The following is a 230,686-nucleotide window of genomic DNA, read 5'->3' on the forward strand; positions in this document are numbered from 1 at the left end:
ATGCTGGACGAGCTGATGGCCGCCGGGGAAGTCCTCTGGTCCGGCGCGGGGGCGCTGCCGGGGAACGACGGCTGGCTCAGCCTGCACCTGGCAGATTCTGCCGACCTGACGCTGAACCCTGTGATCGGCTACGAGCCAGGGGACGCTCAGCAACGGCTGCTGGAGCACCTGAAGACCAACGGCGGCGGCTACTTCTACCGGCAGTTGAAAGAGATCGCCGGGGGCATGGATGCCGTGCTCGGCGATCAGGACGTCGTGTCCGCGCTGTGGGACCTGGTATGGGCCGGCCGGATCACCGGCGACACGTTCGCCCCCGTCCGGGCATTGATCGCGGGCGGTCACACCGCGCACCGGCAGGCCGCGCGGGCACCGCGGGCCAGGGCGCCCCGGCTGAGCCGCCTGGGCCGGGCGCACGGCACCGGGCTGCTCGGCTCGCCCGGACTCGACGGTGGACGCCACGGCTCCGCCGGGGGAGGTTTGCCTACTCCCCCGCTGGCCGCCGGACGCTGGTCCGCGTTACCCGCCCCCGAACTTGATCCCACCATCCATGCCCGGGCCACGGCGGAATTGCTGCTGGACCGCTACGGTGTGCTGACCCGCGGATCGGTCATGGCGGAGAACATCCTGGGCGGCTTCGGCCTGATGTACAAAGTCCTGGCCCGGTTGGAGGAAGCGGGCCGCTGCCGCCGGGGCTACTTCATCGAACATCTTGGCGCGGCCCAGTTCGCGGTGCCCGCCACCGTCGACCGGCTGCGTTCCTACGCCGAGGACAGCCAACTGGCCAAGCCCGATCCCATGGCGCTGGCCCTCGCCGCGACCGACCCCGCCAACCCTTACGGCGCTGCCCTGCCGTGGCCGGGCCTCGACGTCGAGGCCGGCACCGGCCACCGGCCCGGCCGGAAAGCCGGGGCCCTTGTGGTGCTGGTCGACGGCGCTCTGGTCCTTTACGTCGAACGAGGCGGCAAGACGCTGCTGGCATTCACGGACGACGCCAACATCCTGGCTGCCGCCGGAGTTGCCCTCGTAGGAGTGGTGACGCGCCGGGCAGTAGATAAGTTGATCATGGAGAAAGTCAATGGACACGGCATCCTGGACACCCCGGTCGCCGCCGCCCTGGCCCATGCGGGCGCCTACTCCACACCGAAGGGGTTGAGGATCCGTGCCTGAGGGCGATTCCGTCTGGCGGGCGACCGCCCAGCTGCATGCCGCCCTTGCGGGACAGGAGCTCATCTCCTCGGACTTCCGGGTGCCGCGCTTCGCGACGCTCAACCTGGCCGGCTGGACCGTGACCGAAGTCGTGCCGCGCGGCAAGCACCTGCTTATGCGGCTCCGGCGCCCGGCCGGCGCCGCGGACGGCGGGGCCGGAGGCGGGAGCCTGGCCGCTGGAGGCCCGGCCCGGCCGGGCGACCCGGCCCGGCCGGCCCGGCCGGGCGACCCGGCCCGGCCGGCCCGGCCGGGCGCGGCAGACGAGGGGCTGACCATCCACTCACATTTGAAGATGGAGGGCACCTGGCAGGTCTATCCGCCGGGAGGCCGGTGGCGGAAACCGGGGTTCACGGCCCGGTGCGTGTTGCGGACGGCCACGGCTGACGCCGTCGGTTTTTCGCTGGGAGTCGTTGAAGTGGTCCGCACCTCGGAAGAGGACTCTGTGGTGGGACATCTCGGGCCAGACCTATTGGGTCCCGACTGGGACATCGCCGCGGCCGAGGCCCGGCTCCGCGCCAACCCGGAGGTTCCAATCGGAGTCGCGCTGCTGGACCAGCGGAACCTCGCTGGCATCGGCAACATTTACCGCTGCGAGGCGTGCTTCCTCTCCGGAGTTCACCCCGCGGTGCCGGTAGCGGAGGTGCCGGACCTCACTGCCATGATCACCCACGCCAAGGTTCTGCTGGAAGCCAATCTGGGGCCAGGGCGCCGGGTGACCGTGCTCAACCCGCGCGGGACGCCTGTGGGCCGGACCTCCGGATTGCCCGGCTACTGGGTCTACCGGCGCGAACACCAGGCCTGCCTTAAATGCCGGACCCCGGTGCGCCACGGGGTCCTCGCCAAAGGAACGGGCACCGAGGAACGGGACATCTACTTCTGCCCCAAATGCCAGCCGCTGCCGGGTGCCGCGGGCTGACGCCCGGCAGGATCCACCGTTGCCGGCTCGGCGCTGGACAACTCCGGGGCTGGCTGCCCGGGGCCGGCAGGTCCGGACCGCGCCTGCGCAGGCATGACCCGCACCGGCACCGTGAACCACGGCAGCAGCAGTTGTACCAGCGGGCCGATGGCCAGCGCGTAAACCACGGTCCCGACACCGACTGAGCCGCCCAGCAGCCAGCCGGTGGCCAGAACCACGGCTTCGATGCCTGTCCGGGAGTTCCGGACCGACCAGCCGGTGCGCCGGGCCAGGCCGGTCATCAGGCCGTCCCGGGCGCCCGGGCCAAAGCGGGCGCCGATGTAGCAGGCGGACGCGATGCCGTTGAGCAGCACGGCACCGGCGAGCATCCCGATCTGCCCGCCAAGGTGCGAGAACTCCGGAATCAGTGCGAGACCCACGTCGGCGAACACCCCGACAAGCACGGCGTTGGCCAGCGTCCCGAACCCGGGCCGCTGCCGCAGTGGGATCCAAAGCAGCAGAACCAGGAAACTGACGATCACCACGACGGTGCCGATACTCAGGCCCACCCTCCCGGCCAGGCCCTGATGGAACACATCCCAGGGGTCCAGCCCGAGCCCGGCCCGGATGAACATCGCCAGGGATACGCCGTACATGGCGAGGCCGATCAGGAGCTGGAGGATTCTGCGGGTCATCATGTTCTCCATCCTGACGATAACTGGCCTTGTAATCCATAGCCAGTTTGAGATACTGGCCTTATGTCCGGCTCCCTGGCTCCCAGTTCCCTCGCACGGCTGCTCGGCCGGTGGAATCCCGGCGCCGCCCCGGCGTACCGTGAGCTGTCCGACGTCGTCCGTCTCCTGGTCCTGGACGGCCGGGTCCCGCTCGACGTCGCACTGCCGAGCGAACGTTCCCTGTCAGCCACGCTCGGCATCAGCCGCACCACCGTTACGGCCGCCTATACCGCGCTGCGGGAGCAGGGGTTTTTGAGCAGCGGCCAAGGCAGCCGCGGCAGAACGTGCATCCCACAGCCAGGACCGCGCGGCCCGGGCTTGACCGGCGCTGCGGGCCGGGCTGGCAGCACCGGCAGCGGGCGGTCCGGCCTGGCCGGCGGGTCAAACCTCAGCGGGCCTCCGGGTCTCCCCGTTCCGGACGGGCTCCTCGACCTTGCCTACGCGTCGCTGCCTGCCAGCGGCGAAGTGGTGCACCGGGCGTTCGCTGCCGCACTGACCGAATTGCCGGCCCTGCTGCCCGGCTTCGGCTACGACGCGCTTGGCGTCCGGCCCCTGCGGGAGGCAATCGCCGCCCGGTACACGGACAACGGCGTGCCAACCTCGCCCGCCCAGATTCTGGTGACGTCCGGCGCGCAACATGCCCTGAACATCGTTTTGCGTGCTCTGGCCAGCCGGGCCGACAAGGTGCTCGTCGAACATCCGAGCTACCCGAACGCCCTTGACGCCATCCGGTCCGCCGGCTGCCGCCCGATCCCCGTGTCCATGCCCCCGGCCGGCCGGCACCCCGCGGAAAGCTGGGATCTTGATGCGATGGAGGCCACGCTTCGGCAGCAGCGGCCAGCCCTGGCCTATGTGGTCCCGGACTTCCACAACCCCACGGGCCGGCTGATGCCGGATCCGCAGCGGCGCCGGCTCGTCCGCGCCGCCGCCGCGTCCGGCACTGTGCTGGTGGTGGACGAGACGCTGCGGGAACTGAACCTTGACGCCGTGGCCTCCACGCCGCTGGCCGCCTTCAGCCCGGCTGTGGTCTCGATCGGTTCGCTCAGCAAATCGCACTGGGCGGGCCTGCGGACAGGCTGGATCCGCGCCGAGGAGTCCCTCATCACGCGCTTCGCGGCCGCCCGCACCATCATGGACCTCGGCGGTCCCGTCGTCGAGCAGCTTGCCGCCGCACATCTTGTCGGCGCTCTCACCGAACCGCTCCCGGCACGACTGGGCATGCTCCGTGAAAACCGTGAGGTCCTTATGGCGCTGCTCGCCGATCATCTGCCCTCCTGGGAGGCGGAACGGCCCGACGGCGGACTGTCCGTCTGGTGCCGCTTGCCATCGCCGGCCAGCACGGCGATGGCGGTGATCGCACCGGACTTCGGCCTGAGGCTCGCAGCCGGTCCCCGGTTCGGCGTTGGCGGCGCGTTTGAGTACTATCTGCGCGTGCCGTTCACGTTGCCGCCGGAGGAGCTGGAAACCGCCGTGCTGGCGTTGCGGGCTGCCCAGGACCGGCTGGCGGCAGCCCCGCAGCTCCGGCGCCGGCCCCAGGCTCTGCCCGTCGTCGCGATCGCCTGAATTCCCGCCGTCGTAATCGGCGTGCTCCCGTCCGTTTCGACGTTCCCGTGCAATTTCGCTGCGCCGCGGCGTCGTATCTGCAGGGCACCGTCTAAATGGCGGCAGGGGAAAGGCTGCAGGGGTAAGGGAGCGCGGGCGGGGGCGCCAGCGGGTGCGGCGGGGAGTCCGTTCTGGGCCGCACCGTAGAATGGACCGGTGATGCAATCCCCCCTCCCCGTGCGCGACGGCGTCAACGCGACCCGCCTCCGGCTCCCGGACGAGGGTCCCTGGGGCACTGCGATGGACTACATGATGCACCGGTGGGGACACATCGACCCGCAGGGCATCGAGGACCGGTTCGACGCCGGTGAGATCGTGGGCGAGACAGGCATCGCCCTGGATCGGACCACACCGCTGCGGGACCACACCTTTATCTGGTACTACCGGACTCTGCCGCCCGAGACCCGGATTCCGGTGGAGTTGAGCATCCTCCACCAGGACGAGCATCTGCTTGTCGTGGATAAGCCGCACTTCCTGCCGACGACGCCCGGCGGCACATACATTCAGGAATCGGCGCTGGTCCGGCTGCGGAACCAGCTCGAGCTGCCGGACCTCATCCCGATGCACCGCCTGGACCGCATGACGGCCGGCATCCTGCTGCTCTCAACCAATCCCGAGACCCGCGGCAAGTACCAGGTGCTCTTCGAGAAACGCCAGGTCCGGAAGGAATACGAGTGTGTGTCCGCGGCCCTGCCGGCGCCCGGCCATCCGGCCGTGGGCTTGCCCATCGTGGTGCGGAACCGGATGACCAAGTCACGCAGCTACCTGCTGGCCGAAGTCATCGACGGTGAGCCCAACGCGGAAACCCGGATCGAACTGCTGAGGACGCTCGACGGAGGGGCCTCCACGGGCGGTAGGCGCCGCGCCCTCTACCGCTTGGAGCCGCATTCGGGCAAAACCCATCAGCTCCGCGTGCACATGGCCTCGCTCGGCCTGGGAATCGTCAACGACGCGTTCTACCCCGACCTGCTGGACAAAGCCCCGGACGACTACACCAAACCGCTCCAGCTTCTGGCCCGCGGCATCCGCTTCGTGGACCCCATCAGCCGGCAGCCGGTGGAGTACCGCAGCCGCCTCCGGCTCAGCGAAGCCCACTAGCCCGGCCGCCGCTGACACTGGCCCGTCCGCCGGCGCACCGGCCCGCCGAATGTGCGGTACGTTGTGGCCATGGACTTGGGCAATGCCGACACGTGGGGTGCCGCGATCTATTTCTGGATAGTCCCCACGGTTTTCGGCGATGCCATTTTCCCTCCCATTCCTTCCGAGATGCTGGTCATCACCGGGGGTGTCCTGTCCGCGGAGGGGCGGGCCAACCTCTTCCTGGTGGGACTCGTGGCCGCTGTGGCTTCGTGGCTGGGCGATCTTGTGGTGTTCCAACTCTTCAAGCGGCGCCTGAGCCACGTTCTGGACCGCTGGAAATGGGGCCGGGCGTTCCATGCGGGCGTGCATTCGGCGATCGCGCATGCCGGCCGGTCGTCCACCTACGGGGCAATCATCGGGGTCCGGTTTATCCCGGGCGGACGGCTCGCGACATCGGCCGCGGCGGGGATCGCCGACGTCTCGACACGCGCCTTCAGCCTCTGCGCGGCTCTGGGCGGTTTCCTCTGGGCGTTTTGGTCCGCCGCTCTGGGCTATTTCACCGGTTCCGCGACACAGCTGCCCTTCTGGGCCAGCTCCCTGATCGGCGTCGGCGTCGGGCTGCTCATCGGGGCGGTCATCGGAGTGATCGTCACGCGCCGACGCGGCAACCGTTCCGCCATCGATGACCCCGCCGAGGAACTGGATATCTGAGCCTAGACGGGGGCCCAGCGGCCGCGGCTGCGGCGCAGCACTGTCAGGGATCCGGTCAGGGCCACGCGTTCCACGGCGTCGCGCATCATCGCCGCCGACTCCCGCGCCTGGTGGTTCTCCGCCGGGTAGGACGTCGCATCGACCAGGAACCGCAGATTCAGCTGCGGCACGCCGCCCGCCAGATCAAGCTGGTTCGATTCCACGTGATGTCGTGTCCCGAGCGCCTCGACGGCGGCCTCCATCACAGCTTCAGGAGGGCTGCCGGGTTTAAGCCCGGTGATCTTGAGTCTTGTCTGGAACGAGGGCATGCTTCCACCCTAGTCGTCGGCCGGCGGGGGCAGTCCGCCCGGCCCCGCCGGGGTGCTATCCGGTGTTGCGCAGGCCGGCAGCGACGCCGTTGACCGTAATCAGCATGGCGCGCTGGAGGCGTTCGTCGATTTCAGCGCCGGAGATACTCGCCCCTGGCGGGGCATCGGCGCGGATCCGGCGCAGCAGTTCGACCTGCAGGTAGCTGATCGGGTCCAGGTACTGGTCGCGGATTTCCAGCGACCGCTTGAGCGTGGGCTGGGCATCGAGGAGCACATCCTCGCCCGTGAGGCTCTGGATTTCTGCGACGGTGAGCTCGTATTCGGCACGGATGGCGCGGAACAGGTGGTGCAGTTCCTCGGGAACCAGGGTGGAGACGTAGTACCCGGCGATGTCCATGTCCGTCTTCGCCAGCGTCATCTCGACGTTGGACAGGACCGACCGGAAGAATGGCCAGTCCGCCGCCATCCAGACAAGCTGCGCGGTGTGGCCGGCGTCGCGGGCCGCCTTGAGCCCGGACCCGACGCCGAACCAGCCCGGCACGATCTGCCGGGATTGGGTCCAGCCGAACACCCAGGGAATGGCGCGCAGGCCTTCGAGTCCGGCGCCCGAGTCGGGCCTTTTGGAGGGCCGGGAGCCAATATTCAGCGATCCCAACTGCTCCACCGGGGTCGAGGCCATGAAGTAGGCGGGCAGGTCCGGGTCGTCGATCAGTGTCCGGTACCGGGCGAACGCCGCGTCGGAGATGGTTTCCATGACCTGCCCGTAGCCCTCGCGCTGGTCCTCCGAGGTGCGTGGGTCGCGGTGCAGCGCCGAACCCTGCAGAACCGCCGCTAGCGAGAGTTCCAGGTTCTCCCGGGCCAGCTCGGGCAGCGAATACTTGTCCGAGATGACTTCGCCCTGCTCGGTGAACTTGATCTCACCTTCCAGCACGCCGTTGGGCTGGGCCATGATCGCGTCGTAAGTCGGTCCGCCGCCGCGGCCCACGGACCCGCCACGGCCGTGGAAGAGGCGCACCCGGACGCCGTGCTTTGCGGCGACGTCGCGGAGCTTGCGCTGGGTTTTGTGGATCTCCCACTGGCTCGTCATCACGCCGGATTCCTTGTTGGAATCCGAATAGCCCAGCATGATTTCCTGCAGATCGCCGCGGAGCCGGACGAGCTCGCGGTAGGACGGGTCCGAGAGCAGCCGGTCCACGATCTCGGCCGAGGCGCGCAGTTCCTCCACGGTCTCCAGCAGGGGCGCAAACCCGATTTTGGCGTACGGCGCCTCACCGAAGAGGCTCACCAGCCCGGCCTCGCGGGCCAGTACGGCTGCGGCCAGGACATCGTCCGCGCCGCGGGTCATGGAGATGATGTAGGTTTCGATCACGTCGGGGCCCGTAGGTGCGCAGGGAGCGCCGGATCTCACGGAAGACGTCGTACGTGGCGTCCGCGACGCCGTCGAGCTTAATTGGGTGGCCGGAGAGCGGCCGGCGGGAGGCGAGTTCCGATCCCAGGACTTCGAGCCGCTCGGCCCGGCTGAGTTCGGCGTAGCGGACGCCCGGCCCACCGAGCCGGTCCATCAACTGACCGACCGCGTCGTGGTGGTGGTCGGCGTGTTCCCGGATGTCCAGGGTGGCCAGGTGCAGGCCGAAGGAGGCGATGGCCCGGCGGACCCGGGCCAGGGCACCGTCCGCGGCAAGTGCCGCCTGGTGGTGCCGGAGCGAGCGTTCCAGCAGCCCGAGTTCAGCGAGGAGTTCGGCCGTGGCCGAATAGTCGCGGCCGGGCTCGTGCGGGGCTCCGGCACCTACCCGCCGGGCGGTGTTCATCAGTTTGGCTTTAATGCAGGTGAGCTTGAGCCGGTAGGGCTCCTGGGCGTTGAGCTCCAGCACCCGGCGGTCCAGCCCGGGAAGGTGTTTGAGATCGACGGCGATCGAGTCCAGCAGTTCCTGGTCCGCCCCGGCCAGGGCTGTCGAATTCGACAGGACGGAGATCAGTCCATCGACCAGGCCGATGCCGATCCGCACGGCATGCTGGTTCTGGATCTGCAGGATCTCCCGCGTGACGGCGGCCGTCACGTTCGGGTTGCCGTCCCGGTCGCCGCCGATCCACGAGCCGAACCGGATCGGGGCCTTGTCCTCGGGCAGCGTGACGCCGTGTTCGCCGAGCAGCCCGGAAAAATCAGCCAGCATCTCCGGCATTGCGTCGCTGAGGATGCCGGTGAGGTAGTAGATGGCATTCCGGGCCTCATCGACGGGGGTCGGCCGGACCTGGCGGAGTTCGTCGGTCTGCCACATCTGGTCGATCACTTCGGCCAGCTGCCGGTCCTGCCGGCGGCGTGCGGATGTGCCTTCGTTCGTGGCCACGGCGAGGACGTCCGAGAGCTTCCGGATCTTGTCCAGCACGGAGCGGCGCGAGGCCTCCGTGGGGTGCGCGGTGAAGATCGGGCGGACGTCGAGTGCGTTGACCACGCCCTGCAGCGTGGCCGCGCCCGCTTGTTCGACGATGTCCGCGACGGCTTTCGCGAGCCAGCCGTCTTTTTCCTGCCGGGTTCGCAACCCGCGGACCCGGTGCACCTGCTCGGCGGCGTTGGCCAGGTGGAAATAGAACGCAAATGCGCGGACCAGATCAGTGGCCTGTTCCAGCGGCAGGGAACCGAGCAGTTCGCGGACCTGGGCGACGACGTCCTGCGAACTCCACGGCCCGGTAGCGTCGGCTCCGCCCCGGGCTGCTTCCTTCGACTCCTTGGTCAGCAGGCGCACCTGCTCGACAAGTTCCAGGAGTTCGGGTCCGTGCTGGCGGACCAGGGATTCGCCCAGAAGCGTGGAAACCCGGCGGACGTCAGCCCGCAGCTCAGCGGCCAGGTCGGTGTCGGAGCGCATTGCAGTGTCAGCCATGGAAACGATCTTTCGACGGTTGGGCGTGGCTCGTACACTGCGCTGGATACTGTGAGCCCGGTTACTTACCTAAGGGATGTTACCGTGCCGCCTCCGGCCCGGGAACCCGTCCCGGATGGTGGCACACGTCAGCGCGCGATCTTGAAGTTAAAGGCCATAGTGCCGAGGGAACCCCAGAGCTGGAGCCAGACGGGCAGGAGCATTTCGGTTCCGCGCGCGGTCGTAATGTCGCCGAGGTCGATCACGTCGCGGTGTCCCAGGACCTCGAGCAGGGCCGCAACGGTGGCTTTGGCCCTGGCATCGTTGCCTGAGACAAACACCGAATGCTCGCCGCCGGCGACGCTGCGGGGATTCACCATCACGGCCGCACTCATGGTGTTCAGGGTCTTGACTACTTTGGCCTCCGGGAACGTGCGTTGGATTTGCTCGGCCAGGCTGTCGGTGTTCACCGGGTCCAGCGACGGCGGCATACCGTGGGAGAAGTCCAGCGGGTTGGCGATGTCGATCAGGATTTTGCCGGCCAGGTTCCCGGCCCCGGCCGCCGTGAGCGCGGCTACCGAGTGCAGTCCGTTGGTCGCGTTGACAATGATTTCGCCGTCGGCGGCGGCGTCGGCATAGCCCGTCAGCCTGATGGTTTTGTGATCGGTTTGCCACCCGGCGAAGGTTGCGTGCTGGTCCGGCGCGGTGCGGGCCAGCGTCCCTTCCGGATCGCGCGTCCCCATGACGAGGTGGTGGCCGTGGCCGGCGAGCGCGGCAGCCAGCGTCCGGCCGGCAGTTCCGGTACCCAGTACAGAGATGTTCATGGCGTCCTCACTGCGGTGCGGGATGGACAACAGTGTCCGGTGCTGGACCCGACGCTACCGGGCGGCCCGACGCGGGACAAGCACCGGCCCGGACATGCCGGCGGGCACCGCCGGGCCCGCGACACCGGCGGCTCAGCGGCGTATCGTCGTGCCATGACACCCCTGCCACTGACGCAGACCCGTGCCCTGGGCACCACCGGACCCGTCGCCGCCGCCATCGGGATTGGCCTGATGGGCATGTCCGACCACTACGGAGCGGCGGACGACACAGAAAGCGCGGCGACCCTCCAGGCCGCGCTCGACGCGGGCGTTACCCTGCTGGATACCGCCGACTTCTACGGTTCGGGGCACAACGAACTGCTGCTGGGCGAGGCACTGCGCGGGCGCCGCCGCGAGGACATCATCATCAGCGATAAGTTCGGCCTGCTCCGGGACCCGGCAGGCGGCTGGGCGGGCATCGATCACCGTCCCGGCTCGATCAAAAACTTTCTGGCCTCTTCACTGCGCCGGCTGGGCACGGAATATATCGACATCTACCGCCCTGCACGCCTGGATCCGGCCGTGCCGATCGAAGAGACCATCCAGGTCCTCGCGCAGCTCGTCCGGAAAGGGCACATCCGCCATATCGGGCTGTCGGAAGTCGGCGCGGACACGCTGCGCCGCGCTCATGCGGTGCACCCCATCAGCGATTTGCAGATTGAGTATTCGCTGTTCTCCCGCCGGATCGAAAAGGACATCCTGCCTACCGCCCGCGAACTGGGCATCGGCATAACGGCCTACGGCGCGCTGTCCCGCGGCCTGCTGTCCGGCCATTGGACTCCGGGCCCGGCCCCGGAACGGGACCCTCTCCGGGGCCGGGACGTCCGGTTCCGGCTCCCGCGGTTTACCGGCGAGAACCTGGACCGAAATCTGGGCCTTGTCGAGGAGTTGCGGGTCGTCGCCGAGGCCAAGGGTGTGACGGTGGCCCAACTGGCGATCGCCTGGGTGCTTTCGCGCGGGGCGGACATCGTTCCCATCGTCGGCGCCCGGACCCGGGAACGGCTGGCCGAGGCGCTCGCCGCCGGTGATGTTGAGCTGAGCCCGGACGACCTGGCCGACCTGGAGGACGCGGTGCCACCCGGCGCCGCGGCCGGAACCCGTTATGAGGTCTCCCAGATGAAGGTGCTGGACAGCGAAAGCTGACCCTGCAGCGGCGCCGGACCGCGACGCTCCCGGTACAGTGTGCAGCACCGGAATGTCCCGGGCCGGCAGGGCCTCGTTGGACTTAGTACCCCGACACCGCCATGGAGGAACCCCGTGAACCCCGTGAAACCCGGCCACACCGAAGACCGTCCCGGAGCCGATGCCCAACTGGCCCGCTGGCAGCGTTTCCGGAAGAGCCGCAACGCGGCCCTCGCAGCCGAGCACGGCTGGCTGACCCTGACGTCGTTCCAGTGGCTGGAGGGCCAGCCCGCCGCCGTCGACCTCGTCCCCGGGCGGTGGTCCACGGACGGTACCACGGCTTTCCTCACCGCGGCCGCCTCGGACGGGCTGACCATGGTGGAGGGCGGCGATCCTGTGGACGGCACGATCAGCGCCGTGCTGGGCGACGAGGAGTCTCTGCTGTGGATCCAGTTCGGCGGTGACGACGGCCGGCAGGTGGTGGTCGAACTCGCGATGCGGGCCGACAGGTACGCTCTCCGCACCCGGGATGCTGCCTCGCCGGTGTTCACGGAGTTCGACGGCGTGCCCGTCTTCGATTACCGGCCCGACCTGGTGGTCGAGGCGAGGTTCGTGCGGTACCCGGAGCCCGTCGACGTTCCGATCAGCACCGCCAACCCGCTGGTGGACGGGGTTCACCGGTCCGTGGGTGACCTCGTATTCCGACTGCCCGGCATCCCCCATGAGCTTCACCTGCAGGCTGAAGAAGAGGGCCTCGGGGCGCTCGCGGTCACGTTCCATGACGAGACCAACGGTGCGGCGGCCCCGGACCAGGCCAGCGCCGAATGGAGGAAGGTCTCCACACCCCGTCCCCGCCCCGACGGCACGGTGATCCTGGACTTCAACCGCGCCGTCAACTACCCCAGCGCGTTCACTCCCTTCGGAACCTGCCCCATGCCGGTGAAGAACAACAGCCTGGACGCCCGGATCGAAGCCGGCGAAAAAGACCCCTGCAGCGCCGTGTAGGTCTGCGCTACACGATCGCGGACACCCCCGTCACGGCACGCCCCACGATCAGCGTGTTGATCTCGTAGGACCCCTCGTAGGTGTAGATCGCCTCCGCATCGGCGAAGATCTTGGCCATCCGGTAGTCCGTGACGATCCCGTTGCCGCCCAAAAGCGACCGGCCCATCGCCACGGTCTCGCGCATCCGGGCGCTGACGTAGGACTTCGCGAGCGCCACTTGCGGCATGTCCGCCGCGCCCTGGTCCTGCAGCTGCGCGATCCGGACCATCATGCCCATGCTCGCGACGGCGTTGCCCAGCATCGTCACGAGCTGCTGCTGGATGAGCTGGAACTTCGCCAGCGGACGGCCGAACTGCTGGCGTTCGACGGCGTACTGCCGGGCGACGTCGAACGCGGCCAACTGCTGCCCCACACCCTGCCAGGCGACCATGATCCGGGAGCCGCGCAACAGCTCGTTGGTGTCTTCGAAACTGCTGATCCCGGCAAACCGGTCCGCCTCCCGCACCGCCACGTCCGTGAAGACGATGTCGGCGTTCTGAACTGTGCGCAGCGCGATTTTATTTTCGATCCGGCTCCGGCTGACCCCGGGCAGGGTGGCATCAACGATGAACCCACGGATGGCGCCGTCGGCCTCGTCCCGGGCCCAGACCAGCATGTAGTCGCAGAAAGTCCCGTTTCCGATCCAGCGTTTAGCCCCGTTGATCAGCCATACGTCGCCGCCGGGCGAACCGGCGTCGTCCGCCCCGTCCGGCACCCGCCGGGCACGGGTTTCCATGCCGCCGGCGACGTCGGAACCGTGTTCAGGTTCGGTGAGCGCGAAGGCGCCGGTGATCCGAAGGCCTGCCGCGTCCTCAAGCAACCGCGCTTTTTGTTCGTCGGAACCGAAGCCGTAGAGCGATTCCACAAAGAGGTCGTGGTGCACCAGGAAGAAGGTTGCGATGGACGTGTCCACGCGGGTCATCTCCGCGATCACGAGTCCGGCGAACAGGTTGCTATAGCCTCGCTGGGCCGGCGCGCTGAGTTCGAGGGCGGCCAGCTTGGGCAGGATGTGCGCCGGAAATTCGGCTTTGTTCCACCAGTCCCCGGCGTAGGGGGCTATCTCCCGGGCCAGGAAGTCCCGCAGCTCCGCCAGCTTGTTCCGTTCACGTGCGTTGAGCAGCGCTTCGAAGTCGAAGAAGTCGGCCGTCGGCAGCCCCGGGGTCGGGTCCTCCGCGGGGGTGTCCGTCCGGCGGCTCATTTGGGGCCCATCCGGATGGCGCCGTCAAGCCGGATAGTCTCACCGTTGAGCATGGCGTTGTCCACGATGTGCGCTGCAAGGTTGGCGTATTCCGCCGCCCGGCCCAGCCGCGACGGGTGCGGCACCTGGTGGCCGAGCGAGTCCTGCGCCTCCTGCGGCAGGCCTGCCATCATCGGGGTTTCGAAGATTCCCGGGGCGATGGTGACCACCCGGACCAGCGAGCGGGCCAGTTCGCGGGCCAGCGGCAGCGTCATCGCAGCCACGGCACCCTTGGACGCGGCATAGGCGGGCTGGCCGATCTGGCCGTCGAACGCGGCGACCGAGGCGGTATTGATGATGACGCCGCGCTCCGGGCCGCCCAGTTCCGTGGCGACCGGCTCGGTGGCTGCCATCGCCGCGGCGGCGAGCCGGACGACGTTGAAGGTGCCCACGAGATTGATCTGGATAACGCGGTTGAAGTTTTCCAGCGGGAGCACACCGTCGCGGCCCAGGACCTTGCCGGGGGTGCCGATGCCTGCGCAGTTCACCACAACACGCAGCGGCCCCAGGGCCACGGCGGCGTCGACGGCGGCCTGCACCTGAGCCTCATCGGTCACGTCCGCGGCGACGAAGACGGCCCGCTGGGCCGGGCCCACAGCCGCGGCGTTCAACTCCGAGGCGAACGCGTCCCCGTCGGATCCGGGAAGATCCAGCAGCACCACGGATGCGCCATCATCGAACAGCCGTCTCGCCGTCGCCGCCCCAAGCCCCGAAGCGCCGCCGGTAATCAGCGCGACAGTTTCTTTGATGTCCATGCATCCTCCTTGATGTGGAATCCGGCCCCGGCCCCCGGTCCTGCGCCGGGCCGGGGGCTGTGCCGTGAGCCGACCGAATGGAGTCGGCTGACAGCAAACCTTAGTTAGTGAATGTTAACTGAAATGGCGGCATTCCGCACGGGACCCCCAGAAGGCGGCGGCTAGGCTCGGGGAATGACCCGCACCGGCACGCCACAGCCTCCCGACTGGTCCGCCCGTGCCGACGAAGCGTCCCGGGCCGTGATCCGGCTTTTCGGCCGCCGGCTGTTTTTCCTGCCGGGTACGCACCTCGCCGCGACGGTCCGGCCCTCGGGCTGGCTGGCAGCCCCCGCCGCGCCGTGGCACTACTGGTGGCAGGCGCATTACCTGGACTGCCTTGTGGACACCGCCCGCCGGGAGCCGGGCAGCGGCGCGGGGCGGCTGGCGTCCCAACTGTTGTCCGGTATTCGCCTGAGAAACCTTCTGACAGTGGTCAACAACTACTACGACGACATGGCCTGGCTGGCGCTCGCCACCCTGCGTCTGGACCGGCTCCCGGACGACGGCGGCACCGGCCACCCGGCTGGACACCGGCGCAATATCCGGATCCTGCGCACCCTCACCCGGCAACTCGATTCCGCTTGCACCGCCGACCTGGGCGGCGGGACCTTCTGGAATACCCGGCGCGATTTCAAAAACACCCCCGCCACGGCACCGGCCGCGCTTTACTACGCCCGGACGGGCCAGTCCAACAAGGCCCAGTCCCTGCTGGACTGGCTCGATGCCCGGCTCTACGATCCGGACCAGGGCCTGTACCGGGACGGATTACGGATCACCGGCACCGGGCAGCCGACGCTGGAGGCAGCTGTCTACAGCTACAACCAGGGCCCCATCCTTGGCGCCCTGCTGGAGCTTGGCGGTGCGGCGAACCTGGCCCGGGCCGCCGCGCTCGTTGACGCCACAGCACACCACCTCACCGCGCCGGCACCCGCCGCCGGACGACGCGACCGGGCAACAGGCCCCGGCACGGTGCTGCGCAGCGAGGGGACCGGCGACGGCGGCCTCTTCACCGGAATCCTGGTCCGCTACCTGGCGCTGGCGGCCACGGACGGCCGGCTGCCGGCCGCTACCCGGACGACGGCCGCGTCGCTAGTCCTGGAAACGGCCGGCGCTTTCTGGAACGGCAGGCGCCACATCGCCGGGGAGGAAGGTCTCGCGCGAGCCGGAGGTTCCCTGGTTTTCTCCGTCCGCCCCGAGCTCCCGGCAGCACTGACCTACCCGCGGGGATCCGCCGTCGAACTCTCCACGCAACTGCAGGCGTGGATGACACTCGAGGCGGCCGCCTCAGTCGCCGCCCCAACAACATCGCCCGCAGACAATTAGGTCATGCAATAGTTACGTAATTCATGTGATCCTGATCACTTAAGGGGCTTTCGGGTTGGTTGCTTAGGGTTGGCTAACCTACAGTTTTTCGTAGTGAGCATGCCCTAACTTCCCCGCTCACGGGGACTAGGGCTCCCGAGAACTTCTCCTTGCAGAAAGTAGCCCCATGAAGATCCGCAACACTGCGCTGGCCGGCATCGCCTTGGCCGCCACCGCCGCGCTCGGCCTGACCGCGTGCGGCTCAGGCACCACATCCCCCGGCAGCAGCAGCGCCGCCGCCGACGGAAAAGTGTCCGGTGAGATCACCGTCTACAACGCCCAGCACGAGTCCTTGACGCAGGAATGGGTGGACGCCTTCACTGCGGAAACCGGGGTGAAAGTTACGCTGCGGCAGGGCTCGGACACCGAGATGTCCAACCAGATCGTCCAGGAGGGCCAGGCATCCCCGGCCGACGTTTTCCTGACGGAAAACTCCCCGGCCATGGCCCAGGTGGAAAACGCCGGTCTCTTCGCGGACATCGACCAGGCGACCATCGACCAGGTCCCGGCTGGGTTCCGGCCCTCCACCGACAAATGGACCGGCATCGCGGCCCGGTCGACCGTCCTCGTCTATGACAAGACGAAGCTGACCGAAGACCAGCTGCCGAAGTCCATGCTGGATCTGGCGAATCCCGAGTGGAAGGGCAAGTGGGCGGCCTCGCCGTCCGGCGCCGATTTCCAGGCCATCGTCTCCGCCCTGCTGGAACTCAAGGGTGAGGAAGCCACCGCGGAATGGCTTAAGGGCATGAAGGAAAACTTCGCAGCCTACAAGGGCAACAGCACAGCCATGAAGGCCGTCAACGCCGGCGAGGTCGAGGCCGCGCTGATTTACCACTACTACTACTTCGGGGACCAGGCCAAGACCGGCGAGAATTCCAAGAACGTCTCCCAGCACTACTTCAAAAATCAGGATCCTGGCGCGTTTGTGTCGGTCTCCGGTGGCGGCGTGCTGAAGTCCTCGAAGAACGCGGCGGCCGCCCAGGCGTTCCTGACGTTCATCACCGGCAAGAAGGGCCAGGAAGTCCTCCAGCAGGGCACCTCCTTCGAATACGCCATCGCCTCCGATGTTCCGGCCAACGACAAGCTCGTTCCGCTGGCGGACCTGCAGGCTCCCACGGTGGACCCGGCCAAGCTCAACTCCGCTAAGGTGTCCGAGCTGATGACAGCGGCAGGGTTGCTCTAACCCGCGTGGCAACTAAGCTGACGGTTCCCAGAACATCCGGGGACACGACGACGGCGGGCCGGGGCAAACGTCCCCGCCCGCCTTTCGGCGTCTCCGTGATCGCACTCCTGGCGGTCCTGATCGCCTTGTTTGCGCTGGTTCCCCTCGGCTACGTCGCCGTGATGACAGTGACCACCGGCTGGGACACCGCCGTCTCGCTGATCTTCCGCGAGCGTGTCGGGGAACTGTTGTTGAACACGGTGCTGCTGATGGTGGTCACAGTGCCGCTGTGCCTCGTGCTCGGCGTTGGTGGCGCTTGGCTGGTGGAGCGTACCGGCTTGGGCGGGCACCGGGTCTGGGCGGTGTTGCTGGCGGCGCCGCTGGCCATTCCCGCTTTCGTCAACAGCTATGCCTGGGTCTCGGCGGTGCCGTCCCTTGGCGGGCTGTGGTCCGGTGTGCTGATCGCCACCCTGTCCTATTTTCCGCTCGTGTACATCCCGGCGGCCGCCACCCTCAGCCGGCTGGATCCGGCGATCGAGCAGTCCGCCGCATCGCTGGGCCTCGGCGCCTGGCGGGCGTTCTACCGGGTGGTGCTGCCGCAGCTGCGGATCGCGATGACCGGCGGCGCGCTGCTGGTGTCGCTGCATCTGTTGGCCGAGTACGGCGCCTTCGCGATGATCCGGTTTGACACCTTCACGACGGCCATCATGGTCCAGTACCAATCCACCTTCAACGGTACCGCCGGGAACATGCTGGCCAGCGTCCTGGTTTTCCTCTGCCTCATCCTGCTGCTCGGGGAGGTCCGCAGCCGCGGCAATGCCCGGTACGCCAGGGTCGGCTCCGGGGCCCAGGCCAGGGCCCTCCGGCTGTCGCTGCACCGCTACCAGCTGCCCGCCCAGCTGTCCCTGCTGGCACTCACGGCGCTGGCCTTCGGGCTTCCGCTCACCTTCGTGCTGCGCTGGATTGTTGCCGGCGGGCCCGCCATCTGGACCGCGGCGGAGTTTATGCCCGCCCTCCTGCAGACCCTGATGTACGGCCTCGCCGGCGCCTTGGCCACCACAGTGGTGGCGTTCCCTATGGCGTACCTGGCCGTGCGGCACCCGAGTCCGTTCAGCAAGGCCCTGGAACTGTCCAACTACATCACCAGCTCGATGCCCGGGATCGTCGTCGGCCTCGCCTTCGTGACGGTAAGCATCAGGGCCGTGCCCGGCTTGTACCAGACCTCAACGCTGCTGGTCGCGGCCTACGTCCTGCTCTTCCTGCCGCGGGCGCTGGTCAACATCCGCTCCGGCCTGGCCCAGGCCCCTAAAGAACTCGACGAGGCCGCGCAGGCGCTGGGCAAGCCGCCGCTGCTGGCCTTCCTCCGGGTGACGCTGCGCCTCACGGCCCCGGCGGCAGCGGGCGGAGCCGCGCTGGTCTTCCTCGCGATCGTCAACGAACTCACGGCGACCTTGCTGCTCTCCCCCAATGGCACCCGGACCCTGGCCACGGAGTTCTGGAGTAAGAGCAGCGAGATCGACTACGCCGGCGCCGCCCCCTATGCCCTGCTAATGATCGTGATCTCCGCCCCCATGACTTACCTCCTCTTCCAGCAGTCCAAGAAAGCAGCCGGCCAGTGACCAAAACCAGCTCCTCCCGGCTCCCGGAACCGCGCGTTGCGCCCTCGGTCGCCTCCACGACCAACAGCCACCTGGAAATTGACGCGGTCACCAAGAACTTCGGTTCCCAGTCCGTACTCAAAGGCGTCAACCTGTCCGTGGCCAAGGGCGGAACGACGGCGATCGTTGGTCCATCGGGTTCCGGTAAGACCACGCTGCTGCGGTTGATCGCCGGTTTCGAGAACCCGGCTACAGGGAGTATCTCCCTGGACGGAAGCAAAGTGGCCGGCGACGGCGTTTGGGTGCCGGCACACAAGCGCCACGTCGGCTACGTGGCACAGGACGGCGCGCTGTTCCCGCACTTGAGCGTCGGCAAGAACATCTCCTTCGGCCTCGATCCCGCCAGCCTGCCGGGCGGAAGCCGCGGCGTCAAGGACCGCGTCGCGGAGCTGCTGGATATGGTCTCGCTGGACCCGTCCATGGCCAAACGCAGGCCCCACCAGCTTTCCGGCGGTCAGCAACAGCGCGTGGCCCTCGCCCGGGCCCTCGCCCGCGAGCCGGAACTCATGCTGCTCGACGAGCCGTTTTCCGCCCTGGATGCCGGGCTCCGGGTCGCCACCCGCCGCGCCGTCGGCAAAGTGCTTCACGACGCCGGCGTGACCACCATCCTGGTGACCCATGACCAGGCCGAGGCCTTGTCCTTCGCCGATCAGGTGGCCGTCATGCGCAGTGGACGGCTGGCACAGATCGGCAACCCGTTCGTCGTCTACACCCGCCCCGCCGACCGCGCCACCGCCGAATTCCTGGGCGACGCTGTCATCCTCGAAGCCTGGATGGAAGGCTCGCTGGCCACGTGTTCCCTCGGCGGCATCCCGGTCCGCCGGCCCCCGGCCCAGGGCAGGGTCCAGCTGATGCTGCGCCCCGAGCAGATCCGCATCGCAGAGGACGGCCCCATCCGCGGGATCGTTGTGGACACCGACTACTTCGGCCCGGAGACTACGGTGCGGCTCAAGCTCGCGGTACCGCCGGTCCTCGCAGCCGGGGCAGTGGCCGACCACCGCTACCCCGGTGGCGGCGAAATCATCACGATCCGGCACTGGAACGCCTCGATTGCCCGCCCCGGATCCGAGCTGTTCCTGCGAGTTGTCGGCGAGGCCGTCGCCTTCCCGATCGAGGACGCGGCCGCCGAATAAACCCTGGCGGGCCGGAGCGCACGGCATAGGGTGGACGGATGACTGTACAGCCCGCGCTTCACCGTCAGCACTGCGCCGTCGCCGCTCCCACCCAGTTATGGCTCGACCCGGACGGGCGGCTGGCCGGCACCCCCGGCACTGACGCCCCTGTCACGCGCGCCCCAGGCTTGGGTGTTCGCAGCCCGGCGGGGCTTACCGGGCTGCTGCACGGCGATACCAGGATGCTCTGCCAGGCGCTGGTGCTGGTCAACGGCATGGAGCCCGAAGCCGCCACGGTGAAATCCGAACCCGGCGGTGTTCTGCGGGTCCGCGGACTGGTCCGCGGGATTGCGGGCCCCCGAGGATCCCGCCGTCGAACTTGTGCAGACCTGGACGGTCACGCCGGGCCTGGTGCGCCACAGCCTGCAGCTCAACACGTCACTGGCCGCCCTGGACGTGGAGATCGTGGTCCGCATTGCCGCCGACTTTACCGACATGGCCGCCATCCGTCTGAGCCGCTTCCGCGACCCCACCTCTCTTTTTGGCGCCGAGGATTCGACGTTGCGTTGGCGTGAGGGCGGCAAGACCGTCACTGCGGCAGCCACCGGCAGCAGCACCACGGAGGGCGGGTTTAGCTGGCGCGGAACGGCCCGCCGCGGCAGGGTCTTTGCGGCAGAATGGCAGGCCGAACTCGATGACGCCGACGCCGCGGTGATCGCGCCGCGGGCCCCGGCTGCGCGGTGGCCCAGCATGGGCCCGTCGGGGGCCCTGGGCACTTTGCTGGAGAATTCCCTCGATGACGTGGCCGGACTCCGGCTGGCAACCAGCGCGCTGCCGGACGCTCCGTTCCTTGCCGCGGGGGCGCCCTGGTATTTCACCCTGTTCGGTCGGGATTCGCTATGGGCCGCGCGGCTGCTGTTGCCGCTGGATGCCGGGCTCGCCGGCGGCACGCTGCGCACGCTGGCCGCCTTTCAGTGCACCCGATCAGATCCGGCCGCCGCCGAGGAACCCGGGAAGATACTCCATGAGCTGCGGTCCGGTGAGCTGGTTTTGGAGAGCCAGGGGCTGCGCCTTCCTCCGGTGTACTTTGGCGCGGTGGATTCCACTCCGCTCTGGCTGTGCCTGCTGGGCGAACTCCGGCGTACCGGCGAGGAAGCCGACGTCGTCCGGGCCCTGCTGCCGAACGCCGCTCGGGCGGCCAAATGGCTGCCGGGTGCGGGCGGGCGGGACGCCGGAGCGGTGCCGGGCAGCGGGGCCGAGGGGTTCCTTAGCTACCGGGACGCCACGGGTCACGGGTTAAGCAACCAGGGCTGGAAAGATTCCCGGGACGCCATGCAGTTCCGCGACGGGCGGCAGGCCGACGGCCCCATTGCGCTCTCCGAAGTCCAGGGCTACGCCTACCAGGCTGCCCTGGAAACCGCAGATCTTTTCGATGCGTACGGGGAACCCGGCGGAGCGGCCCTGCGGGACTTCGCTGCTGCCCTGCGGCAGCGCTTCCGCGAGAGTTTCTGGATTCAGAACGACGGCGGCCGGTTTCCGGCCATGGCCCTCGACGGCAACGGGGAACCCCTGGATGTTCCCGGCTCGAACATGGGCCATCTTCTGGGGACGGGCATCCTGGACGCGGACGAGGCCAGGCTCGTCGCGGACCGGCTGCTCAGCCCGGAACTGTTCTCCGGGTACGGACTCCACACCCTCTCCCGCGAGGCCGCCGGCTTCTGGCCCTTCAGTTATCACTGTGGTTCGGTCTGGAGCCACGACACGGCCATCGCGATCCGGGGACTTCTTGCGGAGGGCTTCGGCCCGGAAGCCAGAATCCTGGCGCAGGGCCTGTTGGCGGCCGCGGGCTCCTTCGGCCACCGGCTGCCCGAGCTCTTCGCCGGCGTGGGGTCGGCGGACTCCGGAGTTGCGGTGCCATACCCGGCCTCGTGCCATCCGCAGGCGTGGTCCTCAGCCGCTGCGGTCGTGATCGGCCAGACGCTGGGCGTCGGGCCGTAGGGGCGTCCGACGACGGTCGGCAGAGGGTGCGCCGGCAGTGGGCGCATCGGCAGAGGGTGCGCCGGAAGTGGGTGCATCGGCAGGGGGGCCGCCGGCCCGTTCGACCGGTACCGGGTCAGCCACGGTCCTGGCAGCCGGCGCAGGGCGCCTGGCCGCACGCAGCCCGTCGACCAGCATCACGAGCCCGGTCACGGCGATGGCCAATCCGATGGACGCCAGGACATCGGTCAGCCAGTGATAGCCCAGGTACAGCCGGCTCAGGGCGACCGCCCCGGTCCCAATGGCGGCAGCCGCATAGGCGAGGACTGCCGTCGTCCGCGTCGTCAGGCCCGACACCAAGAGGTAGGCCAGAACGAAAAGAAAGACGCCCGCACCGAAAGTATGTCCGGAGGGGAAGGACAAGGCATCGTCCGGGCCAAGGAGAAAATCCCTTGCGGGCGGGCGGGCGCGGCCCACCTGCTGTTTGATCAGGGTCGACAGGGCAAACGTCGCCATCATCGCGCCGATCAGCAGCGCGGGCCGCCAGATCTCCCGCTTCCACACGGCCCAGCCCACCGCAAGTGCGAGACCGCCAACCGTCATCGAAAGTGGCGACGTCACCGTTGTCACTGCGCCCAGCACGGCGGTGGCCCAGGGACTTCGCAATCCCACCAGTACATCGTGCACCTGCCCGTCGAGGACGGCGGGTCCGCTGCCCGTCTGGACGGCAGCAAGCATCGTCCAAAACATAGCTTCACCTATGACGAGCATGGCAGCAGCGGCGAAAAACGGCCTGCGGGACGGACCCGGCGTGCTGCGGGAGGCAGGCGTCAAGGGAGCCTGCTGGGAAGGGGGCATTTGCCCATTCTTCCGTCTTGAACTTCGGGTATCCAGAGTGATGGCTGGGAAATTGCTGGGATCAGGCCGCGAGGGGCCTTCTTGCCCGACGCCCACGTCACGGCCCCCCCGGGCCCTGGCGAAGCGCTTGGGTCAGGAGGCGCCGACCAACTGTCCAGGCAGGTCCACGCCGGTGTCCGGTCCGGCAGGAAACATCTTTGATCCGAGGGCACCGAGATGTTCCGCGAGAGCGAGCTCCGGGCGTCCCGGGTTGGCCTCGAGCCGGGCGCGCAAAAGGTCCCTGGCCGGGGCCTGCTCCGGATCGTCCCCCGCCAGGACAATGCCGATAATCATGAGGGTCTGCTGACGTATGCCGGGAGCGCCGCCCTCATCGGGCTCACCCGTCAGGGTGTCCAGGAGGCGATCTGTCTCGTTCTGTACCGGCAAAGAAGATGGCTGCAACGACATGGCTATTCCTTTGTTCCCGGGTCCGGCTGAGTCCGGACCGCCCACGTTCACCCGGATCCCTCCAGGCGGTTTGCCTGTGCCAGGGGCCCGAATGGCCGTACAAGAAACGTATCCCGGACCCGCGGAACGGACCCGAAGGGAAGGAGCAAGTTTTACCAAGGCTTTCCACACCGAGACGCAAGGGTCGCGGTTGGCATGGCGGGTACAGGCATGTGGATGGGAGGCGATTCGCCCGGCTGTGGGCCAGCGGCGGCGGCCACTACGGTTCTTTCGGCCGCCTGGTCTGCGGGTACGGCGTCTCGAGCCGCGACATTGCCCGTGATGCTGCTCGAGCCAGTGGCGGCACTCGGCGGCATCCCGCGCGGGCAATGCCTCAAGTTCAGCCGCCAAGGCGCCATGGTACCCCGCGGGGCTGACCGGATGCGTGCTTTGGTGGCACGATGGCTAGTGGAGCCAACCCCGTATTCCAGGAGGAGATCCCATGCTGCGCGTCCGCCCGATCCATTACACCTCCCGCATGGCTGAGTGGGGGCGTCTGCTGTCCGCCCTCGGCATGGTCCGGACGGTCGACGACGGCGGCTGGCAGGAGTTCGACGCCGGCTCGGGCCGCATCGCCCTGCACGGTGTAGCAGCCGGTGTGCCGGCCGGCGCAGGTACCGGCGCGGATGCCGGTGCCGCTGCCGGTTCCAACAAGAACGGCACTGCGCCGGACCGATATTTGCTGGACGGACGGACGGACTTCGGCGTCGAGGTCGGAGACCTTGCGGAATTTGCTCGCCGAACCAATGCCGCCGGCGTGGAGGACGGGACGTCCCCCGCGGAGCTGGTCACTGCCGGACACGGCGAGACCTGCCGGATCACGGGCGAGGACGGCTACGCTTTCTTTGCGGACAAAGCCGCCCACAGCGGGCAGTGCGACGCTGACCCGGCTCTCGCCGTCGTCGAAGTCTGGTTTACGCCGGACGCGGCCGCCGCAGCTCAAACGCTGCGGAATATGGGGGCCAGGTTGCGCCTGGCTCCGGACGACGACGAAACCGCGGACTTCACGGCGAAAAATGGGGGTGTGCTGATGGTGCGGCCCGCCGGCACCGCCCGGTCCGGTTTCGGCTTTGAGTACACCGGCGACCTCTCCACCCTGCGGGACCGCCTCACGGCAGCAGGCCACCGGGCCAGCATGACGGAAGAGGCCTACGGACGGACCCTGCACGTCGCCAACCCCGACGCGGCCGACCTCCCGGAAAACCCCAACGGGGCGACCCTGTGGATTTCGTCGCGGCCGGCAGGCGCGTGACCGGCCCCGCCCCTGCCCCTGGCACGGATCGCCGCGGGTGAGCCGCTGGAATCCATCCTGGCCTTGTGAAGCCACGGCGCGGGGTTCGGGACAGGGATGCGGTAGAACTTAACCATGAACGTTCGCACTCCTGACCCGAACCCCGGCTGGCTCTCCGAAGACGACCTCTTCGAAGCACGCGGACGGCTGCCCATGGTTTACGTCGAAGCGGTTCCGGTCCGGCTGGACCCCCTCGGATTCGTCAACGAGGTCGGCACCCTGCTGCAGGCCGACGAAGACGGCACTATGATCCGGTCCCTGGTCTCCGGCCGGGTGCTTTACCGCGAAACCATCCGGGCCGCCCTCCTGCGCCATATGGAAAAAGACCTCGGGCCGCTGGCGTTCCCGCAACTGCCCGTCAGCCCGGTGCCCTTCACCGTGGCCGAATACTTCCCGGCGCCGTCCCATACGGGCTTCACCGATGACCGCCAGCATGCCGTGGCGCTGGCCTACGTCATACCGGTCACCGGCGAATGCACCCCCCGCCAGGATGCCCTCGAACTGACCTGGATGACGCCGCAGGAAGTCATGAGCTCGGACGTACAGCTGGAGTTCAGCGGCGGCCGGGGCGCCCTCATCCGCCAGGCGCTGGCCTTCGCCGGCGTCGGGAACTAGACCTGGCCGGCGCGGCCGGCCAGGTCCTGGCCGTGGCCCGGCCGCACCCCGGGAGTCCTGAGCGCCCCGCTTCGACCGCGACTTCCTGCACCCACCTTTGTAGACTGGTCGCGGACAGCAAGAGAACGTAAGGACTCACGATGAACCAGCCGCCAGCCACACGGACCCACGACAAAAAGCAGGCCGGCTCGCTTCAGGCCGGTGACTGCCTGGTCCTGCCCGATGGAGAGCACTCCGCCGAAATCCAAAAGCTCGACGTGGAAACCGACGACTTCGGCGCCCCGGCCGTGGTCCTCGCTACGATCACCGGCGGCGGTGTCCTGAGGATCGCAGCCGGTTCCACGATGCGGCTCGCGGGAAACGGGCCGGAGACCACGCCGCTGGCCGTCGTCCCCGCCGCTGCTGCCGCCGTCGTACCTCCCCTGCCGGCGCCGCCGGCCGCCGCAATCATCCCGTCCGAAGAAGACCTTTCCCTGATCCCCACTCCGGACGGTTCGCCGGAATCCACGGTGGAGGCGGTCGCCGGGGCGCACCCGGGTGCGGCCGGAGTGCAGTTACTCGGCGAACGGCTCGCGAAGGGCATCAATACGAAGTCCGGCAGCTGCCTCAAAGACCTGAGCGATCTGGCACACGAACTGTTCGTCATCCGCCAAGACGCCGAGAACGCCCTCGCGGTCGCGGACCTGCTTAATGTCCTGCCCTTCGACGGCAATCCCGGACGCTGGACCTCGGTGGAAGCGTCCCTGTCTTTGTCCAGCTACATCTGCCGGTTGCGGGGGCTGACGGACCGGGCTGCACTGTACGAGAAGTTCCTTCGGGCGCCCGATGCCATGGAACCGGACCCGTTTAAGGCCAGGATCAATACCAAGGTACTCCAGCGTTCGCTCAACGAGCCGAACCTCTATGACAACGAGATTTTGCGGTCCGTCGACAACTCGGATCCGGATGCGGAACGTGAATGGCGGCTGCTGCGGCTTGAGTCCTTGATGTTCCTGAGGGCCCACGGCGGTTCCGAGACTTTTGGCGCGGAGGAGCTGGACCAAAGGATCGGCGAGGAACTCGAGGCAGTCCGCGCCTGACGCCGCGATTGGAGTCACCGCCCGGTCCCGCTTGGTCCCGCCGTCCGGTCCCGCCGTCTGGTCCCGCCTGGTCCCGCCGTCTGGTCCCGCCTGGTCCCGCCGTCTGGTCCCGCTGGGTCCCGCTTTCGGGGTGCTGCCCGGCATTTGATAGCCGGCGGACCCTACCCCGCGGCGGCCGGGCGTTGTAGATTCAGCCCATGACGAACAATCTGAGCGTTGTGATCAATTCCGACGCGCAGCAAGTCTGGACCATGCTGCGCGAACCCGCCCTGGTGGCCCAATGGCACGGCTGGACTGCCGATGACCAGGCTGCCGAGATCAACGAGATTTATTTCAGCCCGAACGTCGTCGAAGCCGCCGACCACACGTCCCTCAAGGTCGACGGCGGCGACATCTTCACCCTCCACCCGGTCCAGACCGGCACCGAGGTCAGCATTACCCGGTCTGCGGTTGACCACGACTCCGAGTGGGCCGCGTGGGACGAGGACATCACCCAGGGCTGGCTGACCTTCCTCCACCAGTTGCGCTTCGCGCTGGAGCGGCACCCGCACGGAAAACGGAAAACCCTGTTCTGCTCCGTGCCCGGCACCGGCGGGTCCGCGATTGAGAAGCTCGGACTCGACGGGTTGCCCGCCGCCGGGGAACCCTACTCGCTGACGCTGGCCACCGGCGAGAAAATCTCCGGCAAAGTCTGGTTCCGCAGCAACCATCAGGCCGGCCTGACCGTACACAGTTACGCCGAGCACGGGGAAGGCCTCGTGATCGTGGCGGACCAGCCCGCCATCCCGGAGCTCCGGCCCGACGGCGGATCCCTGATCATCGTCTCGACCTACGATCTGGGGGCCCACCAGCTGGAGTCCATCCGGACCCATTGGGACTCCTGGCGGGCTGAGAACTACCCCACATCGGAGCCGATGCGCTAAAGCCCGCGCGCTGTTAGCTGGCACACTGGTACCGTGCCAGCCAATAGTGAAACGCCCGCCCCTGCCCTCCAGCCTGCCCGGCAGTCCGAGTTCTCCTTCCGCGTCGGCAAGCGCCTGACTGAAACCTGCTCGCCGTCGGCCGGGCAAGTGGCTGAGAACGGCGGGGAGTTCCTGGGCCGCACCGGAACCATCGCCACGCCACATGGCGAGATCCAGACACCGGCCTTCATCGCAGTCGGCACCAAGGCCACCGTCAAGGCCGTGTTGCCTGAATCCGTCGCCGAACTGGGCGCCCAGGCCGTATTGGCGAACGCCTACCACCTCTACCTCCAGCCTGGCGCGGAGATCCTGGATGAAGCCGGCGGGCTCGGCTCGTTCATGAACTGGGCCGGCCCCACGTTCACGGACTCCGGCGGGTTCCAGGTCATGAGCCTGGGAGCCGGGTTCAAGAAGGTCATCGACATGAAATCCGTAGACCAATCCGGACCGGACGACGCCGTGGCTCCGGGCAAAGAACGCCTGGCCCACGTGGACGAGGAAGGCGTGTGGTTCAAGAGCCACCTCAATGGCGACCGGCACCGGTTCAGCCCCGAAATCTCCATGAATGTCCAGCACCAGATCGGCGCGGACATCATGTTCGCCTTCGACGAGCTGACCACGCTGCAAAACTCCCGCGGCTACCAGGAAGAATCCCTCGAACGCACCCGGCGCTGGGCCGAACGGTGCATTACGGAGCACTTCCGGCTCACGACCGAACGTGCCGGCAAGCCCTACCAGGCCCTCTTCGGAGTCATTCAGGGCGCGCAGTACGAGGACCTGCGCCGCAAAGCCTGCCGGGACCTCGGCGCGATGAACTTCGACGGCTTCGGCATCGGCGGTGCGCTCGAGAAGGAGAACCTCGGCACGATCGTGCGCTGGTGCACCGAGGAACTGCCGGAAAACAAACCCCGGCACCTGCTCGGCATCTCGGAGCCGGATGACATTTTCACCGCGATTGAGAACGGCGCGGACACGTTCGACTGTGTCTCCCCCACCCGGGTGGCCCGCAACTCCGCGTTCTACCACCCCACCGGCCGCTACAACCTCTCCGGCGCCAAGTACAAGCGCGACTTCGGCCCGCTCCAGGATGGCTGCGACTGCTACGCCTGCCTGCACTACTCCCGGGCCTACATCCACCACCTGTTCAAGGCCAAAGAGATGCTCTCGGCGACGCTCATCTCAATCCACAATGAGCGGTTCGTGGTGAAAATGGTGGACGATGCCCGGCTGGCGATCGAGGCCGGCAATTTCTTCGACTTCAAGGCAGAGACGCTGGGGCAGTACTACTCCTAGGCCCCATCGGCCCCCTCCCCGGCCGTTTCGACGGTTCCCTGCACACTCGACGATTCGCGGCGTCGTCTGGGCGCGGAACCGTCGAAACGGTGTCCACATGGGGTAAGCCACGGCTGTTGGCGGGCCCGCGGAGGGCGGAGTCTGGAGACATGAGCCAGAAACCCTTGCCGGAAATCCCAGGATCAGCGACGCTGTGGCGCACGGACCAGCTCAAGGAAGCCGGGCTGACCTCCCGGGCTATCGAGCATCAAATCCAGGCCGGCGAACTCATCCGCCTGCGCAGAGGCTGCTACGCCTGCGGAAGCTGGTGGATCGGGTTGGGGCACTCCGCACGCCGTCGTCAGCTGATCTTCGCGCACGCCCAGGGAACACTGACGACGTCGACCGGCGGCTCCGTCTACAGCCACGTCTCCGCCGCCCGCCTTCATGGCCTGCACCTGTGGGCCGTCGACGAGCGGATTCATCTGACGCAGGAAAGCTGCCCGTCCCGGATTTCCCACGGGCGCGACGTCGTGGCCCATACCCGGCCGCTGGCGCCCGGGGACGTGATGTCCAAGGCGGGGCTCCGATGCACCTCGCTGGAGCGCACGGTGCTGGATTGCTGCCTCATCTTCAACAACCGGCAGTCGTTGATCCTGATGGACCACGCCTGCCGCCTCGGCGTGGACATATCCATCCTTCGGGACCGGTGCAGCGCCCTGGCGGGCCGCAGCGGCGTCGTGTCTTTGCGCCGGGCGCTGGAGCTGGCGGATGCCCGTTCCGAGTCAGCCGGTGAAAGCCTGACCCGGGAGTTGCTTTTCCGGCTCAAGATCGAACCGCCGGTGTTGCAGCATGTGGTCCGCACACCGGTTGGGGAACATCGGCTGGATTTCGCCTGGCCGGCACGAAGGGTTGCCCTCGAGTTTGATGGCAAGACCAAGTACTTCGATTACAGCCCTACCGGTGAGGTCCTGTTTGCGGAACGCCGGCGCGAAAAAGCCCTCATGGAACAGGGCTGGACGTTCATCCGGACCGAATGGAAAGACCTGTTCAACGAGGCAGCCTTCAAGCGCCGCGTGCTCCGGGCCCTCGGCGGAGGCGCTCAAGTCGGGGCCAGGTGACAGCTGCCTTGGCGACGTTTCGATGCGTAGATCCCGGATCGACGCTCCGCCCCTGTGTGTCAGGCTGTTGTGTGACAGGTTCTCTGTCGGCTCGGCCTGATCACGGGGGCGGGGAAAGGTCCGTCATGGATTTTGTTGTCCCTGTCCGTCGCTCCGGGAGGAGCCACTTCACTCTCGAGCAAAAGCACGCGATTCTGGATGAGTACGAGAAGTGCCTGGAGCGTGGGTCCCGGATCGCGTTCTGCCGGGCTGTGGGTATCGGCGATAACACCGTCCGGCTCTGGGTCCAGCAACGCGAGGCCGGGGAGCTGAGGTCCAGCATCAAGCAAGGGAACGAGGACCAGCGGTTGAACGCAGGCGACAAACAGCAGCTTAAGCGGGTGTTGAAGGAGAACGAGATCCTCAAGGCCAAGCTGGCCCGGGCCGAGGCGGCGGTGGACATTCTGGGAAAAGCTTCCGCGCTCTTGGACGCCATGGCCAAGAGCGCGGCGGCGACCGATCCGGTGCTGGAAGAACCGGAGCCGGGCCGGCCGGAGTGGTTGGTGCCAAAGTCTGGAAAGACATCGCCCTGACCTTCGCCGGCAATCTGATCACGGCGGGCTGGTCAGCGGTGAAGACCTGCGCCCTGCTGGGCCTCCACCGCACCACCTGGTACCGGCATCTGAGTCCTCCTGTCCCGGCAGGGGTCACCGTGCCGCGCCGTGACCGGGCTTACCCGAACCGGATCACCACGGCCGAGGCTGAGGAGTTCATGGAGCTGCTCAACTCCGAGGACTACGGGAATCTCTCGGTCACCCAGGCCTATTATCGGATGCTCGACGCCGGGTACTGCTCCTTCTCGATTGCGGCAGCCCACCGGATCGTCGCCGCGCACGGGCAGAACGGGGACCGCCGCGCACTACGCGGCGGCACGGGCCCGGGACGGGTCAAGCCGGTCCTGGTCGCGACGGCCCCGAACCAGCTCTGGAGCTGGGACATCACCATGCTCCACGGCTCCGGCAAACACACGTACAAGCTCTACACAATCATCGACGTCTACTCCCGCAAGGTCGTTGGGCACCGGGTCGAACACGGAGAAACAGCGGCCCTGGCGGCCGCTCTCATCAGGGACGCGGTCGCGGGAAACCGGCAGCGCCCCGCGGTGCTGCATGCCGATAACGGGGGCCCGATGCGCGCCGGCACGACCTTGGACCTCGCCCGGTCTCTGGGCATCGAACTCTCCTACTCCCGCCCGCGGGTTTCCAACGACAACCCCTACTCGGAATCCCTGTTCAAGACGGTCAAATATGACCTCGACTTCCCCCCACGGTTCCAGGATCTCCAGCACGCCCGGGCCCACATGGCCGCGTTCCTGGCGGACTACAACGCCAACCACCGCCACAGCGGCCTGAACTACTACACGCCGGACACCGTCCACCACGGGCTCGTCGAACAGGCCCGCAGGCAACGGCAGGCAACACTGGACGCCTGCCACGCACGCAACCCCCACAGGTACCGCCGCAAACCGACAGCGCCCGGCGCCCCCGGCCACGCCGGCATCAACTACAAAGAAACCAACCAGCTGTCACAAACAGCTTGATAGATACCGCCGCCGCATCGAACCGGCAGGGAACCGTCGAAACGGGGGACTTTAGGCCCCGTAGCTCGGTTCGCGCCTTTTGACCCAGCCGATCGCGTGCGAGGTCACCGGCACAAAGGCGAACTCCACGAGGGTCTTGTAGACGAAACCTACCAGAACGTAGTTGACGAAGGACGCGGCGTCGTTGATCCCGATGACCGAGGCTGCGATGCTGCAGAAGATCAGGGTGTCCACGAACTCGCCCGCCCCGGACGATCCCATGAGCCTAGCCCACAGCGACTTTTCGCCGGTGCGCTCCTTCATCTTGACCAGGATCCACGAGTTGATCGTCTGGCCCGCGAAGAAGGCCAGCAGGGACGCCAGGACGATTTGCGGAACCGGACCCAGGGCGCCTTCGAGCGAGGCCTGCTTGGCGGTCCCAAAGTCATCGTCGAAGCCCGGCAGCGCAATGATGATCCAGTAACACAGCGAGGCGAAAACGGAGAGGGCAAAGGAGGTCACGATGGCCTTGCGGGCGACCTTGAATCCGTAGACCTCGCTGATGACGTCGCCGAGGATGTACGCGAGCGGGAAGAGGAAGAATCCGCCGTCGGTGATGATCGGACCAACCGCCACACCCTTGGACGCCCCAATGTTGGACAGGATCAGAACCACGGCCATAACGGCGAGCATGATGCCGAAATACGGCGACCCGATCGAGGCGAACTTGGCAGGCGTGGCGACCGGAAAGGTCTTGGCGGAGGACATGGCGGTTCCATTCATAGTGGTTCGCTCGGCCGCCCGGATCCTCGGGACCCGCGGCGGCCGGCTGTATTAGCACTGGATGGCCCCGGAGAATCGAAGTGCCGGAACCGCCTTCCATTCTCGCACCCCGTCCATGCAGACGGCACCAGCAAGCCCCGGCCGAGCCTTGGCCGCATGTCAGAAGCAGCGCCATCTCCACGGTCCGCCCCGCGCATCAAACTGTCACACGACAGCCTGATACAAAGAGCCTGCACGTCGAGCGCGCACGGAGCCGTCGAATCGGCTGCCCATTCTCCGAAGCACGCGGGATCCCTTTTTACTGTTCACACGCACCACGCGGACCGGTTGGCGCGGATGAAAGGATGGAACTATGACATCCACCGCTGACACCGCTGCCGCCCGCCCCGGGACCACACCCGCCGTCGCGCTGACCATCGCAGGTTCCGAAGCGACCGGCGGCGCCGGCGCGCAGGCCGACCTGAAGACCTTCCAGGAACTGGGCGTCTTTGGCATCGCGAACCTGACCTGCATCGTTTCCTTCGATCCCAAGAACAGCTGGAACCACCGCTTCGTCCCGATGGACCAACACGTCATCGCAGACCAGTTGGAGGCGACGACGGCGGCCTACGGTGCCGCGTCCGGCGCACCGGCGGTGCTGGACACCGTGAAGATCGGCATGCTGGGCAGCCCGGCCACGATTTCGACGGTGGCGGCGGCGCTGGAAGCCGGCAGTTACAGGAACGTGGTTCTGGACCCGGTGCTGATCTGCAAGGGCCAGGAGCCGGGCCATGCGCTGGACACGGACCAGGCGCTCAAGACCCGGATCCTGCCGCTGGCCACGTTCGTCACGCCGAACCACTTCGAGGCGGAGTCGCTCTCCGGCCTGGAGATCACCGACGTCGAGTCCCTCACGGCGGCCGCCGTCCGGATACACGAGCTCAGCGGCGCCGCGGTGCTCGCCAAGGGCGGCGTGCGCCTGGCCGGCCCGGACGCCGTCGACGTTTACTACGACGGCGAGACGATCGAGATCCTGTCCGCCCCTAAAGTCGGCGAAGTGGCAGTCTCCGGGGCTGGCTGCTCGCTGGCCGCCGCGGTGACGGCCGAGCTCGCCAAGGGGGCCACTCCGCTGGAGGCGGCCCGGACGGCCAAAGCATTTGTGACGGCCGGGATCCGTAACCGGGTGGCCTCGGGGGCGCCGTTCGACGCGCTCTGGCAGGGCGGCCCGCGCTAGCGCTACTCAGCTGGCAACGGGGTCAGTCGGACGCCGGACGGGGGTCCACCACGTTACCCATGAAGAGGGGTAATCCGGTTTCGATGTGGACGATTTCATAATGGAACGGCCGGTCGAAGCGGATCACCTGCAGCGTCCCGTCTCCGGCGCTTGTCTCCTTCGCGTTGATCTGGGTAACCGCCGCGGCAACCGTTCCTTTCTCCGCCACGGTGATGTTCGCTGCCTGCGCCGCCTGCGTGAGCTTCATGCCCCGTTGGATCGCGTTGAAGTCGGTTTCTGTGTCCAGCATCTGTGTCAGCCCCAGCCGGGCGAATACTTTCCGCAGATCGAAGCTGCTCTTGTGGTCCCACGCCGGCAGGTAGATCTGCACCGGCGACGGTGCCGCGGTTTCAAGGGCCCCTTCGGCCGCGGCGAAACCTCCGGGGTCCGCGACGGGAGCACCTTCATCCGGCAACACGAGCCGCATCATGAAGCCGTCCGCGTAGGGCAGCTCTACGGCCTGCCAGCCGGGGCCCTCGGCAAAGTCGACGTCCTGGATGGTCTGCATCGTGGGAACGGAGATCTGCTCACGGGACGCCGTCGTAAAGGGCAAGTCCGCGGTGTCCGAGGGGTCGAAGGGTACTTTCCAGGCCGCCGCGAAGTACACCGCGTTGAGCAGGCTGAAGGTGTTTCTTGGGTCGTACTGCGCCGGCGCTTCCTTGATCCGGCCACCGGTGTTCTTGTTCACCCAGGCGTCGATTGCCGGCTTCGTGGCAGCCTCATCCGAAAAGTCCACGGGGTAGACACCGGTACCGTACTGCCGGGCGAGGGTTTCCAGATAAACCTCACCCGTGCGCGCACCCTTGTCCACGAACAGTCCGTTCGCGGTGTGCAGGACCGGCTTCCGCGGCGGCTCCTTTTCGTCCACCGCGCCGGGGTCGCCGTCGAACTTTTCCAGCGATGCCAGCAGCGCGTTCATGGCTTCGTCCCGGTTGGTTGCCGGGAGTCCCAGCACGCGGTCCATTTCGGCCGCTGTCTCTCCGGCGGCACCCGCCCGCAGCATGGCCAGCGCAATCAGCAGGCTCACCGGCGACGAGACCACGTTGCCGTTGCCGGCTTCACCGCCGTCGGCCAGCAGGGCACCACCAAGAGTCCGTGCGGAGTCCCGGAACATTGCCAGCTCATCGGCATGAGAGGACAGGTCCGCGGAAACCCGTTGGACGCCGTCGGCCGTCAGCATCTCGGGAGCCGACGCGGCGCAGGCAGACAATGCCAAAGCCGCGGCGGCCGCGGCTGCCACAAGTTTTGCTTTCATTGCCGCCTCCTGGCCCGGTCTCCAGGCATGTTGGTCTGGCGGGACTCCGCCTGGGGCCAGTCAACCAGCAGGAGGCCGGAGGTGGCGATACCTGCAGGGTCACGGTTTGCCCTCGTTTTGGCCACGCGGCGATGAAGCCGGGGCCACGATGCAGGCTCAGCCCCGGGGGATGTTGCGCAGGTTGCTGCGCGCCATGCTGACGGCTTCGCCCGCTCCCCGGTTAAGCACGACCTTCGACATCGCCGTGGCGAAGCCCAGGATCTGGGCGCCCTTGATTTTTGGCGGGAGGGAGAGCGCCTGGGGATCCGTGATCAGTTCCACCAGGGCTGGTCCCGGGTGGGCAAAGGCCTCACGGTAAGCCTGCTCGATCCGGGACGGATCGGTGACCCGGACGGCGTGGAAGCCCAGGGCGCGGGCCACCGCGGCGTAGTTGGCGTCGGGCACGTCCACGCCGAAATCGGGAAGCCCGTCCACCAGCATTTCCAGCTTGACCATGCCCAGCGTGGCGTTGTTGAACACCACCACCTTGACCGGCAACCGGTGCGCGACCACAGTGATCAGCTCACCCAGCAGCATGGACAACCCACCGTCGCCCGAGACCGAGACCACCTGGCGGCCTGGATGGGACAGCTGCGCACCGATCGCGTGCGGCAGCGCGTTTGCCATGGAGCCGTGCAGGTACGACCCGATCAGCCGCCGGGTTCCGAGCGGGTTGATATACCTCGCCGTCCAGACGTTGCACATGCCGGTATCCGCCGTGAGGATCGCGTCCGTGGCAGCGACCTGGTCAAGCAGCGATGCGGCGTACTCCGGGTGGATCGGTGCAGTCTTTTCCACCTTCCGGGTGTAGGCGCCCACGGCCTTGTTCATTAGCCGGTCGTGCTTCTTGAGCATCTTGTCGAGGAAGCGGCGATTCCTCTTTGCCTCGAGCAGCGGCATCAGCGCCGCCAGGGTGGGCAGCACGTCACCGTGGACGGCGATGTCCACATCTGTCCGCCGGCCCAGATTTTGGGCGGCCCGGTCCACCTGGGCCGTCCGGGTGCCGGGCAGGAACTGGTCGTACGGGAAGTCGGTGCCCAGCAGGATCAGCAGGTCCGCATCCTCGATCCCCTCGGCCGCGGCGCCGTACCCCAACAGCCCGGTCATGCCGATGTCGTAGGGATTGTCGTACTGCATAAAGTCCTTGCCGCGAAGGCTGTGACCAATGGGCGCTTTAATGCGCTCGGCAAGCGCCAGGACCTCGTTATGGGCGCCCTGCACACCGATGCCGGCGAAGATCGCGACTTTGCCGGCCGCATTGATCGCCTCGGCCAATTGCCGGACGCTTTCGGGTGCAGGCGTCAGGGTCGCCGGGACGAACGCCGCTGGCAGCGGAGTGGCGGCGGTTGCCTCCAGTCCGGCAATGTCGCCGGGCAGGGTGACGACGGCGACTCCGCGGAACGCGACGGCGTGCTGGATGGCGGAGTGCATGACCCGCGGCGCCTGTTCGGCGGTGCTGATCAGCTCGGAGTAGACCGAGCACTCGTTAAAGAGCCGGTCCGGATGCGTTTCCTGAAAGAAGCTGCTGCCGATCTGCTTGCTGACGATGTGGGAAGCGATCGCCAGCACCGGCGCCCCGGACCGGTTGGCATCGTAGAGTCCGTTGATCAGATGCAGGTTGCCAGGTCCGCAGGAGCCGGCGCAGACCGCAAGACGCCCGGTCAGCTGCGCTTCTGCCGCTGCCGCGAAGGCTGCCGCCTCCTCATGCCGGACATGGATCCAGTCGATACCGCCTTTGCCTGTACCACCCGTCTTACGGACGGCGTCGACAATCGGGTTGAGACTGTCGCCGACGATGCCATAGATGCGCTGCACTCCGGCAGCCTGGAGTTGTTCGACGAGCTGGGTTGCAAGTTCCTTGGCCATAGTTGCGCACTCCCGCGATCGGATCGATGGGCTGACACCGCCAATATAGTCCGCCGTGCGTCCGCGCCGGGCCGGGCCGGCGAAAGTGCGGGAGCGTGCGGGGCGTGGTCAGCTCCCGGAGTGGGCCTGCAGGAATGAGTAGACCTCGGTCTCGTCCACGCCGGGGAAGGCGCCGGGCGGCATCGCGGCGAGCAGGTGCGAGTGGGCCCGGGCCGAGGGCCAGGCGTTCCCCGCCCACTCCGCGGTGAGCGACGCGGGCGGTCGTTTGCAGCAACTCTCATCCGGGCACGTGGATTTGGACCGTTCGGTGGTGTCCCGGCCCCGGAACCACTTCACTTGCGCGTAGGGCACGCCCACGGAGAGGGAAAACTCGCCGTTGGCGGAACCCTCGGTCCGGGCCGTGCACCAATACGTCCCGGCCGGAGTGTCCGTGTACTGGTTGTACGCGCTGAATTTGTCCGGTACGTCGAAGACCACCCGCGAGGTCCAGTTCTTGCAGGAGGGCTGGCCCTCGATGGCGCCGGTGTGATCCTGCGGAAACGTCACGCCGTCGTTCTCGTAGGCCTTGTAGATGATGCCGCTCTTGTGGGTTTTCTGGAAATGCGTCCGGATGTCCAGGTGTTGCGTGGCGAGGTTGGTGAAGCGGTGAGCGGCCGTCTCGTAGGAGACCGCGAAGGCGTCCCGGATGTCTTCGACGGCGATTTCCTTGGCCTCTTTGGCCCGCTGGAGGAATTCCACAGTGGCCTGTTCTGGCAGCAAAAGGGCCGCGGCGAAGTAGTTCGTGGCCACTCGCTGCATCAGGAAATCGCCATAGTTGGTGGGAGTCTGGTGGCCCAGGACGTAGTGGCCGAGTGCCTGCAGCAGCACCGACCGGGGGTCGTGATCGCTCCTGCCGCCCTGGGTGAGGTAAATTCGGCGGTTCTTTAGATCGGTCACCGAGCGGGTGGAATGTGGCAGGTCCCCCACGTGGTGGAGGCTGAAACCGAGGTGCCCGGCAATGTCCGCGATGATGTGGTGGGACAGCGGACCGCTCGTGTGGCCCACCGCGGCAAGGACCTTCAGCGCTTCCGCTTCGTACTCCGGAAAGTAGTTGTTCCGTTTCCGCATCATGGCCCGCAGCTCACCGTTGGCGCGGCGTGCCTCCTCCGGCGTCGCGACCTGCTCGTTGAGCCGGCGCTCAAGCTCATGTTGCAGGCCCACCATGGACTCCAGCACGTCCATCGGAAGCCGCGAGCTGATGCGGATTTTCGGCAGGTTCAGCGACTCGTAAATTGGGCTGCGCTGGTAGCGTTCGAGTTCAATCTCCAGGGCCGCGCGGCGGTTGGGCGGTTCGGCGCCGAGGAGTTCATCGATGCTCGTCCCGAGCGCTGCGGCGAGCTGCTGCAGGAGCCCGAGTTTGGGTTCCCGCTTGCCGTTTTCGATCAGGCTCAACTGGCTCGGGGCGGTCCCGACGGCGGCACTCAGGTCATCGAGCGTAAGTCCCGCCGCTTTCCGCAGGTGCCGGACGCGGCGGCCCATGCTGATGACGTCCACTTCCACCGCGGCGGCAGGGGCGGGCGGCGATGACGGGCTGTTCCAGCTGGCAGGGTGCATTTCTTGAGAATACGCGAAGAAGTGCATTTCTTTCCATCATTCTGCTCTGGCAAACCCCGTGAAAGTGCAGAAAAGTAGGTCTTACGAAAAGAAACGCCCTCCGGACCCGCCGTCACGAACTGCATGAAAGCAGCTCAGGCCGGGTCCGGGCCCTGCGGGCCGGACCCCAACAAGGAGACAACGATGACTTCAGCATTTGAGCCCACCCAGCAGACTCCCCAGCAGCAGGCAGCAGCACTGGAGCTCGAGTGGGCTGCCAACCCGCGCTGGGAAGGTATCACCCGCGACTACAAGGCGTCCGACGTCGTCCGCCTCCGCGGCCGGGTCTCCGAAGAACACACGCTGGCCCGCCGCGGCTCGGAAAAGCTGTGGAAGCAGCTCACCGAAGAGCACAGCACCGGCCAGTACACAAACGCCCTCGGCGCACTGACCGGTAACCAGGCCGTGCAGCAGGTCAAGGCCGGACTGCGCGCCATCTATCTCTCCGGCTGGCAGGTCGCCGCGGACGCCAACAACTCCGGCCACACCTACCCGGACCAGTCCCTCTACCCGGCCAACTCGGTCCCCACCGTGGTCCGCCGGATCAACAACGCGCTGCTCCGCGCCGACCAGATCGAATTCTCCGAGGGCATCCAGACGGTCGAGGACTGGATGGTGCCGATCGTCGCCGACGCCGAGGCCGGCTTCGGCGGCCCGCTGAATGCCTACGAGCTGATGAAGTCCATGATCCAGGCCGGCGCCGCGGGCGTTCACTGGGAAGACCAGCTCGCGTCGGAAAAGAAGTGCGGCCACCTCGGCGGCAAGGTCCTCATCCCGACCCAGCAGCACGTCCGGACCCTGAACGCTGCCCGGCTTGCCGCCGACGTCGCCGGCACCCCATCGGTCATCATCGCCCGCACCGATGCCGAGGCGGCCACCCTGATCACCTCCGACGTCGACGAGCGGGACCAGGAATTCATCCTCCGCGAAGGTGGGCAGCCGGTCCGCACCCCGGAGGGCTTCTACAAGGTCCGCAACGGAGTCGAGCCCTGCATCGCCCGCGCCAAGGCCTACGCCCCGTACGCGGACCTGATCTGGATGGAAACGGGCACCCCGGACCTGGAGCTGGCCCGCAAGTTCGCCGAGTCCGTCAAGGCCGACTTCCCCGACCAGATGCTCTCCTACAACTGCTCGCCGTCTTTCAACTGGCGCAAGCACCTCGACGACGCCACCATCGCTAAGTTCCAGCGCGAACTCGGCGCCATGGGCTTCACGTTCCAGTTCATCACTCTGGCCGGTTTCCACGCCCTGAACTACTCGATGTTCGATCTCGCCCACGGCTACGCCCGGGACGGCATGAGCGCCTACGTCGAACTGCAGGAAAAAGAATTCGCCTCCGAAGCACGCGGCTACACCGCAACCAAGCACCAGCGCGAAGTCGGCACCGGCTACTTCGACGATATTGCCACCGCGCTCAACCCGAACGCGTCCACGCTGGCCCTGGTGGGATCCACCGAAGAAGGCCAGTTCCACTAACGCTTACGACGGCGGCGCCTGGGTCCGGCCTTCGGTCCGGCATTGCTCTGCCTGCTATTCCCCATGTCCGGGTCTGACCTCGCTGAGCGAGGTCAGACCCGGACACAGGGCCCCTTTTACGCAGGCTGCCGCAACACCGGCACCTTCAGCCTCGCGCAGACGTCACCTGGCCACCCGCCGTCGAACTTCCTTCTTGCTTTTAGGAGTATTGAAATGAACAGCTTCACTGACAACTTCACCATCAACGGTGTGACCCTGACGGCCCAGCCCATTTGCCGCCAGAGCGAGGTCCTCACCCCGGACGCACTGGCCTTCGTTGCACAGCTGCACAAGGCCACCGCGGCACGGCGGCTGGAGCTGCTGCAGGCCCGCCGGGACCGCCGCGCGCAGATCACCAAGGGACAGGACCCCCGCTTCCTGCGCGAGACCGAATCGGTCCGCAATGATCCCAACTGGCGCGTCGCTCCCCCGGCCCCGGGACTTCAGGACCGTCGCGTCGAAATTACCGGCCCGGTGGACAAGAAGATGACAATTAACGCCCTCAACTCCGGTGCGAAGGTCTGGCTCGCGGACATGGAGGATTCTTCCACCCCGTCCTGGCGCAACGTGATCCAGGGCCAGTTGAACCTGACCGATGCCTTGGAGCGGCGGATCGACTTCACCTCGCCGGAGGGCAAGGAATACAAGCTCCGCGCCGCCGAAGACCTGCCCACCATTGTTGTCCGGCCCCGGGGCTGGCACTTGCCGGAGAAGCACATGCTCATTGGGGGCACGCCGATCGCCGGCGGGATTGTGGACTTCGGCTTGTACTTCTTCCACAACGCCCGGCGTCTCATAGCCCAGGGCAAGGGGCCGTACTTCTACCTGCCCAAGATTGAAAACCACCTCGAAGCCCGGCTGTGGAATGACATCTTCATCCTCGCCCAGGACCTTCTGGGCATCCCGCAGGGCACCATCCGCGCTACGGTGCTGATCGAGACCATCACGGCCTCGTTCGAAATGGAGGAAATCCTCTACGAGCTCCGCGACCACGCTGCGGGCTTGAACGCCGGCCGGTGGGACTACATCTTTTCCCTGATCAAGAACTTCCGCACCCGCGGCGCCCGCTTCGTGCTCCCGGACCGCGGCCAGGTCACCATGACCCAGCCGTTCATGCGCGCCTACACCGAGCAACTGGTCCGCGCCTGCCACAAGCGCGGTGCCATGGCGATCGGCGGAATGGCCGCGGCCGTGCCCAACCGCAAGGATCCGGAAGCGAACGCCATTGCGATCGGGAAGGTCCGTGCAGATAAGACCCGGGAGGCCGGCGACGGCTTCGACGGCTCGTGGGTGGCCCACCCGGACCTGGTTCCGGTCTGCCTCGAGGTGTTCGACGGCGTCCTCGGCGACCGTCCGCACCAGCTGGACCGGCTCCGCGAGGACGTCATCCCGGACGACCGTGCGCTGCTGGACATCGCCGCCTCCACCGGCACCATCACCGACCAGGGCATCCGGAACAACATCGAAGTCGGCATCCGCTACATCGAGTCCTGGCTCCGGGGCAACGGCGCTGTCGCCATCCACAACCTGATGGAGGACGCCGCGACCGCGGAGATCTCCCGGTCCCAGCTGTGGCAGTGGATTTTCTCCCGCGCCATCACGGACACGGGCGACGTCATAACCCGCGAAGGAGTGGAAGACATGCTGGACGAGGAGTTCGCCCGGTTGGAGCGCTTCGAAGGGGACAGGTTCGCCGATGCGCGGGACATCTTTGAGGAAGTCACGCTCGGCGCCGACTTCCCGGCCTTCCTGACCCTCCCCGCGTACGACCGGTTCCTGCACGAGGCCCGCGACGGCGTTGAGGTTCTCCGCGAGGACCCCTCGCTCGTGCCGGCGTAACCGCCGCCTTGGCTGGCGGGGCCGGCGCAGCCGGTCGCGTCAGCACCAGATTTCCGTCAGCTGGGCTGCCCGCCCTTCGCAACAGGCAGCCCGAAATCCGGGTGGCAGCCCAGCGACGGAACACCTCGTCTACGACACCGACAACGGCGTCGGGACCCCAGTTGAGGCCCATGTCCACGAAGGGCATGGGCCTCAACTGTGGTTCCAGCGCACCAGGGCGGCACACCTCAAGCGCGGGAATGCCTCATCAATTCGCTCGACGGCGAGGAGCTGGTCGGCGCGCGGGTGCGGGGGCCGGCGTCAGCGCGGCGACGGCACGTGCCGCAGGGACAGTGCGGTTCCCACAATGAAGGTTGTTACGGAGCCCAGGATCAGCAGCAAGGGAACAGTCCAGGTGCCGCTTGCCCCGTGCGCGGCACCCAGCAGGGTGGGGGCGAGCGCGCCGACGGAATACCCCGCGCCCTGGACGACGGCGGACATTCGGCCCGCCGAGGCCTGGTCCCGGGCCAGCCGGATGATCGCGATGAAGATCAGCGTGATGCCTCCGCCCTGGGCGATGCCGCCGAGCGAGGACCACAGCCACCACAATTGCGGCGCCAACATCAGGCCCAGCGGAACGGTCAGCCACAACAGCCCCAACCCGAGGCCGGCATTCCGCGGGCTGGCGTATCGGGCCGCGAACGGAATCCCCAGCGCGCCGGCGATGGCCAGGATCTGGAAGAGCGAAGATGCGGCGCCCGCCGCCGAGGGCGCCATCCCCAGTTCGTCCGCCAGCAGGCTGGGCAGCCACGCAGTAACCCCGTAATACGAGAACGCCTGCCCCGCGAACCCCGCTGTCAGGGCCACCGTGATCCAGCGCGACGCCGGCGGCAGGGCGGCCTGCGCCGGGTCCGGAAGCGCGATGGCCTCCGGGATGAAGGCCCGGCGGCCGACGGCCACCAGCCACGCCGCCCCGGCGGCGACGGCGAAGAGCCCACCGGCGGCCAGCGCCAGCCGCCACCCAAACAGTTCGGCCAGCGGCGCCGTCACCATGGAGGTCAGGAAGGATCCGATGTTCAGGGCCGCAGTGTAGATACCCATCGCAGTGCCCTGCCTCGCCGGAGCGAAATCACGCCGGATGATCAGCGGGACGACGATGTTGCCGATGGTGATGGCCAGGCCGATCATGACAGTGCCGATCATCACGAGAGCGCCGTCGCCCGAGGAACGCACCAGCACGCCGGCGAGCACCCCCAGCAGCGTCAGCGTGATCGCGGCCTCCGGGCCGAGCCTCCGCCCTGTCAGGGCCGCCAGCGGCGCGGCCAGGGCGAAGCACAGCACCGGGATCCCGGTCAGGAAACCCAGCTCCACCGCGGTGAAACCGAGATCGCTTTGGATCTCGCCGACGACCGGCGCCACGGCGATGAAAGGACCCCGCATATTCAGGGCAATGAGGCCGATTGCCGCCAACAGGATCCAGCTGCGCGGCAGCTTCGCCAGGACGTTGGCGCTCATGGGTGCCACGGCGTGGCCGGCACGCAAAAATATGTTTTCATCAGACCCATTGCTATCACGTGCCTGAACCGGCGCCGATTATGACGTCGCTTGGGGCCCGGTCCCGGCCCGCGTCAACCCGTCGCCTGCAGGGTCGCTTCGATGAGGTCAGGCGAGAGCACATGCTGGGTGACCATCTGGCTGGCGCCGAGGATCGCCGCCTGATCGCCTACCATCGACAGGCTGATCCGCAGATGGGTTCTGGCCAGCGGCAGCGAGCGCCGGTAGACCACTTCACGCACCCCGGCCATGAGGTGGTCGCCGGCCTGGCCGAGGCTGCCGCCAGGCACGATCACGGACGGGGTGAGGAAGTCCACCACCCCTATGTAGCGGCGTGGTCGCCGCAGGGGCACGTGATCGGCTGGGAACTCACCTTTGGTCGACCCCGACGCCGCATTTTTGGAGCTCCACGCCCAGCACGCCAGATTCCTCAGCCCGGAGCATGTGGCCGAACGGCTGGCCATCGCCGAGCGTGCCACCCAGCTTGGCCGGCTGACGGGCGAGGATGAGGTCCTGGCCTCGGCCTTGCTGTGGCGGATCGATGCCCTCTTTCAGCTGGGGCGCATCGTCGAACTTTCGGCCGAGCCCCCTGTCCTCGCCAGCATCGTCCAGCGGATGCGGGATGAATCGCGGCATGCCCGCTACGCCTTCATCCGGGCGACGCTGCTCCATCCGGAAGGGTCCTCCGACGCCACCCGGGAGCGAGCGGACCGGGCGCCCGAGATCGGGACCAGGGCCGGGGACTCCTGCAGCCTGACGCAATGGCGCTTAACGAAGCGAAGGCGGCGCCTTCCGGATTAGGGTTCTGACATGACGCACGTAATCCGAACGGCAACCGCGGACGACGCCGGCAGGCTTGCCGCGCTGGCAGCAGTGACCTTTCCGCTGGCCTGTCCGCCAGGCTCGTCCCCGGCGGACATCTCCGCACACCTCGCCAGCACTCTCAGCGAGGCCCGCTTCCGCAGCTACTTTGCCGACCCTGACACCACTGTCCTGGTGATCGATGCAGGCGGCGAGCTGCGGGGTTACAGCCTGCTGGTGGCCCAGGCCCCCCAGGACCAGGACGTGGCTGCGGTCCTGACGGAACTTCCGTGTCAGGAACTCAGCAAGTGCTACGTCCATCCCGACCACCACGGCCTGGGCGCTGCCACCGAACTCATGCACGCGAGCATCGACGCGGCCTCGGCGGCCGGGGCCCGCGGGCTCTGGCTGGGCGTGAACAACCAGAATGCCCGGGCCATCCGGTTCTACGAGAAGTCAGGCTTCCGCCAGGTCGGCACCAAGTCCTTCATTCTCGGGAATACGGTGGAGCACGACTTTGTCATGGAACGCCCGCTCGGACGGATCCCGTAACCAAGCCGACAGTCCGCCAGGGAATGGAGCCGGCCGCGTCGGGGTTGTGACGAGCATGAAGATTGAGATCTGGTCCGACGTCGCCTGCCCCTGGTGCTACATCGGCAAACGCCGCTTCGAGACCGCGCTGGCGGCCTTCCCGCACCGCGAGACTGTGGAGGTGCAGTGGCGCAGCTACCAGCTGGACCCGTCGCTGCCCGACCACTACGACGGCACCGAACTGGACTACCTGAGCACCCGCAAGGGCATGGCCCCGGCCCAGGTGACCGGAATGTTCGCGCACGTGGCGGATCAGGCCAGGGGCGAGGGCCTCAACTTCCGTTTCGACGACGTCGTGGTCGCCAACAGCTTCACCGCCCACCGGCTGATCCACCTCGCCGCCGCGCACGGGCAGCAGGACGCCGCAAAGGAACGCCTGCTCAGCGACCACTTCGAGCATGGCAAGGATATCGGGAGCCGGGACTACCTAACCTCGCTGGGGCTGGACCTCGGAATCGGCGCAACCGAGCTGGAGGATCTGTTCACCACCGACAGATACGCCGACGACGTCCGGCTGGACTTCGAGGAAGGCCGCGCGCTGGGCATCACCGGCGTCCCGTTCTTTGTGATCGACCGGAAATTCGGGCTCTCAGGCGCCCAGCCCGCCGAGACCTTCGCAACCGCCCTCGAGCAGGCGTGGCGGGACAGCCGCCCGCCGGAAATGGTCAGCCCCGTCGGTGGCGGGGACGCCTGCGGCCCGGAGGGCTGCGCCACATAGGACAGCAGTCCGGCGCCCTTCAGGCCGTGATAGCCAGTTTGCTGACAGATCACGGTAAAGTGTCTGCATGCCTAGGATTTCGGCCGAGAGTAACGCCGCGCAACGTGCCGAAACCCAGCGCCGTATCCTGACCGCTTTCGGGGAGCTGCTGTTCACGCACGGGCTCCCCGGCCTCACCATGACGGATGTGGCACGCCACGCCAGAATCGGGCGTACCGCCGTATACAACTACTATGCGGACATCGAAGAGCTGTTGATCGCCTACGCCCTGGATGAGACCGAGCGTTTCCTCGTGGACCTGCGCGAATCACTGGAGTCACTGGATAATCCGGTGGAACAGCTGGCGCTGTACGTCCGCACCCAAGTGGAGGACCTGAGCCGCCGGCATCTGCCGCCCGGGCCCGCCATGGGGTCGGTCCTCTCGCCGGCATCCTTCGCTAAGCTCGCCGACCACGTGGGCGAACTCAGCGCGCTCCTGCGGGGGATTCTCCGGGACGGCATGGCCCAGGGCTACCTGCCCGAGGCAGATATTGTCCAGCTGGCGCAGCTCATCCACGGCACACTGTCCTCCAGCGCAGCGCGCGGCGGCGGCGGCGAGGGCACGGAGTCCGACGCCGAAGCCCGTTTAGGGCGCACGGTGCGGTTCATCCAGTTGGGGGCGGGCGCCAGGTTCGATGCCGAGGGCAGGCCCGTCCGAGCCCATCCGGCGACCTGATGCGCAAGCCGCGTGATCACTTCGCCGGGGAAGCCGCAGCAGGAGTAACGGGCCAGCTGAATTCGTCCACGAGGCGCCGGTCCTCGCGCGGGCAGCTGAGCCGGCCGGGCGCCTGGTCCACCTGCTCCGGCTTCGCCAGCTCCTTGAAATCGTCGGTGAGGATGACGTCGACGGTGGCGTCCGCCCGGCCGTCCTGGAAGTAGTCGGAGCCCGGCACCTGGCGCTGGACGCTTAACGCCGCAGACTGGCCCGCGGCACCGGAGACGACCAGCGCTACGCCGCGGAAGCCGGTCGATTTGTTGGCGATGGCGCCGACCACAAACTTGCGGGCGGCAAATTCGTCGGCCACGCCCCGTGCCAGGCCCGGACGGCTCGTGGAATTGTAGACGTTGACGGTAACGCTTTCCGGCGGGAGGTACTCATGCGTTTCCGCCGGGCAGAGCGAGGACGCCTCTTTACTCCGCTCCGGCGTCGGGACCGTCAGCTGGCCGTTGATAATGGCCAAGGCCACGACGATCCCGGCAATAACCAAACCTGCGAGCGCCACAAGGACGGCTCCGTGCAGGATCCTGCGGCGAAACCGGACAGGGTTTTCCAGGGCGTCATCCTGCTCCACGAAGGTGGCCCGCAGGTCCGCGCCGGTCACGACGCGGTGCCCGTTCAATGCGGGAGGCTCGCCCGGGCCTCTAGCCATCAATCACCAGGACCCGCGCGTGAATGGCGGTGCGCTGATGCAGCGCAGAACGGACGGCACGGTGCAGGCCGTCCTCGAGGTACAGGACACCGCGGTACTCCACCACGTGCGGAAACAGGTCCCCGAAGAATGTTGAGTCCTCCGCCAGAAGGGCCTCAAGATCCAGGGTCCGCTTGGTGGTCACCAGTTCATCCAGTCGGACCGGGCGGGGCGGCAGGGCGGCCCATTCCCGGGGGGTACTGTAACCATGGTCGGGGTAGGGGCGTCCCTCGCCCACAGCTTTAAATATCACCCTGACAGCCTAGGGAACTTAGGCCGGCAAAGGAATCCATGCCCCCGCCCGGCGTGAGGTTGTGGCCAAACAGTAACCTCTTGTCAGACAGAAAATACGCACCTGTCACACTCACGGCGGGCCGCGGCTTTTGTCCGTCAAATACCGGCCCGGGAATCGGCGGGCTGACAGAATGGGGACATGACTTCACCTGAGACGTCCGCCGCCCGGCCGATGAAGACTCCCCCATTGGCCCTGTTGCTTGACGTCGACGGCCCGGTGGCAAGTCCGGTCACGCGCGATGTCCAGCCCGCCATCATCGCCGATCTGCTGGCCCTCGCCGTCGCGGGAATCCCGGTGATCTTCAACACCGGCCGTTCGGACACCTTCATCCGCGAGCAGGTCATGGAGCCCATGATTGCCGCCGGCATGCCGGCCGGAACGATCATCCACGCCATCTGCGAGAAAGGCGCCGTCTGGTTCAGCTACACCCCGGCCGGCCCCGGTCCGGTCCATGTCGACGAGGAGCTCGCCATCCCGGGCTCCTTCGGAGACGACGTCCGCCGCCTGGTGGCCGAGGACTATTCGGCCCACATGTTCTTCGACGAAACGAAACGGGCAATGGTCTCCGTGGAGCAGCACATCGCCATCGCCAGTTCCGATTACCTCGCCGAGCAGGAACTCTTTGATGCCGACGTCTTGGATCTAATGGCCCGCCACGGTCTGGGCGTCGTCCGCCTCGACCACCATGCCCCCGATTCTGACGCCCGGATCGACTACCGAGTGGATCCCACCATCATCTCCACAGACATCGAATCCGTCCGGCTCGGCAAGGATCTTGGCGCCAGCCGGGCCGTGGAACTGCTCGCGGCCCAGGGCATCACCCCGCAGGCCTGGCGCACGGTGGGCGACTCCCGCACGGACTACGCCATGGCCGACTGGCTGCACCACAACGACCACGCTGTTAAGCATGTTGATGTGCGGCCCGCCGATGGCATCCCCGTGAAACCGTATGAGGTGCTGACCGCCGCCGATCTCGGGTTGGACGGGGACACGATTCACGACGACGCCGGGGCCGCCTTCCTGCGCCACTGGCTGAAGGCCATTACCGGTTAAAAGGCGGATCCGCCGGAACCTGGCCGGCGGATTGTCGCCGTTGCTGCGGCTTAATGTGTCCCGGCAATTTTGAGGCGGGAGTTATCATGCAAGTAGGTAGCAAGAGCACTCAAAGAACGCCGGAGAACAGACATCACTGAAGCAATAATCCAGGACGAAATTTACTACGGCGGTCAGGCGTCAGAAGACGCCCATGACGAGGTCACGTCGGCGGCCGCCGTCGCGCGGTTCAAGACCCGGCCGGATGTGGTCCGTCGACGCGGCCGGTACGCCCTCATCAATGAGAACCGCACGCCGTATCAGGCCATGGTCGAAGACCTGATGTTCCTGCGTTCGGTGCTGGACGGCGCCGGCCTTGATTACCTCCTGGTGCGCGGCAACAATCACCGGCCCGTCATCGCGGTGGACTGGAAGCTCCGGAAGGAACTCCGCGACGCGCTCGTGGAGGCATGCCACGACGAGCCGTTCTACTCCATGACCGTCGACGCCAAGAAAAAGTCCTCCGTGCTGGTGTCCGACGGCGAGCTGTCACCCAACCGGCAGGCTCGGATCTTCCGGCTGTACCGTCCCCGGGTCGAACCGGAGGGCGGGTTCCAGTTCGGCGCCTCCGCCGGCGTTCAGCTGGAGCTGTGGAGCTTCGAAGGGGATCAGCTGATCCTGCCGATCGAGAACTCGCTGACCCGGCGCACCATGCTCGCCCAGGATGCCGTGCGCGGCACCGTGGAACGCTACGGCCACACGTGGCCCACCATTGAGAACATGTTCGCGGACCACGCCAGCGACATCAGCTTCGACGTCGACCTTGTGTTCTCCTGGGTGGACGGATCCTCCCCCGAATACATTGCCGCCCGCCGGGCCCGCATGGCTGGCGTCGTGGTCGGCGAAGGCGACGACCACGAGGCCAGGTTCCGCCAGATAGACGAACTCAAGTACGCGCTGCGCTCCGTATATATGTTTGCGCCGTGGATCCGGCGGATCTTCATCGCCACGGATTCGCCTGCTCCGTCCTGGCTTGCAGAGCACCCGAGCGTGACAATTGTCCGCAGCGAGGAATTCTTCGCTGACCCCTCGGTGCTGCCGACGCACAATTCGCAGGCGGTGGAGTGCCAGCTGCATCACATCGAGGGACTCTCCGAGCACTTCCTCTATTCCAATGACGACATGTTCTTCGGCCGGGCCGTCGGACCGGACATGTTCTTCACCCCGGGCGGCATCACCAAGTTCATCGAGGCGGAAACGCGGATCGGGCTGGGCGAGAACGACGCCGAGCGCAGTGGTTTTGAGAACGCGGCCCGCGTCAACCGCAAGTTGCTCTGGAACCGTTTCGGCCGGATCACCACCCGGCACCTCGAGCACACCGCGACGCCGCTTCGACGCAGCGTGGCGGCCACCATGGAACAGGAGTTCCCGGCTGAGTTCGCTAAGACCGCCGCGAGCACCTTCCGTGCGGCGGACAACATTTCAGTGACCAACTCGTTCTACCACTACTACGCGTTGCTCACCGGCCGTGCCGTCACCCAAACCGCCGCGAAAGTGAAGTACGTCGATACGACAGCCCGGGCCGGACTGAATTACTTGCCCAAGCTGCTCGCCAAGCGGAACATGGATTTCGTCTGCCTGAACGACGGCAGCTTCCCCGAGGTACCCGCCGAGGAGCGGGCCGAGTTGGTGGTGGACTTCCTGGAGAAGTATTACCCCATCAAGGCGCCCTGGGAAAAGTGATGCCGGAGCCGGGGCTGCCACCGCTGTCGGCGGTTTGCCCCGGCAGGGCTCCGGCTAGCTAAGGGCCGTGATCCGGCGCGCGCCTGGCGTCTTGGCCGGGTCCTCCAGCTTCGCCTTACGCGGAATCTTTACCCCTGCCTGAGCCAGCCGCCGCTGGACTTCCGCAGCCGCCACCGTCTCACCGACGTCCGGGGTATCCCCCAGGAGCACCACCGAGTGAACGATCGTGTGCTCGTATACATGTACCAGGTTGAACGCCTGACCACCGTCGCGTCCGCGTGTCCCCCCTACCGGAACATTCAAATCCTGGGTGTAGCAGGTGGCTGAAGCGACGGAGACCGGAATGCCGGCGAACGTGGCGGTCGTTGAGTAGTGCAGGTGGCCGCCCAAAATGGCCCGCACGTCGGAGTTCCGCAGCACCCCGGCGAGCGCCGACTGCCCGCGAAGCTCAACAAGCACTGCCAGGTCCAGCACGGAAGGTACCGGCGGATGGTGGAGGGCCAGAATCGTCCCGTCGGGGGCCGGTGTTGCCAGTTCGGCGGCTAGCCAGTCCAACTGGCCTTCGCTTAGCTCGCCGTGGTGAAAACCAGGCACCGACGTGTCCAGGGTGATGACGCGCAGTCCGTTGATGAAATAGCTACGGTCCACCGGCGCCGTGCCCGCGGGCTCGTCCAGCAGCCCGGCCCGAAAATTACCGCGGTCATCATGGTTCCCCATAGCCCAGATAACCTTGGCGCCCATGGCCTTGCACGCGGGCTCTACGATCGCGCGGAGCTTGACGTAGGCTTCGGCTTCACCCTGGTCGGCCAGGTCCCCGGTGAAGACCACGGCTTCGGGGCGCGCTCCGGAAGCCAGGACTTCGTCGAAGAGTTGCCTGAGCAGGGCATCGCTGTCCACCGCGCCGTGCAGAGGCTGCGGACCCCCCAGCAGATGGGGGTCGCTTAGATGAAGTAGAAAATGCCGTGGCCGGGGGTGTTCGGCCTCGATGAGCTCCATTGCTGCCTTCTTGGTTGGGTGGAGGCGGTGCCTCCAGTGTCCCTCTCAGTAACCACTATCCAACCAGACATTGGGTTAACAATGTGAAAACGGGGGTAGGAATTTTCGAAAAGTTGCATGGGTCAGCGACGCCGCCCGTTGCCGAGGTGTTGACCCGGCAGGGCAGCGCCGCTGGATTCCATGCCGTTTCTGCTAGCTCAGGTAGCCGTTCGGGTTCAGGACGTACTTCGTGGCTGCGCCGGCGTCGAATTCGGCGTAACCCTTCGGCGCATCTTCCAGACTGATCGCCTTGGCATTGACGTTCTTCGCGATGCTCACCCGGTCATGCAGGATGGCCATCATGAGCCCACGGTTGTACTTCATCACCGGGCACTGGCCGGTAGTGAAGCTCAACGACTTGGCCCAACCCGTGCCCAGGCTGAGCGACAGCGAGCCCTTCTGGGCGGCCGCGTCGATGCCGCCCGGGTCGCCTGTGACGTAGAGCCCGGGAATGCCCAACGCACCGCCGGCGGCAGTGATGTCCATCAGCGAGTTGAGAACAGTCGCGGGTGCTTCGGAGGCACCATGGCCGTGTCCCTTGGCTTCGAACCCGACGGCGTCCACACCGCAATCGACTTCGGGGATCCCGAGGAGCTGCTCGATCTGCTCCTGCGGGCCGCCCTCGTTCAGGTCCACCGTTTCGCAGCCGAAGCTGCGTGCCTGGGCCAGCCGGTCCGTGTTCATATCGCCGACGATGACGACGGCGGCGCCGAGCAGCTGTGCGCTCGTGGCGGCGGCAAGACCAACCGGCCCGGCGCCGGCGACATAGACCGTGGAGCCCACGCCTACGCCTGCGGTGACGGCGCCGTGGAATCCGGTGGGGAAGATGTCCGAGAGCATGGTCAGGTCCATCATTTTTTCCAGTGCCTGGTCCCGGTCCGGGAATTTCAGCAGGTTCCAGTCCGCGTAAGGCACGAGGACGTAGTTGGCTTGGCCACCGACCCAGCCGCCCATGTCCACATAGCCGTAGGCGCTTCCCGGCCGGTCCGGGTTGACGTTCAGGCAGATGCCGGTCTTGCGCTCCTTGCAGTTCCGGCAGCGTCCACAGGCGATATTGAAGGGGACGGAGCAGATATCACCTACCTTGATGAATTCAACATCCGGTCCCACTTCCACGACTTCGCCGGTGATTTCGTGGCCGAGAACGAGGTCCTTCGGGGCGGTGGTGCGCCCACGGACCATGTGCTGGTCGGAGCCGCAGATGTTCGTGGCGACGGTCTTCAGGATGACGCCATGGCGTACTTGGCGGCCCACATTCGCCGGGTTGACGCCCGGGCCGTCTTTGAGTTCGAAGCTTGGGTAGTCAATGTCGATAAGTTCAACCTTGCCGGGTGCTTTGTAGGCAACGGCTTTGTTCCCTGTCATCTTTCTCCTTCAGATTTCACGGGCCAGTTGGGCCCGGTTGTGATCCACGAAGTTCCCTGATCCACCCCCCGCAGGACAGCTCCGGAGGCAACCACGACAGCGAGTCCATACAGGGCCGTGAGTGCGTCCGGTGGGTAGGGGGTTCGGCCAGTCTAGGACCTCGTTCAGAGAAGGGCTAGGGTCCGATGTCCGCCGTGGGCGAACGCCCAGCCGGGAGCCGTCAGGCATCAATCCGGGTCTCCCGGCGGCGGCGTATGCGGGTCCGTGCAGGCGATTCCTCATCGGGCGGGACGAACGTCGGTGTCTACGGCCAGTCCAGCAGTGCCTGGATCGCGTCGATGACGGCCGCAGAGTCCGGCTCGACTGTCGGTGCGAAGCGGCCAACGACTTCGCCGTCGCGGTTCACGAGGAACTTTTCGAAATTCCACTTCACTAGGCCCGGCAACATGCCGGTCTTGAACTTGGTCAACTCGGCGTAGAGCGGATGGCGGTCCTTACCCCGGACTTTGGCTTTGGCCGTCAGCGGGAACGACACCCCAAAATTCCGGCTGCAGAACTCGACGATCTCGGAGCCTGCACCGGGTTCCTGTCCGCCGAACTGGTTGCACGGAACCCCGAGCACGTGAAAGCCCCGGTCGCGGAACTTGTTGTAAAGGGCCTCCAGTCCAGCGTATTGGGCCGTAAAGCCGCACTCGGAGGCGACGTTGACGACCAGCACCACGTCACCCTTGAAGCGGCCGAAATCCGTCGTTCTCCCGTCGATCAGGGTGAGCGGGATGGAGTGCAAAGAAGGCATACGGGAATTCCTCACGGAGGCTATGAGTCGAACGGCGACCCAAAACGGGTTACGCCTGCCATTCGATACCAATCCGTACCCGTATGGGTCGGTACCTTTATGGCGGCTCCGGCCGACGCTTCGCGGCCGTGTGGCCGGGCAGCGTCAACCGGTGGGTTTCGCGTTATGGACGCGGCGTGGCCGCGGCTTTCGACGGCTGAGGGGTCGCGGATTTCGTGCCTGGCGTCGCAGCGGTCTTCGTAACTGGCGCGGCCGGGGCCCCGGGAACCGTGGTCGCGGCCGAGGGCACGACACCGGGCGGAGCCGCCGGAGGCACAACGGCGGGCGGAGCCGCCGGAGGCTTGGTTGTGGCCGCCTTTGCACTGGCCGCCGTCGAACCGGCCGGGGCCGATGCTGGCGGCGGCGCCTGGCTTGGAGCGGCGGACTGAGTCGTGGCGACGGGCTTCGTTGCGGCAGGTGGTGCCGTGGTCGCGGACGGTGTGGCGGCTGCCGGCGGGGTTGCAGACGCACCGGGTGAAGTCGCTGCCCCGCTGGGGCCGGCCGTCAGCGGCGGCGTTGCCGTCCCCGTCGTCGTCGGTGACGTCGTCGGTGTGGCCGGCGTCGGCGTTGCCGTACCCGGCGTCGTTGTGGCCGTACCCGGCGTCGTTGTGGCCGTACCCGGCGTCGGTGTGGCCGGAGTCGGCGTTGCCGTACCCGGCGTCGGTGTGGCCGGAGTCGGCGTTGCCGGACCCGGCGTCGGCGTGGCCGGAGTCGGCGTTGCCGGACCCGGCGTCGGCGTGGCCGTAACCTTTGCCGGCGGCGTGGCCGTACCCGGCGCCGTCGGTGACGACGTGACCTGGCCCCCCTTCACCGGGACGGGCGGAGGCTGAGTGGCTGCCTCCACGACCACGGCGGCAGGACGTTCATTAAGTCCACCGGCCACAATATGGGTCAGCTTTTCGCTGACAGGGATAGCCCAGCCCGCCCGGTTGTTTGCAGGTAGGCCAGCGTCCGGTTCATAGCTGGTCATCGTCAGCGGACCGAGCGGGTCCACTTGCCGGGTAGGAAGTAACGACCAGTCCTGAGGATTCACGTGCTTTCCGTTGAGGATGGTCTCAAAATGCAAGTGGCACCCGGTGGAGGAGCCCGTTGTCCCCACCTTGGCAATGATTTCATCCACCCGGACCGAGTCGCCCTTCTTGACGGCGATCGCCTCGAGGTGGTTGTAAGTGGTGATCAGTCCGTTTCCGTGGTCGATTTCCACGCGGTTGCCGCCGCCCCACGGGTGCCAACCAACGGCGCGAACCACACCTGAATCGGCGGCATAGACCCGGGTGCCGCATGCTGCAGCGAAGTCCTGGCCCCAGTGAAATTCGCCGGCGGAGCCAGAGATCGGGCTGGTGCGCAGCCCGAACGGGGAGGATGCCAGAAGGCTTTCCAGCGGGGACATTAGAGTGCCCGCGCCCGGACGTTTCAGGCTGGCTGACGCGACATTGAACTCACCGCTGACTCCCTCTTTGGAGGCGGTTCCGACAGCAGACCGGCTGAACGCCACGAGCGCCCGCTCGTCAGCAGTAAAGGCTGCGCCTGCGACCGGCTGCGCCGTATCCATTAATGCCGAATCCATTAATGCAGTGAGATCCAGCGACTGCGGGCCCACTGCCCCGGAGGCGGTAAACGCTCCGCGCAGACTGGACGATGACGCGCTGCCGGCCAGTCCCTGCAATCCGAAGGTCAGAACCGCCAGGGAAAGGCAGACGCCGCCGGACAGCCAACGCACGGCAACCGTCCTGGCCATGACCCGCTGCTCACCTGATGAGTTTCCCCAATGTTTTCCCACGATGCGACCCCCGCGATATGGCCGCCAGACCCAATAAACTCGACGGACTCACCTTCCATGTGAACACAGCCAACAAGGCCTGGGAACAGCCAACGCCACCCGTTTGCCACCATTCCGTCATTCGAGTACTCCTGGCCCGTAGACCGAGTAGTCCCCAGCCGGAAGCGAGTACAGGCACCCCCGTGGCGGGCAATAATTGATCATGCACAACGTCCTCAGGGAATGGCAGACCGAGCTCAAACAGACATTTACCGGCACTCGCGATGCGGTGCCGGGTTGGGTGCCGCGCCTTGCGGAAGGCGACGACTTCGGATATCACCTGCCGGGCTCCGCGGTGTGGGCCGTACATGGAGACATGCCGACGATCGTTGCGGGCATCCGGGCTCTGCTGATGCAGGCGCTCCATCCCGGGGCACTGGCCGGGGTGCACGACCACTCCCGCTTCCGGGAAGATCCTCTGGGCCGGCTGGCCGGGACGATCCGGTGGATCTTCACGGTGTCCTACGGCTCGACCGAGGCGGCCCGCACGGCCTCCGACTGGGTTCTCCGCCTGCATAAAAGCGTCCGTGGCGGATTTGTGGACGGCCACGGAGTCGCCCGGAACTACGCGGCGAACGACCCTGAGCTGCTCCGCTGGGTCCACATTGCCTTCACCGACGCGTTTCTTTCCACCCATAAGATCTGGGGACGGCCCATTCCGGGCGGACCCGACGCGTATGTCCGCGAGTGGGCCCAGGCGGGCCGTCTCATGGGCGTCGTCGCCCCGCCCCTCAGCGAGTCGGAGATGCGTCAGCAGTTGGACCGCTGGTACGACGACGGCGAACTCCGCTGCGATTCCCGTGTCGCCGAGGTGGTGGAGCTCCTGCGTGCCCCTCCCCTGCACCCGTCCCTCAGGCCGGGCTACCAGGTTCTGTTCGCCGCCGCCGTGACGAGCCTCGAGCCCAAATACCGGGATCTGCTCGGCCTCCGGACCGCCCGGCTCGGCCCTATCCCGCTGCCGGTGACGCTGGCCACCCGGGGAACCCTCGCCGTCGTCCACCTTGCTCTGGGCCGGACGGGTCCCAGCGAACAGGCCGCCCGCGACCGCCTCCGGCGGCTGGGGTTTCAGGCCTGAACGTTGGGTGTGCGGGGCGTCGCGCCCCCAGACATCCGGACAGCAAAAAGGCCCCGGTCCAGTGGACCGGGGCCAAGCGCGGAGAATGGGGGATTTGAACCCCCGAGGGCGTTAACCCAACACGCGTTCCAGGCGTGCGCCATAGGCCGCTAGGCGAATTCTCCAGTAGCTTCTGAATCAAAAGCAGATACTAGAATACCTGAACTTTCCGGCATCGCCCAATTGAGCATTCCGGCCCACCCGGAGGGACATGCCCCGCTCCCGCAACAACGCATGGACATAGCCCCACTCTGCGCATCCCCTGCGCCGAGAAATGAGCATGCCCCCCGGCCCGCCACCGCGGACCCCACCGGCCGCCACCGGACATGCCCCGCCGGGCCTGCCTAGCCTGGACATAGCGCCATTCTGCGCATCCCCGGCCGCAAAAAATGAGCATGTCCCCCCGGAAATTTGAAGCCCGGACGGGCCGATTCGGGGCACACCCGATCGTCGGGTAAAGTTGCTGACGGCCCCTCATGTGGCGTCATCCTGTTGAACTCCCCCAGGACCGGAAGGTAGCAAGGGTAAATGGGCTCTGGCGGGTGCATGGGGGGTCTTTTATGTCTGTGCCGATTGGTAGGGTTTATCTGTGACTGTTACTACCGCGCTCTACCGTAGATACCGCCCGGATTCGTTCGCGGACGTTATCGGTCAGGAGCACGTCACCGAGCCGCTCATGATGGCTCTGCGCAAGAACCGCGTCAACCACGCCTACCTCTTCTCCGGCCCCCGCGGCTGCGGCAAGACCACCTCCGCCCGCATCCTGGCGCGCTGCCTGAACTGCGCCGAGGGCCCCACCGACACCCCTTGCGGCAAGTGCCCCAGCTGTGTCGGACTTGCCCGCGGCGGTTCGGGATCCCTCGATGTCATCGAGATCGACGCCGCCAGCCACGGCGGTGTGGACGACGCCCGCGACCTGCGCGAACGCGCCACCTACGCTCCGGTCCGGGACCGGTACAAGATTTTCATCATTGACGAAGCGCATATGGTGACGTCGGCAGGTTTCAACGCGCTGCTCAAAATCGTTGAAGAGCCACCGGAGCACATCAAGTTCATCTTCGCCACGACGGAGCCGGACAAAGTGATCGGCACCATCCGCTCCCGCACGCATCACTACCCGTTCCGGCTGGTCCCGCCGGCGCCGCTCATGGCCTACCTTGAGCTGCTCTGCACCCAGGAAAATGTTCCTGTCGCGCCCGGTGTGCTCTCCCTCGTGATTCGGGCCGGCGGCGGTTCCGTCCGTGATTCCCTGTCCGTCCTGGATCAGCTCATGGCAGGCGCCGGTCCGGAGGGCCTGGACTACGAACTCGCCGTCGCACTGCTCGGCTACACACATGCCTCCTTACTCGACGATGTGGTCGAGGCCGTCGCTGCCGCCGACGCCGCCACAGTCTTCCGCGCCGTGGACCGTGTAGTCCAGACCGGCCACGACCCGCGCCGCTTCGTCGAGGACCTTCTCGAGCGTTTCCGTGACCTCATCATCGTCCAGGCCATGCCCGAGAGCGCCCAGTCCATCCTCCGCGGCATGCCGGCGGACCAGATAGCGCGCCTGCAGAACCAGGCGCATAACCTGGGCGCCTCCGAGCTCTCCCGTGCCGCCGACGTCACCAACACCGCACTCACCGAAATGACCGGCGCCACGTCGCCCCGCCTGCACCTGGAACTGCTGTGCGCCCGTATCCTGCTGCCCAGCTCGGAACAGACCGAACGCGGCATCGCCGCCCGGATCGACCGGGTGGAACGCCGGCTGAATTACGCCGGGAACGACGTCGGGACCCCGGTTCGCGTTCCCGCGCCCGGCACGTCGAGCCCCACCGCTGCTCCCACTGCCGCTCCCGCCCCCCCTGCGGGCCCGGCCCAGGCCGACGTTTCGATCCCCGCCTCCGGTCAGGGCCCTGCACCCCAGGCTGCACCCTCCGCGGCACCCGTGGCCGCTTCCGCGCCGGCGCCTGAGGCTGCACCGGCACCCGCACCCGCGCCCGACGACGAGCGCACCCGCCAGCCATTGACCGCACCCCGGGTGAGCACGAGTGACTGGCCCGTTGACAAAGCCGCGACCGGCGGCGCCCACTCCGGCAACCCGGCCCCGGCCGGGCCCGTCCCTGCTGCCCCGGCGGCGCCCTCCCGCGTGCAACCTGAGCCCGTGCAACCTGCACCCGTACCCGCGCGGCCGGAACCTTCCTGGCCCACCTCGGCCCCCGAAGCTCCCGGCACTGCCGCCGTCGCCCCGGCCGTGGCCCCCGCTCCAGGCTCCGGCGCGGACGTCGAGGTCCTCCGCCGTGCCTGGCCGGATATTCTGCAGACGCTGACGAAAATCAAGCGCAGCACCTGGGCCCTCGTGGAACCCAATGCGCAGGTCGGCCACTTCGAAGATCACGTCCTGACCCTGGCCTTTACTACGTCGGGCCTCGCGGGGGCCTTCGGACGTGCCGATCATGCCGAGAACCTTCGACAGGCCATTCACAAGACCATCGGCATCGATTGCCAGGTCAAGGCCGTCGCAGCAGGCGCCCACGGTGCAGCGAGCTCTGAGCCAAACCCAAAAGCGCCCGCTAGCCGGGATATCCCGGCAGCGTCAGCCGATGTTGCCTGGGGGCTGGCGCCCGACAGCCGGCAAATCGATTCACCGGCCGTTCACGCGGCCGGCCCTGCGCCAGTCGAGTCGCCAGGCGCCGGGCAGGCCGCGACGGAGCAGCCCTCCCCGTCAAACGCCGCGGAGGTCCCCGCACCGGCCGCGGCATCCCCGGCGCCGGCCGAGCCCCCAGCAGTTGAGGCTCGGCCTGTAACGCAACCGTCCACGTCCGCCCCGGCCGTGGCTGCTGCCGCACCCGCCTCGCTGCCCGCGCAACCGTCGCCCGCGCCTGCCGATTCGTCGTCGACGATTCCCGCCACCGCACCGGCCACGCCCGCCGAAGCCGAGGGTTCCTACGCCTACCCGGATGACGATTGGGGTCCGCCCCGGGATGAGGACGCCCCGCCGCTGGACGAGGACCCCCCCATGGACTGGGATCCCCAAGCGTCCGCAGCGCGACTCCCGGCCGAGCCGGAAACCCCTGCCGCTCCCGCCCGTAAGAAGGCAACGGCTCCGAAGCCGGCGTCCGCCGCACCGTCCCGCAAAAGTGCAGCCCCGCAGGGGCCCGATACCGCGGAGGACCCTTGGACACGCGCCGTCGAGCAGTCTGCTGGCATCTGGACCGTGGGCTCCGAGACGAATGTCGGCCGCTCCCCCGCGGAGGCGGAGCCTGCGGCGATTCCTGAACACGCCGCCGAGCCGGACGCTCCGCACTACGAACCGGCTGCCGCCCAGATCCCGGCGAAAGCCGTCACCGCGTCCTGCGCGGCTGGTGTGCCGGAGGCGCCTGACGCATCTGGCGTGTCCGCGGACGGTTGGGGCGAACCGGAGCCTGCGCCGGCGGCCGTCACCGTTCCCGCTGCGGCGCCTGCCTCCGCGGCCACAGTTGCAGCCATCGCGGCACCGGTTGCAGCCACGGCGGTACCGGTTTCCCCGGGACGTCAAAGCCTGTACCAGCGACTTTCCAACAGCCCTGAGGCCGAGGCCGGCCGTGCCAAGGCACCCGCTCGGGCGTCGGCAACCGCCACCCTTTACGCCAATGACGTCCCCAGCGCGGATGACGAGACCATCGAGGAATCCGGCGTCTTCGGCCGGGCCGCCGTCGAACGCATTCTCGGCGGCAAACTGGTGGAAGAACGGTCTCTCGACGGCAGCCCTCTGCCGCCGCGTTTCTAGTCACCCTGCCGCCGGCGCCCGGCGCCACCAACCCCTACGAACGAGGACATTGTGTACGAAGGTGCAGTTCAAGAGCTGATCGACGAGCTCGGACGTCTCCCCGGCGTCGGACCAAAGTCTGCCCAGCGGCTGGCCTTCCACATCCTCGAAGCCGACCCGCAGGACATGAAACGGCTCGTCGAGGCCATCACCATGGTGAAGGAACGGGTCAAGTTCTGCACTGTCTGCGGCAATGTCACCGAGCAGGAACTGTGCAACATCTGCCGCGACCCGCGCCGGGACCCCTCGATCATCTGCGTTGTCGAGGAATCCAAGGACGTCCTGGCGGTGGAACGGACCCGCTCCTTCCGTGGCCGGTACCACGTGCTGGGCGGCGCGATTAATCCCATCGCCGGAATCGGTCCGGAGCAACTCCGGATCCGGGAGCTGCTCACCCGGCTTAATGACGGGGCGATCCAGGAAATTATCATCGCGACCGACCCGAACCTCGAAGGCGAGGCCACGGCCACCTACCTGGCGCGGATGCTCAAGTCGATCGGCATCGCCGTCACCCGATTGGCCTCCGGTCTGCCGGTCGGCGGCGACCTCGAATATGCAGACGAGGTCACCCTGGGCCGGGCCTTTGAGGGCCGCCGCAACGCGCTGAGCTGACCGGACTCCCCTGCCGGCCGCCGCTATGCTACGCCGCCCTCAGGACATGCCCGGCCCCCGGGCTGACGGATGGACATCACGGCATTATGCCCACTCCCCGGGGCGCAGGGAGGGCATGCCCAGCGGGGAACTGCCCGGCATACGGTCACAATTCCACCCCGCGCGGCCAGCGGCGATAAACTGCTCTGAGAAGTAGAGTGGTCGCGCCAATTGGCTGCCTGGCCCAGAACCCAGATGATCCAGTGAGGGTGCGCGCATGAGTTTGCCCACTACCGAAGTCCAGCCCGGCGCCCAGCCCCAGGTACTGCCCGTTGCGTCCGCCGCCACCAAGCACCTTGTGGTGAAGAAGTTCGGCGGCTCCTCCGTCTCGGACGCGGAAGGCATCAAACGCGTTGCCAGGCGGGTCGTGGACGCCCACAATGCCGGCGACGAAGTCGTGGTGGTGGTTTCCGCGATGGGCGACACCACCGACGAACTGCTTGACCTTGCGGCGCAGGTGACCGATTCGGCCCCCGCCCGGGAAATGGACATGCTCCTTTCCGCCGGCGAGCGTATCTCCATGGCGCTGCTGGCCATGGCCATCAACAAGTACGGCGCCTCTGCCCAGTCCTTCACCGGATCGCAGGCCGGGATGATCACCGACGGCATTCATGGCAAGGCCCGGATCATCGACGTCGACCCGCACCGGATCCGCACCGCCCTGGACAAGGGCAACATCGCGATCGTGGCCGGGTTCCAGGGCATGAGCCGCAGCACCAACGAAATCACCACGCTTGGCCGCGGCGGCTCGGACACCACGGCCGTGGCGCTGGCCGCAGCCCTCGATGCGGACGTCTGCGAGATCTTCACCGACGTCGACGGAATCTACACCGCCGACCCCCGCGTTGTTGCAACAGCGCGCAAAATCGACCGCATCTCAAGCGAGGAAATGCTGGAACTGGCAGCCTCCGGCGCCAAGATCCTGCACCTGCGCTGCGTGGAATACGCGCGCCGCTTCGGCGTGCCCCTGCATGTCCGTTCCTCATTCAGCCCGAACGAAGGCACGTGGGTCATGCCAGGCGCCGACGACAAGATCACTACCCAAGAGGGAGTTGCCTTGGAGCAGCCAATCATCTCCGGCGTTGCCCACGACCGTTCCGAAGCCAAGGTCACGGTTGTCGGCGTACCTGACATCCCCGGCAAGGCCGCGGCAATCTTCCAGGTCATCGCTGACGCTCATTCAAACATCGACATGATTGTGCAGAACGTCTCGACCCACGGCACCGGCCGGACGGATATCTCCTTCACACTGCCGATCGTCGAGGGCGCCGATGCGCTGGCCGCGCTCCGCGCCGCCGAGGATCAGATCGGCTTCGAAAGCATCGAGTACAACGAGCAGATCGGCAAGCTCTCCCTCATCGGTGCCGGCATGCGCTCCCACCCGGGTGTTTCGGCGCGGTTCTTCGCGGCGCTGTCCGCTGCGGGTATCAACATCAACATGATCTCGACGTCGGAGATCCGCATCTCGGTCGTCACCCACGCTGACCTGCTCGACGACGCCGTCCGCGCCATCCACAAAGCCTTCGACCTCGACAGCGAGGACGAGGCAACCGTCTACGGCGGCACCGGCCGGTAGTTACGCCGCCGCGACGCTGCCCCTGCGGCTGGCGGGCGCAACCGGCGAAAGCCACCACCTACGTGAAAGGAGAACGGCAGAAGCCGTTCTCCTTTCACGTATCCGGCCGGTGGGCGGTCAAACCTCTTCCTTCCAGAGCTCAGACTTACGCACCGCGTAGTGATGCCCGTGCGAATCCGTCTCGACTTCGAATGTCGAGAGGTTCTCTTCCGAGGCCCGCTCGAAGTCATCGTGCCGGTGCACCACTGGTCCGGCAGTGTTGCCGCGGCTGGCGTTGCCGAAGAGGTACCTGAACATGTAAGTCCGCCTCATAAAGCGCCTGACTGAACGTGTCACAGATCCCACCCCCTTCCGTCGTTGCGGATGGATTACGGATGCTGCCGTACTGTGCCTCCGTGCCCCCATTTTACGCCCGGCGGCGACAAAAGGACCGGGGCCCGGCCCACCGGTCGCCGACGTCCGCCGCCTACCGCAGGGACTTGTCCTCCGGGTTCCGCGGCACAACGTAGGTGGAACCGTCGGGCCGGCGCAGGGTCTCCCATTGCCGGGTTTCGGCCTGGCGTTGCTTCAGCAGGTGCTGGTTTTGCTCTGTCATCTCGTGACCGAGGGAGCTGCGGTTGGCCGGGCCGAAAATGGCGCGCAGCTTTCCAGTAGCCCGCATGAACCTCTGGGCGGCGTTTTCCTTGGCCATCGCTGTCCTCCCACTGTCAGCACATCAATTCCCTCAGTGTACGCTAATCATTAGTGTACTAATCGGCTCAAGGAGCGGGCATGACCGAAGGAACCGCGGAAGGGCAAACGGCGTCGGACGATCTCCTGCTTGAACAGCAGCTCTGCTTCGCTTTGACGGTGGCGTCGCGAAGCGTGGTGGGGGCGTACAAGCCCGTCCTGGACCGTCTCGGGCTGACCCACCCCCAATACCTCGTGATGCTGTGCCTCTGGGAATCCAGCCCGCGGTCCGTCCGCGAGATCAGCGACGCGCTGGCCCAGGAGCCGGCGACCATTTCTCCGCTGCTGCGCCGCCTGGAAACCGCCGGCCTCCTCAGCCGCCGCCGCGCCGCAGGCAACGAACGCGCCCTCGATGTGCGGCTGACCGCCGCGGGTACTGCACTCCGGCAGCAGGCGACGGCGGTTCCCGGCATCATGATGGACCGCCTGGGCCTGACCCGTGAGCAGGTCAGCCAATTGCACGCATCCATGATGGACCTGATTGCCGCAACGAAAAGCCCACCCGGGACCGCTGCGGAAGAGGCTCCCCAGCGGTAGACTGTGCTGGACTGAGGAGGACAGCTGATGCGCAAGCAACTGTGCCGTGCGGGGCTCGTTCTGCTGGCTTCGGCCGCGCTGGCCGCCTGTACCCCGGGGGGCGGCGGTGACGCGCCGTCGCCGACAGCCACGGCCCCTACGGGCACGTCGACCGCTTCACCGGACACGGAAACGACACAGCCTGCGCCCTCGCCGTCCGGAGTGCCGTTGCCGTCCGGATCCGGCCAGGGCCACGCCGAGCTGGCCATCATGATCAAGCCCTCCGCCACGGGGGCCCCGAGCAACTTCACCCTGGTCTGCCAGGACGGCGTTCCGGCAGCCGAAAGCAACCACCCGGACGCCGCCGTCGCGTGCGGGGCGCTGAAGGACAACCCGGCGATCCTTAGCCCGGCACCGCCGGCCAAGGACCAAATGTGCACCCAGCAGTACGGCGGTCCGCAGCAGGCCACCGTGACCGGAGTCGTGGACGGCTACTCCGTCAATGCGACTTTCAGCCTGAGCGACGGCTGCGAAATCGCCAACTGGAATGCTGCCAAGGCTATTCTCGGTTCCAGCGGCGGAGCTGGCTAGCCGGATGCACCTCCTGCAGGATGACTGGCTGCCACGCCAGGCCGCCCACGAACAACGTGTCCGGCGCTACGCGGACCCCTACCTTGCCCGCCGCTCCGGCGGCCGGAAGCACCCGGTGGAGGACTTCCTCTTCACCTACTACACGCAGAAGCCGGGCCAGCTGTTGCGCTGGCACCCGGGCGCCGGCGTTATGCTCTCCGGCCCCGCGGCGGCCGAACGCACCGGCTGGAAGCATTACCGCGCCGCCAACGACGGCGAACTCGCCGCCGCCGGGCTGCCGCCGGGCACCGCAGCGGTGACGGTCGACGTCGACGCGTTCCTGCTCGGTCGGGGCGAAGCGCTGAAGTTCGCCGGTATTATTCTGGCCGGGACCGCGGCAAGGCCCGCCCAGTTCGGCTGCTTTGGCCTGCACGAATGGGCGATGGTCTACCGGCAGGACAAGTTCGAGCTCCGGCATGAGTACCTCAGACTGCGGCTCGGCGCCGACCACACGGACCAGGTGGTGGAGGAGAACCGGATCCGGTGCTCGCACTTCGATGCCTTCCGGTTCTATACCCCTGATGCCGTACCCTTGAACAGCCTCGAGCCCAGCCGGGACAACCAGCGGACCATGGAGCAGCCCGGCTGCCTCCACGCCAACATGGATCTCTATAAGTGGGCCTACAAGCTGGCGCCGGTCCTGCCGAGCGAGCTGGTGATGGATTGTTTCGAGCTGTCCTGGCGGATCCGTGCCATGGACATGCGCGCCTCCCCCTATGACCTGGCGGAATGGGGCTATCCGGCCATCAGGATTGAAACTCCCGAGGGCAAGGCTGACTACGTGGACCGGCAGCGAGCCTTCGCCGCCGAGTCCCAGGAACTTCGGCACAGGATGCTCCGCGAGATTTCGCCCCTCCTGCGGGTCCTCGGCCCGGACACGGGCACAACAAACCCCCGGACAACCAGCCGTAGCGCAGGACAGCCGTGACGGCGCACCCCGGTCCGTACGACGTCGACCTCACCGTCCGTCTGACCGAGACCCCGGGCGCCCCGGAACGGACCTTCCGGCTCCAGGCCAGCGGCGGAAAACCCACGGGCGCCTCCAACCTGCCCGACGCCGCCGCGGCCCTCGCCGCTGTGGAGCGGCTGGGTCCAGACATCTTCTTCCCGCGGCCCGGCCCTCCGAAGATGTGCACCCAGCAGTACGGCGGCCCGCAAGTCGCTGTCGTCACCGGCTGGTTCCTGGGCCGGGCCGTCAGCAGTGCGTTCAGCCGCACCGACGGCTGCGAGATTGCCCGGTGGCGTTCCATGGCGGCGTTGCTTGGCGGGGTTGCCGGCGGGACGGGCGCCATCTAGACCCCGGTCGAAACGGAACGGCAACGGCCGGCAGTGGAAAACCGCCGGCCGTTGCCGTTGCTCAAAAGTGCCTGTCAGCTAGACAGCGTTGTTCGGGGCCGGGGCCTGATCCGCGTTCTGGATCTTACCCTTGTCCTTCTTCACCTTCTTACACTTGTCCTTCTTTTCCTTCTTTTCCGTATCCTGGTGGCCCGATACGGCCTCATCTCCGGGACCGTCGCTGCTGTCCTGGTCCTCGCAGACGGGCGGTACCACCACTGCGCCGGCCGAGGTGACGTGCACGCTGACGAAGGTCGGCGAGCTGGCCCCGGCAAAGGTCACCCGGCCGATGTACGAGCCCGGCTCCAAGCCCGTCCAGACCAGGCTGACCGTGCCGGACTTGCCGTTGGGCAGCGTGAGTGGATTCGGCGAGATGGCCGCATTGCCGGGGTTGGCGCCGAGCACCGCGGCGTCCACCGAGGCCTTCGTCGCCCGGTTACCCGTGCTGGCATAAAGATTGGCGTAGATCCTATACGTTCCGGCGGCCGGGTTCGGGATTGAAACAGACTCGCTTGCCGATGACGTTGCCACCGTGAGGGGACCGTTGGGAGTCATGACATACATGTCAAAGTCGGCGTTCGGATCGGCGGAGATAACGGAGAACTTGGCCAGCGGGCTGCCGGCCGGAACCTCCACGGTCTTGACGTGGTTGGAGGCATCCGTCACGCCCGAAAATTCACCCGGGACCAGTTCCACGGCGGTGGAGTCCGCCTTGGAAAGACCGTCGAGGGTCATCTTGACCGGCGCGTCCGTACCCGAAACAACCTTGATGTCACCGGACCCTGACGCACGGTCCGAGGTGAAGGCCACATCGCCCGCCGCCACGACGGACTGAGGCCGGACGGCGATGGGCGAAGTGACAGTCTGGTTGGCACCCTGCCAGGTCAGCGAGCCCTTGGCGAACTGACCGAGAGCCGCGCCCTCATTTTCGAAGGAAACCTTGAAGGTCCGTTTCTGGCCGGCGGCACCGAAGTTCAGCATCTCGGGGGTCACTTTGACCCTCACACCGGGCAGGTCCACTTTGACCCGGTAAACCCCCGGGGTCAGCGCTGTCACGGTGCGGGTAACCTCAATTTTGCCCGCGAGGTTACCCAGGGCGAAGGAGGCGACGTTCATGTCGCGCGGTTTAGTAGTGGGCCCCTTCTTGTCGGTGTCGAATCCGGTACCCCGAACAAACGCAGCGTAGTCATCCGTCGTGGCGTCGTAGATTAGTCCGGGTTCAAGCACCCGGGCCGGGTCCACCTGGCCTGCGCCGGTGGCGAAAACGTCCGTGTTCACGGAGCCGTCGGCGAGCTTGATAGCACCGGCGGTGGTCATCATGGCGGACTTCACCGCGGCCGGAGACCACAGCGGATTCCTGGACAGGATCAGCGCGCCGAAGCCGGCCACGTGCGGGGCCGCCATCGAGGTGCCGGAGAGGAAACCGAAGTTATCCCCGCCGGTGCCGATCGGCGAAACGCCGGCCAGGACGGCCACACCCGGAGCTGCGACGTCGGGCTTGAGCAGGTCCGAGCCATTGGCCAGGAGCGGCCCGCGGGAGGAGAAGCCGGCAATTTGCGGCTGCGCCTCGGGCGGCAGACCGGTCGTGTCCTTGTTGACCAGGGACACTGTGAGCGCCGGGTTGGCGGCGACCTTGGCCTTGATCGCCTCCGTGGCCGGCGGGTTCACGTGAACGGTCGGCACGGCGTGCTTGTCAGTGTCGAGGGAGGAGTTGCTCAAATTGACCAGAATCATGCCGACGCCGCCGCCCCGCAGGACCTCGGCGCTCTTTTCGACGCGGTCCACGACTCCGCGATCGCACACCACCACTCGCCCGGCAATCTTTGCCGGGTCCAGGGACCCGGCTACGCAGAGGTTTGCGTCGCCGGCACCGGAGCCGGCGTCGGCGGCGAGAACGACGCCCGCATTTGCTACCTGGCCGTTCATGATGGACGCGCCGCGGTACTTGATGCCGTCGGAGAACTCCACGGTGCCCTGCAGTTCTTGCGAGAAGCTGCTGGCTGCAACGGTGGTCAGCCACGGTGCACCGTGGTTGACGGTGCTGGCGGTCGGTCCGGAGTTGCCGGCCGAGGCCGCCACGAAGATGCCGGCCGAGGCCGCGGACAGGAACGCCATGGACACCGGGTCCGTGGTGGTGTCCGTGGCTCCGGAAATGGAGTAGTTCAGCACGTCCACGCCGTCAAGGACGGCCTGGTTGATGGCACCGATGGAGGCTGAGGAGTAGCAGCCGCCGCTGTTGGGGTTGGTGTCCTCCCAACAGACTTTGTAGATGGAGAGCTTCGCGGCGGGCGCGATCCCGCTGGTCTGGCCGAAACTGCGCCCGTCCACGAAGGCCTCGACGTTGGCGTTGCCGGCGGCGGTGCTGGCGGTGTGGGTGCCATGGCTCCCGGTGTCGACCGGGGAGATCAGTTCAGTCGGCGCCGGAGTGGCGGTGGCCTGGAAAGCGTCCGCGAAATAGTGGGCGCTCAGGACCTTGGAATTGCACGCGCTGCCGTCAAAGCCCTCGCCCGCCTGGCACTCACCGACAAAGGTGTCGCCGTCGGACTTGAGCATGGCGATTTTGCCGTCGCCTGTGCGATAGGGCACCCCGACGACGGGGTCCCCGCTGAGGGGCTTGACCGGCTCCCCGGCGAAGTACGGGCTTGACGGCGTGTACCCGGTGTCGATGACGCCGACGACGACGCCCTTACCGGCGCCCTCCGGTCCACCGAACTGGGTGTTCCAGGTGCCGTTGTCGCCGCTGAGCTTCAGGAAGTCAGTACTCGAGTAATCCGGGGCGTTCTCGGTGTCCGGGGCAACGAGGAGGACGCCCGGATCCTTGGCCAGTTTAATGGCCTGGTCCGCGGTCAGGGTGGCGCTGAAGCCGTTGAGCGCGGCGGTGAACTGACGCTGGATGGCGATGTTCTGTCCGCCGGCGACTTCTGCCTGCTTCTTCTCGAGGTGTGCCTTGTACTTCTTGACCTCGGCCTTGTTGGAGTCGAGTTTTCGGCCCTTTTCGGGCTTCGTTGCCGCCAGACCCGCGGTGCCGCCATCATATGTAACGGACGGTTTCTCAGTCAGGACCACCACGTAGCGGCCATCCTGATAGGTGTTCTGGTCACTGCTGTTTTGCGCCACTGCCGTGCCTGCCGGCCCGTGGGCCGGCGCCGCGTTGGCCGGGGCGATCGCGGCGGTCGACAGAAGCAGGGGCAGGCCCAGGGTCAGTGCCGCGGCCCTCCGGAGTCCCCCGCTTCGAAGGAAGCTCTTACCTGGTGATTTCACGAGTGATTGAGACCTTTCATAGGAAATGGCCCCGGCTGCAGCACCGGGCCAATTGGGCTGGGCGAACTGCCCCCCAGCAGCCCCGCGCGGACGCGAGGAACACCAGCCGATTCATACAGTACAGACTGTTGGCCAAATATGACACAGACCACAAAAGACTGTGAAAGTTTTGTCACACGCTTTTACGGCGCCACGAATCCGACGGACTCGAAGAACTCAGTTGAAGGGCGGCGGCAGCCGCCTTAAAGCGCCCGGCCGGCTGCTAGCTCGGCGTCCGGACCATTTCGCTGATCCGGGTGCGGGTCTGCTCATCCAGCGGTCCGGCGACGTTGCTTTCCCGCGCAGCCCGGTCTGCCTTAACTTTCTGGAGAACCATCCGGCCCAAACCCGCGAACACAGCGACGGCGACCACGGGCAACACCACGGATTTAGGATTCTCAGCCATAGCGACATCCTACTGATGACAGGGTTCCTGATCCATAGCTGCCGCCCCGGCCGCGGTGCACGTTCACACTTACAGCTCGAATGCACCGGGACCGTCCCGGGCCGGTAGAATGGGGATGCAAGCTCGCGGAGCGCCCGATCACACCTCTTTTAACGACACCGTTTCTTGACGTCACCGTTACTGGTGAGACCGGCGTGAGACGGCATCACTCCGCTGCGCCCTTACCCACCTGCTCACGCACAGGAGTTGCCGGATGCCCCGGATCATTGTCGACGTCATGCTCAAGCCCGAGATTCTGGACCCGCAGGGGAAGGCCATCGTCGGTGCACTGCCCCGGCTGGGCTTCACCGCTTTCAGCTCTGTCCGCCAGGGCAAGCGCTTTGAACTCACGGTAGACGGCGAGGTGACCGAGGAGATCCTGGCCCAGGCCAGGGACGCGGCCGAAACCCTGCTGTCCAACCCGGTCATCGAGGACGTCGTTAACGTCGAGGTCGTCGAGGCCTGAGATGACTGAAATCCCCTTGATCGGCGACGCCCTCGCCGCCACGATCGAGCCGACGCTCGCGGGCGCAAAAATCGGCGTCGTCACCTTCCCCGGCACCCTCGATGACCGCGATGCCGCCCGTGCGGTCCGGTTGGCCGGCGGCACGCCGGTAGCGCTCTGGCACGCCGACACCACCCTCGGTGACGTCGACGCCGTCGTGATTCCCGGTGGATTTTCCTACGGTGACTACCTCCGCGCAGGCGCCATCTCCCGTTTCGCGCCGCTCATGGCCAAGGTCATCGACGCCGCCAACTCGGACGCCTTGCTGCCGGTCCTCGGCATCTGCAACGGCTTCCAGATCCTCACCGAATCGCACCTGCTGCCCGGCTCCATGATCAAGAACGATCACTTGAAGTTCCGCTGCCGCGACCAGATTCTGCGCGTGGAAAACAACGCCACGGACTGGACCCGGGACTACGCCTCAGGCCAGGAAATCACCATTCCGCTGAAAAACCAGGACGGCCAGTACATCGCCGACGAAAAAACCCTGGATGCCCTCGAGGCAGAAGGCCGTGTGGTGTTCCGCTACGTCGGCTTCAACCCCAACGGCTCCCGCCGCGACATCGCCGGTATCTCCAACACCGCCGGCAACGTGGTGGGCCTTATGCCGCACCCCGAACATGCCGTCGAGGTCGGGTACGGCCCTGGATCACTGGACGGATTCGGCGTCACGGACACCGACGGCCTCGGCTTCTTCACGTCGGTGCTGAACAAGATTGTGGGAGTAACCAAATGACGGAAACCTCGACCGGTCCGCTCGCCGGCGCCAAAAAATTCAATATCGACACCGTCGAGAACGCCGCCGCAACCCCGACCGTGGAGTTGCCGTGGGCCGAGCTGGGTCTCAAGCAGAACGAGTTCGACGAGGTCGTCAAGGTCCTGGGCCGGCGCCCGACCGGCGCTGAACTCGCCATGTACTCGGTGATGTGGAGCGAGCACTGCTCCTACAAGTCCTCCAAGAACCACCTGCGCCAGTTCGGCGACAAGGTCACGGATGAAATGAAGAAGGACATGCTGGTGGGCATCGGCGAGAACGCCGGCGTCACCAACCTGGGCGACGGCTGGGCCGTGACGTTCAAGATCGAGTCCCACAATTCGCCGTCGTTCGTGGAGCCCTATCAGGGTGCCGCAACCGGCATCGGCGGGATTGTCCGCGACATTATCTCGATGGGTGCCCGCCCGGTGGCCGTGATGGATCCGCTGCGTTTCGGCGCGATTGACCACCCGGACACCGCCCGCGTGATGCACGGCGCCGTGGCCGGCATCGGCGGCTACGGCAACTCCCTGGGCCTGCCCAACATCGGCGGCGAAATGGTCTTCGACTCCGTCTACCAGGGCAACCCGCTGGTCAACGCCCTGGCCGTCGGCGTTATGCGCCACGAGGACATCCGGCTGGCCAACGCCTCCGGCAAGGGCAACAAGGTAGTGCTGTTCGGTGCCCGCACCGGCGGCGACGGCATTGGCGGCGCCTCGGTGCTGGCCTCGGAGTCCTTCGACGACACCAAGCCGTCCAAGCGCCCCGCCGTCCAGGTCGGCGATCCGTTCGCCGAGAAGGTACTCATCGAGTGCTGCCTGGAACTGTTCAAGGGCTCCCTGGTCGAGGGCATCCAGGACCTGGGCGCCGCAGGCATTTCCTGTGCCACGTCCGAGCTGGCCTCCAATGGCGACGGCGGCATGGAAGTCGAACTGACCTCGGTGCTGCTCCGCGACCCCACCCTGACCCCGGGCGAAATCCTGATGTCCGAGTCGCAGGAACGCATGATGGCCGTGGTCACCCCGGAAAACATCGCCGCTTTTGAAGCCGTGATGGACAAGTGGGCCGTGGAATACTCCTGGCTGGGCGAGGTCACCGACACCGGCCGCCTGATCATCACGTGGGAAGGCGAAGTCATCGTCGACGTCGACCCGCGCACAGTGGCGCACGACGGCCCGGTCTACGACCGCCCGTATGCCCGCCCCGAGTGGCAGGACGCCCTGCAGGCCGATACCTTCACCGGCTCGGTGCAGGACGCAGCCCGCCCGGCCGGCCCCACGGACCTTGCCGCAGCCGTCACCGAGCTGGTCGCCTCCCCGAACATGTGCAGCAAGTCCTGGATCACCGACCAGTACGACCGCTATGTCGGCGGCAACACCGCCATGGCATTCCCGGACGACGCCGGCGTGGTCCGGGTTGACGAGGAAACCGGGCTCGGCGTGGCCCTGGCCACCGACGCCAACGGCCGTTACACCTTCCTGGATCCGTACCACGGCGCGCAGTTGGCGCTGGCCGAGGCCTACCGCAACGTGGCCACCTCCGGCGCCGTTCCGATGGCCGTCAGCGACTGCCTGAACTTCGGTTCCCCCGAGGACCCGGACGTCATGTGGCAGCTGGCCGAGGCCATCCGTGGCCTGTCCGACGCCTGCATGGAGCTGGGTATCCCGGTCACCGGCGGCAACGTCTCGCTGTACAACCAGACCGGCACCACCCCGATCCACCCCTCCCCCGTGGTGGCTGTGCTGGGCAAGTTCGACGACGTCGCCCGACGCACACCGTCGGGCTGGCGCGAAGACGGCCAGGCCATCTACCTGCTCGGCACGACCGCTGCGGAGCTGGACGGTTCGGAATGGTCGAACATGCGCGGACACCTCGGCGGGCTGCCGCCCAAGGTTGACCTCGCCGCCGAACGCGCCCTGGGCGAAATCCTGATCAATGCCTCCCGCGACGGCATGGTCGACTCCGCCCATGACCTCTCCGAAGGCGGCCTCGCGGCGGCCCTCGTGGAGTCTTCGCTGCGCTTCGGCGTCGGCGCACGGATCGCCCTGCAGGACGTGCTGGACCGCGACGGGGTGGACTTGTTCACCGCGCTGTTCTCCGAAAGTCAGGGCCGCGCCGTCGTCGGCGTCCCCCGGTCCGAAGAGATCCGCTTCACGGACATGTGCACCGCGCGCGGCTTCGCGCACGCCCGGATCGGCGTCGTCGACGCAGCCGGCGGCATGCTGGAGATCAACGGCGTCGACGCCCTGTCCCTGGACGCGCTCCGCGAAGCCCACGAGGGGACCCTGCCGAAGTACTTCGGCTAGTCCCCCGCCGCTCGAAAGCAACGCGGGGTCCCTTCCCGCCCATAAATCCCGTCGGGATGGGCGTCAAGGGACCCCGCGTTGGTGGTGTTAAGGCTGCGGCTGCTTTTTGGCGGCGCTGGCGCTGGAGAGGATGGCGATCGCACCGATAAACGCCAGGACCTGCCCGGCGACGCAGAGGATCCGGACGGGGAAAACGTCGAAGAGATCATCCAGGAAGACCGCCAGTGTCAGCATCGGCACCACCATGAAAATCACGCTGCCCAAGCGGCGGGGATCGGCCATCGACCCGAGCAATCCCAGCAGCGGAACCATCACACCGCCCACGGCCAGCCCAACCGCCAGAACGGTTGAAAGCCCCCCAAGCTGATCCCGCACCAGCAAGGATTCATCCACGCTGAACGCGGCCAGCATGCCGGCCCCGCACAGGGCGATGACGGCCAAAAGAATTTTCACGTGCGTCGCGTTCAAGGTCATGCTGGGTACTTTATCCCGCACAGCCGACACTTGTGTGTTCGGACGGGCGGGTCAGGCGTCGTCACTGCGGAGTTCGCGCTGGCGGGCGCTGAGCAGCTCCATGTCGGGGCGGGCGGCCATAAAACGTTCGACGGCGTCGAGCACTTCGACGAGGTGGGCCCGGTCCGCCGTCACGAGGCCGACGCCGATGAGCGTGCGCCGGTGCTGGTCGTGCAGCCCGGACTCGGTCACCGAGACGTCGAAGCGGCGTTTGAGCTCGGCCAGGACAGGCCGCACCGCGGATCGTTTGTCCTTGAGGCTGCGCACGTCGCCGAGCAGGAGGTCAAATTCTATCCAGCCGATCCACATGCTCCCATTGTCGCCGACGCCGGGAGGCGGCTCACCGCTCACCCGGGACCGGCGGCCAGCTCCCGGGCACTGTCCACGTAACGGGCGGTGACATGCCGCCGGGCCCGCTGCGCCAGAACGTCGCCGGCCGCAAAGAACCAGTTGGACGGGACCCCGAAGGCCATGATCCGCAGCGTCACCTTGCCGGCCTCATCGATGGACACCTCAAAGGACTCCTCCCCTCGGACCGGATGCCCCGGCAGGGTCCCGTACCCGAACCCTGCCGATTGCGGGACGTCCTCGGCCAGCGGCTCCCGCACCCAGACCACCTCGCAAGGCGCGTTGACGCGGAACGGTCCGACGCCGAAACCGCTCACCACCCGCCCGCCGGGGTCCGCCACGCCTGACTCCGCCCGGACCCGGAGCCCCGCACCGCGCTGGAGTTGCCACGACAGCGTGCCCAACACGGCCCGCCGGTACGAGGGGAAACCATGGCCCAGGTAGGCTTCGGTGACACGGCAGTCAACGCCCGCCGGCGGGCCGTGTTCCGTGGAACCAATGCCGGGGTAGTTCAGCTCGCCGCCGGTGATGCGCCCGGTCACGGGGTGTCCACTCCGCGGCTTCCTCCGGCCAGCCGCGCCCAGCCGAGCTGCTCCTGCTGGGCCCGGCTCAGGCCGGCGACCACGAGGTCATAGGAGTCCTCGACCAGGTCCCGGATCATCGAATCAGGCAGCGCACCGTCCAGCCGTACGCCGTTCCAGTGCGTCTTGTTCAGATGCCAGGCACCGGTGATCTCCGGGTGGGCGGCGCGCAGTTGCTGCGCCAGCGTCGGCTCACATTTGAGGCTGACGGCCAGGCCGGCGTCATCCATGGCGGACAGGGCAAACATCTTCGCGTCGTTCCGGGCTCCGCCGGAAACCGCGGCCCGGACCTTGAACACGGAGGTCTCCGGACCAAAGGGAAAGTCCTCAAAAGCGCCGGGAAACCCGAGGCAGACTTTCCGGAGTCCGGCAGCATTCATCGTGCGCCTACAGGCCAAAACGCCGCGCGTATTGTGCCGGGCAGGCGTCCATGATGACGCTGAGCCCGGCAGCTTCAGCCCTGGCCGCCGCAGCCTCATCGACAACTCCCAGCTGCATCCAGACGGCCTTCGCACCGGTGGCAATCGCCTGGTCCACCACGGCGCCCACCCGGTGTGAATTGACGAAGCAGTCCACGACGTCGATGGGCTGCTTTTCTGCGGGGATATCGGCGAGCCGGGCGTACCCGGTTTCGCCGTGCACGCTTTCTGCCCGGAGGTTCACCGGAATGATCTCCATTCCCAGCCGGTCCCGGATCAGGAGGGAGGTGTCATAGGCGGCGCGCCACTGATTGGTGCTGAGGCCGACAACCGCCCACCGGCCCTTCGTGCACATGAGCCGTTCGAGGACGGCCGGATCGTTGACATGAGCCATGGGGACAGCCTACGCGCCGGAATCCGCCGCCGGGGGCCTCGGAACCAAGCCGTCCGAACAATCGACTGCCGCGTGGTCGCTCCGGACATAATGACCGAATATTACGCGCGCACGGGCGCCACTTTTGGCAAATGCCATCAGGTGGGATGTAGTTGTCTACGACCATCCCGAGCGGCCGAGAGACCTGGATCGATGAAGCCGCAGCAACCCTGGTCGCTGGTTGTCCGTCCCCGGACGTCAGCGATATCAAGGATTTGAGCCACGGGAACGACCGGACTGACCACCCGGGCGCGACGGCTCTTTCCGTAGGGTGCTACTGCCAGGACCGATGGAGTACCCCTATGACTGCTGTCCTGTCCCCCGTCACGCCACCTGCCCGCGCCGTCACCCAGGTCACCGCCGGACACGGTTTCAGCCCGGCCCTGCCGGTGTCTTTCCGCGGGCTGCGCCGCAGCTTCGGCTCCGGTTCCGACGCCCACACCGTCCTCCGGGACATCGATTTCGAGGTGCAAGCCGGCGAAGTCCTCGCCGTCCTGGGCACCTCCGGCTGCGGTAAATCCACGCTGCTGCGCGCCACCGCAGGACTCGACTCGCCCACCGCGGGCAGCGTGGACATAGACGGTTCCCCCGTCCAAGGCATCGACCCGCGCTGCGCCTTCGCCTTCCAGGAACCACGCCTCCTCCCCTGGCACACCGTGCAGGCCAATATCGCTATCGGCCTGCCCTCCGGCAGCAGCGCCAAAGCAGGCAAAGCGAAGGTGGCGCGGCTGCTCGATCTCGTCGGACTGGAAGATTTCGCCAAACACCGGCCTCGGGAAATTTCCGGCGGCATGGCCCAGCGCGCCTCGCTGGCACGGGCCCTGGCCCGCAACCCCGGCGTACTTCTGCTCGATGAGCCCTTCGGCGCCCTGGATGCCCTGACCCGGATCAAAATGCAGGACCTTCTGCTGGAGATCCACCAGGCCGAACCCACCACTGTCCTGCTCGTCACCCACGACGTTGACGAGGCCCTCCAACTGGCGGACCGCATCATTGTCCTCGGCAAGGACACCGCGGACGGAGCCGAAGCCGGCGCAACAATCATTCGCACCGTTGAAGTACCCGGCGCACGCCCCCGGGACCGGGCCTCCGCGGACCTGGCCCGAATGCGGGCCTCGCTCCTGGAAAGCCTCGGCGTCAGCGGCCACTAGCCGCCCCGACCGGTCCACCGTTCCAACCGGACACGCCAGGATCCTGCCGTGTCCGACCACCCATCGTTTTTGCCACCTCCGCACCGTTCCCAAAGGACCCCCATGCCCTTCGCACGCACCGCCACCCGCCGCTCCGTCCTCGCCGCTGCCGGCATTTCCGCTGCCCTCGTCCTGAGCGGCTGCGTCGCCGGGGAGGGCTCCGGCGGCGCACCGTCAGCGACCGCTGCCGCCGGGGGCGGCACCCTGAACATTGACTTCGCCACCTACAACCCGCTGAGCCTGATCATCAAGAACAAGGGCTGGCTGGAAGCCTCACTCAAGGACCAGGGCGTCACCGTCAACTGGATCCAGTCCGCCGGGTCCAACAAAGCCAACGAAGCCCTCCGCTCGGGCGCCGTCGACGTCGGGTCCACCGCCGGCTCGGCCGCCCTGCTGGCCCGGGCCAACGGTTCGCCGATCAAGACCATCGACATCTACTCGCAGCCGGAATGGTCGGCTCTCGTGGCCAAGCCATCCTCCGGGATCGCCACGGTCGCAGACCTCAAGGGCAGGTCAGTGGCCGCCACGAAGGGCACCGACCCGTACTTCTTCCTACTCCAGTCCCTGGCCGAGGCCGGAGTCTCCGTCAAGGACGTCACCGTACAGAACCTCCAGCACGCAGACGGTCGCACCGCGCTGGAAAACGGCGCCGTGGATGCCTGGGCCGGACTCGACCCGATTATGGCCAGCGCCGAGAAGAATGGCGCCACCTTGTTCTACCGCAACGTCTCCTTCAACAGTTACGGCTTCCTGAACGCCAACGAGTCGTTTCTGAAGGACAAGCCGCAGCTGGCGCAGGCCGTCGTCAACGCCTACGAGAAAGCCCGCGCCTGGGCCGCAGCGAACCCGGACGAAACCGCGCAGATCCTTGCCGACGTCGCCGGCCTGGACGTCGCCATCGCCAAGACCGTCATCCTGGAACGCAGCAACTTCGACGTCGACCCGGCGCCGGGCGAGGCCCAGCGCAAGGTCCTGGCGAAGATCGGCCCGACCTTCGTCGAGACCGGGGATGTGTCCAGCCAGGACAAGATTGATACCGCCCTTGAGACCCTTCTTGATGACTCGCTGGTGAAGAGGGCGGATGCGTCCGCCATCAAGGATTCCTGATGACTTACCCCGGGAATCCATCGCTCACCAGCGCCAATGTTGCGGACGGGCGCGCTGCAGCCGCCCCCGCAACTCCGGCAGACGCCGCCCGGCCGGGCCCGACCCTTACGGGTTCGGGCGGCTCCCCGGCGAACGGATGGTCCCCCGCCGGGATCCTGGCCAACGGCTGGGCGCGTCTGCTCCTCGGATTGATCATTCCGGCGGCGGTGCTGGCTGTCTGGCAGATCTCCACCGCGGCCGGGCTCTTCAGCGTCGTACAGCTCCCGCCTCCAGCCATGGTGGTGGAGGCCGGCCTTGACCTGATCCAGCGCGGGGAACTCGGCCAGCACATCGCGATCTCGACCCAGCGCGTGCTCATCGGTTTCGCCGCCGGCGCGGGCCTCGGCCTGCTGGCGGGCTCGCTCGTGGGTCTGTCAAAGTTCGCGGACCTCCTGCTGGCCCCGACCATCGGCGCCCTGCGCGCCGTGCCATCCCTCGCCTGGGTGCCGCTGCTGATCCTCTGGATGAAGATCGGCGAGGACTCCAAGGTCACGCTGATCCTGATCGGAGCGTTCTTCCCCGTATTCACCACCGTGTCCGTGGCCTTACGGCACGTGGACCGGAACCTCGTGGAAGCCGCACGGGCCTTCGGACTCAAGGGCGTGCGGCTCCTGACCACGGTTCAACTCCCGGCTGTGGTGCCCGCGGTCTTCTCCGGGCTCCGGCTCGCCCTGGCCCAGGCCTGGCTGTTCCTCGTGGCGGCCGAGCTCATTGCCTCCTCCATGGGGCTCGGCTTCCTGCTGACCGATTCGCAAAACAACGGCCGCACCGACCGGCTGCTGCTGGCAATCGTGCTGCTGGCCGTCATCGGCAAAATTACGGACGGACTGCTGGGCCTTGCCGAGAAATGGGCGGTAAAACGATGGGCCTGAACATCCCCGGAACCACCCTGACCGGGAGCGCCCTGGCCGAGTCCGGCGCCGTTCCCGGCACTCCTCGCGGAACCGAGGCGGACCGCATCGCGTTCTGGGAGGCTGCCGCGCTGCGACTCGACTGGGAGCCGGCGCCAGAACGCCAGTCCCCCGGGAAATGCCCCGGGAAGGACCCCGGCCAGGATGGCAAGCCGTGGCACACGGCGCACCGCCGGGTGCCGGCTGATATCGAGGCCGGCACCGGCCCGGCCATCACCTGGTTCGAGGGCGGGAAGCTCAACGTCGCCTACAACTGTGTCGACCGCCATGTTGCAGCGGGACGCGGTGACAAGGTGGCGCTGCACTTCGAGGGTGAACCGGGCGACCGCCGCTCCATCACCTATGCCGAACTCCAGCGCGAGGTCGCCAAGGCCACCAACGCCCTGCTGGACCTGGGCATCACCCGGGGCGACCGGGTGGTCATCTACCTCCCGGTCATCCCGGAGACGGTGATCATCACCCTGGCCGTAGCCCGGATCGGTGCCATTCATTCACTGGTCTTTGGCGGTTTTTCCGCCGAAGCGCTCAGGTTCCGGGTGGAGGACACCGGCGCGAAACTGCTGGTCACCACCGACGGCCAGTTCCGCCGCGGTGTCGCCGTCCCGGTCAAGGACAACGCCGATGCCGCCGTCGCCGGCAACAATGCGATCGAGCACGTGCTCGTCGTCAACCGCACCACCGCCCCCGGACAGCTGGACACCGTCCCGATGACCGCCGGCCGCGACGTGTGGTGGCATGACGCCGTCGGGCAGGGCCTCCGACATCCACAGCCCCGAGGCGTTCGACGCGGAGACGCCGCTGTTCATCATGTACACCTCAGGGACCACCGGGAAACCCAAGGGCCTGGTGCACACCTCCGGCGGCTACCTCACGCAGGCGTCCTGGAGCTACGAGCATCTCTTCAGCAACCCGGACCCGGCCCTCCGGGACCAGGACATCCACTGGTGCACGGCCGACCTCGCCTGGGTCACGGCCCACACGTACGAGCTCTACGGCCCGCTCTCCAACGGCGTCACCCAGGTAATCTTCGAGGGCACACCAAACACCCCGCACCCCGGCCGGCACCTCGAAATCATCGAACGTTACGGCGTCACGCAGTACTACACCGCGCCCACCCTGATCCGTTCACTCATGGGATGGTTTCCCGACGGTGTCCCTGCCGGCTACGACCTCTCGTCCATCCGGATGCTCGGTACCGTCGGCGAGGCGATCAACCCCGAGGCGTGGCGCTGGTTCCGGAAGAATATCGGTGCCGGGACAGCGCCGGTCGTGGACACCTGGTGGCAGTCCGAGACCGGCGCCACCATCCTGTCCCCCGCCCCCACCGACACGGACTTCAAGCCGGGCTGCGCTGCCCGGCCGCTGCCGGGCGTCGGCACCCGGATTGTGGACAAGGCCGGCCATCGGGTACCGCCGGGAGTCCAGGGCTTCATTGTGGTCGACGCCCCGGGACCCGCCATTGCCCGGACCGTGTGGGGCAACCCGCAGCGCTACTACGATTCCTACTGGCGCCAGTACGCCGAGCAGGGCTGGTTCCTCGCCGGCGACGGCGCAAAATACGACGCCGACGGCGACATCTGGATCCTTGGACGCGTGGATGACACCCTCAACGTCTCCGGGCACCTGCTCTCCACGATCGAGATCGAATCCGCCCTCGTTTCCCACCCGGACGTCGTAGAGGCCGGGGTGTGCCCGGTCCCGGACGCGAAGACCGGGCACGCAATCGTGGCGTTCGTCGTGCTGCGGGAATCTGCCGTAACCCCCGCGTACGAGCTCAAAGCCCACGTCGCGCAGCAGATCGGGCCAATCGCCAAGCCCCGCGACGTCGTCGTCGTTCCCGATGTGCCGAAAACCCGCAGCGGCAAGATCATGCGCCGGCTGCTCACCCAGTTGTTCGAAGGAACCACGCTCGGTGACACCACCTCGCTCCAGAACGAACCAGCCATCGCGGACATCCAGGATGTCCTGCGTACCCGTAAAACCCGGATGTAAAGGAACTCCCATGACCGAGATCAGCAATGTAGCCCGCCTGTCGGAGCCGCTCAAATTCGCCTATTGGGTCCCCAACGTCTCCGGCGGCCTGGTCGTATCCACGATCGAGCAGCGTACCGGCTGGGACTTCAACTACAACAAGAAGCTGGCCCGGATCGCTGAGGAGTCCGGCTTCGAATACGCCCTGACGCAGACCCGGTACGCCGCCTCGTACGGCGCCGACAAGCAGCACGAGGCCACGTCATTCAGCCTGGCACTGCTGGCCGCGACGGAGCGGCTCAAGGTCATCTCCGCCGTGCACCCCGGCATGTGGCATCCGGGGGTGCTCGCGAAATTCATTATTACCGCGGATCACATCTCCAACGGCCGCGCCGCCGTCAACATTGTCTCGGGCTGGCTGAAGAGCGAGTTCACCAACTTCGGCCTGGACTGGCTGGAGCACGACGAACGCTACGTCCGGACCGAGGAGTTCATCCGGGTCCTGCGCGGGCTCTGGACGGAGACGGAGTACAGCCAGGCCGGGAAGTACTACAACATCACCGACTTCACCCTCAACCCGGCTCCCGTTCAAGTTCCCGGCCGGGCGCACCCGGAAATCTTTTTCGGCGGCAATTCAACGGCCGCCCAGGCCACGGCCGGCCGCGTTGCCGACTGGTATTTCTCCAACGGCAAGGACCTTGAGGGCTTCAAGGACAACATTGCAGGGGTTGTGTCCTCCGCAGGAGAAAGCGGACGCGGGACCCGGCAAGGCGGCGGGGGCGCCCTTCCGGCCCCGCGATTCGGCCTCAATGGCTTCGTGATCTCCCGCGATTCGGAGAAGGAGGCGCGGGAGACGTTGCGTGAAATCGTTGAGAAGGCGCACAAACCAGCCGTGCAGGGCTTCCGCGACGCCGTGCAGGAAGCCGGCCCCGTCCACCAGGGACGGCAAGGGGATGTGGGCCGATTCAACGTTCGAGGACCTGGTCCAGTACAACGACGGTTTCAAGACCCAGCTGATCGGCACCCCGGAACAGATCGCCGAGCGGATCGTCGAATACAAGAAGATCGGAGTGAACTTATTCCTCACCGGCTACCTGCACTTCCAGGAGGAACTCGCGGCGTTCGGCCGGGACATCCTGCCGATCGTGCGGGAACTTGAGTCCGACCTTGCTCGTTCCCACGGGACGGAGCTGGACCTTTCCAGCACCCCCGAAGCCAAAACCCCAGCAAAGGAAGAGGTGGCCGTCTAATGGCTGACCGCACCTTCGGATTCCGCACGCGTGCCCTGCACGCCGGCGGCACCCCCGACGCCGAGCATGGAGCCCGTGCCGTGCCCATCTACCAGACCACCTCCTTCGTGTTCAAGGACACTCAGGACGCCGCCAACCTCTTCGCGCTGCAGAAGTACGGCAACATCTACTCCCGGATCGGCAACCCGACGGTCGCCGCGTTCGAGGAGCGCATTGCGTCCCTGGAAGGCGGGATTGGCGCCGTCGCGACATCCTCGGGCATGGCGGCCGAGTTCATCACGTTCGCCGCACTGACCCAGGCCGGCGACCACATTGTCGCCGCTTCCCAGCTCTATGGCGGCACCGTTACCCAACTGGATGTCACCCTGCGCCGCTTCGGGGTGGACACCACGTTCGTTCCAGGCACCGACCCGGCGGACTACGCCGCCGCGATCCGCGAGAACACCAAGGCGATCTTCGTCGAGGTAGTGGCCAATCCGTCGTCGGAGGTCCAGGACCTCGCCGGGTTGGCCAAGGTGGCGCACGACGCAGGAATACCGCTCGTGGTCGACGCCACCCTCAGCACGCCTTACCTCGTGCGGCCGATCGAGCACGGGGCGGATATCGTGATCCACTCCGCGACGAAGTTCCTCGGCGGGCACGGCACCACCCTGGGCGGTGTGATCGTGGAAAGCGGGCGCTTCGACTGGGGCAACGGCAAGTTCCCCATGATGACCGAACCCGTCGCCTCCTACGGCAACGTTTCCTGGTGGGGGAACTTCGGAGAGTACGGGTTCCTCACCAAGCTGCGCTGCGAGCACCTGCGGGACATCGGCCCGGCGCTGTCGCCGATGTCGGCATTCCAGCTGCTGCAGGGCGTGGAGACGCTCCCCCAGCGCCTGGACGAACACCTGAAGAACGCCCAGGGCCGTGGCCGAATGGCTCGAGGCTGATGACCGCGTGGCCTACGTGAATTTCTCCGGCCTGCCCTCGCACCCGCACTTCGAACGGGCACGGAAGTACCTGCCGCTGGGTCCCGGCTCGGTATTCTCCTTCGGCGTGAAAGGCGGCCGTGCCGCCGGCCAGACGTTCATTGAATCCCTGCAACTGGCCTCGCACCTGGCCAATGTAGGCGACTCCCGGACCCTGGTCATCCACCCCGGGTCCACGACCCACCAGCAGCTCAGCCCGGAACAGCTCGCAACGGCCGGGGTTCCCGAAGACCTGGTCCGGATCTCGGTGGGTCTGGAAGACCTCGAGGACATCCTGTGGGACCTCGACCAGGCCCTGACGGCGGCGTCCGCCGTGGACGCCGGTCTGGACACGCTTGAGGAACCGGCCGAAGCCTGCACGATCGGCGCCTCCGCATGAGCACCGCAGAACGCACCTGGGACGGCCCCTCCGCACCGGCCCGCCTGGACCTGCTGCGCCAGGCGAAGTCCATCGCCATCGTGGGCGCCTCGGACAAGCCCTCCCGGGCCAGCTACTTCGTGGCCACCTACCTGCAGTCCTCCACCCGGTACAAGGTGTACTTCGTGAACCCGGTGGTCAAGGAAATCCTCGGCCAGCCCACCTATGCGTCGCTCGCCGACCTGCCGGAGCGCCCGGACATCGTGGACGTGTTCCGCAAGCACGACGACCTTCCCGGCGTACTGGCGGAAGCCATTGCCGCCGGCGCCAAGACGCTTTGGCTGCAGCTGGGGTCCTGGCATGAGGACGTCGCCCGGGACGCCGAAGCCGCCGGACTCGACGTCGTGATGGACCGCTGCGTGAAGATTGAGCATGCACGGTTCCACGGCGGCCTGCACCTCGCCGGCTTCGACACCGGTGTTATTTCCTCCAAGCGGCAGGTTCTCGCCTAGCGGTCAACAAACGACGGCGGCGGGCCACCCGAATGGGTGACCCGCCGCCGTCGGGCGTTAAACGCTGGTGGCTAGTCGTTGATGAGGTCGTTGACCACGATCGTCTGGTCGCGGTCCGGGCCGACGCCGATTGCCGAGAAGCGGGTGCCGGAAAGCTTTTCCAGGGCCAGCACGTAGTTCCGGGCGTTCTCGGGGAGGTCATCCAGGGTGCGGGCGCCGGTGATATCCTCGGTCCAGCCTTCGAAGTACTCGAAGATCGGCTTGGCGTGGTGGAACTCGGTCTGGGTCATCGGCATTTCATCGTGCCGGACACCGTCGACGTCGTAGGCCACGCAGACCGGGATCTGCTCGATGCCCGTCAGCACGTCGAGCTTGGTGACGAAGTAGTCCGTAAAGCCGTTGACCCGGGACGCGTGGCGCGCCAGCACGGCGTCGTACCAGCCGCAGCGGCGCGGACGGCCGGTGTTGACGCCGAATTCACCGCCGGTCTTCTGAAGGTACATGCCCATCTCGTCGAACAGTTCCGTGGGGAACGGGCCGGCGCCGACGCGGGTGGTGTACGCCTTGATGATCCCGATGGAGCGGGAGATCCGGGTGGGGCCGATCCCGGAACCGACCGACGCGCCGCCGGCGGTCGGATTCGAGGAGGTCACGAACGGGTAGGTGCCGTGGTCGACGTCCAGGAACGTGGCCTGGCCGCCCTCCATGAGGACCACCTTGCCCTCGTCCAGGGCGGTGTTCAGCACAAAAGTGCTGTCGATGACGAGCGGGCGGAGGCGGTCGGCGAAGGACAGGAAGTACTCCACGATCTCCTCCACCTCGATGTCGCGGCGGTTGTAGAGCTTGACCAGGAGCTCGTTCTTCTGGCGCAGTGAACCCTCGACCTTCTGCCGGAGGATCGATTCGTCGAAGACGTCCTGGACCCGGATGCCCAGCCGGGCCACCTTGTCCATGTAGGCGGGGCCGATGCCGCGGCCGGTGGTGCCAATGGCCCGGCTGCCGAGGAAACGCTCGGTGACCTTGTCCAGGACCTGGTGGTACGGGGCCACGAGGTGGGCGTTCGCGGAGATGCGCAGCTTGGAGGTGTCGGCGCCGCGGGCTTCGAGGCCGTCGATTTCCTGGAACAGTGCCTCCAGGTTGACCACGCAGCCGTTGCCGATAATCGGGACCGCGTTGGGGCTCAGGATGCCGGCCGGAAGGAGCTTAAGCTCATACTTCTCACCGCCTACGACAACGGTGTGCCCGGCGTTGTTGCCGCCGTTGGGCTTGACGACGTAGTCGACGCGGCCCCCGAGCAGGTCGGTGGCTTTACCTTTGCCTTCGTCGCCCCACTGGGCTCCGACGATCACGATTGCTGGCATGGGATCCTCCCCCATTCGTTCGGGCCGAACTGTGTTTGATTGACCAGGAGGTCACCGCAGCTCAGCGCCGTTCATGAGAATGCCCCGACTCTACCGCTGCTCTTACCCAACGCCAGAACTCCGGGGCTCTTACCACGCAAGTTTAGCCGAAAACGGTGACCGGCACCGCCTTGCGTCGTCCGGCTGCACGCCAGCGGGCCACTGGCCCCCCGTGCGGCAAGTTTCACGCCTCTCCGCCAGTGAAGGCCAGCGCGGCGTCGGCAAGGGCCGGCCATTCAGCAGCTGATCCGGCCGGCACCCGGACCCAGTCCTTGAACGGCCTCCCCATCCCGGACGGATCGAAAAGCTCCGCGCCCGGGTAGCCGAGCGCGCGGGCGTGCACGGCCGAGTCCCTGCCGAGCCGGAAAACCATCGCATCACCGGTCAGGCAGGCTATGGCCTTCCGGTTGAGCTTCAATGACCGCGCGCCAAACATCATGCCGGGCGAAACGCCCGCTCCCGCGAGGTCGGCAACGACGCCTTCGAACGCCTCGACGGCGGCCGCCGACGGTCCAGTGTTGTTCATGGCTGCATCATCGCATTTTCGCCGGTTCGGTGGCCCCGGAGGCGCATTTCGCAGAGCTTGATAGACTGATAGAGATCGATCAGGAATCGGTCCACACCAAATTTTCACACCACACCGTCCCAGGTATGCCCGGTACTTGGCATGCCCGCGTACGGTTTGGCAGCTTGACCAATCCCGCAGGAGACACAACACTTTATGACAGCCTTGGCCACTGAAGATATCCGTGAACAGCTCCTGAGCCGCCGCTACGAACCCAGCGTCGCGGCCGTCAACGAGTTGTGCGACACCCTGCAGACAGCCAAGGCTGGCACTGGCGTCCCGTACGTGGATCCCATGCACGACGTCGATGAGTGCCGCATCATCAGCCTCTTCTCCAACATCGGCACCGCCGACCCGTCCGGTTTCATCACCGCGGGCGACGACGAAGCGGCCACCCGGATGCTGGGCATCCAGTGGAAGCTGGGCCTGCGCCCAGAATTCGTGATGCCGTGGAACGCCCACCCGTGGCACGTGCCCGGCGAGCCCAATGGCAAGCTCACTCCGGACCAGATCTCGGCCGGGCTCAAGCCGCTGCTGAAGTTCCTGGCCCTCGTGCCCCGCGCTTCGGTGATTGTCGCGCACGGCACCGAAGCCAACCGTCTCGCGAACCTGTTGCTCAAGACTGAGGTTCCCATGATCTGGCGCCGCGGCCTGAAGACGTACAAGGTGCGCTCCCTGAGCGGCCGCGCCTTCGCCGGCACCCCGGTCCGTCAGGAGCAGTACCTGGAGGACATGCGCACCGCCTACACCGACGCCATGGCACGCACGGGCCTCGCCAAGACCTCCTAGCTTTAAACCAACGCGGGGTCGCTTTTCGCCCATTCCACTCGGTGGGATGGACGAAAAGTGACCCCGCGTTGCTGTTTAAGGCAGTCAGCCGGCCTCGATGGCTGCCTTCGCGCTCGGATCGGAGTCGTTGAGGAACTTCTCAATCCGCTCCGGCTCTTCGGCCTCTGAAATCGCCGCCGACGCCCGGCCCAGCGAATACAGGGCCCGCAGGAAGCCCCGGTTCGGTTCGTGCTCCCACGGGATCGGCCCGACGCCGCGCCACCCGTTGCGGCGCAGCGAGTCCAGTCCGCGGTGGTACCCGACGCGGGAGTACGCGTAGGAATCGACGGTTCTGCCCTCGCTCCACGCCTCCTCGGCGAGAACGGCCCACAACAGCGACGAGGTGGGGTGCTTCTCCACCAGGTCCAGCGCCTCCTGGCCCGCTTCCAGCTGCGCGTAGACCTCGGTCTCTGCAGGCAGGAGCGTGGCGTCTGGGCCCAGCAGGTTCCTGCGGAACTCGTCGGACATTACTGGAACGTCTTGCCGTTGGAGCCGAGCTGCTGGGCTGCCTCGACGATGCGGGCCGCGAGGCCGGCTTCGGCGGAGGCGCCCCAGACGCGGGGGTCGTAGAGCTTTTTGTTGCCGACCTCGCCGTCGACCTTCAGGACGCCGGCGTAGTTGCGGAACATGTGGTCCACGACGGGGCGGGTGTAGGCGTACTGGGTATCGGTGTCGATGTTCATCTTGATAACACCGTAGGAGACCGCGTCGGCGATTTCCTGGTCGGAGGAGCCGGAACCGCCGTGGAAGACCAGGTCAAACGGGCTGGACTTGCCAATCTTCTCCCCGACCTGGGCCTGGATGTCCTTGAGGATCTCCGGACGCAGCTTCACGCCACCGGGCTTGTACACGCCGTGCACGTTTCCGAACGTCAGGGCGGTGATGTAGCGGCCGTGCTCGCCGGAGCCGAGGGCTTCGATCGTGGCCAGGGCGTCCTCGACGGTGGTATAGAGCTTGTCGTTGATGGCGTTCTCGACGCCGTCTTCCTCGCCGCCGACGATGCCGATCTCAACTTCGAGGATCATCTTCGCGGCTGCGGTGCGCTCGAGGAGTTCACGGCCGATGCGCAGGTTCTCGGACAGCGGCTCGTGCGAACCGTCCCACATGTGCGAGTTGAACAGCGGGTTGCGGCCGGCCTTGACTTCGGCCTCGGAGGCCGCCAGCAGCGGCAGGACGAAGCCCTCGAGCTTGTCCTTGGGGCAGTGGTCCGTGTGCAGGGCCACGTTAACGCCGTAGTTCTTCGCGACTTCACGGGCGAACGCGGCGAAGCCCAGCGAACCGGCGACCATGTCCTTCGTGGAAGCGCCGGACCAGTACGCGGCGCCTCCCGTGGAGACCTGAATGATGCCGTCGGACTCGGCCTCGGCGAAACCGCGCAGGGCAGCGTTCAGCGTCTGCGAGGACGTGACGTTCACCGCCGGGAACGCAAAGCCGCCGGCCTTTGCGCGGTCGATCATCTCGGAGTAGATCTCTGGGGTTGCAATGGGCATGCTGACTCCTTATGTGAATTTTCGTCTGCGGGTTCTGTGGATCCTGGAGTGAACCTCGTCTGCTAGGAACCATCCTAGCCACACGCACGCCCGGCCCGTGTCTTAGATCACGCAGCCCTGTAACACTCCCCGCAACATTCACCGCAACACTCCCCGCGCGGCTTAGGCCGGGAACTGGCCGAACACGTGCCGGCGGATCCACGCATGCATCGCTATCGCCGCGGCGGACCCGGCATTAATGGACCGGGTGGAGCCGAACTGCTCGATCGAGAGGGTCGCGACAGCGGCTTCGTGGACCTCCGGAGTCAGGCCCGGCCCCTCCTGCCCGAACACGAGGACGCAGTCCTTGGGCAGTTCATAGGTTTCCAGCGGGACGGAGTCCGGGAAAATGTCGATCCCGATGATCGCCAGGCCCTCCCCCTGCGCCCAGGCCACAAAGTCCTCCACCGTGGGGTGATGGCGGACGTGCTGGTAGCGGTCGGTGACCATGGCACCGCGGCGGTTCCACCGGCGTCGGCCGATGATGTGCACTTCCTTGGCCAGAAAAGCATTCGCGGTGCGGACGACGGTCCCGATGTTCAGGTCGTGCTGCCAGTTCTCAATGGCGATGTGGAAGTTGTGCCGCCGGGAATCCAGCTCGGCCACGATCGCGTCGTGCTTCCAGTAGCGGTACTTGTCCACCACGTTGCGGCGGTCCCCGTCAGCGAGCAGATCCGGGTCCCAATGGTCTCCCGCGGGCAGTTCACCCTCCCAGGGGCCGACGCCGACCTCGGGTTTGGATTCCGCCCCGACGTCCGGGCCGGGGGCGTCGAGCGGGGCCGCGGCGGCGCGGGGGCCGGGGGAAGTCTCTGCATCAGTCACTACTCAACATTAGACTGGGTCGGAGTAAGCGGCAGACTATCGGTGGAGGGCAACATGGCTGACCAGACGGCGGAACAAGCGGCAGATGCAGGTACGACCCGGGACACCACGCGCCCGAAAAACGCGGTGTACCGCAACGGCCAGGAAATCGAGTGCTGGCTGACGGACATGGACGGCGTCCTGGTCCACGAGAACCAGCCCATCCCCGGCGCCGCGGAACTGATCCAGCGCTGGGTGGACACATCCAGGCGGTTCCTCGTCCTGACCAACAACTCCATCTTCACCCCGCGCGACCTCGCGGCCCGGCTGCGCTCGTCCGGCCTGGAAATCCCGGAGGAGAACATTTGGACCTCGGCGCTTGCCACGGCCCAGTTCCTCAAGGACCAGGTCCAGGGTTCGGAGTCCGGCAACCGCGCCTACACGATCGGCGAGGCGGGACTAACGACCGCGCTGCACGAGGCCGGCTTTATCCTCACCGACCAGAACCCGGACTTTGTGGTGCTGGGCGAGACGCGCACGTACTCCTTTGAAGCCATCACCATGGCTATCCGGCTGATTCTCGCCGGCGCACGTTTCATCGCCACCAACCCGGACGCCACCGGCCCGTCCAAGGACGGCCCCATGCCAGCCACCGGAGCCATCGCGGCCCTCATCACGAAGGCCACCGGGCGCGAGCCCTACATTGTGGGAAAGCCAAACCCAATGATGTTCCGCTCGGCGATGAACCAGATCGACGCGCACTCGGAGACCACCGCCATGATCGGGGACCGCATGGACACCGACATCATCGCCGGCATGGAAGCGGGGCTGCACACCGTCCTGGTGCTCAGCGGCATCACACAAAAAGCGGACATCGCGGCGTACCCCTTCCGGCCCAACCAGATCCTGAACTCCGTGGCGGATTTGAAAAACCAGATCTGACCGGCAATCCGCGGGTCCGCAGGTGGCCCACAGCCCGCCATTCAGTGCCGGGCCGCGACTCGGAAAGAGCTAGAAGGCTGTCTTCTTCCCGCCCCGGGACGGCAACGGAACGAGCTCGTCCTGCAACTCCTCGATGATTGGCCGGTAGATGGACGGGTTCCAGCCGGGGCTGGCATGCGCCGGCCGGGGCCCCGTCCGTACGGAAGTCCGAGGACAACATATTGGCCTTAAAAATCAGCGACCAAGAGTCCCGTGCCGACTCGTAGTCCACTGTCCGGTCCCACGGATTGCCGATGAACGCCATCTTTGCCTCGCCGAGCTTTCCGACGAACCTGGTCGGGTCAAAGTGGTAAATATAAGCGGATTCGGACTGGATCAGCACACTCGAGGGGGCAATTGGCGAGAGCTGCTCCATCGTCTGGTCCAGGATCTTGCCCCAGCTCCGCTCGTCCTTATGCAGCACCCGTTCGCCGAGCTCATAGCCTCCCCGCAGCACGGTCGGAAAGCGGAATCCGCTCTCATACAGGAAAACCACCCCCTCGAACCAGCTCTGGTCCAGCACATCACGTCTGCTGGCAGGGCTTGAGTCGAGCAGGATGAACGCCACTTCCACGCCGTGGAGCTCCTTCAGCCGGGCCGCCACCTGGGTCGCCAGCATGCCGCCAAAGCTGTGGCCGTAGAAGTACAGGGTGGTTAGTTTGTGGGCGCGCACATGCTCGATCACGGCGATCACAATCTTGTCGACGTCCAGTCCCAGATTGGAGTATCCGACGGCGGCCAGTTGGCCGCGCTTGTTCAGCGCCCCGCGCAGGGAGCCCAGGATCCATTGTGATTCTTCCCAGCTCGTCTTGTACCCCGGGAAAAGGATCCAGCTGGCCCGGGGGAAGAAGCGTTCCGCGACGTCGTCCTGAACGGTCAGGATCTGGTTTACCCGGCGTTCGGTCTGCACTTTCCTCGTGAACAGCATGTCCGCCGCCAGAAGCGAAGCCGCGCCTGTGCCAACCAGCAGGCTTCGCCGGGAAAACCGCCGGAGCCCGCCGGCAAGATGAAGCATGCGGGCCTCAGATTCCCGGGGCCCGCGCTCATCGTCGGATTCAGTTTCTCGCGGCACAGCTATAACTTAACCACTGCCCGGGGGCGATCAGAAACCTGGGCATCCGCGGGCCTGGGGCGCGGCAGGAAAAACAGGCTCAGCCGGTCATCTCCCCCGGGTCGTCAAAGTGTGTCCGCGCGCTGCCGCCGCTGACTGACTGCACCAGGGACGCGGCGATATCCCGCAGCTTGACGTTGCCGTTGCTGGACGCGCTGGTGAGGATCCGGACGGCTTCCTCCTGGCTGCAGCGGTTTTGTGCCATCACTATCCCGACCGCCATATCAATGATGGTGCGCGACTTGAGCGTGGCCCGAAGGTTGATGGCACTGTCGGTATGCAGGGCGAACCGGACCGCGAGCCGCAGCGCCTGGGAGATCTCGCGGGTAAACCCGCGGGCTCGCGCGGCTACATCTCCGTCGAATTTGTGCGGCACATCGGAATAGAGGTTGAGGGCCGCCTGCGCCTCACCCTGCAGATGGAATGGCACGGACAAGACGGAGCGCAGCCCGTGCGCAGCCACTGCATTGGCGTAATCGGAACCCCAACGGTCTTCATCGAAGAGATCCGGGACGTAGATTTCCCGTTCTTCCTTGGCTGCACTGAGGCAGGGTCCTTGGGACAGGGAGTACTGAATCTCATCAACTTCCCGCGCTGAATCGCTGCTCCAACCGATCGTGGCGGCCTTGCGGTCCCTGAGCAGCGTGATCCCACACAGCGCATCCTCACCGGAGCCGGCCACCTGATGGGCGGAAAACCTCGCGAGCTCATTCAGGAACCCCTCAAAGTCAGCGCTTTCCAGAATGAGATTCTGGACCTGGTCGATGGCGCGCTGGGATCCGCCGGGGCTCAAGGTCCGCCCGGGATTGAAGGGCTGTTCGTGCTGGAGCATGGCGCGTGTCTCCGAGGTCAAATACTGGCGGGTATAGGCCAATAATAAGGCACCTTCCTACCCCCGTCCACACGCCGGAGCGGCTTAGCCGAGGCCGAGCTCGTCCCTGCCGAACGCAAAGAGGTAAGGGACCCCGGCTTCTGCTTCGATTTTTTCCTTGGCTCCGGTGGCCCGGTCCACGATTACGGCGACGGCGACCACATTGCCGCCGGCTTTGCGGACACCTTCCACGGCGGCCAGCGCGGAACCGCCGGTCGTGGAGGTATCTTCCAGCACCAGGACATTGCGGCCTTCGACCGAGGGGCCCTCCACTTGCCGTCCCATACCGTAGGACTTCTGGGCCTTGCGCACCACGAACGCGTCCACGGGGCGTCCCGCATCGACGGCGGCGTGCATCACCGCGGTACCGACGGGGTCTGCCCCCATCGTGAGGCCACCGGCGCACTCAAAGCTGATGCCGGCGTCGTCCATCAGGGCCAACATGACCTGACCGACCAGCTTGGATGCCTCGTGGTGCAGGGTGATCCGGCGCAGGTCAATGTAGTAGTCCGCCTCGGCGCCGCTGGAGAGGATGACCTTGCCGCGGACGACGGCCAGTTCCTTGATCAGGTCCAGCAGGCGGGCACGGGCAGCAGCAGCGTCAGCTGCGGGGATACTGGTGGCAGTCATGGAGCCCAGTTTAGTATCTGGTCTGCGGTTGTTCCGAAGATGTCCATCCGTGCCGGTCATGTGGTGTTCTGCAGGCCGAGAGTTGCCGCCCGGACCGCGTTCCCTGGGCTGGGCAACCGCGGTTTCCTGTTGGCCTACGGCTGCGGGGTGCGCCTGGCGAAACCGGGGGCGTGTTCCGGCCGCGGCCCGAATGCCAGGAACCGCGGACCGATCTGGCCAAAAGCCGGCAGCCTGCGGGCCACAAACAATAGGGGTGCCGGAGCACCGGAACGCGTCCCCGCCAGGATGGGACCGAACAGCACACGGTGCATAACCCGCTGGACGGTCTGCACCACGATGGTGGGCATGCGCCGCCGTCGTACGACTTTCGCCAGCTCGGCGGGGGGCACCTGGCCGCGCAGGAGCGCCGGAGCGAGGATGTTCGCGGCGGCCACCGCATCCTGGATCGCCAGGTTGATGCCCACCCCGCCCGCCGGTGACATGGCGTGCGCGGCATCGCCGATGCAGAGCAACCCGTCGATGTACCACTTCCGCAACCGGTCCAGGCGCACGTCAAGGAAGTGCAGGTCTTCCAAGGTCGCGATGGCCTCCACACGGTCGGCAAGGTCCGGACGGAGGGCCGCGATCCGCCGGCGGAACCCCTCGAGGCCCTCGGCCCGGATCCGGGCGTCCGTGCCTTTCGGCGCGAGGTAGGCCATCTGGAAATAGTCGTTCCGGAACAGGGCAAGCAGCGCCTCGCCTCGGCCGAACACCGGCATGATGCCCGCAACCTGGCCCTGCTCGGAAAGCAGGCGCGGCAGCCTGAACCACCAGGTGTCGAACGGGACGGGGAACTCCTTCGATGCCAGTCCCGCAGCGCTGCGCAAGACGGAGTGGCGCCCGTCAGTGGCCACCACGAGGTCGGCCCGGAGCTCGCTTTCCGTGCCGTCCGCAGCCCGGTAGCGGACACCGGCGACGCGGCCGCCGTCGCGCACCAGGGCAGTCGCAGTGTGGCTCATCAGCAGGCTGAAGCGCGGTTCCTGCCCGGCGGCATCGGCCAGGAAGTTCAGGAAGTCCCATTGCGGCATCATGGCGACGTAGTTATAGGGCGGCGGCAGCAAATCGAAGTTACCCATCGTCACCGGCGGGCCGCCGGGCACGGGGAAGGTGACATTGTTCAGGCGGCTCTGCGGAAGCCTGCGGAAGCCCTCGCCCAGTCCCAGCTCGTCGATCAGCCGGATCGTCGAAGCGTGGACGGTGTCGCCGCGGAAGTCCCGCAGGAAGTCTGCGTGCTTCTCCAGTACGGTGACGTCCACGCCGGCCCTCGCCAGCAGGAGGCCCAGCATCATTCCGGCGGGCCCACCGCCCACCACCACACATCCGGTCCGGTCCATGCCCTCACGCTACGCCTGAGCTGTTCAGGACGGCAGGGTCTTTCGCCGCGCAAACGGCCCGGCGATGCGCCCTCGTGTGGATGCGGCGCAAATTTCCCTGCGCGACGCGAATATCCGCAGCGCAGGGCGTTTCGCGCAGCGCCAGACAAATAATGCTGCGCAAAATAGTTGGGACCGGTTGACACCGCTGACTAGGCTTTGGAGCATGCGCGAACTCCAGGCGAAAATCATTGAAGAAATGGGCGTCCAGCCCCGGATCGACCCTGTCGGGGAGGTGCGCCGGCGCGTCACCTTCCTGAAGGAATACCTCAAGGCCACCCACACCAAGGGCTTCGTCCTGGGTATCTCCGGAGGCCTGGACTCCTCGCTCGCGGGCCGGCTGGCCCAGCTTGCCGTCGAGGAACTGGATGCTGAGGATGTGGAAGCGAACTTCGTGGCGGTCCGGCTTCCCTACGGCGTGCAGCACGACGAGGATGACGCCCAGGCTGCCCTGGAATTCATCCAGGCCAAGACCGAGTGGACGTTTAACATCTCGTCGGCAGTGGATGGTTTTGAAGACGAATTCGAGAAAACCGTCGGCAACGGAATCTCCGACTTCCATAAGGGCAACACCAAGGCCCGCACCAGAATGATCGCGCAGTATGCCCTCGCCGGCGAGCATAATTACCTCGTCATCGGAACCGACCACGGCGCGGAATCCGTCACCGGCTTCTTCACCAAGTTCGGCGACGGTGGTGCGGATATTCTGCCGCTCTTCGGGCTGAACAAACGCCAGAACAGGGAACTCCTCGCCGAGCTGGGCGCTCCGGCCCGGGTTTGGGAGAAGGTCCCGACCGCCGACCTGCTCGACGGCAAGCCGGGGCGCACCGACGAAGACGAACTCGGTATGAGCTACGACCAGATTGATGACTATCTCGAAGGCCGCGAGGTTCCAGACGCCGTGGCCGAATCGATCGAGCAGAAGTACCTCCGCACCCGCCACAAGCGCACGGTTCCGGTCACCATCTTCGATACGTGGTGGAAAGAATAGCGACCCCTCCGGGCTGTCCCGGCCGCCCAGCCGGCTTGCGCTGTGCCGGCATGGCTCCGGACACCAGGGCACCGAAAATCACCATCGGCAGCCGCCCATAGTTCATCCTCCAGGAATCAAAAAGGACTTGCGCGTTGCCGCTGGGTGCCGCCATTGGTCCATCCTGACATGGGAGCCGGGCCGGCGGGTCTCAGGCCTGCCGGCCGGACCCGGTGCTCTGCAGCAGTGTCGAGATCCGGTGCGCCTCGTCCATCAGCAGTTGCCCCAGCCGGCCCTGCCGGTCTGCCCGGAACCGGGTCTCAATTCCGGTCAGTGACAGTGCCCAGGCTGGCCGGCCGCGCTGGTCGAAAACCGCTGCGCCCATCCCCCAACTGCCCTCGAGAACCAGTCCCGGGTTGACCGAATAACCGGCCTGCCGGGTGGTTTCCAGGTTCTCCCGCACCCGGTATTCCGTGTGCGCGGCTGCGAAATTTCCGGCGTGGGCGGCCCAGCCGGCAAGCAACTCCGCCTGCTCTTCGGCCGGCAGAAATGCCATGATGGCCGTGCCCGCGGAGGCCACCCCGAGCGGGAAGCGCACTCCTTCGTGCAGCACAAACGACCGCACCGGGAAACTGCCTTCCTCCCGCAGCAGGCAGACCGTCTCGTCCCCGCGGCGGATGGAGAAGAAGGCGCTTTCACCGGTCTCCTCGGCGAGCCGGCGCAGGCTGGGCCGTGCGATGTCTTCCAGCGGAAACCGCGCCGAGGCCACAGACCCCATCAGCAGGATCTCCGGGCCCAGGACCCAATTCCCGCTGGCCGGGTCATGGTCCAGCAGTCCCTCGGCGGCCAGCGAGCTGAGCAGCCGGTGCACGGTAGGACGGGTCAGCCCGGAATCGCGGACCAGTTCGACGAGCGTGGACCCCTCCGGCTTTCGGCCAACGATCCGCAGCAGGGCGGCTACACGGCTGACCACCTGGGCGCCTTGAACGGGCAGAGAGTTCATATTTCCTCAATCGATCATCACAATTGTCCATATTATGGATACACCCAAGCCTAGCGTCCACACTGTAAAAATATTGAGTTTTTACAGAATTTCAGGCGTTGACAGCCCATCTCGAAGCACCCTAGGCTCAGTATTCAGACCCAACAATCCATAACGTGGATTATCCATGGCGCTGCGTGGCACGGCGTCGGCCAGTGAATGACGGCCAGTGACCAACGCTCAATGAGGAGATGCAATGTCAAAGCTGAAATCCGGGGCGGCCGCCGCCCTCCAGGACGTGTTGCGGGACGGAATGACGCTCGCCGTCGGCGGTTTCGGGCTCAGCGGAATCCCGGCCGAACTGATCGAGGCTGTCCGGGATTCGGGCGTCAGGAACCTGACCGTGGTCTCCAACAACATGGGTGTGGACGGCAAGGGCCTCGGCATCCTGATCGAAGCCGGTCAGGTCCGGAAGGTCATCGCCTCCTACGTGGGCGAAAATAAGCTCTTCGCCGAGCAGTACCTCGCCGGCGAACTGGAGGTGGAGTTCACTCCGCAGGGCACCCTGGCAGAGCGTCTGCGCGCCGGCGGAGCGGGCATCCCCGCGTTCTACACCAAGACCGGCGTCGGCACTCTCGTCGCCGAGGGCAAGCCGCTGGCGGAGTTCGACGGCGTGACTTATGTCCAGGAACGCGCCATTAAGGCCGACGTCGCGCTGGTCCACGCGCACACCGCCGACACTGACGGCAACCTGATTTACCGCTACACCGCCCAGAACTTCAATCCGGTCGTCGCCACAGCCGGGGCCGTGACCGTCGCGGAGGCCGAAGTGATCGTCGAACCCGGTCAACTGGACCCCAACCACATCGTCACCCCCGGCGTCTACGTCCAGCGTCTGATCCAGGCCGCCGCCCGGGTCAAAGACATTGAGCAGCGCACTGTCCGCTCCCGCCCGACGGGTGCCGATTCGGCCCCCGTCCCGGCCTGACCCGCCACCGCGAACCCCCAGGAGGAGAACCACCATGGCTTGGACACGGAACGAAATGGCTGCCATTGCGGCCGAAGAACTCAGCGACGGCGACTACGTCAACCTCGGTATCGGCATCCCGACGCTGGTCGCCAACAACCTGCCCGACGGCGTCCGCGTCGTCCTGCAGAGCGAGAACGGCCTGCTTGGCATGGGCCCCTTCCCCTTCGAGGGCGAGGAAGACGCTGACCTCATCAACGCCGGGAAGCAGACCGTCACGGTGCTGCCCGGAAGCAGCATTTTCGACTCGGCGACCTCGTTCGGCATGATCCGCGGAGGACACGTCAAGGTCGCCATTTTGGGTGCCATGCAGGTTTCCGGCGGCGGCGACCTCGCCAACTGGACCATCCCCGGCAAGATGGTCAAAGGCATGGGTGGCGCGATGGACCTGGTCGCCGGCACCCCGCGAGTCGTCGTCCTCACGGAGCACAACGCCAAGGACGGCACCGCCAAGATCGTCACCGAATGCACCCTCCCGCTGACCGGCCTGAGCTGTGTGGACCGCATCATCAGCGACCTAGCCGTCTTCGACCTTGTGAAGAATGAACTAGAAGCAGGCGGCGTCCGGCAGCTCACGCTGACCCGCCTCGCCCCAGGCATCACGGTCGAGGAGATCCGCGAAAAGACCGGGGCAGACTTCACGGTCGCCCTCGAGGCAACCCCTGAGCACGTATCCACCCCGGTACTGGAAGGAACCCCCGCATGAGCCTGAGAGAACAGTTCGGCAAAGACATCCTGCTCACCGGCTGGGGCCACAGCCGGTTCGGCAAACTCACCGACGACACCCTGGAGTCCCTGATCGTCCAGGTCGCCACCGAAGCGATCGGCAACGCCGGCATCGAACCCGGCCAGATCGACGAGGTCTACCTCGGCCAGTTCAACTCCGGCATGATGCCGCTGGCCTTCCCGTCGTCGCTGACACTGCAGGTCTCGGATCAACTCGCCAACGTGCCGGCGACGCGGGTCGAAAACGCCTGCGCGTCCGGTTCGGCAGCGTTCCAGCAGGGCACCAAGTCCCTGCTGGCCGGCACGGCGAAAACCGTCCTGGTGATCGGCGCGGAAAAGATGACCCAGGCCGGCGCCGACGTCGTTGGCGCTGCCCTGCTCGGCGCGGACTACGACATGGCAGGCAAGGCTTCGACCACCGGCTTCACGGGGCTTTTCGCCGATGTGGCCAAGCACTACGAGAAGCGCTACGGCGAAGCCATGGCGAAGTCCGGCCGGGGATCCCTGGGCGATGTCCTAGGCACCATCGCGGCGAAAAACCATCGCAACGGCGTCGACAACCCTTACGCCCAGCTCCGCAAGGACCTCGGCGAGGATTTCTGCCGCACCGTCTCGGACAAGAACCCGATGGTGGCCGATCCGCTGCGCCGCACTGACTGCTCCCCCGTGTCCGACGGCGCCGCCGCGGTCATCCTCAGCACCTCCCCCACGGGCGGAGCCACCGCCCCGGTCCGGCTCGCCGGTTTCGGGCAGGCGAACGACTTTTTCCCGGCCGAGCGCCGCGATCCCACCGCGTTCGCCGCCACGCGCATGTCCTGGCAGCGCGCGCTGGCGATGGCCGGCGTCGGGCTGGAGGATCTGGACTTCGCCGAAGTGCACGACTGCTTCACCATTGCCGAACTGCTGATGTACGAGGCCATGGGACTGACCGGGCCCGGCGAGGGCGCCCGCGCCATCGAGGAGGGCTGGGTCTTCAAGGACGGCAAGCTCCCCGTGAATGTTTCAGGCGGGCTCAAGGCCAAGGGCCACCCGGTCGGCGCCACCGGAGTCTCCCAGCACGTCATCGCCGCGATGCAGCTCACGGGTACCGCAGGCGGCATGCAGTTGGGCACCGCCCGCCGCGCCGCGGTGCAGAACATGGGCGGCGTGGGAATCGCCAACTACGTCAGCGTCCTCGAGTCCGTCTGACCGGATCGCGCTGAATTTCCGCACTGCTCGAACCTACGACGGCGCGCCGCACCAATGGTGCGGCGCGTCGTCGTGGTTTTGCGGGCAAAGGCGGGGAAATGCCGCACGTCGCCGGGAAAATCAACTGCGGTCACGGATCAGTGCCGCGATCCCGGCAAAACCCAGCCGCTCGGCGTTTGCCAGAGCTGTGCGGCCCTGGGGGTCCGGGATGGTGGGATCGGCGCCTGCGTCGAGGAGCTGACGGACTACCTCCTGCTGCTTCGGGCCGCCGTTGTTGAGCAGGATTGCTTCCTGCATGGCGGTCCAGCCCAGGTTGTTGACGTGGTTCACCGGCACGCCGGCAGCTATGAGGATCCGCACCGTCTCCACATGTCCGTGTTCGCTCGCGGGAATGAGCGCCGTGCCGCCGAAGCGGTTGGTGCTCCGCACGTCCGCGCCGGCAGCCAAGGTCAACTGGAGCACCTCGTTATATCCTTCAGCCCCGGCATAGAGGAACGCCGAGTCCTGAATGGTGTCTTTGGCATTGGGGTTGCCGCCGGCCCGAAGCAACTCGGCCACCAGGTTTGGATCGTTGGCTTTCGCGGCCCGGATCAGACGCTGGTCGAGCTCGGCCTGCGCTTCAGGGGCCAACGAAGGTCGGGCCCGCGCGGTCCCTGCCATTGGCGTTGGGACCGCTGTCGGGATCACCGGAACTTCAGGCGATGCCGGCACCGTTGCGGCGAAGGACGTCACTGTGGACGACGACGGTGTCCCCTGCCGGGCGGGTTCCCCTGTCCCTGACTGGCAGCCGGTCAGGAGGACCGACAGTACGCCGGCCAGCAGGGAGCACCGGCAGAAAGCCGCAATCATTTTTCGCCGCCACGGCCTGGACCGCCCCACGGGCCGGAGCCTACTTCGCGGTTCCGGCGGCCTTGGCGGCAATGGCTTCCGCTCCCGCAGTTGCGCAGGCTTCATCCAGTTTCCCGTCCGGGGCTCCGCCTACGCCGATCCCGGCAACGGAGACTCCGTTGACCTTAAGCGGGACGCCGCCGGCCAGAAATAGGGTGCCGGGGAGATCCGCGATGCTGGGTCCGTTGCCATTGATGCGCTTGGCAAGCTCGCTGGTGGGCGTGCCGAAAGCGGCAGCCGTGTAGGCCTTCTGCTGTGCAGCCTCAATGGTGTGCTCGGCGGCGTTGTCCCCGCGGAGCAGCGCCTGCACGGTCCCGAACCTGTCTACCAGGGCCACTGTGACGAACGGCAGCTGATCGGCCTGGCATTTGGCGAGGGCTGCTTTGACCGCGTCCGCGGAGGCACCCACGCTGATCCGGTTCTGGGCCACTACGGTTTCCGGGGCCGGCTGGACATCGACTGCGGGCACGGCGGCAGGAACAGCCGTGGTCCCGGCGTTCGCGGCAGCCGTGAGCCCGCCGGTCAGGAGCAGTGCTCCGGCGGAAGCGGCAGCGGCAGCGGCGATTTTCCTGGACATTTTCATGGGGTCTCCTGGGTCTGGGTGTACGGGTAAGGCAAGCTGCCCGGGTTTGCTGTCCGGGTCGTTGTAACCATCCTTCCCGCACAGGCCCGGCGGTGCATCGGTTCTTAGGATGCCGAGGTCTGCCCCATCCGGCTCGCCGTATCAGCCGAAAGGCTGAGAGACCAGCAACGGCGCGGGCCTTAGCATTGTTGGTAGCACTCCTCCACCGGAACCGGACCCATGCCCTCCTCATCACCAGCCGCTTCGGCAGCGACCGTCGCACCCCGCTCTGCTCCCGGCACCGGCCAGCTGGGCCGGATCGACGCCGTCGTCCATCTCGGTTTTGCCGTGCTCCTGGTCGCGTCGGTGGTCCGGTACGTCCTGCGGCACAGCGCAGCGGACAACCTGTGGGTGTTGGCACTCGCCGCGGCAGTCTGCTCCCTCTATGCCGTGACCGCCGTACTGTCCCAGCGCGGTAGACCGTCAGTTGTGCGGATGTCGGCCCTGGTGGCGTTGTGGGCTGTATTGGTGATCGCGGCACCCAGCTTTGCCTGGTGCTCGTTTGCAGTGTTCTTCCTGTGCCGGACGGCATTCAGTGGCCGGCAGGCGTATCTGGCAGCCGGCGCAGTGGCGGCTGCCACCGCGGTCGGGCTGTTCCGGCTCAGCGGCGGCAACGATATTGCCATGCTGCTGGGACCGTTGGCAGTGGGTGTCATACTGACGCTGATCTACGACCGCATTGAGGAGGACGCCGCGGAGCAACGGCGCCTCCACGAGGAGGTATCGCTGGCCCAGGGCCGTCTGGCAGACAGCGAGCGCCGCGCCGGCACCGTGGAGGAGCGCGAACGGGTGTCCCGGGAAATCCACGACACCGTGACGCAGGGCCTGGCCAGCAGCCTCCTCCTCCTGGAAGCTGCAAACAGGTCCTGGCCCAGCCCGTCCGCGCGCGAGGACGTTCTCAACGCCAGCGGAATGCTGCGCCGAAACCTGGCGGACACCCGGAGTCTGGTCCACGAACTCGCCTCGCCCGGGCTGGACACCGCTCCGCTGCCGGATGCCCTGCGCCTGGCGGCGGTCCAGTACGTCCCGGGCGTCCGTCTGTTGGTCACCGGCGGGCCGCGCCCTGTCCCTGCAGATATCCGGCACGCGCTTCTTCGCGTCGTTCAGAGCGCTGCGGCGAATATCAAGCTGCATGCAGCCGCGGCCAACGCGACGGTAACGCTGGGCTTCCTGCCGGACGCCGTCACCTTGGATGTTTTCGACGACGGTGCCGGCTTCAATCCGGAGTCGCTGGCGCCGCCGTCGGGCGCCGGAGGCTACGGCCTTCGGGCCATGCGCCAGCGGGTGGAACAGCTGGGCGGCGTATTCTCGGTGGAAAGCAGCCCCGGCGAAGGAACGATCGTGGCCGCGCAGCTACCCACCGCGGAGGCGCCGTGAATCCAATATCCGTGCTGCTGGTGGACGACCATCTGGTGGTCCGCAGCGGCCTCAAGGCATTACTGGGCACGCAGCCCGATATCCAGGTCGTGGCCGAGGCTGCCTCCGGGGAGGAAGCCCTCATTCAGGTGGAGTCGCTCAGCCCGGCCGTGGTGGTGATGGACCTCGCCATGGGCGCCGGGATGGATGGTATTGAAGCCATCAAGTTGCTGCACCGCCGTAACAGCCGGCAGGCCGTGCTGGTTTTCACCACCTACGACTCGGACGCGGACATCGTCCGCGCCGTCGACGCCGGTGCCATGGGATACCTGCTCAAGGATGCCGCGCCGGAGGAGATCTTCGCCGCGATCCGCGGCGCCGTCCAGGGCAAGAGCGTCATGAGCGCGCCGGTGGCATCGCGGCTCTTCCAGCAGTTACGGAACCCGGATGAGATCCTGACGCCGCGCGAGGCGGAGCTGCTGAGCCTGCTGATCGAAGGCCTGAGCAACCGGGAGCTCGGCCGGCGGCTGTTCATCTCCGAAGCCACAGTCAAAACACATCTGGCCCACATCTACGCCAAGCTCGGAGTGGAGACCCGCGCCGCTGCGATCGCGACCGCCATCCGCCGCGAGGGGATGCGGTAGGGGATGCGGCAGGGGATGCACGCTGCCTGAACGCAGGTCCGGACTCGAGCCTCCGGCCATGCCGGGGCGCCAAGGCCACCCGCCCTGACCGGGACTCGACGCCGGCACCGCTCACGCTCCCGGGCGGCCTCTTGCACTGCCAGTTGCGGGGGTCTAGCGTGAAACGCACATGCAACACCAGCGCGGCTGTCCCTGGTGAATCCTCCCGCAGACAGCGCAGCTGAGCAGGACATCTAGGAGCAGAAATGGATTCTGCAGGCCGCAGGGCACAGGAAAGCCTCGTTGTGGAACTTAGTGCGCTGGGTTCCGCGCAGGTGTCGCTGGTCGGCGGCAAAGCGCTGAACCTTGGAAAGCTCGCCGCAGCGGGGTTTCCGGTGCCGGACGGCTTCTGCCTGACCACGGTGGCCTACCGGATGGCTGCCCCGGCGGGGCTGGACGGGCTGGCTGCGCAACTGGACACCCTGGTCCCCGGCGGTTCGTCGGACGGCACCACTGCCACCGACCGGCCAACGCCGGGCGAACTGGCACGGCAAGCCCGTGAGCTGATCGTGAGCGCGCCGATACCGGCCGCCGTTGATGCAGCTCTTCGCGCCGCCTACGCCGCAATGGGCCCGTCGACCGTCGTGGCAGTCAGGTCATCGGCAACCGCGGAGGACCTGCCCTTCGCCAGTTTCGCGGGCCAGCAGGATTCCTTCCTCAACATTGCCGGAGGCGACGCGGTAGTCCAGTCCGTCCGACGCTGCTGGGCCTCGCTCTGGACGGAACGGGCGGTGATGTACCGTTTCGCGAACGGCATCAGCCAACGCACAGTCACCCTCGCCGTCGTCGTTCAGGAGTTCGTGGCTGCGGCTCAGGCGGGCGTGCTGTTCACCGCCAATCCGGTCACCGGAGTGCGGACCGAGACGGTGATCGACGCCAGCGCAGGGCCGGGTCGCGCGGTGGTGTCCGGCAGCGTGAACCCGGAGCACTTCCTCGTGGAGTCGGCATCGGGCCGGATCCTGCAGCACACAACACCACCCCCGAACGGGCGCGGACCCAGGCCCGGACTGGCCGATGCCCAGGCCATGGACCTCACCGCAACGGCCGGTAGCGTCCAGCGGCTGTTCGGCGCACCCCAGGACGTGGAATGGGTCATTGATGCCGGGGGCAAGGTTTGGCTGACGCAGTCCCGGCCGATCACGGCACTGTATCCGCTGCCGGTCACCGGAACAGACGGGGGAGACAGCCGCCCTCAGGACGGCTCGCGCGTTTACCTTTGCGGCACCCTGCTGCAGGGGCTCACCCGGCCGATCACCCCGCTGGGGATCGCGGTACTGAAGGCAATAACAGACCGCAAAGGAAAATGGGACTACGCCTACCCCGGGCTTCGCATGTACATAGACCTGGCACCGATCATCCGCAACAAGCGGGGCCGACGTTACCTGCTGCGCATCCTGCCGCTGGCCGACGGCAGAGCCGCGGCGGTCATTTCCGCGCTTCTGGCGGATCCGAGGTTCGCCGTCCGGAAGCACCAGCCGCGGAGAACGAGGCAAGGACGCACCGCACCGGAGACGTCCGGTGCCGGTACGGCGGCCAGCCTGGCTCTCCTGCCGGGGTTTCTTTGGGCCCTGATCGGCGCGGCCGTGCGACCTCGGGCGGAACTGGAACGGGCCCACGCGTACCAGGAACGACTTGAAGCGGAGCTGGTCCTGCCCGAACCCGCCACTGCGGTCCGGCGGCTGGAGCATGTCCGGGGCATCCTCGATCCGGCTTTCGACGGGGTGGTCCTGACCACTGTGCCCGGGCCGACCGCCGGCTACCTCATGCTGGCCTTGGCCCGCAGGCTCCTGCGTGGCATCGCCGATCCCCGGGAACTCGAGACGGTGCTGCGCGGGCTTCCGCACAATGTGACCACCGAGATGGACCTGGAACTGTGGAAACTGGCCGAAGCCATCGGAGCGGACTCCGCTGCCCGTGCCGTTTTCCTGGCCCAGAACCCCGGGACTCTGGCTGGCCGGTATCTCGATGGCCTTCTCCCCCAGGCGGCTCAGTCCGGCCTGCGGGAGTTCCTGGCCCGCTACGGCCACCGAGCTGTGGCGGAGATCGATCCCGGCATGCCCCGATGGTCGGAACAGCCGGACCATATCCTCGGCATGATCACCAATTACCTGCGCGTGCAGGACCCGGAACAGGCCCCGGACCGGCAGTTCGCGCGTGCGGCAGAGCACGCGGACGCCCGGGTCAGAAGCCTGGTTGAGCGCAGCCGCGGCAGAAGCAGGCTGCGCGCGCGCCTGGTTCAGTTGTGCCTTAGCCGCGCCCGCCAGTTGTCCGGCCTGCGGGAGCTGCCGAAGTTCTACTTTATCCTCGTCCTCGCCGAAATGCGCCGGCAGCTGCTCGCAGTCGGGGCGGATCTGGTCCGCGCCGGCCGCATCAACGACGCGGACGACATCTTCTTCGTCGATTTTGACGAGGCCCGCGTCGGCCTGCGGGGTGCCGATTTGCACGGCCTGGTCGCGGAGCGCCGCCAGGTTTACCGCAGGGAAATGCAACGACGGCGAATTCCGCGGATCCTGCTCTCGGACGGCACCGACGTCGAGGCCGTGTTGCTGGCGGCAGCCCCGCACGCCGACGGCGCCCTGGCCGGCACGCCGGCATCCGCGGGGACTGCGACGGGAAAAGTACGGGTCATCACGGACCCTGTCGGCGCACGCCTGGAACCGGGGGAAATCCTGGTAGTCCCTTCCACGGATCCAGGCTGGACTCCCCTGTTCCTGACGGCCGGCGCCCTGGTAATGGAGATGGGCGGGGTTATCTCGCACGGAGCGGTGGTGGCCCGGGAGTACGGTATTCCGGCGATCGTCGGCGTCCCGGATGCCACCACCCTGCTGCACACCGGAGAGACAGTCGTGGTGGACGGGGCGGCCGGGACGGTGCGGCTTGCTGGTGCGGAGAGACACGCCGAACCGCTGGTCGATTTGACCCCGCACTAGTCACATGACAATAGCCGGGTGGCATTAACCCGGTGCCGCTAAAACCCGGGTTGCAGGGCTTCGCGTTGCCAGGACGGGTACGAACCGGGTCCGCACGGGGTCCAAACCGCGGCCTGAATCGCTGCCTGCGCAGGCTGCCGCGGCCCGGAAAATACCAGGCAGTGACGCACCAACCGTGATCGGATCGTGCCCTAACAAAGCATCCCTTAACCACAAACCACCGCTTCGGCCTCTTGCACCGCGGGCCCCGGCCCCGTACGTTGGGGACAGCGGACGAATGTCTCCGCAGCCGTTGGCCTTATGGCCGCCGGAGATCAGCAGCATTTCAGAAGGATATTGGCATGGCTACAGGCACAGTTAAATGGTTCAACGCCGAAAAGGGTTTTGGCTTCATTGCCCCGGATGACGGGTCGGCCGACGTTTTCGCCCACTACTCGGCAATCGCCAGCAGCGGCTACCGCTCGCTCGACGAGAACCAGAAGGTCGAGTTCGACGTCACCCAGGGTCCGAAGGGCCCGCAGGCTGAGAACATCCGCCCGCTCTAAGTACAACGGAAGCAGCCCCGGCCATCCGGCCGGGACCTAATCCCCATAGACCACATCGCCCCTCCGGAGGATTCCTTCGGAGGGGCGTTTGTGTGTGCGGGCGTTTTGCCGGCCGCTCGCCCATCCTTTGCCGGGCCTAAAGACGGTGTTGGGCTCCCGGTGAGGGAGTGCTCCCACACCTGCTGATTCTGGCCGGAGGGGCGGGCCCTCACCGTTTAGAGGACGTTCATCTGACGAGACGCTCCTCGCACGGGCTCTGGGGCGGCGGCAGGTACGTCTACAACAACGTCGACCCCACGATTCACGCCACCCGGGGTTTCGAGGAGCCCGTCACGCCCGGGGTGAAACTTCACGGCCTGCTGACCGTCAACCTTGGGGCCGGAACCCTGGACCACGTCATCAACAACACCGGCGAGCCGGCCTCGACTGACGCGGTGGGAGTGCCCAGCTACGTCGCCAATTTCGGTTGAGAAGCCGGCGGGCGGGGACTGTGGTTCCCGCCCGCCTCATTCGCACTGCGGGGCAAGGAATTTTCTGACAGCTGGGAGGTTAGCCTGAAGTATGAAAGCCATCGTGTACCGCACCACGGGAGACCCGTCCGTCCTTGAGCTGATCGAGCGGGACGCCCGCGAACCGGGATCCGGGGAGGTCCGGGTCCGGATCATGGTCTCCGGCGTGAACCCCACCGATTGGAAGTCCCGCCGCGGCGCCAAACCCGGCGAGCCCCTGCCATTCGATGACGTGGTGCCGAACCAGGACGGCTCGGGCGTGGTCGACGCTGTCGGCGCCGGCGTCGATCGCCTCGGGATAGGCGACCGCGTCTGGCTGGCCCTGGCCGCCTACCAGCGCGCCGACGGCGGCTCGGCCCAGGAATTTGCGGTGCTGCCGGCTGAACGGGTCTTCCCGCTGCCTGCGGAGACCGGGTTCGACGTCGGTGCGAGCCTGGGCGTTCCGGCGATAACCGCGCACCGGACCCTGACCGCGGCCGAGGACGGCCCGCGGCGTCTGCGGCCGGGCGCACTGGCCGGCAAGGTTGTGCTTATCGCGGGCGGGGGCCGGCGCTGTCGGCCACGCCGCCATCCAGCTGGCCCGCTGGGCCGGGGCCGTCGTGATCACGACCGTCAGCGGCCCAGCGAAAGCCGCACTGGCGCAAGCCGCCGGCGCCCACCACATTGTCAATTACCAGGAAACCGACGCTGCCGTGGAAATCCGCCGGATCGCTCCCGACGGCGTTGACCTGATTGCCGAGGTGGCCCCCGCGCAGAACGCGGAACTGGATTTGGCCGTGATCCGCAACCGCGGATCCATTGCCGTGTACGCCAACAACGGCGGCGACCATGTCAGCCTGGACGTGCGCAAACACTTCAGCCTCAATGTCCGGTACCAGTTCGTGCTGCTTTACACCGTGGGCATGGACGCCATCAACGCCGCCGCCGAGGACATCAATGCCGCCCTCGCAGACGGCGCCCTTCCGGTGGGAGAGGCCGCCGGACTGCCGCTGCACCGCTATGGCCTGGCTGACACGGCGGCGGCCCAGGCCGCGGTGGAAGAGAACGTGGTGGGCAAGGTCCTCATCGATGTTGCCGGCCGGTAGCACGCCGAAGCGGGCGGCCCCGGTTTCTTCTGCAGGTCAGCCAGCGTGGATACTGGTGCGATGACTACTCGCGAGTATCCCACTGGAGAGAGCGCAGGCCTGCCTCAGCAGCCGGAAATTCCGCTCCAGCTGCGGGCCGTCATGAACGGCATTCCTGCAATGGTGGCCTATTGGGACAAGGACCTCCGTAACCGCATGGCCAACGCGTCCTACTGCGACTGGTTTGGTACCACGGCGGAGGCACTCCACGGCACGCAGATGAGAGATCTGGTCAGTGCAGAGATCCTCGCGGCAAACCATCCCCATGTGGCGAGGGTACTGACCGGGGAGCCCCAGAAGTTCGACCGGACCCTGACAGACCGGACCGGCAGGACCCGCTACACCCATATAGCCTATGCGCCGGACACCGTGGACGGAGAAGTCCGCGGTTTTTTTGTCCTGATCACGGATATCACGGAACGGGTGCAGGCCGAACGTCACCAACAGCGGGACATGGACCGGTACCGCACACTGGCCCGAAGCATTCCCGGCGTTTTCGTGCTCCTGTTCGACTCGGACCTGCGCTATTTGATTGCCGAGGGGCAGGAACTGGAGGCATTCGGCTACCGCTCTGCGGATATGGAGGGCCGGCTGCTCCACGATGCTCTGGAGACGGGGCTCGCCGACGAGCTTGAGCCCCGGTACCGGGCAGCTCTCGCCGGCCAGGAAGTGTCCTGGACCCGGACAATCGGCGACCGCACATACGGGCTCACTGCCCGACCGGTCTTCTCCGACGACGACGCCGCAGGCATGGTGGTTGCCATGGACGTGACCGAGCGCCTGCAGCAGGAAAGGACCTGGGCAGCCCTGCACGAAATCGCCACCGCAGTGGCCCGCAGCGAGGCGCCGGCGGACATCGCCGGTCAGGTCGCCTCCATTGTGCGCTCGCTCTTCGACGTGGATTCAGCCGCCGTGACGCGCCTGACCGGTCCGACATCGGCGGAAATCGTCGCCATGGCACCCATACGCCCACCAACCCTGAGCCGAAAGCACATCTTTTCCGCCAACGATTCCTCCGCCACCGTCCGGGTCGCGGTCACTGGCCAACCGGCGCTCGTCACCTACTGCCCCGACGGCGGCACGGCCTCCGAGCAGATGCTCGCGGGAGGCTTTCGGTCCTCCGCGGCGGCGCCCATCCGGGTGAACGGCTCGCTGTGGGGCGTCATTGCCCTGACCTCGAAGTCCCCGACCGGGCTCACCCGCGCGATGCTGGACAGGCTCGCGCAGTTCGCCGAGCTCGTGGAGATCGCGATCGGCAACGCCGAGGCCCGTGCGAGCCTGGAGCAGCAAGCCAGCACCGACGCGCTGAGCGGCCTGCCCAACCGGCGCGCCCTGGAAGAGCGCCTTGCCAAGGAAACCGCACTGGCACAGTCACAAGGCACAAAGCTCAGCGCCATCGTCCTGGATATCGACCACTTCAAGAAAGTCAACGACTCCTTCGGCCACCCGGCAGGCGACGTCGTCATCGTGGAGGTCGCGGCCAGGCTGCGCCAGGTCGCGCGCCAGGGGGAAATCGTGGCCCGCGTCGGCGGTGAGGAATTCGTCTGGCTGTTGCCTGGAAGTACTGGCGCCGAAGCTGTCCAGGCCGCCGAACGGGCCCGCGCCGCCATCGCGTCAGCGCCTTTCGGAGAGGTCGGCACCGTCACGATTTCCGCAGGGGTCTGTGAGCTCCGCGAGGCCGGTCAGCGCACCCTCCTGAGCTGCGCCGACCGTGCACTCTATTCGGCCAAGGACGGGGGCAGGAACCGCAGTTACCGCTACGGGAACGACGCGGACGAGGCCGCGACGGAGGCCTCCCGGCCGGCGCCAGAGGCCGAGGCTGCACTGAAGGCCCGCCGGGCCTAGCGTCGCTGGTCCGCCGCGCGTCCGGTGCCTGCGGGGCCGGGGTCTCACGCCGGAGGAGCTCGCCGGCGGGTTTTCCCGGAACTCCCGTCAGGAGAGGAAGCCGCGCAACAGCGCTGCGGTGCCCTCAAGATGCTCGATGGTGGCCCGCTCTGCCGCCTCCGGGTCGCCGCTCAGGATGGCGTCTGCCATCTCCGCGTGCTGGACGTTGGAATGCTCCAGGTTGGTGACCAGGAACGGGATTCTATCCAAGAGGTTATTAAGCCTGGCCCTGGTTTCCGCCACGGCCGCAACCAGGCTCGGCGAGCCGGTCAATTCGGCGATGGCGATGTGGAACCGGGCATCCCGGGGCCGGTAGTTGACCTCGCTGGCGCCCGAGACGTCCGCCAGGCAACTGCGCAGATGGCCCCGGGCCGCGGCCGACAAATTGGAACCGGCCGCGAGGGCACTGGCCGCCGGTTCGATGACGCCACGAAAGACCAGCACGTCATGGACGTCATCGGGATCGAGCCGCAGTACCCCCAGTGGTTGCTCGGGCACGCGGGTCTCGGAAATATATGTTCCGCCGTAGCGGCCCCGCTTGACTTCCAGGTAGCCTGCGGCCTGGAGTTCACCCAGCGCCTCCCGCAGGGTTGCCCGGGACACGCCGAGCCGATCCGCCAGCTCGCGCTCGGGCGGCAGTTTGTCCGCCGGCGCGAAGATCCCGAGCTTGATGGTCTGCAAAATATGCTCGATGGTTTCCTCGAAGGCATTGCCGCCGCGCACCGGCCGCAACATCGCGTACGGCTGCGGCAGAGAAAATTCGGTCAAGGTCAGCTCCCATCGGTTGCGAGCCCATATGTGCCACCAATAACGCTTTAGGGATCCCTAAAAGCATAGCCAGCAGACCAATATTCCGCATCCCCTCCGAATATCCGGTCGATTTCTCGGGAAAACCTTGACGAATGTGACCTGCACCACCACACTTGTGGGATGCCCTTGGACTAATAACAGTCCTTTGGATTTTCGGGCGACACTCCTCTCATCAAAGGGAAACGCATGAAATCAGCAGATCACGGCGCCGGTGCAACCGACCCGAGCAGCAACGAGGCCGAGTACCTGAAACACCGCACCCTGCAGCGCGGCGCCGCCGGCTGGGTCCTGCTCGCCGGGCTGGGTGTCGCCTACGTCATTTCCGGCGACTTCGCCGGCTGGAATCTCGGCCTCGCCGAAGGCGGCTGGGGCGGCCTGCTGATCGCATTCGTGCTGATGGGCATCATGTACACCTGCATGGTGTTCGGGCTCGCTGAGATGTCCTCCTCGCTCCCGACGGCGGGTGCCGGTTACGCCTTCGCCCGCAGGGGCCCTTGGTCCGCTGGGCGGCTACGCCACCGGCATCGCCGTCCTGATCGAATACGCCGTCGCGCCGGCGGCCATCGCCACGTTTATCGGCGGCTACATCGAGGCGCTGGGCCTGTTCGGGCTCACGAACTCGTGGCCGGTCTACCTGGTCACTTACGTGCTCTTCATCGGCATCCATCTCCGCGGCGTCGGCGAGGCGCTCAAGATCATGTTCGCGATCACCGCGGTTGCCGTCGTCGCGCTCGTTGCGGTCGTCATCGGGCTCCTGCCGAAGTTCGACCCGGCCAAGCTGTTCGACATCGTCCCGGACGGTTCAGCCGGCTCCAGCGCATTCCTGCCCATGGGTATCAGCGGAGTACTCGCTGCCCTCGTCTACGGCATCTGGTTCTTCCTGGCCGTCGAAGGCGTCCCGCTCGCCGCCGAGGAATCGGCCGACCCCAAGAAGGACATGCCCAAGGGCATCATCGTCGCCGTCGTCATCCTCGTCGTCTTCGGCGCCCTGATGCTGGTCCTGGTCCCGGGAGCCGCGGGTTCCCAGGCCATGAGCACGTCGGACAACCCCCTGCCTGAAGCCATCCGGCTCGCCTACGACGGCAACACACTGCTGGCCGACTTCATCAACTACGCAGGACTTGCCGGGCTTGTAGCCAGCTTCTTCTCCATCATCTACGCCTACTCACGCCAGCTCTTCGCCCTCTCCCGCGCCGGCTACCTGCCCAAGTGGCTCTCCCTCACCGGCTCCCGCCGGACGCCCTACTGGGCCCTCATCGTCCCCGGCACCATCGGCTTCCTCCTGGCCGCCATCACCCAGGATGGCGCCCTGCTGATCAACATCGCCGTCTTCGGCGCCACCGTCTCCTACGTCCTGCTGAACCTCTCGCACATCGTGCTGCGCATTAAGGAGCCGGAGCTCGAGCGCGGCTACCGCACCCCGGGCGGCATCGCCACCACCTCCGTCGCCCTTGTCCTGTCCGCGGTCGCCGTCGTCGCCACCTTCGTGGTGGATGTCTTCGCCGCCTCGATCACGGCGGGAATCTTCGGTGCCGCCATTGCCTACTACTGGTTCTACAGCCGCCACCGCATCGTCACCGGTTCCCCGGACGAGGAATTCGCGAAGCTGGCCCTTGCCGAAGCGGAACTGAAGTAGCCACTCCCCGGCCATCACCCCACCACCCCCTGCAAAAAACCTTGCAAAGAACAACGTTGCGGAGCAACCATGACTGAAGCATCCACCCAACACGGACTGAACGCCCAGCTCACCCTCGAGGAACTGCGCGCTGACGTCGCCTCCGGAGCCATCGACACCGTCGTCGTGGCCATCACGGACTCCCTTGGCCGGCTCCAGGGCAAACGCTGCGGCGCCCGTTCCTTCCTTGAGGACGTCCTGGACCACGGCGCGGAAGGCTGCAACTACCTCCTCGCTGTCGACGTCGAGATGAATACCATCGACGGCTACGCCATGTCCTCCTGGGAGTCCGGCTACGGCGACATGGTGATGCTCCCGGATGTCTCCACCCTGCGCCGGGTCCCGTGGCAGCAGGGAACGGCCATGGTCCTCTGCGACATCATGTGGGCAGACAAGTCGCCGGTCGTCGCGTCCCCGCGCCAGATCCTGCGCGCCCAGGTCGAGCGGCTCGAAAAGCTCGGATACCGCGCCCACATGGGCACGGAGCTCGAATTCCTGATGTTCGACGACTCGTACCGTGAGGCCCTGGCAGAAGAATTACCACGGACTGGATGCCTCCACCCAGTACAACGTGGACTACTCGCTGCTCGGCACGGCCCGTCTGGAACCGGTCATCCGGTCAATCCGCACCAACATGGAAGCAGCCGGCCTGGTGGTCGAATCCTCCAAGGGCGAATGCAACCTCGGCCAGCAGGAGATCACCTTCCGCTTCGATGAGGCTCTTAGCGCCTGCGACAAGCACACGTTCTATAAGAGCGGCGCGAAGGAAATCGCCGACCAGCACGGCAAGAGCGTCAGTTTCATGGCCAAGTACGACCAGCGCGAAGGCAACTCCTGCCACATCCATTTCAGCCTGACCGATCTCGACGGCAACCCCGTCCTGCCCGGCGACGGCGAACATGGCTTCAGCCCGGTCATGGAGCATTTTATGGCCGGACAGCTCAATGCCCTCAAGGAGCTCACCTACTTCCTGGCGCCCAACGTGAACTCCTACAAGCGGTTTGTCGAGGGCAGCTTCGCCCCCACGGCGATTGCCTGGGGCATGGACAACCGCAGCTGCGCCCTCCGGGTGGTGGGCCACGGTCGCGGCCTGCGCACCGAAATGCGCGTCGGCGGCGGGGACTTGAACCCCTACCTCGCGGCGGCCGCACTCATCGCCGCCGCGATCCACGGGCTGGAAAACCGGCTTCCGCTGGAGCCGGTGATGCAGGGCAGCGCCTACGCCTCCGACGCCGACCGGCTTCCGACCAACCTGCGCGACTCCCGGGACCTGCTGGCGGAGAGCAGCATCGCCCGGAAGGCGTTCGGTGACGCCGTCGTGGACCACTACGTCCATGCAGCCGGCATCGAACTCAAAGCGTACGATAGCGCCGTCACGGACTGGGAGCGCGTGCGTGGCTTCGAACGACTCTAAGGCGTACCGGCCCCGGATCGCCCTGACCAGCTACTACCAGGAAGCCTCATGGGGCGTGTGGAACGCAGCCGCGGCCATCGTCCCCGGAACCTATGTCGAGGCCGTGGTGGCAGCCGGCGGCACGCCCATCCTGCTCCCACCCCTGGGTACGGACGAAACCGTGCTGGACCTCGTCGACGGGCTGATCGTGGTGGGCGGCCCCGACGTCGAACCCACCAGGTACGGCGCCTCCGCCCACCCGCGGACCGTGCCGCAACCGTTGCGCGATGAGCACGACACGATCCTGACCCGGGCCGCAATGGAGCGGGGGCTGCCACTGTTCGCCATCTGCCGCGGGGCGCAAATCCTCAACGTGGCACTCAACGGGAGCCTGATCCAGCACATCCCGGACATTAATCCCACCGCCAACTACCAGCCGGGCCCCGGCGTCTTCGGTACGGCTGCGTTCATCACGACGCCAGGCAGCCTGATCCAGTCGCTGCTCGGCGACGCTTCCGAAGCGCCGTGTTACCACCACCAGGCGATGGATGCCGTGCCGCCAGGGCTGCGGGTCACTGCGGCCCTCCGCCGACGGGACGGTCCAGGCCCTGGAGTCCGCCGACCCGTCCGGCTGGCTGCTGGGCGTGCAGTTCCATCCCGAACAAAACCCGGAAGACCTGCGGCTGTTCCGCGGCTTCGTCCAGGCCGCGGGGAGCTACCGTGCCAATCGAAAAGAGATGTCCACGCTATGACCGCCACAACCTTTGACGTCATCAACCCCTCCACCGAGGAGATCATTGAGACGGTTTCCCTCGCCGGCCTGGCTGAAGTCGACGACGCCATCGCCCGCGCGGCCGGGGCGTATGAGTCCTGGCGGGGGGTTGCCCCGGCGGACCGCTCGCTGCTGCTGCGCCGGTTCGCTGCCGCCGTGGATGCCGACCTCGAAAACCTGGCCCGGCTCGAAGTCCTCAACGCCGGCCACACCATTGGCAACGCCCGCTGGGAGGCCGGCAACGTCCGTGACGTGCTCAATTACTATTCGGCCGCCCCGGAGCGCCATTTCGGCAAGCAGATTCCGGTCGCGGGCGGCGTGAACATCACGTTCCACGAGCCCCTCGGCGTCGTCGGGATCATCGTCCCTTGGAACTTTCCCATGCCGATCGCGGCCTGGGGTTTCGCCCCGGCCCTGGCCGCCGGCAACACCGTGGTCCTCAAGCCCGCGGAGATGACACCACTGACCGCCCTCCGGCTGGCCGAACTGGCCCGTGAGGCCGGCATCCCGGACGGCGTCTTCCAAGTGATCCCCGGCAAGGGGTCCGTGGTGGGCGAGCGATTCGTGACCCACCCCGCCGTCCGGAAAGTCGTCTTCACCGGCTCCACCGGCGTCGGCAAGAAGATCATGGCCGGCTGCGCGGACCAGGTGAAACGGGTGACTCTGGAACTCGGCGGCAAAAGCGCCAACATCGTCTTCGACGACGCCGACCTGGAGATGGCCGCCGCGGCCGCCCCGGGCGGCGCCTTCGACAACGCGGGCCAGGACTGCTGTGCCCGCTCGCGCATCCTGGTCCAGCGCAACGTCTATGACCGTTTTATGGAACTGCTGGAGCCTGCAGTCAAGGCCATCACGGTCGGCGATCCGTCTGATGCGGCGACCACCATGGGTCCGCTGATCTCCGCCCAGCAGCGCCGGACCGTAGCCGGCTTCGTGCCGGACAATGCCGCGATCGCCTTCCAGGGGCAGGCCCCGACCGGACCCGGCTTCTGGTTTCCGCCGACGGTCCTGACCCCCGGCCTGGACTCGCCGTCGTTCACGGAGGAAATCTTTGGCCCGGTGGTGACCGTGGTGCCGTTCACCGACGAAGCGGACGCCATCCGGATCGCGAACAACACCGACTACGGACTTTCTGGCTCCATCTGGACCTCCAGCGTGGACCGCGCCCTGCGCGTGGCGCGCGGCGTCGAAGCCGGCAACCTTTCCGTGAATTCACACTCATCAGTCCGGTACTCGACTCCGTTCGGCGGCTTTAAGCAGTCCGGGCTGGGCCGTGAACTCGGACCCGACGCCCTCGATTCCTTCACCGAAACCAAAAACGTCTTTATTTCCACTCCGTCCCTCACCTGATATCCCCGGCAATCCCCCTATCTGATCAGTTCCCCGACTTTCACCACCGCTATAAGGAGTTCCCCATGCAGTCAGTAGTCTCCAACCGCCTTGCCGGCCGCAGTGCAGTCATCACCGGCGGTGCCAGCGGCATCGGCCTGGCTACCGCCCGCCGGATGGCGGCCGAAGGCGCCAACGTTGTCATAGCCGACATTGAGCCCACGTCCGGCCTCGCCGCAGCCACCGAGGTCGGCGGCCTGTTCGTCAAGGTCGACGTCACGAGCGAAGAAGACGTCCGGAACCTCTACGCCCAGACCAAGGAAACCTACGGCAGCGTTGATATCGCCTTCAACAACGCCGGGATCTCCCCCGCCAATGACGGCTCCATCCTGGACACCGGCATCGATGCCTGGCGCAGGGTCCAGGAAGTCAACCTGACTTCCGTGTACTACTGCTGCAAGTACGCCATCCCCTACATGCAGGAACAGGGCAAGGGCTCCATCATCAACACGGCCTCCTTCGTCGCCGTGATGGGCGCAGCGACGTCGCAGATCTCCTACAGCGCTTCAAAAGGCGGCGTGCTGTCCATGACCCGGGAACTCGGCGTTGAATTCGCCCGGCAGGGCATCCGCATCAATGCCCTGTGCCCGGGACCGGTCAACACCCCGCTGCTGAAGGAACTCTTCGCGAAGGACCCGGAAAAGGCCGCCCGCCGGCTCGTCCACGTGCCGCTCGGACGCTTTGCCGAGCCGGAGGAACTGGCCGCGGCCGTGACGTTCCTGGCCAGCGACGACGCATCCTTCATCACCGCGTCCACCTTCCTGGTCGATGGTGGAATTTCCGGTGCGTACGTCACTCCGATCGACTAGCTGCCGACGCCGGCCCGATCCTTCGGGCCGGCGCTGTCGACCCAAGACCCAACGGCGCCGGCCGGGACCCCCAACCCGCCGGCGCCGTTGCTTTTTTCGGCGGAACCGGAACACCAGGCAATTCCGCCTAGACGAACGCTGATTTCCCGGTGACCGCACGGGCCACGATAAGCGAATTGATCTCGTAGCTGCCTTCATAGGTGTACAGGATCTCGGCGTCGCCGAAGAGCTTGCCCATCTCGTAGTCGGTGCTGATGCCGTTGCCGCCCATGAGGGACCGGCCCATCGCCACCGAGGCACGCGCCAGCCGGGTGGTGGTGGACTTGGCCATTGCGGCCTGGACCATTTCCAGCTTCCCCTCCGCCTGGACGCGTGCCAGCTGCGCCATGAGGGCCAGTGATGCCGTGGCGTTGCCGAGCATTTCGGCCAGCTGCTGCTGGATCAGCTGGAATCGGGCGAGTTCCTTGCCGAACTGCTTGCGCTCCAGGGCATACGCCCGGGCGATGTCGAACGCGGCCAACTGGATACCGGCTGCCTGCCAGCCCACCCAGGCCCGCGAATCACGCAGCAGGCTATTGGCGGCAGCGAAGTTCCCGGCGCCCGGCAGCATGTTCGATTCCGGGATGCGGACCTCATCGAGCACGATGTCCGCGTTCTGCATGATCCGCAGCCCGATCTTGTTGGAGATTTTGGTGGCCGTGTAGCCGGGCCGGTCCGTTTCGACGATGAATCCCTTGATTTGCTGGTCCGCGACGTCACGGGCCCAGACGAGGGCAAAGTCCGCGATGGTGCCCGCGCCGATCCAGCGTTTGGCGCCGTTGATGACCCATTCGCCGTCGTCGAGCCGGGCCGTCGTGGCCAGCCCGCCGGCGATGTCCGAGCCGTGGTCCGGTTCCGTCAGCGCAAACGCTCCCAGTTGCGTAAACGCCGTCAGTCCCGGCAGCCAGCGGGATTTCTGGTCTTCGGAGCCCAGTTGATCAATCATGCCCACGATCAGCTCGTTATGGATCCCCACGAGCGCCGACAGCGACACATCGGCGCGGGCAACCTCGGTATACATCAGGCCCTTAAAAAGGGCGGAAGTGCCGTCGGTCTGCAGGCCGCCGAGCCCGTATTTGCCCAGCTCTGCCACAAGCCCGAAAGGGAACTCCTCCCGATTCCAGTAATCAATCGTGGCGGCCCGGATGCGCGACTGCAGGAAGTCGCGGACTTCCTGGTAGCGGGCCGCCTCGTCCGGCGGCAGCAGGTCCGCGATGTACATCAGATCGGCGTCCGGAAACGGCGGGGCCGGTTGGCTGCTGTCACGTCCTTGTGGCTGCACGGGCAGGCATCCCTTCGTTGTGGACCGGTTCGGGGTCGCATCAGTTCTACCAAACGCTTGGATGTCCTAGTATATTGCAGAGTGATGGGGACCACTAGGCGCATGATGGCTTCGAAAGGCTGCACAATGACCGTCACTGAGGAATTCCGGGCAGCCCGGGACAGGCTTCTGGCGCTGCGCGAGGACTACGCCCTGGCCCGCGAGGAGTTCCGCTGGCCCCGCTTCGAGGAATTCAATTTCGCCCTCGACTGGTTCGACCAGATCGCGGCTGATCCAGCCAAGGCGGACAACCCTGCCCTGGTGATCGTGGAGCAGGACGGCTCAGCGACGCGGCGCAGCTTCGCCGAACTTTCGGCCCGCTCCGGACAGGTTGCGAACTGGCTGCGCGGCCAGGGCGTCCGGCGCGGGGACCGGATGATCATCATGCTCGGCAACCAGGTGGAACTGTGGGAACTGATGCTTGCCGGCATCAAGATGGGCATCGTCCTGATCCCGACCACGACCCTGATGGGGCCGGCGGACCTGGCGGACCGGGTGGAGCGCGGCGGTGCCGCGTGGGCCGCCGTCGGGTCTGCCAACATAGCCAATTTCACCGGTGTTCCGGGCGATTACACCCTGATCGAGGTCGGCGACGACGGCGGCGCCGATACCGACGCGCTGCGGTACCGTGATTCCGCCGGGGCACCGCCGGATTTTACCCCCGACGCGCCGACGCTGGCCGACGAAACCCTGCTGCTCTACTTCACTTCGGGCACCACGTCCAAGGCCAAACTGGTGGAACACACGCACACGTCCTACCCGGTGGGGCACCTGTCCACAATGTTTTGGATCGGCGTGGAACCCGGCGACGTGCACCTCAGCGTGGCCTCGCCCGGCTGGGCGAAACACGCCTGGTCCAACGTCTTCACGCCGTGGATCGCAGAAGCCTGCGTGTTCATCTACAACTACGAGCGCTTCGACGCGGGGGCGCTCATGGAGCAAATGGACCGCGAACGGGTCACGAGCTTCTGCGCCCCGCCGACCGTCTGGCGGATGCTCATCCAGGCCGACCTCACCCTGCTCAAGCACCCTCCCACCAAGGTGGTCTCCGCCGGCGAACCGCTCAACGCCGAGGTCATCGACCAAGTACACCGCGCCTGGGGACAGACAATCCGCGACGGCTTCGGGCAGACCGAATCCACCGTGCAGATCGCCAACACCCCTGGCCAGCCGATCAAGATCGGCGCCATGGGCAAGCCGCTGCCGGGCTACGACGTTGTCCTGCTGGACCCTGCCACCGGGGAGGAAAGCAACGAAGGGGAACTGTGCCTGCGCCTGGATCCCCGCCCCGCCGGCCTGATGAAGGCCTACTACGGGGACCCGGACAAAACAGCGGAAGCCTTCCGCGGCGGCTATTACCACACCGGTGACATGGCAAGCCGGGACGAGAGCGGCATTATCACCTATGTGGGGCGCGGCGACGACGTGTTCAAGTCCTCGGACTACCGGTTGTCCCCGTTCGAGCTGGAAAGCGTCCTGATCGAACACCCGGCCGTCGCGGAGGCCGCCGTCGTCCCATCCCCGGATCCGATCAAGTTCTCGGTTCCTAAGGCGTTCGTGGTCCTGGCGGCCGGGCACACCCCAGGGCCCGAGTTGGCCGAGGACATCCTGCAGTATTGCCGGGATCATCTGGCCCCCTTCAAGCGGATCCGCCGGCTGGAGTTCGCCGAGCTGCCTAAAACGATCTCCGGTAAGATCCGCCGGGTGGAGCTGCGGCACAGCGAAGAAGTGCGCCACGGCGGCGGCGCCGTGCCGGAAGGCCTCGGCATCGAGTACTCCGAGGCCGATTTCCCCGGACTCAAGGCACGGGGCTGACCATGGGAAGTCCGTTGCCGCGGGACCCGATCGAGGAGGCCCGGCTGAATTGGGAACGGCACGGCTGGGCCGACGTCGCCGCCCCGATGGCCGCCATCACCGCCATCATGCGGACCCAGCAGATCCTGCTGGCCAAGATCGAAACCGTCCTCAAGCCGTTCGGGCTGACCTTTGCCCGCTATGAGCTGCTGGCCCTGTTGAGTTTCGCCCGCAGCGGCGCGCTTCCGATGAGCAAGGCCAGCGCACTGCTGCAGGTCCACCCCACCTCGGTGACGAACGCCGTCGACCGGCTGCAGGGGGCCGGCCTGGTGCTGCGCTCCCCGCATCCCACAGACGGGCGCACCACCCTGATCGAGCTCACCCCCGAGGGGCGCACGCTGGCGAAGCGCGCGACGGCGGTGCTCAACGCCGAGGTCTTCGGCCAGTCCGGTTTCGCCGACGGCGACGTCGACGAGCTGATCCGGATCCTCGGCGCCTTCCGTCGGGACGCCGGCGACTTCGCAGACTGAGGCCGGGGCCGGGCCGCGCACGATGGCCCAGCTGATTTCCAGGGCACCGCGCCGCGAGCGATGCACCAGGTCCCGCGGCGGTTCGATGCTGACGATCCTGAACGTCGCTTGCGGCCCGCCCCAATCGGCGATGACATCACCGACTTTCAACTCCTGCAGCGCGGGTTCAATGTGCCGCAGTCCGCGCCGCCGGGGCGGGACGACGAGTTCCGCCCAGCGCGGCAGGTACCAGCCGGACCGTTTCCTGCCCAGCTGCAGAACCCAGGGCCACACCGCATCCGGCGGTGCGGGCAGCTCGAAGCCGCGGTCCATAACGACGTCGGGAGAACGAACCGGCGTGTCCCCAGGCACGACAGCGAGGACCTCCTCCGGGTACGGTCCGACGCCGAGAAACCCGGTGTTCATGGCTGTCCCTTCCGGCGCTGCTGCCTAGCGGTGCGTGAAGTCGGGCTGGCGCTTCTCCGCGAAGGCTGCCATTCCCTCTTTCTGGTCTGCGGTGGCAAACATCGAATGGAACAGGCGCCGTTCAAACACCACGCCCTGGGCGAGTCCCGTCTCGAAGGCTGCATTGACGGCTTCCTTGGCCATCATCGCCGCCGGCTTGGACTTGGACGCGATGACCTCCGCGGCCTTGAGCGCCTCCTCCACGACGTCCGCGGCCGGGACGACGCGGGAGACCAGGGCCCGAGCGCTCGGCCTCCTCCGCGTCCATCAGGCGGCCGGTCAGAATCATGTCCATGGCCTTTGATTTGCCCACGGCGCGGGTAAGCCGCTGCGAACCGCCCATCCCCGGAAGCACGCCGAGATTGATCTCCGGCTGGCCAAACTTGGCGTTGTCACCGGCGATGATGAAATCGCACATCATGGCCAATTCGCAGCCGCCGCCCAGGGCGAAGCCGGACACCGCCGCGACGACGGGGATGCGCAGGCGGGTAAAGTCCTCCCAGCCACGGAACCAGTCCGACGCGTACATGTCCATGTAGCCCTGGGACTGCATTTCCTTGATGTCGGCACCGGCGGCGAAGGCCTTGGCGGAGCCGGTCAGCACGACCGCCCCGACCTCGGGGGCAGAATCCATGGCGGTCACGGCAGCCACCAGTTCATCCAGGGTGGCCTTATTGAGCGCGTTCAGGGCCTTGGGCCGGTTCAACGTAATGAGGCCCACCCGGCCGCGGCGCTCCACGAGAATATTTTCGAAGTTTTCGGTCATGCCTGTCCCCTTAGCTGAGTCTGTGGTGTGCACCGGCTACTGCGCGGATTTGTCCCGGATATCGGTGATGATGCCGGAGAAGTCCCGGCCGGCCCCGCCTTCCGCTGCAAACGTATCGTAGATTTCCGAGGCCAGCGGTCCCAGCCGGGCCGCGACACCGGTGCTCTCGAGCGCGTTGAGCGCCAGCCTGAGATCCTTCGCCATGAGCGCGCCGGCGAACCCTGGCTGGTAGTCCCGGTTGGCGGGGCTGGCCGGGACAGGCCCCGGTACGGGGCAGTTGGTGGTCAGGGCCCAGCACTGCCCCGAAGCGGCCGAAGCGACGTCGAAGAGTGCCTGATGCGTCAGTCCCAGTTTCTCGCCGAGCACAAAAGCCTCACTCACCGCAATCATAGAGACGCCGAGAATCAGGTTGTTGCAGATCTTGGCGGCCTGGCCCGCACCGTGTTCCCCGCAATGGACCGCGCGTTTACCCATTACCTCCAGCAGCGGACGGACCGTCTCAAAATCGTCCGGCAGGGCACCGACCATAAACGTCAGGGTTCCGGCTTCGGCCCCTACGACTCCGCCGGAAACGGGGGCATCCACTGACCGATGCCCGGCGGCAACGGCCAATTCCGCGGCTTGGCGGGCCTCGTCAACGTTGATGGTGGAGCAGTCCAGGAACATGGTGTCCGGACCCGCGACCTGCAGGAGCCCGGGCTGGCCTCCGGTGCCGCGGTAGGCCTCCAGCACGTGCAGCCCGCTCGGGAACATGGTCAGGACGACGGCGGCTCCCGCCACGGCCTCGGCTGCCGTGGCCGTGGTGGCGATCCCGTGCGCGCGGGCTGCCTCCAGCGCCTCCGGGACGACGTCGAATCCGACCACGGTGTACCCGGCGTTGGCCAGGTTGACGGCCATCGGGCCACCCATGTGTCCCAGGCCCAGGAAGGCAATGGTGCCGCTGTCCGGAATGGTTTCAGGCATGGTTCTTCTCCTTTGAAGAAAGCTGCAGTTCTCGCCGGCCAAGCGGCGCAAAGTAGGCCTCGACGTCGTCGTCCGCGACGTCCGCGAGAGCCGCGGGCTGCCAGTGCGGTGTCCGGTCCTTGTCCACCACCTGGGCCCTGATGCCCTCGCGGAAGTCCGCCCCGGCCAGGCACCGCAGCCCCACCCGGTACTCCTGTGCCAAGGCCCCGGCCAGGTCCATCCCCCGGACCCGGCGCAGCGAGGCCAACGTGACCTTGACGGAAGTCGGGGACTTGGCGTCGATCGTTTCGGCGGCCGCTGCGGCGTCGCCACCGCACTTGCCGTCGAAGGCGCGCAGCCGCCGCACGATTTCCCCTGCGTCATCGCCGCCGTAACAGCTATCAATCCAGTCCCGCTGCTGCTCCAGGGCGGACGGCGGTGCCGGCTCGGCGAAGCGCGCGACGACGGACTCGGCCGGTTCGGTTTCCAGCGCTGCCCCCAGATCGTCCAGGCGTTCGGACGGCACGAAGTGGTCGGCGAGACCAAGGAAGAGCGCGTCGGCGCCGGACAGGTGCGCACCGGTGAGGGCGGCATGGGTACCGGACTCCCCCGGCGCACGGGAGAGCAACAGGGTGCCCCCGACATCGGGCACAAAGCCGATGGTGGTTTCCGGCATGCCCATCCGGGTCCGTTCGGTGACGATCCGGACCGAACCGTGCGCGGAGATCCCCACCCCGCCGCCGAGGACCAGCCCGTCCATTAATGCCACGTATGGCTTCGGATAGGCGTCGATCAGGGCGTTCAGCCGGTACTCCTCGGCCCAGAATTCTTCCGTGGCGGCGCCGCCGGCGAGCATGTCCCGGTATATCGCCACGATGTCCCCGCCGGCGCAAAGCCCCCGGTCGCCGGCGCCGCGGACCAGGACCGCGTCCACCTCATCGTCGTCGGCCCATTGCGTGAGCTGGCGGAGCATGGCCGAAGCCATACCGGCGGTGAGGGCGTTGACAGCCTTGGGCCGGTTGAGCGTCACGATGCCGAGGCGGCCCCCGCTGCTCGAACAGGACCTCTTCCACTGCAACCCCGGATGCGGGATCGGCCGGGGCCGGAACCTGCTCCGCCATCAGCTGCCTGCCGGCATCACGAAGCTGGCACCCTGCCGGATCCCGGAAGGCCAGCGGGTGGTGACGGTTTTGGTCTTGGTATAGAACCGGAACGCGTCGGCGCCGTGCTGATTGAGGTCGCCGAAACCGGAGGCCTTCCAGCCGCCAAAGGTGTAATAGGCGATCGGCACCGGGATGGGGACGTTGATGCCGACCATGCCCACCTGGACGCGGCTGGCGAAGTCGCGGGCAGTGTCGCCGTCGCGGGTGAAGATCGCCACACCGTTGCCGAACTCGTGCTCGCTGCACAGCCGGAGCGCCTCGTCGTAGTCCTCCGCACGGAGCACGCTCAGCACGGGACCGAATATCTCCTCTTTGTAGATCGACATGTCCTTCGTGACGTTGTCGAAGAGGGTCGGGCCGACCCAAAAACCGTCGTCGTAGCCCTCAACCGTGAGGCCACGGCCGTCGGCGACCAGGTTGGCTCCCGCGGCGACGCCGGCGGCGATATAGCCTTCGATCCGTTCCTTGGCCGCGGCCGTCACCACCGGACCGAAGTCCGAGTCAGCTGCGAGGCTGGGGCCAACTTTCAGTGCGGCAATACGCTCGGTGAGCCTGGCGACGAGAGCGTCGCCGGTAGCCTTACCGACCGGCACAGCCACGGAGATCGCCATGCAGCGCTCTCCGGCGGAGCCGAAGCCGGCGCCGATCAGGGCGTCCGCGGCCATGTCCAGGTCCGCGTCCGGTATGATCACCATGTGGTTTTTCGCCCCGCCGAAACACTGGGCGCGCTTGCCGTGTGCGGCCGCGGTGGCGTAAATGTACTGTGCGATGGGGGTGGATCCGACGAAGCCGACGGCCTGCACCCGGGAATCCTCCAGCAGCGCGTCCACAGCTTCCTTGTCCCCGTTGACCACGTTGAAGACGCCGTCAGGCAGCCCGGCCTCGGTGAACAGTTCGGCCAGGCGCAGCGGCACGGACGGATCCCGTTCGGAGGGCTTAAGGATGAAGGAGTTGCCCGCCGCGAGGGCGGGTCCGGACTTCCAGAGCGGAATCATGGCGGGGAAGTTGAACGGTGTGATTCCGGCGACGACACCGAGCGGCTGACGCAGCGAGTGGACGTCGATGCCGGTCCCGGCACTGTCGGAGAACTCGCCCTTGAGCAGGTGCGGGGCGCCGGCGGCGAACTCCACGACCTCAATGCCGCGCTGGATGTCCCCCTTGGCGTCCGGGAAGGTCTTGCCGTGCTCCGAGGAGAGCAGGGTGGCCAATTCGTCCATGTGGTCGTTGACGAGGTCAACAAATTTCAGCAGGATCCGGCCGCGTCGCTGGGGGTTCATGGCTGCCCATTCCAGCTGGCCCTTCTCCGCGCTGGCGATAGCGTTGCGGACTTCCTCAGTGCTGGCCAGCGGAAGCCGCGCCTGCACCTTGCCGGTGCAGGGATCGAACACGTCACTGAAACGGCCCGAGGTACCTTCCACCCGTTGACCGTCGATGTAGTGGGATAGCTCGCGAACCATGTCTCGAATGCTCCTTTATGCCTGTGGATGCCCGGTTTGTGAACGGGCCTGCCAGCCTCTTCGGTGGTGGGCGGTGTAGCCCCCGCGATCTCGGATGACGGCGGCGGCTTGTGAGCCAGCACACCTTCACTGCCGAATCTACTCGGACTTCCTACTAAATTCCAGAGGGCCTGTGGCGACCTGCCGCTTCGCCGGGCGGCCAAGTTCGGTAAGTTAGGGGGTGTGAAGATTGCTACCTGGAATGTGAACTCGCTTCGTGCCCGTGCCGACCGTGTTGAGGCGTGGCTCCAGCGCTCGGACTGTGACGTCCTGGCGATTCAGGAAACGAAGTGCAAGGACGAAAACTTTCCGTGGGAGCTCTTCGAAAACAACGGCTACGAGGTGGCGCACTTTGGCTTGAGTCAATGGAACGGGGTGGCGATCGCCTCCCGGGTGGGCCTCGACGACGTCGAACGCACCTTCCCTGACCAGCCGGTCTTCGGCAAAAACGGCAAGGACCCCGTACAGGAGGCCCGGGCAATCGGCGCCACATGCGGCGGCGTCCGGGTCTGGAGCCTTTACGTTCCCAACGGCCGCGCCCTCAACGACGAGCACATGCCTTACAAGCTCAGCTGGCTTGAAACGCTGAAAAATCACGCCCAGGGCTGGGTCACGGCGGACCCGGAGACACAAATCGCCTTGATGGGCGACTGGAATATCGCTCCGCAGGACGAGGATGTCTGGGACATCGAATACTTCCGCACCGAGGGCCTGACCCACGTCAGCGAACCTGAAAGGGCAGCGTTCCGGGCCTTCGAGGACGCCGGATACCAGGACGTCGTCCGCCCGCATGCGCCCGGCCCGGGGGTCTACACCTACTGGGATTACACCCAGCTGCGCTTTCCGAAGAAAGAAGGGATGCGGATCGACTTCGTGATGGCCTCCCCGGCGCTGTCGTCCCGTGTCACCGGAGCGGTGATCGACCGCGAAGAGCGGAAGGGCAAGGGCGCCTCGGACCATGCCCCCGTCATCGTCGAACTCGCCGACTGATGGACACAGGCCGTGGAAGCATCGTGATCCCGTGACCGGAAACCTATACCGCGGGCAGGCAGGGCTGCCGTTTTCCTCAGCGCTCAGGATCTATGAGCCGCTGGAAGCATTCCCGGCCGGCCAGCAGGACTTCCTGCGCACGGCCGCAGCCGGCACAGCGTCCCGGGCGGCAGTGGAAAACGCCGAGCTGCTCGCGTCGCTGGGCCGCATTACGCGCCCTGGCGGCGACCCGTTTCCGACTGGGCGGACCGATCTGGTGCGGATCGTCCCGCTCCCGCCCGCCGGAAAGAACGCACCGGCCACTGCCGGGGAGGTGGCCGGGGAGGTGGCCGGGTCTGGCACGCCGGCGGCGGCCCCGGTCCGCCGAAGAACTGCTGTATTGCCCCAGCCAGCTGGTCCTCCGGGCGGGTTTGGCCGCGAACGCGTTGATGGAAGGTATCCATGGGCCCTTGGCCCAGCTCCTGATCCCGGCGGAGCAGCGGGACAAGCACCAGGGCCGCATCGACGAGGCGCGGGCGCAGGAGGGCCTCATCCGCGTCCATACCCGCGCTTCCACATGGGGCATACCGTTCAGCTGGTTCTGCCTCTTCCAGGAATCGGACCTCACCGAGGTCATCGAATCTGAGGGCCACATTGTCACTGTCCGTATCCGGGCGAGAATCGAAGCGGCCCTGGAACGGGTGCGTTTTGCGGTGTCGCATTTGGCCGTTGCCGCGCCGGACCTCGACATGCTTGAGGATCTGACCCAGCTCACGGAGTGGATCGAACTCTTCCACCCGGGGTCGGTCGTGGAACTTGACTACGGCGCGGTTGCTGACAAGGTCTTCCCGGACGATTCCCCGCTCGATGTAAGGCTCGGCATTGAGTGCCTGGCCGAAGGCGACATGACAGGGGCGGCGGCAGCGTACCGCAGGCTCGCCTCCCGCTGGATCCCGATCCGGCAACTGGCCCGCGCGTCCTGAGCCGGCGGGTCCAGCCGCCGGCCTGGCCGGCGGACCGCACGTCGTGTCAGGACCTTATGCGCGGCGCGGCGGCGCGGTTGAGGTCCTGACGATAAGCCGGTGCGGCGCCACGACTGACCGGACGGAGCCGGCCGCGCCGCCGAGCTCGTCGAGCAGCATCCTGGTGGCGAGCTCTGCCTGTTCGTCCGGTCGCTGAGCCACGGTGGTGAGTCCCACCGCAGCGGAAAATTCGTGGTCGTCGATGCCGATCACGGAAAGATCCTCCGGAACCCGGACACCGGCTCGTTTCGCTTCGAAGATCACCCCCATCGCCATCTCATCCGCTGCGCAGAAAATTGCGGTGGGCTTCGGCCCGGGCTTGGTCCAGAGCCGTCGGAACGCCCGTTGCCCGCTCGCCAGCGTAAAGTCGCCCGCTTCATCCCACTCCGGCCGGGGGTCGAGTCCCGCCGCCGTCATCATTTCCTGGTAGGCCCGGATCCGGATGCGGGGAACATCAAAATTCAGGTCGGTTGCATCGTCGCCGTGCAGCAGTGCAATGTCCCGGTGGCCGATGTCGATCAGGTGCCGGACCGCGTCGGCCGCGGCGGCATAGTCATCGATGCCGATGTAGGCGCACTCCTCGACATGCCCACCGACGACCACGAGCGGGATGTCGAGCTTGTGCAGATGCTCGATTTCCTCGTGGGAGAGCGCCATGCAGAGGACCAGGAGGGCGTCGATCTGTTTGTAAACCATGGTCTTGTTGAACAGCCGCTCACGGTTGCTGCCGTGCCCGCCCAGGTTAAAGAGCGAGAGACCATACTGGCGGGCGTGGAGTTCCCGGTCAGCGCCCTCGAGTGACTGGGAGAAAAACCAGCGGCTCACGAACGGCGCGAGGACCCCGATGGTCCGGGTTCGTCCGGTGGCAAGACCGGACGCCGAGGAGGAGGCAACGTAGCCCAGGTCCGCGGCGATACCCAGGATTTTCTCCCGTGTGGCGGGAGAGACCCTGGGCAGTCCGCGGACTGCGCGGGACACCGTGGCGGTTGAGACCCCGGCGGCGGCGGCCACATCGTCGATGCTGACGCCGTGGTGGCCGCTGCGCTGCGCCCTGTCTGAAGTCCGTGTCACGCTGTCCCTTGTCGATTGGATGAGGAGGGTTCTCGCAATCCTCCCAAGTCCTGAAATAGTTACGCCTTACCGGCACCAAAGCACCCGTGCCCGATTCAATACCGCCTGACTCTCGCCCTTTATGGCTGCCCTGTTATCCCTTGAGACCGCCCGCGAGTAGGCCACGGACGAAGAACCGCTGAAGCCCGAAAAAGACTGCCAATGGGACAATGATTGACACGAACGCCGCAGCGGGGTTGAGGAAGTCTTTGCTCCCGCGGGTCCCGGAGATCTCCGCGAGCCGCTGGGTAATAGGGGCCACATCGGCAGTGCCGCCGGAGAACACAAGGGCCACCAGCAAGTCGTTCCAGACCCAGAGGAACTGGAAGATCGCCAGGGACGCCAACGCCGGAACAGACAAGGGCAGGATAATGCGCCAAAAAATAGTGGTGTGACCGGCGCCGTCGACCCTGGCAGCCTCGATCATTTCCCCCGGGATCTCCGAGATGAAGTTGTGCAGCAGGAAGATCCCCAGAGGCAGCCCGAACATTGTGTGGGCAATCCACAGTTGGGCGTAGGAGCCGGAAGGCAGCTGCAGCACCTGGGTGAAAAGCTGAAGCAACGGTATAAGGGACATCTGCAGGGGGATGATCTGCAGGGCGAAAACAAAAATGAACACCCCGTCCCGGCCCCGGAACTTTCCCCAGGCGAAGATGTACGCCGCCATTGACGCCAGCACCAGAATAAAGATGGTGACGGGGATAACGATCGCGAGGGAGTTCACGAAGTACTGGGACAGATTCGGCGACTGGGAACCCGAGGAGGCAGTGACGTCTAGGTAGTGCTGGAACGTGAATTGCCAGTCAGCAAAGAAGTTCCACCACCCGTCCGAGCGCGGACCGATCTGTTTTGGGGCAGGCCGGAAAGACGAGACAAACAGACCGAAAGTCGGAACCGTCCAGACGACGGCGATGAATACAGCCGCCGCTGTGGCCCAGCGCGAGGTGAGCCTCTGCTTGACTCTTCGCATGATCGGAGCGGCGTCCTCTGGGGACCCGGAGTCGCCCTGCGCGTTGCGGGGTTGGGTACGAGTCGACTCGGAAGCTTTGTCCGGAACGGGGGTGGCGGTCATCGGATCTCCCTTTGCTGACGGAGGACGCGGGCGTTGTATACAACAATGGGCAGGACCAGCAGGAACAGCACCAGGGCCAGGGCAGCGCCGCGGCCCGGTTCGCCAGCCCGGAATGCTTGGGTATACATCTCGTTTGCGACGACGGAGGTATCGAAATTGCCGGCCGTCATGGTGCGTACGATGTCAAAGACCTTCAGCGTTGCGATGGTGATGGTAGTCAGCACCACGACCAGAGCCCCGCGGATTCCAGGAACGGTTACATTGCGGAACTGTTGCCACGGGTTCGCCCCGTCCAAACGGGAGGCCTCGATCAGCTCCGTCGGTACGCCTTTGATAGCGGCCGACAAAATGACCATGGCAAACCCGGTCTGAATCCAGACCATGACAACAATGAGGAAGATCGTATTTTCCGGCGCATCCAGCAGGAACTGTTTGGGATCAAATCCCAAAGCAACACGGAGGAAATTGAGGACGCCTGTCTGCTCAATACTGGGGCCCCGATAATCGTAGACGAGTTTCCAAATGATGCCAGCACCCACGAAGGAGATGGCCATCGGCATGAAAACCAGAGCCTTCAGTACCTTCTCCCCGCGCGCCTTATCAATAAACACGGCGTATGCCAAGCCGAAACTCGTTGACAACAACGGAACCAGAACGGTCCACACGACAGTGTTCCTGAGGGTAACCAGTGCCTCCGGCTGGGTGAACATCCATACGAAGTTTTCTACGCCATTCACTTGGCCGTTGGCGTCTGTAAAGGCCAGGAATGACGTCCGGAAAGCCGGATATACGAGACCCACCAGCATTAGAATTGCCGCCGGCGCCAGAAAACCGATGACCGTCAGTCTGTCCCGGGCCGATTTTGGAGCCTTGTCTACAACCAGCATGATGAGGCCAATGATGGCGGCAAAAACAGCCAGCGCGATTACTACTTGAAGAAGTTTCCCTCCGATAAATTCCATAGCCCGTCCTTCCGAGGTGCCTGTGGATCAGTGAGTTCGGCAGACACGCTGCCTTCCCGCCCCTGAATTACGAGGCAGGAAGGCAGCGCACTTGAGATCAGCTCTTGGGCCAGCTGGATTCGATGCTGTCGGCTACCTCCTGGGCGGGCGTTCCGTTGATCCAGGTGACGATGCCCTTCCAGAAGGAGTTCGAGCCGACGGCCCCGGGCATCAGGTCTGAGCCGTCAAACCGGAATACCGTCTTCGTATCCTGGAGGAGCTTGACGGACTGCTTGTCCAGTTCGGACTGCGCGTTGTTCGGATCCAGTCCCTTATTGGCGCTGATGACACCGCCAAGCTTCACGCGGTTGTTAGCAAAGTCAGCGCTCGCCATGTACGCGAGGTATGCCTGGATCTCCGGCGTGTCGTTATAGGCACCGATCATCTCGCCGCCACCGGTGATGGCCACTCCCTGGCTGGCGTCGATCGGCGGGGTAACGAACGCCCAGACGTCACCTTCCGGAGCAACAACTGTCCCTTCCGGCCAGTTGGAGGCTTGGAAGTTGGCCTGGTGGTGCATGGCGCATTGACCGTCAAGTACGGGCTGGCCGGCCTGCGCAAACCCGGTTGTCAGGATGGACCGGACGTCACCGAATCCGCCGTTCACGAAGTCCTGGTTGAGTAGGATCTCGCCTGTCTTGTCGAAGGCGCTGACGATTTTGGGATCGTTGAACGGGATCTCGTGGTTAACCCACTGGTCGTATACTTCAGGGCCCTCTGCCCGGAGGACGACGTCTTCGATCCAGTCCGTGCCAGGCCAGCCGGTAGCTTCGCCGGACTCGAATCCCGCACACCACGGTTTCATCGCATTGTCGTCTGCGATTTTCTTGCTGAGAGTCAACATCTCGTCCCAGGTCTTCGGGACTTCCCAACCCTTTTCCTGGAATGTCTTCGGGGCGTACCAAATGTAACCCTTGACATTGGCCAGCATGGGGGCCGCGTAGAACTTGCCGTCGACGGTTCCGTATCCCTTCCAGTCGGTCGACCAGTTCTTGTCCACGAGATCCGAAACTTCCTTGGATGCTTCCTTCAGGTTACCGGCCCGGGCCCTGGTCAGCCATGAGTCCGGGCTGCGGGAAAATGGCGACATCCGGCGCGTTTCCGGCTTGGGCACGCACACCGATCTGGGTCTCGAATTCCTTGCTTCCCTCGTACTTCACGGTGATGCCGGTGCACTGCTCAAACGGCGCCCACGCGGCCTCGAGATTCGTCGCTTCCGTATCAACAATGGTCGAGTAAACAGAAACCGTCTTGCCGTCGTGTTTGCCGTAGCTGGAGTAGGTAGCGCAGTCCACGTCAGCCGCAGGTTCGGTGCTGCCCGTGGATCCGCTGCATGCGCTCAGGGACAGGGCCAAAACCCCGACCGTGGCGACTGGCAGCAAGTACTTGCGGTTTTTCATGCGGAGACTCCTCATTGAGTGGGTAAAAATCGGCACTGGGGTGGTCATGCACTCGTGTGGCGCCCTTCACACTAGCCTGCGCCCGATCTCGAATGCAAGCGTTTACGCAAGCATGGTGAACGCTGCCCCGCCGGCGGGCTCCAGAACCTCCGGGCCGGTAGCCGGCCATCCCCGAAGAGCTGCCGAACTGTTCCCCGATTCTCAACTCGGCAGCGTCAGCGGACGCGTTCGGCCCGTCTGAACCGGGAACGCGCCCCGGAAGCGATGTGGATCAGGACCGGTGTGCGCTGGCCAACGACGGCGTCGAGCGCCTCGACGAGGGCGGACACCTCGGCGGCCAGGAGGTGCGGGGCCACGCCCTGGCGCGGCTGTACCCGGACCTTCAGCGCCGGTTCGCCCCGGATTTCGTAGGTGGTGATAGTGGCACCGGCGAGGTCGGGGCGGTCGGCGAGGGCTTCACGGAGGGCCTGCTCCGCGACGCCCCGGCCGATCCGGATATCGCCCGGCACGTCGCCCGGGTCCTGCTCATAAACGAGAAGGTCGCCGCGGCCTTTGCCCTGCTGCGCCGCCCACGCCACCATGGCGCCGATAACCACGGCGAGCAGCACGGTGATGACCAGCCACAGCCAGCTCTCCTGGCGTCCCGGGAAGCGCGTTCGTTCGAACAGATCGCGCCAAATACTCCAGACACCGCCGGCCCAGTCCCGCCACCAGGCGCCGACGGCTGGAACCGCTGCCAGCAGGATCATCAGGACACCGAGGGCGAGGAGCTTGGCGCCGAAAATTCCGATCAGGATGCGGTTCAGGAGTCTGGGGGTGTTGTTCATGCCCCGACCACACCCGACGTGGCGACGTTGATGCTGACCTCAGGCATCGGTGAGAGCCGCATTTCCTGGAGCTCCTGGCGCACGGCGGACACAATCATCTCCGGGTTCAGCGGGACGCCGGAGGTCGGCCGGATGTTCAGGAGGACCCGGCGCCGGGACACGATCACCATAACCTGTTCCTGGGTCACGTTGGCAGCAAGGCGTGCCTGCCGCGCCAAGGCAGCGGCGATCACCTCGTCGTCAACAATGACGGCGGCGCGCTGGTTCCGCAATACGTGCCGCGCCCTGTGCCCGGGCAGCACTGCGTTGAGCAAAAGGATCAATCCGGCCATAGCGGCCACAGCCCCGATCACTCCCAGCAGGAGCGGCGGAAACCCCTCGGGAAGGGCGATGATCTGCTCTGCGGCCGCCTGGGGAGCAATGATCCATGGCGGCTGTCCGATGGCGCGGACGGCCGCTTCCAGCAGTGCGTAGGCACAAATAGCCGCGACCAGGACTGCCGCCACGACGGAAGCAGTGGCCCGGGAGGAGGACGTCTCACGTCTGAGGATCCGTTCCATGCCGGCCGGGGCGGGCTCAGCGGGCACGGCTTCTACCGCACCGGGTCCGGGCGCCGCCGCGGACGGGAACGGCGGGACAGCACCGCGGTCACCGCGTTGCTTGTGGAGAGCACGGTTCACCGCACCCGCCCTCCTTCGCGCACCGTGGCGCCGCTAATCCGGATGTCCACCCGGCTGAGCTTCGCGCCGCTCAGTTCGGTCACGCGGTGCAGGATCCTGGTCTTGGCGGCGACGACACGCTCCCGGATGGAGCCACCCAGCGCCGTGACCCGCATGGGGTCCCGGAGCACCGCGCCCAGCGGCGGGACCGCGATAGGGGTGACGAGGGACAGCGCAAGCAGGCCGTCGTCGTCGGACCATTCGGCGCGGACGGCGTGCGGAGGAACGCCCAGGGCCTCCCCCGCGGCAGCCCGCGCAACACTGGTCAGGGCCTGGTTGCTGATCCGGTTGTGCCCGGCCAGTTGGCCGCGGTGAATAACATTTCCGGCTGTACTGCTCATGAGGAGGAACGCCGGCCGGTGAGGGCGTCAAAGACGCTTCGCAGGTCCAGTTTTCCTTCCGCGGCGCGGCCCAGCAATGCGCCGATGCCCATAAACAGCAATGCCCCGAGAAATCCCCAAGCGCCAAACTGGAAGGACATAAAGGCCACAAAGGCCCCAACCGCGATCCCAACAACCGTCAGATTCACTGGACTGCCTCCTTTATTTGCCTGGCCTCACCGGACGGGGTCTGCTTCGCGGGGCCGGAAACATAGACGTCGTTGATTTCAATGTTGACTTCGATGACCTGCAGCCCGACCAGTTCCTCGACAGCGGAATAGACGGCAGCGCGAATCTGGTCCGCGAGGGCGTGCAGGGGCGTGCCGTAGAGTGCCACCAGCTCAATGTCCACAGCGACCTGTTTTTCGCCGACTTCGGCGTGGACCCCGGCTGCATGGTCGGAGCTACCGACGGCGTCGCGGATGGCGCCCAGCGCCCGCGATGGCGCGGAACCCAGCGAGTACACGCCGGGAACAGCGCGGGCTGCGATACCGGCAACCTTGGCGACAGCCGCTTCGGAAATCATGGTGCGGCCGCTGCCGCGGGGCGCTGCCGCCCCGACTGCAGGACCCGCCACGGCCGCAGGACCCGCCACGGGATGCGAATTCTGGTCTTCCATGCGCCATCCACCCTTCTCTTTGTGACCACCCTAACGCCTGCCGCGGCGAAGGCGCCCGCGCGGCGCCGGGAATCCGGTTCGGGGCTTCGGCACCGTGCCATCCACAGCGAAGCAGGTCCCGCAAATGCTGCCGAAGCGGCCCAGTTCAACTTCCCGGGTGGCGGAATCCGATGCCCGGATGCCGCCACCCGGATGCCTTCCTAGGGCTTCTGGCCCTTCGGCGTGACCTGGAACCGGTCAAAAGTGACCTGCTGCCCGCGCGAGTCGAGAACCACAACGTCATCCCGGCCATTCTTCACGTCGTCCGGCAGAATGAATTCCACGGTGTCGTTCCGTCCCGGAAAAATCCAGCCGAGCCGGTAGAGGCCCTTGTTGAGGTAGACGTAATACCACTGGCCATGCTCGAGGTTGTGGAGCGTCACCTTCTGCCCGGTCCGATACTTGTCGTCGGTACCCAGCCCCGTCGGAGCAGTCCCTCCGTCGAGATCCTGGGTTTGGAGGGTAGGGATGGCCTCGGGCCTCGCCGGCTGGGCGCGCAAGGCGAGCGCCTCCCGCGTGACGGTGAGCGCGACAGTTTTCGACCCGTTCCTGGCAGTCACAGTGAAACTAGCAGCTGGCAGCTCCCCAGCGTCCACATCGGCGGCGGTCAGGATGTAGTCCTCGTGCCGGGTCGCGGTAGCCGCGGCGGCAAAAACCGGCTCCGTAATGCCCATGCCCGGGGCCTGCAGATCAGAGAGCTCGACGTTTCCGGCATTCCCCAGCATGTAGGTGAAGGTGACCTTCTCCCCGGCAGTGGCGTAGCCGTCGTCATTTGAATCCTCCCAGGCGGCTGCAGCCGTGCCGTCAAGCAACGCGTTCCTGGCCACCAGGTCCACTTCCCCGCCGTCAACCTCAAGAACCTTGGGGCTTTGCCCGGGTACCGTCAGTGTCCACGAGGTCCGGGGCACAAAGAACCCCTGGTCCGCTTCGGCCTGGGTCACGGTGTGCCGCGGGGTGGTGCAGTTGTACCTGCCGGCAGGAACAAGGTTTCGCCACCTGCAGTTGCCGGCACCTTCCGGAACCAGCGGCGCGAAGTTGCCTGCGGTCGGCGTGACGGTAGTGGTGAGCGGGCCGCTGTTCGTGACCGCGAAGGCGTAGGGTACCTGGTCGCCCGCAGCGTAGGGCTGCAATGCGAGGTCCCGGCCCTCGTCATTGCGCCGTCCGCTGATGTCGGCCATCGCCAGCCCGTCCCGAAGTGCGATGTTAGCGCCGTTGAAGACTACGGCCTGAGTCAGGGATGGTGTCGCGGAGGCAGTCACCGTGAACGTCGCCTGCGGAGCGAAGTACCCGCGCGAGATATCTTCCTCCGTCAAGGTATGCCTCGCCGTGGTGCAGCTGTAGGTGGAGCCTGCGGAGAGGTTGTTGTAGCGGCAGTTCGGTGCGGTCGGGGGGACGTATCCGGTTTCGAAGTTGCCCCCGGTGGGGACGGCGTTGGAAGTCACGCTGCCGGTGTTCCGGACCGTGAACGAATATGCCAGGACGTCTCCAGCTTTGTACGGGGAGCTCATGACATCGCGGTCCGGGGCTGCGCCGGTGATGCTGAGCCCGACCTGCTGCGCCTGGGGCGCCGTCGCGACGAACGTGTGCTGGGCAACGTTGCCGTTGGCGGCAGTGAACGCCGCGTTGAGATTCTGTGCGCCCGCGGCTCCTGACGGGACGCTCAGGTTCACGCTGACCGTCACGGATGCGCCGGGTGCGACGTCGGGTACCGGCACGGTGGTGGCGGACCAACCAGCGGGGGTGTAGATGGTCGCGGATCCACCGGAAAGCACGGCGCTTTCCTGGTTCGTGACCGTTACTGGGACAGCCTTGTCCGCGCCGGGCGTCACGGCCTGCGCGTCCACGCTAAGCGGTGCGCAGACGTAGTTGAGCCACGCATCGTTAAACTTCGCGAAAGGCATGTTGTCGGTGTAGTTAGCCTCGTACAGCACCCCGAACTGTCCGGCCTCCAGGCGCGTGACGGTGGAGTAAGCGGAGAAACCCGCGCGGATCGTGCGGACGCCTGGCCACGTCGCCCCGTCGTCGCAGGAGACCCTGGCGGAAACGTTTTGGCGGCCGGACTTGGAGTTGGCGTTTGTAAAGATCAGCTTTTTGGCTTCGGCCGATCCCGCCGGAGCTTCGGGGAACATCCGGGCGATCGCACCGTTGTTTGCCGGGTCCGGAAGTTCCGTGTCCTGGGCGACCTCACCATAGGTGGCCCCGCCGTCGTTGGAGAAGGCCACCTTCCGGAACCCTCCGTTGAAACTGTCTCGGGTATTGAGCATGACCCGGCCGTCCGACAACTCAACCGTTTTGTTTTCATCCATGCCGGCGCCAACGGAAGCGCCTTTCTGCCAGGTCAAGCCATGATCGTCGGAGAAGACACTGTAGGCCTGGAAAGCCTGGCTGCCATTTGCCTGCAGGACCATCCCCGAGTATTGCTGGATGAGACGTCCCTTATGGATGCCGTACTTGAGCTGGATTCCTTCGCCCGAGGCTGCAAAGTTGCTCCGGACGTCTCCCGGCTGAGGGTTTGTGCGGCTCGTTCCGGGCTTGGTGATACTGGTGATGAGCCGCGGGGAACTCCAGGTCTGCCCGCCATCAGCAGACTCGATTATCGCGGATGAAATCACCGAACGGTCGGCGTCATCGTTGCCAAAGACGCTGCCGCCGAACCCCTGGTCTTTTGAATAGACGAAAAATGCGAACACTTTTCCGGTTTCGGCATCATGGATGTACGAGGGATCGCTGTAACCAAACTTCGGGCCGCTCGCATCCCCCACATGCCCGGCGGCAATCACCTGTTGCGGACCCCACGTCCGTCCGCTGTCTGTGCTGCGTCGTTGAACAATGGAGTTGGGGTTGGGCGCATCTGCCGCACTCCCGGGGCGTCCGTCCCAGGCCGCCAGCACCACGCCGCCGCCGAGGTATGTCAGGGCTGGTATCCGGTAGAACAGATTGTCGGGCGTGCGGTCGGCGGCGATATTCGATTCGGAGAACTCACCAGGACCGGCGGTCGGTGTGCTTGGTGGAATGGGCGCGGCGGCCGCCGGAAGGCCTGAGCCGGCCACCAGACCCAATCCCAGGATGCCGGCGACGGCCCGTGCCCGTAGGCGCGGAACGCCAGATGTCTTTCGTAAAGTCACTTGTGGCCTCTCATGTGTTGGAGATTTAACGCGCGGAAATCATGCGCATTCCACGTTCTATATAGAACGTCCTACGACCCTAATGTGAAAGGACTCACATGTCGACGGTTTGCCGGGTTCGAACAGAAGTGGGTGCCGGTCGATTGACGCGGCGGGCAGGATCCTGGCCTGAACGTTAAAAGAAGAAAAGCACCAGTTCTAAAAGAACTGATGCTTCCCAGTGGTGGCTCCGACCGGCGTCGATCCGGTGACCTTTCGATTTTCAGTCGAACGCTCTACCAACTGAGCTACAGAGCCTAGGTGACATGTCACCATGATCACCGGAATTTTTTCCGGCAATCAAAGCGACCCTGACGGGACTTGAACCCGCGACCTCCGCCGTGACAGGGCGGCGCGCTAACCAACTGCGCTACAGGGCCATACTGATTTCTTGCTTCCCCCAGTATCGCTACTGCGGTTTTTCAAGGCTTTTAGCCTACCAGACTTTTTCATCCGGCCAGACCACTTCCTTGCGTACCCCCAACGGGATTCGAACCCGTGCCGCCGCCGTGAAAGGGCGGTGTCCTAGGCCGCTAGACGATGGGGGCCAGAACGCAATTCGATTGAACCAGAGCAGAAAATCCGGGCTATGCCCTTCGTTCCTGTCCTTCCGGGTTCCTCCGAACTGGACCTGTAAAACTATAGAGCCTACTTCCGGAATATACAAAATCGAGGTTTCCGGCCCCGCCTGACCTCACACAATGAGCAGTACGGCGAGGGTTCCCATCACCACGGCAATCCCCCCATCGAGCACCCGCCACGCGCTCGGGCGCTGGAACAATGGCCCCAGGAAGCGCGCGCCGAATCCGAGCGCCGTGAACCACGCGATGCTCCCAAGTCCTGCACCGGCGGCGAACCACCATTTGCCGTCCGGGCCGTGGGCGTTCGCCAGGGACCCCAGCAGCAGCACGGTGTCGAGATAAACGTGGGGGTTCAGCCAGGTCAAGGCAAGGCAGGTGCCCAGCGCCGCCGCCCAGTGCCCGTTCACGGACGCCGCGGAGGGGGCCAGTTGGCCGCCGCGGATCGCACGGCCGGCGGCGAGGCCGCCGTAAACCAGCAGGAATGCGGCACCCGCCCACCGCACGACGTCGACGGCGGCCGGAGCCTGCTCAATAACGACGCCGAGGCCGGCAACGCCGAGCAGGATCAGGATCAGATCGGACACTGCGCACACGGCAATAACGAGGACCACGTGCGAGCGCCGGATACCCTGCCGGAGGACGAACGCATTCTGGGAGCCGATGGCGATGATGAGCGACAGCCCGCTGGCGAGGCCGGAAAAAATTGAGAGGATCACGGCTTCCACGGTAGGCGCGGGAACAACATGAAACCAGTTAATGATTATTGGTCAACATAAGATGAGCTAATGATTGATATTCAGCCGGACCAGGCCCGCACCCTCGCGGCGATTGTCGCCCACGGCAGTTTCGAAGCGGCTGCCGGCCAACTATCCGTAACGGCTTCCGCCGTGAGCCAACGGGTCCGCGCCCTTGAGATCGCCGTCGGCCGCCCGGTCCTGCAACGCACCCGGCCCGTCGAACTCACCGACGCCGGGCAGGCCGTGGTGCGCTTCGCCCGCCAGCTGGACATGCTCTCCACGGATCTGGCGGAGGAGCTGCAGCCGGGAGTCCCCCGCGCCGGCACCCGCCTCGCCCTGGTCATCAACAGTGATTCGCTGCATACCTGGGTGTTGCCGGCCCTGGCCGAGGTGTCCGGCACCGTCCAGCTCGAAATCCTGCGCGAGGACCAGGACTACTCCTTGGAGCTGCTCCGCAGCGGCGCCGCCGCAGCAGCCATCACAGCCACAGCCGCGCCTGCGCCCGGGTGCCGGTCCCGCAGCCTGGGGACCATGCGATACCTTGCGGTCTGCGCGCCGTCATTTGCCGCGGATTGGTTCAGCGGCGGTGTCAGCACGGAAAGCCTTGCCGAAGCCCCGGTGGTCACTTTTGACCGCAAGGATGAGCTGCAGGATCGCTTCCTGCGGCTGCAGGGCCATCAGAGGCTGAAGCCGCCGCGGCACTATGTTCCCGCCGCGCACGAATTTTCCGAAGCCATCCGGCTGGGGATGGGATGGGGAATGGTTCCGGAGATCGAGATCGCCGCTGATCTGGAACTCCAGCGGCTCCGGGAGCTGGTTCCGGGTTCCGTTGTCGATGTTCCGCTTTACTGGCAGCAGTGGCGGTACGGTTCCGCGGCCTTGGACGACGTCGCCGCGGCCGTCAGCCACGAAGCCGCCCGCCTACTGAGGTGAAGCCGCCCGGCACGCGCCGGGAGTCCACCGCCGGCCACAACCGACCAGGCATCGTTCACGGCCGACAATTCGGCTTGCCTCACCGCGGGTCGATCACCATTTCCAGGCCGGCCTCCCGTTCGGAAACCCGCCACAGCCGGGTAATCGCCTCATCGGCGCCGGGGCGCAGGACAGGGCGCCGGACGGCCGCCCCGGAGTTCACGAACCGCGGAGCGTAGAAGTCCCCGCCTTTTGCCCGGGGGTCCGTGGCGGCGCGCAGCTGCGGCAGCGCGCCGTCGTCCGGGCTCATGCCGGTGCGCTGGACGAGATTGTGGAATAAGGTGCCAAGGCGCCCACCGCCGCCTTCACTGACGGTTGTGGACTGGAGGCCCGTGCGGGAGAGGCCCGGATGTGCCAACAGGCTGGTTGTACGAACCGAGGCCCGTTCGAATTCGCGCTGCAGTCCCAACGCGAAGTGGTAATTGGCGAGCTTGGACTGGCCGTAGGCCCGCCAGGCATCATAGTTGCCGCGCAGGTGCGGGTTCTCGGGGTCGAGCATGCGCCCGAAGTGGTGCGCAGTGCTCGTCACCGACACGACCCGGCCCGCGGGAGCCCGGAGCAACGCGGGCATCAGGTGCGCGGTGAGGGCCCAGTGACCGAGATGGTTGACCCCCAGCTGCATCTCGAAACCGTCCTCGGTCCTGCGCTCGGGCATGGCCATCACGCCGGCGTTGTTGACGAGGATGTCGATCCGCTCATGCCTGCCCAGCATTGCCGCGGCGGCAGCCGAGACCGACGTGAGCGACGCGAGATCGAGCGGCACGAGTTCCACGGAGGCGCCGGGGGAAGCCGCCCGGATCACCGCCACCGCATCGGCTGCCTTGTCCTGGTCGCGCACGGCCATCACAACATGCGCGCCCTTCGCGGCGAGCGCCTTGGCAGTCTCCAGTCCGAGTCCCCCGTTCGCGCCGGTGACGACGGCGGTTGTGCCGGACAGGTCTGGAATCGAGGCGGTGGTGTACTTCATCGTGGAGTTTCTCCGAGCTTGGGGAACGGCCGCGTGGCTACCCCCATTGTTGACGTCGCGGACAGAACCTGCCACCCACGCCGCAGGTCAGGCGGGGGCGTCACGACCGGCGAAGCAGGGCGCAGGACCGCACCGCCGGATATTGGCGGGATCTTGATGCGACGTGACCGATTTCCGCCAGCCGCGGGCGCCCGGCAGCGGCTAGATTGGCAGCATGGCAACAACCGCCGAAACAGGCCCCCTGCAGCCGGACAGCGCCCACGAAGTGCTGCCGCCACCCGCCACTCCCTCCCGCCCCACACCACCCGGCCAGATCAGCAGGCTCGGGATCGCCGCCGTCGTCGTCACCGTGGTGCTCTGGGCCTCCGCCTTCGTCGGCATCCGGGCCGTCGGCCCCAGCTTCTCCCCCGGTCCCCTGACGCTCGGACGGCTGGCAATCGCCGCCGTCGTGCTGGGACTCGTGGTGTTGCCCAAGCTGCGGACACTGCCGCAGGGCCGCGAGTGGTGGCCGATCCTGGCCTACGGCGTGATGTGGTTCGGCGGCTACAACATTGCCTTGAACGCCGCCGAGCACGTCCTCGACGCGGGAACCGCCGCCCTTTTGATCAACGTCAACCCCATCCTTGTCGCGGTAATGGCCGGCCTGATCCTGAAGGAAGGCTTTCCGCGCTGGCTGATCATCGGCAGCGTGGTCGCGTTCGGCGGGGTGGCCATGATCGCGCTGGGATCCGGTCAGCGTTCGACGGCGGATGTGGCGGGCGTGCTGCTCTGCCTCCTGGCCGCGGCCCTCGCCGCCGTCAGCGTGATCGTCCAGAAACCGGTGCTGCGGAAATTCCCGGCCGCCCAGGCCACCTGGTTCGGCATTATGGTCGGAGCTGTGTGCTGCCTTCCGTTCAGCGGCCAGCTCCTCACCGAGCTGCAGGCAGCGCCGCTGCCGGCCACGCTGGGGCTTGTCTACCTCGGCATCTTCCCCACCGCTATTGCATTCACCACGTGGGCGTATGCCTTGTCCCTGATCGACGCCGGGAGGCTAGCGGCCACCACCTATCTGGTGCCCGGCACCACCATCCTGATCTCCTGGCTGGTGCTCGGTGAAATCCCCACCATCTGGGGCCTGGTTGGCGGCGTCATCTGCCTCGTGGGGGTGGGGCTGACCCGTCGCCGGTCCCGCTAGGGTTCGTATATGCCTTCTTCCCTGCCGCCAGGCCTGCCGATCGTTCCGGGCGGTGCCGCCGACGATTCCTCCGACGGCCCGTATCCGATGTCTGCAGCCGACTTCGAGGCGGCCGTCAGCGACGCGCTGGACCGGATTCCGCCGGCGCTGGCGAAAACCATGGACAACGTGGCCATCTTCATCGAGGACGACTACACACCGCAGCCCGGCGAGGACGCGGACACAGTGCTGCTGGGCCTCTACGAGGGCGTGCCGCTGACCGAACGCGACTCCTGGTGGGGTGCCGGTTCACTGCCGGACCGGATCACTATCTATCGGCAGCCCATCCTGGACATCTGCGCCTCCCGCGCCGACGTCATCGAGGAAGTCACCATCACCGTGGTGCATGAGATCGCCCACCACTTCGGCATCAGCGACGAGCGCCTGCACGAGCTCGGCTGGGGCTAGCCTTGTAGGCATGGGACACGACCACAGCCACTCGCACGGCATCACGGCCACCGGCAAACACCGCAAGCGCCTCATCGCCGTCCTGTGTATCACCCTCACCGTTGTGCTGGTCCAGATCGTCGGCGCTGCCGTGTCCGGCTCGCTCGCGCTGCTCGCCGACGCCGGGCACATGCTTTCCGACGCCGCCGGTGTGTTCATCGCCCTGCTGGCCGCCTGGATTGCCACGCGGCCGGCCAGCGACCAGCGCACCTACGGCTACCTGCGGGCGGAAGTCCTGGCCGCGCTGGCCAATGCGCTGGTGCTGATTGTGATCTCCGTGGTCATCGTCATTGAGGCCGTCCGGCGGTTCGGCTCCGCCCATGAGGTTGAGACCGGCGTGATGCTCTGGGCTGCCGTCGCCGGCGCCGCCGCCAATCTGGTCTCGCTGCTGATCCTGCGCGGGGCCCAGAAAGAGAGCCTGAACATCCGGGGCGCCTACCTCGAGGTCCTCGGCGACCTGCTGGGTTCCTTTGCCGTGATCGCGGCCGCGCTCGTCATTATGGTCACCGGGTATCAGGCGGCAGACACTATCGCATCGCTCCTGATCGCCGTGATGATCCTGCCGCGGGCCTGGCACCTGCTCCGTGACGTGGTGGATGTCCTCTTGGAGGCAACTCCGAAGGGTGTGGATGTCAACATGATCCGCGAACACATTCTCGCGGTGGAGGGCGTCACCTCGGTGCACGACATCCACATCTGGACGATCACGTCCGGGGTTCCGGTCTTCTCCGCGCACGTTGTAGTGGAGGACGCGGCCCTGGGCGCCCGCGGCGCGGACCGCGTGTTGGACAAGCTGGCGGTCTGCCTCGGATCGCATTTCGACACCGAGCACTGCACCTTCCAGCTGGAACCGGCGTCACATGCGGAACATGAGGCCCGCCAGCACGCCTGACCCCGGCGGACCGGGCGCTGCCCGGAGGCCGGGGCAGGGCCAAGTGCTAGGAGAGCACGTCCTTGTTGCTGAATTTGCCATAGGCGAGGGCCCCGAAGACAGCGATGTAGGCGCCCTGCAGCATGGCGTTGCTGGCGAACGAGTCCCACGCAATCGGCTGGCGCAGGAGATCGGCGAAATCGAGCCAGTAGTGCGTGAACAGCCAGGGGTGCAGCCACTCCAGCTGCGGCAGCACGTCCAGCACCTGCGAGACGACGGAGAGGACCACGGTGGTCGCCATCGCCCCCACCGGCACGTCAGTCAGGGTGGACACAAAGAGGCCGATCGCGGCGAGCCCCAGCAGGGAAACGGCCAGATAGGCCCCAATCAGCACGAGCCGCAGCACCGCCTCCCACGGCCCGATCGAGTCCCCCGAGAGCAGTGTCACCGGCCCCACCGGGAACAGTGCGGCGCCGATTCCGGCGCCCACGAGGGCCACCACCAGGGGTGCCACAATAACGAACACGGCCACACCGGCGTATTTCACCAGCAGCAGCCGGATCCGGCCGGCGGGGGCCACAAGGAGGTACCGCAGCGTTCCCTGCCCGGCCTCGCCCGCGATCGTGTCCCCCGCGACGACCCCCACGGTGAGGGGCAGGAAGAGCGGAACGGCCAGCACCATGGACGTGATGCCGACAAACAGTCCGTTCTGCGCGATCCGGTCCAGGAAGGCCGGGCCGCGGCCGGCCGGGACAGCGGAGGACAGCCGCACGGCAACGGCAATCAGAATGGGGATGGCGGCCAGTGCCAACAGCATTGCCCAGGTCCTGCGGCGGCGGAACAGCACCCCCAGCTCGGATGCCAGCAGTCCGCCGCCCCGCGGACCACGCCGGCGGGGCGGAGCCGGGGCGGGCGCGGTCGCCGGGAGGTCACTGGACAACGTCGAACCCCTCTCCCGTCAGGGCCACGAAGCGGTCCTCGAGACTGACCTGTTCTGCCGCGAAGCCACGGACCCGGACGCCGGCTGCCACCAGCGCTGCCACCATCTCTTCGGGCGCGACCACACCGTCCGCGCTGAAGTCGCTGTCGGCGGGTCTCCCGTCGTCCGAACCGCCAGAGAAGCGGGCGGGCAGCGGCGCGAAAATGACCGCTCCCGTACCGTCGGGACCGCCGGCGCCGCTGCTGGCGTCGGCGCCCCGGGTGGGGTTCAGGCCAAGACGGGTCAGCACCTGCGCGGCGGCCCCCGGGTCGGGAGTCAGGACACGGATTCGGGCCTGGCCTGCCTGGCGGAGTTCGGTCAGGGTTCCCTGCGCCACGAGCTTGCCCGCACTCATGATTGCCGCGTGCGTGCAGATCTGTTCAACCTCGGCCAGCAGATGGCTGGAGACAAACACGGTGGCGCCGTCCGCGGCCAGGGAACGCACCAGGCTCCGCACTTCCCTGGTGCCCTGCGGGTCCAGCCCGTTGGTGGGCTCGTCGAGCACCAGAAGATCGCGCGGGGCGAGCAGGGCATTAGCGATCCCGAGGCGTTGCTTCATGCCGAGCGAGTACGCGCGGACTTTTTTGTCCGCGGCGTGCGTCAGCCCCACCCGTTCCAGCGCCGAGTGAACCCGGTCCCGCCGCGTGCGCGCAGACCCAAGAGGATCGGCGGCGTCCAGGCGGCGCAGGTTGGCGGCGCCGGACAGGTAGGGATAGAAAGCCGGCCCTTCGACGAGGGCCCCGACCCGGGGCAGCACGTCATGCAGCCGGCGCGGCATTTCTTCCCCGAGGACCCGCACGGAGCCGCTCGTCGCGGCGGCCAGGCCCAGCATCAGCCGGATGGTGGTGGTCTTGCCCGAACCGTTCGGGCCGAGGAAGCCGAAGACCGACCCCGTAGGCACGGCCAAGTCGACACTGTTGACGGCCATTTGGTGTCCGAACCGCTTGCTCAGGCCGGTGGTCTCAATGCTCAGTTCAGCGGGACCGACGCCGGTCATCCGGCGGCCCCTGCGGCCGTCACCGCGACGCCGCTGCGGCCTGGAGCCGCTCCAGGGGCACGGACCCGATGAAGATCCGGCCGTCGTCGAGCACGAGCATATTTACCAGCGACGTCGATAGGAGCCGTCCGCCCGGGACGGGGGTCAAGGCCTGCTCCAGCGGCGCTTCCGCGCTAACGTCCGTCCCGCGGGGGTCCGTCCGGCCGCGCAGGTCCTGGTCCGGGGCCGCCGGGCCGGGCAGGGCCTGATCGGCCGTCCCGCCGAACAGCGCAGCGGCCGAGCCTGCGGGGAAGCCGAGTACGGTCTCCCATCCGGAACCGGAGATAGTCGGCCTGCGGGAGTCCTTCGATTCCCTGTCCGGCCGCACTGCCTCACCCGGCGGTGCGGCGTCATCGGGCCCTGCGGCATCGTTCGGCCGCACTGCCTCACCCGGCGGTGCGGCGTCACCGGGCTTGCCGTGCTGCCAGGCGTCGTCCTTCTTCCGCTCCGGGTCCGGAATCTCTGTCACGGTGGCCCCTGCCGGCGGAGAAAAGGCGAAGATCGATACGTCGGGGGCTTCGAGCAACAGGTTCGTATAGGCCATTCGGAAGGCGGGAGTGGACTGGCCCCTGGCTTTGACGGTCACTGACAGTGGCATCCCGGTCTCACCGTCGACCGCGATCGCCATCGACTCGAAGAGCGTGACGGTGGAACGCGGCGCGATCTTCAGGTCGTAGGCCGCCCGTCCGGCCACTTGGACGTCGTCTCCGACCGTTACGGCCGTGTGTTCATCGATTTTGTCCAACAGCATTCCGGCCAGGCGGTCGGGGCTGCCCCACATGCCTTTGCCGTCGCGGCCGTCCAGCATGCCTTCGTAGTCACGCTTGTAGTCGAGGCTGTCCATCATGCCCTTGTGGGCGGCATCGTGATCAGCGCCGCCCGTCGGCGGACGGAAGTGGCTTGCGGTGTTGTCTTTCGAGTTATAGGTCCACAGTTCATGGCCGTTCTTGATGAGATTGCGTTCGGCCATCCGGTCCATCACCTGGACCCGGGCGTTGTCGGCACCGTCGAAATAGACCCGCGCGGTGTGCGATCCGGACAAGAGTTCAAGCCATCCGGTGCCTGAGGGGCCGCTGCCGGACATGGTCTGCGGCAACGCCGGAAAGCCGAGCTCCGAGACCTGCTCCACAGTTCCGGACAGGGCTTGTTTGCGGTGCTGCGCCAGCAGCTGCAGCACCTCCGCCGGCGTCTTGGCCGGCAGCGGATCCCCCGCGCTCGCTGGCAGCGATCCGAGCAGCGTGCCGGCTGCTATCACCGCCGGGACGATCGCGGCGGGCACCCAGCGCAACCATCGGCGGGTCACCGCACCCACATCCCTACGTCAAACCGAAGTGCTCCACCGTTGCAGCTCATGATTCAACATTACGCCCCCGCGGCAACGGCACCACCTGGCCTACGCGCCGCCGAGCATCGGACCGAAGCTGGCCCGGTCGGCCAGCCGCGGATCCGCACGATCCGGAACCACCATGACTGGGCTCTTGGCGTGGTGCAGGACGCCGTCAGTGGTCGATCCCAGCAGCATCCCGGCGAAACCGCCATGGCCGCGGGTTCCCAGCACCAATAACTCCACGTTCCGGCTGGCCTCCACGAGGACGTCGACGGGAGAGCCGTCCAGAAGTTGCGTTTCCATGGTCAGGGCCGGGAAGTGGCTCGCCAGCCATGCCGCACCGGCGTCGAGCTGGGCCTGGATTTCGGTGAAGAGCGCGTCGCGGTCCAGCGGCGCCGGCACCCACGCGAGCGACCCGCTGTATTGCGGTACGGCGCACACCACACGGAGCCGGGCCGAGAGGCGTTCCGCCTGGGCCGCTGCGTCGAGCACTGCTATCCGGGCCTGTTCAGATCCGTCGACCCCCACGACGACGACGTTTGCGATGAGTTCCCGGCCCGACTTGGCCTGCTCGGCGAGCACGTGCTTGTCGTCGGTGATTTCACCCAGACGGTCAGCACAGACCAGAGGGACAGTCACGGTGGGGCACTTGGCGTGGGCGGGCAGTGCGCTGCTGACTGAGCCGAGCATCCGTCCGACGAAGCCGCCCCGGCCGCGGGTGCCGAAAACCAGCAGTTCCGCGGTTTCACTCATTTCGAGCAATACGCCGGAGGCGTCCCCGTTTTCAACAGAAGCGTCGACGTCGATGTTGTATCCGGCGACCTTGTCGAGGGCTTGTTTCTGGACAGCCTCGGCGCCATCACGGATCACGGAGTCATCCACCGTCGCATAGCCGCCGTCGAGTCCCGATGCGGCGAATATCGGCACCGAATAGGCGGTGACGATGTGCAGGGGGCGGCGTCGGCGCTCTGCTTCGCGGGCGGCCCAGGCCAGGGCACAATGGCTGTGGTCCGAGCCGTCCACCCCTACGACAATCCCCCGGGGAGGCACTGGCTGTACGCCGGATTCCGCTGCCGGTTCCGGATGCGCCTGCTCACGGCCCATGGGGTCCGCCTCCTTGAGATTGTGCCTGATGTTCCGGCTATTCTGCCAGACCTGCCTGCGCCGGGCGGCCAGCCGAAGCGCATTTCTCATCCGTGTACCTCCCAACTCTTCTCCGCGGGCCATGAACAGGCAAGCGGGTGCGGCGGGCTTCTCCCTCGCCGGTTCCGGGAATCAGGACCGCAGACTGTTTACGCAGAATTAACCTCGCCCGCGGTGGCGCGGAATCCCGCAGTTCCCGGTTGCGGAGATCGCGGAACCCTGGAATCTACTGCGCAGTAACTTCCTTCGACGAAGCCCTATCCACGAACTCAAATGTTGGGTATTCTTCGACACACTGCTGAACCGAGACTCGTGTTTCAGAACCCGTCCCGAGAGGCCGGGCCTGAAAACGGCGCTTGGAAGGCAGCCGGGGTCCACACCCGGCAACTGGAAACGTTCGGGAAGGGACCCTGCAGTGTTGAGCATGCCTGTCCATGGGGGAATTGAGCGGACCGCAGCGGTGGTGATTGGCACTGGGCTTTCGGGTCTGGCCGTCGCGAGCGAACTGCAGCGCCACGGCGTGGCCTCCATAGTCGTGGAAGGCCTCGACCTGCTGGGCGCCGGGTATCCCGCCAACACCTCCTCGCTCCAGCGCTGTGACGCGGCAGACGCGGCCAGCCTTCAGGAGCGCAACGAGATTCTTCGGCATCTGCGGAACTATGCCACCAATCATCAACTCGATGTCCGGAACAGCATCAGGGCACTCCAGCTGGACCATCTTGCCGCCGAAGCCGCCGATGCCGCGGACTTCGGGCAGGCGGCCGGGAAGTGGGCCGTGCGAACCCCGGGAGGCGTCCTCCTTGCCGATCATCTGGTGCTGACCAGATGCGCGCACAGCCAGCTGCGGCGCATGCTCACCGAGCTCGGTATGGCCACCCGGCAAAACCTCATGGCTGCGATGCACGCCCTGGGAATGTATCTGGTGGGCGTGGGAGAGCTGATCACGCCGTCGCCGAAGGAGGTGCTTCGGCAGGCGAAGGCGGTGGGGCAGGCAATTTCAGCCAAGGTCTACCCGGACGGGCTTCCAGCCAGCGTCACCGGGGGCCTGGCCTTGGCGGCTCCCGCCTAGTTTTATCTTGGCGGCTCCCGCCTGTTTTATCTTGGCGGCTCCCGCCTGTTTTATCTTGGCGGCTCCCGCCTGTTTTATCTTGGCGGCTCCCGCGTCGTTTTAGTCGTCGCCGCCGGAGGTCAGCCTCCGCTTCGCCATCAGGCCCAGGGTGACGAGGATGCCGACCGCCACACCAACGAAGATCACGATGCTCCAGGCAAACGGTGGCGCGGAGTCGGCGGGTTCTGCCGGCGCGGCGGTTGTTCCCGGCTCAGGTGTCCCCAGCGTCGGGACAGCGGCAGCCGCCGTCGAACCCGCCGCCCCCGCCGTCGCCGTGAACGTGGAGCGGCCTTCGATGGGGTGGCCGTCGGAGCTGGCGACCCGCCACTGCACGGTGTATGTCCCGGCCGGGGCACCTGGCCGCAGCCGCTGCGAGGCAACGTTGTCCACGATCTCCACCGGCCCATCGGCCCAACTGGCGCCTGCGGCGTCAGTGACCACAAACTCCGCACCGAGACCCAGCGGGTTGTTGCTGAACGTCACGGACACCTGGTCCGGCGGGGTGGCGAGGGTGGCGCCGTCCGCTGGGCTGCTGGATTCCGCGGCGTCGTGCGCCGCCGCCGGACCCGCGGCGGCGCCGAGCAGTATGGCGGCAAAGACCAGGGCGCCGAGCAGCGCGCTCAAAAGCTGTCGGATGGGGCGCATGAGCAGGCTACTCCTAATGTTGGCTTCCTTACAGACTAGGCGAAACCGCCGGGTTGCCGCCTTGGCACCCATTAAGATGCAGGTGACACCCAAATCTCCCGGAGGATAAATGCTCAAGCAGGGCTCTGCACTCGATCGCTATTTCATGATTTCCGAACGGGGGTCCAGCCTGTCGCGCGAGATCCGCGGCGGATTCGCCACCTTCTTCGCGATGAGCTACATCGTGGTGCTGAACCCGCTCATCCTTTCCGGGCCTGATTCCTCCGGCGCGACGCTCGGATTCCCCGCCGTGGCCGCGGTCACCGCGTTCGTGGCCGGCATCCTGACCATCCTGATGGGCGCCTGGGCCAAACACCCCTTCGCCATGGCCACCGGGCTGGGCGTCAACGCATTCGTCGCCGTTACCGTAGCCACCAACCCGGGCCTGACCTGGCCTGACATGATGGGCCTCGTGGTGCTCTCCGGCGTCACCATGCTGATCCTGGTCCTCACCGGGTTCCGGACCGCCGTGTTCAGGGCTGTCCCGGAAGGGCTGAAAACGGCGATTGTGGTCGGCATCGGCCTGTTCATCGCGCTCATCGGGCTGGTCAACGCCGGCTTCGTGCGGCGAATCCCCGATGTCGCCGGCACCACAGTCCCCGTAGGCCTGGGTTTCGACGGCAAACTGCTCGGCTGGCCTACTTTGGTATTCGTTTTCGGCCTGATCCTCACGATTGGCCTCGTGGTCCGCAAGGTCAAGGGCGCGATCCTGATCGGAATCGTCACTTCCACGGTTCTCTCCGTGATCCTCGAATCCACCCTGAACATCGGGCCCAGCTTCGACGGCAAGAACTTCAACCCGATGGGCTGGTCCCTCGTGGCACCCACGTTCACCGAATGGGCCGCCCCGGACCTGTCCCTGATCGGCAAAGCCAGCCCCTTCGGTGCCTTTGAGCACTTGGGCTTCGTCGCCGCGACCCTGCTCGCGTTCGTGATCCTCCTGAGCATCTTCTTCGACGCCATGGGCACCATGGTGGGCCTGGCCACCGAGGCCGGTTCGATCGACAAGGACGGCAACATCCCGAACGTGGACCGGGTCCTCCAGGTGGATGCCCTCGGCGCGATCATCGGCGGCGGCACCTCGGTGTCCTCCAACCAGATTTATGTCGAGTCCGGCGCGGGCATCGGCGAAGGAGCGCGCACCGGTGTGGCGTCCATCGTCACGGGCCTGCTGTTCCTCGTTGCAATGTTCTTCACCCCGCTGATCAATCTGGTGCCGTTCGAGGCCGTGGCTCCGGCGCTCGTCGTCGTCGGTTTTATGATGGTCTCCCAGGTCGGCAAGATCGACTGGCAGGACTGGGGCATTGCGATCCCGGCGTTCCTGACCTTCACCCTGATGCCCTTCACGTACTCAATCGCGAACGGCCTGGGCGCCGGCTTTATCTCCTTCGTCCTGATCCGCACGTTCCAGGGCCGGGCCCGCGAAGTGCACCCGCTGATGTGGGCTGTCGCTTCGGCGTTCCTGCTGTTCTTCGGCATCGGTCCGATCGAGGCTGCCCTCGGCATCAGCTAGCCGGCGTCTGTCCGCCGGGGTGGCAGGTTATGGCAATGGAGCATTGCCATAACCTGCCGTCCCGGCGCTGTTTAAGCAATAAGTCCGGGATTCCGGACAGTCCGACGGCGGCGCGGCTGGTCTTCGGGCCGGGGCTGGGGTGAGCTAGGACAATGGCTACTTCCGCACCCACCATCGATGTCCCTCCACAGCCCTGGACCGGGCGGTTCGACGGCGACAGCCCCGAGCACCGGCGCTGGTGGCAGGCCGTGAGCCCCTACGTGCCGCGGGCGATACCGGCAAGTTCGGCGGCCACCGCAGGGCGTCCCCGTGCGGCTGTCCTCCTCGGCTTCGGCAGCGACGAGGGGGTCCGCCGCAACAAGGGCAGGGCCGGTGCCGCAGCAGGCCCTGCGGCCATCCGTGCCGCGCTCGGTCCGCTCGCCTTCCATCTCCACCGGGAGGTGCACGACGCCGGAGACGTCACCGTGGCGGGGCAGTCGCTGGAGGCCGGACAGGCCCGCGCCGGGCTCGCCATCACGAGCCTGCTCGACGCCGGTGTGCTTCCCGTGGTGCTCGGCGGCGGGCACGAGACCGCGTTTGCCAGCTATTTGGGGATGGCCGGATCGCAGGCGGTCCGCGAGGGACTTCGGGTGGGCGTGTTGAACCTCGACGCGCATTTTGACCTCCGCGATGAACCGGCGCCCAGTTCCGGCACCCCGTTCCTTCAGATGGCCCGCGCGGAAACCGCCGCTGGCCGCGAACTGAAGTACGCCGTCGTCGGGATTTCCGAACCGGGCAACACCCGGGCGTTGTTCCGTACCGCCGCGGAGCTGGGCGTCGACTACCTGCTGGACGAGGACTGCTCGGCGGAGAACACGCACACGTTCGTGGCGGCGTTCCTGGCACACGTCGACGCCCTATACCTGACCATCGACCTGGACGTGTTGCCGGCGTCGGTGGCGCCCGGGGTGAGCGCACCCGCCGCCTACGGGGTCCCGCTTCAGGTGATCAGCGCGGTGTGCCGCCAGGTCGCTGCGAGCGGGAAGCTGTTGCATGTGGACGTGGCTGAGCTGAACCCTGGGTTCGACATCGACGGCCGCACCGCGAAGGTGGCCGCTCGGCTGGTGAATACGCTGCTGCTGTAGCGCCGACCGGGGCCGGTGCCGGAGCCGGAGGCGTGCCATCCAGCGCCAGCGGAAGCACTGCCAGGGTTTCCTCACTGCAGCGTTTGGGGTTGTCTTTATTGTCAGACCCCCGTGCCATGCTGAATGTATGGAAAGCAGCGCAGGGTGGAGCGCAGGGTGGACTGCGGAAGGCAGAAACGCCTTTGAGGCCGTGGCCTCGTCCGTGGCTGCGCTTGCTGTTCTTGTAGGTGCCGGCGCAGACTCAACCCGGTCCTGTGATGCTGATCCGCTCCGCCGGTTGGCCGATGATTGCCTGGACACGCTTGCCGAGATTGCCCGTCTGGAGGCCCGGATCGCTGCCCTGAAAGTCCGTGCAACCGCAAAGTACCTCGAAGCTGCCAGGGCGATCGCGCCCCCGGCGGCGTCGCCCCGGGACCAGGCTGCCCAGGACATGTCGCTCGTCGCGGAGGTTGCGTGCGTCCTGACCGTCAGCGAACGGGCCGCAGGGGCTCTGCTCGCCGAGTCCCATGCACTCACCGCAGGCCTGCCGCGGACGCTCCTTGCGCTGCAGTCCGGGGCGATCTCGTGGCAGCACGCCCGGATCATGATCGATGAAGCGGCCAGCCTCGGCGCTATAGGCGCGTCTTCGCTGGAATCCCATTTCCTGGACCCGGATGCGGTGAAACCCGCGCGCGGCTGCCCAGCCGGTGACCTCGTCCCTTCCCGGTTCCGCGCCAAGGCCAGGACCTGGCGCGAACGTCACCACCCGGTCAGCATCGAGAAGCGCCATGCCACCAGCGTCGTGGACCGTCGGCTCGAGTACGTTCCTGACCGGGACGGGATGGCCTGGGTCTCGGCGTACCTCCCGGCAGATACCGCGGCCGGGATCTGGAACAGGACCACAACCGCGGCCCGCGACCTCCAATGCCCGACCGAACCGAGGACCCTCACTCAACTCCGCGCGGACATCGCCGCCATCTGGCTACTCAGCGCGGACACCGGCGGAACCGCCACCGGCATAGCGGCAAACGCCGCCCGGCCCGGCCACCGTGTGTCGTCCGGCGGTGCGGCATCGGCTGGCGGTGCGGCCTCCGCTGGCGGGGCGCTGGCTGGCGCGCCATTCATGCGTGTGCCCTCACCCGCTGCCCAGGTGTTGGTGACCGTGCCGGTGTTCTCGCTGATGTCCCTTACTGACGAACCCGCTATCCTCGACGGTTACGGGCCGATCCCAGCCTCCATGGCCCGCACCCTCGTCGCCGACGGCGCCACGTCTTTCCACCGCGTCCTCACAGACCCCAGCACCGGGGCGCCCCTGGAGATCGGACGGACCAGCTACCGAATCCCGACCGCTATGCGGCAATGGCTCCGCCTCAGAGACGGTAAATGCCCCTTCCCCGGCTGCTCGGGCCAGTCCCTGGACAACGAGGCGGACCACGTCCTCGCTTGGACGCACGGCGGCACCACCGGCATCAGCAACCTCGGCCAACTGTGCCCTAAACACCACAAACTAAAACACGCCACGCAATGGACACCTACCGAAAGCAGCCTGAACAAACCACCCGGTTGGACTTCACCAACCGGCCGCCATTACCCCAGCGAGCAGCAGGACTGGGAACCAGCGCACCGCCCCAATCAGATCCTGCACTTGCAGAAACGCATCAGCCCGGAAGACATGCCGGATTACTCGGCGCCCAAGGACGCACTACCCGAGGACCCCTTGCCCGATGCGGCTTGGCTGGCGATCCCCTGCGAGGAACCGTGCCTGGACTGGGCCCTCTGGGAGGCAGCCTAGCCAACGTGAACTCTCGCGGCAGGCCTGGGCGCCAGCCTGATCAATACGCTGCTGACATAGCGGCACTCGGGGCGGCGGGTTCAACGAGCCTTGCCTGCTCTGCTGACTGCCCCTGCACCGCGGACGGCGCCAGCCCTGCGGACCGCACCAACCTGCTCTGCTGACTGCCCCTGCACCGCGGACGGCGCCAGCCCTGCGGACCGCACCAACCAGCTCTGCTGACTGCCCCTATACCGCGGACGGCGCCAGCCCTGCGGACCGCCCCGGCTCTGCTGACTGCCCCACGATCCCGTGCGCGATCCGCAGGATCTCCTCCCCGGCAAGGATTCCGGTAGCTTCGGTCACGGTCAGGTTCGGGCGGGTGTAGGCGTCGTTGTGGAGTTCCCCGTGGGCCGGACGGATCGCGATGTCCGCGAGTTCGAGGATGCCCGCGTCCAGCCGCGAATCGCCGGCAGCGACGAGCAGGCCTGCGCCGGTGCGCCGCCGGACCTCGTCCACGGCGGCTTCCTTCGTGACCGGGACAGGCACGCAGTAGAGCTTGCGCCCCTGCAGGGACGTGGTCCAGCCCCGGGCCCGGCACCACTCCTCAAGCTCTTCCGTATACCCCGCAGGCAGAGCCTGCCGGTCAACGATCGAGTAGGCGAAGATGTCTTCCGCGGTCCGGACCCGCAGGATCGCGGGAACCGCAGCCTGGCCCGTGAGCCGGTCCAGCACTTCGCGCAAGGGAGCGCATTCAGTCTTGAGTGAGCGCCGGATGTGGCGCGACCAGTCAGGATCCGGCTCGCCGTCGCGCAGCAGTACTGCTCCGTTCGTTGTGACGGCGTAGCCACGGCCGCGGCCCGGCAACCGGACCCGGGAGAACTGCGCCTGCGTGCGGGTCGTGACCGGCACGAAGACGCTCTGCTCCTTGATCGCCGCCAGCAGGTCCTCGGCCGCCCGGGTCATAAACGACAGCGGCGCCGCGTCGTAGACCTCTGAGACCACCATCCGGGGCGCCGCATTGTCAGCGCCGGCAAGCCCCATGGAGTTCGCCGAGTAGATCAGGGTCCGGTCGAGATCGCTGGCGACCATGACCGGAGCCGTTGGAGCCCCCGACGAGTGGTGCGCGGAGAAGCCGGGCGTGGAACGGTGTGCGGTGCTCATAAATCGATCACGGTCTTTCCGTCCGCACCCGTGGCACCCGGGGTGTGGATCGGGTGGATCAGGCCAACGCAACTGTAGGGCAGGTCCGGCACTTCCACCACCTCAACTCCCCGTTGTTCCGCGAGGTGCAGCACATGGCTGATGTCGCCGGCCGCATCCGGATGCACCAGAACTTTCCACGGCACACGCCGCAGCAGCACGCGCGTGGTCTCGCCGACCCCTGGCTTGACGAGGTTCACGTTATTGATGCCGAACCGCCGGCTGAGCTCTTCCACCGCGGCCCATCCCGACCAGTCGGCCTCGGGGAGATCCCCAACCTGCGCGGGGACGGACGCCGTCGCGGCCATCACGTCATCCCGGACCGCTGCAAACTGCGCGGTGACGGCGTCCAGGAACGTCGTAGAGACGTCACTGCCGGCCAGGTCCGAGTAAAACTTGGCACCGTGGAAATCGCCGGGGCCGATCAGCGCCTTGTTGAAGACGGTTCGGGAAATTAGCCCCGAGACGGTCGAGTTCAGGCAGGCGGAGGGTACGAGGTAGTCCTCCCTCGTTCCGAAGATCCGGACGCAGTGCCCGGGGTCGGCGAGGACCGCGAGATCCGCCCGGAACGCGGCGCCGTCAGTTGTCTGGAAGAGTTCGACGGCGGCTGCCAGTTCCCGGGCGATGGCACCTTTTCCCGTCCAGCCGTCAACGAACATGATGCGTTTGGGGTCGTGGCGGGCCGCGAGGTAGCCCAGGGCGGCCTGGTCGATGCCGAGCCCGCGGACGATGCTGACGGCGTAGTGCGCCAAATCCAGGCCGTGGACCTCGCGGGCCCAGCGCTTCATCAGGATCCCGACCGGTGTTCCGGCCCGGGCGAGGGACACCAGGACGGGTGCGTTGCCGCGCAGTTTCAGGACTTGTTCGGTCAGTGTGCCGGCAGCGTGCGCGATCCGGGCGGCCGAGCGCTCCAGCGCTTCGTGGAACAGGGCACCGTACTCGGGCGAGGGTTCAAACTCCTGGGGCAGCGACTCCGCGTAGCTGGCTTTGCCGGACTGGATGGCGGCCTCGCGTTCGGCCCGGGGCGCCTCCAGCTGCGCCGAGCTCAGGTCTTTGAGCAGCCAGCGAACGTCCTCCCGTGAGTAGGAGCCAAAAGCCGGACCGGCGAGTGGTTCCGGGAATGGCGCCTGCCGGGGAAGCAACACGACCTCGACCGCGGCACCGCTGCCCGCGACGGCCTCCGCGATCCTGCCCGGGGCCAGGAGTCGGGATGCGGGGGTGCCGGGTTCCGCAAGGATCACCACGGTGTCGAAGCGTCCCCCGGGGTGCGCGAAGTTGTACGCGAACCGGGGACCGGGTCCGTCGGCGGCATCGTCGTCGCTGTCGAAGCTGATGGCCGAGCGGATGGCGTAGCCGGGTTCGTCCACGGCCGCGACCGGGGACCGGGTGCTGGTCGAATACCGGATGTCGGCGTCGGGGCAAAGCTCCTGCAGCCGGACGGCGACGGCCAGCGGGATCGCCATGAATTCCTCGGTGGCCAGTACCAGGACGGAAGATCCTGCCGCGCCGCCGCCAAGGGCGGAGGCGACGTGCTGGGCAATTTCGGCAGCCTCTCCGGGATCGGGACGCCCGGAAACACCGAAGCGCGCGCTGCGGATCGGCGGGACGACGCCGTTCAGGTCCAGCACCCCCATCCGGCCGACACCGGTTGCGGCCTGATCCGGCACCGGAAGGCCGCTGATCAGTTCTGCCGCGTCGGCGGTGAGGCTCGCCGGCAGGTCGATGCTTCCGTGGGCCAACGCTACGGCGCTGATACCGGCGCCGAGTTCGAGGGCCAGGGCAGCAAACTCGGCCTGATCGGACGCAGACCGGAGGTCCACGAGCGAGGCAATGACGTACCGGCGGTGCGGGGCCGTGCGGTGGAGTTCGCGGATGGTGTTGATAATCGTCGCGCCGGTACTCAGTTCATCGTCCACCAGGACGACGGTGTCCGCCAGGTGCAGCTCGGCGCGGCCCGTCGGGAGGAGCTGATGGGAGGTCGCATGGGAATGGGACTCTTCGAACGCACCATACGGCGCCACCCCCTCGGTGCTGTGCCGGGTCGAGTGGATGTAGTAGGTGCCCAGTTGCGCGGCGACCAGCTGTCCCAGCCCGGTGGCCGTTTCTGCGTAGCCTATGGTCACGACGCCAGGAACGTCCGTCTGCTGGCCGGCCAGCAGGGCACAGAGTTCTGTCACGGCAACTGCACGGGCCCGCCGGACCGCCGGGTCCTCGGTACCAACCTCGGCACCAGCTTCGGCGCCAACACCGACGCCGGCGCCGCGAAATCCAGTCCGGCTGGTGCCCTCCGCCAGGAGGCGTTCAAGCCGGTCCGCGGCCTCCTCGATGACCGCGGCGAGCGGCGTCGGGGATGCGGCTGCCGGGTCCCCGGCGGCGGGGTGGTCGGGATCCCGCTGGAGTTCCTGCCGGACCAACAGGCCCAGCAGCCAACCGGCCGCCGTCGCGATCCCGGGTTCGGTGGGAACGTGCTTGGCGAGGACGCGGGACACAAGCAGGTGCGCCCGTTTCGGGTTGCGCCGCAGTGCCAGCCCGACCAGGGAGCGCACCGGCAGGACACTGTGCCCTGGTGCCGACGCCACGTCGACGCCGAGGGCATCACGCACGTAGCTTCCGCTCCAGGGGGCGTCGGTCCGGATGACCTTCATCGCATGCTCGCTTCCAGTAACTCCACAAAATTTACTCCGGGCCGGGCAACACCGAAGGCCCGGGCACGCAGCAGGGTGCGTTCCGCCCAGGCGCGGTGCGGTTTCGACTCGTTCATCTTGTTGCCATAGGACGACGCCTTCACACCGCCCCCCGCGCTGGCGGCAATATCCAGGGCGTCAAGATATTCTTCGTGGCTCACCACGCAGAGGGAATGCACGACGGGAACGTGGCTTGGGTGGATGACGGTCTTGCCCAGCAGCCCGTTGGCCAGGTCCAGTTCAATCTCGCGGATCAGGCCGTCCAGGTTTTCCAGTAGGAGACGCTGGCGCAACGCGCCTTCGTTGACTGCTTCAAAGGGCGTGGCCCGCAATTGCGGGCGCAGCACCCGTTCGGTGTTGACGTAGTGCTCCCATACCGGGCCGGAGATGACCCAACCGTCCTTCGGCCGACCGAAAATGTTCACGACGTCGCCGATGATGTTGGCGACGACCTTGACGTTGTAGATGGTCAGGTCCCGCGAACGCCGCAGCCCGAAGGCGCTGGACATGTCCGTTGCCCCGATCCGGACGCAGAGCACCAGATCGCGGAACTCCTCGATCAGTGCCAGATTGTCCGTCAGCACCCGGACCCGCGACTCCAGATGGGTTGTCGACAGGTCCTCGATGATCGGCATGGCCCGCAACACGGGGGTTTCGGGCGTCCCGCGGCCGGTCTCCAGGTTAAGGAGCCGCAGCGCTTCCAGAAACGCGCGTCCGCGCCCGGTCTCGTTCTCGAACTTCGGCAGAACAAAGCCGTAGACGACATGGAGGGATTCGCCGGCGCGCCGTCCGATATCGAGCAGTTGTTCCGGCGTGCGGCAGCGAATGAAGATCAGTGGCAGTTCCGCCCGGACGTCCGGCGCGTCAAGTTCCCGCAGGGCCGCGAGCAGGTTGCTTTCCGCCCCGGGCAACTCGTCATCCGCCACGGCGTCTTCAAGGCAAATAACGGCGCTCATGCATCCGGCCCGGGCCTGTTTCAGCAGGCCTTTCGCCAGGCCGTCCCGTGAACCCGGCGAATACAGGGTGGCGCCCAGGGCGACGGCAAGCAGGCCCGGGTCCGAGGTGTGGTGCAGCACCTCGGGGCGCAGGTGGAATAGCCGGTTTTGGACAGATTCAGCCAAGGCTGCGAAGTGCTGCATTTGTGCCCCTCGGGGTTAGCGGTGCCGGGCTGCCTGGTTAGCGCGGAAGGACGTGTTGGTCCAGGGGAATGGTCATCGTGAACCCGAAAATTTCCCAGATGGCGGCGTCGGAGGCTTCCGCCGGGACGAACTCAGCGCGGAGTTCAAGGACCGCCCCTATCCGGGAAATATACAGCACGGACCGCTGGCCGTCGTCGTCCACGGCCGGAACTGCGGCGGCGGCGCCGTCGAAGACTCCGATCGTGAGCGGAGTCTCGCCCGCGATAAACAGGGCGCGGCGGAGCAGCTGCACGTGGCGCAGCGACACCACCCCGGCGGAGTCCTGGATACCGACCAGAGGCCGGTTGCCGGGCGTTCTGACTGCAGCGCCCGCTGTGTGCCCGTGACTGTGGTGGGCGCCGGTAGTGAAGTCCTCACCCTCCCACGCGACCGCCCGGACGCCGGTCACCAGGAGCGAGCCAATGGCCGACTGTCGTGCGTTCAGGCGCGCCACGGGGTGCGCCCCGTCGAGTTGGCGGAGGTCGCCGAAGCCGGGGGCAGGAAAGGCCCGGTTCGGGGCCGCAACGCTGGAGCGGGCCGCCGGAGCAGGCCGGGATGACGCGGGCTGGAGGTTGAGCCCGGCACCAGGCTGGCTCCCGGCTGAAGACGCAGCTGCCGGGGCGCGGGATACGAGATTCAGCGAGGCCGCCGGGGCGCGGGTTCCGGCTGAAGACGCGGCTGCCGGGGCGCGGTTGCCGAGACTAAGCGTGGCGCCTGCAGCAGCCGCGGCAGGCGTTACGGGGGGTGGCGTTTCCGCGGGTTTCCGCCGACGACGGAGATAATCCAGGTCTGCCCTGATGGCGGTTCGGTCGCGGACCATGTCAGAGCTTCAGCCTGAAATCGGCGGCAACGGCGGCGAGCCCGGTTTCGTAGCCCTGGCCAAGGGCGCGGAATTTCCAGCCCCCACCGTGCCGGTAGAGTTCGCCGAGGATCATGGCGTTGATCTTGTCCATGTTCACCGGTGGAACGTCGAAGCGGAGCAACTCACGGTTCTCTTCATCGGCTACCCGGAGATAGGTGTTCCTGACCGCGCCGAAGGTGCCGGGGCCGCGCACATCCGGGTCGATATACACGAGCACGGCGATTTTGCTGACGCTATCAGGCACCCGGTTGAGGTCGACGTCGATCTGCTCCTGGTCCTCCGTTCCAGCGAAAGCAATGCTTCCCTCGGGGCTGGCGATCTGGTTGAAGAACACGAGGTGCTCGTCCGAGACGGCGCGCCCGTCCGGTCCGCACATAATGACCATGGGGACCGGTTCGGACTGCGGACCGCGGCTCGGCACCGTGTCCCAGCCGATGCCCAGCAGCACTTTCCCCAGATCCGGGTTTTCTGCGGTGAGGGCGGCGTTGCTGCCCGCGACCATCGAAGCCACTAGTGTCCTTCCAAACGAAGACCGTCAACGTTAAATTTGTCCCTCAGGAACTGGCCATGGACGGCCAGTTCCGTTATGGCCCCCGTGCGGACCTGATGATCGAGATTCCTGGCCGTGGAATGCAGCGTGTCCAGTTGCTCCAGCAAGCCCGTCGTCTGGGCCGAGTCCACGGTCCGCGCCGGCCGGCCGAGCAGCAGATACGTGTGCAGCGGGGACGGCATGTAGTCGGTGATGACCGCGTTCAGCAGTACGCGCTGCTCCGTGGACGCACCGGAGCGTTCGATGTAGCCGATCAGCGCGCCAAGGGTGTCCAGGAGCTGCAGAACTTGTGAGAGGACAAGGGTGGGCAGTTCAGCGCCTTTGCCAAGCACCGTCCGGCGCAGATCATGGAGCGCCGCCTTGGTGACCGCCAGTTCCTCCGCCGCAGGATCGGCGGACCCGGAAGCCGGTTCAGGCTGGCCCTCACCTGAGCCGGCAGCGGAACGGGGATCCGATCCGCTGCCGAACAAGGAGCCTAAGAATTTTGCGACCATAGCCCGTAAGCCTATTGCTCAGGGCTGGATGCCGCTAATTCCCCTCCTGCTGGCGGACGCGGTCCAGGTACGGACGGGCCCGCTCCAAGCCAGATTCGAGGGCATGGACGGTGCCTTCCATGTTCTTGTTGGCCTGTGAGCGGAACGTGTCGATCGCATCCATGGTCTGGAAGACGTTGTCGAACGCTTTCTGCAGGGTTTCGACGTTGACGCCGGAGCTGGCCGCCTGCTGGTGGATCCGGCCAGTCTGATCCTTGAGCATCTCGCTGGTCTTGAGGATCATGTTGTTCGTGGTGGTGTTGATGGCATCAATCTGATCCAGGACCATCTTCTGGTTGGCAAGGGCCTGGGCCACGATGACTGCGGTACGCAGCGCCGAGATCGTGGTGGTGCGTGCCCGTTCGACACCCTTTATCAGCTCGGTGTTGTTCTTGCGGATCATGTCGATGGCAAGGTAACCCTGCACGGAGACGGCCAACTGCGTCAGGATGTCCTGATGCCGTTGACGGATGGGGAACAGCACGTCCGCATCAATCTTGTTCGCCTCCTCAATCTGGCCCGACATCTTCATGTCGTCGATCTTGGCGGCGGTGGCGGCGTCCAGTGCCTTGGCGAAGACGGCGTATTCGCTTAGCCCCTGCATGGTCTCCCAGAGCTGGGTTTTTTCCTGCGCGAGGGAGGCATTGTCTTTGAGCAGCGAATCCTGCCCGGCCATCAGCGACTTGATGATCTTGTCCAGCTGGGTCTGGGCCGACTCGTACTTCTGGAAGTACTTGGCCAGTTTGTTGCCGCCGGGGATGATGCCCAGGATCTTGCGGCCTACGCTCAAGTCGCTCTGGTTCGGCGTGAGATCCTCCACGGTGGAGCGGAGTTCGCCGAGCGTGGAAGCGACCTGCACCTGGGCGCTGCTGCCGGATTTCTTGGCACCCGCCAGGGAGGTGGACGACCGTTCGAGCAGACGGCTGGAGGTGTTGGCGGATGCCACCAGCTCAGCGCCGGCCAGACGGTTGATGCCATCGATCTTGCTGGTGTACTCGGGGCTGTGCGGGTTCATCGCCGCGATCTCGCTGACGAACGCGCGGGCCTGGGCGTTGATCTCCTGCTGCCGTTCGGCAGGGACCGGGACCATGCCCGGAGCATCATCCTCTTTGACGATACTCAAGGGTTCCGGTGCGTTCAGTACAAGGTCCGTCGGTGAGGCTGCCTCGGGGGGTGTGAGTTGCATGCTCATCATTCTCTCTCTTTAATCGCGGAGCTTAGCCGAGCTGGACACCGAAGTCGGAGGCAATGCCTGCCAACCCGGTGGCGTAGCCCTGGCCGACTGCCTTGAACTTCCACTCGCCGTTGTGCCGGTAGAGCTCTGAGAAAATCATGCAGGTCTCAGGGGCCGCGTCTTCGCTGAGGTCATAGCGCACCACTTCGGCGTCGGTCTCGTGGTTCACGACGCGGCAGTAGGCGGCGCGCACCTGGCCAAAGTTCTGGCGGCGGGACTCTGCCTGGTCAATGGAAACCACGAAGACGATGCGCTCAACATCCGAGCCCACGGCGGAGAGTTCGATAGCGATCACTTCATCGTCGCCGTCACCCTCACCGGAGCGGTTGTCACCCTTGTGGACTACCGAGCCGTCGGCCGCGGCCGGCTGGTTGTAGAAGATGAAATCGGCGGAACTGCGCACCTTGCCATCGGCCCCGAGCAGGAGCGCGGAGGCGTCCAGATCGAACTGATCGCCGGTGGTCGTCCGGGGATCCCAGCCGAGTCCGACATGAACCTTGTTCAACCCGGGATCGGTTTTGGTGAGCGAGAGATTACTGCCTTTGGTAAGGGTCAAGCCAGCCATGCTTTTACTCCTGGTTCAGTCTGTGGGGTGGTGGGGGCTGGTGTCCCGGACGTCCGGGACCACCAGGTTGCTAGTCCAGTGAGATGCCGAAATCAGTGGCCACGCCGTGCAGCCCGGAGGCGTATCCCTGCCCGACGGCACGGAATTTCCATTCAGCGTTGTGGCGGTAGATCTCGGCGAAGACCATGCAGGTTTCCGCGGCGGCGTCCTCGGTGAGGTCGTAGCGGACAACCTCGTTGTCGGTCTCCTGATTGACGACGCGGCAGAAGGCGTCCCGCACCTGTCCGAAGTTCTGCCGGCGGGACTCTGCCTGGTCGATGGAAACAACAATGACGATCTTCTGGATGTCGGGGGCCACGGCGTCCAGATCGATCAGGATTTGCTCGTCGTCGCCGTCGCCTTCGCCGGTGCGGTTGTCGCCCTGGTGCACGACTGAACCGTCCGCTGCTGACAACTGGTTGTAGAAGATGAAATCGTCATTCGAGCGGACCTTGCCGTCAGCCCGGACAAGCAGCGCTGACGCGTCGAGGTCGAACTGTTCTCCCGCCGTGGTCCGGGGGTCCCAGCCCAGGCCGATCATGGCCTTGCGGAGCCCCGGATCGGCCTTTGTCAGGGACAGATTGCTGCCCTTGCTCAGAGTCAAGCTAGCCACGTTTCCTCCTTGGGTGCGTGAATTCAGACTTAGAGAGCGGCGGCGGCCGCGCCGAGTACCTCGCCCGCGGTGCGGCCGTTGGCTGGCGCCCCGATCGCCTGGAAGTTCCAGGTACTGCCGTTCCTGGAGAGCTTCGACATAATCATCGCCGTGTTCTGGCCCGCCTCGGTAAGGGAGTATCGCGCTACTTCCGGGCTGCCGGCCACGGAGTCGTCGATGACGCGGCAGAAGGCGTTCTGAACCATGTCAAATGTCTGCTTGCTGTAGCTCGTGATGACAAAAACGATGTTCGCCACTGCCGGGGAAACGCCGGGCAGGTTCACCATGAGGGTCTCGTCGTCGCCGTCGCCGGCGCCGGTCAGGTTATCCCCGGTGTGGCGGACCGAACCGTCTTTGCTGGTGAGCTGATTGAAGAACACTGTATCCAGGTGCTTGCCGGCGGCGTCGAACATGATGGCGGAGGCATCCAGATCGATCTCAACAGTTTTGGTGCCGCCGAAGAAGCCTTTTTTCACTGGAACCGCGGAATCCCAGCCGAGGGCCCCAGCCGGACGTTGGTCAGGGAGTCACCATTCTGCTTCGTCAGTGACAGTGACTGGCCTTTTTGCAAACTCAAACCCATGATTTACTCGCTTTCCATCGTGTTGGTCATGAAAGGTGCTCTGATGCCTGCCGGAAGCGGTCAGATAGTCGTATTGGCTGATTCCTGCGGTTTTTTCACTTCGGCAGCCGCACGCCGGTTGCGCAGCACGGAGCCGATCAAAGCGGCGCCGATGAAGATCACGCCGATGAGGCCCGTGATGACTTCGTTGACGGGAATCTCGATGGTGATCAGCAGAATGATTGCCAGCGCACCAACGGCCCAGTGCGCGCCGTGGTCGAGGTATTCGAATTCGTCCAGCGTTCCCTCGCGGACCAGGAAGACGGTCAGGGAGCGGACGAACATGGCGCCGATGAAGCCCAGTCCGAGCGCGATGATGATGGGGTCGGACGTGATGGCAAAAGCCCCGATGACTCCGTCGAACGAGAAGGAGGCGTCGATGACTTCCAAGTACAGGAAGAGCATAAAAGCAGCCTTGCCGGCCAGCTTGGCGGGAGCGGAGGGGCCCGAGCGCCCTCCAGATTCGGCGCCCACGGCGTCGATGACATCGTCCTCGCCCACATCGAAGAGGTTTCCGAGCCCGTTAACCAGGAAGTAGGTGATCATGCCAAGCAGCCCCGAGAACAGAACGATTCCCTGCTTCTCGCCGGCAACGGCACCGGTTAGGGCCAGTGCGATCATTCCGAGGATCAGGGACGCGCTGTCGAGCTTGCCGACCTTCGCGAGCGGTACTTCGAGGATCCTGATCCACTTGATGTCCCGTTGGGCGAGGATGAAGTCCAGGAAGAGCATCAGGAGGAACATTCCGCCGAAGGCCGCGATCTGCGGGTGCGCTTCGTGCAGGACGTAGCCGTAGCTGCCCGGAGTCTCCGGATCGCCCTTTTCCATGGCGAGGCTGATGGCGTCGACGGGATTCAGCCCGGCGGTGACCCCCACGATCAGGAGCGGGAAGAGGATGCGCATGCCGAACACGGCGATGATGATGCCCACGCTCAGGAACATTTTCTGCCAGAAGGCATTCATCCGCTCCAGGATTCTGGCGTTGACCACTGCGTTGTCGAAGCTCAGGCTGACTTCGAGGATACCCAGGATGATGCAGAGAATGAGCGCCTGGGGGCCGCCATAGAGAAAGGCCACCACCAGTGCGACGATAGTGACCGCGAACGACCAACCGAATGTCTTGAGGAACAAGCTGGGACAACTCCTGGAGCGATGGTCGTACCGGTCCAGGACCGCACGACGGTGTTAACATCCCGGAAGCTATCCCCCCAAGACTTCGTGCAACCATCTTAGCCGCCGGGTCCGGCCCTATCCAGCGATGTCCTCCACCAGCGCAAAGCCGCCAACGCGAAGCCGTTGCCTGACCAACGCAGATTGCCGTATCGCGCGTGACGTTGGTCAGCCGGCACTTGTGTGCGCGTCACGGGTGTCCGCCGAAGTCCGGTACGCGTCCCGCCACTCGTCGAAGGCCGCTGCGGGGACGGGCCGGCAGAGGTAGAAGCCCTGGGCGCTGTCACAGTCGAAGGTAGTCAGATGGTTGAGCGCCTCGGCCGTCTCCACCCCCTCGGCGAGCACAGTCATACCCAGATTGTGGCCAAGGTCGATGATGCTGTGGGCGATGAGGGCATCGCTTGGCTCCAGGCCCATGTTGAGGATGAAGGATTTATCTATCTTGATCTCGGTGATCGGCAGGTTCTTGAGCTGCCCCAGGCTCGTGTATCCCGCGCCGAAGTCGTCGATGGACAGCCGGATGCCCATGAGTGCGAGCATCGCCAGTAGTCGCTGGGCCTGAACGGGCTCTGCCATGAGCGCGCTCTCCGTTATCTCAAGCTCCAGCAGTTCCGCGGGGACCCGGTGTTTGGCCAGCGACTCGGCGACCTGCTGCGGCAGCCCGTCGTCCAGCAGGCTCCGGGCGGAGAGATTGACGGATACGGTGAGGGGCGCTCCCGCGTCGATCCAAATCCTGGCTTGAGCCAGCGCAGAGTCCAGCACGTGGCTGGTCAGGGGCCCGATCAAGCCAGTGTGCTCGGCCAGCGGGATGAAGGCATCCGGCGAAATCAGGCCCTTGACGGGGTGCTCCCAGCGGATGAGTGCCTCCGCGCCGACGATTTCCCCGCTCGTCAGATTCACCTTGGGCTGGTAGTGCAGAACCAGCTGGCCGCTGCTGAGGGCGCGGCGCAAATCTCCGAGCAGGGCAAGCTTCGCCGGGCTGTGTGCGTCCACCGACGGGTCGTAGGCGAAGACACCGAGGTTTTGGGTCTTGGCGATGTACATTGCGACGTCCGCGCGTTGCAGCAGCACCGTGGGTTCATTCCCATGTTCACCGGAAAGGACCACCCCGACGCTGGCTTCGACGTCGAGGTCCACGCCTTCCACCGTAAAGGGCTCCTCGAGAACGGCGCGCAACCTGCAGCCGATTTCCACGGCAGCCCCGGAATCTGCGATTTCCGGCAGCAATATAGCGAATTCATCCCCGCCCAGCCGGGCCATCGTCTGGCCCTCCCCCAGCACGGAGCACATCCTGTCACCGACCAGCTTGAGCAGTTCGTCCCCGTAGTGGTGACCGAACGTGTCATTGATTTCCTTGAACCTGTCCAGGTCGATGAGCAATAGCGCAGCTGTGGTTCCCGAGCGTTCGGCGGCGGACAGCGCCCGCCGGCACCGCTCAAAGAGCAGGGTGCGGTTGGGCAATCCCGTCAGGGAGTCGTGCAACGAATCGTGGAGCGCCTGGCGACGCTCGGCATCCAGCAGCCTGCGGTGGCCGTGGTTTACCCACGTCATCGCCATTGTCAGGAGCAGACCCACGATGAAAACCCACGGCGTCAGCCGGCTGGTGAGCGTCTCCAGCTCCCGGAGCTCCGCGAGCTTCGCCACGACATCGTCATGGTGACTGGCTGCGGCCCCGTGAACCGCCTCCGCTATGGCATCGAAAAGGGGCTCGGTCTCCCGCTGGTCAAGATCCAGGACAAGGGCCAGGTCGCCGGCGTCGACGGCATCGAACATTCGTTTGATTGACGCGAGGTAGTCCTGATGGTCCAACCGAAGTTCTTCCGCACGTGCACGGTCGGCCTGGTTGCCATTGGCGGCGACGAGATCCAGGGCCTGCACCAGATCGGCGGCTACGTCATCGAATTTTTCCCGCACCCCGGGGCCAGGCTCGAGCCGGTACTTGCGCTCCAATGATTCTTCCGCCGAGACGGCGCGATCGGCCCGGTCATAATGATCGGACAGCATAGCCGCCACGTCCGCCGCGTGGGCAGCCCGCGACATCGCCTGGGATGACCAGATGGCGAAGCTGCTGACACCGACCAGAACCGCGACCAGTACGATGCTCGCGATGCGGCTGTGCAAAGTTGTCCGGTCCGCGGCTGGTGCCTTTGGTCGTTCACTCATCGATTCCTCCGGTCGCATGCCGGCTGGTGGTCGGCCGTCAAAGGAACTATCGGCAGCTGTCGCCGCCGTGTAAAGGGTCGAAGCCCGGAATTTACCGGAATCCTTGCCGGAATCCGGGAATCCGTCAGCGGCCGGCTACCCGACCCACAGATTTGCCCGATCAACGCAGAAAGTCCCCTCCCCGGCCCGCCCCGCTCGATGCGAAGGCAGCCCGAAGGCGGGGACTTTCTGGCGATTCCCTCAGGCGGCGCTAGCTGCGCCGCACCTGGACGGCGTCGGATTTCAGGAATTGCTGCGTTGCTGAACCGGACTCCGGCAGGAGCCAAAGGACATGGCCGCTGGGTGAAACTTCTTCGACCTCACCGGCTGTCAAAACGCGTGCATGCTTGATAATTTCGACCCGATCGCCGGCCTTGAGACCTGTCCAGTCGGATACTGTTGCGGCTGGTGCCAGCCGCCTGGACATGACCGTCCCCCGTGCTTTCATCGAACTTCTACCCCTTTGTATTGGTTCTTTTGCCACAACATCATTGGTGTGGGCTTAATCACTACACGCTTAGTTCTACTACAATTCCCGGGCCCCCGCCCATTGTGTCGCCAAGAATTCCGGGGGCGCCGGGAATTAGTCATCTGCAATGCCGAATATTCACTTTTAGGCGAGAATTCCGACGGCGGATTCGGCCGCCGCCCGGACGGCACCCGACGCGACAAGGGCGTCTGCCGCTTCGAGCTCCGGCGACAGGAACCTGTCCGTTCCCGGACCGTCGACGACGCCGCGCAGCGCCGCGATGACGGCAATGCCCGCCGGCCCCGGCGTGAGCTCCCCGCCGGAGAGCTGAACTCGCATGTCCAGCGCGCGGGCCGACGTCACGAGTTCAATCGCGAGGACGCGGCGCAGGTTTTCCACGGCACGGCGTAGCTTGCGGGCCGCGTGCCAGCCCATGGACACGTGGTCCTCCTGCATGGCCGAACTCGGGATCGAGTCCACCGACGCCGGGACGGCGAGGCGTTTGTTGTCAGAGACGAGCCCTGCCTGGGTGTACTGGGCAATCATCAGGCCCGAATCGACGCCTGGGTCCGCGGCCAGGAACGCCGGCAGTCCGTGCGAGCGGGCCGGGTCCAGCATCCGGTCCGTCCGCCGCTCGGCAATGGAACTGAGGTCCGCGACGGCGATGGCCAGGAAGTCCAGCACATACGCCACCGGGGCGCCGTGGAAGTTTCCGTTGGAGCTGACCCGGCCATCGGGCAGCACCACCGGATTGTCGATCGCGGCGGCGAGCTCGCGCGAGGCGACCAGGGCGGCGTGGTCCACGGTGTCGCGGACGGCGCCGGCCACCTGGGGTGCGCAGCGCAGCGAGTACGCGTCCTGGACCTTGGTGTCGTTGACCCGGTGCGAGGCCACGATCGGGGAGTCGGACAGGACCCGCAGCATGTTGTCGGCCGAGGCGGCCTGACCGGGGTGCGGCCGCAGCGCGGCGTGCAGCTCCGGCAGGAACACCTGGTCCGTGCCGAGCAGCGCCTCGACGCTGAGCGCGGCGGTGATGTCTGCCGTCGTCAGCAACTGGCGGACATCGGCGATCGCCATCAGCAGCATGCCAAGCATGCCCTCGGTACCGTTGACGAGTGCCAGGCCCTCCTTTTCCGCCAGGGTGACCGGGTCAATCCCGTGTGCGGCAAGAAGCTCGGCGACGGTGCGGCGGCCTTTGCCGCCATACAGTTCGCCGTCGGGGCCGGTGGCTTCGCCCTCGCCCATCAGGACCAGGGCGCAGTGGGACAACGGTGCGAGGTCGCCGGAGCAGCCCAGCGAACCGAATTCGCGCACCACCGGCGTGATGCCGGAGTTGAGCAGGTCCACCATGGTCTGCAACACCACCGGCCGGACTCCGGTGCGGCCGGAGGCGAGGGTTTTTGCCCGCAGGAACATGACGCAGCGGACGACTTCGCGTTCCACTGCCGGGCCCATGCCCGCAGCGTGGCTGCGGATCAGCGACTTTTGCAGCTGGGTGCGCAGTTCGTTGGGGATGTGCCGGTTGGCCAACGCCCCGAAACCGGTGGAGATGCCGTAGGCGGGCACGTCGCTGTGGGCGAGCTCGTCGATGTGGGCGCGGACTTTGGCGACGGTGTCCAGGGCATCCTGGGACACAGTCACCTTCGCGTCGTGGCGTGCGACGGCGACAACGTCCTCGGGGGTGACGCCGCTGGAGCCCAGGGTGACGGTGAGGGGTTCGTGGGTCGGGGCCACGCGAACAGGGTTCCCCGACTGAGCTTGCGAAGGCCGGGAACCGGTGGGGACGGGCGTGGTCAGTGAGTTCGTGGGGAGTGTCACTTCGTGGTTCCTTCGTTCATGGGGATGCGGACGCTGCGTTCCTGGGCGACCTCGACGGCGCGGTCGTAACCGGCGTCGACATGGCGGATGACACCCATGCCGGGGTCATTGGTCAGCAGGCGCTCGAGCTTCTGCGCGGCGAGGTCGGTGCCGTCGGCGACGGACACTTGGCCGGCGTGGATGGAACGGCCGATTCCGACGCCGCCGCCGTGGTGGATGGAGACCCAGGTGGCGCCGGAGGCGGTATTGAGCAGGGCGTTGAGCAGCGGCCAGTCGGCCACCGCGTCCGACCCGTCGGCCATGGACTCTGTCTCGCGGTAGGGCGAGGCGACGGAGCCGGAATCGAGGTGGTCGCGGCCGATCACGATGGGGGCCTTGACCTTGCCTTCCTTGACGAGCTGGTTGAAGAGCAGCCCGGCTTTGGCGCGGTCGCCGTAGCCGAGCCAGCAGATCCGGGCCGGCAGGCCCTCGAACTCGACGCGTTCCTGTGCGGCGTTAATCCAGCGGTGCAGGTGCTTGTTGTCCGGGAAGAGCTCCTTGATGGCCTTATCCGTGACGGCGATGTCTTCCGGATCGCCGGAGAGCGCCACCCAGCGGAACGGGCCGAGACCCTCGCAGAACAGCGGGCGGATGTATGCCGGGACGAATCCCGGAAATTCGAAGGCGCGCTTGTAGCCGCCCTTGCGGGCCTCATCGCGGATCGAGTTGCCATAGTCGAAGACCTCGGCGCCGGCGTCCTGGAATTCCACCATGGCCTGAACCTGCCTGGCCATGGAGGCCTGGGCCTTTTTGGTGAAGCCTTCCGGATCGGCGGAGGACTCGCGGTGCCATTCGGCGACGGTGATGCCTTCCGGGAGGTAGCTCAGCGGATCGTGGGCGGAGGTCTGGTCGGTGACGATGTCCACGGTGAGTTCGCCGGCCATGTGGCGGCGAAGGATTTCGGGGAAGACCTCGGCGGCGTTCCCGACGTATCCGACGGACCAGCCGCGGCGCTCCTCTTTGGCTGCCAGGACCTTGGCGATGGCGGCGTCGAGGTCGGTTTCGACCTCGTCGAGGTAGCGTTTTCCGGCGCGGCGGCGCAGGCGGGTCTCGTCGACGTCGACGATCAGGCAGGCGCCGTCGTTAAGGGTGACGGCGAGCGGCTGGGGCCCCGCCCATGCCGCCGCAGCCGCCGGTCAGGGTCAGCGTTCCGGCGAGTGTGCCCTCCTCGTTGCCGGTGAGCTTGCGGGCAATTGCGGCGAACGTCTCGAAGGTGCCCTGCAGGATGCCCTGGGTGCCGATGTAGATCCAGGATCCTGCGGTCATCTGGCCGTACATCATCAGGCCTTCGGCCTCGAGTCGCCGGAATTCCGGCCAGGTGGCCCAGTCGCCGACGAGGTTGGAGTTGGCCAGCAACACCCGGGGCGCCCATTCGTTGGTGCGGAAGACGCCGACGGGCTTGCCGGACTGGACCAGGAGGGTCTCGTCTTTTTCCATCGTTTCCAGGGTGCGGGTGATCGCATCAAACGCGGCCCAGGACCGTACGGCCCGGCCGGTGCCGCCGTAGACCACCAGGTCATCGGGGCGTTCGGCAACCTCGGGGTCCAAGTTGTTCATCAGCATGCGCAGCGGGGCTTCGGTCTGCCACGACTTGGCAGTGAGCTCGGTGCCGCGGGCCGCTTTGACCGGGCGGGCACCGGTGGTGAAGTCGGCGGGTGCCATGAGGGCTCCTTCGTGTTTAGTGCGCTTGTTAAGTGCGGTCCGGGAAGATCTTCTGTTTCAACTAAAGCCTGTGCGCCGCCCCGGAAACAGGGCCTTCAGCCGGGTGCTGTCCGGGATTCCAGACCCGACCGGCGTTCGGGACCTGGCTCCGGCCGCGCCCGGACGGGCATCTCATGCGGGCTGGTTGGATCCCGGTCTGCCGTGGATCCGGAGCGAGAGTTCGTCGGCGGCCTTTTGGACCCGTGCGGCCAGGGCCGGCCATTGATCTGCGGGCAGCTTGTCCTCGAGGAATGTCACGGCCACGGCTGCCGTCGGCCAGCCGGCATGGTCGGTGACGGCGGCGGCGATCGAGCCGAACCCGGGCGTCACCTCGCCGTGTTCGGTGGCGTAGCCGCGCTGCCGGACCTGGTCCAGGTGTGAGGAGAGCACCGAGTACTTCATGATCGGCGATTCGGTCTCGTGCCGGGCGGTGAAGGCGGCGGTGTTCGGGTACAGCGCCCGGACCTGGGACTTCGGCAGCGCGGCGAGGATTGCCCGGCCGCTGGCGGTGAGGTGGCTGGGCAGCCGGACGCCGACGTCGGTCACCAGGGATGGCCGGTTCTTGGCCCGTTCCTCCACGATATAGAGCACGTCACGGCCGTGCAGGACGGCCAGGTGGGCGCTTTCGCCAATCACGTCCACGAGCGAGGCAAGCAGCGGCCGGCCCAGCCGGGACAGCGGTTCCTGGCGCGAATAGCCGGAGCTGAGTTCGAAGGCACTGATGCCCAGGCCATAGCGCTGTTCCTCGTGCAGGTGCAGCACAAAGCCGTTCGCCTCCATCACCCCGAGAAGGTGGTAGACGCTGGAGCGCGGCAACCCGAGCGCCGCGGCGATGTTCGACGCGGCCATCGGCCCGCGCTTGGAGGCGAGCAGTTTGAGGATGCGCAAGGTATTTTCCGCCGCCGGAACCTTGGACGCCTGCTTCACGGGCCGCGGGCGCGGAGGAACGCCAGCGGCAGAGTCCGCGGCGGACTCTGGCGCGGCGGCCGGTAACACGGCGGCGGTACTCACGGCTGGCATACATCCTCTTTTCAGCGGGCGGCGTCCGGTATCCCGTACTCAAGCATGCGCCCTCGCAGCACTCATTGGTCAGACCGGCCGGGTTGAAATGTCTGGGATACCAGACTAATGGCCATGCCTGCCGCTCGCGGAACGGCTACGCTCGTGCCCATGGGACAGCTGTGGGAACAATCCCAGGACGGCGTCGTGGTTTTTCCATCTGGCCGGAGAATCCGCGGGCGGGGCCTGCGCCACCGCGTGCCTGCCGGACCGCTTCCGGATTTCGGGCTGTATTTGCTGGGCGTTCCTCCCCCTCCGGTGGAATGGGAGTCCAGATGGTTGCCCTGGCGGGACCTGAGGCTGCCATCGGATGACCTCGAAGCCCTGGATGCCTTCCGCGAGGCGTGGGACCGTGCCGCCACGGAGCGTGTCGAAGTCGCCTGCTGGCGCGGCCGCGGCCGGACCGGCACCGCACTGGCCTGCATCGCCATCCTGGAAGGAATTCCGCCGGACCAGGCGGTGGCATTCGTCCGCCAGCAGTACCGCCGTCGGACGGTCGAAACACCGTGGCAGCACCGCTACATCACCCGCTTCCGGGCCGGGGGCCGCTGACGGGACACCGGCATTACAGCGTGATAACCACTTTCCCCCGGGCGCGGCCTTCGTGCACGTACTGGATGGCCGCCGGCGCGTCGGCCAATGCATAGCTCTTATCAATGATCGGAGTGACTTGGCCCGCTTCGATGAATCCGGCCAGGAACCGAAGGTCCGCCGCGCGCTCGGCTGCAATGAGCCCCTTGAGCTTTTGACCCACGAACAGGGACAGCACCGCTGCACGCAGCGCACGTTCAAATCCACCGGTCCATCGCCCGCCGCCTTCACCGCCGACGATGACCAGGGTTCCCGTCGGTTTGAGCGCACACCGCAGGACCGGGAGCGGGCGGTTGCCTGCGGTATCGAGAATAAGGTCGTACTGCTGTCCGCCGCCTGCGAAGTCCTCACGCTGGTAATCGATGACATGGTCGGCACCGATAGAGCGGACCAGATCCGTCTTCGCGGTGCTGCACACACCGGTGACCCGCGCACCGAAGGCCTTGGCAAGCTGCACGGCATACGCACCGACTCCTCCGGCAGCCCCGATGACCAGGACGTCCTGCCCCGCCCGGACATGCCCGCTGTCGCGAAGCCCCTGCAGCGCGGTCCCGGCCGAGATGGGAACGACGGCGGCCTGCGCAAAGCTGAGGTTCGCCGGCTTCGGCGCCAGCATGCCCTCCTTGGCGCACACATACTCGGCAAAGGATCCTTCACAGGTACCGAACACCTCGTCACCTGGCCTGAACCCGCCGACGTTCTTCCCGGCGGCCTCCACAACACCCGCAACATCACGTCCGCGGATGCCGCTTTTCGGCTTCATCAACCCGAACCCGAAGGCCCGTGTGAGATACGGAAGGCCGGTCATGAGGTGCCAGACGCCGTGATCGACTCCGGCGGCCTGGACCCGGATGAGCACGTCGTCATCACCCGGCACCGGCTTGGCGACCTCCCGAAGCTGCAGCACGTCAGTGGAACCGTACACGTCCTGGATGATCGCCTGCATGCCGCTCCCTGCCCGGAACCAACCCGATCCGCCCAGCTTCGGCAAGTCCCGTGCAGGAGTCAAGTGCCTGCTGCTTCCGGCCACGACCGCGCCTGCGGACCGGTGGGGTTACCGGGCGGACCAGCCGCCGTCCATGGTGTAGCTGGCCCCTGTGACCATGCCCGCGTGATCGGACGAGAGCCAGGCCACGAGCGAAGCCACCTCTTCCGGCTCCACCAGCCGTTTGACCGCCGACTCGGTCAGCATGATCTTGGCCAGTACCTCGGACTCCGGGATGCCGTGCACCTTGGCCTGATCCGCGATCTGCGCCTCAACGAGCGGGGTCCGGACGTAGCCGGGGTTGATGCAGTTGGACGTCACGCCGCGCGCGCCGCCCTCCAGCGCCGTCACCTTGCTCAGCCCTTCCAGGCCGTGCTTGGCAGAGACATAGGCGCTCTTGAACGGCGAGGCCCGCAGCCCGTGGACCGAGGACAGGTTGATGATGCGGCCGAAGCCGTTGGCGTACATATGGGGCAGTGCAGCACGGATCAAGAGGAACGGAGCCTCAAGCATCAGCGTAATGATCCGGCGGAAATCAGCCGGGTTGAAGTCCTCGATGGGACTGATCCGCTGGATCCCGGCATTGTTCACCAGGATGTCGCAGTCCAGGCTGAGCGTCTGGAGCGCGTCCACATCGAGCAGGTTTACGGCCCAGGATGTGCCTCCCACCTCATCGGCGAGAGCCGCGGCGGCGGCTTCGTCCACATCCGCAATGACGACCTTGGCGCCGCGTGCCGCGAGGGCCCGCACGCTGGCAGCCCCGATTCCCCCGGCCCCGCCGGTCACGAGGGCCTTGCGTCCATCCAGCGAGTTCTCCATTACCCAGCCCTTCCGTTCGTTCAATTCATGATCTTCGATGCTTGATCTTCGATTTTCCGGTTCGGCCGGACCGTTCCGGCCGCAGCGGCTCATCGGGTTCAGCGGACGGAGGCCAGTGCGAGTTCTTCGCGTTCAGCGTCGGCCCGGTCCACTTCCTCCAGTGCGATGCCCTTGGTTTCCTTCAGGCTGAACACGGCGGCAGCGGTCACAGCACAGGCGACCACGAGGTAGATCGCGGTTGGAACCCAGGACCCGGTGTCCTTAAGCCACTGGGTGGCCAGGAGCGGCGCCAGCGAGCCCGCGAAAATCGAGGTGACCTGGGATCCCAGCGAAACGCCCGCATAACGCATCCGCGTCGGGAAGAGCTCGGACATGATGGCCGGCTGGCCGGCGTACATAAAGGCGTGAATGCACAGGCCCAGCGTCACGGCCAGGACGATGATCACCGGGTTCCGGGTATCGAACATCGGGAAAGCGAAGAACGGCCACGTGGCACCGGCGATTGCACCCACCATGTAGACCGGTTTGCGGCCCCAGCTGTCGACGAGCCGGCCGACCTGCGGGATGACCAGGAAGTGGATCACGTGGGCGATCAGCAGGGCGAAGAGCAACGAGGAGGTGTCATATTTGTGGACCGACTTGAGGTAAACGATCGCGAAGCTGACCACGATGTAGTACATGATGTTTTCGCCGAAGCGGAGACCCATTGCCTGCAGGATTCCCTTGGGGTACTTGCGGATGACTTCGCCGACGCCGAAGCTGGCGGTCTGCTCCTGCTCCATCTTCGCCTTCGTCTCCAGGAAGATCGGCGATTCGGAAACGTGCGTGCGGATGTAGTAGCCAACAAACACGATCACGGCGGAGAGCCAGAACGCCACGCGCCAGCCCCAGCTCAGGAAGTCGGCACTGCTCAGGACGCTGGACATGATGTACAGGACCAGGGTGGCGAGGAGGTTGCCCACCGGGACGGCCGACTGGGGCCAGCTGGACCAGAACCCGCGGGATTCCTTCGGGCTGTGTTCGGCGACGAGGAGCACAGCGCCGCCCCATTCACCGCCCAGGGCGAACCCCTGGATGAAGCGAAGGACGACCAGCAGGGCCGGCGCAAGGTAGCCGATCTCGGCGAAGCCCGGGAGGCAGCCCATCAGGAAGGTGGAGACGCCGATGATAATGATGGTGAGCTGCAGAGTAGGCTTGCGGCCGAGCTTGTCGCCGATCTGGCCGAACACAATGCCGCCCAGAGGCCGGGCCACGAAGCCGACAGCGTAGGTCAGGAACGCCTGGATAATGCCGTCCAGTTCGTTACCGGTGGCAGGGAAGAAGTACTTGCCAAACACCAGGGTGGCGGCGGTGGCATAGAGGAAGAATTCGTACCATTCGACGACGGTACCGACCATCGAGGCGGCGACGATCTTCTTGAGGCCCGATCCCCCGGATGCGGGGGCGGGGGGCGTTGCAGAGCGTGCGTCTACGCTCATGTCGTTCTCCTTGGTGTCCACGTTGACAGGCGCTGTGATTCACAGCACTAAGATGGCTTCCATAGAGTATTGCTGCACAAATCTGGCAGTTCAATGGTCAAAGCAGCACCGTATGCGTGCAGAATTGCAGATATGAAAGCCAATCCCGATGATCTGCTGGTCTTGCTGGCCGTGTCCCGTTCGGCCAAATTCACGACGGCGGCCCAGGCGCTCGGGCTTAACCACACGACCGTATCGCGGCGGATCGCGGCGCTGGAAAAGGCACTGGGAGGGCGGTTGCTCGCCCGTGCCGCAGGCGGCTGGGAGTTGACTGAGCTGGGCCAGCAGGCGGTCCGGGTCGCGGAAGAAGTCGAAGGCGCCGTCAGGCTCCTGGAGCAGCCGGGCCAGGCGCCGGATCCGGTCACCGGCGTCGTCAGGATGACGGCAACGGATGCTTTCAGCGCCTATATCGCGGCGCCTGCGGTGACGCGGCTGCGGCGCAGCCATCCCGGGCTGAGCGTGGAGATAGTAACGGTGACCCGGCGTGCGCTCCAGCAGCGCTCCGGGCTGGACATTGAAGTGGTGGTCGGGGAACCGCAGGTCCACCGGGCGGAAGCCGCCCGGCTGGGTGAGTACATGCTGGGCATGTACGCCTCACGGGACTATCTCGCGGAGTACGGGAGCCCGGCGACGGTCGAGGAATTGACGACCCACGCGCTGGTCTACTTCGTCGATTCCATGCTGCAGGTGGACGATCTGGATGCTCCGCGCCGGCTCGTACCGGGGATGCGTGACGGTCTCAGTTCGACGAACGTCTTCGTCCATGTCGAGGCGACCCGGGCCGGCGCCGGGATCGGATTCCTGCCGTGCTTCGCGGCGGATATACATCGGGATTTGGTTCGGCTGCTGCCGGGTGACTTCGCCGAACTGCTTCCTTACTGGATGGTGCTGCGGCCGGATTCAATGCGCCGCCCCGCGGTGGCGGCAGTAGTGCAGGCGCTGCGGGTGCAGACGGCCGCGCACCGGGAGGCACTGTTGGGCCGTGGCGGGCATGCGGCGGCCGCCTCAATCCGGCCGGCTGTACCTTAGCCAGGCGCCGGAGCGGAGCCAGCCATTGGTGCGGGCGGATCGCGGCGGACTGCGGCGCCGGCGGCGAATGCCCTGACCTTGGCATCGTTCCAGATATGGGCGGGTACCGCGCCTCCCAGCAGGCGCCGCGCGAGCCCGGGATCGCCGTCGAACGGAAGGTCGCTGCCGGCCATCACCATGTTGCCGAAGCGCCGTCCCTTGAGCATGGCCGGATCCGCGATGATCATCGTGTGTTCGAAGGATGCCGCAATGGTAGCGGCATCCTCGCGGGCGTTTTTGAGGTCTGGAGCGTCGCCGGAATTCACCACATAGATCCCGCCGGGGGCCAGAACGGCCTTGGCCTGGCCGTTGAATTCCGCGGTGGTCAGGGGCCGGGGCGTGATAGACCCGGCGAAGACGTCACGGATAATCACGTCCCGCGTCTGCGGGGTGAGGCTTTCGGTGACCTCACGGGCTTCCCCCACCCGCAGCCGGAGCAGAGGCGCCTTGGGAAGATCGAACCAGCCGCGGACGTACCCGGCCAGCTTGCCGTCCAGTTCCACAACGATCTGGCGGGCGTCCGGATAGGCGGCATGGAAATAGCGGGCCATTGAGCATGCTCCCCCGCCGAGGTGGAGGGCGCGGAGTTTTGGTTTGGCGTCGCGCGGCCAGCGGGATTCCACGAGGGCGGCAATCCAGCGCATGTATTCGAAGTCAAGGAACAGCGGATCCACCAGGTCTATGTGCGAGCTCATTACCCCGTTGATGCGCAGCAGCCAGCCGCTGGAATTGTCCTGGTCCGGGATCAGCTCGCAGTCCCCGGTATCGATGTAGTAGACGCCAGCCGTCGGGCCGTCAGGACGGGTTCCCTTAGGTACGTCCACCACGCCGGTCGACACGTTCGCGGTGCTCCGACCAGCCGCCCTGCCACGTTTGGCCATTAGCCGTCCACCGTAATTTTCATGGTTCAACCCTAATTCACCCGCCCTTTGTGCCTGGCCGCCCGTGGCCAGGACGGCCACCAGGGCAGAGAATGGCATTATGACTGCCGCCGGATCAGCGCACAGCCGCACAGCCAGGAACAGAAAGGCCCCCGAACCGGACGACGCCGAGGGCGTCAGGGACGCGGACGACGCCGAGGGCGTCAGGGACGCGGACGACGGCGAGCACGCCAGGGACGCGGACGACGCCAGCAAAGTGGACCATCCCGCCAAACTGACAAAGCCAGTGTGGAAGTACATCCTCTGGAAGACGGCGCGGGAATTCAGGTCTGACCGGTGCCACGACCTTGCGGCAACCTTGACGTTTTACTCCGTGCTGTCACTCTTCCCGGCCCTGTTGATATTGGTCGCCCTCCTGGGGGTCTTTGGGCAGGCCGAAGAATCCACGGCCGCGCTGCTGGAGATCGTCCGGGGCATCGCGCCGGGGTCGGCCGTGGACATCATCCGACGCCCGATCGAGGAACTGACCAATTCACCGTCCGCCGGCTTCACCCTGGTGATCGGCATCCTGACGGCGCTATGGTCGTCGTCCGGCTATGTCGCCGCGTTCTCCCGGGCCATCAACCGGATCTATCAGATCGACGCGGGCCGGCCCTTCATCAGGCGCCGGGGAACAATGCTCGTCGTTACTGTAATCACCGTTGTGATCGCGGCCGCTGTCGCTGCCATGCTCGTGTTGAGTGGACGGGTTGCCGAAGCGGTCGGCAGCGTCATCGGACTCAGCCAAGCGTTCCTCGCGACCTGGAATATCCTCAAGTGGCCGATCCTGGTGCTGTTGGTCGTAGCGGCGATTGCCATCCTCTACTACGCGACCCCGAACGTGAAGCAACCCAAGTTTCGATGGCTGGGCCCTGGGCGCGCTTCTCGCGCTGGCTGTCTCCATCACCGCGTCCCTGGGGTTTGCTTTCTACGTATCCACCATCGGCAGCTACAACAGGACGTACGGCGCGATCGGTGGCGTCCTGGTGATGCTGCTCTGGATCTGGATCCTGAATATGTCCCTCCTGCTTGGCGCGGAGTTCAACGCCGAAATGGAGCGGGGCCGGCAGCTGCTGTCCGGAATCGCGGCGGAGGAAACCCTCAGGCTCCCGCTCCGAAGCACAGAACGGCGCGATACCCTGCAGGATCGAAGGGACGAGGACATCCGGCGCGGGCGCGAACTGCGCGAAGATCACGGAAAGGATGGGCGGGACCACGCGCAACCCGTACCTGACGAGAGACGCACGCAGCCGCAGGACCAAAGTCCCTTGCCAGGGCCCGCCCAACCGCGCTCTACTGGGGCAGATGCCGCCGGGAGAGGCGGTATTGCAGTTGAGCCGGGAGGATCCATGCCGACACCCGCAGGCCAGGACGGCGGCGTCGTGGCGGTTGGCTACGACGGGTCCGAATCCGCCAAGCTGGCTCTTCGCTGGGCCGCTGGCTACGCCGCAGAACGTCAGCTGAAGCTTCTGGTAGTCCATGCCTGGGTGTGGCCTGTCTTCACCCGGAGCCTTGGACCGGTTAAGGGCATCGCGGGGAGCGGACTGCGGCACGCCGCGGAGGCCGTGCTGGCCGAAGGCGTCGAGTTGGCATGCGCGGCAGCCGCAGAAGCACGAGCGGAAGCCGGCGGGGTCGCCGACGGGGAGGCCCGAGCGGAAGCCGGCGGGGCTGCCGGCATGGACGGGGCTGGGGTTGAGGGCCTCATGGCGGCAGGCCTGCCCGCACCAGTCCTGCGGGAATCCGCCCGGGACGCGCAACTGCTGGTTGTGGGCAGCCGCGGTATGGGCGCCGTGCTGGGCTCGCTTGCGGGTTCCACGTGTGCGGATCTGGCCAGCTCCGCCCTCTGCCCCGTTATGGTCATCCGGCGTCCGTCCATTCCCGACGGCACCATCGTGGCCGGAATCGACGGCGGCAATGGCGTCGGCGATGGCATTGATGGCGTCGGCGCTGGAACACGGAACGCGGCGGCGCTGGCCGACGCCGTGCGGCTGGCCGTCGCCTTGGGCGTCCCGCTACGGCTCGTCCACGTCTCGTCGAAGTGGACGGGAACCAGGGAGCAGCGCGGGCCGCCACGCTCTGCTGCACGGACAGGCGCTGCTGGACCACGCAATTGACGAGGCGCGGAGGTCAGCTCCCGGCCTGCAGGTTGACGGCTTCCTGACCGACGGCCAAGCCGCCAAGGAGCTGCTCTCCGCCGCATCTGACGCCGACGTGCTGGTACTCGGCATTCACACTCCGGGATCCGGGCCGGGAAACACTGTTTCGGCGGTCTTGCACAAGGCTGACTGCAACGTGCTTATCACTCGCTGACCGGATCCGACACGTACCGACGAGCGGGCACGGCCCGCTCACAGGATTGACAGGAAGAGGAGGCCGCCGTGAGGGTTTGGCGGGTTGGACATCCGGGACCGATTTCTGACGGCCCCCTGGAGGCTGCCGAGTGTCCGGAACCCCGGCCCGGGCGCGGCCAGGTGCTCCTCCGGGTCCGGGTCTGCGGCGTGTGCCGTACTGACCTGCACCTCGCAGAGGGCGATCTCCAGCCGCGGCATCCCGGCATCGTCCCGGGTCACGAGGTCGTCGGTGAAGTGCTCGAGTCCGGCCCGGGAGCCGACCGGTTCCGGGTCGGCGAGCGCGTCGGCGTCGCCTGGCTGGGCGGAACCTGCGGGTCGTGCCGCTTCTGCCTGCGCGGCCAGGAGAACCTGTGCCTGTCCCCCACGTTCACGGGCTGGGACCGCGACGGCGGCTACGCGGAACTGATCACGGTGGCCGAGGACTTCGCCTACCGGATTCCGGAGATCTTTACGGATGAGGAGGCCGCGCCGCTGCTGTGTGCCGGGATTATCGGCTACCGCGCATTGAGCCGCGCTGAGCTGCCTATCGGCGGACGGCTGGGAATCTACGGCTTTGGCGGATCCGCCCATCTGGCCGCCCAGATCGCCCTCCACCGGGGCGCACGGGTCTATGTCATGACACGGTCCGAGGAGGCCCGCCGGCTCGCCCTGTCGTTGGGCGCCAGCTTCGCCGGCGGGGCCGCGGAACTGCCGCCGGATCCGCTGGACTCCGCCATCTTGTTTGCGCCGGTCGGCAGTCTGGTGCCCGTGGCGCTGCGGGCCCTGGACCGCGGGGGGACCCTCGCGGTGGCGGGCATCCATTTGAGTGATATCCCACCGCTGCACTACACCGCCGATCTGTTTCAGGAACGGCAGCTCCGCAGCGTCACCGCCAATACCAGGGCCGACGGCGAGGAGTTCTTTCGAATCGCGGCCGAAATCCCGATCCGTCCTACCACCGTCCCGTACCCGTTCGCCGCCGCGGATCAGGCGCTGCGGGATCTCGCGGCGGACCGGATTACGGGTGCCGCCGTGCTGAGCGTGGCCCCGGCGGTCTAAGCCTTTCCAGACCGGGCACGGGCCGCCGGGTCCGCAGGCGTGGTGCGTGTCCTGGAGCGGCTCTGCCCTGGTCAGCGGTGCCGCTGGTCCGGGTAGCGGAATTCATGCTCCTGACCGGCCCGGAGCAGCGCCTGTTCCGCGCCGACCCGGACCAGGACCGGGTCGGCGTCGCCGGGGGCGGCCGAGACCTGCAGCCGGCCGGTCTCGAGACGGACGGACAGCAGCTGGTCCCGGTACCGGACCTGGAAAACCACCTCGTGGAGCTGCGCGGGCAGCCTCGGGGTGAAGTGCAGGGCGTCGCGGGTGATCCGCAACCCGGCGAAGCTGCGCTGGACGACATCGATCGAGCCCGCCATGGCGCCCAGATGGATGCCGGCGCGGGTCGTTCCGCCCTGGGTGTCGTCCAGATCCGCGTCGAGTGCTTCCCGGAACGTGGCCCAGGCCCGCTCGGGGTCCCGCTGCGCCAGCACGGACGCGTGCGCCACGCGGCTCAGGGTGGAGCCGTGGGCGGTACGGGCCAGATAAAAATCGACGGTGGCGGTGATTTGCGCGGGCGTCACCGAATAGCCCATGCGGCCCAGGAAGCCCAGCAGCTGGTCTTCGCCCAGGACGTACAGGAGCATCAGGACATCGGCCTGCTTGGCCAGCCGGTAGTGGTTGGTGCTGTCGCCTTCGGCTTCCAGAATCAGGTCCAGCCGCTCAATGTTCCCGTAGGTCCGGCGGTAGTGGTCCCAGTCAAACTCCCGGAGGGAACTGTAACCGTCAAACTGGCTGATGATGCCGTCGCCGTGGAACGGAACGAACATCCGCCGGCTCAACCGCTCCCAGCCTTCGATTTCCGCTCCGTCGACGCTGAGCCTGGCGCGCAGTTCGTCCATGTCGAACCCCTGGACGGAGTGCATGATCCAGACCGCCTGGTCAAAGACCCAGGCCGCCATGATGTTGGTGTAGGCGTTGTCAGCGAGACCGCCGCCAGGGTCGCCCGGGGGGCCGGTATGGTACTCATCCGGCCCCATGACCCCCCTGAGGTGAAAACGGTCCTCCACAGTGTCATGGTCCGCGAGGGAGGCGAACAGCCTCGCGACCTCCACCACGATTTCCGCACCATGGCTGATCAGCCAGGCGCGGTCCTGCGTGGCCTCGAAATATTGCCAGGCGTTGTAGGCGACTGCCAGGCCAACGTGCCGCTGCCGCCGGGAGTAATCCGGCATCCAGTGGCCGGACAATCTGTTGAACAGCATTGTGGGTGTTTGCTCGGTGCCGTCGCTGCCGCTCTGCCACGGGAACTGCGCGCCCCGGAGCCCGGCCGCGCGTGCGGCATCCCGGGCTGTCCCGAGCCGCCGCCAGCGGTAGTCCAGCATCTCCCGGACAAGGGCGGGGCTCCGTGAGTTCAGGACGGGCAGGACAAAAAGTTCATCCCAAAACACATGCCCCCGGTAGCCTTCGCCGTGCAGCCCGCGGGCGGGAACTCCGGCGTCCAGCTCAGCCGTGTGCCCGGTGAGGGTCTGGAGCAAGTGGAACACATGCAGGTTCAGGATCAAACGTGCCTGCGACGGCGCATCGAACTCGATAATGAAGGGGGCCAGCAGCTGGCCCCAGGCCGCCTCATGTTCCGCGAGCAGGACCTCAAAGCTCGGGTCCGCCCGGTCCAGTGCCGTGAGGGCCGCGGTCCGGGGCGAAGAGATCGCGCGGTCCCGGGAGGTGGCAACGGCAACCGTTTTCGTCACGGTGACCGGCGCCCCCTCGGTAATCGCAAGCTCGAAACGGTGGCTGTGCAGTCCAGCCAGTTGCTCGGGGGTCCCGTGCACAGGCTCAGGCGGGCCGGCGACGTCGGTGCGGAGGGCCATGGCAATCCCGATCCGGCTCTGGTTTGTCTGCGCTTCCACAGTCAAGCAGGCGCCCGAACCTCCACCGCGGCTGCCGATGACGGAACCGCTGCCGGTCGCGGCTCCGCCGTCGCCGCCACCGGACGCGGAAACACTGACGTCGGTCAGGTGCCGTCTGGCCAGCTGTCCGTCGTCGGGCACGTTCGCGTTCGTGACCTCCGTGTCGCAGCCGCTCCGGACGCTGATAGTGCCGCTCCAGCCCAGTGCGGTCAGCGTCATTTCCAGTGCGGCCAGATGCGGTTCAGCCATGGAGACTATCCTGCGCTGGAGTACCTGGAGCCGGCGTCCGGCGCCGTCCTCGAGCAGCGTTTCCCGGCTGAGCAGGCAGCGCTTGAGGTCCAGGGTGCGGCGTTCGCTCCGGAGCCTCAGCCCACCGCCGGACCACCAGTCCCCGCGCTCAATCCGGACGTCCAGCGGCAGCCAGTCCGGGATGTTGACCATGTGCTCGTCCACGGATTCCTGGCCGTCGACGACGCTGCGGAGGCTGTTGTAGATCCCGGCAAGGTAGGTTCCGGGGTAGTGCACCCCGTCGGCGCGGTGTTCGGGGGCCGCTCCCCTGGTGGCCATATATCCGTTGCCGAGGGTGGTCAGCGCCTCCCGGTGCCCTTCGTGAACCGGGTCGGAGCCCGCATAGGTCAGCAGCCACGGGTCGGTGATGACCAGCCCGATGTCCAGCTCGATGACGTCTTCAACCACGACGTCGGCTCCGGCGGCTTCCAGTGCAGCGCGGCGTCCGGCGCGGTCGAGGCCCACCACCAGACCGAACCCGCCGCGGCGGCCCGCTTCGACCCCGGGGAGTGATTGAGCGATGACCATGGCGCGCGACGGGGCAATCTCCAGCCGACGGACAGCCTCAAGTACGAGTGCGGGGGCCGGCTCGCCGGCAACGTGACGGTCCACGGCCGTCTGTCCGTCGATGACGAAGTCAAAGGCGCCCCGGAGACCGGCTGCCGCCAGGACCGCGCCGGCGGTCCGGCTGGAGGTAGCCAGGACCACGGGGATCCCGCCGGCCCGGAGGCGCTTCAGGAATCCGACGGTGCTGGGGAAAACACGCACCGGATGCTCACGGAGAAGGTGCGCAAACACGTCATCGTGGCGTGCCGCCAGTCCGAACACGGTCCATTCCCCGGGGGTGTCGGACGGACGGCCGGGCGGTATCGAGACCCCGCGGGAGGCGAGGAAGGCTGCTGCCCCTTCTTCCCCGGTTCGCCCCTCGATGCAGCCAGTGAAGTCGCTGTCCAGAAGCGGACCCCGCCTCGCCTCCGTGGGGAGCCGCGCGTCCTGCAGCACGGCGTCGAACAGTTGCCGCCAGGCCGCGATCCGCAGCCCGGTGGTGTCCGTCACGACGCCGTCGAGGTCAAAGATCACGGCGTCGACAGGCGCCAGCGCGGCGGCAACAGTCGGCGACTCCGTCATGGTTCATTCCTAGCAGCGATCGGGGCCGGACGACAGTGGCGCCCGGCCCGAGACGTTGGTGCGGGAGGGCGCAGTAGGATTCAGGTAGTCGAAATGGAGAGAACGAGGGCGGGTCATCCGTGAAAATCGTGCTCAAATATCCGCTCGTTGCAGGGACGGTCGCCGCGCTGTCGGCGGTCATCATCCTGCTGCTGTCCGGGCAACCCGGCATCGCCCGGCTCGCCGCAAGCGTCTACGCCCTCGCCGTGGCTCTCTACCTCGCCGTAGGGATGATCCGCCGCCTGCTGGGCGGACGGTGGGGCATAGATATCCTGGCTGTCACCGCGATCGTCAGCACTGTGCTGGTCGGTGAGTTTTTGGCCTCGATGATCATCGTCCTGATGCTGGCCGGCGGAACGGCATTGGAGGACTACGCGGCAGGCCGGGCCAAGGGGGAGCTGACAGCCCTGCTGGAGCGTGTTCCGCAGACGGCCCACCGGGAACGCCATGGTAACCACGCCGACGGCAACGGCAACAACGTCGGCGGCAACCACGAGGAAGTGGCGGCCACCGACGTCCGGATCGGGGACATCCTGTTGGTCAAACCGGGCGAAGTGGTGCCCCTGGACGGAATCCTGCTCTCTGCATCCGGCACGTTCGACGAATCCTCGCTCACCGGGGAAAGCCTTCCGGTGGAGCGGACCGCCGGGGACCCGCTCATGAGCGGATCCCTCAACGGGGAAGCTGCGGTCCGGATGCAGGTCACGGCGTTGCTGGAAGATTCGCAGTACAGCCGGATCATCGCACTGGTCAAGGAGGCCTCGGACAGCAAGGCCCCCATGGTTCGGCTGGCTGACCGCTACGCCGTGCCGTTCACCGCCTTCGCCTATCTGCTGGGCGGCGCGGCCTGGATCATCAGCGGCAGCCCCGCACGGTTCGCGGAGGTGCTCGTGGTGGCCACACCCTGCCCGCTGCTGATTGCCGCGCCGGTGGCCTTCCTCGGCGGCATGAGCCGGGCCGCCCGCGCAGGCATCATCGTCAAGTACGCTGGCGTCCTGGAACAGCTGGGACGGATCAAGACCGCCGCGTTCGACAAAACCGGGACCTTGACCCACGGCCAGCCGGCCCTCGTCGCCGTGCGGACCTCCGGGATACTGCCGGAGGACGAGGTGCTGCGCATGGCGGCCTCAGCCGAACAGTATTCCTCGCATGTTCTCGCAGCTTCGGTCGTCAACGCCGCCCGCTCGCGGGGCCTGATGCTGGCGACCGCCGCCGAAGCCACCGAATTCGCCACCCATGGGGTCCGCGCCCGGTTCGATGGCCGGGACGTGGTGGTCGGCAAGCCAGGCTTCGTAGCGGAGTCGGTCCCCGGGGTGCGGGCGGCGGACCTGGACAGCGGCGAGATCGCCGTTTACGTCGGGGTAGGCGCGGAGTTCGCTGGTTCGCTCATCCTCAGCGATCCGATCCGCCCCGAAGCCCGCCGGACCCTCAGCGAGCTCCGGGACCTGGGTGTGACGCAGACCGTGATGCTGACCGGCGACGCGCTCCCCACAGCGCAGCACATCGCGACTGAGGCGGGCCTTACCGATGTCCGGGCGGAGTGCCTGCCGGCGGACAAGGTGGACGCGGTCCGTTCGTTGCCTGACCGGCCTGTGATGATGGTCGGCGACGGCGTCAACGACGCCCCCGTGCTGGCGGTCGCCGACGTCGGCATCGCCATGGGAGCCCGGGGTTCGACGGCGGCGGGCGAGTCCGCCGACGTCGTGATCATCCTCGATGACCTGTCCAAGGCGGCGTCTGCGGTCCGGATCGGGCAGCGCACGGTGCAGGTGGCGCTGCAGAGCATCTGGATCGGCATTGGACTCAGCGTGGCCCTGATGCTGGCCGCCGCGGCGGGCTACGTCCCGGCCGTCGTGGGCGCACTGTCCCAGGAACTGGTGGACCTGGCCACCATCCTGAACGCGCTGCGCGCCCTGAGCGGAGGCCGGACCCATGGCGCCGGCAAGAGCGGCGGCGCCGGCACGCCTGCCGCCGGGCTGAAGCCCGGGCTGCCGCCGGCGCGGGGAGACCTACCCCGCTGAGGGAAGGCCTTCCGCGTTCTCCGCTTCGGCAATGGCCGGGACGGTCAACAGGAAGCTGTCAGGGTTCAGCGAGATCGAATCAATGCCTTCGCGGACCAGGAATGCGGCGAATTCCGGGTGGTTGCTGGGACCCTGGCCGCAAATACCGATCTTGATCCCCGCGGCGTGGGCCTTGCGGATGGCCTCGCTGATCATGGCCATCACGGCCGGATCCCGCTCATCGAAGAGCGCCGCAAGCTGCGCCGAGTCCCGGTCCACACCCAGGACCAGTTGCGTGAGGTCATTGGAACCGATGGAAAAGCCGTCGAAGCGGGTGGCGAATTCCTCGGCCAGGACGACATTCGCGGGAATCTCGCACATCATGTAGACCTGCAGCCCATTTCCGCCGCGGACCAGGCCGTTCTCCGCCATCACCGCCAGCACCTTGTCCGCCTCCTGCGTGGTGCGGCAGAACGGTACCATCACGATCACGTTGCTGAAGCCGAGCCGTTCGCGGACGCGTTTGAGGGCAGCGCATTCGAGGGCGAAACCTTCCCGGTAGCGGTCGTCGTAGTAGCGGGACGCGCCGCGGAAACCCAGCATGGGGTTCAGCTCCGGCAGTTCGAACGCGGCGCCACCGATCAGGTGGGCGTACTCGTTGGTCTTGAAGTCGCTGAGCCGCACTATCACCGGGAGCGGGTGGTAGGGCGCGGCGAGCTTGCCGATGCCCCGCGCGAGGGTATCCACGAAGTACTCCGTCGGGTCCGGGTAGCCGCTCGTCAGCGCCCGGATCTGCTCCGTTTCGGCGGAATCCGCGACCCGGTCCGGATGCACCAGCGCCATCGGATGGATCCGGATCAGGTTGCTGATGATGAATTCCATCCGGGCGAGTCCGACACCGGCGGCGGGCAGCCGCCACCACTGGAAGGCGGCGGCGGGGCTGGCGATGTTGACCATCACGGCGGTGCGGGTCGCGGGCAGTTCGCCGAGGTCCACTTCTTCCGTCTCGAACGCCAGGCTGCCGGCATAGACCCGGCCCTGGGCCCCTTCGGCGCAGGAAATCGTGACGGCCTGTCCCTCCGCCAGCACGCCGGTTGCGTTGCCGGTTCCGACGACGGCCGGCACGCCCAGCTCCCGGCTGACGATGGCCGCATGGCTCGTGGGTCCGCCATGGTCCGTCACGATCCCGGCCGCGCGCTTCATCACGGGCACCCAGTCCGGGTCGGTCATTTCCGTGACCAGGATGGCGCCGTCACGGAACTCAGCGATGTCCGCGGCTGTCCGGATCACGCAGGCCGTGCCGTGGGCGATGGAGTCGCCAACCGCTGATCCGGTCGCCAGCACCTCGCCTCTCTCCAACAGGTGGTGAAGCACGAAGCGCGGGCCGGTCTTGCGCGACTGGACGGTTTCGGGCCGGGCCTGGACCAGGAAGAGCTCGCCGGTGACGCCGTCACGGGCCCATTCCATGTCCATCGGCCGCCCGTAGTGCTCCTCGACGGTGACGGCCCACCGGGCGAGGGCGAGAATTTCGGCGTCATCCAGAACGAAAGTCCGGCGTTCCGCGTCCGAGGTGTCCATCATCCGGGTGCGGGCGCTGCCGCCGCGGCTGTACACCATTTTCCGTTCCTTGGACCCGAGGGTCTTTTCGATGATCGGTGCCAGGTCCGGGTCCGTCAGGAGGGGCTTGAACACAACATAGTTGTCCGGGTTGATGGTGCCCTGGACGACGGTTTCGCCGAGTCCCCAGGCGGCGCTGATCACGGCGGCGCGGGGAAACCCCGAATCGGTATCGATGGAGAACATCACACCGGACGCGCCGACGTCGGACCGGACCATCCGCTGCACCCCAATCGAGAGCGCGACGTCGAGGTGGCCAAATCCTTTGATCTCCCGGTAGCTGATGGCACGGTCGGTGAAGAGCGAGGCGTAGCAGCGGCGGCAGGCGTCCAGCAGGTCGCGCTCCCCCGCCACGTTCAAAAAGGTCTCCTGCTGCCCGGCGAAACTCGCGTCGGGCAGGTCCTCGGCCGTGGCGCTGCTGCGGACGGCGACGGAGAGCCGCTCCAGTCCGGCCCGCCGGCCCAGTTCCCGGTAGTGGGTGCGGATGGACCCGGCGATGTCGACGGGGAATTCGCTCTCCAGGAAAAGCGCCCGGATGGCCTCGCCGGTGGCGCGCAGCGTGGCTTCCCCGGCCCGGTAGTCGCGGATCCGCGAGCGCATGGCCGCCTCGATCCCGTTGGCATCGAGGAACGCCCGGTAGGCGTCGGCCGTGGTGGCGAACCCGTCGGGGACGCGCACGCCCCGAGCGGTGAGCGACCGGATGAGCTCACCGAGGGAGGCGTTTTTGCCGCCTACTTGCGCGACATCGCCGATGCCCGTGTCCTCAAACCACTTCACCGGGGATTGAACCATGATGCCTGCGCTCCCACCCGTCATTGCCGGACAGTGTTTGTGATGGAGCCGTGTTTGGCGGCCAGCTGCTGCCTCTGATCTTTCCCGGCACCGTGCCCGCCCGGCAGAGTCTTTGGACCTTGCGACCGGTAGTCGGCGGCGGGCGGCTTGCGCCGGATGGCCGGCGGGGCGGCCGCACATCCATAGGCGTGCCCTCCCGCGGCGCGCCCGGTACGCACGGCTGTGTCAGCCGGCCGCGGACGGCCGGTAGCGTTCCAGATCCCGCAGGTAGGTGCCGAAGCCTTCCGGGGCCCGGGGCCGGGTCCGCCCGGACGTCAGCACCCGCACGCTGTCTGTGCTGGTGACCGTGAACGCGCTGCTTCGGAGGCGCTGAATGAGGATCGTGTCCTCGTGCGAGGCGGCGTCCGGGAACCCGCCGGCCGCCACATAGGCCGACGCGCGCACTCCAAGATTGGCCCCGTAGACGTGCGGGTGATCCTCGGTGAAAGGATGGCGTTCCCGCCAGCGCCGAAGCAGTTCCGGATCCATCCCGTCGGGGTCCGGCTCCACCGAGCCCAGCACGGCGTCGGCACCGGCATCCGCGAACTCGAGCTGACGCACCAGCCAGTTCTCCGGGACCTGGGAGTCGGCGTCGGTGTTGGCCAGCCAGATCCGGGCCGCCGGCCGTGGCGTCCAAGGCAGTGTTCCCGGTTGCGCCGGACTGGGACCGATGCCGGCGGCCCGGATTCCCGCGGCACGGCTGGCACCGGCGCTGCGGAACGGCACCTCAACGGCGCTGATGCGGCGGTCGGCGGCAACATGCCGTGCCGTGATGCGCGCCGAACCGTCGGTGCAGCCATCCAGCACCACCATCACGCCGCATTCCACCTCGGGCAGGGTCCGGTGCAGGGTGTCGACGGCCCGGCGCGCCGCGTTGAGGGCCCGGTCCAGATGCTCTTCCTCGTTGTGGGCCGGCATCACCACAGCGACGCGCGCGATGCGGTTCCGCGACGGCAGCGGCCCGGCGGTCGTGGCCATCCGGGTCACCGGTCCAGTTCCGGGGCGACGGCCAGGCCGGCGTCCGGGGCGGCGGCCAGGCCGGCGTCCGGGGCGCGAAGAACCTCAAGAACGAAGTCCCGTTCCCGGTACAGCCCGGCATCGGCCCAGCCCAGCTGCCGGTGCGCGGCGGCATGCACGGCGTCGCCGTCGAGTTCCCAGCCGTCGATGGGATGCCGCCAGTGGCACAGGAGCAGGGTCCCGCCCGGCCGCAGCGTCCCCTCGACCCGGGAAAACAGCGAGGCCAGTTCATCCGGCGCAAGGTAGTACCCCACTTCCGAGACCACAATCAGGTCGAAGGTTTCGTCCGGCCAGTCCTGCGGAACGGTGAGCTGGCGGGTCCGGGCCGAGGGCAAGTGTGCGAGCCGGGCGGTGGCGTGCCCCAGTGCTGCGCTGCTCGCATCGACGGCAAGGAAGCTGTCGCAGCGCTGCGCCAGGTCTGCGCTCAGCGTCCCGATCGAGCAGCCAATTTCCAGCCCGGAGGCGTAGGAATGTTCGGGCAGCACGGCAAGGGTGAGGGCACGTTTGCGCTGTTCATACCGGCTGCCCGTGTAGTCCCAGGGATCATCGCCGCGGCGGTGGACGGCGTCGAAAACGGTCTCCGCGTCGGCGGCGGCGTAGGCCCGCCCGGAGGCTCCGGCGTGCCCCGGGCGCTGCCAGGCATACGTCTCCCAGGACCGCTCGAAGTGTTCCAGAAAGGCCGGCGGCAGGAGCACTTCATCCCCCGGCAGGGGCGACAGCGCCCGGATCTGCGAACCGTGTGAGGCCATGGCGGCAGTTTTCGCCTGCTGTTCCGCCGGGCTTAGTGGCAGCCGGCGCCAGGCCCGCCATGCCTCGTCGTCCGGGTCCGCCCACAGCCAGTACCAGATGGGGTACTCCAGCAGCCCGTACCCGCGGGCGGCGCAAAACTCGGCGGCGACGGACCCCAGCGTCTCGTGGTCCGTGTGCCCGTCGTGGCGGTACGGGGCGACGACGATGGTCCGGTCCGTATTCCGGCTGGCGTCGGCGTCAGCCAGTGCCCTGCTTATCTGCTCCCGGTGCCCGGCAAGGTTCCCGTCCCGCAGACCCAGGTAACGCCAGTCCGCCGCCGGACCGGCGGGGTCCGGGGCCGGCTGGAGCTGCGCCAGCGCGGCGGCGAATTCCGCCAACCGGACAGCGGCAAGCCGGTCCGGCGTCGTCGTCGGCGATCCGGGATGCGAGGCTTCCCCTGCCGTGCACAGCAGGACCGTGATGCCGGCCCCGAGTCCCTGCAGCCGGGTGAGAAGTCCGCCGGCGCCCAGGGATTCGTCGTCGGGGTGGGCAGCGAGGACAATAAACGTCGTCCGGGCGAGTTCAGCAGCGTCCAGCGGCAGCTCTGGAAGCGCCGTCAGGCCGCCGGCCGCCCAGTGGTCTGCGCTGGTGCCGGCGTCTTGGTGGGTAAATTTCACCATGGGTCCCCTCCGGCCAGGGTCAGGCCGCCCAACTGGGCGTCGTCTCGCATTGCACGGTGCTGGAGAAGATACAGCGAGAGGTCCGCCATCCGTTTTCCGTATTGTTCGTCAAAGACCAGCGGTCCCGGCCCCAGGTTCTGACTCACCAGTGACTGGATGTGTCCGACGGCGGAAGCGACAGTTCCCCTCACGCGCAAGGCCTCGTTCCAGGCTCCCGGGCCGGAGAGGTCTCCAGCGTCGATTCTGGCGGCCGCCTGGGCCAGGCAGGCCCGCAGGGCGCTCAGGGTGCGGTCAATTTCGCCGAGGTGGGCCAGGGCAACCTGGTCCGGGTCACGTCCGCCGGCCGCCGTGTCCCGCAGCGATCCGGCAAAGCCGCGTGCCACCGCGACGGCGCCCCCGAACCAGCAGGCGGCAACTCCCATCCCGCCCCACGCGAATCCGGGGCGCCGGTAGTACCAGCCGGGTCCGCCCAGCGGCACGGCCGGGACGTCCTCGAAGTGGACGGTGCCGCTGGGGATTTCGCGGAGCCCCCTGCTGGTCCATCCCGGGTCCGCGACGTCAACGCCCGGGGCGCGGAGGTCGACGGCAAAGGCGGCCCGGGCGCCGGCGTCCGTGTGGGCCGTCACGACCGCCCCGTCCAACTGCGCGGCGAGCGAGCACCACGGTTTCGATCCATGCAGCCGAAAGCCGTTGCCGGTTGGCCTGGCCTCCAGCCGAAGTCCCGCCGCCTCAGCCGCGAAAACGCCCCAGGTCCCCGCCGGTCGGAGCCCCTCAGCCTCCGCCGGTCCGCGGTCGGCTGGCGCGGCGCCGGCCGTGGTGGCCGTGCTGGCCGTGCTGGCCGTGCTGGCCGTGCTGGCCGTGCTGGCCGTGCTGGCCGTGCTGGCCGTGCTGGCCGTGCTGGCCGTGCTGGCCGTGCTGGCCGTGCTGGCCTGGGCCAGGATGGCGGCCGCATCCAGATGCGGTTCGAGCACCCGGCCGGCCGCGACGTCGACTGCGGTCACGGAGGCCAGGATTTCCCACAGCTGGGCTGTTCTGCCGTCCCCCGGCGACGGAGCAGTCCCGGCGGCGGTCTGCGCCAGCTCAAGGAGCGCCGGCACGTCGCCGCTGGCTGCGTGCGCCGCGGACAACAGGGGTCCGAGCGCGTGGAGGCCGGTGTCGGGCGAGCTGATCCTGACGGCCCGCGGGCTGTCCGCGGTGGAAGTCCCGGTCATTCGGCAACTGTCCCTTCGGAGGGTGTGGTCGGTCGTGGCGGCGGCCGCCGAAGCAGCGGCACCCTCTCAAATATAAGCACACTTAGCATCCGGGGCGAGTGGCGGGCTACCGGACCAGCGCCAGCGCGAAGCCGTCCCAGCCCTTGGTGCCCACAGTCTGGATGGCGGTGCCGTCGAGCCGCGGATCCTCGCCCATCATTTGCAGCGCGGCAATGATGCCGCGAACGTTTGCCGGGTCGCGGGATGGATCCAGCACGGCGCCGTCCCACACCACGTTGTCGATCACCACCACAGTTCCGGACCGCCCCAGCCGGATGGCCCACTCCAGATAGTGCGGGTTATTTTCCTTGTCCGCGTCGATGAAGACGAAATCGAAGGGCTCCGCGTCCTCCTCCTTAAGGGCTCGAAGGGTGTCCAGGGCCGCACCTACCCTGATCTCCACCTTGGCCCCGAGGCCCGCGTCGTCGATGTTGGCCCGGGCCACCTCCGCGTGGCCCGGAAGGTACTCGCAACTGACCAGCCGGCCGCCGTCGGGCAGGCCCCTCGCCATCCAGATCGTGCTGAAGCCGGCCAGGGTGCCTATCTCCAGCACCCGGCGGGCGCCGGAGAGCCGGACCAGCAACTGCAGGAGCTTGCCGGCGTTCGGCGCTACCTCAATGGGCGGCATCCCCGCCTCGGCGGCGGAGGTCACGGCATGGAGGAGGGTTCGGTCGGGGCGGACCACAGTCTCAGCAAGGTAGTCCTCCACGGCAGACCAGGCCGGGGCGGCAGGATGCTCGATCATGCCGACAGTCTCCCAGTTGGACGGTTCCGCCGGAAGGGTGTCCGGCGCTTAAACCTGCCCGGGCTCCACTGGAACGTCAATTGCCTTTTCCAACCGCTCCACTTTACCGGCGAGTTCGCCTGAGAACCCGGGACGGATGTCCGCTTTGAGCACGAGGGAGACGCGGCTGCCGAAGCGCCCCGCGGCGTCCGTCGCACGTTTGATAACGTCGAACACCTCATCCCAGTCGCCCTCGATCGTGGTGAACATGGCATCCGTATGGTTCGGCAACCCGGACTCACGGACGATCCGCACCGCCGCTGCAACGGCATCGTGGACGGAGGCATCGCCCGGAGCCGGACCGCCGGCGGGGGCACCCGAGGGGGCAACGGAAAATGCAACGAGCATGGATCAATTCCCTTCACGTATCCGGGGCTCCGGACAAACCTGGCTGGCACGCTGGCACCAGTCTGCCACGCGGGCCGCCGCGCGGCGGTTCTTTGGCCGGTCTTAACCGTCATACAACGGGCCAACCAGGGCCAACAGCTTTCCTCAACCAGCGCGTTGCTACCCTAGCCAAATGAACCGGGACGCAGACCGCCGGCCGCTCCGAGCCGATGCCGCGCGAAATGTGGACAAGATCATCACCGCGGCCCATCAGTGCTTCCGCGACCACGGGCCGGACGTGCCGCTGCAAACCATCGCCGCCACCGCCGGAGTAGGCCCTGCCACGCTCTTCAGAAACTTCGCGGACAAGGAAGAGTTGGTGCTGGCGGCGCTGAACAGGCAGCTCCGTCTGCGCGTGGGCCCGGTCATCGGACAAGCACTGGCCACGCCGGACGCGGCCGATGGACTCTTCCTGGTCATCGACGCGTTGATGGAGGTTGCCAGCGAAGACGCGAATCTGGTCACTGCCGTGGCGGGCCGGCGCGGGTCGCTGACCGGCATCACCGGCGGCATGGTCGAATCAGTCGCCGTGCTGCTGGGCCGGGGGCAGCGCCAGGGCACGTTGCGAAGTGACATCTCCATGACCGACATGATCCGCCTCCTGGCCATGCTGATTGGTGTCGTGGACACCATAATGCCTGGCTCCGATGCCTGGCGCCGGCCGGTGGCCCTGTTCGAGGACGCCATACGGACCGAGCGGCCGCGCCGGCCGCTGCCGCCGCAGGCCCCGCTGTACAACGCCACCATCGAGGATCCACTGGGCTAGCGGTCCGCGGCGCGGCCCTGGACCTGGATTCAGGTGCTGAAATCCGTGACGCAATTCCCGGAGTCGAAGCGGCGCAGGATCTCCTCGGCCACCGTCCGCAGTTTGACGTTGCGGCTGTTCGAGGCCTTGCTGAGGAGGTCGAAGGCCTCCGCCTGGGAGCATCTGCTCTGTGCCATGAGGACGCCCGAGGCCAGGTTGATGGACGTGCGGGACTTCATGGCCTGCAGCAAATCGCGGTTCAGGCTCCGGACTGTTCCGAGCCGCACGGCCAGCCGCAGCGGTTTACCGGCCATGGCCGCGAACACCAGGCACGCGTCAGCGGCTCCGCCGTCCAGGGCCTCCGGACTGCGGGAGAAAAAGGACAACGTGGCTGCTGCGTCCCCGTCCAGGGCCAGGGGGATGCCCATGATGCCGTGGATTCCCCGCTGCGCCGCAGCCGCTTGGTAGCGGGACAACCGGGGTCCGGTGCCGGGCCGGCCCGGAACGACGGTGTTCCCTGCCTTCAAGGATTCCATGCCGGAGCCGGGAAACCGGTCCTGCAGTTCTTCCAGGGCCAGCGCCTCGGAGCAGCTGCCGGCCATCATAACGGGCTCCCGGTCCCGGGTGAGGCGGACAGACGCCAGAACGGGGCACCCGGCCGCAGCAGTAGCGAACTCCGCCGACATGGCAGCGAAGTCCTCGAGGAATTGCTCGATCCCGCAGTCCTCCAGCACGAGGTCCTGCAGCCGCTCCCCCAACCGCGGATCTGCCATCAGTGCCCGGTCTGCTTCTGTTTGGCCTCGAGCAGATGCTGTTGCAGCTTCTCCTCGGCCTCCCTGCGGCGCTGGGCCAACTCCTGCAGGTCTTTCGTGGACAAGACCCCGGTGTGAACGTGTGGTTCGTGCGGCTTGGAGCGATGCCCCCGGACGGGCATGGCTGAACCGCGTTCGTCGTGATCACGCATAATCCATGCTCCCATGAAGCCTCGGCGGCCACTAGGGACTAAAGACCGTTCCCGGGATCAGCCCCAGCCGAGGAGCCGCAGTCCGGCCGCCGCGCCGGCACCGGCGAGCACAACGACGAGGAACGGAGCCCGGAGGCACAGGGCGAGGCCGGCAGCCGCCAGCGCGCCCAGCCGCGCATCCAGCACGAGGGACTGCCCGGCGGCCACCGCGTTCACGATCGTCAGGGACGCCAGCAGGCCGATGGTCATGGTGCCGGCAATCCTCGACATCCGGGGGTTGCGGAGCAGGTCTGCCGGCACGAGGTAGCCCAGGAATTTCCACGCATAAGCCAGCAGACAGGCGAGCAACAGCCACAGCCAAAGGTTCATGCGGCGCCGCCCGGGGCACGTCCGGAATGCTCCGCATACGGGTCAACGTCCGGTTCCAGGCCTTCGTCGCTTCGTCCGTGGCTGAACCAGCCGATCCCGGCGGCGACCACGGCGGCAATGAGGATCGGCACACCGGCAGGCACGAACGGGACCGCCAGTACGGTGGCCAGCGCGCATACGACGGCGATCGCCACCGGTTCGCGGCCCTTCAGCCGCGGCCACAGCAGCCCCAGGAAAGCCGCGACCGCGGCGCCGTCGAGCCCCCACTGCTTGGGGTCCCCAAGCGATCCGCCCGCGAGTGCGCCCACCGCGGTGAACAGGTTCCACAGGACGAAGATCCCGAGTCCTGCGGTCCAGAAGCCGCGCCGCTGCTCGACCGGGTCCGTCTGTCCGGCGCACGTGGCTGTTGACTCGTCGATTGTCACGTGAGCGGCGGCGAACCTGAGCCAGCCGCGCGGCTGCAGCAGCGCGTTCATCTGCATTCCGTATATCCCGTTGCGCATGCCCAGCAGCGTGGCGGCCCCCATCGCAGCCAGGGCCCGAGCCGCCGCCGGCGATGACGCCGATGAACGCGAACTGCGAGCCGCCGCTGAACAGCAGCAGGCTCAAGGCCATGGTCTGCCAGAAATCGAGTCCGGAGGTGACGGACAAGGCGCCAAAGGAGACCCCGTACAGGCCGGTGGCGATGCTGATCGACAGCCCGATCCGGGCTGCCGGGGAATGCCGGAACTTCATCGCAGCAGTTCAGCCGGTCCGGGCCGGGACACGACGGACAGAACCGGCGTGCGCAGGCTCCACGCCCACGCGATCAGTGGCACGTGGAGCGCGAGCCGGAGCGCATGCTCCGAGCGCTGCCGTGACGTGCCGCCGGGGCCATCCGCCCGGCGCAGCACATCGAGGCGGCAGGCCAGGCGGAGCCCGGACAAGGCAGCCACGCAGGCGGCAGTGGCCCGGCGTGTTGCCGGGATCAGGAGACCGACGGCGGCCCCCGCTTGCAGCAGTCCGCTCACCGCCACCCATTCCTCACGCGAGAGCACCGCGAAGGGTCCGTTCGAATGATCCCCTGAATCGTCGCGGCAGAGAACGTCCGGGACTGTGCCGACGAACAGCCCGGGTTCGTCGAAGTGCTTTCCGGCGCTGGCCAGCAGCAGCGCGCTCAATGCCGCCGCGGACAGCGTCTGGGTGGTCCGGCCGGACCAGCTAAATGGCATGGAACCACTCAATCACAGCCGCCGGGCAGTCCGTAATCCACCCGGCAACCGGGTGGACCGCCATCTCACCGTGCGGCCTGGCTGCCGGCAGCGAGCCGGGCCAGGACCCGGGCCGGCCGGTTCGTCGTGAGTTCCTGGCAGCCAAGGTCCCGGCAGAGCGCCACATCCTCGTCAGAATCGACCGTCCACACCCGGACCCGGCGGCCGGCGTCCAGCCAGCGGCGAATTATCCGGGAATGCTGCCGGACGTAGTCGATGCCGGGTCCGGCCAGGCCCGCTTCGCCGTGCTCCAGGATCCGTTCGGCCTCCGTCTGCGCAGCCTTCAGGACGTTTGCCAGGGCCCCGCCGGTAAGCGCGCCGAGCCCGAGCTCCTCCCGGATTTCCTGCACGTCGACGTCGTCCACGAGCTGGCAGACGGCCGACTGCGGCACGAACTTGAGCAGGTGTTTGACGGACTCGGGGCTGAAACTCATAAAGGAGACCCTGACGTTCTCCAGTTCCGACGTAGCCGGATCCCACCCCTCGGCCGTCAGGAGCTCCAGGACCCGGTCCTCCAGCTTGAGCTGGTAGGGGCTGGGATGCTTAAGCTCGATGGCCAGCCCAATCTCCCGGCCCGCCGAGCGGAGGATATCCAGCAGCTCGGGCAGGGTCAGGAACTGATCGGACTTCCCGCCATAGGCATCCGGGATCCTGGCGCCCTTCCACGAGGAAAAGTCCAGCAGCCGGAGTTCCTCCAGGGTACGGTCGGCCACTTGGCCGGTTCCGTCGCAGGTGCGGTCGAGGGTAGCGTCGTGCAGCAGCACCGCGTGCTGATCCCGGGTCAGGTGGACGTCGCATTCCACACCGTCGGCGCCGTCGGCTATTGCTTGCAGGTAGGCGGCCCGGGTGTGCTCGGCAAAGGCTGCGCTGGAACCCCGGTGGGCGTAGACCAGCGGGCGGGCTGCCTTCTCCTGAGTCGTCATGGTGTCACGTTAGCGGATGCGCCTGCCGCCACGGCGCTAGGCTGGGTATATGCGGGTGAACACTGAAGAAAGCACACGGAGCGACGGAACCGGGCCGGGCGGCCTGGCAGGACCGCCGCGCACCGGATTGGGCGGTCGGGGATCGGCCGCGCCCGGGGACGCCGAGAAGGCTGCCGGGCTGCGCAGGATGAAGCTCCTGGCCCTTGTGCTGCTGATCGTAATGGCCATCATTTTTGTCTTCGCCTTCGCCCTTCAGCGGCAGTACCCGTGGCTTGAATATGTCCGGGCCGCAGCCGAGGGCGGCATGGTCGGCGCTATCGCTGACTGGTTCGCGGTCACGGCCCTGTTCAAATACCCGATGGGCATCAAAATCCCGCACACGGCCATCATCCCGAACCGCAAGGACCAGATCGGCGCTTCGCTCGGTGAGTTTGTGGAGACCAACTTCCTGTCCGAGCAGGTTGTGAAAGACAAGCTGGCCTCCGTGGACATCGCCCGTAAGGCCGGGGCGTGGCTGGCAGGACCGGCCGGCCCCGAACGCGTGGCCAAGGAGGGGGCTGCCTTCATCCGCGGCGCGTTCAAGATCCTCAATGACGACGACGTTCAGGCGGTCATCGAGGGGATGGTCCGCCGGCACCTGCTCGCTCCGCCCTGGGGTCCGCCGGTGGGCCGGCTCGCGGGGCGGATCTTCGCCGACGGCCACCACCACACCCTCGTGGATCTGCTGGTGGACCGCACGGTGGACTGGGTGCGGGACAACCACGAGACGGTCGGCCAGCTGATCTCGGACCGCTCCCCGCAGTGGGTGCCGCAGTTCGTGGACGGGCTTGTAGGCGACAAGGTCTACCTCGAAATCCTGAAATTCACCAAGGCGGTCCAGTCCGATCCGCAGCACGAAGTACGGCGGTCCATCGACACGTACCTGAACTCCTTGGCCGATGACCTGCAGCATGATCCCGTGATGATCGCCCGTGCCGAAGGTATCAAGGCCCAGGTACTTGGCGATCCGGAGGTCAGGGAACTTGCCTCCCGCACGTGGGGCACCATCAAGGCGGCGCTGCTGACCGCCGTCGACGATCCGCACAGCGAGCTGACCATGAAGTTCAAGGCCGCCGTCCATGATTTCGGCACCCGCCTGGTGGTCGATCCGGAGCTGGCCGGCAAGGTCAACGCCTGGATCGGCGACGCCGCCGGTTACCTCGTGACCACCTACCGCTCAGACATTGCCGGGGTGATCACCGAGACCGTGGCTCGGTGGGACGCGGAAGAGACCTCGCAGAAGATCGAACTGCAGGTCGGCCGCGACCTGCAGTTCATCCGGATAAACGGCACTGTGGTCGGGGCCCTGGCCGGACTCGCGATCTTCACCGTGGCGCACCTGGTCTTCGGCTAGCGCAGGTTTTTGGCTGGCGCCGGTCCTCGAGTGCGCCGGCGAACCTCCGGCTTACGCAAACGGCTCCAGCTCCACGCCGGCTGCCTCCAGTGCGGCGCGCACGGCGCCGGCCAGGCGGGCGGACCCGGGGGTGTCCCCGTGCAGGCAAAGCGAGTCAGGCCGGATCCGGAGCACGGAACCATCCACTGCTTCGACTTCGCCCTTCACCGCGAGTCGGACGGCGCGTTCGGTAACCGCAGCGGCGTCGAACAGGACTGCCCCGTCCTGCGAGCGCGGCAGCAACGTGCCGTCCGGGAGGTAGGCGCGGTCCGCGAACGCTTCCTGGAACACCGGGTGCCCGGCCTCCCGGGCGATTTCCAGCAAGGCAGAACCGGCGAAGCCCAGCACGGGAAGCCCCGGGTCGTAGGCCTGGACCGCCGCGATCACGGCGGAGGCCTGCTCGGCATCGCGCACCGTCCGGTCATAGAGCCCCCCATGGACCTTGACGTAGTCGACCGAGGCACCCACGGCGTGCGCCACGCCGTCGAGTGCGCCGAGCTGGTACAGCACGGCTCCGAAGAGGTCGTCGAATGTCATCTCCAGCGCCCGGAGCCCGAAGCCGGCCAGGTCCGGGTACCCGAGATGGGCGCCCACCGTGACGTCGAGGTCCAAGGCGGCGCGGCAGGTGTCCAGCATCGTCACAGGGTCCCCCGCGTGGAGCCCGCAGGCCACGCTGGCGCTGGTGATGAGCGGCAGCATGGCAGCGTCATCGCCTTTGGTCCAGCTGCCGTAGGATTCGCCGAGGCCAGCGTTAAGATCCATGAATTTCGCCTTCCAGCGCGTCGTCTGTGGCCGGGTTCCCGGCACCGTGTACTGCGGAGCCGGGAGGCGCGGAGCGTTCCAGGGCGGCGTCATTTCCGACGTTCGCGTCGTTTCCGTCGTTTCCCTCCAGAAGCTCTCCCGGGATGGTGTCCGGGAGCGGGCCAAAGGCTTCCCTGGTATTGGCGACGACGGCGCGTCCCATGACCTGGTTGCCGACGCCGCCCACCACGGCACCGATGCCGAAGGGCAGGGCCCGTCCCAGCAGGAACGAGCCCTGCCGCTTGAGCACGCTGCGCAGGAAGGCCCGCTGGACCCAGCCACGCACCGAGCCGACGCCCGCCTGGGGTACGTTGCGGGCAAACGCCGAGCCCCAGGCCTGCGAGGCTCCCTTGCCCTGGCCTGCAGCCTGTCCACTGAGTGCGCTGAGCAGTTCGGTTCCCTCTTCGCCCAGGATGACCGCCATGACGATGGTGCTGGCCCGGTCCGGGTCCACCATCCGGATGCCGTGAAGTTCAGCCAGTGACGAGGTGTACAGCGCCGTGGCTTCCAGGAAGCCCACCGTGGCGGCGGCGGAGAGTCCCAGTGCGGCAACCGTGCCGATACCGGGGATGACAGCTGATCCGCCCACGAGGGCGCCGCCGCCGGTGACGGCCAACAGGTAGTCCCGCTCCAGCTTCGCGGCGAGCTGTGACGCTGTCGCCTGCGGATGGCGGCGCTGGAGACGCCGGAGGTTGGCCAAAACCAGGGGCCGCTGCACCTCGACGGCGCGCAGGAGCATGTTGTGGATGCCCGGCTTGGGTTTGCCGTCGGCGTCGAACATCGCGTTGTGGGCCGTTTTCTGGGCCATCCTCATCGCCGGATTGCTGCGCTTGGCCATCGTTGCCTCTCCTGTCGAACCGGTTGCGTCCAGCCTTAACATTAGGCCACCGCATTGCCGGCAGAAGAAGACTGCCGGCAGCTTCAGAGCGAGTTGAGCCCCTGCGGGAGCGCCGTTGCCGGGAGTCCGCTCGGGAAAACCGTCGGCTCCGGAACAGGCACGGGGGCAAGTGCCACCGCCACCGGGTCGCTGCCGATCGTGAACAGTTCGCCGCGGACGTCGACTTCGAGCGGGGCACCTTCGCGGACGCTCAGGCGGATCGAGCCCTGGACCAGGTCCACGTGCAGCAGCCGGCCCTGGATTTTCAGGTGGAAGCTCAGGCCCTCCCAGCCCGCGGGCAGGCGCGGGTCAAAGAACGGCACCCGGCCCTGGTCGCGCAGTCCGGCGAAACCGCTGATCAGCGAGCTCCACACCCCGCCGGTGGAGGCGATATGGACGCCGTCGATTGTGTTGCCGTGGGTGTCATCGAAGTCGATGAACAGCCCGTGCGCGAAGTGGCGCAGCGCAGCATCTCCATAGCCCACTTCGGCGGCCATGATGCCCTGGACGCAGGCGGACAGGGTCGAGTCGCCGGTGGTGATGGGGTCGTAGAAGTCGAAGGCGCGGCGCTTCTCCTCGGCGGTGAAGTCCTGCCACTGCAGGAACATGGCCAGAACGGTGTCGGCCTGCTTAAGGACCTGGTGGCGGTAGATCACGAGCGGGTGGTAGTTGAGCAGCAGCGGATATTTTGACCGCGGTGTGGTCCAGTCCCACGGCTCCAGTGACATGAAGTCATTGTCCTGCGAGTGGACCCGGAAGTCCTCGTCGTAGGGCAGGTGCATGCGGGTGGCGGCCTGTTCCCAGAGTTCGCGTTCGGCCTCGTCAATTCCCGGGTGGACCAGCGCCGCGGCGGTGCGCAGGTTAAACCGGGCCATCACGTTGGTGTAGAGATTGTCGTTGACGACGGCGGTGTACTCATCCGGTCCCGTCACCCCATGGATGTGGAACAGCCCGTCCTTGCCGAAAAAGCCGAGGGACACCCACATCCGGGCCGTTTCGATCAGCAGGTCTGCGCCCTGGCTGTCCTGGAACAACGCGTCGCCGCTGGCCCAGATATAACGGTTGGTGGCGAAGGCGACGGCCGAGGCGATGTGGAACTGGGCAGTACCGGCCGCGTAGTAGGCGCTGGCTTCCAGCCCGTTGATGGTACGCCAGGGGAACAGCGCGCCGTCGACGTTGAGTTCCTTCGACCGGATCTGGGCCTCGGGCAGCATCCGGTGCCGGGACTCCAGGACCTGCCGGGCATTGTCCGGGTTGGTGTAGGTCAGGTAGGGCAGCAGGTAGATCTCCTGGTCCCAGAAATAGTGTCCGTCGTAGCCGGCACCGCTGACACCCTTGGCAGGGATGCCGGCTACGTCGGCCCGGCCGGTCGCCTGGACCAGCTGGAAGAGGTTCCAGCGGACTGCCTGCTGAAGCTCGGACTGTCCGGCCAGCACGATGTCGCTCGTGGCCCAGTAGTCGCGGAAGTGGGCCACGCTCTCGGCGAAGATCTCCGGCACCGGTTTCAGGCTGGCCTCCGCGGCCTCAACCAGGTCCTCGATGGTCTGCCCCACGGCGTAGCTGACGCTCTTCGACAGCACAAAAGGGGCCTCCGGACCAACAACAAGCACGTAGCGGACGGTGCTTTCATCCTGCTCCACCACGGTGTCGAAAGGCAGGACAGCGGTTTCGGTGGAGTGGTCCACGGCCATACCGAGCCGCTGCTGGGATTCCGCGGCCTCCCAGGAGAGCCGCAGGGAGCCATCCGCGCCGTCCAGGCGCCGCGGCAGCAGGACACGCCCTGCGTGGCGGCCGGCGCGGCGGGGGTCGTGCTCGGAGTGGTCTTCCACCGGCTGGTCCTGGCGGTTAATCACGGTCGAGGTAACGTCGGCGGACACGTCCTGGTCGGCGGTCACCTCGAGGCTGATGCCAAGTGCGCCGCGGGTCTCGTATCCGACGGCCCGGCGCTCCGTGGTGGTGACGATAGCACCGGAACGGCACTGCCACGTGATCCGGCATTCATAAACCCCGGTCGCGAAGTCGAGCGTACGGCGGTAGTCGAGCACGGTGGATTCCGCGAGGCTGAGGGTTTCGCCGTCGATCATGACGGCGAAGTTGTTGGCGTCCGGGACATAGAGGATCCGCTGCCCGGTGCGGGCAAACCCGTACGCGTTTTCGGCGTGCTTGATGTCCCAGGTCTCGTGGAAGCCGTTGATGAAGCTGCCCGGCAGTTCGGCGTCGGCGGCACCCCAGTGAGCGCCGCGGATCCCCAGGTGCCCGTTGCCGAGGCTGAAGAGCGTTTCCAGCGTGCCGGCGCCTTCTGGCGCGTACGTGGATTCCACCAGCCGCCAGGGGTCGTTGGGGAAACGGGTGCGGTCCGAGGTGATGAGGGCCATGACGGGGTTCCTTAGGCGGAGGGGGTGCGAAAAAGGGGGTTACGCGCGGAGCGGGCGGTTCAAAGCAGTTCGGCGAGGTCGTAGACGACGAGGCTCGCGCCGGCGTCCAGCAAGGTCTGCCGGCCTGCTCCCCGGTCGACGCCGATTACCGAATGGAAGGTTCCCGCGCTTCCGGCCTGGACGCCTGAGACGGCGTCCTCGACGACGACGCATGCCTCGCTCGGCAGGCCCAGCAGCCGGGCGGCGTATTCATACGTGGCCGGGCTCGGTTTACCGGGCAGCCCTTCGGCCACGGCGACGGTGCCGTCCACTACCACCGGGAAGTGGCCGGACAGGCCGGCAGCCTTGAGGACCGCCGGGGCGTTGCGGGAAGAGGAGACGACGGCGAGCTTGAGTCCCCGGGCGAGGGCGGCTTCGATGAAACGGACGGACCCTTCGTAGGGCCTCACTCCGCCTGCCGCGACGATATCGTTAAAGACCTTGTTCTTGCGGTTGCCGAGGCCGTGCACGGTGTCGTTCCCGGGGTCGTCGTCCAGCGGGCCTTCGGGCAGCACGATGTTGCGGGAGGCCAGGAAGTCGCGGACGCCGTCGAACCGGGGCTTTCCGTCGATGTGGTCGAAGTAGTCGCTTTCGCGGTACGGCTGCGCGTCGGGGGCCGAGCGGAGGAAGCCGTCGAAGAGTTCCTGCCAGGCGTGCTCGTGCACAACCGCGGTGGGCGTCAGGACGCCGTCGAGGTCAAAAAGGATGGCCGCGGCGCCGGTCCAGCTTTGGGCATCGGAGCGCGCGGGGTGCACCGGGTTCTCGGTCATGGGTCGGGGTCCTTTCAGGCGTGCAGGCAAGACGGTGGTGGTTCCTGGCGATGGCCGCGAAGGATCACGACGGAGCCCGCGGAGTGGAGCTCGAAGTGGGGGAGACTGGCGTCGGGCCGGCTCAGACGGGGCTGCGGCTGCTATGACGCTTTATCAGTTTAGTGCCAAACACGCGGGGCGAAGGAACGGGCGCGTCAGCAGGCCCGGGGCGAGGGGCCACTGGTCGGCTGCGGGGTACGCGGAATGCCCGGGGGTCTTGGCCTGAAGCACCTGCCCGGCCCTTCCTTCCCCCTGGAGTAGCGTGCCGCGGCTGCGGACCGCCCTGACTGTAGTGGCCCACAAATTTGCCGCGCAAGTGGACTGTCGAAGTTAGGACTTCCGGCCCTGGCGCAGCACATAATGGCGAAGGAACGCGCTGACATCCGTCAATTCCGCCTGCGAGACGGAGTGCCCCATGCCCGGGTAGGTCCGGGCTGTCAGCCGGGTGTTCCGCTGCAGCCATTCGGCCGTGTGGTCCGTGGCCGCGTCGTTGATGACCACGTCCGCTTTGTCCCGTCCCCAGAAGAACGGCGGCCGGGAGGTGGAGGACTCGCTCATGGCAAGCAGTTCGTTGTCCAGTACGAATCCGGACAGCCCGACGACGGCGCAGAACGGTTCCGGGCGGAGGCGCAGCAGAGTGCTGGCCATGGCCATCCCCTGTGAGTAGCCCAGAAGACTGACACTGGAGTGCTGCATCCGGATGGAGTCGATCCAGGTCAGTACGGAAGTGCTGCTGGAAATGACGTCGGCGAAGTCGTGGTTAAGGAAGTAGTCCAGCAGGAACCAGCCGTAGCCGTCGCCGATCACCTCCGGCCCGCGCAGGGCGGCGCAGCTGAATTCGGCCGGCAGGGACCGGAACAGCCTGACCATTCGCGATTCGTCCGTGCCGTAGCCGTGCAGCATCACCAGCAGCGGCGTTCCGGGCCGTTCCCGCTCCGGCCTGGACCAGGTAACCGTCTCCATCTGCACAGCCTAGCCAATGCAGCGCGGGGTCACCTCCGTCCCATAAATCCCTCGCGGACCGGACGGAAGTGACGCCGCGCTGCGGACGCTGGATTGAAACGGCTCGCTGGGGACTGTAGCGTGTCGACCGACAGCATGCTTACCATGTTCCATCCACTCACGGACACCAAGGAGCAACACATTATGAGAATCGGTTCCTCCATCTTCCTCATCGCCATCGGCGCCATCCTCGCCTGGGCCGTCGCCCCGGGCCTGATCCCCAACGTCGACCAGGCCATGATCGGTTACATCCTGATGATCGTTGGCGTCATCGGCCTGATCGCTTCACTCGTCCTCGCCTCGCCCGGCCGCAGCCGCCGCGTCAGCGAGACTCGGTCCGTCGTGGATCCGAACACCGGCGAGCGGATCACCCGCAACGAGAGCCGCGACGCCGGAATCTAGGCCGCAAGCCGCAACAAAGTGCTCCCGGAAGCCGGGCCCGCCCTCAGGGGCGGGCCCGGCTTCCTGCATTTCCGCCTTCGTCCGCCTCGACTTCCACCACAATCCTCACAGTCACTTCCGGCCGATAAAACGCCGCCGGATGGGCCGAAAGTGACCCCGCATAGAGTCAGCTTCTTTGTTCGTGTTGTTTTTTCATTGACAAAGCAAAGTAAACAAAGATAAAGTCAATCAAAGCCAATCAGTGTGATGACCATCACGCGAACAGCGAAGATTCGCAGCAACTGACAGTACGCAATGGAGGGTAAGTGTTCGCCGAAGAACGCCAAGAGTTGATCGCGGGGCTCGTCACAGCCAACGGCCGCGCCAGCGTCACAGATCTTGCCGGCCGGTTCCGCATCACCACCGAAACAGTCCGCCGGGATCTCGCCGCCCTCGAGGCCGCCGGCAGCGTCCGCCGGGTCCACGGCGGCGCGGTCTCCCCGGACCGCTTCAGCACCTCGGAAGAGAGCATCCTGGAGCGGATGGGGCAGCGGCCGGCGGAAAAGATTCGCATTGCCCAGGCCGCACTCGCCCTGATCCCCCAGGGACGCGCCGGAAGCATCCTGATCGACGCCGGTTCCACCACCGAAGCCCTGGCCGAACTCCTCGCCGCGCGGGCCGCCGGGGCCGGCCGCTCCGGCGCCGCGCCGTCGGAGACCGAACTCGTCGTCATCACCAACGCCCTGCCGGTTGCGGCAAAGCTGTCCGGCGAACCCGGCATCGCCCTGCACCTGCTCGGCGGAAAGGTCCGCGGCCTCACCCAGGCGGCAGTCGGAACGTCAACAGTAGAGTCTGTCCGCCGCCTGCGTCCGGACATCGCTTTCATCGGGGCCAACGGCATCGACGCAGCCTTCGGCCTGAGCACCCCCGATCCTGAAGAAGCCGCCGTCAAGGCGTCCTTCGTCCAATCCGCGCACCGCATTGTGGTGCTGGCCGATTCGTCCAAACTGGACGCAGAAACGCTTGTCCAGTTCGCCTCGTTGAAAGATCTGGATACCTTGATCACAGACAAGAACCCCACACGGGACCTCGCCGACGCCCTCGCGGAAGCCGGAGTGGAGGTGGTGGTCGCGTGATCGTCACCCTGACAGCCAACCCCAGCCTGGACCGCACGGTGTCCCTGCCGGGTCCCCTGCTCCGCGGTGAAGTTCAGCGGGCCAGTTCGGTCCGGCAGGAATCCGGCGGCAAGGGGGTTAACGTCTCCCGCGCCCTCGTGGCCTCCGGGCTGAAAACGGTCGCTATCCTGCCCGGAGCCGACTCGGATCCGGTTCTGGCCGGGCTGCGGGAGGGCGGGGTGCCGTTCGCAGCCCTGCCCATCGGTGAACCCCTGCGCACGAATGTGGCCCTCACTGAGCCTGACGGAACCACCACCAAAATTAACGAACCCGGCCCCGCACTGAGCGAGGATCAGCAGGAAGCCCTCATCGGGTTGCTCCTGGACCGCTCCCGCGGCGCAGGCTGGGTCGTCCTGGCCGGGTCGCTCCCGCCCGGCGTCCCGGCCGACTTCTACGCAACCGTCACCCGGCGGCTGCGCTCCCTGCACGACGGCACGCATGCGCCCCGCATCGCCGTCGACTCCTCCGGCGAACCGCTCGCCGCAGTAATCTCCGGCGACGCCTGGGGAAAGCCTGACCTCCTGAAGCCCAATGCCGAGGAACTGGTGGAACTGGCTGCGGCAGCCGGGTTCGCCACGAACAAATCCGCCGACGAACTCGAAGCCGATCCGGAGGCCGCTGCGGCTGCCGCCGCCGCCCTCGTCCGTTCGGGAGTGGGTGCCGTACTGGCAACTCTGGGTTCCAAGGGTGCCGTGCTGGTAACGGCCGACGGCGCGTGGCATGCCACGCACCCGCCGGTCAAGGCCGTCAGCACAGTCGGCGCGGGCGATTCGTCGCTGGCCGGCTACCTGCTCGCCTCAAGCGAGGACGCAGGTCCGGCCGATTGCCTCCGCCAGGCGGTGGCACACGGTGCCGCCGCCGCTTCCCTGCCTGGCTCCACTGTCCCGGCAGTTCACCAAACCACCCCTGATGCCGTAACCATCACGGCCCTCCGGAAGGATTAACAGTGACTCAGCTCATTACGCACGAACTGGTCGAGCTCGACCAGAATCTGGGCAACACGCCCGAGGACGTGATCCGGCACCTGGCCACCAGGGTCGCCGCCAGCGGACGCGCCACCGAAGTCGAAGGCCTCTTCGCCGACGCTTTCGCCCGGGAACAGAAAACGGCGACGGGCGTCCCCGGCGGCATCGCCATCCCGCACTGCCGATCGACGGCGGTCACGGAACCGACGCTCGCGATGGCCAGGCTGTCCCAGCCTGTCGATTTCGGCGCCAAGGACGGCCCCGCGGACCTGATCTTCTTCATCGCAGCCCCCGAGGGCGCCGACCAGGAGCACCTCTCCCTGCTGTCCAAGCTCGCCCGCTCGCTGATCAGGAAGGACTTCCGGTCGGCCCTGCGTGCGGCATCGTCGCCGGCGGACATCGTTGACCTCGTCGACGGCGCACTGGCGGACAAGCCTGCCGTGCACACGGCTGCGGCCGCAGCCACGCCGAACGTCGCTTCCGCAGCCAAGGGGCCAAAACGCCTTGTGGCCGTGACAGCCTGCCCCACCGGCATCGCCCACACCTACATGGCCGCCGACTCCCTCGTGGCCGCGGCCAAGGAAATCGGCGTGGACCTGCAGGTCGAGACCCAGGGGTCCTCAGGGGCGAAGCCACTGGATCCGGCAGTCATCGCCGCCGCCGACGCCGTCATCTTCGCCGTCGATGTGGACGTCCGCGGCAAGGAGCGCTTCGCCGGCATGCCGGTCATCAACGCTCCCGTCAAGCGGGGCATCGACGAGCCCGAGAAGATGGTCCACGAGGCTCTCGCAGCCGCAGAGAACCCGAACGCCCACCGGGTGCCGCACTTCGGCGCCGAGGAACAGGCCGAGAACGCGGCGGCGGAGCAGGGCGAGCACATCGGCCAGAAACTGAAGAAGGCACTCCTCACCGGTGTCAGCTACATGATCCCGTTCGTGGCAGGCGGCGGTCTGCTGATCGCCCTTGGCTTCCTGATGGCCGGCTACGACATCACTGGATTCGCAGACAAGATCCTCGCCGAAAACAACCTCGGGAACCTGCCGACGGAGTACCCCGAACTCGCGTGGGGCCCGCTCGGAGCGTACCTCGGAGCCGTCTTCTTCAAGATCGGCGCCCTGTCCCTCGGCTTCCTGGTGCCTGCACTGGCAGGCTACATCGCTTACGCCATCGCAGACCGCCCGGGCATCGCCCCCGGTTTCGTCGCCGGCGCCGTTGCCGGTTACATGGGCGCCGGCTTCCTTGGCGGCATCGTCGGCGGCCTGCTGGCCGGCTACATCGCACACCAGATCGGACGCCTCAACGTCGCCCGCTGGCTGCGCGGCCTGATGCCCGTGGTCATCATCCCGCTGGTCGCCTCCATTGTCGCCTCCGGCCTGATGTTCCTAATCCTGGGCGGGCCGATCGCCGGCATCACCACCGGGCTGAACGACTGGCTCTCCGGACTGACCGGCGCGAGCGCAATCGTGCTCGGTATCATCCTGGGCCTCATGATGTGCTTCGACCTCGGCGGACCGGTCAACAAGGTTGCCTACTCCTTCGCCGTCGCCGGACTGGGCGCCGCAACGATCACAAACCAGGCCCCGTGGCAGATCATGGCCGCCGTTATGGCTGCAGGAATGGTTCCCCCGCTGGCCATGGCCCTCGCGACGGTCCTGGACAAGGCACGCTTCAGCCTGGCCGAACGCGAAAACGGCAAGGCCGCATGGCTGCTGGGTGCTTCCTTCATCTCCGAAGGCGCTATTCCGTTCGCCGCCGCCGATCCGCTGCGCGTTATCCCGGCCAGCATGCTGGGCGGTGCCGTGACCGGCGCCATCTCCATGGCTGCAGGCGTCGGATCCAAGGCCCCGCACGGCGGAGTCTTCGTATTCTTCGCGATCGACAACTTCCTGATGTTTGTTGTAGCCATCGCGGTCGGCACCATTATTACGGCGCTGTCCGTCCTGGCGCTCAAGCGCTGGGCAGTCAAGAAGTCCGTTGATACGGTAGAACAGGTTCCCGTAACCGTCTGACGCAGCCGGGATAACTTTCTGGACGAACACCCCAATGCTGATCCCAAGGAGCAGAAATGACCGAACGTAACGCCACCATTGCCAGCCGTGTAGGGCTGCACGCCCGGCCGGCCGCGATCTTTGCAGAAGCAGCCGGCGAGTTCGATCTCGAAATCACCATTGCCCGCGAAGGCGAACCGGCCGACGAGGCCATGGATGCTGCCAGCATCCTGTCCCTGATGAGCCTCGGCGCTTCGCACGGCGAGGTCGTGGTGTTGCGCGCCGAGGGCGATGGCGCCGACGCTGCGCTGGAACGCCTGGTGCAGATCCTCGAGACGGACCACGACGCCGCATAGCGGCACAGCGCTTCACCGGAGGCCCGGCCGCACCCCCCGTGGGTGCCGCCGGGCCTCCCGTGTTTGGCGCCACCGTCGCATTTTCATAAGTGACCTTAGTAAACTCTTGTCTTTGGTTCTTCCCGCCGCTAGTTTGGAAATCGCCGCACCACGCTCCTGCGATATCAAGTGTCACTGGCGGAAGGAAGCCACGATGCCCACCAAAGATAACGCCAGGGAACTTGGCCTCACGGGATACCCGGTGGAGGAGGAGAACGATCTGATCTCCGCCCTGAGGAACTCCTGATCCCGGTGGCCGCCGGCGCCGGATCCTCAGGCGCCCTTGCGCGTCGCCTTCCCGGCGGCCTTGGCGGACGTCTTGGCAGCGGCCTTGGAGGACGTCTTGGTGGAGGCCCCAGCCGTGGTCCTGGCGGCGGCCTTGGGAGTGGCTTTCGCGGCGGATCCCGACGACGGCCTGGCAGCCGGTCGGGTGGCCGATTTGGCCGGCGGCTTGTCTGCCGGAGCAGCTGTCCCGGCCCCCGCGGCAGCGCCCCGCTTCCTCTCAAGGCTCCGCTTGAGCGCTTCCATGAGGTCGATCACTTCGCCGGCGCCGTCGTCGGCGGCGGCAGCTCCGAACGTCTCCTCGGTGACCAGGGACTCCCCCTTGTCCAGCTTGGCCTCAATGAGCTGGCGCAATTGCGTCTGGTAGTCGTCCGTGAACTGGCCCGGCTCGAAATCGGAAGCCATCGACTCCACCAGAGCCGCCGACATTTCCCGCTCCTGGGCGGAAATCCGGAGCGAGGTCTCAAGCGCCGGGAAACTGGCCTCCCGGACCTCGTCGGCCCACAGAAGGGACTGCAGCATCATCACCTCGCCACGGACCCGCAGGGCCCCCAGCCGGGTCTTCTCACGCAACGCGAACTGGACGATTGCCACCCGGTCCGTGTCCTCCAGAGCCCGGCGCAGCAGCACGTACGCCTTGGGCGATTTGGCGTCGGGCTCAAGGTAGTAGCTCTTTTCAAACATGATCGGATCCAACTGCTCCGCCGGAACGAACTGCACAACTTCGATTTCGCGGCTGTTTTCGGCCGGAACGGACTTGAGCTCTTCCCTGCTAAGGACCACAGTCCGGCCGTCTTCCTCGTACGCCTTGTCGATGTCCTCGTAGTCAACGATATTGCTGCACACCTCGCAGCGGCGCTGGTAGCGGATCCGTCCGCCGTCGGCGTTGTGGACCTGATGCAGGCTGATGTCGTGGTCCTCGGTGGCGCCGTACACCTTCACTGGTACGTTGACCAGCCCGAACGCTATTGCGCCTTTCCAGATGGCTCTCATGGATCAAGTGAACATCAGACTTCTTCGGAGGTGAAGACCCATGCCTGAGGGCACCGCGACGTCCAACGGGAAGCAACGCGTCCGCGTGGCCGGCCGGGAACTCTTCGTCACCAACCTGGATAAGGTGATCTACCCGGAAACCGGGACCACCAAGGCCGACGTCCTCGCGTACTACGCCGCGGTGGCCCCCGTGCTGATTCCGGCCGCTGCCAACCGCCCGGCGACCCGGAAGCGCTGGGTCCACGGTGTGGGCACGGCCGAGGCCCCCGGTGAGATGTTCTTCCAGAAGAACCTGGACGATTCGACTCCCGGGTGGGTGCCGCGAGCGTTCATCGTTCACAAGGAACGTACCAACCAGTACCCGCTGGTCAATGATCCCGCCACACTGGCCTGGCTGGCCCAGATCGCGGCACTGGAGATCCACGTTCCGCAATGGCGGGTTGATTCGCGCGGCAATGCCATGAATCCGGACCGGCTGGTCCTGGACCTGGATCCGGGCGAAGGGGCGGGGCTGGCAGAGTGCGTGGAAGTCGCCCGGCTGGCCCGGGCCATTCTGCAGGATGTGGGCCTGGACCCGGTCCCGGTGACGAGCGGCAGCAAGGGAATCCATCTCTATGCCGCCCTGGACGGAACCCGGAGCTCCGAACAGATCTCGGACTTCGCGCACGAACTGGCCCGGTCGCTGGAGGCCGATCATCCGGGGCTGGTGGTCAGTGATATGAAGAAGGCCCTGCGCGCCGGCAAGGTCCTGGTGGACTGGAGCCAGAACAGCTCCGCGAAAACCACGATCGTGCCCTATTCCCTCCGCGGCAGGCCCCGGCCCACCGTGGCCGCCCCGCGGACCTGGCGCGAGCTCGGCTCACGGTCCCTGCACCAGCTCGACTACCGCGAAGTCACCAAAAGGGTGGAGTCCGGCAAGGATCCCTTCGCCGTCATCTCGGGCGGCCGCCGCACCGGCGGCGGGCCGCCCGCAGAGCAGTCGGGCGCCGCGGTAGGCACCGGACCGGACGACGACGGCGATCCGCGGCTGGAGGAGTACCGGAAGAAGCGGGATGCGGCAGGAACGCCCGAGCCGTTCACGGCCGGGCGGCACCCCGCCCCGGCGGAGGGAGGAACCCTCCGGGAGCAGTTCGTCATCCAGGAACACCACGCCCGGCGGCTGCACTTTGACTTCCGGCTGGAGCGCGACGGCGTGCTGGTGTCGTGGGCACTCCCGAAAGGCGTCCCGGTCTCCGGGACGAAAAACCACCTCGCAGTGCAGACGGAGGACCATCCGCTGGACTACGCCGGCTTCGAAGGGACTATCCCCGAAGGCCAGTACGGCGCCGGGACAGTCAGCATCTGGGACCGCGGCCACTACGAAAGTGAAAAATGGATTGCGGGCAAAGAAGTCATCGCCGTGCTCACCGGCCAAAACGGCGGTGGCCTGGGCGGAACCCGCCGATTCGCCCTCATCCACACCGGCCAGGGCGACGACCAGTGGCTCATCCACCTCATGGATTCCCCGGATTCGACGCAGGAGCACGCCTCCGTCCCGGCGGTTTCGGAGGTCGGCCAGGCCGGCGCAATCACCAGCGCGACGGCGGCCAGTGCAGCAACGGACGGTACAGCGGCGGACGGCACGTCCCCGCACGTGCCGGATTTCCGGCCGATGCTTGCCAGTTCCGGGACGGTCGCCGATCTGGCAGGAAAGAACTGGCAATTCGAGCTCAAATGGGACGGAATCCGTGCCCTGGTCCTGGGGGATGCAACGGCCATCCGGCTGATCAGCCGCAACGGTATCGATATCTCCGCAAGCTACCCCGAGCTGACTGAACGCAGTTGCTGGCCGGAACGGGACTTCGCCGCCGACGGTGAAATCATCGCCGTCGGGCGCTCCGGGCGGCCTGACTTCGGGCTTCTCCAGGCCCGGATGAAACTCACTAAGTCCGCCGAGGTCGCCCAGGCGCAGCTCACGACGCCGGTGCGGCTGATGCTCTTCGACCTGCTCTCCGACGGCGGCGAGGACCTCCGCTCCCTGCCGCTGGGCGAGCGCCGGTCCCGGCTGGAAGGGTTTTTCGAGGCCTCCGGCTGCCCGGTCCGGCTCTCCGACGTGGTCGACGGCGACGTCGCGCACATCCTGGAAAGCACCCGGGAACTCGGGCTGGAAGGGGTCATGGCGAAGCGGGTGGACGGCCGATACGTCGGGCAGCGCAGCAGGTCGTGGCTCAAGCTCAAGTTCGAACGGACCCAGGAGGTGGTGGTCGGCGGCTGGCGTACCGGAAAAGGCGATCGCAAGGACTCGCTGGGCTCGCTGCTCCTTGGCATCCCTGAAGGCTCGGGACTGCGGTATGTGGGGCGGGTGGGCAGCGGGTTCGGCACCCGGGAACTGCGGGAACTGCGGGAGAAACTCGATGCCATCCCCCGGAAGACGTCTCCCTTCGTCGAGGTTCCGGACACAGATGCATCCGACGCCCACTGGGTGAGCGCCAGGCTCGTCGGCGAAGTCAGCTACGGGGACTGGACCGGCAGCGGAAAGCTGCGGCACCCGGTGTGGCGCGGCTGGCGGCTGGATAAGAAACCGGCCGACGTCGCACTGGAAGACTGGCCGCCGGCCCTGACCACCTAGCCTGGCCGTGCCACCTTGCTTCAGCAACAGACCGGCGGCCTGCTACCGCAATTGCGCGGCGGTCCCCGGCGGTTTGTCACCAGCCGGGCACGGCCGCGCGAATTTCCTAGTCGTGGTGCGGCAGTTGGGGCCTGCTGGTCCGGTGCACGGCCGCGTCCGCCACTTGCTGGCCACGCTGCCCGCTTGCGGTGTCGCGGTCTTTGGGATGGCGGTGCTTACCGCTCCCGTCCGGCCATTGCTGCCCCGCCGGCGGCGGAGGCGGCACATGGTGGACAGGCTCGGGGCCAGGCGCCTCATCCATGGATTCGGCCAAATGGCTTGCTACCTCCGGTTCGATGGTATTTCCGGCGTCGTGTTCGGCCATTGCTCTTCCTTTCCGCTGCGCACGTGCTCCTGGGTGAAATGAAGTGTCCAATAATCGTAGGTCGGCAGGCGTGAGATGTCTGTAGCCGCACCTCCCCAGCGTCGAAAACCAGGGGTTGCAGGGCGCAGAACGGCGGATCTGGAAAGAAGTTTCCGGCGACCGCGGCCAGCTCCTCTGCTTCCCAGTATCCGCAAGGCAGGATCGGTGAACAGCAGACCTCAATTACCGAGCAAAATGCGGCCAAAAACGACGAAAATACACCATCGAACTCGGAATCGCCCCGGAAATTGCCTAAAATTGATGGTCTGCCCGGAGCCGGGCAGGTTCACGTCGCAAGCAAATGACCTCCACAGGAGCCGCCCAAATGCCCACAGACCGCAGCATGACCGACTCTCCGGCAGGCGTCACCGACGCCAGCGGAACCAACCAGGCACCCGCGGGTGCAGAGAAGCCGAAGTTGCTTCGCCGTCGCCGATTGAAGGAATCCGACGTCAACGTTGTCGACAAGCCGATGCTGAAAAAGGCCCTCGGCGGCACCATCGTGGGAAACACGATGGAATGGTACGACGTCGGCGTATTCGGATACCTCATCACCACCATGGGCCCGGTGTTCCTGCCGGAAGCGGATAAGTCGGTCCAGACCTTGTTCCTGCTGGGCACGTTCGCGGCGACGTTCATTGCCCGGCCGCTCGGCGGAGTCATCTTCGGCTGGTTCGGTGACAAGATCGGACGGCAGAAGGTCCTGGCTGCGACGCTGATGCTTATGGCCGCCAGCACGTTCGCGATCGGGCTGCTCCCGGGCTACGCCCAGATCGGCATCTGGGGCCGCGGCCCTGCTGGTGTTGCTCAAGATTGTCCAGGGCTTCTCCACCGGTGGTGAGTACGCCGGCGCCACTACGTTCGTGAGCGAATACTCCCCTGACGCCCGCCGCGGCTTCTTTGCCAGCTTCCTGGACCTCGGCAGCTACCTGGGCTTCGCGATCGGCGCCGCCTTCGTTTCGGGCCTGCAGCTCACGCTGGGCCAGAGCACCATGGAGGAATGGGGCTGGCGCATTCCCTTCCTCGTCGCCGGACCGCTGGGCCTGATCGCCGTCTACTTCCGGAGCAAGATCGAGGAATCCCCGCAGTTCCAGGCCACCCTGGACGCCCAGGAGAGCCTCGCCAAGAACGCCGGCACCGCGGACGGCGTCGGCACCAAGGGCCCGGTCGGCATCGTGAAGGCCTACTGGCGGTCCATCATCGTAGCCATGGTCCTGGTTGCCGCAGCCAACACCGCCGGGTATGCGCTGACCTCCTACATGCCGACGTACCTGACGGAGTCCAAGGGCTACGACCCGGTCCACGGCACCCTCCTGACCATCCCGGTGCTGGTCGTGATGAGCCTGTGCATCCCACTGACCGGAAAGCTCTCGGACCGGATCGGCCGCCGCCCCGTGCTCTGGATCGGGGCCTTCAGCACCGTCGTCCTGGCCGCCCCGGCCTTCCTGCTGATCGGCGTCGGCGAAATCTGGTCCACGCTGCTGGGCCTGGGCCTGATCGCCTTCCCGGTGACGTTCTACGTCGCCAACCTGGCCTCGGCGCTGCCGGCGCAGTTCCCGACGTCGAGCCGCTACGGCGCAATGGGCATTGCGTACAACTTTTCAGTCGCCATCTTCGGCGGGACCACGCCGTTCATCGTCGCCGCCCTTATCGCGGTCACCGGCAACGACATGATGCCCGCGTATTACCTGATGGCCACCTCGGCCATTGGCGCCGTGGCCATCTATTTCCTGAAGGAATCGGCGCGGCGGCCGCTGCCGGGATCCATGCCCAGCGTGGACAGCAGCGCCGAAGCCTGCGAACTCGTCGCTACCCAGGATGAGAATCCGCTGATCGACCTCGAGCAGATGGAGATGCCCTTCGCGGATCCGGCGATGGATTCCGACCCGGACCGCTATGCAGAACGGGTCCCCGCCCGGGTCTAGGCTGGAAGCTGAAAGGCCAAAGCCCGGAGCGGAAGGCCTGTCCTGGGTTTGTTTATTGAATGCAGGACAGGCCTTCGCCATGCCCGGACCGGCCGGGTAAACATCAAGGATCGGCTACGGACAAGGAGTGCACACGTGGACTTCTTCCTGCGGCACATCCGCATTCTGCACACCCTGGCTCCAGCCAACAACGATCACGTCTCGGCATGGCGAGTGGCCATAAGCGTCGCTGTTCCCACGCTGGCGCTGCTGGCCGCGGGACGCACGGACCTGACAATCTATGCTGTTTTTGGCGCCTTGACCGGAATGTATGGCCGGACGGAACCGCACCAACTCAGGTTGAGGCACCAGGGGCAGGCTGCGGTCCTCCTGGTGGGAGGGGTGGCCGTCGGCGTGGCCCTCTCGGTGGGGCACGTCCATTCGCTGGAGCTCGTGGCGGCCGAGGCAATCTTCGCCTTTGGCGCGTCGTTGTTCGCGGACCGGATGCGACTCAAGCCCAACGGCCCGTTCTTCAGCATCCTGGCCCTGGGCGCCTGCGCGTCCATCCCCGCCGCCGTTCCGTGGCATACAGCTGTTCTCATCGCTGCCGCGTCATCCGTCTTTTCCCTGCTGGTTGGATTTGGCGGATGGATCCGTACCCGTGAGTGGCAGCCCCGCGCTGGACGGGGAGACACTCCGCTGCCCCGTGCGCACCGCCGCCGTGCGTGGATCCATGCCGCCCGGTATGTCGTCGCGGTAGGGGCTGCCGGATCGATCGGGGTGCTCAGCGGAAGCGGCCACCCGCATTGGGCCATGGCCGCGGCAGCCGTTCCCCTGGCCGGGGCGGACATGCCCAGCAGCGTCTACCGGGGAATCCACCGGATCATCGGCACCCTGTTGGGTTTGGTGGTGGTCGCTTTCGTCCTGTTCCCTTGGCCCGGGTCGCCGTTGCGGGCCTTCCCCGGGCAGGAGTCCGCGGTCCTGGCCGTGCTGGTCATCGTTCTGCAGTTCACGACCGAACTGTTCATGACCCGGCACTATGGCCTCGCCATGGTCTCCTTCACCCCGCTAATCCTGCTGGTCGGACAACTCGCCGCGCCGGATGACCCTTATATCCTCGTGACGGAGCGCGCCGTCGAGACCCTGGTGGGCGCCGTTGTCGGCATTCTTGTGGTGGTGCTGATCAGGCGCAGGTCGAGCAACATTCCATTGCGGTAATCCGTCCAACCAACCCTTGAAGCGGCGGTTGGGATCCCGTGTGCTACTTCGCCCGCCGTGGCCGAACGGCCGTGACCCTCGCCGGCAGGAACTGCAGCGCCGCCACCAGGACTTTATATCGCCGGCTCGGGACTGAGACCGCCTTGCCGCGTTGGTTGTCCGCAAGTCCTTCACTGACCACCCGCCGAACCTCGAGCCACATCCAGCGCGGGACCATCGTTTTATCCATGCCCATCCGCTCGTGGAACTCGGTGTGGGTGAATCCCGGGCAAACGGCTGTGACCTTCACCCCTCGTGCGGAGTAGGCCACGTTGGCCCAGCGCGAGAAACCCAGCAGCCAGGCCTTCGCGGCGGAGTAGGTCCCGTTGGAGGCGAACGCCGCGACGCTGGCCACGTTGATGATCCTGCCGGACCGCCGCGCCAGCATCCCCTGCAGTGCTGCGTGCGTGAGTTCCAGGGCTGTCTCGACGTGCAGTTTGAGGTGCTGTTTCTCCTCGGAAACATCGTTTTGCTCGAAGGAATGCAGCAACCCGATACCGGCATTATTGACCAGGATCCCGACGGGCCTTGTGGGGTCGCTGAGCCGCTCGACGACCGCCGCCACGCCGGCGTCGTCCGTCAGATCCGCGGCAATTACCTCGGTCCGGATGCTGTAGCGCTGCTCCAGTTCCGCAGCCTTCGTCCCGAGCCGGTCCTTGTTCCGGGCCACCAGCACAACGTTGTGCCCGTGCTCGGCGAGCTGGCGCGCAAATTCCGCGCCGATACCGGCGGTGGCTCCCGTGATGAGGGCAGTGGTGCTGGCGGTATCAGGGGTGGTTGGGGTCATAGCGACAGCCTAGTCCCCCGGCTCCGCGGCGTCAGCCGGTCGCCGGCCCCGGAGTGAGTTCTTTCGCTTCGGCTGTCCCGCCGGAAACACAATCCCCATCGTGCAGGTGGCGGTCTTGGATTTCCTCGGCAGCGAGTTCGTACCAGGTGTGCGCGCCGAACGATGGCCTGGCCGTGTCAAGGTGGCTGAACAGTGCGTCGGCGAGCCGGCACAATGCGATGTCCGAAAGGGCACGGACGGTGGCGGCCGGATCAAGAGTGCCCTCGAAGTACGCCGACAGTTCCAGCCCATCGTTGGGTTCGCCGAGGAGGTCCAGCCTCAGATGCTCTTCAGGGCGGACCTCGGCCCACCGGCCGGGCCCGGCTCCGGCCGGTACCAGCGCCCCGCCCGAGCCGGCCGGAAGTCCGGATTCCAGATCGGCGAGGACCTCGCCCCCGGCACCGACGTGAAGCAGGCAGATCGGCAGATCGGCAGGCTCTTCTAGGGTTAGCCGGACATGCTGGCCGGCGGCTGCTGTCCCGGCCGGATTGGTACCTGTCCGGATTCCCGCCGCAGCCATCCGCCGCAGGTCCAGCAGCACTTCGGGATCCAGGTGGGAGGCGCCCCGAAGGTCAAGGATGACGTTGGCTTCCGCCGCGACGCGGGCGGCACGGCGCAGGATATGGTGCAGTGCCTCGGAGTCCGACTGGGTGACGCAGCCGGTGACTTCAACGGTGACTTGGGCGGGATCAATGTCCACACGGACAAGCACACGCAGTTTGTGGTTCATGGGTACTCCAAAGGGACACATCCAAGAGCCAGCTGCATAACTCCAGTTCGACCATACGGTGTTGTTATCCGACCCACAAGCCCGGCTTTGCCGCGCCAGCCCTTTCCGGGACGGCGCGAAGCAGGCTCAGGCCCCTTCGGGCGGGCGCTCAGGCCAGTCCACGTACTGGTTGTAGGCGTCGTGCTTGCGCAGGTAGCGGTAGGTGAAGGGGCAGTTGGGAATGATCCGCTTGCCGGCTGCGACGACGTCGTCGAGGGCGAAGTGCGCCAGCACTTTTGCCAGGCCCCGCCCTTGGAAGGCCTCCGCGGTGTCGGTGTGAACGAAGTCGATGTGGCCGGGTCTGTCGATGAAGCGGATCCGGACGGCCGGCTGGGCTCCGACGTGCAACTCATAGCAGTGCAGCTCATCGTTGCGGGTGGTGGTGACGTCCGGATTGAACCGGTCTTCAGTTGCTGCCGAGTTCTCCGTCATGGTTCGAGATTGGCACTTAATGGCGGGTGTGGCAATGGTGGCGCGGAGGCTTCGGGCCGGGCGCCGGCGGTATCCCGCGCGGGGGCGCGGCCCAGGAGCAGGGTGGCGAGGACGAAGCATGCCGCGCCTCCGCCAAGGAGGCCCAGGGTGAGCCCGTTGAGTGCGGCATCGGAGACGGGGATAAAAACGACGACGGCGGCCGTGACCACGGCGGCCGCGGGCCGGCCGCGGGTGTGGGAGGACGCCGTCGGTAATTCCTCCAACGGGCCAAACAGTGCCAGGACCGGCAGGAGCAGCGCCATCACGGCGAGCAGCACAAGCGGCCTGCCCCACCACCATGCGGCGGTTCCTCCCGCCGGCTGGGGGAATCCGGTCAGCAGGAGCAGCCCGGACATGGCCGCCAGGACGGGAAGGTGCCACAAATACACGGTCATCGCCCGGCGGCCGGCCCCTGCCACGAGCCGCAAGACCCACTCAACCGACGCAAGCCGGTGCAGCCACGGGCGGAACAGCTGCAGGGCGGCGGCCTGGGAAATGCCAAGAAACAAAAGGCTCGCATTGGGCGGGTTGAGATTCGCCAGCATATTTCCCGGGTAGAGCCCCAGCAGCACCAACAGCCCCAGGCCCAGATTGCCGGCAAGGATGATTCCCGCCAGGTTGTGGCGGCCCAGGCGCTGCAGCCAGCCGTCCTCAACCATAAATCCGAGTTGCTGGACGGCGCACCAGAGGAAAATCATATTTGCGTGGGCAAGCAGCGGCAGCACCCCCCGCAGGCAATCGATGGCAATCACCAGCGAGACAAGGCCGGCCAGTGTCAACCAGGGTGCACGGGCATGCAGGGCGGCCAGGCAGGGCACGTTCAACTGGGCGGCCAGGTACGCGGCGAGGAACCACAGTGGCATGCCGGCCCCTGCGGCCAGCAACTCGATGACCTGCGGATCCACGCCGGCCAGGCGTGCGGCCCACAGCCCGGTGAACATCACGCCGAGCAATACGGCCGCCGGGCGGATGAGGCGCAGCATCCGGGCCTGAATGTAGTCGTAGGCGCTGCCGCCCCGGGACCGGAGCCGGCGCCAGGACTGCAGTCCGGTGATACCGCCGGCCACAAAGAACAGCGGCATCACTTGAAGCACCCAGATGACCGGCAGGAACCACGGCTGGTTTTCCAGGGTGTTCTCCGAGGTCACAGTGCCGTCGGGGTGCAGCACGGGGCTCACCATCATGGTGTGGGCTACGACGACGAGGGCAAGACAGATGAACCTGGCGAGGTCAATCACCAGGTCACGGCCCGGGACCATGACCGGAACCGCCTTCCGCTGCCGCGGAACACGCATTGTGCCCCCTGGAACCGGCGAACACGGCTTGCTGGTATGCCGCCTGTCCTTCATTGTGGCCCTTGCTGCGGTCGACGGCCAGCAACGGGACGGAAGATCCGCCCCGGGACGCTGGTGCTGCGGCGGCCTGCAGAAAACGCAGGGACCAGGACCATCGAATGGCCCTGGTGCCTGCGTATCTCTTCAACCGGGGGCGTCAGCGGGTAAGGATGCCCAGGGCCTGTCCCGCGAATGCTTTGGCCGAGGCGTCCCACTGGCGCAGCAGGCCCTGGAGGTTCTCGCCGTCGGCCCGGTGCGCGGCAGTTTGCGCCTGCAGGACCGCCAGCACACCGGTGCGGAGTTCGGTGTTGAAGTTGACCTTGCCCACCTTCATGGCCGCGGCCTTGACCAGTTCGTGCGCCGGAATGCCTGAGGCGCCGTGCAGCACCAGCGGGATTCGGGCCCGTACAGCGATGTCCTGCAGCACGTCCCAGCGCAGCTTGGGTTCCCCCGTGTAGTGTCCGTGGACGTTGCCCACGGCCACGGCCAGGAGCTGCGCGCCGGTGCGGGCAACAAAGTCTTCCACCTGCGCGGAGTCAGTGAGGCCGGCAGCACCATGCGACGGCGCGCTGCCTTCGGCCTCGGAACCGAAGGCCCGGTCCTCGTCGCCGGCCAGGCCGCCGAGCTCCGCTTCGATCACGACGTCGGCATTCCCCTGTGCGGCGAGCGCGGCACGGACTCCCGCGACCAGGGCAATGTTCTCCTCGTAGGGCAGTGCTGACCCGTCCACGAGCACGGAGTCGGCCCCGGCGTTGACGGCGTCGGCGATCATCCCCGGGTCGGCGGCGTGGTCCAGCTGCACGGCAACCGGAACAGCGGCGGCGTCCGCGAGTCCGCGGAGAGCTGCGATCAGCCGCAGCCCGTTGGGCGTGGCGGCGGTCTTCGGAGCCACGAGCAGGATCGCCCCGCGGCCGGCCTCTTCGGCCGCCGCGACGACAGCGAGCGCGGTCGTGAAGTCGTAACAGGTGAAGGCCGGTACTGCCGAGCCCTGTTGCAGGGCGGAGCCAACCAGATCGTCGAGGCGGGCCCGCATCAGACGCTCAGGCCGCCGGCCAGCATCCAGACCAGGAACGTCAGGGCGAAGCCTGCGAGTCCGAGGATGGTGGTGAGCACGGTCCACGTCCGCAGGCCGTCTGCGACGGACAGGCCCAGGAAGCGGGTGACGATCCAGAAGCCGGAGTCATTGACGTGGCTGAGGCCGAAGGCGCCGAAGCCGATCGCCACCAGGATCAGCGCAGTCTGCAGCGGCGAGAATCCGCCGTCGGCCACTGACGCACTGAGCAGGCCGGCGGTGGTGATGATCGCAACCGTGGCGGAGCCCTGTGAGGCCCGGAGGACTGCCGCGAGGATAAAGGCCATCAGGATTACGGGGAGACCGACCGCGTGCAGGCCCTCGGCCAGTGCCTTGCCGATTCCGGAGACGGTCAGGACCTTGCCGAAGACGCCGCCGGCTCCGGTGACGAGGATAACGATCGCGGTGGGGGCCAGGGCGGAGTCCATGACCTCACCGGTCTGCTGCGAGGACCAGCCGCGGCGGATGCCGAGGAAGTAGAAGGCAAGGCCAAGGGTGGTCAGCAGGGCGATCAGCGGTGAGCCGACGAAGGCCGCTACGTCTGCGCCCGGGGCACCCTTGGGGAGAATGACGGCACCGAGGGTTCCCACCATGATCATGAGGATGGGCAGGACGATGAGGGAGATGATCATGGCCGGGCTCGGGGCGGTCTGGACCACCGCGACGCGGTTCTTGACCGCGACGCCGGACCCGCCCTGGTCGGCGTCCTGCTCAACCTCGGACTTGCCGGTGCCGAAGAGACGGAACTGCTCGGCGGTGCTGGGCAGCATGGTGAAATCGCGGCGGTTCAGCTTCCGGGCAACGAAGTACCCGAGTACGCCGACGGGGATGCAGATCAGGAGACCGACGATGGTGACCCAGCCGATGTCGGCATTGAGGATGCCTGCGCCGCCCACGACGCCCGGGTGCGGCGGAACCACAACGTGAATGGCGAGCATGATGGCGCCAACCGGCAGCCCGATCTTGACCGGGTTGACGCCGGCGGCCTTCGCAAAGCCGTAGATGATCGGAATCAGGATGATGAATCCCACGTCGAAGAAAACGGGAATGGCCAGCAGGAACGCGGCCGAAGTGAGGGCGGCGATCACCCGGCGCGGCCCCCAGCAACTGGGTGAACTTGCCGGCCAGGGCCTGGGCTCCGCCCGAGATTTCAATCATCTTGCCGAGCATGGCGCCGAGGCCGACGAGGATGGCCACGTTGCCGAGGGTGCCGCCCATGCCGTCCGTGACGGTTTTGACCACGTCCGCCAGCGGAATTCCGGCGGTGAGCGCCACGGCCACGCTGACAACCAGCAGGGCCAGGAAGGCGGGGATTTTGAACTTGATGACGGCCAGGAGCAGCAGGGCAACGCCTGCTACAGCAATGGCCAGGAGAGCTAGAGCGCTCATGGTGTGTCTCCTTTGACGGTGCTAGTTAAGCCTAGCGATCTGGTTGGATCGACGACGGCGGAAAGCAGATCCGCCGTCGTCGGGCTGTTGGGGTGGTGGCTAAGCGGTACGTTTCACGGGGGCGACGACCTTGATGACGGCGGAGTCGTCGGCGGCGGCGAGGCCCTGGGACTGGCCAAGCAAATAGAGCTGCTCGGCGGCGGCGGCAACCGGGGTGGCCAGACCGGCGGCGCGGGTCGCCTTGCCCACGATGCCCATGTCCTTGACGAAGATGTCGAGGCGGCTCAGGACCTCCGCGCCGTCCTCCGTGTAGGCCTCAAGGATGCGGGGCCCGCGGTTGGAGAGCATAAAGGAACCGGCGGCGCCGGCTTCGAGTGCCGCGAGGGTCTTGGCCTGGTCCAGTCCGAGGGCGTCGGCGAGGGCCATGGCCTCGGCGGCAGCGGCGATGTGGACACCGCAAAGCAGCTGGTTGACGGTCTTGAGGGCCTGGCCGTCGCCGGGCTTGTCGCCCACCACGGTCAGGGTGGAGGCCAGGAGTTCCAGGACAGGGCGGGCAGTGGCGAGTGCCACCGGCGCGGCGCCGACGACGATCAGCAGGTCACCCTCGCCGGCCCGCTTGGGACCGCCGGAGAGCGGCGCGTCGACGAGTTCGACGCCAAATTCGGCGAGGCGGGCGACGGTTGCCGGAATCGCTTCGGTACCCACCGTGCTGGTCAGGATCACAACGGCGCCCGGCTTGAGGACATCAGCGACGCCGTTCGTGCCGAAGAGAACGTCGTCGAGCTGTTCGCCGTTGCGGACGGCCAACAGGAGGGCGTCTGATTCAGCGGCGGCGGCGCGGGCGGAATCGAAGATGCGGACACCGGCTTCTTCGGCGAGCCGGAGGCGCGGCTCGGCGATGTCGAAGCCGTGGACTGTCAGTTCGCTTGCCAGCCGGGTGGCCATCGGCAGGCCCATGGCGCCGAGGCCCAGGACGGTGACTGTGTACTGTGCGGTCATGATGTTCTCCATTGAAATCGGCTGGAAGCGGCGGGTCAGAATGTGTTGCTGAGCTTGCGGGTGACCTGGGCGAGGGAATCGTCGTCGCCGACGTTGCCGGCGAAGACGATGTAGGGGATCCCCTTGGCGGGCCCGTCCACCGGTTCCCACAGGCTCACGATGCCCGGCAGCATGGGGCCGCGGACAATGGCATGCCGGATCTCCAGGCCGTGGGCGGCGACGTCCGAGGACGTGATGCCGCCCTTGGCGATCACGAAACGCGGCGGGAAGGTCTTCAGGGTCCGGTTAACCACGGCGACGACGGCGGCCGAGACGGCGCGTGCGATCCGCAGGCTTTCGGCGGCGTCGTCGGTTTTGATCAGCAGGCGGCTGGTGTGGAGGATTACGTCGCCGTCGTGCAGGGCCGCAACGACCGTGGCGACGGTCCTGTCCAGGTACTCCCCCGCGTTTTCGCCGAGGAGCTGTTTGACGTCGACTTCGACGATGCGGGCTGCGCTGTGCTGCTCGGTGAGCGCGTTGAGCTGGCGCGTGGTGACGCCGACATGGGAGCCGACGACGATCAGTCCGCCGGCCTCCGAAGGAGTATTGCCCGCGTAGGCTTCCTCGCCGCTGAGCTCGGTACGGATTTCCTGACCGATGCGGGCGCGGACGAACGGCGGGCCGACGCGGTAGAGCAGCTTCTTACCGCGGCGCTCGGCCTCCTCAAGGCCCAGGGCCAGGGCGCGGAGGTCGTTCTCGGTGACGACGTCCGCGACGATCGGGGTGGAGTTTTCTGCGGACGCAATGGCGTCGGCGATGGCTTCAGCCGAGGACCGGATGACGTGCAGGTCCAGAACGATCACGGAGCCAGCGGCGACGCGGCCCTGCGATTTCTCTTCCACGTACTTGGCCAGCTCCGAGTTGGCGAAGCCGAAGCTGGCATCCCGGGCGAACTCGGTTTCGGCCACCGGGGTGAGCCGGCCCGCCGTCCCGCCGGTGCCGCGAAGGTAATGGACGCCGCCGATCGTGACACGCCCCGCGTCGGGGAATGCAGGAACAATCACGACGCCGTCCGTCGCCTCACCGGTGACTGCGGCAATGGTGGCCGCAATGACATCGGGCTCGAGCGGGTAGTGTCCGCGGAGCGTGGAATCGCCGCGGCTGACGAAGCTGAGGCGCACTTCCGCCTCTCCGGCAGCAGTGAGCGCGTTCCGGACGATTTCCTCGTTGCGGGCGGCCGCCTCTGCCGGGTCAAGGCTGCGGGTGTTGGTCAGTACGTATACGGCGCGCTGCCGCCGTCCGTCAATCTCCTGGGCGAAGGCCCAGGCGAAATCCGCGGCCTCCCATTGGGTGAGGACCGGCAGGTTGGCGACTGACTGGGTACCGGTGGGATCGTCGTCGAGGACCACCAGGATCCTGGGGAACCCGGGACCTGACGCCGCCAGGCTGTCTGCCACGATCCGGGCGGGGATCTGTACCTCCGCGGGGAACGCGGCCAGCACTTCTGCTTCGAGGATCACTGTGCACTCCATTGTGGGTCTGTCTGCGGCGCCGGAAGCGCCCCATCAATATATGTAAGATGTCAGACATCTGATATCTGACTAGTATTGTGGCATATAACACAGAGGGCGCGCAAGTAGACTTGACGCTCAACCGGAATTGAGCTCTGAACGGGGAACATTGGCTAGGAAATCGTTGGTCGGAGTGGTGGCAGATGAGCTGCTGGACCGGATCATTGCCGGGGAATTCCCGCCCGGAGCCGTCGTCCCCGGCGAACTTGAGCTCAGCGCGCGGCACGAAGTCAGCCGCATGACCGTGCGGGAAGCCATGAAGACCCTCGAAGCGCAGCGGATCCTCAGCGTGGAGCGCGGCCGGGGCACCTACGTGAACCCGCTGAACCGCTGGGCCTCCCTGGAGGCCGTGTTGCGGGCCGCCGCCGAAGGAAAAAATGACGCGTCCGCGGCCATCCAGCTGATCGAACTGCGCAGGATGTTGGAGTCAGGCGCATGCGAGCTTGCGGCCGGGAAGATCGGCGACGCCGAGATCCAGGACCTGCACGGATACGTCGAATCGATGCGGCTGGCACACGAGGGCAATGACCTGGCGGCATTCGTGGAAGCGGACCTGGCGTTCCATGACCTCATCCTGCAGGCCTCAGGAAATGTTTTTGTTGCCGTGCTGTTCGAGCCGCTGCAACGGGTCCTGCAAAAACGCCGGACCGAAACGTCCAGGGTGCCGGACATCCAGGAGCATGCGATCGGACATCACCAGAGCATCGCGGAGGCGCTGGCCTCGCGCGAGCCGCACCGGGCCCCGGGATGCCATGGACGCGCATATGCAGCAGACCCTCGATGACCTCAAGACGTACGTTCTGGCGGACCGGTCCGACTGACGCCGCGGCGGCCTTCCAGCGGGGCCTCAGGCCAGCGAGAGAAAGAGCTTCTCCAGTTCGGCCCGGTCCAGGCTCGGATCCTCCTGCTGCATGCACTGCTGCAGTCCGGTCGCGATGATGGAGAAACCCGCCCTGTCCAGGGCGCTGGAGACGGCGGCCAACTGGGTGACCACGCTCTTGCAGTCGCGGCCCTCCTCGATCATCCTCGTAACAGCTGCCAGCTGCCCCTGGGCGCGCCGCAGGCGGTTGATGACTGGCTTCATGTCGGTGGGATCGAGTTCCATTGCTGCCTCCGGGATCAATAGGTAGCTCCCATGGTATACCCCCCTGAGTATTTTTCATGGATCGTCCGGCCGGACAGCCTGCACCGGGCGGCAAGCGTTCGGGGCCCGGCCCACCCGCCGGCATCCAATCCGCGGTCCGCCGGCCCTAGTCCAGCACGTCTCCGTCGACTAGTCTGCAGGAACGGCCTGCTGCCGGCTTTCGATGGCGATCACGAGGAGCGAAGTTGTCTAATCACACTTACAGCATTTCTGAAATTGTCGGTACCTCGAACGAAGGCGTAGACGCCGCCGTCCGCAATGGGATTGCCACGGCGGCAAAGACTTTGCGGAATCTTGACTGGTTTGAGGTTAAGGAAATCCGCGGTCACCTCGTGGAGGGGGAAATCGCTGACTGGCAGGTAACCATCAAATTGGGGTTTCGGCTCGAGCACTGACTTCCACCCGGAGCCGGCCCCCGCCAAGGTCCGGCTTTGGACGGCGTGCCGATGCCGGGGACCAAGACGGGGATCGGGAGGGACAATCCATGCGGTACACGCATTTGGGCCGTTCGGGCCTGACAGTTTCCCGGCTCTGCCTCGGCACCATGAATTTCGGCCCGCAAACCGAAGAGCCGGACGCTCACGCCGTGATGGACGCGGCGCGGGACGCCGGTATCAATTTCTTTGACACCGCTAACGTCTATGGCGGATCGGGGCACAGAGGCTGGACGGAAGAGATCATCGGCCGCTGGTTTGCCCAAGGCGGCGAACGGCGCGAACGGACAGTGCTGGCTACAAAGGTCTTTGGCACCATGGCCGACGCCCCCAACGGGTCCAAACTCTCCGCGCTGCACATCCGCCGGGCCCTGGACGACAGCCTGAAGCGCCTCCAGACTGACTACATCGACCTCTACCAGTTCCACCACGTAGACCGGAAGACCCCCTGGGATGAGATCTGGCAAGCCATCGAGGTCGCGGTCCAGCAGGGAAAGATCCTGTATTCGGGCAGCAGCAACTTCGCCGGCTGGCACATCGCCCAGGCCCAGGAGACTGCTGCGCGGCGTCACTACACCGGCCTGGTCAGCGAGCAGTCCCTCTACAACCTGATCACCCGCGATGTGGAGCTGGAAGTCATTCCCGCTGCCCAGAACTACGGGCTGGGGCTCCTCCCCTGGTCCCCGCTGCATGGCGGCCTGCTGGGCGGGGTCCTGAAGAAGGAACGTGAGGGCGTCCGGCGTGCCGCGGGCCGCGCCGTCGAAGCCCTCAAAACACACCAGAAACAGATCCGGCGATACGAGGATTTCTGCGACCAGCTCGGGCATGAACCCGGCGACGTGGCCCTCGCGTGGCTGCTGCACCAGCCGGCCGTGACTGCGCCAATCATCGGCCCGCGGACGGCGGGCCAACTGACCGCCGCCCTAAGGGCGGAAAAAATTCAACTCGATGCGGACGCCCTCAAGCGCATCGACGAGATCTTTCCGGGACACCGCCCCGCCCCGGAGGATTATGCCTGGTAACTAGACCCGCGCGCTGCTGTTTAGCGGCACGGTTGGCCCATTGATGCTAAGCATGATTAGTATTGGGGATGAAGGATGAAGCGCGCCCGGCGATCCGGGTGCCTCCTCAACGAATGAAGAAGGAACGATAATAATGGGATTTCTCGCATTTTTGATTCTCGGACTCATCGCCGGAGCGATCGCCAAGGCGATCCTCCCGGGCCGCCAGGGTGGTGGAATCCTGATCACCCTCGTCCTCGGGGTAGTCGGGGCGCTCCTCGGCGGTTTCATTGGCAGCGCACTGTTTGGCGTCGGCATCAATGAATTCTTCTCCCTGTCGACCTGGCTGCTGGCCATCGGCGGTGCGATCATTGTCCTGCTGGTTTACGGCATGATCGCCAAGCGCTCCGCCCGCTAAGCGGACGCGATCCGAAAACCGGCTCCGGGATTCATCCCGGGGCCGGTTTTTCATAGGAGGCGAATTTTTCATAGGAGGCGAAGAACGAACGTGGGCCGCATGTCCACCGCCGGCCTTCCCCAACGAATTACGCGCAATGAATTCCGGCTAAATGATTGGAGTGCAGCATGAAAGGCAAGCTTCTTTTTGGCACCGGACTGGCCGCTGGCTACGTCCTGGGGACGCGGTCCGGCCGTGCGAATTACGACAAGCTCAAGGAAAGGGCCGCCGCGCTCTGGGCGAGCAAACCCGTGCAGGACAAGGTGTCGGCGGCGGCTGAGGCGGTCAAGGACAAGGCCCCGGAAGTCTCGGACCAGTTGGCCGAAGCGGCCCGGCGTGCCGGGACCGTTATCGGCTCAGCGATGCACCGCGAAGCCCCCGACCACACCCACAGCGCCGCGCCTGGCCCCGCGGGCATCCACTAGACCGGCAACCGGTCCGCCGGGCACCGCTGACGCATTGGCGGGCGCACGAGAAATCCCCGGCGTCCTGTTTCCAGGATGCCGGGGATTTTCCACTCTTCGCTAAAAGAGTGGGCCCTGTGGGGATCGAACCCACGACCCACGGATTAAAAGTCCGATGCTCTACCAACTGAGCTAAAGGCCCGCACTGATGCTTAAGGAACACGGATTGCTCCGCGCTAAAAAGGCTATCAGCCCCGTCCATTTCTGGACGATAATACTGTACCCCACACCGGGCCCGACTGTTGAACGAGGCCTTGCGGGGCCTGTGTGCGGCTCCGGCGCCGCTCCCTCGGAGTTGCGCGGATGTGGGCCCCGGTCCGTTGCCATCCTGCCCCGCGGGCGGGGTTCCGTCCGTTCCTCGATAACCCGGCGGCGCAGGAGTAGCGTGGTGGCATGAGCGAGCACGAATCCAACACCCCAGGACCGCCCCGGCACCACAAGCCGAAGCCCTTCGCGCCCATCGATTTCGAGCCCTTCGCGGGCGGAGCCGACCCCGCCCGGGTGTCAGAAGCCGCTCATCTGGCCGCACAGGCGCTGGTCCGGCGCGGACGCGACAGTGACGACCCCAAGGTCACCAAGCGGCTCGTCAAGCTGGCGGACGAGCAGGGGCTGGAGGCAATTGCGGAGATGTGGGCAGAGAGTCCTGCCCGGTCGCTGCCCGGCGCCCTGTGGCGGCTCTACGCCCTGCGGGCGGCCACCATCCAGGACCCGGAGCGAATCTCCGTTTACTTCAAGGCAGGCAAGGACACCGCCCAGGTTTCGCACGCTGTGGCGGGCGCCGCCGAACCGCCAGGCGCCGAGGAGATGAAGACAATGGCGGACGCCATCCTTTCCGGGGCCTTCGACGGCGAGTTCGACGTCGCCCTTGAGCGTTCTGCCGCCTTCTGCCGGGTCGTGGCGCTTGGCCAGGCGACACTGGCCGACGGCGTCGAGCACGGTAACGCCAGCCATGCCAGCAAGCTCACGCGGAGTTCACACCTCCTGGTCAAGACCGCCGAGGACCTCGAACACGCCGCCAACGCGTGGCGGCTGGGCGAACTGGACTGACCTCCACCAGGGCCTGGTCTCCGCGGCGCATCAGCGCCCGCAGAACCGGCTCCGGGACGCACGCCGGCGGGCGGCTGTCAATCTTGACTTGCGGCAGGAGTCGTAGAAAACTGAAACCGGTGCCGAACCGCGAAACCCCCGGGCTTCAACATTTAGCCGCCTAGAGCGGCCTACCGCCGAGAGGCGTATCCGGTTCGGCACCATTTTTACGCCCCGCCTCTTATGCCGCGTCACCCCACCGCACGGCGGCCTGTTGCAGTCCCCCGGACCCCGGGGGCGGGGCCTGGCCGCGGCCGCACCGCCCGGACGGTAAAGTAATCCCCATGCGCGGGCCCTCACAGCAGATTCCCCGGCAGGCCCTGTCCGGAACACCTTTCCCGAAGACCGGTGACATTACGTGAAACTCCGTCTTTTCCCCCAGGAGACCGCCGGACTGGACCTGTTATCCCAGATGGCACGCCAGATTGTGCTCGCCACGGGGACACTCTCGGAAATCCTTGGCGCGCCGGCGGGCGAACACTCCCGGCTCGTGGACGACATGCACAACCATGAGGCCAAATCCGCGGACCTGCACGTGGCCCTGCTCACCCATATGCGGACGAGCTTTGTGAATCCGCTGCCCCGCGAGGACATGTACACGCTGTCCCGCTTCCTCAACGAGGCGATCGAGAAGCTGGACGCCGCGGCCGAACTGGTGGCCCTTTACAAGCTGGACCGGCTTCCGCGTCGGGCAGCTGAACAGCTGGAAATTATCAGCAGGCAGGCTGAGCTCACCGTCACTGCCATGCAGCAGCTAAACAACCTCGATGACCTCGAGGACTACTGGATCGAAATCCTGCGTCTGGCCAAGCGTGCGGAAAAGACCCATCGGGTTTGGGTGGCGGACATGCTCAACGAAATGAAGTCCGCGCAATACGCCCGCCACCGCGATATCGCCAACCAACTGGTCGACGTCACAAAGGACATGCGCCGGATCGCGACCCAGGTGGGCAGCATC

At 66.6% G+C, this 230,686-nt stretch carries 195 protein-coding genes, 5 tRNA genes, 1 other RNA gene and 22 pseudogenes (2 of these 223 cut by a window edge); 105 read left to right on the forward strand and 118 right to left on the reverse strand.

What is annotated here, in order from left to right; all coding sequences use genetic code 11:
• Together KY499_RS09825 and KY499_RS09830 are read left to right on the forward strand one after the other, a co-directional pair.
• On the forward strand, positions 1-1,167 hold the final stretch of the coding sequence (locus KY499_RS09825) for a DNA glycosylase AlkZ-like family protein (RefSeq protein ID WP_219885321.1). The gene continues 3,900 nt to the left of window position 1, outside the view; only the last 1,167 of its 5,067 coding nucleotides appear in the window; the start codon falls outside the window, past its left edge; its stop codon occupies positions 1,165-1,167.
• Entirely contained in the window at positions 1,160-2,122 is a 963-nt protein-coding gene (locus KY499_RS09830) for an Fpg/Nei family DNA glycosylase (RefSeq protein WP_219885322.1), read from the forward strand. Before KY499_RS09825 ends, KY499_RS09830 begins: the two co-directional genes overlap by 8 nt.
• Here the strand turns inward: KY499_RS09830 and KY499_RS09835 are convergent.
• Positions 2,077-2,799, reverse strand: a complete 723-nt coding sequence (locus tag KY499_RS09835) for a YitT family protein (protein WP_219885323.1) — start codon at positions 2,797-2,799, stop codon at positions 2,077-2,079. The two genes, KY499_RS09830 and KY499_RS09835, sit on opposite strands and share 46 nt — an antisense overlap.
• A gap of 60 nt (positions 2,800-2,859) precedes the next feature.
• On the opposite strand from KY499_RS09835, the gene KY499_RS09840 reads away from it, so the two are divergent.
• From KY499_RS09840 to KY499_RS09850, 3 genes are all read left to right on the forward strand, one after another.
• Entirely contained in the window at positions 2,860-4,398 is a 1,539-nt protein-coding gene (locus KY499_RS09840; protein WP_219885324.1) for a PLP-dependent aminotransferase family protein, read from the forward strand.
• A 198-nt stretch (positions 4,399-4,596) separates the two neighbouring features.
• Entirely contained in the window at positions 4,597-5,535 is a 939-nt protein-coding gene (locus KY499_RS09845; RefSeq protein WP_219886978.1) for an RluA family pseudouridine synthase, read from the forward strand.
• A 69-nt stretch (positions 5,536-5,604) separates the two neighbouring features.
• Positions 5,605-6,228 carry a DedA family protein gene (locus KY499_RS09850; protein WP_123256864.1) on the forward strand — a complete coding sequence of 208 codons (624 nt, stop codon included), beginning with the start codon at positions 5,605-5,607 and terminating at the stop codon, positions 6,226-6,228.
• Between the two features lie 2 nt (positions 6,229-6,230).
• Here the strand turns inward: KY499_RS09850 and KY499_RS09855 are convergent, their stop codons facing one another.
• The 3 genes and pseudogenes from KY499_RS09855 to KY499_RS09865 all read right to left on the reverse strand — a co-directional run bounded on the left by KY499_RS09855 (position 6,231) and on the right by KY499_RS09865 (position 10,215).
• Positions 6,231-6,536, reverse strand: a complete 306-nt coding sequence (locus tag KY499_RS09855) for a hypothetical protein (protein WP_123256765.1) — start codon at positions 6,534-6,536, stop codon at positions 6,231-6,233.
• A 55-nt stretch (positions 6,537-6,591) separates the two neighbouring features.
• A pseudogene (gene ppc / locus KY499_RS18780) lies at positions 6,592-9,412 on the reverse strand (phosphoenolpyruvate carboxylase).
• 128 nt (positions 9,413-9,540) lie between these two features.
• Positions 9,541-10,215 carry an NADPH-dependent F420 reductase gene (locus tag KY499_RS09865; protein ID WP_123256863.1) on the reverse strand — a complete coding sequence of 225 codons (675 nt, stop codon included), beginning with the start codon at positions 10,213-10,215 and terminating at the stop codon, positions 9,541-9,543.
• Between the two features lie 153 nt (positions 10,216-10,368).
• On the opposite strand from KY499_RS09865, the gene KY499_RS09870 reads away from it, so the two are divergent.
• Both KY499_RS09870 and KY499_RS09875 read left to right on the forward strand, forming a co-directional pair.
• Positions 10,369-11,397 carry an aldo/keto reductase gene (locus KY499_RS09870; RefSeq protein WP_219885325.1) on the forward strand — a complete coding sequence of 343 codons (1,029 nt, stop codon included), beginning with the start codon at positions 10,369-10,371 and terminating at the stop codon, positions 11,395-11,397.
• Positions 11,398-11,511: 114 nt separating this feature from the next.
• Positions 11,512-12,381, forward strand: a complete 870-nt coding sequence (locus KY499_RS09875) for a DUF1684 domain-containing protein (RefSeq protein ID WP_258190700.1) — start codon at positions 11,512-11,514, stop codon at positions 12,379-12,381.
• A 7-nt stretch (positions 12,382-12,388) separates the two neighbouring features.
• Here the strand turns inward: KY499_RS09875 and KY499_RS09880 are convergent, their stop codons facing one another.
• Together KY499_RS09880 and KY499_RS09885 are read right to left on the reverse strand one after the other, a co-directional pair.
• Positions 12,389-13,618: an acyl-CoA dehydrogenase family protein gene (locus KY499_RS09880; protein ID WP_123256763.1), complete on the reverse strand. Its 1,230-nt coding sequence runs from the start codon at positions 13,616-13,618 to the stop codon at positions 12,389-12,391.
• Positions 13,615-14,412 (reverse strand): SDR family NAD(P)-dependent oxidoreductase, encoded by a 798-nt coding sequence (locus KY499_RS09885; protein WP_123256762.1) that lies wholly within the window; start codon positions 14,410-14,412, stop codon positions 13,615-13,617. Before KY499_RS09885 ends, KY499_RS09880 begins: the two co-directional genes overlap by 4 nt.
• Before the next feature lie 174 nt (positions 14,413-14,586).
• On the opposite strand from KY499_RS09885, the gene KY499_RS09890 reads away from it, so the two are divergent.
• The 5 genes from KY499_RS09890 (at position 14,587) to KY499_RS09910 (ending at position 21,743) form a co-directional block, all read left to right on the forward strand.
• Positions 14,587-15,774, forward strand: coding sequence for a glycoside hydrolase family 76 protein (locus KY499_RS09890; protein WP_219885326.1), 1,188 nt, complete (start codon positions 14,587-14,589; stop codon positions 15,772-15,774).
• A 166-nt stretch (positions 15,775-15,940) separates the two neighbouring features.
• Entirely contained in the window at positions 15,941-16,996 is a 1,056-nt protein-coding gene (locus KY499_RS09895; protein ID WP_123256760.1) for an iron ABC transporter substrate-binding protein, read from the forward strand.
• A 5-nt stretch (positions 16,997-17,001) separates the two neighbouring features.
• Positions 17,002-18,594 (forward strand): iron ABC transporter permease, encoded by a 1,593-nt coding sequence (locus tag KY499_RS09900; RefSeq protein ID WP_183164600.1) that lies wholly within the window; start codon positions 17,002-17,004, stop codon positions 18,592-18,594.
• Entirely contained in the window at positions 18,591-19,766 is a 1,176-nt protein-coding gene (locus KY499_RS09905) for an ABC transporter ATP-binding protein (RefSeq protein ID WP_123256759.1), read from the forward strand. Before KY499_RS09900 ends, KY499_RS09905 begins: the two co-directional genes overlap by 4 nt.
• 327 nt (positions 19,767-20,093) lie before the next feature.
• Complete coding sequence (locus tag KY499_RS09910; RefSeq protein WP_219885327.1) at positions 20,094-21,743, forward strand: amylo-alpha-1,6-glucosidase; 1,650 nt, start codon at positions 20,094-20,096, stop codon at positions 21,741-21,743.
• On the opposite strand, the gene KY499_RS09915 is transcribed toward KY499_RS09910, so the two are convergent.
• Entirely contained in the window at positions 21,696-22,580 is an 885-nt protein-coding gene (locus KY499_RS09915; protein WP_219885328.1) for a phosphatase PAP2 family protein, read from the reverse strand. The genes KY499_RS09910 and KY499_RS09915 overlap by 48 nt on opposite strands.
• Positions 22,581-22,712: 132 nt before the next feature.
• Positions 22,713-23,027 (reverse strand): hypothetical protein, encoded by a 315-nt coding sequence (locus KY499_RS09920; RefSeq protein WP_148045251.1) that lies wholly within the window; start codon positions 23,025-23,027, stop codon positions 22,713-22,715.
• 481 nt (positions 23,028-23,508) lie between these two features.
• Here KY499_RS09920 and KY499_RS09925 point away from each other — a divergent pair, with 481 nt between their 5' ends.
• The 8 genes from KY499_RS09925 (at position 23,509) to KY499_RS09960 (ending at position 30,985) form a co-directional block, all read left to right on the forward strand.
• Positions 23,509-24,318, forward strand: coding sequence for a VOC family protein (locus KY499_RS09925; RefSeq protein ID WP_123256754.1), 810 nt, complete (start codon positions 23,509-23,511; stop codon positions 24,316-24,318).
• A gap of 114 nt (positions 24,319-24,432) precedes the next feature.
• Complete coding sequence (locus tag KY499_RS09930) at positions 24,433-24,972, forward strand: NUDIX hydrolase family protein (RefSeq protein ID WP_123256753.1); 540 nt, start codon at positions 24,433-24,435, stop codon at positions 24,970-24,972.
• A 140-nt stretch (positions 24,973-25,112) separates the two neighbouring features.
• On the forward strand, positions 25,113-26,051 hold the full coding sequence (locus KY499_RS09935) for a DUF6707 family protein (protein WP_123256752.1): 939 nt from the start codon (positions 25,113-25,115) through the stop codon (positions 26,049-26,051).
• Positions 26,052-26,248: 197 nt separating this feature from the next.
• Positions 26,249-26,974: an SRPBCC domain-containing protein gene (locus KY499_RS09940; RefSeq protein ID WP_123256751.1), complete on the forward strand. Its 726-nt coding sequence runs from the start codon at positions 26,249-26,251 to the stop codon at positions 26,972-26,974.
• A gap of 33 nt (positions 26,975-27,007) precedes the next feature.
• Positions 27,008-28,306 carry a tRNA guanosine(34) transglycosylase Tgt gene (tgt, locus tag KY499_RS09945; RefSeq protein WP_123256750.1) on the forward strand — a complete coding sequence of 433 codons (1,299 nt, stop codon included), beginning with the start codon at positions 27,008-27,010 and terminating at the stop codon, positions 28,304-28,306.
• Between the two features lie 149 nt (positions 28,307-28,455).
• Positions 28,456-29,406, forward strand: coding sequence for a type IV toxin-antitoxin system AbiEi family antitoxin domain-containing protein (locus KY499_RS09950; protein ID WP_123256749.1), 951 nt, complete (start codon positions 28,456-28,458; stop codon positions 29,404-29,406).
• Between the two features lie 125 nt (positions 29,407-29,531).
• Complete coding sequence (locus KY499_RS09955; protein WP_123253734.1) at positions 29,532-29,978, forward strand: transposase; 447 nt, start codon at positions 29,532-29,534, stop codon at positions 29,976-29,978.
• Positions 29,942-30,985 (forward strand): IS3 family transposase, encoded by a 1,044-nt coding sequence (locus KY499_RS09960; protein WP_123253733.1) that lies wholly within the window; start codon positions 29,942-29,944, stop codon positions 30,983-30,985. The genes KY499_RS09955 and KY499_RS09960 overlap by 37 nt, the downstream gene beginning before the upstream one ends.
• A gap of 51 nt (positions 30,986-31,036) precedes the next feature.
• Here the strand turns inward: KY499_RS09960 and KY499_RS09965 are convergent, their stop codons facing one another.
• The gene (locus tag KY499_RS09965) at positions 31,037-31,732 is read right to left on the reverse strand and encodes a queuosine precursor transporter (RefSeq protein ID WP_123256748.1); all 696 of its coding nucleotides are present in this window, start codon (positions 31,730-31,732) and stop codon (positions 31,037-31,039) included.
• Positions 31,733-32,099: 367 nt separating this feature from the next.
• Here KY499_RS09965 and KY499_RS09970 point away from each other — a divergent pair, with 367 nt between their 5' ends.
• A complete protein-coding gene (locus KY499_RS09970) occupies positions 32,100-32,960 on the forward strand; it encodes a hydroxymethylpyrimidine/phosphomethylpyrimidine kinase (protein WP_123256747.1) in 861 nt (286 codons plus the stop codon).
• Positions 32,961-32,982: 22 nt separating this feature from the next.
• On the opposite strand, the gene KY499_RS09975 is transcribed toward KY499_RS09970, so the two are convergent.
• The 3 genes from KY499_RS09975 to KY499_RS09985 all read right to left on the reverse strand — a co-directional run bounded on the left by KY499_RS09975 (position 32,983) and on the right by KY499_RS09985 (position 37,779).
• Positions 32,983-34,254, reverse strand: coding sequence for a serpin family protein (locus KY499_RS09975; RefSeq protein WP_123256746.1), 1,272 nt, complete (start codon positions 34,252-34,254; stop codon positions 32,983-32,985).
• 156 nt (positions 34,255-34,410) lie between these two features.
• The gene (locus KY499_RS09980; RefSeq protein WP_219885329.1) at positions 34,411-36,159 is read right to left on the reverse strand and encodes a pyruvate dehydrogenase; all 1,749 of its coding nucleotides are present in this window, start codon (positions 36,157-36,159) and stop codon (positions 34,411-34,413) included.
• 108 nt (positions 36,160-36,267) lie between these two features.
• Positions 36,268-37,779 (reverse strand): helix-turn-helix transcriptional regulator, encoded by a 1,512-nt coding sequence (locus tag KY499_RS09985; protein WP_123256744.1) that lies wholly within the window; start codon positions 37,777-37,779, stop codon positions 36,268-36,270.
• A gap of 156 nt (positions 37,780-37,935) precedes the next feature.
• On the opposite strand from KY499_RS09985, the gene aceA reads away from it, so the two are divergent.
• Entirely contained in the window at positions 37,936-39,267 is a 1,332-nt protein-coding gene (gene aceA / locus KY499_RS09990) for an isocitrate lyase (protein WP_123256743.1), read from the forward strand.
• A gap of 213 nt (positions 39,268-39,480) precedes the next feature.
• Positions 39,481-41,145, forward strand: coding sequence for a malate synthase A (aceB, locus tag KY499_RS09995; protein ID WP_123256742.1), 1,665 nt, complete (start codon positions 39,481-39,483; stop codon positions 41,143-41,145).
• A gap of 300 nt (positions 41,146-41,445) precedes the next feature.
• On the opposite strand, the gene KY499_RS10000 is transcribed toward aceB, so the two are convergent.
• Together KY499_RS10000 and KY499_RS10005 are read right to left on the reverse strand one after the other, a co-directional pair.
• Positions 41,446-42,639, reverse strand: coding sequence for a CynX/NimT family MFS transporter (locus tag KY499_RS10000; protein WP_123256859.1), 1,194 nt, complete (start codon positions 42,637-42,639; stop codon positions 41,446-41,448).
• A gap of 113 nt (positions 42,640-42,752) precedes the next feature.
• Positions 42,753-42,998 (reverse strand): annotated as a pseudogene (locus tag KY499_RS10005) (sugar kinase); the annotation flags it as partial.
• Between the two features lie 55 nt (positions 42,999-43,053).
• On the opposite strand from KY499_RS10005, the gene KY499_RS10010 reads away from it, so the two are divergent.
• The 4 genes from KY499_RS10010 (at position 43,054) to KY499_RS10025 (ending at position 45,503) form a co-directional block, all read left to right on the forward strand.
• Positions 43,054-43,479: a hypothetical protein gene (locus KY499_RS10010; RefSeq protein ID WP_123256741.1), complete on the forward strand. Its 426-nt coding sequence runs from the start codon at positions 43,054-43,056 to the stop codon at positions 43,477-43,479.
• 9 nt (positions 43,480-43,488) lie between these two features.
• Positions 43,489-44,031, forward strand: a complete 543-nt coding sequence (locus tag KY499_RS10015; RefSeq protein WP_123256740.1) for a GNAT family N-acetyltransferase — start codon at positions 43,489-43,491, stop codon at positions 44,029-44,031.
• 55 nt (positions 44,032-44,086) lie between these two features.
• Complete coding sequence (locus tag KY499_RS10020; protein ID WP_123256739.1) at positions 44,087-44,788, forward strand: DsbA family oxidoreductase; 702 nt, start codon at positions 44,087-44,089, stop codon at positions 44,786-44,788.
• 67 nt (positions 44,789-44,855) lie between these two features.
• Positions 44,856-45,503 carry a TetR/AcrR family transcriptional regulator gene (locus KY499_RS10025; protein ID WP_123256738.1) on the forward strand — a complete coding sequence of 216 codons (648 nt, stop codon included), beginning with the start codon at positions 44,856-44,858 and terminating at the stop codon, positions 45,501-45,503.
• A gap of 16 nt (positions 45,504-45,519) precedes the next feature.
• On the opposite strand, the gene KY499_RS10030 is transcribed toward KY499_RS10025, so the two are convergent.
• Positions 45,520-46,197, reverse strand: a complete 678-nt coding sequence (locus KY499_RS10030) for a LytR C-terminal domain-containing protein (protein ID WP_123256737.1) — start codon at positions 46,195-46,197, stop codon at positions 45,520-45,522.
• Complete coding sequence (locus KY499_RS10035; protein WP_123256736.1) at positions 46,190-46,489, reverse strand: type II toxin-antitoxin system VapB family antitoxin; 300 nt, start codon at positions 46,487-46,489, stop codon at positions 46,190-46,192. Before KY499_RS10035 ends, KY499_RS10030 begins: the two co-directional genes overlap by 8 nt.
• Before the next feature lie 180 nt (positions 46,490-46,669).
• Between KY499_RS10035 and KY499_RS10040 the strand changes: the two genes are divergently transcribed.
• Positions 46,670-47,584, forward strand: coding sequence for a hypothetical protein (locus tag KY499_RS10040; RefSeq protein WP_123256735.1), 915 nt, complete (start codon positions 46,670-46,672; stop codon positions 47,582-47,584).
• Between the two features lie 147 nt (positions 47,585-47,731).
• Positions 47,732-49,306, forward strand: coding sequence for a stealth family protein (locus KY499_RS10045; RefSeq protein WP_375141145.1), 1,575 nt, complete (start codon positions 47,732-47,734; stop codon positions 49,304-49,306).
• A 54-nt stretch (positions 49,307-49,360) separates the two neighbouring features.
• On the opposite strand, the gene KY499_RS10050 is transcribed toward KY499_RS10045, so the two are convergent.
• From KY499_RS10050 to KY499_RS10060, 3 genes are all read right to left on the reverse strand, one after another.
• A complete protein-coding gene (locus KY499_RS10050) occupies positions 49,361-50,302 on the reverse strand; it encodes a phosphodiesterase (protein WP_123256734.1) in 942 nt (313 codons plus the stop codon).
• A gap of 192 nt (positions 50,303-50,494) precedes the next feature.
• Entirely contained in the window at positions 50,495-51,706 is a 1,212-nt protein-coding gene (gene fdhA, locus KY499_RS10055) for a formaldehyde dehydrogenase, glutathione-independent (RefSeq protein ID WP_123256733.1), read from the reverse strand.
• 304 nt (positions 51,707-52,010) lie between these two features.
• Entirely contained in the window at positions 52,011-52,502 is a 492-nt protein-coding gene (locus KY499_RS10060) for a glutathione peroxidase (RefSeq protein ID WP_123256732.1), read from the reverse strand.
• Between the two features lie 215 nt (positions 52,503-52,717).
• Between KY499_RS10060 and KY499_RS18220 the strand changes: the two genes are divergently transcribed.
• Positions 52,718-52,930: a hypothetical protein gene (locus KY499_RS18220; protein ID WP_123256731.1), complete on the forward strand. Its 213-nt coding sequence runs from the start codon at positions 52,718-52,720 to the stop codon at positions 52,928-52,930.
• Between the two features lie 3 nt (positions 52,931-52,933).
• Positions 52,934-53,371 (forward strand): hypothetical protein, encoded by a 438-nt coding sequence (locus tag KY499_RS18225; protein ID WP_258191128.1) that lies wholly within the window; start codon positions 52,934-52,936, stop codon positions 53,369-53,371.
• A gap of 254 nt (positions 53,372-53,625) precedes the next feature.
• Here the strand turns inward: KY499_RS18225 and KY499_RS18575 are convergent.
• A pseudogene (locus KY499_RS18575) lies at positions 53,626-54,279 on the reverse strand (M23 family metallopeptidase); the annotation flags it as partial.
• A gap of 244 nt (positions 54,280-54,523) precedes the next feature.
• Between KY499_RS18575 and KY499_RS10070 the strand changes: the two are divergent.
• A complete protein-coding gene (locus tag KY499_RS10070; protein WP_123256857.1) occupies positions 54,524-55,435 on the forward strand; it encodes an oxygenase MpaB family protein in 912 nt (303 codons plus the stop codon).
• A gap of 79 nt (positions 55,436-55,514) precedes the next feature.
• Here KY499_RS10070 and KY499_RS10075 read toward each other — a convergent pair.
• Positions 55,515-55,599, reverse strand: a tRNA-Ser gene (locus KY499_RS10075).
• Between the two features lie 340 nt (positions 55,600-55,939).
• On the opposite strand from KY499_RS10075, the gene ffs reads away from it, so the two are divergent.
• The 4 genes from ffs to KY499_RS10095 all read left to right on the forward strand — a co-directional run bounded on the left by ffs (position 55,940) and on the right by KY499_RS10095 (position 61,488).
• An RNA gene (ffs, locus tag KY499_RS10080) (signal recognition particle sRNA small type) lies at positions 55,940-56,036 on the forward strand.
• Between the two features lie 27 nt (positions 56,037-56,063).
• Positions 56,064-59,222 (forward strand): DNA polymerase III subunit gamma and tau, encoded by a 3,159-nt coding sequence (locus KY499_RS10085; protein ID WP_123256730.1) that lies wholly within the window; start codon positions 56,064-56,066, stop codon positions 59,220-59,222.
• 51 nt (positions 59,223-59,273) lie between these two features.
• On the forward strand, positions 59,274-59,873 hold the full coding sequence (gene recR, locus KY499_RS10090) for a recombination mediator RecR (protein WP_123256729.1): 600 nt from the start codon (positions 59,274-59,276) through the stop codon (positions 59,871-59,873).
• Positions 59,874-60,129: 256 nt separating this feature from the next.
• Complete coding sequence (locus KY499_RS10095; protein WP_123256728.1) at positions 60,130-61,488, forward strand: aspartate kinase; 1,359 nt, start codon at positions 60,130-60,132, stop codon at positions 61,486-61,488.
• Positions 61,489-61,605: 117 nt separating this feature from the next.
• On the opposite strand, the gene KY499_RS10100 is transcribed toward KY499_RS10095, so the two are convergent.
• Positions 61,606-61,800 carry a hypothetical protein gene (locus tag KY499_RS10100; RefSeq protein ID WP_123256727.1) on the reverse strand — a complete coding sequence of 65 codons (195 nt, stop codon included), beginning with the start codon at positions 61,798-61,800 and terminating at the stop codon, positions 61,606-61,608.
• Positions 61,801-61,954: 154 nt separating this feature from the next.
• A complete protein-coding gene (locus tag KY499_RS10105) occupies positions 61,955-62,179 on the reverse strand; it encodes a hypothetical protein (RefSeq protein WP_123256726.1) in 225 nt (74 codons plus the stop codon).
• Positions 62,180-62,259: 80 nt separating this feature from the next.
• On the opposite strand from KY499_RS10105, the gene KY499_RS10110 reads away from it, so the two are divergent.
• The 4 genes from KY499_RS10110 to KY499_RS10125 are packed head-to-tail and all read left to right on the forward strand — an operon-like array spanning position 62,260 to position 64,659.
• Positions 62,260-62,754 carry a MarR family winged helix-turn-helix transcriptional regulator gene (locus tag KY499_RS10110; RefSeq protein ID WP_123256725.1) on the forward strand — a complete coding sequence of 165 codons (495 nt, stop codon included), beginning with the start codon at positions 62,260-62,262 and terminating at the stop codon, positions 62,752-62,754.
• A 27-nt stretch (positions 62,755-62,781) separates the two neighbouring features.
• A complete protein-coding gene (locus KY499_RS10115; protein ID WP_219885331.1) occupies positions 62,782-63,324 on the forward strand; it encodes an SSI family serine proteinase inhibitor in 543 nt (180 codons plus the stop codon).
• A 4-nt stretch (positions 63,325-63,328) separates the two neighbouring features.
• On the forward strand, positions 63,329-64,291 hold the full coding sequence (locus KY499_RS10120; RefSeq protein WP_219885332.1) for a 3-methyladenine DNA glycosylase: 963 nt from the start codon (positions 63,329-63,331) through the stop codon (positions 64,289-64,291).
• Positions 64,288-64,659 (forward strand): serine protease inhibitor, encoded by a 372-nt coding sequence (locus KY499_RS10125; protein WP_123256722.1) that lies wholly within the window; start codon positions 64,288-64,290, stop codon positions 64,657-64,659. Before KY499_RS10120 ends, KY499_RS10125 begins: the two co-directional genes overlap by 4 nt.
• Positions 64,660-64,737: 78 nt before the next feature.
• On the opposite strand, the gene KY499_RS10130 is transcribed toward KY499_RS10125, so the two are convergent.
• Both KY499_RS10130 and KY499_RS10135 read right to left on the reverse strand, forming a co-directional pair.
• Positions 64,738-67,902 carry a S8 family serine peptidase gene (locus tag KY499_RS10130; protein WP_219886980.1) on the reverse strand — a complete coding sequence of 1,055 codons (3,165 nt, stop codon included), beginning with the start codon at positions 67,900-67,902 and terminating at the stop codon, positions 64,738-64,740.
• Positions 67,903-68,221: 319 nt separating this feature from the next.
• Positions 68,222-68,404 carry a hypothetical protein gene (locus KY499_RS10135; RefSeq protein ID WP_123256721.1) on the reverse strand — a complete coding sequence of 61 codons (183 nt, stop codon included), beginning with the start codon at positions 68,402-68,404 and terminating at the stop codon, positions 68,222-68,224.
• Between the two features lie 253 nt (positions 68,405-68,657).
• On the opposite strand from KY499_RS10135, the gene purS reads away from it, so the two are divergent.
• The 3 genes from purS to purL are packed head-to-tail and all read left to right on the forward strand — an operon-like array spanning position 68,658 to position 72,008.
• A complete protein-coding gene (purS, locus tag KY499_RS10140) occupies positions 68,658-68,909 on the forward strand; it encodes a phosphoribosylformylglycinamidine synthase subunit PurS (protein WP_123256720.1) in 252 nt (83 codons plus the stop codon).
• A 1-nt stretch (position 68,910) separates the two neighbouring features.
• Positions 68,911-69,684, forward strand: a complete 774-nt coding sequence (gene purQ / locus KY499_RS10145) for a phosphoribosylformylglycinamidine synthase subunit PurQ (protein WP_123256719.1) — start codon at positions 68,911-68,913, stop codon at positions 69,682-69,684.
• Positions 69,681-72,008, forward strand: coding sequence for a phosphoribosylformylglycinamidine synthase subunit PurL (gene purL, locus KY499_RS10150; protein WP_219885333.1), 2,328 nt, complete (start codon positions 69,681-69,683; stop codon positions 72,006-72,008). The genes purQ and purL overlap by 4 nt, the downstream gene beginning before the upstream one ends.
• 87 nt (positions 72,009-72,095) lie before the next feature.
• Here purL and KY499_RS10155 read toward each other — a convergent pair whose 3' ends face one another.
• From KY499_RS10155 to KY499_RS10175, 5 genes are read right to left on the reverse strand one after another with little or no spacing between them, the layout of a single operon-like run.
• A complete protein-coding gene (locus tag KY499_RS10155) occupies positions 72,096-72,482 on the reverse strand; it encodes a hypothetical protein (RefSeq protein WP_123256717.1) in 387 nt (128 codons plus the stop codon).
• A gap of 51 nt (positions 72,483-72,533) precedes the next feature.
• The gene (locus tag KY499_RS10160; RefSeq protein WP_123256716.1) at positions 72,534-72,830 is read right to left on the reverse strand and encodes a DUF503 domain-containing protein; all 297 of its coding nucleotides are present in this window, start codon (positions 72,828-72,830) and stop codon (positions 72,534-72,536) included.
• 38 nt (positions 72,831-72,868) lie between these two features.
• Positions 72,869-73,411: a DUF1990 family protein gene (locus tag KY499_RS10165; protein ID WP_219885334.1), complete on the reverse strand. Its 543-nt coding sequence runs from the start codon at positions 73,409-73,411 to the stop codon at positions 72,869-72,871.
• On the reverse strand, positions 73,408-73,830 hold the full coding sequence (locus KY499_RS10170; RefSeq protein WP_219885335.1) for an MmcQ/YjbR family DNA-binding protein: 423 nt from the start codon (positions 73,828-73,830) through the stop codon (positions 73,408-73,410). The genes KY499_RS10165 and KY499_RS10170 overlap by 4 nt, the downstream gene beginning before the upstream one ends.
• 7 nt (positions 73,831-73,837) lie before the next feature.
• Positions 73,838-74,263: a CoA-binding protein gene (locus tag KY499_RS10175; RefSeq protein WP_123256713.1), complete on the reverse strand. Its 426-nt coding sequence runs from the start codon at positions 74,261-74,263 to the stop codon at positions 73,838-73,840.
• 341 nt (positions 74,264-74,604) lie between these two features.
• Between KY499_RS10175 and KY499_RS10180 the strand changes: the two genes are divergently transcribed.
• The 7 genes and pseudogenes from KY499_RS10180 to KY499_RS10210 all read left to right on the forward strand — a co-directional run bounded on the left by KY499_RS10180 (position 74,605) and on the right by KY499_RS10210 (position 82,611).
• Complete coding sequence (locus tag KY499_RS10180) at positions 74,605-75,453, forward strand: ABC transporter ATP-binding protein (RefSeq protein ID WP_219885336.1); 849 nt, start codon at positions 74,605-74,607, stop codon at positions 75,451-75,453.
• Positions 75,454-75,555: 102 nt separating this feature from the next.
• The gene (locus KY499_RS10185) at positions 75,556-76,599 is read left to right on the forward strand and encodes an aliphatic sulfonate ABC transporter substrate-binding protein (protein ID WP_123256711.1); all 1,044 of its coding nucleotides are present in this window, start codon (positions 75,556-75,558) and stop codon (positions 76,597-76,599) included.
• Complete coding sequence (locus tag KY499_RS10190) at positions 76,599-77,510, forward strand: ABC transporter permease (protein WP_123256710.1); 912 nt, start codon at positions 76,599-76,601, stop codon at positions 77,508-77,510. The genes KY499_RS10185 and KY499_RS10190 overlap by 1 nt, the downstream gene beginning before the upstream one ends.
• Positions 77,486-79,541, forward strand: a pseudogene (gene acs, locus KY499_RS10195) (acetate--CoA ligase). Before KY499_RS10190 ends, acs begins: the two are co-directional and overlap by 25 nt.
• Positions 79,542-79,551: 10 nt before the next feature.
• Positions 79,552-80,770, forward strand: a pseudogene (sfnG, locus tag KY499_RS10200) (dimethylsulfone monooxygenase SfnG).
• Positions 80,770-82,120 (forward strand): annotated as a pseudogene (locus KY499_RS10205) (O-acetylhomoserine aminocarboxypropyltransferase/cysteine synthase family protein). The pseudogenes sfnG and KY499_RS10205 overlap by 1 nt, the downstream one beginning before the upstream one ends.
• Positions 82,117-82,611: a CoA-binding protein gene (locus KY499_RS10210; protein ID WP_123256706.1), complete on the forward strand. Its 495-nt coding sequence runs from the start codon at positions 82,117-82,119 to the stop codon at positions 82,609-82,611. Before KY499_RS10205 ends, KY499_RS10210 begins: the two are co-directional and overlap by 4 nt.
• Positions 82,612-82,682: 71 nt before the next feature.
• Here KY499_RS10210 and KY499_RS10215 read toward each other — a convergent pair whose 3' ends face one another.
• Both KY499_RS10215 and KY499_RS10220 read right to left on the reverse strand, forming a co-directional pair.
• Positions 82,683-83,972 (reverse strand): adenylosuccinate synthase, encoded by a 1,290-nt coding sequence (locus KY499_RS10215; RefSeq protein WP_219885337.1) that lies wholly within the window; start codon positions 83,970-83,972, stop codon positions 82,683-82,685.
• Positions 83,973-84,195: 223 nt separating this feature from the next.
• Positions 84,196-84,537, reverse strand: a complete 342-nt coding sequence (locus KY499_RS10220; RefSeq protein ID WP_123256704.1) for a hypothetical protein — start codon at positions 84,535-84,537, stop codon at positions 84,196-84,198.
• A gap of 195 nt (positions 84,538-84,732) precedes the next feature.
• Here KY499_RS10220 and KY499_RS10225 point away from each other — a divergent pair, with 195 nt between their 5' ends.
• Positions 84,733-85,365, forward strand: a complete 633-nt coding sequence (locus tag KY499_RS10225) for a uracil-DNA glycosylase (RefSeq protein WP_123256703.1) — start codon at positions 84,733-84,735, stop codon at positions 85,363-85,365.
• Positions 85,366-85,449: 84 nt separating this feature from the next.
• Here KY499_RS10225 and KY499_RS10230 read toward each other — a convergent pair whose 3' ends face one another.
• The 3 genes from KY499_RS10230 to KY499_RS10240 form a co-directional block, all read right to left on the reverse strand.
• Positions 85,450-85,872, reverse strand: a complete 423-nt coding sequence (locus KY499_RS10230) for a DUF3151 domain-containing protein (protein WP_123256702.1) — start codon at positions 85,870-85,872, stop codon at positions 85,450-85,452.
• A complete protein-coding gene (gene fbaA, locus KY499_RS10235) occupies positions 85,872-86,894 on the reverse strand; it encodes a class II fructose-bisphosphate aldolase (RefSeq protein ID WP_123256701.1) in 1,023 nt (340 codons plus the stop codon). Before fbaA ends, KY499_RS10230 begins: the two co-directional genes overlap by 1 nt.
• 162 nt (positions 86,895-87,056) lie before the next feature.
• On the reverse strand, positions 87,057-87,635 hold the full coding sequence (locus KY499_RS10240) for an RNA methyltransferase (protein WP_258191090.1): 579 nt from the start codon (positions 87,633-87,635) through the stop codon (positions 87,057-87,059).
• Positions 87,636-87,809: 174 nt separating this feature from the next.
• On the opposite strand from KY499_RS10240, the gene KY499_RS10245 reads away from it, so the two are divergent.
• The gene (locus KY499_RS10245) at positions 87,810-88,676 is read left to right on the forward strand and encodes an HAD-IIA family hydrolase (protein WP_258190704.1); all 867 of its coding nucleotides are present in this window, start codon (positions 87,810-87,812) and stop codon (positions 88,674-88,676) included.
• A 69-nt stretch (positions 88,677-88,745) separates the two neighbouring features.
• On the opposite strand, the pseudogene KY499_RS10250 reads toward KY499_RS10245, so the two are convergent.
• From KY499_RS10250 to KY499_RS10265, 4 genes and pseudogenes are all read right to left on the reverse strand, one after another.
• Positions 88,746-89,730: pseudogene (locus KY499_RS10250) on the reverse strand (thioesterase domain-containing protein).
• Positions 89,731-89,866: 136 nt separating this feature from the next.
• Complete coding sequence (locus KY499_RS10255) at positions 89,867-90,658, reverse strand: GAF and ANTAR domain-containing protein (protein WP_219885338.1); 792 nt, start codon at positions 90,656-90,658, stop codon at positions 89,867-89,869.
• 84 nt (positions 90,659-90,742) lie between these two features.
• Positions 90,743-91,327: an orotate phosphoribosyltransferase gene (gene pyrE / locus KY499_RS10260; RefSeq protein WP_219885339.1), complete on the reverse strand. Its 585-nt coding sequence runs from the start codon at positions 91,325-91,327 to the stop codon at positions 90,743-90,745.
• A 134-nt stretch (positions 91,328-91,461) separates the two neighbouring features.
• Positions 91,462-92,700, reverse strand: a complete 1,239-nt coding sequence (locus tag KY499_RS10265) for an FAD-dependent oxidoreductase (protein ID WP_123256697.1) — start codon at positions 92,698-92,700, stop codon at positions 91,462-91,464.
• Positions 92,701-92,905: 205 nt separating this feature from the next.
• Here KY499_RS10265 and nadE point away from each other — a divergent pair, with 205 nt between their 5' ends.
• Complete coding sequence (gene nadE, locus KY499_RS10270; RefSeq protein WP_219885340.1) at positions 92,906-93,730, forward strand: ammonia-dependent NAD(+) synthetase; 825 nt, start codon at positions 92,906-92,908, stop codon at positions 93,728-93,730.
• Positions 93,731-93,920: 190 nt separating this feature from the next.
• Here the strand turns inward: nadE and KY499_RS10275 are convergent, their stop codons facing one another.
• On the reverse strand, positions 93,921-94,712 hold the full coding sequence (locus KY499_RS10275) for an IclR family transcriptional regulator (RefSeq protein WP_219885341.1): 792 nt from the start codon (positions 94,710-94,712) through the stop codon (positions 93,921-93,923).
• 235 nt (positions 94,713-94,947) lie between these two features.
• On the opposite strand from KY499_RS10275, the gene KY499_RS10280 reads away from it, so the two are divergent.
• The 3 genes from KY499_RS10280 to KY499_RS10290 are packed head-to-tail and all read left to right on the forward strand — an operon-like array spanning position 94,948 to position 97,632.
• The gene (locus KY499_RS10280; protein WP_219885342.1) at positions 94,948-95,679 is read left to right on the forward strand and encodes a CoA transferase subunit A; all 732 of its coding nucleotides are present in this window, start codon (positions 94,948-94,950) and stop codon (positions 95,677-95,679) included.
• 34 nt (positions 95,680-95,713) lie between these two features.
• Positions 95,714-96,424, forward strand: a complete 711-nt coding sequence (locus KY499_RS10285; protein ID WP_219885343.1) for a 3-oxoacid CoA-transferase subunit B — start codon at positions 95,714-95,716, stop codon at positions 96,422-96,424.
• Positions 96,421-97,632 carry an acetyl-CoA acetyltransferase gene (locus KY499_RS10290; protein ID WP_219885344.1) on the forward strand — a complete coding sequence of 404 codons (1,212 nt, stop codon included), beginning with the start codon at positions 96,421-96,423 and terminating at the stop codon, positions 97,630-97,632. The genes KY499_RS10285 and KY499_RS10290 overlap by 4 nt, the downstream gene beginning before the upstream one ends.
• A gap of 120 nt (positions 97,633-97,752) precedes the next feature.
• Here KY499_RS10290 and KY499_RS10295 read toward each other — a convergent pair whose 3' ends face one another.
• Positions 97,753-98,481 carry an ankyrin repeat domain-containing protein gene (locus KY499_RS10295; RefSeq protein WP_123256691.1) on the reverse strand — a complete coding sequence of 243 codons (729 nt, stop codon included), beginning with the start codon at positions 98,479-98,481 and terminating at the stop codon, positions 97,753-97,755.
• Positions 98,482-98,521: 40 nt separating this feature from the next.
• Positions 98,522-99,103: a heme-binding protein gene (locus tag KY499_RS10300; protein ID WP_219885345.1), complete on the reverse strand. Its 582-nt coding sequence runs from the start codon at positions 99,101-99,103 to the stop codon at positions 98,522-98,524.
• A 219-nt stretch (positions 99,104-99,322) separates the two neighbouring features.
• On the opposite strand from KY499_RS10300, the gene KY499_RS10305 reads away from it, so the two are divergent.
• The 7 genes and pseudogenes from KY499_RS10305 (at position 99,323) to KY499_RS10335 (ending at position 108,134) form a co-directional block, all read left to right on the forward strand.
• A complete protein-coding gene (locus KY499_RS10305; protein ID WP_219885346.1) occupies positions 99,323-100,519 on the forward strand; it encodes a sensor histidine kinase in 1,197 nt (398 codons plus the stop codon).
• The gene (locus KY499_RS10310) at positions 100,516-101,142 is read left to right on the forward strand and encodes a response regulator transcription factor (protein WP_219885347.1); all 627 of its coding nucleotides are present in this window, start codon (positions 100,516-100,518) and stop codon (positions 101,140-101,142) included. Before KY499_RS10305 ends, KY499_RS10310 begins: the two co-directional genes overlap by 4 nt.
• 245 nt (positions 101,143-101,387) lie before the next feature.
• Complete coding sequence (locus KY499_RS10315) at positions 101,388-104,111, forward strand: PEP/pyruvate-binding domain-containing protein (protein WP_219885348.1); 2,724 nt, start codon at positions 101,388-101,390, stop codon at positions 104,109-104,111.
• 341 nt (positions 104,112-104,452) lie between these two features.
• Positions 104,453-104,656, forward strand: a complete 204-nt coding sequence (locus KY499_RS10320; protein ID WP_013599688.1) for a cold-shock protein — start codon at positions 104,453-104,455, stop codon at positions 104,654-104,656.
• A gap of 167 nt (positions 104,657-104,823) precedes the next feature.
• Complete coding sequence (locus KY499_RS10325; protein WP_375141086.1) at positions 104,824-105,126, forward strand: hypothetical protein; 303 nt, start codon at positions 104,824-104,826, stop codon at positions 105,124-105,126.
• Between the two features lie 91 nt (positions 105,127-105,217).
• Positions 105,218-106,250: pseudogene (locus KY499_RS10330) on the forward strand (NADPH:quinone reductase).
• Positions 106,251-106,310: 60 nt separating this feature from the next.
• Positions 106,311-108,134: a diguanylate cyclase gene (locus KY499_RS10335; protein WP_219885349.1), complete on the forward strand. Its 1,824-nt coding sequence runs from the start codon at positions 106,311-106,313 to the stop codon at positions 108,132-108,134.
• A gap of 87 nt (positions 108,135-108,221) precedes the next feature.
• On the opposite strand, the gene KY499_RS10340 is transcribed toward KY499_RS10335, so the two are convergent.
• Positions 108,222-108,941, reverse strand: coding sequence for a FadR/GntR family transcriptional regulator (locus tag KY499_RS10340; RefSeq protein ID WP_258190708.1), 720 nt, complete (start codon positions 108,939-108,941; stop codon positions 108,222-108,224).
• 228 nt (positions 108,942-109,169) lie between these two features.
• Here KY499_RS10340 and eat point away from each other — a divergent pair.
• From eat to KY499_RS10365, 6 genes and pseudogenes are all read left to right on the forward strand, one after another.
• A pseudogene (gene eat / locus KY499_RS10345) lies at positions 109,170-110,619 on the forward strand (ethanolamine permease).
• Between the two features lie 69 nt (positions 110,620-110,688).
• Positions 110,689-112,072 (forward strand): annotated as a pseudogene (locus KY499_RS10350) (glutamine synthetase family protein).
• A pseudogene (locus KY499_RS10355) lies at positions 111,993-112,574 on the forward strand (gamma-glutamyl-gamma-aminobutyrate hydrolase family protein); the annotation flags it as partial. The pseudogenes KY499_RS10350 and KY499_RS10355, both read left to right, overlap by 80 nt.
• Before the next feature lie 25 nt (positions 112,575-112,599).
• Positions 112,600-112,803, forward strand: coding sequence for a gamma-glutamyl-gamma-aminobutyrate hydrolase family protein (locus KY499_RS18785; RefSeq protein WP_375141146.1), 204 nt, complete (start codon positions 112,600-112,602; stop codon positions 112,801-112,803).
• Positions 112,800-114,173: an aldehyde dehydrogenase gene (locus KY499_RS10360; protein WP_123256680.1), complete on the forward strand. Its 1,374-nt coding sequence runs from the start codon at positions 112,800-112,802 to the stop codon at positions 114,171-114,173. Before KY499_RS18785 ends, KY499_RS10360 begins: the two co-directional genes overlap by 4 nt.
• 65 nt (positions 114,174-114,238) lie before the next feature.
• Positions 114,239-115,021 carry a 3-oxoacyl-ACP reductase gene (locus KY499_RS10365; RefSeq protein ID WP_123256679.1) on the forward strand — a complete coding sequence of 261 codons (783 nt, stop codon included), beginning with the start codon at positions 114,239-114,241 and terminating at the stop codon, positions 115,019-115,021.
• A gap of 127 nt (positions 115,022-115,148) precedes the next feature.
• Here KY499_RS10365 and KY499_RS10370 read toward each other — a convergent pair whose 3' ends face one another.
• Positions 115,149-116,282 (reverse strand): acyl-CoA dehydrogenase family protein, encoded by a 1,134-nt coding sequence (locus tag KY499_RS10370; RefSeq protein WP_219886981.1) that lies wholly within the window; start codon positions 116,280-116,282, stop codon positions 115,149-115,151.
• A 186-nt stretch (positions 116,283-116,468) separates the two neighbouring features.
• On the opposite strand from KY499_RS10370, the gene KY499_RS10375 reads away from it, so the two are divergent.
• Both KY499_RS10375 and KY499_RS10380 read left to right on the forward strand, forming a co-directional pair.
• Positions 116,469-118,196: an AMP-binding protein gene (locus KY499_RS10375; RefSeq protein WP_219885350.1), complete on the forward strand. Its 1,728-nt coding sequence runs from the start codon at positions 116,469-116,471 to the stop codon at positions 118,194-118,196.
• Positions 118,197-118,198: 2 nt separating this feature from the next.
• On the forward strand, positions 118,199-118,705 hold the full coding sequence (locus KY499_RS10380; RefSeq protein ID WP_123256676.1) for a MarR family winged helix-turn-helix transcriptional regulator: 507 nt from the start codon (positions 118,199-118,201) through the stop codon (positions 118,703-118,705).
• 429 nt (positions 118,706-119,134) lie between these two features.
• Here KY499_RS10380 and KY499_RS10385 read toward each other — a convergent pair.
• From KY499_RS10385 to KY499_RS10400, 4 genes and pseudogenes are all read right to left on the reverse strand, one after another.
• Positions 119,135-119,915 (reverse strand): annotated as a pseudogene (locus KY499_RS10385) (enoyl-CoA hydratase).
• A gap of 36 nt (positions 119,916-119,951) precedes the next feature.
• The gene (mmsB, locus tag KY499_RS10390; protein WP_123256673.1) at positions 119,952-120,878 is read right to left on the reverse strand and encodes a 3-hydroxyisobutyrate dehydrogenase; all 927 of its coding nucleotides are present in this window, start codon (positions 120,876-120,878) and stop codon (positions 119,952-119,954) included.
• Positions 120,871-121,978: pseudogene (locus tag KY499_RS10395) on the reverse strand (enoyl-CoA hydratase/isomerase family protein). Before KY499_RS10395 ends, mmsB begins: the two are co-directional and overlap by 8 nt.
• The gene (locus KY499_RS10400) at positions 121,978-123,477 is read right to left on the reverse strand and encodes a CoA-acylating methylmalonate-semialdehyde dehydrogenase (RefSeq protein ID WP_219885351.1); all 1,500 of its coding nucleotides are present in this window, start codon (positions 123,475-123,477) and stop codon (positions 121,978-121,980) included. The pseudogene KY499_RS10395 and the gene KY499_RS10400 overlap by 1 nt, the downstream one beginning before the upstream one ends.
• Before the next feature lie 222 nt (positions 123,478-123,699).
• Between KY499_RS10400 and KY499_RS10405 the strand changes: the two genes are divergently transcribed.
• Both KY499_RS10405 and KY499_RS10410 read left to right on the forward strand, forming a co-directional pair.
• Positions 123,700-124,506 carry an exodeoxyribonuclease III gene (locus KY499_RS10405; RefSeq protein ID WP_123256670.1) on the forward strand — a complete coding sequence of 269 codons (807 nt, stop codon included), beginning with the start codon at positions 123,700-123,702 and terminating at the stop codon, positions 124,504-124,506.
• 31 nt (positions 124,507-124,537) lie between these two features.
• A pseudogene (locus tag KY499_RS10410) lies at positions 124,538-125,468 on the forward strand (hypothetical protein).
• A 54-nt stretch (positions 125,469-125,522) separates the two neighbouring features.
• On the opposite strand, the gene KY499_RS10415 reads toward KY499_RS10410, so the two are convergent.
• The 14 genes and pseudogenes from KY499_RS10415 to KY499_RS10480 all read right to left on the reverse strand — a co-directional run bounded on the left by KY499_RS10415 (position 125,523) and on the right by KY499_RS10480 (position 137,135).
• Entirely contained in the window at positions 125,523-126,578 is a 1,056-nt protein-coding gene (locus KY499_RS10415; protein WP_123256668.1) for a LacI family DNA-binding transcriptional regulator, read from the reverse strand.
• A 133-nt stretch (positions 126,579-126,711) separates the two neighbouring features.
• Positions 126,712-127,689 (reverse strand): carbohydrate ABC transporter permease, encoded by a 978-nt coding sequence (locus KY499_RS10420; protein ID WP_123256667.1) that lies wholly within the window; start codon positions 127,687-127,689, stop codon positions 126,712-126,714.
• The gene (locus KY499_RS10425) at positions 127,686-128,651 is read right to left on the reverse strand and encodes a carbohydrate ABC transporter permease (RefSeq protein WP_219885352.1); all 966 of its coding nucleotides are present in this window, start codon (positions 128,649-128,651) and stop codon (positions 127,686-127,688) included. The genes KY499_RS10420 and KY499_RS10425 overlap by 4 nt, the downstream gene beginning before the upstream one ends.
• Before the next feature lie 97 nt (positions 128,652-128,748).
• Positions 128,749-130,090: pseudogene (locus tag KY499_RS10430) on the reverse strand (ABC transporter substrate-binding protein).
• Positions 130,091-130,305: 215 nt separating this feature from the next.
• Positions 130,306-130,917 (reverse strand): hypothetical protein, encoded by a 612-nt coding sequence (locus KY499_RS10435; RefSeq protein ID WP_123256664.1) that lies wholly within the window; start codon positions 130,915-130,917, stop codon positions 130,306-130,308.
• On the reverse strand, positions 130,914-131,504 hold the full coding sequence (locus KY499_RS10440; RefSeq protein WP_375141147.1) for a hypothetical protein: 591 nt from the start codon (positions 131,502-131,504) through the stop codon (positions 130,914-130,916). Before KY499_RS10440 ends, KY499_RS10435 begins: the two co-directional genes overlap by 4 nt.
• An 89-nt stretch (positions 131,505-131,593) precedes the next feature.
• Positions 131,594-131,977 (reverse strand): hypothetical protein, encoded by a 384-nt coding sequence (locus tag KY499_RS10445; protein WP_219885353.1) that lies wholly within the window; start codon positions 131,975-131,977, stop codon positions 131,594-131,596.
• Positions 131,974-132,165, reverse strand: coding sequence for a hypothetical protein (locus tag KY499_RS10450; RefSeq protein WP_123256662.1), 192 nt, complete (start codon positions 132,163-132,165; stop codon positions 131,974-131,976). The genes KY499_RS10445 and KY499_RS10450 overlap by 4 nt, the downstream gene beginning before the upstream one ends.
• Entirely contained in the window at positions 132,162-132,635 is a 474-nt protein-coding gene (locus KY499_RS10455) for an Asp23/Gls24 family envelope stress response protein (RefSeq protein ID WP_219885354.1), read from the reverse strand. The genes KY499_RS10450 and KY499_RS10455 overlap by 4 nt, the downstream gene beginning before the upstream one ends.
• Before the next feature lie 200 nt (positions 132,636-132,835).
• Complete coding sequence (locus tag KY499_RS10460) at positions 132,836-135,799, reverse strand: exo-alpha-sialidase (RefSeq protein WP_219885355.1); 2,964 nt, start codon at positions 135,797-135,799, stop codon at positions 132,836-132,838.
• 221 nt (positions 135,800-136,020) lie between these two features.
• Positions 136,021-136,096: transfer RNA gene (locus KY499_RS10465), tRNA-Phe, on the reverse strand.
• 48 nt (positions 136,097-136,144) lie between these two features.
• Positions 136,145-136,218 (reverse strand) — tRNA-Asp (locus KY499_RS10470).
• Positions 136,219-136,313: 95 nt separating this feature from the next.
• Positions 136,314-136,386, reverse strand: a tRNA-Glu gene (locus KY499_RS10475).
• Between the two features lie 146 nt (positions 136,387-136,532).
• Entirely contained in the window at positions 136,533-137,135 is a 603-nt protein-coding gene (locus tag KY499_RS10480) for a LysE/ArgO family amino acid transporter (protein ID WP_219885356.1), read from the reverse strand.
• 69 nt (positions 137,136-137,204) lie between these two features.
• Between KY499_RS10480 and KY499_RS10485 the strand changes: the two genes are divergently transcribed.
• A complete protein-coding gene (locus KY499_RS10485) occupies positions 137,205-138,089 on the forward strand; it encodes an ArgP/LysG family DNA-binding transcriptional regulator (protein ID WP_123256659.1) in 885 nt (294 codons plus the stop codon).
• Positions 138,090-138,168: 79 nt separating this feature from the next.
• Here KY499_RS10485 and KY499_RS10490 read toward each other — a convergent pair whose 3' ends face one another.
• Positions 138,169-139,095 (reverse strand): oxidoreductase, encoded by a 927-nt coding sequence (locus KY499_RS10490; protein WP_123256658.1) that lies wholly within the window; start codon positions 139,093-139,095, stop codon positions 138,169-138,171.
• 214 nt (positions 139,096-139,309) lie between these two features.
• Here KY499_RS10490 and KY499_RS10495 point away from each other — a divergent pair, with 214 nt between their 5' ends.
• The 3 genes from KY499_RS10495 to KY499_RS10505 are packed head-to-tail and all read left to right on the forward strand — an operon-like array spanning position 139,310 to position 141,647.
• Positions 139,310-140,269, forward strand: coding sequence for a DMT family transporter (locus KY499_RS10495; protein WP_219885357.1), 960 nt, complete (start codon positions 139,310-139,312; stop codon positions 140,267-140,269).
• A 9-nt stretch (positions 140,270-140,278) separates the two neighbouring features.
• Entirely contained in the window at positions 140,279-140,716 is a 438-nt protein-coding gene (locus tag KY499_RS10500; RefSeq protein WP_219885358.1) for a metallopeptidase family protein, read from the forward strand.
• Positions 140,717-140,726: 10 nt separating this feature from the next.
• Positions 140,727-141,647 (forward strand): cation diffusion facilitator family transporter, encoded by a 921-nt coding sequence (locus tag KY499_RS10505; protein WP_123256656.1) that lies wholly within the window; start codon positions 140,727-140,729, stop codon positions 141,645-141,647.
• A 46-nt stretch (positions 141,648-141,693) separates the two neighbouring features.
• On the opposite strand, the gene KY499_RS10510 is transcribed toward KY499_RS10505, so the two are convergent.
• The 4 genes from KY499_RS10510 to KY499_RS10525 all read right to left on the reverse strand — a co-directional run bounded on the left by KY499_RS10510 (position 141,694) and on the right by KY499_RS10525 (position 146,072).
• Positions 141,694-142,566: an ABC transporter permease gene (locus tag KY499_RS10510; RefSeq protein WP_123256655.1), complete on the reverse strand. Its 873-nt coding sequence runs from the start codon at positions 142,564-142,566 to the stop codon at positions 141,694-141,696.
• A complete protein-coding gene (locus KY499_RS10515) occupies positions 142,556-143,602 on the reverse strand; it encodes an ABC transporter ATP-binding protein (RefSeq protein WP_123256654.1) in 1,047 nt (348 codons plus the stop codon). Before KY499_RS10515 ends, KY499_RS10510 begins: the two co-directional genes overlap by 11 nt.
• Positions 143,603-143,621: 19 nt before the next feature.
• On the reverse strand, positions 143,622-144,944 hold the full coding sequence (locus KY499_RS10520; RefSeq protein ID WP_219885359.1) for a hypothetical protein: 1,323 nt from the start codon (positions 144,942-144,944) through the stop codon (positions 143,622-143,624).
• Between the two features lie 90 nt (positions 144,945-145,034).
• A complete protein-coding gene (locus tag KY499_RS10525; RefSeq protein ID WP_123256652.1) occupies positions 145,035-146,072 on the reverse strand; it encodes a universal stress protein in 1,038 nt (345 codons plus the stop codon).
• A gap of 463 nt (positions 146,073-146,535) precedes the next feature.
• On the opposite strand from KY499_RS10525, the gene KY499_RS10530 reads away from it, so the two are divergent.
• On the forward strand, positions 146,536-147,180 hold the full coding sequence (locus KY499_RS10530; protein ID WP_219886984.1) for an FAD-binding protein: 645 nt from the start codon (positions 146,536-146,538) through the stop codon (positions 147,178-147,180).
• 99 nt (positions 147,181-147,279) lie between these two features.
• Here KY499_RS10530 and KY499_RS10535 read toward each other — a convergent pair whose 3' ends face one another.
• Positions 147,280-147,864, reverse strand: a complete 585-nt coding sequence (locus KY499_RS10535; protein ID WP_219885360.1) for a copper resistance CopC family protein — start codon at positions 147,862-147,864, stop codon at positions 147,280-147,282.
• Between the two features lie 109 nt (positions 147,865-147,973).
• Here KY499_RS10535 and KY499_RS10540 point away from each other — a divergent pair, with 109 nt between their 5' ends.
• The 3 genes from KY499_RS10540 (at position 147,974) to KY499_RS10550 (ending at position 152,311) form a co-directional block, all read left to right on the forward strand.
• A complete protein-coding gene (locus tag KY499_RS10540) occupies positions 147,974-149,416 on the forward strand; it encodes an NCS2 family permease (RefSeq protein WP_123256649.1) in 1,443 nt (480 codons plus the stop codon).
• Positions 149,417-149,568: 152 nt separating this feature from the next.
• Complete coding sequence (gene hutG, locus KY499_RS10545; protein WP_219885361.1) at positions 149,569-150,540, forward strand: formimidoylglutamase; 972 nt, start codon at positions 149,569-149,571, stop codon at positions 150,538-150,540.
• Between the two features lie 127 nt (positions 150,541-150,667).
• Positions 150,668-152,311 (forward strand): HNH endonuclease signature motif containing protein, encoded by a 1,644-nt coding sequence (locus tag KY499_RS10550; protein ID WP_219885362.1) that lies wholly within the window; start codon positions 150,668-150,670, stop codon positions 152,309-152,311.
• 228 nt (positions 152,312-152,539) lie between these two features.
• Here KY499_RS10550 and KY499_RS10555 read toward each other — a convergent pair whose 3' ends face one another.
• The 15 genes and pseudogenes from KY499_RS10555 to KY499_RS10625 form a co-directional block, all read right to left on the reverse strand.
• On the reverse strand, positions 152,540-153,454 hold the full coding sequence (locus tag KY499_RS10555; protein ID WP_219885363.1) for an HAD family hydrolase: 915 nt from the start codon (positions 153,452-153,454) through the stop codon (positions 152,540-152,542).
• The gene (locus KY499_RS10560) at positions 153,451-156,138 is read right to left on the reverse strand and encodes a phosphoribosyltransferase domain-containing protein (RefSeq protein WP_219885364.1); all 2,688 of its coding nucleotides are present in this window, start codon (positions 156,136-156,138) and stop codon (positions 153,451-153,453) included. The genes KY499_RS10555 and KY499_RS10560 overlap by 4 nt, the downstream gene beginning before the upstream one ends.
• The gene (locus tag KY499_RS10565) at positions 156,135-157,316 is read right to left on the reverse strand and encodes an HpcH/HpaI aldolase/citrate lyase family protein (RefSeq protein ID WP_219885365.1); all 1,182 of its coding nucleotides are present in this window, start codon (positions 157,314-157,316) and stop codon (positions 156,135-156,137) included. The genes KY499_RS10560 and KY499_RS10565 overlap by 4 nt, the downstream gene beginning before the upstream one ends.
• A gap of 37 nt (positions 157,317-157,353) precedes the next feature.
• Positions 157,354-158,175, reverse strand: a complete 822-nt coding sequence (locus KY499_RS10570; RefSeq protein WP_219885366.1) for a hypothetical protein — start codon at positions 158,173-158,175, stop codon at positions 157,354-157,356.
• A gap of 1 nt (position 158,176) precedes the next feature.
• Entirely contained in the window at positions 158,177-158,719 is a 543-nt protein-coding gene (locus KY499_RS10575) for a TerD family protein (protein ID WP_258191092.1), read from the reverse strand.
• A gap of 8 nt (positions 158,720-158,727) precedes the next feature.
• Positions 158,728-159,261 carry a hypothetical protein gene (locus KY499_RS10580; protein ID WP_123256642.1) on the reverse strand — a complete coding sequence of 178 codons (534 nt, stop codon included), beginning with the start codon at positions 159,259-159,261 and terminating at the stop codon, positions 158,728-158,730.
• A gap of 34 nt (positions 159,262-159,295) precedes the next feature.
• Positions 159,296-160,486, reverse strand: coding sequence for a toxic anion resistance protein (locus tag KY499_RS10585; RefSeq protein ID WP_258190713.1), 1,191 nt, complete (start codon positions 160,484-160,486; stop codon positions 159,296-159,298).
• 31 nt (positions 160,487-160,517) lie between these two features.
• On the reverse strand, positions 160,518-161,099 hold the full coding sequence (locus tag KY499_RS10590; protein ID WP_123256640.1) for a TerD family protein: 582 nt from the start codon (positions 161,097-161,099) through the stop codon (positions 160,518-160,520).
• Between the two features lie 70 nt (positions 161,100-161,169).
• Positions 161,170-161,751 (reverse strand): TerD family protein, encoded by a 582-nt coding sequence (locus KY499_RS10595; RefSeq protein WP_123256639.1) that lies wholly within the window; start codon positions 161,749-161,751, stop codon positions 161,170-161,172.
• Between the two features lie 29 nt (positions 161,752-161,780).
• Complete coding sequence (locus KY499_RS10600; protein ID WP_308813034.1) at positions 161,781-162,266, reverse strand: TerD family protein; 486 nt, start codon at positions 162,264-162,266, stop codon at positions 161,781-161,783.
• Between the two features lie 167 nt (positions 162,267-162,433).
• Positions 162,434-163,543, reverse strand: coding sequence for a DUF475 domain-containing protein (locus tag KY499_RS10605; RefSeq protein ID WP_219885369.1), 1,110 nt, complete (start codon positions 163,541-163,543; stop codon positions 162,434-162,436).
• A 207-nt stretch (positions 163,544-163,750) separates the two neighbouring features.
• Complete coding sequence (locus KY499_RS10610; RefSeq protein WP_219885370.1) at positions 163,751-165,745, reverse strand: bifunctional diguanylate cyclase/phosphodiesterase; 1,995 nt, start codon at positions 165,743-165,745, stop codon at positions 163,751-163,753.
• A gap of 652 nt (positions 165,746-166,397) precedes the next feature.
• The gene (gene hutH / locus KY499_RS10615; RefSeq protein ID WP_219885371.1) at positions 166,398-167,987 is read right to left on the reverse strand and encodes a histidine ammonia-lyase; all 1,590 of its coding nucleotides are present in this window, start codon (positions 167,985-167,987) and stop codon (positions 166,398-166,400) included.
• An 80-nt stretch (positions 167,988-168,067) separates the two neighbouring features.
• A pseudogene (locus tag KY499_RS10620) lies at positions 168,068-169,772 on the reverse strand (urocanate hydratase).
• Between the two features lie 171 nt (positions 169,773-169,943).
• Positions 169,944-170,831: an IclR family transcriptional regulator gene (locus KY499_RS10625; RefSeq protein ID WP_258190714.1), complete on the reverse strand. Its 888-nt coding sequence runs from the start codon at positions 170,829-170,831 to the stop codon at positions 169,944-169,946.
• A gap of 114 nt (positions 170,832-170,945) precedes the next feature.
• Between KY499_RS10625 and KY499_RS10630 the strand changes: the two genes are divergently transcribed.
• Entirely contained in the window at positions 170,946-171,422 is a 477-nt protein-coding gene (locus KY499_RS10630; protein WP_258190715.1) for a protein-tyrosine phosphatase family protein, read from the forward strand.
• Between the two features lie 13 nt (positions 171,423-171,435).
• Here KY499_RS10630 and KY499_RS10635 read toward each other — a convergent pair whose 3' ends face one another.
• From KY499_RS10635 to KY499_RS10645, 3 genes are all read right to left on the reverse strand, one after another.
• Positions 171,436-172,407 (reverse strand): NAD(P)-dependent alcohol dehydrogenase, encoded by a 972-nt coding sequence (locus KY499_RS10635; protein ID WP_219885372.1) that lies wholly within the window; start codon positions 172,405-172,407, stop codon positions 171,436-171,438.
• A gap of 108 nt (positions 172,408-172,515) precedes the next feature.
• Positions 172,516-173,265 (reverse strand): 3-hydroxybutyrate dehydrogenase, encoded by a 750-nt coding sequence (locus tag KY499_RS10640; RefSeq protein WP_123256631.1) that lies wholly within the window; start codon positions 173,263-173,265, stop codon positions 172,516-172,518.
• Between the two features lie 98 nt (positions 173,266-173,363).
• Positions 173,364-174,743, reverse strand: coding sequence for an MFS transporter (locus tag KY499_RS10645; protein WP_123256630.1), 1,380 nt, complete (start codon positions 174,741-174,743; stop codon positions 173,364-173,366).
• A 132-nt stretch (positions 174,744-174,875) separates the two neighbouring features.
• Between KY499_RS10645 and KY499_RS10650 the strand changes: the two genes are divergently transcribed.
• Entirely contained in the window at positions 174,876-175,811 is a 936-nt protein-coding gene (locus KY499_RS10650; RefSeq protein ID WP_123256629.1) for a LysR family transcriptional regulator, read from the forward strand.
• Here the strand turns inward: KY499_RS10650 and KY499_RS10655 are convergent.
• On the reverse strand, positions 175,808-176,731 hold the full coding sequence (locus KY499_RS10655; RefSeq protein ID WP_123256628.1) for a spermidine synthase: 924 nt from the start codon (positions 176,729-176,731) through the stop codon (positions 175,808-175,810). The two genes, KY499_RS10650 and KY499_RS10655, sit on opposite strands and share 4 nt — an antisense overlap.
• Positions 176,732-176,831: 100 nt before the next feature.
• On the opposite strand from KY499_RS10655, the pseudogene KY499_RS18580 reads away from it, so the two are divergent.
• The 4 genes and pseudogenes from KY499_RS18580 to KY499_RS10670 form a co-directional block, all read left to right on the forward strand.
• A pseudogene (locus tag KY499_RS18580) lies at positions 176,832-177,578 on the forward strand (YihY/virulence factor BrkB family protein); the annotation flags it as partial.
• Positions 177,579-177,684: 106 nt separating this feature from the next.
• Positions 177,685-177,771: pseudogene (locus KY499_RS18585) on the forward strand (hypothetical protein); the annotation flags it as partial.
• A 348-nt stretch (positions 177,772-178,119) separates the two neighbouring features.
• The gene (locus tag KY499_RS10665; protein WP_219886986.1) at positions 178,120-178,884 is read left to right on the forward strand and encodes a universal stress protein; all 765 of its coding nucleotides are present in this window, start codon (positions 178,120-178,122) and stop codon (positions 178,882-178,884) included.
• A gap of 264 nt (positions 178,885-179,148) precedes the next feature.
• Positions 179,149-180,159: a zinc-dependent alcohol dehydrogenase family protein gene (locus tag KY499_RS10670; RefSeq protein WP_123256627.1), complete on the forward strand. Its 1,011-nt coding sequence runs from the start codon at positions 179,149-179,151 to the stop codon at positions 180,157-180,159.
• A gap of 71 nt (positions 180,160-180,230) precedes the next feature.
• On the opposite strand, the gene KY499_RS10675 is transcribed toward KY499_RS10670, so the two are convergent.
• Positions 180,231-183,461 (reverse strand): HAD family hydrolase, encoded by a 3,231-nt coding sequence (locus KY499_RS10675; RefSeq protein WP_219885373.1) that lies wholly within the window; start codon positions 183,459-183,461, stop codon positions 180,231-180,233.
• 119 nt (positions 183,462-183,580) lie between these two features.
• On the opposite strand from KY499_RS10675, the gene KY499_RS10680 reads away from it, so the two are divergent.
• Positions 183,581-185,521, forward strand: a complete 1,941-nt coding sequence (locus KY499_RS10680; RefSeq protein ID WP_123256625.1) for a heavy metal translocating P-type ATPase — start codon at positions 183,581-183,583, stop codon at positions 185,519-185,521.
• Here KY499_RS10680 and ppsA read toward each other — a convergent pair.
• From ppsA to KY499_RS10710, 6 genes are all read right to left on the reverse strand, one after another.
• The gene (gene ppsA, locus KY499_RS10685) at positions 185,510-187,909 is read right to left on the reverse strand and encodes a phosphoenolpyruvate synthase (protein ID WP_219885374.1); all 2,400 of its coding nucleotides are present in this window, start codon (positions 187,907-187,909) and stop codon (positions 185,510-185,512) included. The two genes, KY499_RS10680 and ppsA, sit on opposite strands and share 12 nt — an antisense overlap.
• A 225-nt stretch (positions 187,910-188,134) precedes the next feature.
• The gene (locus KY499_RS10690) at positions 188,135-188,926 is read right to left on the reverse strand and encodes a glycosyltransferase family 2 protein (protein WP_219885375.1); all 792 of its coding nucleotides are present in this window, start codon (positions 188,924-188,926) and stop codon (positions 188,135-188,137) included.
• Between the two features lie 5 nt (positions 188,927-188,931).
• The gene (locus tag KY499_RS10695) at positions 188,932-190,374 is read right to left on the reverse strand and encodes a bifunctional PIG-L family deacetylase/class I SAM-dependent methyltransferase (protein WP_219885376.1); all 1,443 of its coding nucleotides are present in this window, start codon (positions 190,372-190,374) and stop codon (positions 188,932-188,934) included.
• A complete protein-coding gene (locus tag KY499_RS10700) occupies positions 190,368-191,585 on the reverse strand; it encodes an acyl-CoA dehydrogenase family protein (RefSeq protein ID WP_258190717.1) in 1,218 nt (405 codons plus the stop codon). The genes KY499_RS10695 and KY499_RS10700 overlap by 7 nt, the downstream gene beginning before the upstream one ends.
• 106 nt (positions 191,586-191,691) lie before the next feature.
• On the reverse strand, positions 191,692-192,369 hold the full coding sequence (locus KY499_RS10705; protein ID WP_123256621.1) for an O-methyltransferase: 678 nt from the start codon (positions 192,367-192,369) through the stop codon (positions 191,692-191,694).
• Positions 192,370-192,417: 48 nt separating this feature from the next.
• Positions 192,418-192,756, reverse strand: coding sequence for a thiamine-binding protein (locus KY499_RS10710; RefSeq protein WP_219885377.1), 339 nt, complete (start codon positions 192,754-192,756; stop codon positions 192,418-192,420).
• Between the two features lie 172 nt (positions 192,757-192,928).
• Here KY499_RS10710 and KY499_RS10715 point away from each other — a divergent pair, with 172 nt between their 5' ends.
• On the forward strand, positions 192,929-193,561 hold the full coding sequence (locus KY499_RS10715; RefSeq protein ID WP_123256619.1) for a TetR/AcrR family transcriptional regulator: 633 nt from the start codon (positions 192,929-192,931) through the stop codon (positions 193,559-193,561).
• A gap of 29 nt (positions 193,562-193,590) precedes the next feature.
• Here the strand turns inward: KY499_RS10715 and KY499_RS10720 are convergent, their stop codons facing one another.
• The 6 genes and pseudogenes from KY499_RS10720 to KY499_RS10745 all read right to left on the reverse strand — a co-directional run bounded on the left by KY499_RS10720 (position 193,591) and on the right by KY499_RS10745 (position 197,046).
• Entirely contained in the window at positions 193,591-194,313 is a 723-nt protein-coding gene (locus tag KY499_RS10720) for an ANTAR domain-containing protein (RefSeq protein WP_123256618.1), read from the reverse strand.
• Positions 194,313-194,519 carry a hypothetical protein gene (locus KY499_RS10725; protein WP_219887067.1) on the reverse strand — a complete coding sequence of 69 codons (207 nt, stop codon included), beginning with the start codon at positions 194,517-194,519 and terminating at the stop codon, positions 194,313-194,315. The genes KY499_RS10720 and KY499_RS10725 overlap by 1 nt, the downstream gene beginning before the upstream one ends.
• 42 nt (positions 194,520-194,561) lie before the next feature.
• Positions 194,562-194,873 (reverse strand): AzlD domain-containing protein, encoded by a 312-nt coding sequence (locus tag KY499_RS10730; protein WP_123256617.1) that lies wholly within the window; start codon positions 194,871-194,873, stop codon positions 194,562-194,564.
• Positions 194,870-195,608 (reverse strand): annotated as a pseudogene (locus tag KY499_RS10735) (AzlC family ABC transporter permease). The gene KY499_RS10730 and the pseudogene KY499_RS10735 overlap by 4 nt, the downstream one beginning before the upstream one ends.
• Positions 195,605-196,084 (reverse strand): hypothetical protein, encoded by a 480-nt coding sequence (locus tag KY499_RS10740; protein ID WP_219885378.1) that lies wholly within the window; start codon positions 196,082-196,084, stop codon positions 195,605-195,607. The pseudogene KY499_RS10735 and the gene KY499_RS10740 overlap by 4 nt, the downstream one beginning before the upstream one ends.
• Positions 196,085-196,149: 65 nt before the next feature.
• Complete coding sequence (locus tag KY499_RS10745; protein WP_123256614.1) at positions 196,150-197,046, reverse strand: glycerophosphodiester phosphodiesterase family protein; 897 nt, start codon at positions 197,044-197,046, stop codon at positions 196,150-196,152.
• Between the two features lie 49 nt (positions 197,047-197,095).
• Between KY499_RS10745 and KY499_RS10750 the strand changes: the two genes are divergently transcribed.
• Positions 197,096-198,439, forward strand: a complete 1,344-nt coding sequence (locus tag KY499_RS10750) for a DUF445 domain-containing protein (RefSeq protein WP_219885379.1) — start codon at positions 197,096-197,098, stop codon at positions 198,437-198,439.
• Between the two features lie 51 nt (positions 198,440-198,490).
• Here the strand turns inward: KY499_RS10750 and KY499_RS10755 are convergent, their stop codons facing one another.
• The 5 genes from KY499_RS10755 to KY499_RS10775 all read right to left on the reverse strand — a co-directional run bounded on the left by KY499_RS10755 (position 198,491) and on the right by KY499_RS10775 (position 204,342).
• A complete protein-coding gene (locus KY499_RS10755) occupies positions 198,491-199,240 on the reverse strand; it encodes a LamB/YcsF family protein (protein ID WP_123256613.1) in 750 nt (249 codons plus the stop codon).
• Positions 199,230-200,117, reverse strand: coding sequence for a hypothetical protein (locus tag KY499_RS10760; RefSeq protein ID WP_183164593.1), 888 nt, complete (start codon positions 200,115-200,117; stop codon positions 199,230-199,232). Before KY499_RS10760 ends, KY499_RS10755 begins: the two co-directional genes overlap by 11 nt.
• 83 nt (positions 200,118-200,200) lie before the next feature.
• Positions 200,201-202,531: a glycoside hydrolase family 65 protein gene (locus tag KY499_RS10765; protein WP_219885380.1), complete on the reverse strand. Its 2,331-nt coding sequence runs from the start codon at positions 202,529-202,531 to the stop codon at positions 200,201-200,203.
• 59 nt (positions 202,532-202,590) lie between these two features.
• Positions 202,591-203,340 (reverse strand): HAD family phosphatase, encoded by a 750-nt coding sequence (locus tag KY499_RS10770; protein WP_219885381.1) that lies wholly within the window; start codon positions 203,338-203,340, stop codon positions 202,591-202,593.
• Positions 203,341-203,709: 369 nt separating this feature from the next.
• Positions 203,710-204,342 carry an alpha/beta hydrolase gene (locus KY499_RS10775; protein ID WP_123256610.1) on the reverse strand — a complete coding sequence of 211 codons (633 nt, stop codon included), beginning with the start codon at positions 204,340-204,342 and terminating at the stop codon, positions 203,710-203,712.
• 183 nt (positions 204,343-204,525) lie between these two features.
• On the opposite strand from KY499_RS10775, the gene KY499_RS10780 reads away from it, so the two are divergent.
• The 5 genes from KY499_RS10780 to KY499_RS10800 all read left to right on the forward strand — a co-directional run bounded on the left by KY499_RS10780 (position 204,526) and on the right by KY499_RS10800 (position 209,246).
• Positions 204,526-204,783 (forward strand): DUF6458 family protein, encoded by a 258-nt coding sequence (locus KY499_RS10780; protein WP_123256844.1) that lies wholly within the window; start codon positions 204,526-204,528, stop codon positions 204,781-204,783.
• Positions 204,784-205,088: 305 nt separating this feature from the next.
• On the forward strand, positions 205,089-205,898 hold the full coding sequence (locus KY499_RS10785; protein ID WP_123256609.1) for a DeoR/GlpR family DNA-binding transcription regulator: 810 nt from the start codon (positions 205,089-205,091) through the stop codon (positions 205,896-205,898).
• Positions 205,895-206,881 (forward strand): 1-phosphofructokinase family hexose kinase, encoded by a 987-nt coding sequence (locus tag KY499_RS10790; RefSeq protein WP_219885382.1) that lies wholly within the window; start codon positions 205,895-205,897, stop codon positions 206,879-206,881. Before KY499_RS10785 ends, KY499_RS10790 begins: the two co-directional genes overlap by 4 nt.
• 2 nt (positions 206,882-206,883) lie before the next feature.
• Entirely contained in the window at positions 206,884-208,911 is a 2,028-nt protein-coding gene (locus tag KY499_RS10795; RefSeq protein ID WP_123256607.1) for a fructose-specific PTS transporter subunit EIIC, read from the forward strand.
• A gap of 56 nt (positions 208,912-208,967) precedes the next feature.
• Positions 208,968-209,246 carry an HPr family phosphocarrier protein gene (locus KY499_RS10800; protein ID WP_123256606.1) on the forward strand — a complete coding sequence of 93 codons (279 nt, stop codon included), beginning with the start codon at positions 208,968-208,970 and terminating at the stop codon, positions 209,244-209,246.
• Between the two features lie 312 nt (positions 209,247-209,558).
• On the opposite strand, the gene KY499_RS10805 is transcribed toward KY499_RS10800, so the two are convergent.
• The gene (locus KY499_RS10805; protein ID WP_219885383.1) at positions 209,559-210,560 is read right to left on the reverse strand and encodes a Ku protein; all 1,002 of its coding nucleotides are present in this window, start codon (positions 210,558-210,560) and stop codon (positions 209,559-209,561) included.
• A 40-nt stretch (positions 210,561-210,600) separates the two neighbouring features.
• Between KY499_RS10805 and KY499_RS10810 the strand changes: the two genes are divergently transcribed.
• On the forward strand, positions 210,601-213,168 hold the full coding sequence (locus tag KY499_RS10810; RefSeq protein ID WP_219885384.1) for an ATP-dependent DNA ligase: 2,568 nt from the start codon (positions 210,601-210,603) through the stop codon (positions 213,166-213,168).
• Between the two features lie 106 nt (positions 213,169-213,274).
• On the opposite strand, the gene KY499_RS10815 is transcribed toward KY499_RS10810, so the two are convergent.
• Complete coding sequence (locus KY499_RS10815; RefSeq protein ID WP_123256603.1) at positions 213,275-213,532, reverse strand: hypothetical protein; 258 nt, start codon at positions 213,530-213,532, stop codon at positions 213,275-213,277.
• Between the two features lie 364 nt (positions 213,533-213,896).
• Between KY499_RS10815 and KY499_RS10820 the strand changes: the two are divergent.
• Together KY499_RS10820 and KY499_RS10825 are read left to right on the forward strand one after the other, a co-directional pair.
• A pseudogene (locus tag KY499_RS10820) lies at positions 213,897-215,496 on the forward strand (MFS transporter).
• Positions 215,497-215,631: 135 nt separating this feature from the next.
• Positions 215,632-216,693, forward strand: a complete 1,062-nt coding sequence (locus KY499_RS10825) for an FUSC family protein (RefSeq protein ID WP_219885385.1) — start codon at positions 215,632-215,634, stop codon at positions 216,691-216,693.
• Between the two features lie 43 nt (positions 216,694-216,736).
• On the opposite strand, the gene KY499_RS10830 is transcribed toward KY499_RS10825, so the two are convergent.
• The 9 genes and pseudogenes from KY499_RS10830 to KY499_RS10865 all read right to left on the reverse strand — a co-directional run bounded on the left by KY499_RS10830 (position 216,737) and on the right by KY499_RS10865 (position 225,091).
• On the reverse strand, positions 216,737-217,519 hold the full coding sequence (locus tag KY499_RS10830; RefSeq protein WP_219885386.1) for an SDR family oxidoreductase: 783 nt from the start codon (positions 217,517-217,519) through the stop codon (positions 216,737-216,739).
• Positions 217,520-217,550: 31 nt separating this feature from the next.
• A complete protein-coding gene (locus tag KY499_RS10835) occupies positions 217,551-218,288 on the reverse strand; it encodes a hypothetical protein (RefSeq protein WP_219885387.1) in 738 nt (245 codons plus the stop codon).
• 126 nt (positions 218,289-218,414) lie between these two features.
• Positions 218,415-218,759 (reverse strand): GNAT family N-acetyltransferase, encoded by a 345-nt coding sequence (locus KY499_RS10840; RefSeq protein WP_123256598.1) that lies wholly within the window; start codon positions 218,757-218,759, stop codon positions 218,415-218,417.
• Positions 218,756-220,057 carry an acyltransferase gene (locus KY499_RS10845; RefSeq protein ID WP_258190719.1) on the reverse strand — a complete coding sequence of 434 codons (1,302 nt, stop codon included), beginning with the start codon at positions 220,055-220,057 and terminating at the stop codon, positions 218,756-218,758. The genes KY499_RS10840 and KY499_RS10845 overlap by 4 nt, the downstream gene beginning before the upstream one ends.
• Before the next feature lie 232 nt (positions 220,058-220,289).
• Positions 220,290-221,165 carry a class II fructose-bisphosphate aldolase gene (locus KY499_RS10850; protein ID WP_219885388.1) on the reverse strand — a complete coding sequence of 292 codons (876 nt, stop codon included), beginning with the start codon at positions 221,163-221,165 and terminating at the stop codon, positions 220,290-220,292.
• A complete protein-coding gene (locus tag KY499_RS10855; RefSeq protein ID WP_258190720.1) occupies positions 221,165-222,292 on the reverse strand; it encodes a transporter in 1,128 nt (375 codons plus the stop codon). The genes KY499_RS10850 and KY499_RS10855 overlap by 1 nt, the downstream gene beginning before the upstream one ends.
• A 67-nt stretch (positions 222,293-222,359) precedes the next feature.
• A pseudogene (locus KY499_RS18240) lies at positions 222,360-222,593 on the reverse strand (transporter); the annotation flags it as partial.
• A gap of 99 nt (positions 222,594-222,692) precedes the next feature.
• Positions 222,693-223,592, reverse strand: a complete 900-nt coding sequence (locus tag KY499_RS10860; RefSeq protein WP_123256594.1) for an NAD(P)-dependent oxidoreductase — start codon at positions 223,590-223,592, stop codon at positions 222,693-222,695.
• A 35-nt stretch (positions 223,593-223,627) separates the two neighbouring features.
• Positions 223,628-225,091 (reverse strand): four-carbon acid sugar kinase family protein, encoded by a 1,464-nt coding sequence (locus tag KY499_RS10865; protein WP_219885389.1) that lies wholly within the window; start codon positions 225,089-225,091, stop codon positions 223,628-223,630.
• A gap of 160 nt (positions 225,092-225,251) precedes the next feature.
• Between KY499_RS10865 and KY499_RS10870 the strand changes: the two are divergent.
• A pseudogene (locus tag KY499_RS10870) lies at positions 225,252-225,963 on the forward strand (FadR/GntR family transcriptional regulator).
• Positions 225,964-225,989: 26 nt separating this feature from the next.
• Here KY499_RS10870 and KY499_RS10875 read toward each other — a convergent pair.
• Positions 225,990-226,247 carry a metal-sensitive transcriptional regulator gene (locus KY499_RS10875; protein WP_123256591.1) on the reverse strand — a complete coding sequence of 86 codons (258 nt, stop codon included), beginning with the start codon at positions 226,245-226,247 and terminating at the stop codon, positions 225,990-225,992.
• A gap of 224 nt (positions 226,248-226,471) precedes the next feature.
• Between KY499_RS10875 and KY499_RS10880 the strand changes: the two genes are divergently transcribed.
• The 4 genes from KY499_RS10880 (at position 226,472) to KY499_RS10895 (ending at position 228,603) form a co-directional block, all read left to right on the forward strand.
• Positions 226,472-226,681: a dodecin gene (locus KY499_RS10880; RefSeq protein WP_123256590.1), complete on the forward strand. Its 210-nt coding sequence runs from the start codon at positions 226,472-226,474 to the stop codon at positions 226,679-226,681.
• Between the two features lie 89 nt (positions 226,682-226,770).
• The gene (locus KY499_RS10885; protein ID WP_219885390.1) at positions 226,771-227,742 is read left to right on the forward strand and encodes an aldo/keto reductase; all 972 of its coding nucleotides are present in this window, start codon (positions 226,771-226,773) and stop codon (positions 227,740-227,742) included.
• Positions 227,743-227,875: 133 nt separating this feature from the next.
• Positions 227,876-228,139 carry a GlsB/YeaQ/YmgE family stress response membrane protein gene (locus tag KY499_RS10890; protein WP_123256588.1) on the forward strand — a complete coding sequence of 88 codons (264 nt, stop codon included), beginning with the start codon at positions 227,876-227,878 and terminating at the stop codon, positions 228,137-228,139.
• A gap of 167 nt (positions 228,140-228,306) precedes the next feature.
• Positions 228,307-228,603 carry a YtxH domain-containing protein gene (locus KY499_RS10895; protein WP_308813035.1) on the forward strand — a complete coding sequence of 99 codons (297 nt, stop codon included), beginning with the start codon at positions 228,307-228,309 and terminating at the stop codon, positions 228,601-228,603.
• Between the two features lie 108 nt (positions 228,604-228,711).
• On the opposite strand, the gene KY499_RS10900 is transcribed toward KY499_RS10895, so the two are convergent.
• A tRNA-Lys gene (locus KY499_RS10900) sits at positions 228,712-228,784 on the reverse strand.
• A gap of 251 nt (positions 228,785-229,035) precedes the next feature.
• Between KY499_RS10900 and KY499_RS10905 the strand changes: the two genes are divergently transcribed.
• A complete protein-coding gene (locus KY499_RS10905) occupies positions 229,036-229,689 on the forward strand; it encodes a hypothetical protein (protein ID WP_123256587.1) in 654 nt (217 codons plus the stop codon).
• A 397-nt stretch (positions 229,690-230,086) separates the two neighbouring features.
• On the forward strand, positions 230,087-230,686 hold the 5' portion of the coding sequence (locus KY499_RS10910; RefSeq protein ID WP_123256586.1) for a DUF47 domain-containing protein. 18 nt of this gene lie beyond the right edge of the window; only the first 600 of its 618 coding nucleotides appear in the window; it begins with the start codon at positions 230,087-230,089; its stop codon lies off the right edge, out of view.

Source organism: Arthrobacter sp. PAMC25284, assembly GCF_019443425.1.
In the GTDB taxonomy this organism is placed as follows: Bacteria; Actinomycetota; Actinomycetes; order Actinomycetales; family Micrococcaceae; genus Arthrobacter; species Arthrobacter oryzae_A.

Coding starts and splice junctions, on each gene's coding strand:
- KY499_RS09835 (WP_219885323.1), bottom strand. CDS start 2,799: ATGATGACCCGCAGAATCCTCCAGCTCCTGATCGGCCTCGCCATGTAC.
- KY499_RS09840 (WP_219885324.1), top strand. CDS start 2,860: ATGTCCGGCTCCCTGGCTCCCAGTTCCCTCGCACGGCTGCTCGGCCGG.
- KY499_RS09845 (WP_219886978.1), top strand. CDS start 4,597: ATGCAATCCCCCCTCCCCGTGCGCGACGGCGTCAACGCGACCCGCCTC.
- KY499_RS09850 (WP_123256864.1), top strand. CDS start 5,605: ATGGACTTGGGCAATGCCGACACGTGGGGTGCCGCGATCTATTTCTGG.
- KY499_RS09855 (WP_123256765.1), bottom strand. CDS start 6,536: ATGCCCTCGTTCCAGACAAGACTCAAGATCACCGGGCTTAAACCCGGC.
- KY499_RS09865 (WP_123256863.1), bottom strand. CDS start 10,215: ATGAACATCTCTGTACTGGGTACCGGAACTGCCGGCCGGACGCTGGCT.
- KY499_RS09870 (WP_219885325.1), top strand. CDS start 10,369: ATGACACCCCTGCCACTGACGCAGACCCGTGCCCTGGGCACCACCGGA.
- KY499_RS09880 (WP_123256763.1), bottom strand. CDS start 13,618: ATGAGCCGCCGGACGGACACCCCCGCGGAGGACCCGACCCCGGGGCTG.
- KY499_RS09885 (WP_123256762.1), bottom strand. CDS start 14,412: ATGGACATCAAAGAAACTGTCGCGCTGATTACCGGCGGCGCTTCGGGG.
- KY499_RS09890 (WP_219885326.1), top strand. CDS start 14,587: ATGACCCGCACCGGCACGCCACAGCCTCCCGACTGGTCCGCCCGTGCC.
- KY499_RS09895 (WP_123256760.1), top strand. CDS start 15,941: ATGAAGATCCGCAACACTGCGCTGGCCGGCATCGCCTTGGCCGCCACC.
- KY499_RS09915 (WP_219885328.1), bottom strand. CDS start 22,580: ATGCCCCCTTCCCAGCAGGCTCCCTTGACGCCTGCCTCCCGCAGCACG.
- KY499_RS09920 (WP_148045251.1), bottom strand. CDS start 23,027: ATGTCGTTGCAGCCATCTTCTTTGCCGGTACAGAACGAGACAGATCGC.
- KY499_RS09925 (WP_123256754.1), top strand. CDS start 23,509: ATGCTGCGCGTCCGCCCGATCCATTACACCTCCCGCATGGCTGAGTGG.
- KY499_RS09930 (WP_123256753.1), top strand. CDS start 24,433: ATGAACGTTCGCACTCCTGACCCGAACCCCGGCTGGCTCTCCGAAGAC.
- KY499_RS09935 (WP_123256752.1), top strand. CDS start 25,113: ATGAACCAGCCGCCAGCCACACGGACCCACGACAAAAAGCAGGCCGGC.
- KY499_RS09940 (WP_123256751.1), top strand. CDS start 26,249: ATGACGAACAATCTGAGCGTTGTGATCAATTCCGACGCGCAGCAAGTC.
- KY499_RS09950 (WP_123256749.1), top strand. CDS start 28,456: ATGAGCCAGAAACCCTTGCCGGAAATCCCAGGATCAGCGACGCTGTGG.
- KY499_RS09955 (WP_123253734.1), top strand. CDS start 29,532: ATGGATTTTGTTGTCCCTGTCCGTCGCTCCGGGAGGAGCCACTTCACT.
- KY499_RS09965 (WP_123256748.1), bottom strand. CDS start 31,732: ATGTCCTCCGCCAAGACCTTTCCGGTCGCCACGCCTGCCAAGTTCGCC.
- KY499_RS09970 (WP_123256747.1), top strand. CDS start 32,100: ATGACATCCACCGCTGACACCGCTGCCGCCCGCCCCGGGACCACACCC.
- KY499_RS09975 (WP_123256746.1), bottom strand. CDS start 34,254: ATGAAAGCAAAACTTGTGGCAGCCGCGGCCGCCGCGGCTTTGGCATTG.
- KY499_RS09980 (WP_219885329.1), bottom strand. CDS start 36,159: ATGGCCAAGGAACTTGCAACCCAGCTCGTCGAACAACTCCAGGCTGCC.
- KY499_RS09985 (WP_123256744.1), bottom strand. CDS start 37,779: ATGCACTTCTTCGCGTATTCTCAAGAAATGCACCCTGCCAGCTGGAAC.
- aceA (WP_123256743.1), top strand. CDS start 37,936: ATGACTTCAGCATTTGAGCCCACCCAGCAGACTCCCCAGCAGCAGGCA.
- aceB (WP_123256742.1), top strand. CDS start 39,481: ATGAACAGCTTCACTGACAACTTCACCATCAACGGTGTGACCCTGACG.
- KY499_RS10000 (WP_123256859.1), bottom strand. CDS start 42,639: ATGAGCGCCAACGTCCTGGCGAAGCTGCCGCGCAGCTGGATCCTGTTG.
- KY499_RS10015 (WP_123256740.1), top strand. CDS start 43,489: ATGACGCACGTAATCCGAACGGCAACCGCGGACGACGCCGGCAGGCTT.
- KY499_RS10020 (WP_123256739.1), top strand. CDS start 44,087: ATGAAGATTGAGATCTGGTCCGACGTCGCCTGCCCCTGGTGCTACATC.
- KY499_RS10025 (WP_123256738.1), top strand. CDS start 44,856: ATGCCTAGGATTTCGGCCGAGAGTAACGCCGCGCAACGTGCCGAAACC.
- KY499_RS10030 (WP_123256737.1), bottom strand. CDS start 46,197: ATGGCTAGAGGCCCGGGCGAGCCTCCCGCATTGAACGGGCACCGCGTC.
- KY499_RS10040 (WP_123256735.1), top strand. CDS start 46,670: ATGACTTCACCTGAGACGTCCGCCGCCCGGCCGATGAAGACTCCCCCA.
- KY499_RS10050 (WP_123256734.1), bottom strand. CDS start 50,302: ATGGAGCTCATCGAGGCCGAACACCCCCGGCCACGGCATTTTCTACTT.
- fdhA (WP_123256733.1), bottom strand. CDS start 51,706: ATGACAGGGAACAAAGCCGTTGCCTACAAAGCACCCGGCAAGGTTGAA.
- KY499_RS10060 (WP_123256732.1), bottom strand. CDS start 52,502: ATGCCTTCTTTGCACTCCATCCCGCTCACCCTGATCGACGGGAGAACG.
- KY499_RS10070 (WP_123256857.1), top strand. CDS start 54,524: ATGCACAACGTCCTCAGGGAATGGCAGACCGAGCTCAAACAGACATTT.
- KY499_RS10095 (WP_123256728.1), top strand. CDS start 60,130: ATGAGTTTGCCCACTACCGAAGTCCAGCCCGGCGCCCAGCCCCAGGTA.
- KY499_RS10100 (WP_123256727.1), bottom strand. CDS start 61,800: ATGAGGCGGACTTACATGTTCAGGTACCTCTTCGGCAACGCCAGCCGC.
- KY499_RS10105 (WP_123256726.1), bottom strand. CDS start 62,179: ATGGCCAAGGAAAACGCCGCCCAGAGGTTCATGCGGGCTACTGGAAAG.
- KY499_RS10110 (WP_123256725.1), top strand. CDS start 62,260: ATGACCGAAGGAACCGCGGAAGGGCAAACGGCGTCGGACGATCTCCTG.
- KY499_RS10115 (WP_219885331.1), top strand. CDS start 62,782: ATGCGCAAGCAACTGTGCCGTGCGGGGCTCGTTCTGCTGGCTTCGGCC.
- KY499_RS10120 (WP_219885332.1), top strand. CDS start 63,329: ATGCACCTCCTGCAGGATGACTGGCTGCCACGCCAGGCCGCCCACGAA.
- KY499_RS10135 (WP_123256721.1), bottom strand. CDS start 68,404: ATGGCTGAGAATCCTAAATCCGTGGTGTTGCCCGTGGTCGCCGTCGCT.
- purS (WP_123256720.1), top strand. CDS start 68,658: ATGCCCCGGATCATTGTCGACGTCATGCTCAAGCCCGAGATTCTGGAC.
- purQ (WP_123256719.1), top strand. CDS start 68,911: ATGACTGAAATCCCCTTGATCGGCGACGCCCTCGCCGCCACGATCGAG.
- purL (WP_219885333.1), top strand. CDS start 69,681: ATGACGGAAACCTCGACCGGTCCGCTCGCCGGCGCCAAAAAATTCAAT.
- KY499_RS10155 (WP_123256717.1), bottom strand. CDS start 72,482: ATGACCTTGAACGCGACGCACGTGAAAATTCTTTTGGCCGTCATCGCC.
- KY499_RS10160 (WP_123256716.1), bottom strand. CDS start 72,830: ATGTGGATCGGCTGGATAGAATTTGACCTCCTGCTCGGCGACGTGCGC.
- KY499_RS10170 (WP_219885335.1), bottom strand. CDS start 73,830: ATGAATGCTGCCGGACTCCGGAAAGTCTGCCTCGGGTTTCCCGGCGCT.
- KY499_RS10175 (WP_123256713.1), bottom strand. CDS start 74,263: ATGGCTCATGTCAACGATCCGGCCGTCCTCGAACGGCTCATGTGCACG.
- KY499_RS10180 (WP_219885336.1), top strand. CDS start 74,605: ATGACTGCTGTCCTGTCCCCCGTCACGCCACCTGCCCGCGCCGTCACC.
- KY499_RS10185 (WP_123256711.1), top strand. CDS start 75,556: ATGCCCTTCGCACGCACCGCCACCCGCCGCTCCGTCCTCGCCGCTGCC.
- KY499_RS10190 (WP_123256710.1), top strand. CDS start 76,599: ATGACTTACCCCGGGAATCCATCGCTCACCAGCGCCAATGTTGCGGAC.
- KY499_RS10210 (WP_123256706.1), top strand. CDS start 82,117: ATGAGCACCGCAGAACGCACCTGGGACGGCCCCTCCGCACCGGCCCGC.
- KY499_RS10215 (WP_219885337.1), bottom strand. CDS start 83,972: ATGCCAGCAATCGTGATCGTCGGAGCCCAGTGGGGCGACGAAGGCAAA.
- KY499_RS10220 (WP_123256704.1), bottom strand. CDS start 84,537: ATGAACAACACTGGACCGTCGGCGGCCGCCGTCGAGGCGTTCGAAGGC.
- KY499_RS10225 (WP_123256703.1), top strand. CDS start 84,733: ATGACAGCCTTGGCCACTGAAGATATCCGTGAACAGCTCCTGAGCCGC.
- KY499_RS10230 (WP_123256702.1), bottom strand. CDS start 85,872: ATGTCCGACGAGTTCCGCAGGAACCTGCTGGGCCCAGACGCCACGCTC.
- fbaA (WP_123256701.1), bottom strand. CDS start 86,894: ATGCCCATTGCAACCCCAGAGATCTACTCCGAGATGATCGACCGCGCA.
- KY499_RS10245 (WP_258190704.1), top strand. CDS start 87,810: ATGGCTGACCAGACGGCGGAACAAGCGGCAGATGCAGGTACGACCCGG.
- KY499_RS10255 (WP_219885338.1), bottom strand. CDS start 90,658: ATGCTCCAGCACGAACAGCCCTTCAATCCCGGGCGGACCTTGAGCCCC.
- pyrE (WP_219885339.1), bottom strand. CDS start 91,327: ATGACTGCCACCAGTATCCCCGCAGCTGACGCTGCTGCTGCCCGTGCC.
- KY499_RS10265 (WP_123256697.1), bottom strand. CDS start 92,700: ATGGACCGGACCGGATGTGTGGTGGTGGGCGGTGGGCCCGCCGGAATG.
- nadE (WP_219885340.1), top strand. CDS start 92,906: ATGCGCGAACTCCAGGCGAAAATCATTGAAGAAATGGGCGTCCAGCCC.
- KY499_RS10275 (WP_219885341.1), bottom strand. CDS start 94,712: ATGAACTCTCTGCCCGTTCAAGGCGCCCAGGTGGTCAGCCGTGTAGCC.
- KY499_RS10280 (WP_219885342.1), top strand. CDS start 94,948: ATGTCAAAGCTGAAATCCGGGGCGGCCGCCGCCCTCCAGGACGTGTTG.
- KY499_RS10285 (WP_219885343.1), top strand. CDS start 95,714: ATGGCTTGGACACGGAACGAAATGGCTGCCATTGCGGCCGAAGAACTC.
- KY499_RS10290 (WP_219885344.1), top strand. CDS start 96,421: ATGAGCCTGAGAGAACAGTTCGGCAAAGACATCCTGCTCACCGGCTGG.
- KY499_RS10295 (WP_123256691.1), bottom strand. CDS start 98,481: ATGATTGCGGCTTTCTGCCGGTGCTCCCTGCTGGCCGGCGTACTGTCG.
- KY499_RS10300 (WP_219885345.1), bottom strand. CDS start 99,103: ATGAAAATGTCCAGGAAAATCGCCGCTGCCGCTGCCGCTTCCGCCGGA.
- KY499_RS10305 (WP_219885346.1), top strand. CDS start 99,323: ATGCCCTCCTCATCACCAGCCGCTTCGGCAGCGACCGTCGCACCCCGC.
- KY499_RS10315 (WP_219885348.1), top strand. CDS start 101,388: ATGGATTCTGCAGGCCGCAGGGCACAGGAAAGCCTCGTTGTGGAACTT.
- KY499_RS10320 (WP_013599688.1), top strand. CDS start 104,453: ATGGCTACAGGCACAGTTAAATGGTTCAACGCCGAAAAGGGTTTTGGC.
- KY499_RS10335 (WP_219885349.1), top strand. CDS start 106,311: ATGACTACTCGCGAGTATCCCACTGGAGAGAGCGCAGGCCTGCCTCAG.
- KY499_RS18785 (WP_375141146.1), top strand. CDS start 112,600: ATGCCGTGCCGCCAGGGCTGCGGGTCACTGCGGCCCTCCGCCGACGGG.
- KY499_RS10360 (WP_123256680.1), top strand. CDS start 112,800: ATGACCGCCACAACCTTTGACGTCATCAACCCCTCCACCGAGGAGATC.
- KY499_RS10365 (WP_123256679.1), top strand. CDS start 114,239: ATGCAGTCAGTAGTCTCCAACCGCCTTGCCGGCCGCAGTGCAGTCATC.
- KY499_RS10370 (WP_219886981.1), bottom strand. CDS start 116,282: ATGTACATCGCGGACCTGCTGCCGCCGGACGAGGCGGCCCGCTACCAG.
- KY499_RS10375 (WP_219885350.1), top strand. CDS start 116,469: ATGACCGTCACTGAGGAATTCCGGGCAGCCCGGGACAGGCTTCTGGCG.
- KY499_RS10380 (WP_123256676.1), top strand. CDS start 118,199: ATGGGAAGTCCGTTGCCGCGGGACCCGATCGAGGAGGCCCGGCTGAAT.
- mmsB (WP_123256673.1), bottom strand. CDS start 120,878: ATGCCTGAAACCATTCCGGACAGCGGCACCATTGCCTTCCTGGGCCTG.
- KY499_RS10400 (WP_219885351.1), bottom strand. CDS start 123,477: ATGGTTCGCGAGCTATCCCACTACATCGACGGTCAACGGGTGGAAGGT.
- KY499_RS10420 (WP_123256667.1), bottom strand. CDS start 127,689: ATGACCGCCACCCCCGTTCCGGACAAAGCTTCCGAGTCGACTCGTACC.
- KY499_RS10425 (WP_219885352.1), bottom strand. CDS start 128,651: ATGGAATTTATCGGAGGGAAACTTCTTCAAGTAGTAATCGCGCTGGCT.
- KY499_RS10435 (WP_123256664.1), bottom strand. CDS start 130,917: ATGAACAACACCCCCAGACTCCTGAACCGCATCCTGATCGGAATTTTC.
- KY499_RS10445 (WP_219885353.1), bottom strand. CDS start 131,977: ATGAGCAGTACAGCCGGAAATGTTATTCACCGCGGCCAACTGGCCGGG.
- KY499_RS10455 (WP_219885354.1), bottom strand. CDS start 132,635: ATGGAAGACCAGAATTCGCATCCCGTGGCGGGTCCTGCGGCCGTGGCG.
- KY499_RS10485 (WP_123256659.1), top strand. CDS start 137,205: ATGATTGATATTCAGCCGGACCAGGCCCGCACCCTCGCGGCGATTGTC.
- KY499_RS10490 (WP_123256658.1), bottom strand. CDS start 139,095: ATGAAGTACACCACCGCCTCGATTCCAGACCTGTCCGGCACAACCGCC.
- KY499_RS10495 (WP_219885357.1), top strand. CDS start 139,310: ATGGCAACAACCGCCGAAACAGGCCCCCTGCAGCCGGACAGCGCCCAC.
- KY499_RS10500 (WP_219885358.1), top strand. CDS start 140,279: ATGCCTTCTTCCCTGCCGCCAGGCCTGCCGATCGTTCCGGGCGGTGCC.
- KY499_RS10505 (WP_123256656.1), top strand. CDS start 140,727: ATGGGACACGACCACAGCCACTCGCACGGCATCACGGCCACCGGCAAA.
- KY499_RS10515 (WP_123256654.1), bottom strand. CDS start 143,602: ATGACCGGCGTCGGTCCCGCTGAACTGAGCATTGAGACCACCGGCCTG.
- KY499_RS10525 (WP_123256652.1), bottom strand. CDS start 146,072: ATGGGCCGTGAGCAGGCGCATCCGGAACCGGCAGCGGAATCCGGCGTA.
- KY499_RS10530 (WP_219886984.1), top strand. CDS start 146,536: ATGCCTGTCCATGGGGGAATTGAGCGGACCGCAGCGGTGGTGATTGGC.
- KY499_RS10535 (WP_219885360.1), bottom strand. CDS start 147,864: ATGCGCCCCATCCGACAGCTTTTGAGCGCGCTGCTCGGCGCCCTGGTC.
- KY499_RS10540 (WP_123256649.1), top strand. CDS start 147,974: ATGCTCAAGCAGGGCTCTGCACTCGATCGCTATTTCATGATTTCCGAA.
- hutG (WP_219885361.1), top strand. CDS start 149,569: ATGGCTACTTCCGCACCCACCATCGATGTCCCTCCACAGCCCTGGACC.
- KY499_RS10550 (WP_219885362.1), top strand. CDS start 150,668: ATGGAAAGCAGCGCAGGGTGGAGCGCAGGGTGGACTGCGGAAGGCAGA.
- KY499_RS10555 (WP_219885363.1), bottom strand. CDS start 153,454: ATGAGCACCGCACACCGTTCCACGCCCGGCTTCTCCGCGCACCACTCG.
- KY499_RS10560 (WP_219885364.1), bottom strand. CDS start 156,138: ATGAAGGTCATCCGGACCGACGCCCCCTGGAGCGGAAGCTACGTGCGT.
- KY499_RS10565 (WP_219885365.1), bottom strand. CDS start 157,316: ATGCAGCACTTCGCAGCCTTGGCTGAATCTGTCCAAAACCGGCTATTC.
- KY499_RS10570 (WP_219885366.1), bottom strand. CDS start 158,175: ATGGTCCGCGACCGAACCGCCATCAGGGCAGACCTGGATTATCTCCGT.
- KY499_RS10575 (WP_258191092.1), bottom strand. CDS start 158,719: ATGGTCGCGGGCAGCAACGCCGCCCTCACCGCAGAAAACCCGGATCTG.
- KY499_RS10580 (WP_123256642.1), bottom strand. CDS start 159,261: ATGGTCGCAAAATTCTTAGGCTCCTTGTTCGGCAGCGGATCGGATCCC.
- KY499_RS10585 (WP_258190713.1), bottom strand. CDS start 160,486: ATGCAACTCACACCCCCCGAGGCAGCCTCACCGACGGACCTTGTACTG.
- KY499_RS10590 (WP_123256640.1), bottom strand. CDS start 161,099: ATGGCTGGCTTGACCCTTACCAAAGGCAGTAATCTCTCGCTCACCAAA.
- KY499_RS10610 (WP_219885370.1), bottom strand. CDS start 165,745: ATGAGTGAACGACCAAAGGCACCAGCCGCGGACCGGACAACTTTGCAC.
- KY499_RS10625 (WP_258190714.1), bottom strand. CDS start 170,831: ATGCCAGCCGTGAGTACCGCCGCCGTGTTACCGGCCGCCGCGCCAGAG.
- KY499_RS10630 (WP_258190715.1), top strand. CDS start 170,946: ATGCCTGCCGCTCGCGGAACGGCTACGCTCGTGCCCATGGGACAGCTG.
- KY499_RS10635 (WP_219885372.1), bottom strand. CDS start 172,407: ATGCAGGCGATCATCCAGGACGTGTACGGTTCCACTGACGTGCTGCAG.
- KY499_RS10640 (WP_123256631.1), bottom strand. CDS start 173,265: ATGGAGAACTCGCTGGATGGACGCAAGGCCCTCGTGACCGGCGGGGCC.
- KY499_RS10645 (WP_123256630.1), bottom strand. CDS start 174,743: ATGAGCGTAGACGCACGCTCTGCAACGCCCCCCGCCCCCGCATCCGGG.
- KY499_RS10650 (WP_123256629.1), top strand. CDS start 174,876: ATGAAAGCCAATCCCGATGATCTGCTGGTCTTGCTGGCCGTGTCCCGT.
- KY499_RS10655 (WP_123256628.1), bottom strand. CDS start 176,731: ATGGCCAAACGTGGCAGGGCGGCTGGTCGGAGCACCGCGAACGTGTCG.
- KY499_RS10665 (WP_219886986.1), top strand. CDS start 178,120: ATGCCGACACCCGCAGGCCAGGACGGCGGCGTCGTGGCGGTTGGCTAC.
- KY499_RS10675 (WP_219885373.1), bottom strand. CDS start 183,461: ATGACGGAGTCGCCGACTGTTGCCGCCGCGCTGGCGCCTGTCGACGCC.
- ppsA (WP_219885374.1), bottom strand. CDS start 187,909: ATGGTTCAATCCCCGGTGAAGTGGTTTGAGGACACGGGCATCGGCGAT.
- KY499_RS10690 (WP_219885375.1), bottom strand. CDS start 188,926: ATGGCCACGACCGCCGGGCCGCTGCCGTCGCGGAACCGCATCGCGCGC.
- KY499_RS10695 (WP_219885376.1), bottom strand. CDS start 190,374: ATGGTGAAATTTACCCACCAAGACGCCGGCACCAGCGCAGACCACTGG.
- KY499_RS10700 (WP_258190717.1), bottom strand. CDS start 191,585: ATGACCGGGACTTCCACCGCGGACAGCCCGCGGGCCGTCAGGATCAGC.
- KY499_RS10705 (WP_123256621.1), bottom strand. CDS start 192,369: ATGATCGAGCATCCTGCCGCCCCGGCCTGGTCTGCCGTGGAGGACTAC.
- KY499_RS10710 (WP_219885377.1), bottom strand. CDS start 192,756: ATGCTCGTTGCATTTTCCGTTGCCCCCTCGGGTGCCCCCGCCGGCGGT.
- KY499_RS10715 (WP_123256619.1), top strand. CDS start 192,929: ATGAACCGGGACGCAGACCGCCGGCCGCTCCGAGCCGATGCCGCGCGA.
- KY499_RS10720 (WP_123256618.1), bottom strand. CDS start 194,313: ATGGCAGATCCGCGGTTGGGGGAGCGGCTGCAGGACCTCGTGCTGGAG.
- KY499_RS10725 (WP_219887067.1), bottom strand. CDS start 194,519: ATGGGAGCATGGATTATGCGTGATCACGACGAACGCGGTTCAGCCATG.
- KY499_RS10730 (WP_123256617.1), bottom strand. CDS start 194,873: ATGAACCTTTGGCTGTGGCTGTTGCTCGCCTGTCTGCTGGCTTATGCG.
- KY499_RS10740 (WP_219885378.1), bottom strand. CDS start 196,084: ATGCCATTTAGCTGGTCCGGCCGGACCACCCAGACGCTGTCCGCGGCG.
- KY499_RS10745 (WP_123256614.1), bottom strand. CDS start 197,046: ATGACGACTCAGGAGAAGGCAGCCCGCCCGCTGGTCTACGCCCACCGG.
- KY499_RS10750 (WP_219885379.1), top strand. CDS start 197,096: ATGCGGGTGAACACTGAAGAAAGCACACGGAGCGACGGAACCGGGCCG.
- KY499_RS10755 (WP_123256613.1), bottom strand. CDS start 199,240: ATGGATCTTAACGCTGGCCTCGGCGAATCCTACGGCAGCTGGACCAAA.
- KY499_RS10760 (WP_183164593.1), bottom strand. CDS start 200,117: ATGGCCAAGCGCAGCAATCCGGCGATGAGGATGGCCCAGAAAACGGCC.
- KY499_RS10765 (WP_219885380.1), bottom strand. CDS start 202,531: ATGGCCCTCATCACCTCGGACCGCACCCGTTTCCCCAACGACCCCTGG.
- KY499_RS10770 (WP_219885381.1), bottom strand. CDS start 203,340: ATGACCGAGAACCCGGTGCACCCCGCGCGCTCCGATGCCCAAAGCTGG.
- KY499_RS10775 (WP_123256610.1), bottom strand. CDS start 204,342: ATGGAGACGGTTACCTGGTCCAGGCCGGAGCGGGAACGGCCCGGAACG.
- KY499_RS10780 (WP_123256844.1), top strand. CDS start 204,526: ATGAGAATCGGTTCCTCCATCTTCCTCATCGCCATCGGCGCCATCCTC.
- KY499_RS10800 (WP_123256606.1), top strand. CDS start 208,968: ATGACCGAACGTAACGCCACCATTGCCAGCCGTGTAGGGCTGCACGCC.
- KY499_RS10805 (WP_219885383.1), bottom strand. CDS start 210,560: ATGAGAGCCATCTGGAAAGGCGCAATAGCGTTCGGGCTGGTCAACGTA.
- KY499_RS10810 (WP_219885384.1), top strand. CDS start 210,601: ATGCCTGAGGGCACCGCGACGTCCAACGGGAAGCAACGCGTCCGCGTG.
- KY499_RS10815 (WP_123256603.1), bottom strand. CDS start 213,532: ATGGCCGAACACGACGCCGGAAATACCATCGAACCGGAGGTAGCAAGC.
- KY499_RS10830 (WP_219885386.1), bottom strand. CDS start 217,519: ATGACCCCAACCACCCCTGATACCGCCAGCACCACTGCCCTCATCACG.
- KY499_RS10835 (WP_219885387.1), bottom strand. CDS start 218,288: ATGAACCACAAACTGCGTGTGCTTGTCCGTGTGGACATTGATCCCGCC.
- KY499_RS10840 (WP_123256598.1), bottom strand. CDS start 218,759: ATGACGGAGAACTCGGCAGCAACTGAAGACCGGTTCAATCCGGACGTC.
- KY499_RS10845 (WP_258190719.1), bottom strand. CDS start 220,057: ATGGTCCCGGGCCGTGACCTGGTGATTGACCTCGCCAGGTTCATCTGT.
- KY499_RS10850 (WP_219885388.1), bottom strand. CDS start 221,165: ATGCGGGCCCGCCTCGACGATCTGGTTGGCTCCGCCCTGCAACAGGGC.
- KY499_RS10860 (WP_123256594.1), bottom strand. CDS start 223,592: ATGACCGCACAGTACACAGTCACCGTCCTGGGCCTCGGCGCCATGGGC.
- KY499_RS10875 (WP_123256591.1), bottom strand. CDS start 226,247: ATGGAACTCGATCCCACCGACATGAAGCCAGTCATCAACCGCCTGCGG.
- KY499_RS10885 (WP_219885390.1), top strand. CDS start 226,771: ATGCGGTACACGCATTTGGGCCGTTCGGGCCTGACAGTTTCCCGGCTC.
- KY499_RS10890 (WP_123256588.1), top strand. CDS start 227,876: ATGGGATTTCTCGCATTTTTGATTCTCGGACTCATCGCCGGAGCGATC.
- KY499_RS10895 (WP_308813035.1), top strand. CDS start 228,307: ATGAAAGGCAAGCTTCTTTTTGGCACCGGACTGGCCGCTGGCTACGTC.
- KY499_RS10905 (WP_123256587.1), top strand. CDS start 229,036: ATGAGCGAGCACGAATCCAACACCCCAGGACCGCCCCGGCACCACAAG.